Source organism: Undibacterium sp. Ji49W, from assembly GCF_049340205.1.
Lineage (GTDB): Bacteria > Pseudomonadota > Gammaproteobacteria > Burkholderiales > Burkholderiaceae_D > Undibacterium.
Genome location: NZ_JBMPOW010000002.1, coordinates 172,317 through 361,109 on the forward strand (window position 1 = coordinate 172,317; position 188,793 = coordinate 361,109).

185 protein-coding genes (1 of these 185 cut by a window edge) are annotated in these 188,793 nt (G+C 52.1%); 73 read left to right on the forward strand and 112 right to left on the reverse strand.

What is annotated here, in order from left to right:
• Positions 1-1,183: the 3' end of a sensor domain-containing protein gene (locus tag ACO0LK_RS03205; RefSeq protein ID WP_422972101.1), read on the forward strand. It extends 1,328 nt beyond the left edge of the window; the window shows 1,183 of its 2,511 coding nt (coding positions 1,329-2,511); the start codon falls outside the window, past its left edge; its stop codon occupies positions 1,181-1,183.
• On the opposite strand, the gene rfaE2 is transcribed toward ACO0LK_RS03205, so the two are convergent.
• The 15 genes from rfaE2 to ACO0LK_RS03280 all read right to left on the reverse strand — a co-directional run bounded on the left by rfaE2 (position 1,172) and on the right by ACO0LK_RS03280 (position 14,979).
• Positions 1,172-1,651, reverse strand: a complete 480-nt coding sequence (gene rfaE2 / locus ACO0LK_RS03210) for a D-glycero-beta-D-manno-heptose 1-phosphate adenylyltransferase (protein ID WP_422972103.1) — start codon at positions 1,649-1,651, stop codon at positions 1,172-1,174. The genes ACO0LK_RS03205 and rfaE2 overlap by 12 nt on opposite strands.
• Positions 1,652-1,758: 107 nt before the next feature.
• On the reverse strand, positions 1,759-2,622 hold the full coding sequence (locus tag ACO0LK_RS03215) for a ferritin-like domain-containing protein (protein ID WP_422972105.1): 864 nt from the start codon (positions 2,620-2,622) through the stop codon (positions 1,759-1,761).
• Positions 2,623-2,744: 122 nt separating this feature from the next.
• A complete protein-coding gene (locus ACO0LK_RS03220) occupies positions 2,745-3,677 on the reverse strand; it encodes a CysB family HTH-type transcriptional regulator (protein ID WP_422972107.1) in 933 nt (310 codons plus the stop codon).
• A gap of 212 nt (positions 3,678-3,889) precedes the next feature.
• Positions 3,890-4,954 (reverse strand): sulfate/molybdate ABC transporter ATP-binding protein, encoded by a 1,065-nt coding sequence (locus ACO0LK_RS03225; protein ID WP_422972109.1) that lies wholly within the window; start codon positions 4,952-4,954, stop codon positions 3,890-3,892.
• Between the two features lie 21 nt (positions 4,955-4,975).
• Positions 4,976-5,869, reverse strand: a complete 894-nt coding sequence (gene cysW / locus ACO0LK_RS03230) for a sulfate ABC transporter permease subunit CysW (protein WP_422972111.1) — start codon at positions 5,867-5,869, stop codon at positions 4,976-4,978.
• Positions 5,869-6,723 (reverse strand): sulfate ABC transporter permease subunit CysT, encoded by an 855-nt coding sequence (gene cysT / locus ACO0LK_RS03235; RefSeq protein ID WP_422972113.1) that lies wholly within the window; start codon positions 6,721-6,723, stop codon positions 5,869-5,871. Before cysT ends, cysW begins: the two co-directional genes overlap by 1 nt.
• A 186-nt stretch (positions 6,724-6,909) precedes the next feature.
• The gene (locus ACO0LK_RS03240) at positions 6,910-7,755 is read right to left on the reverse strand and encodes an EAL domain-containing protein (RefSeq protein WP_422972115.1); all 846 of its coding nucleotides are present in this window, start codon (positions 7,753-7,755) and stop codon (positions 6,910-6,912) included.
• A gap of 28 nt (positions 7,756-7,783) precedes the next feature.
• Positions 7,784-7,999: a TOBE domain-containing protein gene (locus ACO0LK_RS03245; RefSeq protein ID WP_186947789.1), complete on the reverse strand. Its 216-nt coding sequence runs from the start codon at positions 7,997-7,999 to the stop codon at positions 7,784-7,786.
• A gap of 91 nt (positions 8,000-8,090) precedes the next feature.
• The gene (locus ACO0LK_RS03250) at positions 8,091-9,020 is read right to left on the reverse strand and encodes an ATP-binding cassette domain-containing protein (RefSeq protein ID WP_422972118.1); all 930 of its coding nucleotides are present in this window, start codon (positions 9,018-9,020) and stop codon (positions 8,091-8,093) included.
• A gap of 2 nt (positions 9,021-9,022) precedes the next feature.
• Positions 9,023-9,907 (reverse strand): aliphatic sulfonate ABC transporter permease SsuC, encoded by an 885-nt coding sequence (gene ssuC, locus ACO0LK_RS03255; protein WP_422972120.1) that lies wholly within the window; start codon positions 9,905-9,907, stop codon positions 9,023-9,025.
• A gap of 8 nt (positions 9,908-9,915) precedes the next feature.
• On the reverse strand, positions 9,916-11,061 hold the full coding sequence (ssuD, locus tag ACO0LK_RS03260) for an FMNH2-dependent alkanesulfonate monooxygenase (RefSeq protein WP_222619361.1): 1,146 nt from the start codon (positions 11,059-11,061) through the stop codon (positions 9,916-9,918).
• Positions 11,062-11,122: 61 nt separating this feature from the next.
• On the reverse strand, positions 11,123-12,127 hold the full coding sequence (locus tag ACO0LK_RS03265) for a sulfonate ABC transporter substrate-binding protein (RefSeq protein WP_422972122.1): 1,005 nt from the start codon (positions 12,125-12,127) through the stop codon (positions 11,123-11,125).
• A gap of 8 nt (positions 12,128-12,135) precedes the next feature.
• Entirely contained in the window at positions 12,136-13,167 is a 1,032-nt protein-coding gene (locus ACO0LK_RS03270; RefSeq protein ID WP_422972123.1) for a sulfonate ABC transporter substrate-binding protein, read from the reverse strand.
• 165 nt (positions 13,168-13,332) lie between these two features.
• A complete protein-coding gene (ssuE, locus tag ACO0LK_RS03275; protein ID WP_422972125.1) occupies positions 13,333-13,923 on the reverse strand; it encodes an NADPH-dependent FMN reductase in 591 nt (196 codons plus the stop codon).
• Positions 13,924-13,956: 33 nt separating this feature from the next.
• The gene (locus tag ACO0LK_RS03280; RefSeq protein WP_422972127.1) at positions 13,957-14,979 is read right to left on the reverse strand and encodes a sulfate ABC transporter substrate-binding protein; all 1,023 of its coding nucleotides are present in this window, start codon (positions 14,977-14,979) and stop codon (positions 13,957-13,959) included.
• Between the two features lie 379 nt (positions 14,980-15,358).
• Here ACO0LK_RS03280 and ACO0LK_RS03285 point away from each other — a divergent pair, with 379 nt between their 5' ends.
• A complete protein-coding gene (locus ACO0LK_RS03285; RefSeq protein WP_422972129.1) occupies positions 15,359-15,925 on the forward strand; it encodes a glutathione peroxidase in 567 nt (188 codons plus the stop codon).
• 59 nt (positions 15,926-15,984) lie between these two features.
• Here ACO0LK_RS03285 and ACO0LK_RS03290 read toward each other — a convergent pair whose 3' ends face one another.
• Positions 15,985-16,776, reverse strand: a complete 792-nt coding sequence (locus ACO0LK_RS03290) for an IclR family transcriptional regulator (RefSeq protein ID WP_422972131.1) — start codon at positions 16,774-16,776, stop codon at positions 15,985-15,987.
• A gap of 135 nt (positions 16,777-16,911) precedes the next feature.
• Here ACO0LK_RS03290 and ACO0LK_RS03295 point away from each other — a divergent pair, with 135 nt between their 5' ends.
• From ACO0LK_RS03295 to ACO0LK_RS03305, 3 genes are all read left to right on the forward strand, one after another.
• Entirely contained in the window at positions 16,912-17,874 is a 963-nt protein-coding gene (locus tag ACO0LK_RS03295) for an MBL fold metallo-hydrolase (RefSeq protein ID WP_186947798.1), read from the forward strand.
• A gap of 146 nt (positions 17,875-18,020) precedes the next feature.
• Positions 18,021-19,733 carry an FAD-dependent oxidoreductase gene (locus ACO0LK_RS03300; protein ID WP_422972133.1) on the forward strand — a complete coding sequence of 571 codons (1,713 nt, stop codon included), beginning with the start codon at positions 18,021-18,023 and terminating at the stop codon, positions 19,731-19,733.
• Positions 19,711-19,947, forward strand: a complete 237-nt coding sequence (locus ACO0LK_RS03305; RefSeq protein ID WP_422972135.1) for a DUF2783 domain-containing protein — start codon at positions 19,711-19,713, stop codon at positions 19,945-19,947. Before ACO0LK_RS03300 ends, ACO0LK_RS03305 begins: the two co-directional genes overlap by 23 nt.
• Here the strand turns inward: ACO0LK_RS03305 and ACO0LK_RS03310 are convergent.
• The gene (locus tag ACO0LK_RS03310) at positions 19,944-20,564 is read right to left on the reverse strand and encodes a TetR/AcrR family transcriptional regulator (RefSeq protein WP_422972137.1); all 621 of its coding nucleotides are present in this window, start codon (positions 20,562-20,564) and stop codon (positions 19,944-19,946) included. The two genes, ACO0LK_RS03305 and ACO0LK_RS03310, sit on opposite strands and share 4 nt — an antisense overlap.
• A gap of 295 nt (positions 20,565-20,859) precedes the next feature.
• Here ACO0LK_RS03310 and ACO0LK_RS03315 point away from each other — a divergent pair, with 295 nt between their 5' ends.
• The 7 genes from ACO0LK_RS03315 to ACO0LK_RS03345 all read left to right on the forward strand — a co-directional run bounded on the left by ACO0LK_RS03315 (position 20,860) and on the right by ACO0LK_RS03345 (position 26,759).
• The gene (locus ACO0LK_RS03315; RefSeq protein ID WP_422972139.1) at positions 20,860-22,176 is read left to right on the forward strand and encodes an NAD(P)/FAD-dependent oxidoreductase; all 1,317 of its coding nucleotides are present in this window, start codon (positions 20,860-20,862) and stop codon (positions 22,174-22,176) included.
• Between the two features lie 4 nt (positions 22,177-22,180).
• A complete protein-coding gene (locus ACO0LK_RS03320; protein ID WP_422972141.1) occupies positions 22,181-23,029 on the forward strand; it encodes a DUF1365 domain-containing protein in 849 nt (282 codons plus the stop codon).
• A 74-nt stretch (positions 23,030-23,103) separates the two neighbouring features.
• The gene (locus ACO0LK_RS03325; RefSeq protein ID WP_422972462.1) at positions 23,104-24,306 is read left to right on the forward strand and encodes a class I SAM-dependent methyltransferase; all 1,203 of its coding nucleotides are present in this window, start codon (positions 23,104-23,106) and stop codon (positions 24,304-24,306) included.
• Positions 24,303-24,899 carry a chalcone isomerase family protein gene (locus tag ACO0LK_RS03330; protein ID WP_422972143.1) on the forward strand — a complete coding sequence of 199 codons (597 nt, stop codon included), beginning with the start codon at positions 24,303-24,305 and terminating at the stop codon, positions 24,897-24,899. Before ACO0LK_RS03325 ends, ACO0LK_RS03330 begins: the two co-directional genes overlap by 4 nt.
• Before the next feature lie 55 nt (positions 24,900-24,954).
• Entirely contained in the window at positions 24,955-25,512 is a 558-nt protein-coding gene (locus ACO0LK_RS03335; RefSeq protein ID WP_422972145.1) for a DUF3833 domain-containing protein, read from the forward strand.
• Complete coding sequence (locus ACO0LK_RS03340; protein ID WP_422972147.1) at positions 25,509-26,276, forward strand: SDR family NAD(P)-dependent oxidoreductase; 768 nt, start codon at positions 25,509-25,511, stop codon at positions 26,274-26,276. The genes ACO0LK_RS03335 and ACO0LK_RS03340 overlap by 4 nt, the downstream gene beginning before the upstream one ends.
• On the forward strand, positions 26,277-26,759 hold the full coding sequence (locus ACO0LK_RS03345) for a nuclear transport factor 2 family protein (protein WP_422972149.1): 483 nt from the start codon (positions 26,277-26,279) through the stop codon (positions 26,757-26,759). It abuts the gene before it with no gap.
• Between the two features lie 12 nt (positions 26,760-26,771).
• Here the strand turns inward: ACO0LK_RS03345 and ACO0LK_RS03350 are convergent, their stop codons facing one another.
• A complete protein-coding gene (locus ACO0LK_RS03350; RefSeq protein ID WP_186947807.1) occupies positions 26,772-27,200 on the reverse strand; it encodes a nuclear transport factor 2 family protein in 429 nt (142 codons plus the stop codon).
• Positions 27,201-27,378: 178 nt separating this feature from the next.
• On the reverse strand, positions 27,379-29,394 hold the full coding sequence (locus ACO0LK_RS03355; protein ID WP_422972151.1) for an FAD-dependent oxidoreductase: 2,016 nt from the start codon (positions 29,392-29,394) through the stop codon (positions 27,379-27,381).
• A gap of 168 nt (positions 29,395-29,562) precedes the next feature.
• Between ACO0LK_RS03355 and ACO0LK_RS03360 the strand changes: the two genes are divergently transcribed.
• Positions 29,563-30,096 (forward strand): PadR family transcriptional regulator, encoded by a 534-nt coding sequence (locus ACO0LK_RS03360; RefSeq protein WP_422972153.1) that lies wholly within the window; start codon positions 29,563-29,565, stop codon positions 30,094-30,096.
• A 76-nt stretch (positions 30,097-30,172) separates the two neighbouring features.
• Here ACO0LK_RS03360 and ACO0LK_RS03365 read toward each other — a convergent pair whose 3' ends face one another.
• Complete coding sequence (locus ACO0LK_RS03365; RefSeq protein WP_422972155.1) at positions 30,173-30,766, reverse strand: hypothetical protein; 594 nt, start codon at positions 30,764-30,766, stop codon at positions 30,173-30,175.
• A 373-nt stretch (positions 30,767-31,139) separates the two neighbouring features.
• Here ACO0LK_RS03365 and ACO0LK_RS03370 point away from each other — a divergent pair, with 373 nt between their 5' ends.
• Entirely contained in the window at positions 31,140-31,589 is a 450-nt protein-coding gene (locus ACO0LK_RS03370; RefSeq protein WP_422972157.1) for an OsmC family protein, read from the forward strand.
• Positions 31,590-31,627: 38 nt separating this feature from the next.
• Positions 31,628-32,212: a superoxide dismutase gene (locus ACO0LK_RS03375; protein ID WP_422972159.1), complete on the forward strand. Its 585-nt coding sequence runs from the start codon at positions 31,628-31,630 to the stop codon at positions 32,210-32,212.
• A 7-nt stretch (positions 32,213-32,219) separates the two neighbouring features.
• Here the strand turns inward: ACO0LK_RS03375 and ACO0LK_RS03380 are convergent, their stop codons facing one another.
• From ACO0LK_RS03380 to ACO0LK_RS03475, 20 genes are all read right to left on the reverse strand, one after another.
• Positions 32,220-33,365: an NnrS family protein gene (locus tag ACO0LK_RS03380; RefSeq protein WP_422972161.1), complete on the reverse strand. Its 1,146-nt coding sequence runs from the start codon at positions 33,363-33,365 to the stop codon at positions 32,220-32,222.
• Between the two features lie 61 nt (positions 33,366-33,426).
• Positions 33,427-33,810, reverse strand: coding sequence for a putative zinc-binding protein (locus ACO0LK_RS03385; protein ID WP_422972163.1), 384 nt, complete (start codon positions 33,808-33,810; stop codon positions 33,427-33,429).
• Positions 33,810-34,262, reverse strand: coding sequence for a ubiquinone anaerobic biosynthesis accessory factor UbiT (ubiT, locus tag ACO0LK_RS03390; protein WP_422972165.1), 453 nt, complete (start codon positions 34,260-34,262; stop codon positions 33,810-33,812). The genes ACO0LK_RS03385 and ubiT overlap by 1 nt, the downstream gene beginning before the upstream one ends.
• A 16-nt stretch (positions 34,263-34,278) precedes the next feature.
• Positions 34,279-35,208, reverse strand: coding sequence for a ubiquinone anaerobic biosynthesis protein UbiV (gene ubiV / locus ACO0LK_RS03395; RefSeq protein ID WP_422972167.1), 930 nt, complete (start codon positions 35,206-35,208; stop codon positions 34,279-34,281).
• A gap of 2 nt (positions 35,209-35,210) precedes the next feature.
• On the reverse strand, positions 35,211-36,215 hold the full coding sequence (ubiU, locus tag ACO0LK_RS03400) for a ubiquinone anaerobic biosynthesis protein UbiU (RefSeq protein ID WP_422972169.1): 1,005 nt from the start codon (positions 36,213-36,215) through the stop codon (positions 35,211-35,213).
• Positions 36,216-36,302: 87 nt separating this feature from the next.
• Positions 36,303-36,995 (reverse strand): Crp/Fnr family transcriptional regulator, encoded by a 693-nt coding sequence (locus ACO0LK_RS03405; RefSeq protein ID WP_422972171.1) that lies wholly within the window; start codon positions 36,993-36,995, stop codon positions 36,303-36,305.
• A 105-nt stretch (positions 36,996-37,100) separates the two neighbouring features.
• On the reverse strand, positions 37,101-37,748 hold the full coding sequence (locus ACO0LK_RS03410) for a response regulator (RefSeq protein ID WP_422972173.1): 648 nt from the start codon (positions 37,746-37,748) through the stop codon (positions 37,101-37,103).
• A gap of 315 nt (positions 37,749-38,063) precedes the next feature.
• Positions 38,064-40,001: a type IV pili methyl-accepting chemotaxis transducer N-terminal domain-containing protein gene (locus ACO0LK_RS03415; RefSeq protein ID WP_422972175.1), complete on the reverse strand. Its 1,938-nt coding sequence runs from the start codon at positions 39,999-40,001 to the stop codon at positions 38,064-38,066.
• Positions 40,002-40,078: 77 nt separating this feature from the next.
• Positions 40,079-40,789 (reverse strand): carbonic anhydrase, encoded by a 711-nt coding sequence (locus tag ACO0LK_RS03420; protein WP_422972177.1) that lies wholly within the window; start codon positions 40,787-40,789, stop codon positions 40,079-40,081.
• Between the two features lie 19 nt (positions 40,790-40,808).
• Entirely contained in the window at positions 40,809-41,816 is a 1,008-nt protein-coding gene (gene moaA, locus ACO0LK_RS03425) for a GTP 3',8-cyclase MoaA (RefSeq protein WP_422972179.1), read from the reverse strand.
• Between the two features lie 84 nt (positions 41,817-41,900).
• Positions 41,901-43,196, reverse strand: coding sequence for a hypothetical protein (locus tag ACO0LK_RS03430; protein WP_422972181.1), 1,296 nt, complete (start codon positions 43,194-43,196; stop codon positions 41,901-41,903).
• Between the two features lie 74 nt (positions 43,197-43,270).
• On the reverse strand, positions 43,271-43,723 hold the full coding sequence (locus tag ACO0LK_RS03435) for a hemerythrin domain-containing protein (protein WP_422972183.1): 453 nt from the start codon (positions 43,721-43,723) through the stop codon (positions 43,271-43,273).
• Between the two features lie 16 nt (positions 43,724-43,739).
• On the reverse strand, positions 43,740-44,486 hold the full coding sequence (locus ACO0LK_RS03440; RefSeq protein WP_422972186.1) for a peptidylprolyl isomerase: 747 nt from the start codon (positions 44,484-44,486) through the stop codon (positions 43,740-43,742).
• 144 nt (positions 44,487-44,630) lie between these two features.
• Positions 44,631-45,314 carry a respiratory nitrate reductase subunit gamma gene (gene narI / locus ACO0LK_RS03445; protein ID WP_422972188.1) on the reverse strand — a complete coding sequence of 228 codons (684 nt, stop codon included), beginning with the start codon at positions 45,312-45,314 and terminating at the stop codon, positions 44,631-44,633.
• A gap of 14 nt (positions 45,315-45,328) precedes the next feature.
• Complete coding sequence (gene narJ, locus ACO0LK_RS03450) at positions 45,329-45,988, reverse strand: nitrate reductase molybdenum cofactor assembly chaperone (protein ID WP_422972190.1); 660 nt, start codon at positions 45,986-45,988, stop codon at positions 45,329-45,331.
• Positions 45,989-46,040: 52 nt separating this feature from the next.
• A complete protein-coding gene (gene narH / locus ACO0LK_RS03455) occupies positions 46,041-47,594 on the reverse strand; it encodes a nitrate reductase subunit beta (protein ID WP_422972192.1) in 1,554 nt (517 codons plus the stop codon).
• Positions 47,591-51,319, reverse strand: coding sequence for a nitrate reductase subunit alpha (locus tag ACO0LK_RS03460; protein ID WP_422972194.1), 3,729 nt, complete (start codon positions 51,317-51,319; stop codon positions 47,591-47,593). The genes narH and ACO0LK_RS03460 overlap by 4 nt, the downstream gene beginning before the upstream one ends.
• Before the next feature lie 257 nt (positions 51,320-51,576).
• Entirely contained in the window at positions 51,577-52,962 is a 1,386-nt protein-coding gene (locus ACO0LK_RS03465; RefSeq protein WP_422972196.1) for a NarK family nitrate/nitrite MFS transporter, read from the reverse strand.
• An 81-nt stretch (positions 52,963-53,043) separates the two neighbouring features.
• Positions 53,044-54,288 (reverse strand): MFS transporter, encoded by a 1,245-nt coding sequence (locus ACO0LK_RS03470; RefSeq protein ID WP_422972198.1) that lies wholly within the window; start codon positions 54,286-54,288, stop codon positions 53,044-53,046.
• Positions 54,289-54,436: 148 nt separating this feature from the next.
• Positions 54,437-54,700 (reverse strand): hypothetical protein, encoded by a 264-nt coding sequence (locus tag ACO0LK_RS03475; RefSeq protein ID WP_422972200.1) that lies wholly within the window; start codon positions 54,698-54,700, stop codon positions 54,437-54,439.
• 296 nt (positions 54,701-54,996) lie between these two features.
• On the opposite strand from ACO0LK_RS03475, the gene ACO0LK_RS03480 reads away from it, so the two are divergent.
• Positions 54,997-55,980 (forward strand): hypothetical protein, encoded by a 984-nt coding sequence (locus ACO0LK_RS03480; protein WP_422972202.1) that lies wholly within the window; start codon positions 54,997-54,999, stop codon positions 55,978-55,980.
• Between the two features lie 90 nt (positions 55,981-56,070).
• Here the strand turns inward: ACO0LK_RS03480 and ACO0LK_RS03485 are convergent, their stop codons facing one another.
• The 3 genes from ACO0LK_RS03485 to ACO0LK_RS03495 form a co-directional block, all read right to left on the reverse strand.
• Entirely contained in the window at positions 56,071-56,835 is a 765-nt protein-coding gene (locus ACO0LK_RS03485; protein ID WP_422972204.1) for a substrate-binding periplasmic protein, read from the reverse strand.
• Positions 56,836-57,006: 171 nt separating this feature from the next.
• The gene (locus ACO0LK_RS03490) at positions 57,007-57,918 is read right to left on the reverse strand and encodes a PhaM family polyhydroxyalkanoate granule multifunctional regulatory protein (RefSeq protein WP_422972206.1); all 912 of its coding nucleotides are present in this window, start codon (positions 57,916-57,918) and stop codon (positions 57,007-57,009) included.
• 57 nt (positions 57,919-57,975) lie between these two features.
• The gene (locus tag ACO0LK_RS03495) at positions 57,976-59,274 is read right to left on the reverse strand and encodes a branched-chain amino acid ABC transporter substrate-binding protein (RefSeq protein ID WP_422972208.1); all 1,299 of its coding nucleotides are present in this window, start codon (positions 59,272-59,274) and stop codon (positions 57,976-57,978) included.
• Positions 59,275-59,436: 162 nt separating this feature from the next.
• Between ACO0LK_RS03495 and ACO0LK_RS03500 the strand changes: the two genes are divergently transcribed.
• The gene (locus ACO0LK_RS03500) at positions 59,437-60,597 is read left to right on the forward strand and encodes a DUF3108 domain-containing protein (RefSeq protein WP_422972210.1); all 1,161 of its coding nucleotides are present in this window, start codon (positions 59,437-59,439) and stop codon (positions 60,595-60,597) included.
• A gap of 2 nt (positions 60,598-60,599) precedes the next feature.
• A complete protein-coding gene (locus ACO0LK_RS03505) occupies positions 60,600-61,355 on the forward strand; it encodes a DUF3108 domain-containing protein (protein WP_422972212.1) in 756 nt (251 codons plus the stop codon).
• Between the two features lie 16 nt (positions 61,356-61,371).
• On the opposite strand, the gene ACO0LK_RS03510 is transcribed toward ACO0LK_RS03505, so the two are convergent.
• The 3 genes from ACO0LK_RS03510 to queC form a co-directional block, all read right to left on the reverse strand.
• Entirely contained in the window at positions 61,372-62,808 is a 1,437-nt protein-coding gene (locus ACO0LK_RS03510; protein ID WP_422972214.1) for a protein kinase domain-containing protein, read from the reverse strand.
• A 48-nt stretch (positions 62,809-62,856) separates the two neighbouring features.
• Complete coding sequence (locus ACO0LK_RS03515; RefSeq protein ID WP_422972216.1) at positions 62,857-63,600, reverse strand: metallophosphoesterase family protein; 744 nt, start codon at positions 63,598-63,600, stop codon at positions 62,857-62,859.
• An 84-nt stretch (positions 63,601-63,684) separates the two neighbouring features.
• The gene (queC, locus tag ACO0LK_RS03520; protein ID WP_422972218.1) at positions 63,685-64,416 is read right to left on the reverse strand and encodes a 7-cyano-7-deazaguanine synthase QueC; all 732 of its coding nucleotides are present in this window, start codon (positions 64,414-64,416) and stop codon (positions 63,685-63,687) included.
• A gap of 182 nt (positions 64,417-64,598) precedes the next feature.
• Here queC and ACO0LK_RS03525 point away from each other — a divergent pair, with 182 nt between their 5' ends.
• Positions 64,599-65,882 (forward strand): lipopolysaccharide biosynthesis protein, encoded by a 1,284-nt coding sequence (locus ACO0LK_RS03525; RefSeq protein WP_422972220.1) that lies wholly within the window; start codon positions 64,599-64,601, stop codon positions 65,880-65,882.
• Here ACO0LK_RS03525 and ACO0LK_RS03530 read toward each other — a convergent pair.
• The 7 genes from ACO0LK_RS03530 to ACO0LK_RS03560 form a co-directional block, all read right to left on the reverse strand.
• A complete protein-coding gene (locus tag ACO0LK_RS03530) occupies positions 65,851-67,704 on the reverse strand; it encodes an alpha/beta fold hydrolase (RefSeq protein ID WP_422972222.1) in 1,854 nt (617 codons plus the stop codon). The two genes, ACO0LK_RS03525 and ACO0LK_RS03530, sit on opposite strands and share 32 nt — an antisense overlap.
• Before the next feature lie 14 nt (positions 67,705-67,718).
• Positions 67,719-70,229 carry a glycosyl hydrolase 2 galactose-binding domain-containing protein gene (locus ACO0LK_RS03535; protein WP_422972224.1) on the reverse strand — a complete coding sequence of 837 codons (2,511 nt, stop codon included), beginning with the start codon at positions 70,227-70,229 and terminating at the stop codon, positions 67,719-67,721.
• 13 nt (positions 70,230-70,242) lie between these two features.
• Complete coding sequence (locus ACO0LK_RS03540) at positions 70,243-71,250, reverse strand: DUF1839 family protein (RefSeq protein ID WP_422972226.1); 1,008 nt, start codon at positions 71,248-71,250, stop codon at positions 70,243-70,245.
• A gap of 7 nt (positions 71,251-71,257) precedes the next feature.
• Positions 71,258-72,169: an amino acid--[acyl-carrier-protein] ligase gene (locus tag ACO0LK_RS03545; RefSeq protein ID WP_422972228.1), complete on the reverse strand. Its 912-nt coding sequence runs from the start codon at positions 72,167-72,169 to the stop codon at positions 71,258-71,260.
• A gap of 11 nt (positions 72,170-72,180) precedes the next feature.
• Positions 72,181-73,347, reverse strand: coding sequence for an acyl-CoA dehydrogenase family protein (locus ACO0LK_RS03550; RefSeq protein WP_422972230.1), 1,167 nt, complete (start codon positions 73,345-73,347; stop codon positions 72,181-72,183).
• Position 73,348: 1 nt separating this feature from the next.
• Positions 73,349-73,588: an acyl carrier protein gene (locus ACO0LK_RS03555; protein WP_422972232.1), complete on the reverse strand. Its 240-nt coding sequence runs from the start codon at positions 73,586-73,588 to the stop codon at positions 73,349-73,351.
• Between the two features lie 316 nt (positions 73,589-73,904).
• Positions 73,905-75,107, reverse strand: coding sequence for an ABC transporter substrate-binding protein (locus ACO0LK_RS03560; RefSeq protein ID WP_422972234.1), 1,203 nt, complete (start codon positions 75,105-75,107; stop codon positions 73,905-73,907).
• A gap of 260 nt (positions 75,108-75,367) precedes the next feature.
• On the opposite strand from ACO0LK_RS03560, the gene ACO0LK_RS03565 reads away from it, so the two are divergent.
• Positions 75,368-76,204, forward strand: coding sequence for an SIR2 family NAD-dependent protein deacylase (locus ACO0LK_RS03565; RefSeq protein WP_422972236.1), 837 nt, complete (start codon positions 75,368-75,370; stop codon positions 76,202-76,204).
• Positions 76,205-76,212: 8 nt separating this feature from the next.
• Here ACO0LK_RS03565 and ACO0LK_RS03570 read toward each other — a convergent pair whose 3' ends face one another.
• Entirely contained in the window at positions 76,213-77,358 is a 1,146-nt protein-coding gene (locus ACO0LK_RS03570) for an alpha-D-ribose 1-methylphosphonate 5-triphosphate diphosphatase (RefSeq protein ID WP_422972238.1), read from the reverse strand.
• Between the two features lie 341 nt (positions 77,359-77,699).
• Here ACO0LK_RS03570 and ACO0LK_RS03575 point away from each other — a divergent pair, with 341 nt between their 5' ends.
• The 4 genes from ACO0LK_RS03575 (at position 77,700) to ACO0LK_RS03590 (ending at position 80,461) form a co-directional block, all read left to right on the forward strand.
• Complete coding sequence (locus ACO0LK_RS03575) at positions 77,700-78,587, forward strand: amino acid ABC transporter substrate-binding protein (RefSeq protein ID WP_422972240.1); 888 nt, start codon at positions 77,700-77,702, stop codon at positions 78,585-78,587.
• A 10-nt stretch (positions 78,588-78,597) separates the two neighbouring features.
• Positions 78,598-79,284, forward strand: coding sequence for a DUF1045 domain-containing protein (locus ACO0LK_RS03580; protein WP_422972242.1), 687 nt, complete (start codon positions 78,598-78,600; stop codon positions 79,282-79,284).
• Positions 79,285-79,402: 118 nt separating this feature from the next.
• Positions 79,403-79,705, forward strand: coding sequence for a hypothetical protein (locus ACO0LK_RS03585; RefSeq protein ID WP_186947832.1), 303 nt, complete (start codon positions 79,403-79,405; stop codon positions 79,703-79,705).
• Positions 79,706-79,741: 36 nt separating this feature from the next.
• The gene (locus ACO0LK_RS03590; protein ID WP_422972244.1) at positions 79,742-80,461 is read left to right on the forward strand and encodes an alpha/beta fold hydrolase; all 720 of its coding nucleotides are present in this window, start codon (positions 79,742-79,744) and stop codon (positions 80,459-80,461) included.
• A 5-nt stretch (positions 80,462-80,466) separates the two neighbouring features.
• Here the strand turns inward: ACO0LK_RS03590 and ACO0LK_RS03595 are convergent, their stop codons facing one another.
• Positions 80,467-81,855: a CoA transferase gene (locus ACO0LK_RS03595; RefSeq protein WP_422972246.1), complete on the reverse strand. Its 1,389-nt coding sequence runs from the start codon at positions 81,853-81,855 to the stop codon at positions 80,467-80,469.
• Positions 81,856-81,992: 137 nt separating this feature from the next.
• On the opposite strand from ACO0LK_RS03595, the gene ACO0LK_RS03600 reads away from it, so the two are divergent.
• Complete coding sequence (locus ACO0LK_RS03600) at positions 81,993-83,216, forward strand: citrate synthase family protein (protein WP_422972248.1); 1,224 nt, start codon at positions 81,993-81,995, stop codon at positions 83,214-83,216.
• A gap of 14 nt (positions 83,217-83,230) precedes the next feature.
• Here ACO0LK_RS03600 and ACO0LK_RS03605 read toward each other — a convergent pair whose 3' ends face one another.
• The 9 genes from ACO0LK_RS03605 to ACO0LK_RS03645 form a co-directional block, all read right to left on the reverse strand.
• Positions 83,231-83,452: a helix-turn-helix domain-containing protein gene (locus tag ACO0LK_RS03605; protein WP_422972250.1), complete on the reverse strand. Its 222-nt coding sequence runs from the start codon at positions 83,450-83,452 to the stop codon at positions 83,231-83,233.
• 8 nt (positions 83,453-83,460) lie between these two features.
• On the reverse strand, positions 83,461-84,048 hold the full coding sequence (locus ACO0LK_RS03610) for a hypothetical protein (RefSeq protein WP_422972252.1): 588 nt from the start codon (positions 84,046-84,048) through the stop codon (positions 83,461-83,463).
• Positions 84,049-84,231: 183 nt separating this feature from the next.
• Positions 84,232-86,622 carry a TonB-dependent receptor plug domain-containing protein gene (locus tag ACO0LK_RS03615; protein ID WP_422972254.1) on the reverse strand — a complete coding sequence of 797 codons (2,391 nt, stop codon included), beginning with the start codon at positions 86,620-86,622 and terminating at the stop codon, positions 84,232-84,234.
• Between the two features lie 192 nt (positions 86,623-86,814).
• Positions 86,815-87,684: an STM4011 family radical SAM protein gene (locus ACO0LK_RS03620; protein ID WP_422972256.1), complete on the reverse strand. Its 870-nt coding sequence runs from the start codon at positions 87,682-87,684 to the stop codon at positions 86,815-86,817.
• Positions 87,681-89,021 carry an STM4012 family radical SAM protein gene (locus ACO0LK_RS03625; RefSeq protein WP_422972258.1) on the reverse strand — a complete coding sequence of 447 codons (1,341 nt, stop codon included), beginning with the start codon at positions 89,019-89,021 and terminating at the stop codon, positions 87,681-87,683. The genes ACO0LK_RS03620 and ACO0LK_RS03625 overlap by 4 nt, the downstream gene beginning before the upstream one ends.
• Complete coding sequence (locus tag ACO0LK_RS03630; protein WP_422972260.1) at positions 89,018-89,851, reverse strand: STM4013/SEN3800 family hydrolase; 834 nt, start codon at positions 89,849-89,851, stop codon at positions 89,018-89,020. The genes ACO0LK_RS03625 and ACO0LK_RS03630 overlap by 4 nt, the downstream gene beginning before the upstream one ends.
• Positions 89,839-90,525, reverse strand: coding sequence for an HAD family hydrolase (locus tag ACO0LK_RS03635; RefSeq protein WP_422972262.1), 687 nt, complete (start codon positions 90,523-90,525; stop codon positions 89,839-89,841). The genes ACO0LK_RS03630 and ACO0LK_RS03635 overlap by 13 nt, the downstream gene beginning before the upstream one ends.
• Entirely contained in the window at positions 90,512-91,654 is a 1,143-nt protein-coding gene (locus ACO0LK_RS03640) for an STM4014 family protein (RefSeq protein ID WP_422972264.1), read from the reverse strand. Before ACO0LK_RS03640 ends, ACO0LK_RS03635 begins: the two co-directional genes overlap by 14 nt.
• 7 nt (positions 91,655-91,661) lie before the next feature.
• Positions 91,662-92,732 (reverse strand): STM4015 family protein, encoded by a 1,071-nt coding sequence (locus tag ACO0LK_RS03645; protein WP_422972266.1) that lies wholly within the window; start codon positions 92,730-92,732, stop codon positions 91,662-91,664.
• A 479-nt stretch (positions 92,733-93,211) separates the two neighbouring features.
• On the opposite strand from ACO0LK_RS03645, the gene ACO0LK_RS03650 reads away from it, so the two are divergent.
• Positions 93,212-93,424, forward strand: a complete 213-nt coding sequence (locus tag ACO0LK_RS03650; protein WP_186947843.1) for a cold-shock protein — start codon at positions 93,212-93,214, stop codon at positions 93,422-93,424.
• 747 nt (positions 93,425-94,171) lie between these two features.
• Here ACO0LK_RS03650 and ACO0LK_RS03655 read toward each other — a convergent pair.
• On the reverse strand, positions 94,172-95,146 hold the full coding sequence (locus ACO0LK_RS03655; RefSeq protein WP_422972268.1) for an alpha/beta fold hydrolase: 975 nt from the start codon (positions 95,144-95,146) through the stop codon (positions 94,172-94,174).
• 221 nt (positions 95,147-95,367) lie between these two features.
• Here ACO0LK_RS03655 and ACO0LK_RS03660 point away from each other — a divergent pair, with 221 nt between their 5' ends.
• Both ACO0LK_RS03660 and ACO0LK_RS03665 read left to right on the forward strand, forming a co-directional pair.
• Positions 95,368-95,841 carry a GyrI-like domain-containing protein gene (locus ACO0LK_RS03660; RefSeq protein WP_422972270.1) on the forward strand — a complete coding sequence of 158 codons (474 nt, stop codon included), beginning with the start codon at positions 95,368-95,370 and terminating at the stop codon, positions 95,839-95,841.
• A 27-nt stretch (positions 95,842-95,868) separates the two neighbouring features.
• On the forward strand, positions 95,869-96,732 hold the full coding sequence (locus ACO0LK_RS03665; RefSeq protein WP_422972272.1) for an AraC family transcriptional regulator: 864 nt from the start codon (positions 95,869-95,871) through the stop codon (positions 96,730-96,732).
• Here ACO0LK_RS03665 and ACO0LK_RS03670 read toward each other — a convergent pair.
• Positions 96,729-97,634 (reverse strand): LysR substrate-binding domain-containing protein, encoded by a 906-nt coding sequence (locus ACO0LK_RS03670; RefSeq protein WP_422972274.1) that lies wholly within the window; start codon positions 97,632-97,634, stop codon positions 96,729-96,731. The two genes, ACO0LK_RS03665 and ACO0LK_RS03670, sit on opposite strands and share 4 nt — an antisense overlap.
• 206 nt (positions 97,635-97,840) lie before the next feature.
• Between ACO0LK_RS03670 and ACO0LK_RS03675 the strand changes: the two genes are divergently transcribed.
• The 4 genes from ACO0LK_RS03675 to ACO0LK_RS03690 all read left to right on the forward strand — a co-directional run bounded on the left by ACO0LK_RS03675 (position 97,841) and on the right by ACO0LK_RS03690 (position 101,676).
• The gene (locus ACO0LK_RS03675; protein WP_422972276.1) at positions 97,841-98,497 is read left to right on the forward strand and encodes a hydrolase; all 657 of its coding nucleotides are present in this window, start codon (positions 97,841-97,843) and stop codon (positions 98,495-98,497) included.
• 131 nt (positions 98,498-98,628) lie between these two features.
• Positions 98,629-100,506, forward strand: a complete 1,878-nt coding sequence (locus tag ACO0LK_RS03680; protein WP_422972278.1) for an amidohydrolase — start codon at positions 98,629-98,631, stop codon at positions 100,504-100,506.
• A complete protein-coding gene (locus tag ACO0LK_RS03685) occupies positions 100,503-100,913 on the forward strand; it encodes a hypothetical protein (protein WP_422972280.1) in 411 nt (136 codons plus the stop codon). The genes ACO0LK_RS03680 and ACO0LK_RS03685 overlap by 4 nt, the downstream gene beginning before the upstream one ends.
• Positions 100,914-100,965: 52 nt before the next feature.
• Positions 100,966-101,676: a YoaK family protein gene (locus ACO0LK_RS03690; RefSeq protein WP_422972282.1), complete on the forward strand. Its 711-nt coding sequence runs from the start codon at positions 100,966-100,968 to the stop codon at positions 101,674-101,676.
• A gap of 67 nt (positions 101,677-101,743) precedes the next feature.
• Here ACO0LK_RS03690 and ACO0LK_RS03695 read toward each other — a convergent pair whose 3' ends face one another.
• On the reverse strand, positions 101,744-101,956 hold the full coding sequence (locus tag ACO0LK_RS03695) for a DUF4124 domain-containing protein (protein WP_422972284.1): 213 nt from the start codon (positions 101,954-101,956) through the stop codon (positions 101,744-101,746).
• Between the two features lie 85 nt (positions 101,957-102,041).
• The gene (locus ACO0LK_RS03700) at positions 102,042-102,905 is read right to left on the reverse strand and encodes an alpha/beta hydrolase (RefSeq protein ID WP_422972286.1); all 864 of its coding nucleotides are present in this window, start codon (positions 102,903-102,905) and stop codon (positions 102,042-102,044) included.
• Positions 102,906-103,004: 99 nt separating this feature from the next.
• Between ACO0LK_RS03700 and ACO0LK_RS03705 the strand changes: the two genes are divergently transcribed.
• The 4 genes from ACO0LK_RS03705 (at position 103,005) to ACO0LK_RS03720 (ending at position 105,433) form a co-directional block, all read left to right on the forward strand.
• Positions 103,005-103,541 carry a DUF2975 domain-containing protein gene (locus tag ACO0LK_RS03705; protein WP_422972288.1) on the forward strand — a complete coding sequence of 179 codons (537 nt, stop codon included), beginning with the start codon at positions 103,005-103,007 and terminating at the stop codon, positions 103,539-103,541.
• Positions 103,541-103,822, forward strand: coding sequence for a helix-turn-helix domain-containing protein (locus ACO0LK_RS03710; protein WP_422972290.1), 282 nt, complete (start codon positions 103,541-103,543; stop codon positions 103,820-103,822). The genes ACO0LK_RS03705 and ACO0LK_RS03710 overlap by 1 nt, the downstream gene beginning before the upstream one ends.
• An 83-nt stretch (positions 103,823-103,905) precedes the next feature.
• The gene (locus tag ACO0LK_RS03715) at positions 103,906-104,700 is read left to right on the forward strand and encodes a class I SAM-dependent methyltransferase (protein ID WP_422972292.1); all 795 of its coding nucleotides are present in this window, start codon (positions 103,906-103,908) and stop codon (positions 104,698-104,700) included.
• Positions 104,701-104,854: 154 nt separating this feature from the next.
• Positions 104,855-105,433: a YceI family protein gene (locus ACO0LK_RS03720; protein ID WP_422972294.1), complete on the forward strand. Its 579-nt coding sequence runs from the start codon at positions 104,855-104,857 to the stop codon at positions 105,431-105,433.
• A 21-nt stretch (positions 105,434-105,454) separates the two neighbouring features.
• Here the strand turns inward: ACO0LK_RS03720 and ACO0LK_RS03725 are convergent, their stop codons facing one another.
• Together ACO0LK_RS03725 and ACO0LK_RS03730 are read right to left on the reverse strand one after the other, a co-directional pair.
• Positions 105,455-106,318 (reverse strand): EamA family transporter, encoded by an 864-nt coding sequence (locus ACO0LK_RS03725; protein WP_422972296.1) that lies wholly within the window; start codon positions 106,316-106,318, stop codon positions 105,455-105,457.
• 32 nt (positions 106,319-106,350) lie between these two features.
• Positions 106,351-107,811 carry a hypothetical protein gene (locus tag ACO0LK_RS03730; protein WP_422972298.1) on the reverse strand — a complete coding sequence of 487 codons (1,461 nt, stop codon included), beginning with the start codon at positions 107,809-107,811 and terminating at the stop codon, positions 106,351-106,353.
• 170 nt (positions 107,812-107,981) lie between these two features.
• Here ACO0LK_RS03730 and ACO0LK_RS03735 point away from each other — a divergent pair, with 170 nt between their 5' ends.
• A complete protein-coding gene (locus tag ACO0LK_RS03735; protein WP_422972300.1) occupies positions 107,982-108,443 on the forward strand; it encodes a GNAT family N-acetyltransferase in 462 nt (153 codons plus the stop codon).
• 47 nt (positions 108,444-108,490) lie between these two features.
• Here ACO0LK_RS03735 and ACO0LK_RS03740 read toward each other — a convergent pair whose 3' ends face one another.
• Positions 108,491-110,218: an alkaline phosphatase D family protein gene (locus ACO0LK_RS03740; protein ID WP_422972302.1), complete on the reverse strand. Its 1,728-nt coding sequence runs from the start codon at positions 110,216-110,218 to the stop codon at positions 108,491-108,493.
• A gap of 180 nt (positions 110,219-110,398) precedes the next feature.
• On the opposite strand from ACO0LK_RS03740, the gene ACO0LK_RS03745 reads away from it, so the two are divergent.
• Positions 110,399-111,010 carry a glutathione S-transferase family protein gene (locus ACO0LK_RS03745; protein WP_422972304.1) on the forward strand — a complete coding sequence of 204 codons (612 nt, stop codon included), beginning with the start codon at positions 110,399-110,401 and terminating at the stop codon, positions 111,008-111,010.
• Positions 111,011-111,070: 60 nt separating this feature from the next.
• On the opposite strand, the gene ACO0LK_RS03750 is transcribed toward ACO0LK_RS03745, so the two are convergent.
• Positions 111,071-111,442: a DUF423 domain-containing protein gene (locus tag ACO0LK_RS03750; RefSeq protein WP_422972306.1), complete on the reverse strand. Its 372-nt coding sequence runs from the start codon at positions 111,440-111,442 to the stop codon at positions 111,071-111,073.
• Positions 111,443-111,635: 193 nt separating this feature from the next.
• Between ACO0LK_RS03750 and ACO0LK_RS03755 the strand changes: the two genes are divergently transcribed.
• Positions 111,636-112,094 carry a MarR family winged helix-turn-helix transcriptional regulator gene (locus ACO0LK_RS03755; protein ID WP_422972308.1) on the forward strand — a complete coding sequence of 153 codons (459 nt, stop codon included), beginning with the start codon at positions 111,636-111,638 and terminating at the stop codon, positions 112,092-112,094.
• Positions 112,091-112,585: an SRPBCC family protein gene (locus ACO0LK_RS03760; RefSeq protein WP_422972310.1), complete on the forward strand. Its 495-nt coding sequence runs from the start codon at positions 112,091-112,093 to the stop codon at positions 112,583-112,585. The genes ACO0LK_RS03755 and ACO0LK_RS03760 overlap by 4 nt, the downstream gene beginning before the upstream one ends.
• 73 nt (positions 112,586-112,658) lie before the next feature.
• On the opposite strand, the gene ACO0LK_RS03765 is transcribed toward ACO0LK_RS03760, so the two are convergent.
• Entirely contained in the window at positions 112,659-116,252 is a 3,594-nt protein-coding gene (locus ACO0LK_RS03765) for an indolepyruvate ferredoxin oxidoreductase family protein (RefSeq protein WP_422972312.1), read from the reverse strand.
• Between the two features lie 324 nt (positions 116,253-116,576).
• Here ACO0LK_RS03765 and ACO0LK_RS03770 point away from each other — a divergent pair, with 324 nt between their 5' ends.
• The 4 genes from ACO0LK_RS03770 to xerC all read left to right on the forward strand — a co-directional run bounded on the left by ACO0LK_RS03770 (position 116,577) and on the right by xerC (position 121,546).
• Positions 116,577-118,904: a methyl-accepting chemotaxis protein gene (locus tag ACO0LK_RS03770; RefSeq protein WP_422972314.1), complete on the forward strand. Its 2,328-nt coding sequence runs from the start codon at positions 116,577-116,579 to the stop codon at positions 118,902-118,904.
• 149 nt (positions 118,905-119,053) lie between these two features.
• On the forward strand, positions 119,054-119,917 hold the full coding sequence (gene dapF / locus ACO0LK_RS03775) for a diaminopimelate epimerase (protein ID WP_422972316.1): 864 nt from the start codon (positions 119,054-119,056) through the stop codon (positions 119,915-119,917).
• Complete coding sequence (locus ACO0LK_RS03780) at positions 119,914-120,573, forward strand: DUF484 family protein (RefSeq protein WP_422972318.1); 660 nt, start codon at positions 119,914-119,916, stop codon at positions 120,571-120,573. The genes dapF and ACO0LK_RS03780 overlap by 4 nt, the downstream gene beginning before the upstream one ends.
• Positions 120,574-120,625: 52 nt before the next feature.
• Positions 120,626-121,546 (forward strand): tyrosine recombinase XerC, encoded by a 921-nt coding sequence (xerC, locus tag ACO0LK_RS03785; protein WP_422972320.1) that lies wholly within the window; start codon positions 120,626-120,628, stop codon positions 121,544-121,546.
• A gap of 23 nt (positions 121,547-121,569) precedes the next feature.
• On the opposite strand, the gene ACO0LK_RS03790 is transcribed toward xerC, so the two are convergent.
• Together ACO0LK_RS03790 and ACO0LK_RS03795 are read right to left on the reverse strand one after the other, a co-directional pair.
• Positions 121,570-122,640 carry an OmpA family protein gene (locus ACO0LK_RS03790; protein WP_422972322.1) on the reverse strand — a complete coding sequence of 357 codons (1,071 nt, stop codon included), beginning with the start codon at positions 122,638-122,640 and terminating at the stop codon, positions 121,570-121,572.
• Between the two features lie 163 nt (positions 122,641-122,803).
• Positions 122,804-124,771, reverse strand: a complete 1,968-nt coding sequence (locus ACO0LK_RS03795; protein WP_422972324.1) for a PhoX family protein — start codon at positions 124,769-124,771, stop codon at positions 122,804-122,806.
• Positions 124,772-125,228: 457 nt separating this feature from the next.
• Here ACO0LK_RS03795 and ACO0LK_RS03800 point away from each other — a divergent pair, with 457 nt between their 5' ends.
• From ACO0LK_RS03800 to ACO0LK_RS03850, 11 genes are all read left to right on the forward strand, one after another.
• Entirely contained in the window at positions 125,229-125,750 is a 522-nt protein-coding gene (locus ACO0LK_RS03800) for a Fur family transcriptional regulator (RefSeq protein ID WP_422972326.1), read from the forward strand.
• Between the two features lie 65 nt (positions 125,751-125,815).
• Positions 125,816-126,895 (forward strand): CobW family GTP-binding protein, encoded by a 1,080-nt coding sequence (locus ACO0LK_RS03805; RefSeq protein ID WP_422972328.1) that lies wholly within the window; start codon positions 125,816-125,818, stop codon positions 126,893-126,895.
• 205 nt (positions 126,896-127,100) lie between these two features.
• The gene (gene dksA / locus ACO0LK_RS03810; protein WP_422972464.1) at positions 127,101-127,505 is read left to right on the forward strand and encodes an RNA polymerase-binding protein DksA; all 405 of its coding nucleotides are present in this window, start codon (positions 127,101-127,103) and stop codon (positions 127,503-127,505) included.
• A 318-nt stretch (positions 127,506-127,823) separates the two neighbouring features.
• Positions 127,824-128,225 (forward strand): hypothetical protein, encoded by a 402-nt coding sequence (locus ACO0LK_RS03815; protein ID WP_422972330.1) that lies wholly within the window; start codon positions 127,824-127,826, stop codon positions 128,223-128,225.
• Positions 128,226-128,334: 109 nt separating this feature from the next.
• Positions 128,335-130,341 (forward strand): TonB-dependent receptor, encoded by a 2,007-nt coding sequence (locus ACO0LK_RS03820; protein ID WP_422972332.1) that lies wholly within the window; start codon positions 128,335-128,337, stop codon positions 130,339-130,341.
• Positions 130,342-130,635: 294 nt separating this feature from the next.
• Positions 130,636-132,036, forward strand: coding sequence for a hypothetical protein (locus ACO0LK_RS03825; RefSeq protein ID WP_422972334.1), 1,401 nt, complete (start codon positions 130,636-130,638; stop codon positions 132,034-132,036).
• 215 nt (positions 132,037-132,251) lie between these two features.
• Positions 132,252-132,788 carry an ATP-dependent protease subunit HslV gene (gene hslV, locus ACO0LK_RS03830; protein WP_162043733.1) on the forward strand — a complete coding sequence of 179 codons (537 nt, stop codon included), beginning with the start codon at positions 132,252-132,254 and terminating at the stop codon, positions 132,786-132,788.
• A 13-nt stretch (positions 132,789-132,801) separates the two neighbouring features.
• Positions 132,802-134,139, forward strand: coding sequence for an ATP-dependent protease ATPase subunit HslU (gene hslU, locus ACO0LK_RS03835; protein ID WP_422972336.1), 1,338 nt, complete (start codon positions 132,802-132,804; stop codon positions 134,137-134,139).
• 28 nt (positions 134,140-134,167) lie between these two features.
• On the forward strand, positions 134,168-134,350 hold the full coding sequence (locus ACO0LK_RS03840; protein ID WP_422972338.1) for a hypothetical protein: 183 nt from the start codon (positions 134,168-134,170) through the stop codon (positions 134,348-134,350).
• 25 nt (positions 134,351-134,375) lie between these two features.
• A complete protein-coding gene (locus ACO0LK_RS03845) occupies positions 134,376-134,885 on the forward strand; it encodes a GAF domain-containing protein (protein WP_422972340.1) in 510 nt (169 codons plus the stop codon).
• A 323-nt stretch (positions 134,886-135,208) separates the two neighbouring features.
• Positions 135,209-135,421 carry a hypothetical protein gene (locus tag ACO0LK_RS03850; RefSeq protein WP_186947881.1) on the forward strand — a complete coding sequence of 71 codons (213 nt, stop codon included), beginning with the start codon at positions 135,209-135,211 and terminating at the stop codon, positions 135,419-135,421.
• A gap of 39 nt (positions 135,422-135,460) precedes the next feature.
• Here ACO0LK_RS03850 and ACO0LK_RS03855 read toward each other — a convergent pair whose 3' ends face one another.
• From ACO0LK_RS03855 to ACO0LK_RS03875, 5 genes are all read right to left on the reverse strand, one after another.
• A complete protein-coding gene (locus ACO0LK_RS03855; RefSeq protein WP_422972343.1) occupies positions 135,461-136,459 on the reverse strand; it encodes an NAD(P)H-dependent glycerol-3-phosphate dehydrogenase in 999 nt (332 codons plus the stop codon).
• A gap of 132 nt (positions 136,460-136,591) precedes the next feature.
• Positions 136,592-137,041 carry an SH3 domain-containing protein gene (locus tag ACO0LK_RS03860; RefSeq protein ID WP_422972345.1) on the reverse strand — a complete coding sequence of 150 codons (450 nt, stop codon included), beginning with the start codon at positions 137,039-137,041 and terminating at the stop codon, positions 136,592-136,594.
• 51 nt (positions 137,042-137,092) lie between these two features.
• A complete protein-coding gene (secB, locus tag ACO0LK_RS03865) occupies positions 137,093-137,569 on the reverse strand; it encodes a protein-export chaperone SecB (RefSeq protein WP_186947884.1) in 477 nt (158 codons plus the stop codon).
• Between the two features lie 164 nt (positions 137,570-137,733).
• Positions 137,734-138,000: a glutaredoxin 3 gene (gene grxC, locus ACO0LK_RS03870; protein WP_422972347.1), complete on the reverse strand. Its 267-nt coding sequence runs from the start codon at positions 137,998-138,000 to the stop codon at positions 137,734-137,736.
• 13 nt (positions 138,001-138,013) lie between these two features.
• Positions 138,014-138,415, reverse strand: coding sequence for a rhodanese-like domain-containing protein (locus ACO0LK_RS03875; protein ID WP_422972349.1), 402 nt, complete (start codon positions 138,413-138,415; stop codon positions 138,014-138,016).
• Between the two features lie 125 nt (positions 138,416-138,540).
• On the opposite strand from ACO0LK_RS03875, the gene gpmA reads away from it, so the two are divergent.
• The 6 genes from gpmA to ACO0LK_RS03905 all read left to right on the forward strand — a co-directional run bounded on the left by gpmA (position 138,541) and on the right by ACO0LK_RS03905 (position 144,520).
• On the forward strand, positions 138,541-139,287 hold the full coding sequence (gene gpmA, locus ACO0LK_RS03880; RefSeq protein WP_422972351.1) for a 2,3-diphosphoglycerate-dependent phosphoglycerate mutase: 747 nt from the start codon (positions 138,541-138,543) through the stop codon (positions 139,285-139,287).
• A 7-nt stretch (positions 139,288-139,294) separates the two neighbouring features.
• Complete coding sequence (locus ACO0LK_RS03885; protein WP_422972353.1) at positions 139,295-140,641, forward strand: murein hydrolase activator EnvC family protein; 1,347 nt, start codon at positions 139,295-139,297, stop codon at positions 140,639-140,641.
• A 14-nt stretch (positions 140,642-140,655) separates the two neighbouring features.
• The gene (locus ACO0LK_RS03890) at positions 140,656-142,200 is read left to right on the forward strand and encodes a S41 family peptidase (RefSeq protein ID WP_422972355.1); all 1,545 of its coding nucleotides are present in this window, start codon (positions 140,656-140,658) and stop codon (positions 142,198-142,200) included.
• Positions 142,201-142,242: 42 nt separating this feature from the next.
• Positions 142,243-143,001, forward strand: coding sequence for a HesA/MoeB/ThiF family protein (locus ACO0LK_RS03895; protein WP_422972357.1), 759 nt, complete (start codon positions 142,243-142,245; stop codon positions 142,999-143,001).
• Between the two features lie 65 nt (positions 143,002-143,066).
• A complete protein-coding gene (locus ACO0LK_RS03900; protein ID WP_422972359.1) occupies positions 143,067-143,714 on the forward strand; it encodes a glutathione S-transferase family protein in 648 nt (215 codons plus the stop codon).
• A complete protein-coding gene (locus ACO0LK_RS03905; RefSeq protein WP_422972361.1) occupies positions 143,711-144,520 on the forward strand; it encodes a spermidine synthase in 810 nt (269 codons plus the stop codon). Before ACO0LK_RS03900 ends, ACO0LK_RS03905 begins: the two co-directional genes overlap by 4 nt.
• Before the next feature lie 102 nt (positions 144,521-144,622).
• Here ACO0LK_RS03905 and ACO0LK_RS03910 read toward each other — a convergent pair whose 3' ends face one another.
• The 8 genes from ACO0LK_RS03910 to ACO0LK_RS03945 all read right to left on the reverse strand — a co-directional run bounded on the left by ACO0LK_RS03910 (position 144,623) and on the right by ACO0LK_RS03945 (position 152,927).
• On the reverse strand, positions 144,623-145,126 hold the full coding sequence (locus ACO0LK_RS03910) for an SHOCT domain-containing protein (protein WP_422972363.1): 504 nt from the start codon (positions 145,124-145,126) through the stop codon (positions 144,623-144,625).
• Between the two features lie 100 nt (positions 145,127-145,226).
• Positions 145,227-145,631, reverse strand: coding sequence for a VOC family protein (locus tag ACO0LK_RS03915; RefSeq protein ID WP_422972365.1), 405 nt, complete (start codon positions 145,629-145,631; stop codon positions 145,227-145,229).
• Between the two features lie 19 nt (positions 145,632-145,650).
• A complete protein-coding gene (locus ACO0LK_RS03920) occupies positions 145,651-146,457 on the reverse strand; it encodes an ABC transporter ATP-binding protein (RefSeq protein ID WP_186947892.1) in 807 nt (268 codons plus the stop codon).
• Positions 146,457-148,274, reverse strand: a complete 1,818-nt coding sequence (locus ACO0LK_RS03925; protein WP_422972368.1) for an ABC transporter permease subunit — start codon at positions 148,272-148,274, stop codon at positions 146,457-146,459. The genes ACO0LK_RS03920 and ACO0LK_RS03925 overlap by 1 nt, the downstream gene beginning before the upstream one ends.
• On the reverse strand, positions 148,274-149,329 hold the full coding sequence (locus ACO0LK_RS03930) for a branched-chain amino acid ABC transporter permease (RefSeq protein ID WP_186947894.1): 1,056 nt from the start codon (positions 149,327-149,329) through the stop codon (positions 148,274-148,276). Before ACO0LK_RS03930 ends, ACO0LK_RS03925 begins: the two co-directional genes overlap by 1 nt.
• A 99-nt stretch (positions 149,330-149,428) precedes the next feature.
• Positions 149,429-150,592 carry an ABC transporter substrate-binding protein gene (locus ACO0LK_RS03935; RefSeq protein WP_422972370.1) on the reverse strand — a complete coding sequence of 388 codons (1,164 nt, stop codon included), beginning with the start codon at positions 150,590-150,592 and terminating at the stop codon, positions 149,429-149,431.
• 280 nt (positions 150,593-150,872) lie between these two features.
• Positions 150,873-152,756, reverse strand: a complete 1,884-nt coding sequence (pabB, locus tag ACO0LK_RS03940) for an aminodeoxychorismate synthase component I (protein ID WP_422972372.1) — start codon at positions 152,754-152,756, stop codon at positions 150,873-150,875.
• A 6-nt stretch (positions 152,757-152,762) separates the two neighbouring features.
• On the reverse strand, positions 152,763-152,927 hold the full coding sequence (locus ACO0LK_RS03945) for a hypothetical protein (protein ID WP_422972374.1): 165 nt from the start codon (positions 152,925-152,927) through the stop codon (positions 152,763-152,765).
• A gap of 41 nt (positions 152,928-152,968) precedes the next feature.
• Here ACO0LK_RS03945 and ACO0LK_RS03950 point away from each other — a divergent pair, with 41 nt between their 5' ends.
• Entirely contained in the window at positions 152,969-154,273 is a 1,305-nt protein-coding gene (locus ACO0LK_RS03950; protein ID WP_422972376.1) for a diguanylate cyclase domain-containing protein, read from the forward strand.
• A 313-nt stretch (positions 154,274-154,586) separates the two neighbouring features.
• Here the strand turns inward: ACO0LK_RS03950 and ACO0LK_RS03955 are convergent, their stop codons facing one another.
• The 3 genes from ACO0LK_RS03955 to slmA form a co-directional block, all read right to left on the reverse strand.
• Positions 154,587-155,057: a DUF962 domain-containing protein gene (locus tag ACO0LK_RS03955; RefSeq protein ID WP_422972378.1), complete on the reverse strand. Its 471-nt coding sequence runs from the start codon at positions 155,055-155,057 to the stop codon at positions 154,587-154,589.
• Between the two features lie 99 nt (positions 155,058-155,156).
• Complete coding sequence (locus ACO0LK_RS03960) at positions 155,157-155,927, reverse strand: helix-turn-helix transcriptional regulator (RefSeq protein ID WP_422972380.1); 771 nt, start codon at positions 155,925-155,927, stop codon at positions 155,157-155,159.
• A gap of 123 nt (positions 155,928-156,050) precedes the next feature.
• Positions 156,051-156,626, reverse strand: a complete 576-nt coding sequence (gene slmA / locus ACO0LK_RS03965; protein WP_186947898.1) for a nucleoid occlusion factor SlmA — start codon at positions 156,624-156,626, stop codon at positions 156,051-156,053.
• Between slmA and ACO0LK_RS03970 the strand changes: the two genes are divergently transcribed.
• On the forward strand, positions 156,625-156,789 hold the full coding sequence (locus ACO0LK_RS03970; RefSeq protein WP_422972382.1) for a hypothetical protein: 165 nt from the start codon (positions 156,625-156,627) through the stop codon (positions 156,787-156,789). The two genes, slmA and ACO0LK_RS03970, sit on opposite strands and share 2 nt — an antisense overlap.
• Positions 156,790-156,823: 34 nt before the next feature.
• Here the strand turns inward: ACO0LK_RS03970 and ACO0LK_RS03975 are convergent, their stop codons facing one another.
• Both ACO0LK_RS03975 and argB read right to left on the reverse strand, forming a co-directional pair.
• Positions 156,824-157,525 carry a pyrimidine 5'-nucleotidase gene (locus ACO0LK_RS03975; RefSeq protein WP_422972384.1) on the reverse strand — a complete coding sequence of 234 codons (702 nt, stop codon included), beginning with the start codon at positions 157,523-157,525 and terminating at the stop codon, positions 156,824-156,826.
• Positions 157,526-157,559: 34 nt separating this feature from the next.
• Positions 157,560-158,492 carry an acetylglutamate kinase gene (gene argB / locus ACO0LK_RS03980; protein ID WP_422972386.1) on the reverse strand — a complete coding sequence of 311 codons (933 nt, stop codon included), beginning with the start codon at positions 158,490-158,492 and terminating at the stop codon, positions 157,560-157,562.
• A 112-nt stretch (positions 158,493-158,604) separates the two neighbouring features.
• Between argB and ACO0LK_RS03985 the strand changes: the two genes are divergently transcribed.
• From ACO0LK_RS03985 to ACO0LK_RS04005, 5 genes are read left to right on the forward strand one after another with little or no spacing between them, the layout of a single operon-like run.
• On the forward strand, positions 158,605-159,183 hold the full coding sequence (locus ACO0LK_RS03985) for a sigma-70 family RNA polymerase sigma factor (protein WP_422972388.1): 579 nt from the start codon (positions 158,605-158,607) through the stop codon (positions 159,181-159,183).
• Between the two features lie 13 nt (positions 159,184-159,196).
• Positions 159,197-159,421 carry a zf-HC2 domain-containing protein gene (locus tag ACO0LK_RS03990; protein ID WP_422972390.1) on the forward strand — a complete coding sequence of 75 codons (225 nt, stop codon included), beginning with the start codon at positions 159,197-159,199 and terminating at the stop codon, positions 159,419-159,421.
• The gene (locus tag ACO0LK_RS03995) at positions 159,418-159,651 is read left to right on the forward strand and encodes a cysteine-rich CWC family protein (protein WP_422972392.1); all 234 of its coding nucleotides are present in this window, start codon (positions 159,418-159,420) and stop codon (positions 159,649-159,651) included. The genes ACO0LK_RS03990 and ACO0LK_RS03995 overlap by 4 nt, the downstream gene beginning before the upstream one ends.
• Positions 159,652-159,676: 25 nt before the next feature.
• A complete protein-coding gene (folE, locus tag ACO0LK_RS04000; RefSeq protein ID WP_422972394.1) occupies positions 159,677-160,384 on the forward strand; it encodes a GTP cyclohydrolase I in 708 nt (235 codons plus the stop codon).
• A 12-nt stretch (positions 160,385-160,396) separates the two neighbouring features.
• Positions 160,397-160,822, forward strand: coding sequence for a BLUF domain-containing protein (locus tag ACO0LK_RS04005; RefSeq protein WP_186947903.1), 426 nt, complete (start codon positions 160,397-160,399; stop codon positions 160,820-160,822).
• Between the two features lie 35 nt (positions 160,823-160,857).
• Here ACO0LK_RS04005 and ACO0LK_RS04010 read toward each other — a convergent pair whose 3' ends face one another.
• From ACO0LK_RS04010 to ACO0LK_RS04025, 4 genes are all read right to left on the reverse strand, one after another.
• A complete protein-coding gene (locus ACO0LK_RS04010; RefSeq protein ID WP_422972397.1) occupies positions 160,858-161,397 on the reverse strand; it encodes a LemA family protein in 540 nt (179 codons plus the stop codon).
• Positions 161,398-161,545: 148 nt separating this feature from the next.
• Positions 161,546-162,196: a BON domain-containing protein gene (locus ACO0LK_RS04015; protein ID WP_422972399.1), complete on the reverse strand. Its 651-nt coding sequence runs from the start codon at positions 162,194-162,196 to the stop codon at positions 161,546-161,548.
• Positions 162,189-162,785, reverse strand: coding sequence for a phosphoheptose isomerase (locus tag ACO0LK_RS04020; protein WP_422972401.1), 597 nt, complete (start codon positions 162,783-162,785; stop codon positions 162,189-162,191). The genes ACO0LK_RS04015 and ACO0LK_RS04020 overlap by 8 nt, the downstream gene beginning before the upstream one ends.
• A gap of 226 nt (positions 162,786-163,011) precedes the next feature.
• Complete coding sequence (locus ACO0LK_RS04025; RefSeq protein ID WP_422972403.1) at positions 163,012-163,410, reverse strand: YraN family protein; 399 nt, start codon at positions 163,408-163,410, stop codon at positions 163,012-163,014.
• A gap of 119 nt (positions 163,411-163,529) precedes the next feature.
• Here ACO0LK_RS04025 and rsmI point away from each other — a divergent pair, with 119 nt between their 5' ends.
• Positions 163,530-164,447, forward strand: a complete 918-nt coding sequence (gene rsmI, locus ACO0LK_RS04030) for a 16S rRNA (cytidine(1402)-2'-O)-methyltransferase (protein ID WP_422972405.1) — start codon at positions 163,530-163,532, stop codon at positions 164,445-164,447.
• Positions 164,448-164,485: 38 nt separating this feature from the next.
• On the opposite strand, the gene ACO0LK_RS04035 is transcribed toward rsmI, so the two are convergent.
• The 6 genes from ACO0LK_RS04035 to ACO0LK_RS04060 all read right to left on the reverse strand — a co-directional run bounded on the left by ACO0LK_RS04035 (position 164,486) and on the right by ACO0LK_RS04060 (position 171,682).
• Positions 164,486-165,631 carry a septal ring lytic transglycosylase RlpA family protein gene (locus ACO0LK_RS04035; protein WP_422972407.1) on the reverse strand — a complete coding sequence of 382 codons (1,146 nt, stop codon included), beginning with the start codon at positions 165,629-165,631 and terminating at the stop codon, positions 164,486-164,488.
• Entirely contained in the window at positions 165,628-166,737 is a 1,110-nt protein-coding gene (gene rodA / locus ACO0LK_RS04040) for a rod shape-determining protein RodA (protein WP_422972409.1), read from the reverse strand. The genes ACO0LK_RS04035 and rodA overlap by 4 nt, the downstream gene beginning before the upstream one ends.
• Positions 166,738-166,739: 2 nt before the next feature.
• Entirely contained in the window at positions 166,740-168,737 is a 1,998-nt protein-coding gene (gene mrdA, locus ACO0LK_RS04045; RefSeq protein WP_422972411.1) for a penicillin-binding protein 2, read from the reverse strand.
• Positions 168,738-168,807: 70 nt separating this feature from the next.
• Positions 168,808-169,326 carry a rod shape-determining protein MreD gene (gene mreD / locus ACO0LK_RS04050; RefSeq protein ID WP_422972413.1) on the reverse strand — a complete coding sequence of 173 codons (519 nt, stop codon included), beginning with the start codon at positions 169,324-169,326 and terminating at the stop codon, positions 168,808-168,810.
• Entirely contained in the window at positions 169,323-170,465 is a 1,143-nt protein-coding gene (mreC, locus tag ACO0LK_RS04055; protein ID WP_422972415.1) for a rod shape-determining protein MreC, read from the reverse strand. The genes mreD and mreC overlap by 4 nt, the downstream gene beginning before the upstream one ends.
• A 173-nt stretch (positions 170,466-170,638) precedes the next feature.
• Positions 170,639-171,682 carry a rod shape-determining protein gene (locus ACO0LK_RS04060; protein ID WP_110256286.1) on the reverse strand — a complete coding sequence of 348 codons (1,044 nt, stop codon included), beginning with the start codon at positions 171,680-171,682 and terminating at the stop codon, positions 170,639-170,641.
• A gap of 289 nt (positions 171,683-171,971) precedes the next feature.
• Between ACO0LK_RS04060 and gatC the strand changes: the two genes are divergently transcribed.
• The 4 genes from gatC to gatB all read left to right on the forward strand — a co-directional run bounded on the left by gatC (position 171,972) and on the right by gatB (position 175,799).
• A complete protein-coding gene (gene gatC, locus ACO0LK_RS04065) occupies positions 171,972-172,280 on the forward strand; it encodes an Asp-tRNA(Asn)/Glu-tRNA(Gln) amidotransferase subunit GatC (RefSeq protein WP_422972417.1) in 309 nt (102 codons plus the stop codon).
• A 25-nt stretch (positions 172,281-172,305) separates the two neighbouring features.
• Complete coding sequence (gene gatA / locus ACO0LK_RS04070) at positions 172,306-173,760, forward strand: Asp-tRNA(Asn)/Glu-tRNA(Gln) amidotransferase subunit GatA (RefSeq protein WP_422972419.1); 1,455 nt, start codon at positions 172,306-172,308, stop codon at positions 173,758-173,760.
• Positions 173,757-174,236: a hypothetical protein gene (locus ACO0LK_RS04075; RefSeq protein WP_422972421.1), complete on the forward strand. Its 480-nt coding sequence runs from the start codon at positions 173,757-173,759 to the stop codon at positions 174,234-174,236. The genes gatA and ACO0LK_RS04075 overlap by 4 nt, the downstream gene beginning before the upstream one ends.
• Before the next feature lie 96 nt (positions 174,237-174,332).
• On the forward strand, positions 174,333-175,799 hold the full coding sequence (gene gatB / locus ACO0LK_RS04080; protein ID WP_422972466.1) for an Asp-tRNA(Asn)/Glu-tRNA(Gln) amidotransferase subunit GatB: 1,467 nt from the start codon (positions 174,333-174,335) through the stop codon (positions 175,797-175,799).
• A 101-nt stretch (positions 175,800-175,900) separates the two neighbouring features.
• On the opposite strand, the gene ACO0LK_RS04085 is transcribed toward gatB, so the two are convergent.
• From ACO0LK_RS04085 to ACO0LK_RS04125, 9 genes are all read right to left on the reverse strand, one after another.
• Positions 175,901-177,271 (reverse strand): TolC family outer membrane protein, encoded by a 1,371-nt coding sequence (locus ACO0LK_RS04085; protein WP_422972423.1) that lies wholly within the window; start codon positions 177,269-177,271, stop codon positions 175,901-175,903.
• Positions 177,272-177,273: 2 nt separating this feature from the next.
• Entirely contained in the window at positions 177,274-178,629 is a 1,356-nt protein-coding gene (locus ACO0LK_RS04090) for an HlyD family type I secretion periplasmic adaptor subunit (protein WP_422972425.1), read from the reverse strand.
• Between the two features lie 2 nt (positions 178,630-178,631).
• Complete coding sequence (locus ACO0LK_RS04095) at positions 178,632-180,497, reverse strand: type I secretion system permease/ATPase (protein ID WP_422972427.1); 1,866 nt, start codon at positions 180,495-180,497, stop codon at positions 178,632-178,634.
• 529 nt (positions 180,498-181,026) lie between these two features.
• A complete protein-coding gene (locus tag ACO0LK_RS04100; protein WP_422972429.1) occupies positions 181,027-182,334 on the reverse strand; it encodes a glycosyltransferase family 4 protein in 1,308 nt (435 codons plus the stop codon).
• Between the two features lie 98 nt (positions 182,335-182,432).
• The gene (locus ACO0LK_RS04105; RefSeq protein ID WP_422972431.1) at positions 182,433-184,058 is read right to left on the reverse strand and encodes a tetratricopeptide repeat protein; all 1,626 of its coding nucleotides are present in this window, start codon (positions 184,056-184,058) and stop codon (positions 182,433-182,435) included.
• 20 nt (positions 184,059-184,078) lie between these two features.
• Complete coding sequence (locus tag ACO0LK_RS04110) at positions 184,079-184,672, reverse strand: class I SAM-dependent methyltransferase (RefSeq protein ID WP_422972433.1); 594 nt, start codon at positions 184,670-184,672, stop codon at positions 184,079-184,081.
• A 92-nt stretch (positions 184,673-184,764) separates the two neighbouring features.
• The gene (locus tag ACO0LK_RS04115) at positions 184,765-185,469 is read right to left on the reverse strand and encodes a SapC family protein (RefSeq protein WP_422972435.1); all 705 of its coding nucleotides are present in this window, start codon (positions 185,467-185,469) and stop codon (positions 184,765-184,767) included.
• 198 nt (positions 185,470-185,667) lie between these two features.
• Positions 185,668-187,101, reverse strand: a complete 1,434-nt coding sequence (locus ACO0LK_RS04120; RefSeq protein WP_422972437.1) for a tetratricopeptide repeat protein — start codon at positions 187,099-187,101, stop codon at positions 185,668-185,670.
• A 214-nt stretch (positions 187,102-187,315) separates the two neighbouring features.
• Positions 187,316-188,793, reverse strand: a 1,478-nt coding sequence (locus tag ACO0LK_RS04125; protein ID WP_422972439.1) for a beta strand repeat-containing protein, incomplete at its 5' end; no start/stop codon positions are given.

A 188,793-nucleotide genomic window follows, 5' to 3' on the forward strand; every position in this document is an offset into this window, starting at 1 on the left:
TCTGGATTTTTTCAAGGAAGTCAACGATACGCTGGGACACTCCACCGGTGACATCCTGCTGGTGGAAGCCGCCCAGCGCCTGCGCGATTGTGTCCGCGAAAGCGATACCGTAGCTCGCCTGGGCGGGGACGAATTCACCGTCTCACTGCCAGAAATGCAGGAACATGACAGGGCCGAAATCGTCGCGCAACATATTATCCGCGCCATGTCTACCCCATTCCAGATTGCGGGTGAAGAAATCTACCTGTCGGCCAGCGTGGGCATCACTATTTATCCGCGTGATGCCGATAACCTGGATGATCTGATCAAACACGCCGATCAGGCCATGTATGCCGCCAAAGACCAGGGGCGCAACCGCTTCAGTTATTTCACGCCCAGTCTACAGACTGCCGCCCTGGCGCGCCTGCGCATGACCAATGATTTACGGGTGGCGATAGCAGAACAACATCTGCAAGTGTATTTTCAGCCCATCGTTGACCTGCACACTGGTCACATACAGAAAGCCGAGGCACTGGTGCGCTGGCGGCATGCGCAACTGGGCTTTATCAGTCCCATGGAATTCATACCGATTGCAGAAACCAGTGGCCTGATCCTGGCAATCGGCGATCTGGTATTTCGTGAATCCGTCAAATGGGTGAAGCAATGGCGTCGGGACTATCACCCCGACTTCCAGATCAGCGTCAACCAGTCGCCAATGGAATTTCAGGGCGATCAGGAACGCTATGTGAACTGGATACAGCACCTGGCAGATCAGAACCTGCCAGGTCAGGCCATCATCGTGGAAATCACCGAAGGTCTGCTACTGGACGCCAGTCACAAGATTACCAGCAAGCTGTTGCAGTTCCGCGATGCCGGCATACAGGTGGCGCTGGATGATTTTGGCACCGGCTATTCTTCCCTGTCTTATCTGAAAAAATTCGATATTGATTATCTTAAAATAGACCAGTCCTTCATCCGCAATCTGGCACCGGATTCCAGCGATATCGCCCTGTCCGAAGCCATCATCATGATGGCGCACAAGCTGGGGTTAAAAGTGGTCGCAGAAGGTGTGGAAACAACGCAACAAAGCCAGTTGCTGGAACAGGCCGCCTGTGACTTTGCGCAGGGCTACCTGTTTGCCAGACCGCTGCCACCAGAAGAATTTGAACGCTTGCTGCAACAGCAAAAAGCCTCAGCCGGCTGACCTGACTTTGGCCAGCAATTTGCTGGTGGAACGGTCGTGTTCAAACTCGATTGCGGCTACCTGCCCGCCGTACGCGAGCACGGCCTGGCCTTCGGGTATGGCCGTCATATCGTAGTCCCCCCCTTTGACGTAGATATCCGGATGCGCGGCCAGCACCGCCTGCAAGGCCGTATCCTCATCAAAATCGACCACCAGGCTGACCGCTTCCAGCGCGGCCAGCACTGCCATGCGGTCTTCACAGGTATTCACGGGACGATCATCGCCTTTACCGAGACGCTTGACTGAAGCATCGGTATTCACCGCCACAACCAGCGATGCCCCCAGAACCCGCGCATCCGCCAGATAACTGACATGACCCCGATGCAGGATGTCGAACACACCATTCGTCATGACCACTGGTTTCGGCAACGCAAGCACACGCTCAGCCAATTCGCTGCGGGTACTTATTTTCTTTTCAAATTCTGACATGATGGGTTATGGGTGATTGACGAGAAGACCTCTGTGTTGAGAGGTCTTGAATGTATAAACAAAAACGCCGCTGGTATCAGCGGCGATTGTACAGGCTCACACCAGGTTTATGCAGCACTTGGCAGGCTGCCTGGCAGAATAACCAGCCTTTGCGCCACTTCCTTGCGGTAGCGGTTCAAATCTTGCACGGTTTCAAATGTACGCTCAAACAACAGCGACATATTGTGCAGGATGCGGTCGACAACTTTCTTTTCCCACACACCGTCAAACTTGATCTGGCCATCCAGCCAGCGTTCCAGCCAGTCCGGGTCAGGCAAGCGAGACTGTATGGTGTCGTTCGGGAACAGGGCCTGATTCACATGCAGATTGGTAGGATGCAAAGGCTTTTCAGTGCGTCTGGCCGATGCCATCAGAACACCAATTTTGGAAAACGCCGCACGTGCCACATCGCCTGCTTCAGCCAGGGATTTTTTCATGTAACGCAGATAAGCACCGCCATGACGTGCTTCATCCTGGCTGATGATTTTGTAGATATGTTTGATGACAGGTTCAGTATGCCAGTCAGACGCGCAGCGATACCAGTGATTCAGGCGTATCTCGCCGCAAAAGTGCAGCATCAGCGTTTCCAGCGGTGGTGCCGGGTCGAACTCGAAACGCACATTGTCGAGTTCTTTTTCTGTCGGTACCAGTTCAGGATGAAAGCGGCGCAGATATTCCATCAGCACCAGCGAGTGTTTTTGTTCTTCAAAAAACCAGATCGACATGAAAGCACAAAAATCACTGTCGCCACGGTTGTCGCGCAAGAACATTTCTGTCGCAGGCAGGGCCGACCATTCAGTGATGGCATTCATCTTGATGGTTTGTGCCTGTTCTGGCGTCAGTTTGCTGGCGTCATATTTATCCCAGGGGATATCTGACTCCATATTCCAGCGCACTTGCTCCAAAGACTTGAATAATTCAGGGTAAAGCATAGCGAACCTCTGGTAAAAATAGCAAAAATTAGAATCTTTTACCCAATTTTACCAGAGAGATGTGACGGCTTCACGACAAACCCTATTTTGCCGATAAGTAGCTCTACAGCAAGTTCACGAACTCAACTGATTTCATTTTCGCTGATGGCCTGCCTTACTTCTTCGCGGTCCAGATTGGGGGCAAACTGTTGTATGAATTCGTAAGTATAGCTACGCAGATAAGCGCCACGTCTGACTGCAAGACGCGTCACATTCGGCGCAAACAAGTGGCTGGCGGAAATTGTCCTGAGTCCATGCGCACGCTGCACCTCTATCGCCATCGAAGCAACCAGCCCCACACCCAGACCCAATGCCACGTATTGCTGGATCACATCAGAATCCATGGCGGTCAGCACGATGTCGGTACGCAAGCCCGCCAGACGGAAGGCATCATCAATATGACCGCGCCCGGTAAACCCCACGTCATAAGTAATCAGCGGGTAGTTCGACAGGTCTTCCAGCGTCAACACATCCTTGTTCAGCAAGGGGTGGTTTTCTGGAACCACGACCACGTGGTTCCATTCATAGCAGGCGAAAGATGCCAGATCCTTGAACTGCGACAAACCTTCTGTTGCAATCCCGATATCCGCCTTGCCAGACAAAACCCATTCGGCAATATGTTCAGGCGAACTTTGTTGCAGGGCAATGCGCACATCCGGGAAAGCCTGGCGGAAACCCTGCACCACTTTCGGCAAGACATAGCGGGCCTGGGTGTGGGTCGTAGCGATGGTCAGCGTGCCCTTGGTCTGGTCTGAATAATCCTCGCCTGCCTGACGCAGGTTTTCTGCTTCCAGCAACAGACGTTCGATGATGGGCAGGATGTCGCGACCCGGTTCGGTCAAACCGGTCAGTCGCTTGCCGTTGCGTTCAAAAATATCGACGCCCAGCTCTTCTTCCAGCTCACGAATCTGGCGGCTGACGCCAGGCTGTGAAGTGAACAAGACATTGGCGACTTCCGTCAGGTTATAACCACGGCGCGAGGCTTCACGGATGGAGCGTAATTGTTGGAAATTCATAAAGTGCCTTATCAAGTGAACTTATGCAAAATTGTCACAGCAAGGCTGTTGCTCTAGGAAACGTCCCTTGCAAGGGATGTTCGTTACGTCGGCAGACAACATGTTGTCTGAATTCCCGACTTCACCGTAGCGACGAAGACAGTACGAACAGTACCGGGTCTTGCTACATGCCGGAGCTACAACGCAGCTGTGGCGATTTTGCGTAAGTTCTATTATTGTGCGTCGACAAACACATGCAGACGCTTGGGGCGCACTACCAATGCTTCACCGACTTTGAGTTTCAGTTGTTCATACCGTTCGGTGGAAATCATGGCTTCCACCAGTTCACCGTTGTCATCCCGTTCCAGCTCCAGCTGTGCCAGTGGGCCTATGCTGTGCACGCGGCGCAATTGCACCACCAGCCCGGCAGCGCCGGGTGAATAACGATCAATTTCCAGCTCATGCGGTCGCACATATCCGGTGCCGAAAGCATCGCGCGTATCGGCATGACCCGGCGCTTCAAACGGTACGCCATCAGCATCCAGTATGCCTTCATGGATACGGCCACGGAACAGATTCACATTACCAAGGAAGCCGTACACGAAAGGCGTAGCTGGATGGTGATACACCTCAGCCGGCGCACCAACCTGTTCAACCTTGCCGTGGTTCATAAGCACGATCTTGTCGGCCACTTCTAGCGCTTCTTCCTGATCATGGGTGACGAAGATACTGGTCACATGCAATTCATCATGCAGACGGCGCAGCCAGCGACGCAATTCCTTGCGCACCTTGGCATCCAGCGCACCGAAAGGTTCATCCAGCAACAGTACGCGTGGTTCCACTGCCAGCGCACGGGCCAGCGCAATACGCTGACGTTGGCCACCAGACAATTGCGGTGGGTAACGATCAGCCAGCCAGTCGAGTTGCACCAGTTCCAGCAGTTTGGTGACCTTTTCCTTGATCTCGCTTTCCTTCGGGCGCAGATGGCGCGGTTTGACACGCAGGCCAAAAGCGATATTTTCAAAAATGGTCATATGCTTGAACAGCGCATAGTGCTGAAATACGAAACCCACCTGCCGTTCGCGCACATGCTGGGCCGACGCATCCTGACCATCCAGCAAGACCTGGCCGCTATCGGCATATTCCAGCCCGGCGATGATACGCAGCAACGTGGTTTTGCCACAACCCGATGGCCCCAGCAAGGCTGTCAGTTCGCCATTCGGAAAATCCAGCGATACCTTGTCCAGCGCAGTGAAATTGCCAAAGCGTTTTTGTAATTGATTAACAGCGATACTCACGGTGAACTCCCTTATTTCTCTTTATTCCTGTGGTAACTGGCGGTTTTCACTGGTACGCCATTCGACTAATGATTTGAGTGCCAGCGTCAGCAAAGCCAGCAAAGTCAGCAGCGAAGCGACCGCAAAGGCAGCAGTGAAGTTGTACTCGTTATATAAAATCTCGACTTGCAGCGGCATGGTATTGGTCTCGCCGCGGATATGGCCGGATACCACCGACACCGCACCGAATTCACCCATGGCACGGGCATTACACAAGATCACCCCGTACAGCAAACCCCATTTGATATTCGGCAGGGTCACATACCAGAAAGTCTTCCAGCCGGATGCCCCCAGCACCAGTGCCGCTTCTTCCTCTTCACTGCCCTGCGCCTGCATCAGGGGAATCAGTTCACGTGCGACAAAGGGAAAGGTGACGAAGATCGTCGCCAGTACAATGCCCGGCACGGCAAACAGAATCTTGATTTCATGATCACGCAACCATTCGCCAAACCAGCCCTGGGCACCAAACAGCAATACATAGATCAAGCCAGAAATGACAGGCGATACCGAAAACGGCAGATCAATCAGCGTCAGCAAGACATTCTTGCCGCGGAATTCAAATTTGGCGATAGTCCACGCAGCCGCCACGCCAAACACCAGATTCAGCGGCACAGCGATACCAGCCGCAATCAGGGTCAGTTTCACAGCAGACAAGGCATCTGGCTCGACGATAGCAGCCAGGTATACTTGCCAGCCTTTTTTCAGTGCTTCAGCAAACACCGCTGCCAGTGGCACGAACAGGAACAGCGTCAGGAAAGCCAGCGCAGTCAGGGATAAAACGATGCGCACCCACAAAGGTTCTATGGTGGCGGCAGGAGTGATGACGGGCTCGTGCCGGCGCGCTGCCACAGGTGCATTGATGGTAATGGCAGTCATTATTCTCTCCCTGCGTTTTGTCGGCTGCGGGTCCAGGCCTGCAAGGCATTAATCGACAGCAAGAGGCTGAAAGACAGCAACAGCATCACCACAGCAATCGCGGTTGCACCAGCGTAATCGTATTGTTCGAGTTTGGTAATCATGAACAGAGGAGTGATTTCAGAAACCATGGGCATATTGCCGGCGATAAAAATGACAGAACCGTATTCACCGGTAGCACGCGCAAACGCCAATGCAAAGCCGGTCAGCAAGGCGGGCAGGATACTGGGGAAGATGACCCGTGCAAAAGTCTGGAAATGACTGGCCCCCAGGCTGACGGCGGCTTCTTCCAGTTCTTTTTCAGCCTCTTCCAGCACGGGTTGTACGGTACGCACCACAAAAGGCAGGCCGATAAAGGTCAGAGCAACCAGCACCCCCAGCGGCGTGTAGGCCACCTTGATACCCAGCGGTACCAGTAGTTTGCCTATCCAGCCATTCGGTGCATACAGGGTTGCCAGGGTGATACCGGCGACCGCAGTCGGCAAGGCAAATGGCAGGTCGACCAGGGCGTCTATCAGCTTTTTACCGGGAAATTTATAGCGCACCAGCACCCAGGCAACAATGCCGCCGAAGAACACATTGATCAACGCCCCCAGCAAGGAAGCACCAAAAGTCAGCTTGTAGGAAGCGATAACGCGCTCAGAAGTGACGGTATTCCAGAAAGCCTCCCAGGTCATGGTAAAGGTCTTCAAAAATACCGCCGACAGCGGTATCAGTACGATCAGCCCCAGATAAAACAGGGTAAATCCCAGGGAAAGATGAAATCCCGGGATAACACGCCTGACTTGTGGATTATTGCCAAAAAACCTTGCCATATGCAGCCCTTATTACAGATACGACTATTGATGAGTAATATTGGCAGTTTTTAGTTATATAGAAAACGAATTTTTTCTTATTCCTAAATTTGTTTTTCGCATATAGAACAGATAAATCCAGCTTTTTATCTCGTTTTTATCTATTTTTGATATTTATTTAGCAATAAATCAAGCGGATATTAGATATCATGCAAATTTGACAGCATCTTCAAACAACACTGTCTGCTGGTGTTCTGCTCTGCTTAACAACCCGGCTTTTGGCAAGTCAAACAGAAAGCCCTGTATCAGGTAAGGGCTGGCGGTCTGATTGCCTTCACGCAAGGCCTGTAGCCTTTTTTGATTTTCGATACGGCGGAAAATCACATGGCAATTACCACGGTCGGCCTGTTCCAGCAAACGAACCTGTGCCTGCGCATCATTGGCCAGACTGATATCCACCTTGATGGAGTCGGGCCGTATGCGGTCCAGCAAATCACTGGCCTGCTCCAGGCTGGCAGCATGCAGGCCGATACGAAAACCATTGCGGCGATAATTTTCTGCCACATGGGTCAACACCCAGCGCTGGCTGGGCGTAATCTGCGGCAATTGCAGGATGACGTGGTGATGTGGTAACTCCAGCACATCCAGAATGCGGCGAAAAGCCATACCGTGATTTCCCTCCACCGCGGCCAGCAGCCGGCTGTGCACACTCAGGTACAAGTCCAGTTGTGCACTTTCGGGCTGGCGGTAGAAGTTCAGGGTATGCAGCAGACGGCACAAGCGGTCCAGTTCTACCGATTCATCATCATTGGCGGCGTTTTCCAGCAACTTCCAGATATTCAGTCCCTGGTCATCGCTGGCATAACTGCGTGCATAGGCTTCATAGGCCACAACACGCCCGTCATCTCCTGAACGTATCGCCTGGAAGGCGCTGGTCAGGGTGGAATTAAAATACCGTCCACGGGCACGTCCCTGTTCATCCAGCCAGAGATTGGTGGTGGCCAGCGTACTTTGCAGGCGGCTCAGATAGTTTTGCAATGCGGGATAGTGCATGCAGACCTCTTCGAAGACAGTGGTGTTTCTATAATTTTGCAATCGATACTTCGGTTGCCTTGACCAGTGCCACCACTTCAGAACCAATGACCAGATTCAGATCCTTGATGGAACGGGTAGTGATCACCGAAGTTACGATACCAGCCGGCGTCTCTACATCCACCTCGGATACCACCGGACCTTCAATGATGGTTTTGATTTTGCCGCGAAATTGATTGCGGACGTTGATGGCTTGTATGCTCATGATGCTTCCTTTTGAAAACTTGAATGAAAATTAAAATGGAAATTAAAATATAAGGCTGCCTGCAATGCGGTAATACATGTACAGCAGCCTTCTAAATCGCCCATGCGACCTGGCTCACGGTTCTTAACAGTGAAACATCACCCAGTTCTGTATCCAGTTCTGGTGAGGGTTTCTGCAATACCCGCCTTAAGATGCTTTCTTCCAGTTCGGCAAATTTGGGGTTGCCGCGTGAACGCGGTCTGGGTGAATCAATCCTGCTGTCCAGGGTGATCTGACCATCTTCTATCAAGATCACACGGTCAGCCAGGGCAATCGCCTCCTGTACATCATGCGTCACCAGCACGGCAGTGAAGCCGCGTTGCTGCCACAGGCTTTCGATCAGGTTCTGCATTTCTATGCGGGTCAGCGCATCCAGCGCGCCCAAAGGTTCGTCCAGCAATAACAGGGCTGGTTCGTGTACCAATGCTCTTGCCAGCGCAACGCGCTGACGCTGGCCACCTGACAGGACAGATGGCCACTCATCAGCGCGCTCTGCCAGCGCTACTTTCTGCAAGGCCTGACGGGCTTTGGACTGATCACTGCCAAGTCCAAGCGCCACGTTATCAATCACAGTTTTCCATGGCAGCAGGCGTGAATCCTGAAACATCACACGGGTATCCGGTTTTTTGCCGGCTTGCCTCCGGGTCTGATCAGCATTGAATTCCAGGCTACCGCTATCGGCCTGTTCCAAACCTCCGATCAGGCGCAGTAGCGTGCTTTTGCCACACCCGCTGCGACCGATCACGGCGACAAACTCACCAGCCTGCACTTGCAGGTTCAGTGATTTCAATACCTGCCGTCCCTGATACGACTTTTGTATAACACGCAAATCCAGTGATGCACCACGTCCGGCTTCAGTCTGCTCATTGGCGGCACTACCCCACTCACCGGCGGCGGTGGTTTCCCAGCCGCCATCCAGCTCTTCACGCAGGGCTGCGATTTCTGCCACGGCACTTAATGGAAATTCAGGAAACTGATGCATGCTTATACCCTCCTTTGATACGACGGATGCCAGCGCAAGCAGTAATGTTCAAGCGCCCGCGACAAGACATCTGCCAGCTTACCCAGCAAGGCGTACAGCAATATCCCTACCAGTACCACATCGGTTTGTAAAAATTCACGGGCGTTCATGGTCATGTAACCTATGCCAGCCTGTGCCGAAATGGTTTCGGCGACGATCAGCAATACCCACACCAGGCCCAGCGAAAAACGTACCCCTACCAGTATCGATGGCAATGCTCCGGGCAGTATCACGTCGCGGTACAAAGCCCAGCCTGACAGACCATAACTTTGCGCCATTTCTATCAAGCCCTTATCAACCGTGCGGATACCATGGAAAGTATTCAGGTACACTGGGAAAAAAACACCAACCGACACCAGGAACAATTTTGCCGATTCATCAATACCAAACCACAAGATCACCAGCGGTATCAGCGCCAGCGCCGGAATATTTCTGATCATTTGCAGCGTGGTATCAAGCAGGGTTTCGGCAAACCGGAAACTGCCTGTCAGCAAACCCAGCAACAAGCCCAAACCGCCACCGACAATAAAGCCGGAAATCGCGCGCCACAAGCTGGTCTTTGCATGGGTCCAGATTTCCCCAGATACACCCAGGGTCCAGAAGGCCCGCGCCACGGCCAGCGGTTCTGGCAAAATGCGGCTGGACAGATACCCTGTCTGGGCGGCTATCTGCCACACCAGTATCAGGATCAGTGGCAGGGCCCATGGCAATAATTTCCGGAACAGCTGCACGCCAAACTGACGCCATGCGATGCGGCTGAATAGTCCACCGGGCACAGAACCGCCACCCTGGCGCAGATGACCAGGCAACTCGGCAAATTGCGCTACTTCAGTGATGATGGGACCCATATAGCCTCCTAGCTTTGTGACACCTTGGGCACGATACTGTTTGCCATGACTTCGCCAAACGGTCCGGTCAGAGTGCTGGATACGTCAGGTGTTTCCTTGCCTATTAATGGAAACACCAGTTCGGAAAAACGATACGACTCTTCCAGATGGGGATAGCCAGAGAAGATGAAGGTATCAATACCCAGCGCCGCATATTCCTTGATACGCGCAGCCACGGTTTCCGGGTCACCCACCAGGGCCGTACCGGCACCACCACGCACCAGGCCGACACCGGCCCACAGGTTCGGCGACACTTCCAGCTTGTCGCGTTTGCCGCCGTGCAGTGCAACCATGCGTTGCTGGCCGACAGAATCCATCTTGGCAAAGGCTTTTTGTGCCCTTTCGATGACGTCATCATCAACATAACGGATCAGGTCTTCTGCTGCCTGCCAGGCTTCTTCATTGGTTTCGCGCACGATTACGTGCAGGCGTATGCCAAAGCGCAGAGTACGGCCATGCCTGGCGGCACGGGCGCGCATGTCGGCAATCTTGGCTCCCACCGCTGCTGGCGGTTCACCCCAAGTCAGATAAACATCAACCTGTTCGGCTGCCAGCTCATGCGCAGGCTCGGAAGAACCACCAAAATACAAAGGCGGGTAGGGTTTTTGAACAGGCGGAAACAGGGTCTTTGCCCCCTTGACCGTGATATGCTCGCCTTCAAAATCATAACCGCTGTCCCCACCCTCACCAGCCAGGGAAGCACGCCAGACGCGTAAAAATTCTTCCGTGATTTCATAGCGTTTTTCATGATCGGCAAACAGGCCATCGGCCTCCAGCTCACCCTGATCACCGCCGGTGACGATATTGATCAGCAAGCGCCCTTTCGACAGACGATCAAAGGTCGACGCCATACGTACGGCCAGGCCCGGTGAACTCAGACCAGGACGTATCGCCACCAAGAATTTCAATTTGGTGGTGGCGCTGATCAGGCTGGACGCAACCACCCATGCATCTTCGCAGGAACGGCCGGTCGGTAGCAACACACCATCATAGCCCTGGGTATCAGCCGCCACGGCGATCTGACGCAAGTAATCATAATTGATCTGGCGCGCTCCTTTGGTCGTACCCAGATAGCGGCTATCGCCGTGCGTAGGAATAAACCAGAATATGTTCAAGCTCATCTTGTTTCCTTTTCAAATTCTTTTATTGTCTCTTCTTGCTTTTTCTTGTTCACTGCTATTTGGCAGCAGGTGGCAACCACACCGCATCTCTGACATTGACTGCTTTGGGTATCAACTTTTGCTGATAAAAATTGTCTGCGACGCGCTGTTGTTCATCAATAATGTTCTGGGTCAGGTAGACCACGGGTGAACGCGGCCTGCGCTCCAGAAAGCTGGCAATCGTCGGCTTGTCCAGACCTGTGCTGGCGGCAATAATGGCGACTGCTTCATCCCGGTTTTTTTGCACGAAGGTATCGCTGCGTGTCAGTTCTTCAAACAGTAGCTGTATCACTTTCGGATACCTGTCAGCAAAACTTCGGGATGACAGGTAGTGTGAGAGATTGTTGACCAAGCCCTTGCCGGTAGCGACCACTCTGACCTGGGTGTTTTGTTCTATCGCAGCCCAATATGGATCCCAGATGGCCCAGACATCCACACTGCCACGCTCAAACGCAGCGCGTGCATCAGCAGGTGCCAGATAGACCGGCGTGATATCCGCCCATTGCAAACCGGCTTGCTGGACTGCACGCAAGACATGGTAGTGCGCACTTGAACCTTTCTGGAAGGCGATCTTCTTGCCTTTCAAGTCAGCCAGCGCACGTATAGTAGACTCTGGCTTGACCAGAATCGCACTGACACCTGGCTTGGCTGGTTCGGCACCGACATACACCAGATTACTGCCAGCCGATTGCGCAAAAATAGGTGGTGGTTCACCCGTGGTGGCGAAATCGATACTGCCAACCGACAGGGCTTCCAGCATTTGCGGGCCGGCAGTAAATTCAAACCAGCTAACTTTTACGCCTTTCAGTTGCTGTTCCAGCGCCTGCCTGTGTTTCAACAATGTCAGGTTGACCGAGCTTTTTTGAAAACCGATACGGATTTCTTTCGGCGCATCACCGTTACCTGGTGCCGCCTGGCTCAACGCCGGCAACACCATGAACAAGCTCAGCGCCAGGATAGGTAGCACGCCAAGTTGCACGCTACGTTGCAAAACACGTCGCACCAGTGTCAGCAATGACATCATCAACCTCACAGCTTGACGGTGAATACCGCATCCCGGATATTGATACGCTTGGGTATCAATTTCAGGTCGGCAAAGGTGTCAGCAATATTTTGCTGTTCGCGTATCACCTGCTCGGTCAGAGGTTTAACACCAAAACCGAAACGCGCAGCAGACAATTCAACGATGCTGGTATCCAACCCGATCTGGGCAGACAATATGCTGCTGACTTCTTTCAGGTTTTTTGCACCCCATTCATCGACCTTCGCCAGTTCTTCCAAGACGATGCGCAAGACCTCGGGATTTTTTTGTGCATAAGGTCGCGCCGCCAGGTAAAACTGGTGATTGCTGACGACACCCTTGCCATCGGCCAGTATCCTGGCACCGATCTGTTTTTCCGCAGCGGCCAGGAAGGGATCCCAGATGGCCCAGGCATCCACACTGCCACGTTCAAAAGCTGCCCGTGCATCTGCCGGTGGCAGGAATACGGTTTCCACATCCTTGTAATTGAGACCCGCTTTTTCCAGCAGCTTGACTAGCAGGTAATGCACATTCGAACCCTTGTTGAGAGCGACTTTCTTGCCCTTGAGTTCTGCTACCGATTTCAGTGGGGAATTTTTGGGTACTACAATGGCTTCGCCACCGGGTGCTGGCGGTTCATTACCGACATACAGCAAATCCGCGCCTGCGGCCTGGGCAAAAATCGGTGGTGCTTCGCCAGTGGTACCGAAATCGATACTGCCTACGTTAAGACCTTCCAGCAATTGTGGTCCGGCAGGAAATTCTGCCCACTTCACATCCACACCCAGCGCCGCCAGACGTTTATCCAGCGCCCCCGTACCTTTCAGCAAAGTTAGCGTGCCATACTTTTGAAAACCTATGCGCAAGGTGCCCGGGGCAGGTGTCTTGTTTTGTGCAAAGGCTTTGGGCAATACCACACCAAGGGCCATCGCCGACAGGGCAGACAGACGGCTGAGCGTAAGGCGCTTGGCATCGCGCTGCTGATGTTTTACCTTATTGCCGGGATTACTTGAAAACAGCTTTTTTTTATCGTCGCTCATACTTTACTTTCAATTTTGGGCAAGCCCCCCCCCTGCCGACATGCGCAGCATAAAAACAGGGGGAAATGCAATTCAGGTATGCAGCTGGGGAATGGCTGCCTTTATAACTACTATGGCTACTGTGGCTACTTTATTTGTTGCCAGACATCGTAGATTCAGCCTTCGTCAACAAGGCAAACCATTCAGGACAGGACTTTGCACAGCCTGTCCGGCTGGTTTGCCGCGTTGTAAAGACACCAGGCTGTCCAGCAAGAGATGCGTACCGTCCTGTACCCGCCTGGATATCGCATCATCAAGTTGCAGGCCCTGTCCATCCGTCCACACAACCTGGCTATCGGTCGCATAGATACTGGACAAAATATGACGTGCCGACAGCGCCGCCAGTACCGGGCGCAAACCGTAATCGAGTGCCAGCATATGCGATTGACTGCCGCCGGTTGCCACGGGCAAGACTATTTTTCCATCCAGCCCGTCTTGCGGCAAAATATCCAGAAAACTTTTCAGCAAACCGCTATAGGCCGCCTTGTAGATCGGCGTAGCGATGACGATGGCCTCGGCCTTTGCCAGCAGGGCTTTGGCAGCCAGCAATTCAGGATCTGAAAAATCCGCATGCAGCAAAGCCTGCGCTGGCAAATCCCGGACATGCAGGCTGACAGTACGCTGCCCCAGTTCATTCAGTCTTTCACCGATAAAATTCAGCAAGCGTGCCGACCTTGAAGGAGAAGAAGGGCTTCCTGATAGCAGCAGTATGGTCATGATCGTGCTTTCTATAGCGTCCGCAGCAAATAATTACTTTTTGCCCGGTTGATAAATCTGGTCGAAGATACCGCCATCAGCAAAATGTTCTTTTTGCGCCTTGGTCCAGCCACCAAAGGTGTCATCAATTGTGAACAGTTTCACTTTGGGGAATTGCGCCGCATATTTTTTCGACGCCTTTTCTGTAGTGGGACGGTAGTAATGCTTGGCGATAGTGTCCTGGCCTTCATCTGTGTACAGGTAGTTCAGGTAAGCCTCTGCCACTTTACGGGTACCACGGCGATCCGCCACCTTATCAACGACAGCAACAGATGGCTCCGCCAGGATACTGGTGGACGGCGCAACGATTTCTACCTTGTCCGGGCCCAATTCCTTGATCGCCAGCAGGGCTTCGTTTTCCCAGGCCAGCAAAACGTCACCGATACCGCGTTCGACAAAAGTCGTTGTCGCACCACGCGCACCGGAATCCAGTACCGGTACGTTTTTATACAGCTTGGACAAGAATTCCTTGGCTGTTGCTTCGCTGCCGCCCGGCAGTTTCAAGGCATAGCCCCAGGCTGCCAGATGGTTCCAGCGGGCACCGCCAGAAGTTTTGGGGTTAGGTGTGATCACAGAAACACCAGGCTTGACGATATCTGCCCAATCCTTGATACCTTTAGGATTACCCTTGCGCACCAGGAACACGATGGTGGAAGAATAAGGGGACGCATTGTGCGGCAAACGCTTTTGCCATGCTTTATCAAGCAAACCTTTTTCTGCCAGCGCGTCAGTGTCATACGCCAGGGCCAGTGTGACCACATCGGCATCCAGACCATCAATTACGGCACGCGCCTGCTTGCCGGAGCCACCATGCGATTGCTTGATGGTAACGTTGTCGCCGGTTTTTGCCTTCCATTGCTTGGCAAACGCCTGATTCACATCCTGATACAACTCACGGGTAGGGTCATACGATACATTGAGCAGGGTCACATCAGCCGCATGCGCCACAGCAGAAAAAGTACCAAAAGTACCAATCGCGGCAAGAGAAACAGCAAGGAATATTTTTTTGATAGTCATCTGTACGTCCTGAAGTAAGAATATTTTTATGAGGACTACAGAATAAATCGAGGCTATATAAATTAAAACGAAGTGTTTCGATGTTTTATATATGATTTACGCATAAGCGAAAAGCTTGCTCTCTTCAAAATGAAAGACCAAAAGGCTTACCACAGGCGCACCGATACACAAACGCGCACAGAGGTACACACAGAAAGCGATTGTGGGCTGGTAGCAAGACGGGGGTTACGGGCGATCTGTTTGTTGCGCTTTATATTTCTCGGTATCTCTTTGTCAATAGATTTCCAGCTTGCTGATTTACCTATGAAATCGCATAGTTTTGATCTACATTTTTTCTAAATCTGCGCTAAGATGACATCATCTTTTTCAGGAGTTAGCCATGCTGCGACGCACACCGATACAACTTGCTGTTTTTCTGGGTCTGATTAGTTGCTCCGTTGGTGCCTGGGCGGATACTGGCGATGCCTGCCCTGCGGTGCTGAACCATAAATTCAAACGCCTACAGGATGAAGTGTCGCAGGATCTTTGCCAGTACAAGGGCAAGGTTGCGCTGGTCGTGAACACTGCCAGTTATTGCGGTTTTACCAAGCAATATGAAGGGCTGGAGGCGATGTATGCCAAATACAGCGAAAAAGGCCTGGTGGTATTGGGTTTTCCGTCCAATGACTTCGGCAAGCAGGAGCCGGGCAATGATAAGCAGATCGCTGATTTCTGCTTTAACACCTACGGCGTGAAGTTCCCCATGTTCACCAAAACCTCGGTCATGGGCAAGGATGTCAACCCGCTGCATGCGCAATTAATCAAGGCCACGGGCACAACACCTAAATGGAATTTCTATAAATACCTGATCGACCGCAAAGGCAATGTCGTCGCTGCCTATTCCAGCGTGACAACACCCGATGATAAAAAGCTGGTGGCTGACGTAGAAAAAGCCCTGGCGCAATAATAATGACCTGACGCGCATTTCATCGACCGAGGTGAAATGCGCCTTGCAAGAATTCAGAATCAGCCGGGCATATAACCCAGTTGATGCGATACCCTGCTGGCACTGTCACGCAGGGCTATAGCCAATTCCCCCTTCCAGTCTGCATCAAAACTGCCTTTTGGGCCGGTTGCCGTCATCACCAGACTGAGCGCGCCGGTATGATCAAACACAGGCGCACTTAAGGCATTGATGCCTGGAATGGGCAAGCCTTGCGCCCTCGCCAAACCTTGCTGGCGCACTTCTGCCAGTACGCTGGCAATATCCTGGCTATTCAGTTGTACACCGGCCTGCCCTATGACCAGTTCATCCTGCATTTCCCTAGCAATGACTTTATCTACCAGCGCCGCTGGCAGGAAGGCAGAAAACACCAGACCGGTAGCCGTACCCAGCATGGACATGACTGTGCCCGCATGCATGTTGACATGAATCGGGCGGCTGGATTCTGCAATATAGATCACGGTAGGCCCGTGGCTACCCCAGACTGCCAGCGCCACCGTCTGGTCTATGCTGGCCGCCAGTCGGGTGGCTTCGGGTATCGCCAGTTTCACCGGTGACATCTGTTGCAGGCTGACCAGACCCATTTGCAGGGCGAAAGGACCAAGCTGGTAAGCACCAGTCACTGCATCCTGCTGTATCAGACCCAATTTACCAAAGCTGACCAGATAGGCATGTGCCTTGGACGCCGGCATGCCGCTTTCACGCGCCAGATCACCTAAGGACATGGCCCGGCCAGAACTGACCAGGGCATTCAGGAGCAGGCCACCCACCTCGATGGCACCAATGCCACGTCTTTCCTTGTTTTTTTCTGTCATTTCAGTCCCTGATTATGAGCCAACACATTTTACTATTAACAAATGCATTTACAAATAACGAATTAATGCTTATTCTTAATTCAGTTAACTTGCTCACGCTTTGGGCAAACTTGAATCAATTAAAAGGATGTTGTCATGACGACCAAGCAATTTGCCTCTCACGCCGATCTGGAAGAAAAGAAAGTCAGCTTCCAGCAACTGTCCGAACATGCCTATGCCTATACGGCCGAGGGTGACCCCAATACCGGCATCATTATCGGCGACGATGCGGTCATGGTCATCGATACCCAGGCCACGCCCATCATGGCGCAGGATGTCGTGCGCCGCATACGTGAAGTCACCGACAAGCCCATCAAGTACGTCGTGATGTCGCATTACCACGCGGTACGGGTGCTGGGTGCCAGCGGCTACGTGGCCGAAGGTCTTGAGCATATCATTGCCAGCCGCGATACCTATGACCTGATCGTTGAACGTGGCGAAGCCGACATGAAGAGCGAGATAGGCCGCTTCCCACGCCTGTTCCGTGCGGTGGAAAGCGTGCCTGGCCTGACCTGGCCGACCATCACCTTCAAGGGTGAAATGTCGATCTGGCTGGGTAAGCTGGAAGTGAAAATCATGCAGGTCGGACGTGGCCATACCAAAGGCGATACCATTGTCTGGTTGCCACAGGAAAAAGTCTTGTTCTCTGGCGACCTGGTCGAATTTGGTGCAACACCCTATGCCGGCGATGCTTATTATTCAGACTGGCCGCAAACCCTGAGCAATCTGGAAGCCATGCAGGCCGATAAACTGGTACCAGGTCGCGGTGCCGCCCTGACCTCGCCCGAGCTGGTGGCAGCAGGCCTGAGTGAAACCCGGTCTTTCATCAGCGATTTGTTTGCCAGTGTCAAGGCGGGGCAGCAGCAACAGCATGACCTGAATACCATCTACAAAAACACCTATGCGACTCTGAAACCAAAATACGGCCACTGGGTGATTTTTGATCATTGTCTGCCGTTTGATGTGACGCGTGCGTTTGATGAAGCGTCGGGGCATGTTGATCCGCGTGTCTGGACGGCGGAACGAGATGTTGAAATGTGGAAGAGTCTGGAGGGATAATTTTTTAAGTTCAAGACCTCTCAACAAAGAGACACAGAGGAACTGAATTACAGAGAGAAGCAAGAGAAAAACTTTTCGTGTCACCTATGTCGCAGACCTCTCTGTGTTTTTTGTCTTTGCTTTAATGTCGTAGCGGGAGCTGCATTTTGCTTAGCACTTATCAATATCAAAAATTTCCCTATCAGACTCCGTCTGAATTGCAGACGGGGGATATTACTCGTCGTCAGGTCATCATCGTTGGTGCCGGGCCGGTGGGTTTGGCTGCGGCGATAGACTGCAAGTTGCAGGGGCTGGATGTGCTGGTGCTGGATGATGACGATACGGTCTCGGTCGGTTCACGCGGTCTGTGTTATGCCAAGCGCACGCTGGAAATACTCGACAGGCTGGGCGTGGCAGATGCCGTGCGCAACAAGGGTGTGGAATGGAATGTAGGGCGCACTTTTTTTCGCAAGGATGAAGTATTCAATTTCAACCTGTTGCCGGTGGCGGATCACAAGCACCCGGGCATGGTGAATTTGCAGCAATATTATCTGGAAGAGTTTCTGGTACGACGAGCGACAGAACTCGGCGTGGAATTGCGCTGGAAAAATCGCGTGACTGCGGTGGAACAAACAACAGAATTTACCACCCTGCACATTGAGACAGCCGATGGCAGCTATGCCATGCAAGCTGACTGGCTGATCGCCTGCGACGGCGCACGCAGCCCGATACGCCAGATGCTGGGACTGGAAGTCGAAGGCAAGGTCTTCATGGACCGCTTTCTGATCGCCGACGTGCTCATGAAAGCAGATTTTCCGGCAGAGCGCTGGTTCTGGTTTGACCCGCCGTTTCATCCCAATCAGTCAGTACTGCTACACCGCGAAGCCGACAATGTCTGGCGCATTGATTTTCAACTGGGCTGGGATGCCGATCCGGTAGAAGAACGCAAACCGGAAAACGTTATCCCGCGCATCAAGGCCATGCTGGGTGATGACAGAGAATTTGAGCTGGAGTGGGTTAGCGTCTACACCTTCCAGTGTCGTCGCATGGAAAAATTCCGCCACGGTCGCATACTGTTTGCAGGTGATGCAGCGCATCAGGTATCACCGTTTGGTGCACGCGGTGCCAATTCCGGCATACAGGACGCGGACAACCTGGTCTGGAAGCTGAAACTGGTGATTGACGGTGCAGCCACAGAAGATTTGCTCGACAGTTATTCGGACGAACGCGTCTTTGCGGCGGATGACAATCTTTTGAATTCCACCCGTTCCACCGATTTCATCACACCCAAAAGTACCGTCAGCAAATGTTTCCGGAATGCGGTGCTGGAACTGGCGCAAGAGCATGGCTTTGCCCGCAAGCTGGTGAATTCCGGACGCCTGTCCGTACCCAGTATCTTGAAGACATCTGCTTTGAATACGGCCGACAGCGCTGTATTTGCTGGTCAGCTACAGCTGGGTGCCGCTGTGGAAGATGGCCCGGTCATTTACCAGGGAAAAACCGCCTACCTGCTTGAACTGTTGCAGCATCATTTTTATGGTCTGTATTTTTGTGAAGATGCGAGCCAGATTCCGGCAGAAACACTGGCCGGATTTGCCGCACTGAAAAAACTGCCCATACCGGTGCATACCTTCATCATCAGCGCCACTGCGGCTGCGACTGGGCGCGACGATTCTCAGGTAGTGCATGATTTCAAGGGGCTGCTGGCCGAACGCTATGATGCAAACATTGCCACGCACGCGAGCTTTTATCTGCTGCGGCCAGACCAGCACCTGGCGGCACGCTGGCGTCAGTTTAATCTGGAGAAAGTGCTTGCCGCGCTCGCTCGCGCAACCTCATACCAGGAAGGACATGGTCATGCCATTACAACTACAGCCTAATTTTCATTACGCCGACATCAGCAAACAACAGGGCTTGCGTGACTATGTCGCCGGGGATGATTTTTACCAGATGCTGATTGACACCCACCGGGGTTTGAGCGATGAAGACAGCAACAAGCTCAATGCAAAATTAATCTTGTTGCTGGCGAATCACATCGGGGATCTGGATACTCTGGAGCAAGCTCTGCACCTTGCTGCCAATAAGGAAGCTTAAGACTTCCTGGCCTGGTCAGACAAAAATCCACCTATCGTCGCATGCACCATGGAATCCACGATCTGTTCGTGGCTAAGGCGTTTATCACGTAACAGGAATTCCATCGTCGGGTCACAGGCACGTGAATACAGGGTGTACACCAGTACGTCATCCGGTACTTGCGGCGTCAGCGCCCCCTGCTCGCGCGCCTTGGCAACCAGGGCATAAAAGCGCTTGTTGACGCGCAAAGCCACCATCACATAATCCAGATTCAACATCAGACTGCGCTGTAGAGCCAGGCTGGTGGATGGCAGATGCGGAACCCCACCTTGCAAACGCAAGCGCAAAGACCAGGCCAGGATATGCCTGATCTTGTCAATGGCACTCAAATCTTCCGCCAGCGTATCGAGTTCTGCCAGGGTTGCCTTTAACAGGCGCGTCAGTGCCGCTGCAGCCAGTTTTTCCTTGGAAGAAAAATGCTTGTACAGGCTCCCTTTCGCAATGCCAACGGCATCGGCCACGTCATCCATGGTCATCAGGTCATAGCCTTTTTCTGACAAAAGACGATTAACAGCGTCAATGATGGCTTCTTCACGCGCATCAAACTGTTGTTTTTTAAAAGGAATTCTAATTTCCATTATTTTTTCTGCACAAGTAAAAACTTTGTAGTATATTTTGTGACTTGTCAGTCACGTTTTGAAATTCATAGTCATATTTTAGCGCAATAAACAAGTTTTGCACGGCTCTCTTCATTTAATTGTTGGCAAGCCCGTGAATCCGAAAGTGCAAACTTTGCGTATGTATAGCTATGAATGGTTTCTATTCTTGTATTCAATGTATATTTTGCAATGTAATTTGCAATTTATTATCAAAGCAAGTGATTGATTCATTAGTCCATTAGTCCATTGATAAATTTATAGCACTTATACGCTTATGAAAATCGCCGTCATCGGTTCCGGCATCTCCGGTCTTTCTTGTGCGCATGAACTGTCCAATGCAGGACATGAAGTTAGCCTGTTTGAGGCAAATGACTATTTTGGCGGCCATACCCACACCGTGGATGTGACACTGGAAGGCAAGACCTATGGCGTAGACACCGGCTTTCTGGTGTTTAACCACAAGACTTACCCGAATCTGGTCAAGCTGTTTGCTCAATTGCAGATAGAAACCGTAGCGACAGATATGTCATTTTCTGTGAAGATGCCCTTGCAGTCCAAAGCGGGTAAATCTGGCAACGGACACACGATGGAATGGGCCGGTGCCAATCTGGATACGGTGTTTGCCCAGCGCAGAAATCTGTTGCGTCCGGCATTTTTGCGCATGCTGCGCGATATCCTGCGCTTCAACAAACAAACGACGGCGCTGGCGAAGGCACCGGGACAAAAAGATTTTCAACTGCCGCTGGGCGAATTCCTTGACCAGCACGGGTATAGCCAGGAATTCCGTCGCTGGTATTTATTGCCGATGGCGGCCTGTATCTGGTCTTGCCCGACAGCGACCATGATGGCGTTTCCCCTATCGTCTTTTGTCAATTTCTGCCACAACCATGGCTTATTGCAGGTGAGTGACAGACCACAATGGCAAACCGTGAAGGGTGGTGCCAGACAGTATGTGGACAAAATTCTGCCGGTGATTGCGCATACGTATCTGAATACGCCGGTGCAGGCAGTACGTGAAAAAACCCCGGGCGTGATTGAAGTCAAAACAGCCAGTGGCGTACAGCATTTTGCCCATGTAGTTATCGCCAGTCATAGCGACCAAAGTCTGAAGCTGCTGGCCGATGCCAATCTGGCAGAACGCCAGATTTTGTCTGGCGTTACTTACCAGCCAAATCGCGCCGTACTGCACACCGATGCCAGCTTTTTACCAGAAAACAAAAAAGCCTGGTCGGCCTGGAATTATCAAAGCGAAAGCGGCGAAGAAGCGCGAGTCTGCGTGCACTACCTGATCAATCAGTTGCAGCCGTTGCCTTTCAAGACACCCGTCATTGTGACCCTGAACCCGATACAGGAACCCGCAGCAGACACCGTCATCGCGAGCTTTGACTATGCCCACCCGGTATTTGATGCAACCGCAGTGAGGGCACAAAGTCAGTTGAAAAATATCCAGGGCAAGAGAAATATCTGGTTCGCCGGGGCCTGGACGGGTTACGGCTTCCATGAAGATGGCTTGAAATCCGGACTGCGCGTGGCTGAATGCTTGTTGGCCCAGGTGGAAGCAACACAGGAAATGCGCATTCGTGCCGCATGACATCATGACGACTTCGGCCATCCACACTGTTGAACACCAGAATGCAGCCTTGTGCACTGGTGAAGTCATGCACCTGCGCATGCGCCCCGCAAAAAATGCATTCCGCTATGGCGTATTTTTCATGCGCATACCCTTGCGTGCTTTGGCCAGTGGCAAACCGGTCAGCAAGTCACGTCTGTTTTCCATTAACCGTTTCAATCTGCTGTCGTTTCACGAACGGGATCACGGTGATGGCAAGCAAGCATTGACAGCATGGCTGGATCAATTGTTAAACACGGAAGGCATACACGATGCCGATGGCGAAATCTGGCTACAGTGTTTCCCGCGCGTGTTCGGGTATGTATTCAATCCGGTTTCTTTCTGGTTCTGTCATCGTGCAGACGGGAAGTTGCGCGCCATCGTCTGCGAAGTACGAAATACCTTTGGTGAAAAACATCTATACCTGCTGGAAAACGGCGACAACCTGGCCAACGGCGAAGAATTAAGTGCAAAAAAAATCTTCCATGTATCCCCGTTCTGCAAAGTCGAAGGTGGCTATCGTTTTCGTTTCGTGCAGACTGGGCAACAAATCGCCACGACCACGCCTGACCAACAGAGCGAGCAGGAAATACACATCAAAAAACATCTGGCACGTATCGACTACGACGATGCCCATGGTCCCTTATTGCTGACCAGTATTGCCGGTGTTGAAAGGGACTTCACAGATCGCCGCATTGTGCAGGTCATGCTGCGCTATCCCTTTATGACCCTGGGCGTGATGTTGCGTATCCACTTGCAGGCACTGCGTCTGTGGATCAAACGTGTGCCATTTATTTCCAAACCAATTCCACCTACTGAAGAGCTAAGTCGATGAGCAGCCTACAACCTACTTTTGCATCCGGCACCAGCCATGCTTCCCATGCACCTGTGACCAATCATCACGCGCCTATGACTGAACTGAACAGCAAACATTTCCCGACTGAAGCAAAATTTGTACTCGGCCTGTTAAACCGTCTGGAACACGGCTGCCTGACCATACAGTTTCCAGATGGCCAGGTCGCCAGTTTTGGACGCAGCGCTGACAAGCACCAGCACGTCAGCCTGCATCTGAACGACTGGCAACTATACCGGTCAGTACTGAAATCTGGCGATATCGGTTTTGCCGAAAGCTATATCGCCGGCCACTGGACGACCAGCAGCCTTGCCGGCCTGATAGAACTGATCTCGCATAACCGAGCACAACTGGAATCAGTCATTTATGGCAGTTGGTGGGGCAACCTGTTATATCGGCTCAAGCATTTACTGAACCGTAATTCACGTGCCGGCAGCAAAAAGAACATCCATGCCCACTATGACATCGGCAACGATTTCTACCAATTGTGGCTGGACCCATCAATGACGTATTCCAGCGCCATTTTTTCCGGTGATCAACCAGAAAGCCTGGAAGAAGCGCAGCAGTCAAAGTATCGCCGTATTCTGGAACAACTGGCCTTGCCACCTCAGGCAAAGGTATTGGAAATCGGATGCGGCTGGGGTGGCTTTGCCGAGATGGCAATACGTGATGGTGGTGCCCATGTGACCGGGCTGACACTTTCAACTGAACAGTTGCATTATGCCCAAGAACGCCTGCAAAAGGCTGGCCTGCATGCGCAAAGCGATTTGAAAATACAAGACTATCGCGACGCCGATGGCAGTTACGACGGTATCGCCTCGATAGAGATGTTTGAAGCTGTCGGCGAAGCATACTGGCCAGGTTATTTTGAATGCTTGCAACGCAACCTGAAACAAGGTGGGCGGGCATGCGTGCAAAGTATTGTCATCGCTGACCATCTGTTTGAACGCTATCGCAAGGGCACTGATTTCATCCAGCAATATATCTTCCCCGGCGGCATGCTGCCTTCGGTAGAAAAATTTCATGCGATGGCCAGCGAATACGGCATGGAAGTTGTCGACACTTTCCACTTCGGCCAGGATTATGCACGCACCCTGTTGTTATGGCGCCATAGCTTCATGGAAAAACTGGCACAGGTCAAAGCCCAGGGTTTCGACGATGAATTTTTGCGTACCTGGGAATTTTATCTGGCTTATTGCGAGGCAGGTTTCACTGCTGGCAGCATCAACGTCAGCCAGTTCACGCTGAGGAAAAAATGAATACCCATACCGACAGGCAAGCCTCGAATGGATTGCGATACTTTATAGCAGTAATTCTGTTGATGCTGTCCTATGGACTGCTTGTTGCCAGCGCACAAACGACAGTTACAGTACCGGCGCATATACGTGACGAAATACCACAGGCAAGCCTGCAAGGCAGTGGCAGCTTTCGCTGGTTCGGCTTGCACATCTATGACGCCAGTCTGTGGAGCACAGCAGCCGCTTACAAACCGGATAGCGATAAACCGCAACGCCTGGCACTCGATCTTGAATATGCACGCACTCTGTACGGCAGCAAGATTGCCGACGCCAGCATCGATGAAATTGAAAAACTGAAACTGGGTACACCAGAAAAGCGGCAACAGTGGCTGGCACAAATGAAAGCCTTGTTTCCCGATGTGAAGCAGGGCACGCATATCACAGGCGTGTATATACCCAACGAAGCTGCAAGGTTTTATCTGAATGGAAAACTGCTGGGTGAAATCAAGGATGCAGAATTTGCGCACGCCTTCTTCGCCATCTGGCTGGACAAGAAAAGCTCCGCCCTCAGCTTGCGCAGCAAGTTACTGGGCACTAAAGCAGAAGCAAACTGAAGTTTTCTCCAACCAATGCCATATGGTCTTTGATATAGACCAGCCAAGGATCATCATGAATCTGCTATTGTCGTTTCAACGCCTGCTATGTTGCAGTTTGCTCGTGTTACTGACGTCTTGCGCCAGTTCGTACCAGCCGGCACGCTATGCGAATGAAAAGCCCGTCCTGGATTTGCAGACATATTTCAACGGCAGGCTAGACGCTTGGGGTATGTTTCAGGACAGGTCCGGTACCATCGTAAAACGTTTTACTGTGGTGATGAATTGTCAGTGGACCGGAGATATAGGCACATTGAACGAAGACTTCAGCTATTCAGATGGCAGCAAACAAAAGCGTATCTGGACCCTGAAGAAGGTGGGGCCTGATCGTTTTACAGGTACCGCAGCGGATGTGATTGGTGAAGCTCAGGGTGTGGTGTCAGGCAATACCCTGCACTGGAATTATGTTCTGGCACTGCCTGTCGATGGCAGCGTGTACAACGTTGATTTTGACGACACTATGGTATTGATGGATGATCAGGTAATGCTGAACCGCGCCATCATGCGCAAGTTTGGCGTTGAACTTGGCAGCGTGACGCTGTCATTCACCAAACGCAGCAACAACATGCCATGAACCCGAAAATCAGCACATGGCATGATAAGCGCGTCTGGGTCATCGGTGCCTCGAGTGGTATAGGTGAAGAAACTGCGCGGCAATTGCTGGCACAGGGCGCACACGTAACTGTTTCCGCAAGAAACCAGTTGCAACTTGAGCGCATCGCCCAGGCGTATCCGCATGCGTATGCAAGTGCACTGGATATCACAGACCATGCCAGCGTGGTCAGCAGCCACGCACAATTGATGCAACGTTGGGGCAAAATCGATCTGGTGCTGATCGTTGCAGGTAGCTACAATGAAATGCGTGCTGACAGCTTTAATCTGGCGGCAGCAGAAAGTCTGATCAACATCAATTTGCGCGGCATTTACCAGTGCCTGGATGTATTGTTGCCGACCTTGCTGAAACAGGGATATGGCGCGATCGGTATCGTCGGATCTGTGGCCGGTTTGTCAGGCTTGCCAAAGGCGCTCGCCTACGGCCCGACCAAGGCGGCGATCATCAATCTGTGTGAATCACTGTACCTGGATTTACGGCCAAAAAACATAGGCGTGTATATGATCAACCCCGGCTTTGTGGAAACCCCGTTAACCGCAGGGAATGATTTCGATATGCCGGCACTGATGACGGCTCCGGCAGCCGCCAAGGCTTTGATCAATGGATTGGTGCGCGGTGATTTTCATATCCACTTTCCACACCGTTTTACAAACTGGTTACGACTGGCACGCCTGCTGCCCTACCGCAGTTATTTTTATCTGGTCCACAAATTCACAGGTTTATAAATGAATGTACAAGCTTTAACTGACAAAGCCGCTGGCGGCCTGGCTGACGATATTGATCACCGCGCCAGTCTGAAAAAACTGATCGTTTTTTTTGAAAGCATATCGCTTGAGGCTTGCCAGGATTTATCTGCGGTGTACACGGAAGACGCCTACTTCAAAGACCCCTTCAATGAATTGCGTGGCATAGCCGCCATCAATCATGTGTTCCAGCATATGTTTGCGCAGGTGCATGACCCCAGCTTTCGCATCACCTCCACCGTACTGGAAGGTGACAATGCTTTCCTGTGCTGGGATTTCCTGTTCACGATGAAACATTTTCATACCAACCAGCAATGCATACGCGGCAGTACCCATATACGTTTTGACGATGATGGGCGTGTCAATTTTCATCGTGATTACTGGGACGCAGCCGAAGAACTGTATGAAAAGCTGCCCTTGCTGGGCAGTCTCATGCGTATGCTGAAATGGATAGCGCGCAAATAGACTTAAGTAAACTTAAATCGCAGCCTTGTAGGCTGGCAGATATTTTGCCAGCCTGGCACCCATCTCTTGCCCCAGCGCCTGCAAGCCACTCATGGGCCGGACCATGACTTCAAAGTCGACTATTTTGCCTGCTTCGTCAAAGCGTATCATGTCTATACCCTTGAGCTGCTTGTCACCAACCGTGGCGCTGAACTCCAGTACTACATTCATGCCATCATCAGACATCAGTTCCCGGTGATAAGTGAAGTTTTCAAACACCTTGACGACTGTGCTTAAAATCAGCACCACCGCCTGCGAAGACGCATATGGCTGATGCGCCATCGGCGAACGAAACACGGCATCGGGATGCACTATCGCTGGTAAACCAGACAGATCACCACTGGCGATCATCTGATGCCAGGTGGTCAAAGAAGCTGCAACAGTATCAGGCAGATTTTTCATGACGTCTCTTTAGAATGTTGGGCAGAATTAAAAAACAAGACCATTAACCACAGAGTCACAGAGAAAGGCAAGAGAAAAGAAAAATCGATTCTTTGCACGAAGTGCTCAGCTCATCAAAGTCCTTTCTTTGCTTTTCTCTGTGCCTCAGTGCCTCTGTGGTGAGAGGTCTTCCTCGAATTTAAATCGTTGCTGCCAATCGTGTCCCCTGATTGATAGCGCGTTTGGCATCCAGTTCGGCTGCCACGTCGGCACCACCGATCAGGTGTACGGGCTTGCCTGCGGATTCCAGTGCGGCCTGCAATTCGCGCCTCGGCTCCTGGCCTGCGCACAGGATGACGTTATCCACCGGGATCAGTTTTTGCACACCTTCCACAGTCACGTGTAGACCGGCATCATCCACCTTGTCATAACTGACGCCTGCAATCATCTGCACTTCACGGTTTTTCAAGCCGGTGCGATGTATCCAGCCCGTGGTTTTGCCCAGGCCATCACCTACTTTGGAGGTCTTGCGCTGTAACAGGAAAATCTGGCGTGCCGGTTTTTCTATCTCGGCTTCACACAGGCCACCGACGTTTTTGTAATCGGTATCGACACCCCATTCAGCAAAGAATTTCTTCGGGTTCAGGCTGGGGCTGGTGCCGCTATGGCTCAGGTATTCGGCAACGTCAAAACCGATACCCCCGGCACCGATGATGGCCACCATCTTGCCTACCGGTTTCTTGTCACGCAAGACATCCAGATAGCTCAATACTTTAGGGTGATCAATGCCATCAATAACAGGTGTGCGCGGCAAGATGCCCGTCGCCAGCACCACTTCATCAAAGTCTTGCAAATCGGCGGCGCTCACTCTGGTATTCAGTTTCAGAGTCACACCTGTCAGGCTGATCTGCTTGCTGAAATAACGCAGGGTTTCATAAAACTCTTCCTTGCCCGGTACTTGTTTGGCGATATTGAACTGGCCACCAATTTCTGATGCTGCGTCAAACAGAGTGACTGCATGACCGCGATGCGCCGCCGTGGTAGCGAAACTCAGGCCCGCAGGGCCGGCACCAACAACCGCTATACGTTTGGCTTTGGCCAGGGGGGCATCGATCAGTTCGGTTTCGTGGCAGGCGCGCGGGTTGACCAGGCAAGATGTCACCTTGCCGCCAAAGGTATGGTCAAGACAGGCCTGGTTGCAGCCTATGCAGGTATTGATTTCATCTGATTTGCCTTGTTCAGCCTTGCGCATGAACAGCGGGTCGGCCAGCAAAGGCCGCGCCATGGAAACCATGTCGCAATAATCGTCCGCCAGCAACTGCTCTGCCACTTCCGGTGTGTTGATGCGATTGGTGGCAATCAGCGGGATATTGACATGGCCCTTGAGTTTTTTGGTCACCCAGGCAAAGGCTGCGCGTGGCACTTTGGTGGCGATCGTGGGAATGCGCGCTTCGTGCCAGCCTATGCCGGTATTGATGATGGTAGCACCGGCTGCTTCTATCGCCTGCGCCAGTTGTATCACTTCATCCAGCGTCGAGCCTCCTTCAACCAGGTCCAGCATGGACAGGCGATAAATGATGATGAAATTGCTGCCTACCTTTTCACGGATGCGACGCACGATTTCAATCGGGAAGCGGATGCGGTTTTCATACGTGCCACCCCATTCATCTTCACGCTGGTTGGTGCGGGCTGCGATAAATTCATTGATCAGATACCCTTCCGACCCCATCACTTCCACGCCGTCATACCCAGCTGACTTAGCCAGCGTGGCACAACGCACAAAGTCGGAAATGGTTTCTTCCACTTCTTCCGTCGTCAATGCATGCGGCTTGAAGGGATTGATCGGTGCCTTGATGGCGCTGGGTGCGACCAGCGTGGGCTGGTAAGAGTAACGGCCAAAATGCAGAATCTGCATGGCAATCTTGCCACCTGCTTCATGCACCGCCTGGGTAACAATTTTATGGTGCTCTGCTTCTGCCTCTGTGGTCAGCATGGCACCGCCATGCATGGGACGCGCTCTTTCATTCGGCGCGATGCCGCCAGTAACAATCAGCGCTACACCACCGCGTGCACGTTCTGCATAAAACGCCGCCATGCGTTCAAAACCATTGTCCACCTCTTCCAGCCCTACGTGCATGGAACCCATTAACAGGCGATTCGGCAAAGTGGTAAAGCCAAGATCGAGTGGCTTTGTCAGGTGAGGATAATGTGACATGGTGCATTCCTTATATGTAAGTGCTTGCAAACTTCTTCAATGACTGATCATGATGATCAACTCTGCTCTTATGCAACTGATTGCATAAGAGAATAGCGAAACAAGTTTGTTTATGCAACCAGTTGCATATAAAATGTAAGAAAACCACACCGTATACCCACTCTAAATATGTCCTTGCCCCATGCCCTGCTGACCTCAATCGCTGAAAAACCCTGCTCTGGCTATGATCTGGCCAGGCGTTTTGACAAATCCATAGGCTATTTCTGGCACGCCACCCACCAGCAAATCTACAGAGAACTGGCACGTATGGAAACCCTGGGCTGGGTGATATCCACAGAAGTGGAAGGTGGGCGTGCTGGCAAGAAACTATTCAACATCCTGCCAACGGGAAGAGAAGAACTGTGTCGTTGGGCTAGCGAAACAAGCGCACCAATGAAATTGCGTGACGATATGATGGTCAAATTGCGTGCCGATGCCGCGATAGGCCCGCTGGGTCTGACAGAAGAATTTGAGCGACGCCTGAAAATGCACGAACAGGAATTGCAGAACTACAGAGACATAGAGCAACGCGACTTCAGCGCGCCACATCTGGCCCGCGAAGCCCAACTGCGTTACCTGATTCTGAAAGCCGGCATCACCTTTGAAGAGAGTCGGGTGCAATGGACCAAAGAGGCTTTACAGGTTTTACGCGATACTTTTTAAGCGAATGCTTTTTAAGCTGAAGTTGCCCTAAAACATCATCCGACATCATCAAGCATCATTGATACTTGATCACATATCAGGCGATGCTGTCGTCCTTGTAAGTGCCCACTGATGCCTCTATCACTTCCTGGGCAATGGCTGTCTCTTGCTCTGTATTGGTTTGCACTACCAGCACAAACTGCCCGCTGATGATGGCATCGTCTATCAAGCTGGATAACCAGCCTTGCTTGTCCGCAACCAATTTATCCGTTTCCAACGCATCAGCAGATGATGTGCTGCCAGCATTTTTCTTGAAAGTACCGTGCGTGGCACCTAACAAACCGCCGATGCTGGCCCCCCACCCCATCATCACCAAAGGCGCAATCAGCGGACTGGCAATAAAGAGACTGACATTGGCTGCAACCAATGCAACTTCAGCCAGGGCACCCAATCCTGTACCGACCGCAGTACCAATCGCACCACTGACCAATATATCTTTCAATGCCCTGTCACTACCCGCCACAGGCCCCGGCTGGTGAGGCAAAGCTGCTGGGGGTGGGGTAGCAAGCTTGCTGTCAAAAATCTGCATATTCTCTGACGGTATGCCTCTTGAAAGCAAACTGTCCAGAGTACTTTCTGCCTCGCTACGCTGAGTAAAAAAACCGGATACATGGTGGAGATAGACATTCATTTTATAGCCAATTCTTTTGAGCGAAAAGCTGGATCAATAAACCAGACACGACAGCGCGCAATGGATTTATCACTGCATCATCACTGAGCATATCGATACAGTTTATGAGAAAGACGAAATTCGATCTGTGCGTTGACTCACATATGACTGACTGATCAAACTATCAAAAAAGTGATGGCCTACAACGTTAGAGAGTCGCCTTAAAAATTTTCCGTGTGTTAGCGAACAGATGCGTTTCAGGTAGAAGCATAGGCTGTTCTCAAATTTCAGGTTTCTGATCAGGAGCAGCGCTCAGATGACTCCTCAGATGACTCAAATGAATACGCTGGCGACGTTGGTCCCTGTAACTACACCCACTAAAAAAGGATCTACCATGACCGAAAAAACTGCAAGTGTACATTGGGAAGGCTCGGGTAAAACTGCCGTAGGCAATATCAGTACCGAAACCGGAGCACTGAAAGACTATCCCTACGGCTTCGCCAGCCGCTTTGAAGATGACAGACGCGGCAGCAACCCTGAAGAATTATTGGGTGCGGCCCATGCAGCCTGCTTTACCATGGCATTTTCTTTTGCCTGTGAAAAAGCCGGTTGGAAAACTACAGATGTGGATACCAAGGCCAGCATCAGATTATCCAAAGAGGGCGAGGGTTTCGTGATTGACCACGTTCAACTGTCGATGGAAGCGTCCATCGCAGGTATCAACGACGAGCAATTCCAGGAAATTGCGGCGATCGCAAAACGTGATTGCCCTCTGTCAAAGGCACTTGCAAGTGTTCCTGAGATAGCGTTACAGGCGACGCTGCGGGTGGACACTGCGCCGTAAAACTACCAGTAAATACGCACCAACCTGAAGGAACTATCATGCTACATACTTTACCCGAGCTGCCTTATGCAATGGATGCATTGCAACCGCATATTTCGAAGGAAACGCTGGAGTATCACTACGGAAAACATCACCAGGCCTATGCGACAAATCTGAATGCCCTGATCAAGGATACCGAATTTGCCGGGGAGTCATTGGAAAATATCATCAAAAAATCAACGGGTAGCATATTCAATAATGCCGCACAGGTGTGGAACCACAATTTTTATTGGCAAAGCCTTACACCCAGCGGTGGCGGCGTCGCTACCGGTGCGCTGGGGGATGCCATCACTGCGCAGTGGGGTTCATTTGAGAAATTCAAGCAAGAATTTACGCAGTCCTGCATCAGTAATTTTGGTTCTGGCTGGACATGGCTGCTGAAACGTTTTGATGGCTCGCTGGCAATTGCAAATACCTCAAACGCAGCGACACCATTAATCGGGGTTGACAGGCCATTGCTGACATGTGATGTCTGGGAACATGCCTACTATATCGATTACCGCAATCAGCGCCCCGCCTATATGGAAGCTTACTGGAGTCTGGTGAACTGGGATTTCGCTGCGACAAATTTTACTGAATTATGATGACACTCTAGCCGGACTGACCGTCGGCACGCGCCTTCAGATAGATCGGTACCATCATGCCGATCCAGCCTGCCAGCAGGAGCAACCACGCCGTTGCGGATAGGGTGATTAGCAGGGGAAGCGAGAACAAACTTGCCGCGACGCGCAACACGGCAGCCAGATGTAATCCAAGATAGATACCCCACAGCAAATTCGACACCTGCAAAGGCCGGCCACTGTGTCCAAAGGAAACGCGGCTCACAAACCCGACCAGCATGGTTCCCATGAACCCCAGCCCCAAGGCATGTATCGGTGCTGACCCAACTTCGACACCAGACGCTGCTGCTGCCTGTAACGCAAATACCATGGCCAGCCAGACAAACGAAAGATGCAGCATCGCCAGCAAGCGATTCGTCATGCAACGCATGACACCCCAACGCCATGATGTATAGATGAAACTCAGGCTCAGTGCTGCCGCAGTGATGGCTTCAGGCAGACGCCATTGCAAGACGCCGGCAACCACCAGTATCAGACATCCCCCCAGCCACAGGCCCAGCAGCCAATACGGACGCCATATATCATAGGGTTTTATCACATTGCTGCTAAAAAATGGCAGCATGCGATGACACACCGTCAAAAATACCGGTAGTAAAAAACCAAAAAAAGCACATTGCCTGGCGATCATCCAGGCACCATCCCAGCCACTGCTCCACATCAGCGTTGCAGCAATCGCACAGGCACCGCCACACATGGCAAAGAAAATGGCCAGGGCATGTTTTTTGTCCGGCGCTGTGCTGCGCCGTATCAGGCCGCCCCAGCGCCAGGTAACAGCAAGCCAGGCACACAGCATCAAGGCAAACCCCGAGCTACGCAAGGGATGCAGCCCCAGACTGGCCGCCAGCATTGCCAGTATCAGCCCGCAGAAATAAGTAGCACCATGCAATAAGAAATAATCATCTTCGGTGGTAACCGCCAACCATTTGGGGCCAGCTGTAAAAGTGAAACCCAGGATAAATAAGGGGAAGACACCCAAAGGCATCAGTAAAGCATGCAAAGGTATTGCCATCGTCTGTGGATGCTGAACCTGCAACCACCACCAGAAAAACAGGATAAAAACAGCCACTGCACCAAGAAAAAAATACAGCCTGTGAGGGGCGGTTGCAAGGCGTTTCATGATGGTCTGTCCGGTAAGTAAATAAAGCTGAGGAAGATTTCAGGTCAAGGTATGCTTGACATCAATCTGTCAGCACTTTGGAATTCAATGACTGCAAGGCCAGCTCTATGGTTTGCCATACCTGTTGCGTCTCATCTTCAGTTGCATCAGCATGAAAACGCTTGCGCGCACCTTGCTGATTCAGCACCAGGTGAACATCTGCCTCCACCCCGGCTTGCTGCAAACAGGCGTTGGCGCAAGCCAGCGCACAGCCATCCAAAGCCAGTATAGTCCTGCCAGACTGGGCGAGCTTCACCAGACTGTTGACACCCCCACCGACGCCGCTGATGCACGACATTTGCGCCTTCTGCTCACGGTCTAGCCTGACCGCGCAATCGTTCGCTAACTGCGCAACGCTGGAACAGCCCGAACATGCATAGACCAGTGGCAAGGGATCGGTTTTCATCACATAGTCTCACCGGCATGAGTAAAACGCTGGGCAAACTGACTCAGCCAGGCGGGGCGTTCGCTCGCGTCTATCCAGTATTTCACGGCGACTCCCAGTTCGGTGTCGCCTTCCATCTTTAAACGGCGACGGAAGAAAAGTGTATCTGCATCTTCCTGACCTGAAGCCAATTTAAAAAAATCCATGGCACTGGCTGACAGGCTGACATCCGCCTGAATCAAAGAAGAACGTGGCTTGAATTTACCCTGGTCACAATAAAAGCAAAGCGACAGCCCCAAATCTTCCACCTTGATACGAAAGCTTTTGCCATACAGACTTTCTGGTGCCACCAACAGCGCGCGTCGCCTGGCCAGTTCCAGCATCAGCATTAAAGGTGCATTCGCCAGAGGTGCTGGCAAATAGCTGCCTAAAGTCTGTATGCTTTTAGGAAAACGAAAATTGCTTAAATCCATTTTTATAGTCCGCCTATTAACCTATCTGTTCGTTAGCCAGCCATTGCATACCAGGTTTATCTACCCAGTAACCGTTGCTGCGCTGTGCATGTGGCGGCAATAAGGTTTCACTGACGTTGGCAGCGGCGCCTTTTTTCCTGGCATCGTCAAACGCAGAAACCACCCCTGCCATACCCTGTGCCTGCGGCTGCAGACGTAAAACATCAACCTGCATCGTGGCCAGTTCAGGTAATTGCGCGCCCAGGTCAAGGCAACTCGAACTCTGGGTCTGTATGCCATTGATGGTCAAAAAATCTTTGCCATCGCGGGTTGCCAAAGGCATGCCATCAGGATATTTTTCACAACGAAATTCGCAACTATCCTTGCGCAAGCGATGATGCCGTGCGGTGAAGCAGCGCGATGAAAACGCCAATGCGAGCCGCCCCCATACCTGCACTTCAGTCTGCATGTATTCAGTACGCTGATGTTGCAAGGCTGCCAGATCATCGCGCCCCATTTCTATCGGTGGCAAAAAGCGGCTGGCACCCAGGCTGGCAAGCCATGCCAACGTGTCTGCATGATAGATATTCAAATGCGGCCCGGCGACGAAGGCCTTGCCCTGCATGACACGCACGGCGCTGAAATCATTGGCTTCGACCAGAAAATCTTCAGCACAGGCGCGCTCTATCATTCTTTGCATGTTGCGCCGGTCCGCTTCGCTGTCAATCAGGGTCAAGCTCGATAACACCACTTGCTTGCCGGCTGCCCGCAATTCCTTTCCCAAGGCCAGCCAGTCATCCAGCTTCATCAGATGACGACGTGAGCAAATGACTTCACCCAGATAAACAATGTCGACCGGCCACTGCATTGCGTCGACATAAAAACGCATGGTGTCTTCCTTTGACCAGTAATAGGCCAAAGGTGCAAGAGACAGTAAAGGCATTGACGATGGTAAGCTGTCAGACATATTCATTTCCACGGACGTTCAAAAGCACCCTGCGTCACCTGCGCGCCTTCGGCATGGCGGGCCAGGCTGGCCTGCCAGTCAGTACGTGGCGAATAACGCTCTGGATCACGCTGTGCGGCATCCAGGGCAGCGCGCAAGGTGCCAACCACCTGACTGACATAGCTGGGACTGCGCTGCCTGCCTTCGATTTTGATGGCAGCAATACCCATATTGATGAGTTTCGGTAACAGGCCTATGGCGTTGAGGCTGGTTGGCTCTTCTAGAGCGTAGCCAATCTCGCCTTCCACTTCAAAACGCCCTTTACACAATGTCGGGTAACCGGCAGCTTCATCTGGCGCGTAGCGATCAATCAGGGTTCCACCCAGGCGGGCATACATGGTTTGATCTTTCTCTTCCCAACTCACCGCGTGGGCCGGTGAACAGACACCTTTGTTATTCGGTGAATCGCCAGTCACATAGCTGGATAAAAGACAGCGACCTTCCGCCATCACGCACAGGCTGCCGAAACCGAAGACTTCAATTTCCACACTGGTCTGACGGATGATTTTTTCAATTTCTGACAAGGTCAGCACACGTGGTAGCACTGCACGCCTGATCGCAAATTGCTCACGCATGAGTTCTATCGCGTCCAGCGTGGTCGCTGACCCCTGTACAGACAGGTGCAGGCGCAAATCGGGGTAACGGTCACGCGCATAAGCCATCAGACCAGGGTCAGCCAGTATTACGGCATCTGCCCCCATCTGCACTGCCGTATCAATGGCGGCGCGCCACTCGGCGACGGCACGTGCCTGAGGATAGGTATTGATGGCAAATAGAATTTGTCGGCCACGGGCATGCGCATAGGCAACGCCTTGCCGGATATCGTGGTCGCCAAAGTTAAGCCCACCAAAATTGCGCGCATTGGTCGCGTTGCGCAAGCCGAGGTATACCGCGTTTGCTCCTTTGTCCACGGCAGCTTTCAGGGCAACCAGACTACCGGCAGGAGCCACCAAATCAATAGGTTTCATGATACAAAATGCTAACAAGATTTGTTTGTTCAGGCATTGTCCTGGGTCAATAAAACTCGACACAGACCCAATGGCAATCAGCTGGTTTTAACCCAAGACCGGAATATTTTTCTGGTAGCATTTCAGCGCTTCTGCCGAATCGATGTGAATCGTGGCGCCATAAACCTTGATCAATTGCTTGTTCATCAATTGGTGTAAAACACGTGACAGGGTTTCGGGTGACAGGTTCAGCAAGGATGCGACCAGATGTTTTTTGAGTTCGAGATGAATGTCATTGCTACCCTGCAAAGCTGACAGCTGTAGCAAATAATCGATCACTCTCTGCGTCGAATTTTGCAACGAATAACGCTCGACATTGCGAATAAATCCCAATAATCGATAAGACAGACCTGCCATCATTTGCCGCGAAATTAAGGGAGAGCGATCCAGCAATTGCAATAGCGCATGCCTGGGGATTTTCAGCAGGAGGGTATTTTCGAGCGCTTCGGCATAGAAGGGGTAAGGTTCATCCAGGAACATCATGGCTTCGCCCAGACTTTGGCCTGCACGAATTAATTCCAGGACTTTGTCGTTGCCTTGTGAAGAGGGAATGCAAAGTTTCATCAATCCAAATACGACAATATAGGTTCCTTCGGCGATATCTCCTTTGCGAAATAAGGTCGCGCCCTTATGTAATTCTGTCTTGACGACTTCTTTTTGCAGTTCGCTAAAATCTTCTACCGCAACGTGACGAAACAGCGCATGATTTTGCAACAAACCCAACAGATTTATTTTTGTCATCACAGATCTCCGGCAAACTGACAGAGGTCCAGTGTAGAAGTGATGGACTGTTACGCCTATACGCCGGTAGGACTAGGCAGACGCTGCAAATGGGTAAGAAGGGATCTAGTTTTTATCCAGGCCATGTTCAACCGCATACACAGCAATCTGAACGCGGCTGCTTAAATTGAGTTTTTTAAGAATATTTTGCACATGAATTTTGACGGTGCTTTCTGCAACATCCAGATTACGGGCAATTTCTTTATTGCTCTCACCTCGCGCCAGGCAAACCATGGTTTCGCGTTCTCTTGGGGTCAGCTTCTCTTTTTTAGGGATATTGCTCTGATTATGGCCAGAACGAAATTGCATGACCAGCTTGGCCGTCATGGATTCGGCAATCACTGGCTCGCCGGCGGCGGCACGTTTGATTGCCTGTGTCAGATATTCTGCTTCAATATTTTTCAATAAATATCCACGCGCCCCGTTCTTCAATGCGGTGCTTAAATCCTCAGCCTCTTCAGATACAGTCAACATCAATACCGCAGTATCAGGTAAATCTTCAACAATAAGCTGCATCGCTTCCAGCCCTGACAGGCCTGGCATATTCAAATCCATCAACACCACGTCGGGACGCAATTGTTTTGCACGTTTGACGCCATCCAGTCCATCCACGGCTTCGCCAACAATTTCAAACTCTGGATTACGCTGTAGCAGCAGGCGAATGCCACTACGGAAGAGAGTGTGGTCATCCACTAATAAAATCTTGATTGGCATTTATTTTCCATGCTTTCTGTTTTTTTTCAATTAGGACTTACGCAAAATTGTCCCGGCAAGACTATCGCTTTTAGGAAACCTCCCTTGCAAGGGAGGTTCGTTTCGTCGGCAGACAACATGTTGTCTGAAACACCGACTACACCTATCGCTTTTAGGAAACCTCCCTTGCAGGGGAGGTTCGTTACGTTGGCAGACAACATGTTGTCTGAAACCCCAAATACACCGTAGCGACGAAGACAGTACTTTAGTACGCGGCTCCTAGGAGAGGAGCTGCAACGCAGCTGGGGCGGTTTTGTGTAAGTCCTAACAATGACGTCATGCTACCAGACGTTCTTGCCGCAATAACTCCAGTGCGATGGTCGTACCTTCGCCGACCTGACTATGGATGTCAAATTTGGCCGCCAACCGCTCTGCCCGTTCTCGCATGATGCGCAGGCCGACATGTTCTTCACCTTTTTCGTGAATTCTATCCATGTTAAAGCCCTCGCCATCGTCCGTCACGGTCAGAGAAAAATCACGCTCATTCTGTACCTTGACCCTGACTTCGCTGGCTTGCGCATGCTTCCGCACATTTGACAAAGCCTCTTGCAAAATGAACAGCACCTGCAATTGCTGTTCAGGCGCAAGTGGGGCGCCATTGCCGACAAATTCAATCTCACCATGGACACCGGTCTGACGCTGGAATTTGCTGACGACATTGCGCATTTCCGATTCCAAATTACTGTCTTGCAGACGTGTGCGGAAATTAAGCAACAGCTCCCTCACGTCCTCATAGCTTTCCTGTACACCGGCACGTAGCAAGGGGGTGATATCTTTAATTTCTTCCACGTCATTACGACTCAGGGAATCTTCCAACATCTGTACCTGTAAATTCAAGAAGTTCAAACCTTGCGCAATGCTGTCATGCAGCCCCTGCGCCAACAGATTGCGTTCATTCGATACGGCAAATTCTTTTTCTCTGGCAATCAGGCGCTGGTTTTCGATGGCCACGCCCAAGTTTTTTCCCAGGGTTTCCAACAGCCGTCGCTCTTCACTGGTGATATTGCGCTCTTTCGAAAAATGCAATGAGAAACTGCCGATGACCTGTTCACGCGCCAATATCTGGAAAACTGCCAGCGAAAAAAATCCTTCTTCCTGACAGCGGTAACGACGCTGCTGGTCCATCTTGCGGAAATCCCGGACAATAATGATGCCCTGGTGAGTTGCAGTCCCGCACAGGCAGTCATCAGTCTTGATGCAATGCTCCTCTTCTATCATTTTTTCCGAGATACCTTCATGCACGGTAATATGCAGGTTATCGCTTTGATTATCGAGGATGCGTACCGTACCGCCATCGGCTTCTATTCTGTGCATTATCCTGTGCAAGAAGCCCCGGCATAATTCTTCTATCGCATGCGGCCCTGCCAGAAAACCGGCGATTTCATACAGAGTGCTTATCTCATGATTCTGGTCTTGCAGCCTGGCGGTCTTTTCTGCAACGCGCTCTTCGAGGGTACGGTGTACGCTTTGTACATGATCAGCCATCTGGTTGAAAGCATGTGCCAGAACACCAAATTCATCCTCGGTTTCAATCGGCAGGCGCACGCTCAAGTCGTCCTTGGACATGCGCGCAATACCTGCCTGCATGCGAGTCACGGGGCCGACTATCCACAGGTACAACAAATACAGCAATGCAATACTGGCAGCCAGTGACAGAAAAATCAGGGTGGTCTGGCATAAACGCAACCAGGTCGTTTTTTCAGTCAACTCGACTTCTACCAGTGATACCAGTTTGTTGATGCTGTCTACAAAAACCGGTAGCTCTTTGGTATACAGGGCCAAGGCAGTCTGCTTTTTTTGTGGATCGACCTCTGCCAATACCGTTTTGGCATAGACCTGTATATGTTGCTGCCATTCATTTTGCACCAATAGCATTTGTTCACGAATGGGTTTGGAAGAAGGCAAGAACAATGGCCGTTTCGCATCTCCGGTCTGCAAGTCAGTTAAAGTACGATTAAAATCTTCCAGCTCCTGCTCAACTCTGGACGTGGCCTGAGCATGCTCAAGTTCCATGACCAGCCGATATGAACGCATGCGCAGGCTGCCCGCCTCATTGATCGCGGCGCCACCACCTTCCAATTGCCATGATAACAATAAGGTGTAGCCGACTGCTGCCAGCGTCAGGCCCAGACCTATCAGTGTCGTCAACAGTATCCTGAAAGTCAGGCGCTTGCCTACTGGCAAGGTATGGGGTGAGCCTGATATAGGGTTCATAGAAGGTATTTGCTTAGTATGTGTAAGGTGTAGTCAAGGGTAGTCACACCTAGTATAGGCGCATTGCAGAGCAATTTTCATGGTTCGCTGTAAGAGACTTCCTTTATGATGGCTTTGCCGGCAAGCTCCTTGGTCGTAAGGCTCAAAGGGCACACCATAGGTAAAAAAGTATCCGACCGTTCTGAATAGGCCAGCAAGGCACCGTTGCTCATATCAAAATACCAGCCATGCAAGGCAATATCGCCTCTGGCCTCACGTTCGGATATCCAGGGGAAACTGCGCAGATTATTCAATGAGTTGATGACTGCCCCCAGTTCACAGGCACGTATCTGTTCCGCTTCGGAAAAATTCGCCAGTTGCTGTAGCACTTGCTGCTTGACCGGTTCAATTATCTTCATCCAGCGACCGATGAAATCTATCTTGCGGCTAGGTTGGTAACCCTGCATCAGTGCCCGTATGCCGCCACATTTTTCATGTCCCATGACAATGATGCGCTTTACATTCAGTGCCTCGACGGCAAACTGTATGGCCGCACTGACCCCATGCTGTTGTGCTGATTCATTGCAGGGTGGCACCAGGTTGGCGACGTTGCGAACTACAAAAATATCGCCGGGATCACAATCAAGCAGCAAGGCCGGATCTACACGTGAATCGCAACAACCTATCAATAAGGTGGTGGGATTCTGGCCGTGATTCAGCTTTTCAAACAGGCGGTCTTCCCCTGTGAAATATTTGCTTTGAAAACGCTGGAACCCTTCTATGAATTGCTGAATATTTCTGACTTCCATCTGCTACTCCATCATTCTGCTAACCGCCAGTTTGCGACATGAAGCGGATGATTTTATGCGGCTGTTCCTTGAACTCATGACGCTCCGGCTTTAATTCTATCGCCGTCCGTATTGCTGCATCCAGTTCATGGTCACTGATACCCGCACGCAGCAAGGGACGTAATTCAAACTTTTCTTCCTGTCCCAGGCACATATACAGAGTACCATCAACCGACAGGCGCACCCGGTTGCAAGTGGCGCAGAAATGCTGGCTGATAGGGGAAATGAAGCCTATCGTCCCTTTGCTGTCGCCCGTAGTCCAGTAACGGGCCGGGCCGCCACCCAGCTCTGCCGCTGCGGGGATTAAATTAAACCGGCTAACCAACTGATCGCGGATCGGGCCTATATCCATATACTGGCTGTTACGCCCAGTCTCCCCCATGGGCATCGCTTCGATCAGACGCAAAATAAAGCCTTCTTCAAAGCAGAATTGCGCCATGCGCATGATTTCATGGTCATTGATGCCACGCATTACCACCATATTCAGCTTGATGGGATCGAACCCCGCCTGCTTGCCAGCCTGTAGGCCAGCCATGATGCTGTCGAAACTGTCACGCCCAGTTATTTTTTCTGTACACGCCCGGTCCAGGCTATCCAGGCTGACATTAATACGGCGCACGCCAGCATCGTGCAAGACTTGTGCATGCTTGTGCAACTGCGTCGCATTGGTGGAAAGGGAGATATCCTTCAATCCAGGCAATCCGGATAATTGTGCCACCAGTTGTGGCAAACCGCGGCGCAACAAAGGCTCGCCGCCGGTCAGACGCACACGTCCTACGCCCATGCGGGAAAATGCAGCAACAACCCGGGTAATTTCTTCAAAGCGTAGCCAGTTCTCTGGCTCTTCAAAACCTGAAAAACCTTTGGGCATGCAATAACTGCAACGCAGATCACAACGGTCAGTGACAGACAGGCGCAAATAACTGACCCGGCGGCCAAATCGGTCTACCAGTGCTGGTAAAAATGAAGGAGGGGCAGGAGTTTCCATACCTGCATTGTGGACTGAGACTGACAACAGTACAATTCGCCGCCAAGCTAAAGGGAGATAGTTCTTTCGACGTAGTTAACTGCTTCAGTCAGCTTTGAATATCGCCTTCAATTCATGCCTGTAACGCATCAAACACATGATCAGCAGACCGCCCAGGCAAGCCTGCGATAGCGAAAAGGCAATGCCTGCAATCGGCGTAAGCCAGATGGGTGCCAGTGGCAATAACAGCAGCAAACCAAACGCCAGTAACACCAAACGTGCTTGCCATAACAGGCGTTGTGGCGGCAGTACTGCCTGCATGGTGGGTACACGTTGCCCCATTGGTGTCTGTCTGCGCAAATGCAGAAATATCAGAAACGGGATAATCTTGCCCAGCATCGCATTGACCGGCAATACCGCACCACCAACCAGTATCAGCACAGCTATCCACCAGGGCAGTGCCTGTGAGATAAGCTCAGGCAAGACAAGCCCGTCAACATGTTTTAGTACGGGTGGCAGCGCAGCCATTAATGCCGCGCACATATAGCTTGCCGCACACACCAACCATAAACCCCAGGCCGGATCAAAGCGGCGTTTGGCACGCCAGATAGCCACGAAGGCAATTGACGCCAACAGCACAATCACCAGGCAAGCGAGGAACAAAGCAAACTGCTGCAACGCTGGCCAAAATCCCAATAACAAGGGCAGCCACAGCACACCGGGCAATGCTATTTGCCAATATGTTGACGGACGCCTGGTTTGCCAGAACATGGGCACCGTTGTTGATGCGACACCAACTACCAGCGTTGCTATCCAGCCAGTCAATCCCCAAGCCACATGCAAGTCCAGCAAGTACATGACATCAAGTTGCCACCAACCGGCAAAATTGCCTGCCAGGCTGATACCCAAGGCTACGACCAGAAAAAATGCCAGTGTCACCCACCGCAAGGTGCGCGTTGTAGCATCGACGACCGCAATCTTGCACGCTGCCATCAGCAAAGCCAGCGTGACTGCACCGTACAGCAACGATGCCAACGCGCCGGCGACAATAAATCCTGCGGTGATACCGTGCAAAAAGCCCAGACTAAGGCTAGCCGCAATCAAGGCAGAACCAAGCGCCACAACAGGCGCTATCTTGCGTGCGCCCGGCACGGCCTGACCAGCCACCACTGGCATTAACTGGAACAGCGCACCAATCATGATGGGTGCCAGCATCCCCAGCACCAGGCAGTGGGTAAGCGCCAAAGTCAAAGGTGCAAACCGGTACGGCAAACCCTGCTGCGGGCCAAATGCCAACAGCAGGCCGGTCAATACTCCCATCCAGGGCGCTGGCAACAGACAGCCAAAGATAGTAGCTGGCGAAGGCGACAGCTCGTAGTTAAGAACTTTCGTGCTAGCCATTGACATGCATCAGGTTCTTGAGCTCATCGGAGCAAATGGATCGAACGGAGAAAACGGAGAAAACGGCCCCATCCTTAACCGCAAGAACAGGCACCACAACAGGTACTACCCATACCCAGAACTGCTTCCAGATTGGGAATACTGCCGCCACACATGGGATACAGAATATTCTCTTCCTTGACATTATGTTGCTGTATCAGGACGTTGAGTGTATCGAGCGTAGCCAGTGCCTGCCCGGCCTGTCCGGCTGCCATGGCAGCGTTTGCTTCATCCCGCAAGCTGCGGATTTCGGCATGTTCGGCACGCATGACAACAGTAGGGCCGTGCAGCATACCTGTTGCTTTTTCCAAGGCTGGAAAAAGTTTGTCTTCTTCCAAGGCAAAATGACTATCCAGTTGTTCACTGAATAAACGGAAATTCCGTTGCGCTGCTGCCATATCTCCCTTGTGTAAAGCAGCTTCACAGCGATTCAACTGTTCATCACATTCTGTATGCTGAAGTACGAGTTTTTGCATAGCCTGCGACATGATTTTACTTTCTTGATTATTGAACCAGCGGCGTATCTGCGCCTTGTATATCGATGCCAGAAATCTTTGCACGCCCCACCAGCAATTGCAGATACTGGCGCAAGGCATGATCGTGGCTAGCCTGATGCATGGCCTTGGCGATATTGTTTTCTATATCGTCAAAAGGCAGTAAATTTCCATCCATCTTGCGCCCCACCAAGATGATGTGCAGGCCAAAGCGTGTTTCAACCAGCTTGGGAATGATGCCCCCAGGCGCTGCCGCAAATACGGCTTGCTCAAACTCTGGCACTGTTGCACCGCGTGTTATTTGCCCCAGGCTGCCACCCACTTCACTGGACGGGCAATTTGAATTTGCTTTCGCACATTCAGCAAACAAAGATGGATTTTCCAGCAAATCTGCCAGCACCACGGAAGCATGTTTGCGTAAGGCATCCAGATCGACACCCGCGGTTACCTGAAACAGAATGTGGCTGGCTTCTGCCAATTCACCGACCTTGAAGCGGTCAGGATAGGCTTGATATTGACGCAGGCATTCGTCACGTCCTGGTGTTGGCACCTTGACTTCTTGTTGTAGCAAAGCCTCGACCCGAGCATCTTCATCTTCCTGCTGCAAGCCCAGATACTGTGCCTCATCCAGCAAGACACGGCGCAGCACCAGGGCGGTCATGGCACTTTTCATTGCATCTGCTGCATCCTGATGCGCCGGCAATTCCCGCTCCATATCGGCGTCTGTCAGTTCGTAATCATTGACAATGACTGGCATGTTGTTCTCCCTTACTTAACTCAACTTACGTTATCAGGACTTACGCAAAATCGTCCCAGCAAGGCGCGGCGACGAAGACAGTACTTTAGTACGGCAAGGAGCTGCAACGCAGCTGGGGCGGTTTTGCGTAAGTCCTATGAAAAATCAGCGTGGCCTTACCAACTGCCATGCACGGCTGATATACGTCACTGAAGCAAAGCCACTCCAGACATGCACCAGGCGAGTGAAGGGGAAGATCACAAACAGACTCAGACCCATGAATAAATGCAGCTTGAACAACAAGGGAGCGACGACAATGAACTCAGCAGCATCCCCTTTGAAAGTAACGATGTGCTGCGCCCAGGTCATCAGCAACACCATCATGTGGCCATCGCTATGATTTGCCGATTCGAATATCGTCGACAGGCCCAGACCCAGTGTGATGAATATCCATAACAGCAAAACTTTATCTCCCGTTTTTGTCACTGCCGAGATACGTGCATCGGTAAGACGACGGTGCAACAGAATCAGCAAGCCCAGCATGCACAGCGTGCCAAAGATACCGCCAGCAACCATGGCGATCATTTGCTTGAAGCTATGGCTGATACCCACCGTGTCCCACACGATGACCGGGGTCAGTAAGCCGACCAGATGGCCAAAGAACAGACCCAAAATCCCCACGTGAAACAGGATATTACCCAGCCGCAGATTACCTGCATGCAGCATCTGTGAAGAGTCACTCTTCCAGGTATATTGTTCACGCTCAAAACGCGCCAGGCTGCCGAATAGAAAAATGGCCAGCGCGATGTAGGGATAAATCCCATAAATGAATTGATGCAGATAAGTCATGATGGTCTCCCTGATTATTGGGCTGCAACAGCGCCTTGCTTAGGCTGTCTGGGATAAAAATTCACTGGATGCGTGCCTGACAAATTGGGCTTCAATAAAGGTTCAACCCCATCCGCACCAGGACCAAAAGTTTCCATTGCGTCATCCATATCGCGCACTGGGGGCTCGCCCTGCTCATGTGGCACCACATCAGTCAAGGTTGTCAGCAACAAAAACAGATTGGCGTAGGGGCTGTCCTTGCGTTGCAGGCGCATGCCTATCGCTGCCAGCACATGAATGGCTTCACCGAGCAATTTCTCTGAGGTAGCTTCATCCATCAGACTCAGGAATTCCAGGAACAGCGGAACAAAATCCGGCAATTCGCTGGCCTCTGGCTCAAAGCCATGGGTGCGGTATTCTTCTATCAAATCAACCATAGCCTGCCCACGATCGCGGCTTTCGCCATGGATATGCTCAAACAGATGCAGGGACAGAGAATGCGTGCGGTCAAACGTGCTTACATAATTTTCTTGCAGCGCAATCAGGCTGTTTGATTTCAGATAGCTCAAGATGGCTTGCAGTGCATCAAGAAATTCTGGTTCATCTTTCAGCGCCTGCTCAATCTCTGGCAAGGCGGCGATAAGGTCCGGCTGCGGGTAGCTCATCAATGCCGATAAAATTCGATAAATTTGCATACGATTTCCTTTTTTGCGTCAGTACCAGGCGCTTTTTCTGCGCCAAGACAAATTATTCGGTGGTCGACATTTTTTTGCGCGACTTGGGCATTTCCACAAAAATAACGCTGCCTTGTGGTTTCTTACCAAACAAGGCACCATCCGAGGTACCACCCGAACAACCATTGCCAAAAGTAAATCCGCAACTGCCTTTTTCATTGAAGCTGTCTTCTACCATTTCCTTGTGTGAAGACGGAATCACGAAACGATCTTCGTAATTGGCAATCGCCAGGGTCTGGTACATGTCTTCCACTTGCGCGGCATTCAATCCGACCTGTTTCAATACCTCATGATCAAGCTGTCCATGCACAGTTTCAGAGCGTTTGTAGGCACGCATGGCCAGCATGCGTTCCAGGGCATCGGTTATCGGTTCTTCCTTGCCTGCTGTCAGCAAATTGGCCAGGTAACGGACAGGAATACGCAAAGACTTCACATCAGGAATAATGCCGTTCATACCCATATGTCCTGCTTCTGCCGCTTTTTGGATAGGAGACAGAGGCGGTACATACCAGACCATAGGTAAAGTGCGGTATTCTGGATGGAGAGGGAAAGCAATCTTCCATTCCATCGCCATTTTGTAGACAGGCGACTTTTGAGCCGACTGTATCCAGCTTTCAGGTATCCCGTGCTTGCGCGCTTCGGCAATCACTGCCGGATCATGCGGGTCCAGGAAGCAACCGAGTTGTGCCTCATACAAATCCTTTTCATCCGGTACCGATGCGGCTGCTTCAATTTTGTCAGCGTCATACAGCAATACACCCAGATAGCGAATGCGGCCTACACAGGTTTCAGAACAGACAGTAGGCTGACCAGCTTCTATGCGTGGATAGCAGAAAGTGCATTTTTCAGCCTTGCCCGAACTCCAGTTGTAATAAATCTTTTTGTACGGGCAACCAGAAATACACATGCGCCAGCCACGGCATTTGTCCTGATCCACCAGCACGATGCCGTCGTCTTCGCGTTTGTAGATGGAACCTGATGGGCAGGAAGCAACGCAAGCCGGATTCAGGCAGTGTTCACACAAACGTGGCAAATACATCATGAAGGTGGATTCGAAGGTGCTGTACATCTCTTTTTGCACACCTTCAAACAAGGCATCTTTACTGCGCGCGCTGAACTCGCCGCCCAGATCATCTTCCCAGTTCGGACCCCAGACTATCTTGTCCATTTTCTTGCCAGTCAGCACGGATATAGGACGTGCTGTTGGCGGTGTCTGCATCAGGGGCGCATTTTGCAGATGTTCATAATCAAATGTGAATGGCTCGTAATAATCATCAATCGAAGGCAAGTTCGGATTGGCGAAGATATTGGCGAGTATGCGCAGCTTGCCTCCCTGTTTTGGTTCCAGCTTGCCGGCTTCATTGCGGTGCCAGCCACCTTTCCATTTCTTCTGGTTTTCCCATTCCTTGGGATAGCCTATACCTGGCTTGGTTTCGACGTTATTGAACCAGGCGTATTCAACGCCGTCACGACTGGTCCAGACATTTTTGCAAGTGACTGAGCATGTATGGCAACCGATACACTTGTCCAGATTCAGTACCATGCCGACTTGTGCACGAATTCTCATGATGCTGACTCCTCTTCCAGTTTGCCTTCCAGCCAATCTACTTTTTTCATTTTTCTCATGACAATGAACTCATCCCTGTTACTGCCGACGGTACCGTAATAATTAAAGCCATAAGCGAGTTGTGCATAGCCACCTATCATGTGGGTAGGCTTCAAGACTGCACGCGTGACCGAGTTATGGATGCCACCACGTTTGCCACTGAGTTCCGCGCCCGGAGTGTTGATGATCTTTTCCTGAGCGTGATACATCAGACACATGCCCTTTGGCACACGCTGGCTGACCACAACACGGGCAGTCAAAGTACCATTGCTGTTAAAGACTTCAACCCAGTCGTTATCCACCAGACCTGCTTCTTTTGCTTCGCCTTCGGATATCCACACGTGTGGGCCACCACGGCTCAAGGTCAGCATGCGCAGATTGTCTGAATAGGTGGAATGGATACCCCATTTCTGATGCGGCGTGATGAAATTGAGAACAATTTCTTTTTCACCATTTGGTGATCTGTTCAGCATCGGTGCCACGGTTTTTGTGTCGATGGCCGGTTTGTAGACACACAGACCTTCGCCGAAATCCAGCATCCAGCGGTGATCCTGATAGAACTGCTGGCGACCTGTCAGTGTGCGCCATGGAATGTATTCATGCACATTGGTGTAACCGGCGTTGTAACTGACTTCTTCGGATTCCAGACCAGACCAGGTTGGTGCTGAAATGATCTTGCGTGGTTGTGCCTGCACATCGCGGAAGCGGATCTTGTCATGTTCACGACCAACTGCCAGATGGGTATGATCCCGACCAGTAATCTTGCCCAGCGCTTCCCATGCCTTGACTGATACATGGCCATTGGTTTCCGGTGCGAAGGTGAGTATCATTTCGCAGGCATCAATGGCACTTTCCAGACGTGGGCGACCTTTGCTGATACCTTCTTCAGTCACGACCCTGGTAATGCCACCGATTTCCTTGACTTCATGTTCAGTGTTCCAGTTGATGCCTTTACCGCCATTGCCCAGTTTGTCGAGCAGGGGTCCAATGGAAGTAAACTTCTTGTAGATATCTTTATAGTTGCGTTCTACGACAAAGAAATTAGGTGCAGTCTTGCCAGGTATCAGGTCACATTCACCTTTTTTCCAGTCTTTGGGTTCGAAAGCCTGACCAAGTTCACCCGGAGTATCGTGCATCAACGGTTGCAATACGATGTCACTACGGGTGCCAAGATAGTCACCGCCAATTTCGGTAAATTTTTTGGCAATACCTTTATAGATTTCCCAGTCCGTTTTACTTTCCCACAGCGGTTGTACCGCTTCACTCAATGGGTGAATGAAGGGATGCATGTCCGACGTATTGAGGTCATCCTTTTCATACCATGTCGCAGTCGGCAAGACGATGTCGCCATACAGGCAAGTGGTACTCATGCGAAAATCCAGCACCACCAGCAGATCCAGCTTGCCTTCTGCTGCCACTGGGCGGTATTTGACTTCAGACGGTTTGACTGCCTCATCAGGGTCATCAAACAAGGCATTTTGTGTACCCAGCAAATATTTAAGGAAATACTCATGCCCTTTGCCTGAACTGCCCAGGATGTTCGAACGCCAGACAAACATATTACGCGGGAAATTTTTAGGATTATCCGGATCATCACAACTCATGTTGACCGTGCCTGATTTCAGGCTGTTTTTCAGATAATCTTGTGGTGTCAGGCCGGCTGCCGCTGCCGCATCACAGACATCCAGCGGATTGGTTTCCAGCTGCGGAGCCGATGGTAACCAACCCAGGCGTTCAGACTTGGCATTCATGTCTATCATGCTCATGTGGCTGATTTTTGACTTGTCTGCGGTCGGTGCAAGTATCTCATCCATCGCCAGTTTTTCATGACGCCACTGACTGGTATGTGCGTAGAAAAAGCTGGTGCCATTCATCTGGCGTGCAGGGCGCACCCAGTCACTGGCAAAAGCCAGTGGTGCCCAGCCAAACTGTGGGCGCAGTTTTTCCTGCCCAACATAGTGCGCCCAGCCACCACCGGATTTACCTATGCAACCGCACATCATCAGCATATTGATGATGCCGCGATAAATCATGTCGTTGTGGTACCAGTGATTTAATGCTGCACCGACGATGACCATGCTCTTGCCTTCGGTATCATGGGCATTTTGCGCAAATTCGCGCGCTACCTGGATGACCAGATCACGTTTGACGCTGGTATGTTTTTCTTGCCAGGCCGGTGTGTAGGGAACATCATCGTCATACGATGATGCAACCGCACCACCCAGGCCCTGATCAACACCGTAGTTCGCCATCGACAAATCATATACAGTCGCCACCAGGGCAACGCTGCCATCGGCCAAAGTGACGCGTTTTGCTGGCAAATGACGCAACAACATATCATTGGCGTCGTTACCACCGAAGTAATTGAAACCAACCGTGACTACTTCGTCATGCTTGCCGATTAAGCTCAGTTGCGGGTCAATTGCGCGACCAGAGTTACCGTCTTTGGCTTCCAGATTCCAGCGGCCAACTTTGGCACCTTCATCGAATTGCCCTTCGCCCCAACGATAGCCGATAGAGCCATTGGGCGATACGATATCGCCCGTGATTTCATCGATAGCCAGGGTCTTCCAGTCTGGATTATTGGCTTCGTTCAGATTGCCTGGCAATTGCGAAGCACGCAGCATTTGATCCGGTACATAGCTGCCATTACGTTCTACCAGACGCACCAGCATGGGCATATCGGTATATTGTTTGACATAGCTGCGGAAGTAGGCAGACTTGTTACCGAGATGGAATTCCTTCAGTATCACATGGCCCATGGCCATGGCGAGTGCGGCGTCTGTACCCTGTTTGGGTGCCATCCAGATATCACCAAACTTGACCATCTCACCAAAGTCCGATGACACAGCTACGGTCTTGGTACCTTTGTAGCGCACCTCGGTATAGAAGTGGGCATCCGGTGTCCGTGTCTGCGGTACATTCGATCCCCATACCATGAGGTAAGTCGAGTTATACCAGTCAGCGGACTCAGGTACGTCAGTTTGCTCACCCCAGACTTGCGGGCTGGCTGGCGGCAAATCACAATACCAGTCATAGAAGGACAGCGGTACGCCACCGATCAGACTCAGGTAACGTGAACCGGCAGCATAAGACACCATGGACATTGCCGGAATAGGCGAAAAACCAACTACGCGGTCCGGACCAAATTTTTTGATGGTGTAGGCATTCGACGCGGCGATGATTTCTTGCGCCGTGTCCCAGTCAGCACGGACAAAGCCACCAAGGCCACGTACCGACTTGTAGCGTTTGGCTTTTTCAGGATTCTGGCTGATGGCTTCCCACGCCTCTATTGGAGCCATGGTCTTACGGGCTTCTTGCCACATTTCCATCAGGCGGCCGCGTATCATCGGATATTTGACGCGCTGGGCGGAATATACATACCAGCTGTAAGACGCACCGCGCGGGCAACCGCGTGGTTCATGATTTGGCAAATCAGGACGGGTACGGGGATAATCGGTTTGCTGTGTTTCCCAGGTAATCAAACCATTCTTGACATACACTTTCCAGGAACACGAACCAGTGCAATTAACACCATGGGTAGAGCGCACAATCTTGTCGTGCTGCCAGCGGCTGCGATAGCCATTTTCCCATTTGCGGTCTTCTTCGACCACGGCACCATGACCATCGGAGAAGGTAGACTTCACCCGCGACATGAACTTCAATCTATCCAGAAAATGACTCATCGTAAACTCCATATCAGGTGGGTGACGTACCCACATTTTCTTTAATGCATACTGAGAGTGTAGGGAATCAAAGCTGTCCCGCCCATTCTTCGGTGCGGTGTATTTTGTTGCGCATTCGCACTAGTCCGTCTAGTCCTTTAGAACTACGTAAGCTCTAGAACTCATTTCATAATTAGGGGTGAGTGCGAGAAAACTTGCAAAAAAACAGCCTGTGGATACACAGGCTGTTTTTAAGGATATTTCTGTTAATCGAAAATCTAGCAAGGCATCTCTGCGCCTTTGCGTGAGTAATACCACCAGGTGATGACCATGCAACTGACGTAAAAGGCAATGAACACATACAACGCCATATCAGGTGCACCCGTCATTTTGATCGAGGTACCAAAACTTTGCGGGATAAAGAAACCACCGTAAGCACCGATGGCGCCAGAGAAGCCGAGCACGGCGGCGGATTCTTTGGCGGCATCCAGTCTGGCCTGTTTCAAGGCAGTTTCTCCCTTACCCTTTGCTGCGCGTTCACGGTCAAGCTGAAAAATGATAGGTATCATGCAAAAGGTCGAACCGTTTCCCAAACCAGTCAATATGAACATGACTATGAAGGACACCAGAAACACCATGAACTGATGCTCGTGCAAAGCTGGCAAAATACCTGCAACAATAGTGATAGCCATGGCGACGAATACCCAGAATGTCAATCTGGCACCACCAATTTTGTCAGAGATCATGCCACCAATCGGCCTGGCCAAGGCGCCAGCCAAAGGCCCGAGAAAGGCAAATTTAGCGACATCAATTTCAGGAAACTGTGCCTTGATCAGCATCGCAAACCCGGCAGAAAAACCAATGAAAGAACCAAAGGTGCCGATATACAACCAGCACATCAGCCAATTGTGCTTGCGCTTGAATATTACCGCCTGATCAGCAAAAGAAGCTTTGGCCGAGGCGATATCATTCATGCCAAACCATGCCATCAGGGTAGCGACAACGATAAACGGCACCCAGATAAATCCGGCATTCGCCAGCCAGAACATATTGTCTGCCCCGGTTTTGGCGTTATGAAACAGGAAACCGTCGCCGGATATACTGGCACCAAACATGGCAGAAGAAATCACCAGCGGGGTCACAAACTGCACCACAGAAACACCCAGATTGCCGATGCCAGCGTTCATGCCTGTTGCATAACCTTTGCGTGATTTCGGAAAAAAGAAACTGATATTCGCCATGCTGGAACTAAAATTGCCACCACCCAGACCACACAGCAACGCCAGTATCAATAAAGTCGAATAACTGGTAGTTGGATCTTGCAGGGCGAAGCCCATACCGATAGCAGGAATCAGCAAACTTGCAGTGGAAATCGCGGTCCACTTGCGCCCCCCGAATACGGGCACCAGGAAAGAATAAAAAATCCGCAAGGTCGCGCCTGACAAAGCTGGCAAGGCTGTCAGAAAGAACAGTTGATCCTTGCTGAAATGAAACCCCGCCTTGTCCAGATTAGCAGCGACCACACTCCATAACATCCATACTGTAAATGCCAGCATCAGGCTGGGAATGGATATCCATAAATTTCTATTGGCAATCGAGCTGCCTTCTTTGCGCCAGAACTCCAGATTCTCTGGCTCCCACCGGTTTAATACATGACTCATCATATGCTCCTGGTTTTCAAATCACTTGTAATTTCAATTTTCTGTTTAGGACTTACGCAGCTGGGGCGATTTTTCGTAAGTCCTTCAGGCTGGCAAAGCGGCCTGGGCTGCTAACATGCCCTCCCTGCGGAATTGGAAATGCATCCATACCAGCGATACGCAGACCGTGCCGTACAACAGCATGAAACAGGAACTGCGCACGCCGGTAATGTCGACAATGACACCGAACAAGACTGGCAAGATAAAGCCGCCAAGACCGCCAGCCAATCCAACTACGCCGGACACAGCACCAATATTGCTGCTGTAATCATCCGAGATAAATTTGAAGACAGATGCCTTGCCCACTGCCATGGCAATACCAACGACAAACAGGATGGTAGTGAACAGGATTGGGGTCAGACCGATATGAAATGCCTGCATGCCGTTGATGGTTTTGATCGTAAAATCAGTTTGTGGATAGGACAGCAAAAAGAAGGCGACCCAGCATACCCACATGACCCACCATGTCACTTTGTAGGCACCAAATTTATCGGACAGCCAGCCACCAAAGGCACGCAGGACACCGCCAGGTAAAGAGAAGCAGGCTGCCAGCAAGGCGGCGCTCTTGATATCAAAACCATATTCAGTCACGTAGTACTTGACCATCCACAAGCTCAAGCCAACATAGCCACCGAATACAACGGAGTAATACTGGCAATAGCGCCAGACTTTGGGGTCTTTCAGCATCTTGAGCTGGGCCAAAAAGCTGATGTTTGATTTGACGTTATGGCTGGGATCCGTTGCGGAAAACACCCAGAATATCAAGGCAGCAGCCAGCATCATGACGGCATATACCTTGGGGACCAGGGTCCAGCCTGCTGCTGCGATCAGTGCCGGGGCAATGAATTTATTCACGGCTGCACCAGAGTTACCAGCGCCAAATATACCCATGGCAAGGCCCTGCCGCTCTTTCTTGAACCAGCGTGCGACGTATGGGGTACCAACAGAAAAAGAACCGCCAGCCAGGCCAACAAACAAGCCCAATACCAGGAAATGCCAGTAAGCCGTTGCATAGCTGATCAGATAAATCGGTATGACAGTAAACAGCATCAGCAAGAACAGGACTATGCGACCACCAAAACGGTCCGTCCAGATACCAAGTGGCACGCGTATCAGTGAACCGGTCAGCACGGGCATTGCCGTCAGCAGACCAAATTCCGTTTCATTGAGATGTAATGCCGCCTTGATCGGGATACCAATCACGCCAAACATCATCCAGATGGTGAAACATACAGTGAACGCCAGCGTGCTGGAACCCAGCACCGAATAGGCTTTGCCCTGACTAGCCATGACAGCTCCTTTTGCTTTTATAGGTGCTATCAGCTTAAGAACTACAGGCTTATTTAGAAATTCCTCTGTCGGTGCTTATTCAAGAGGCAAAAGGAGAGGGCTTATGGCCGAAAGAACTAGTTCTTTCTGTGTTCTGCAAAAGAACGATCTATAAAAAATCCAATGCATGCTGCTCTATTGCATCCTGTAAAGAATCAAACCATGCACTGTCAGTTGGAGAAGTTTCAATAAATAATTCAACAAACTGTCTTTCAAGCTCATTTGAAAGTTGGCTTTTAAAGGGCAATCGAAAGAAATCTGCACTTTGGACAGCAAATTTTTGACTCTGCAAATTATGCAGGCAAGAATATCTGACTGCCGATACATCGCCCGGACGCCTCCAGACTCTTATCTCTGTAAATAATTCATTCATGGTCTACCCTTGTTTAGTGCCAGAAATCGAAGAATCGATTCTAACTGGCCGGCAAGATTGCCAAGATATTTAAGTTTTGAAGCACAACAGAGCCGGTATCAAAGTCAAACAGTCAGCACAAGTCCACTTACACTTTGTTGCGCATTAATATAAAACACACAATTAATTGATTGACATGGTTTTTACGGTCATGCACCATCATCCGGCTTAATGTAGTAATTGTGCTCTGTCTTCATGCCTGGGGTATGTGGGTATGCGGCTTTGTTCATCCACCCTATTCAACTTCATTTGCTTACATGAAAAAATCAACTATCTCTGGTGCTGTTCGTTTGTTGTCAGCAAGTCTGGCACTGTCTTGTCTGGCAGCACCCGTGCTGGCGGCGGACTATAGTCCTTATCCCAAGGCCGGTATTTATGATGCCAGCGATAAGGGTTTTGAGCGTGTGCTGACGGTAAAACCTGACGGCAAATTCACGCTGGAAGTTTCTGAGAAAGGCAAGGCGGGCAATTTGCGCAGCGGGTCCGGTGAAGGTAAATTATCTGATGCGCCTGGCGGCTGGAACTTTAGCGAGGGACGTTGCACAATGACCTTGAAACGCGCTGCCGGTGGCATGCAATTGCATGTAGAGGCATGTGCAGGTTCCTGGGGCGATGTTCCCTTTGATGGTAAATATGCTTACCAGGGCGAGGAAGTTGCTGCCGCTCCTGCCAAACCAGCATTAGTTGCTGCGGCGCCCAAAGTAGCTGCGCCAGCTCCTGCTACAAGCACTATGCCCGCCCCTGCTGCTGAGCCCGCTGGAGCGGCCACCACGGCCACCATGCCCACCAACACGATGTCACTGTCGCGCAAGGAATGGAAAGATAAATGGGGCAGCGTTACGGCCGAATTCATCACTGGCCACTTTGTGCAGGTATTGGCACAACGGTCCAGTGACAACCCGACAGGACCAGGACTTGATCATTATTCAAATGCCGCAGTTATTGTCGATACCATTAACGACTATGAAAAGGCTAGTGCCGCAGAGATGGCAAAACCGCCTTTGAGACAGTACGTACTTCCTTTGCCGGTTGTCACAGCCAAAGAAGGCGTGAAATTTGAAACTGAATGCAGTTACGGCAAATCTGCCATGGCCTTTGTAATCAGTGTCGACAGCTATGGAAAAGGGAATATTCTCAACCGCAAGCGTGTCAGTGGCTGGATGCTGGATAGCAAGTTGCAACTGACCGAAGTCAAGCCCGCCAGCAAGGTCAAATGCCCGCAAACAAGCGCTTTCTATTGAAGAGCCCTTGCAAGCATCATAAAATTTGAATTGGACACCTGCGGGGGTGTCCTTTCATGACAATGCGCCATTCTTGTAGAACTCCGAGCCTTATCTGTATCTGGCTTCGATCGCAGCTACCGTGCCATCCTGTTCCATGGCTTTCAACATGCGGTTGAGTTGATTGACCTTGCTCTGCGACATGCTGACGTGGCATGCCAGATACATTTCTACCTGATGAAAATCGAACAGGGGAATAATGTCATCACTGAGTTTTTGTTCCTTCAGTATGGCAAGGCCAAGCAGTCGGCCAGTTGCCCAGAAATCAAAACGTTCATACAGCAGCTTGCGCGGATTATCAGAATCCACATTTGCCAGCTCGGACCGGAAGCCTTTCAACGCCAAAAAATCACCGACAGCCGCCTTGCGATACGCACCGATGACATAGGGCTTCAACTGTTCCAGCGATGTCGGGCGACGGCTGTCATCTGCGCGGGCAAAGATGGTCCAGATATTTTTCCTGATCAGCGGACCTATCCATTTGAATCTGGATTCACGCTCTGCTGTCCTGGTGGTGGAGAAAATGCAGGTGTTGGGGTCACTACGGGCCATTTGCAGGGCGCGCGACCATGGGTAGGCACTGACGGTATAGGCCGTGTCGGAACGGCGCATGATTTCAAGCACCTTGTCGGTGGATATACCTGTCACCTCACCGGTGGCGGGTTTGACGAAGTTATAGGGAGGATAATGCTCGGTCACCAGGTTCAATACCGGGCCGGACGTTTGGCCCTCGGGAGTAGCGGGTTGCGACAGCACCGGATAAGAAATCACTGCACCTGCCAACCAGACCAACCCAGCCAATAATCCACCACGCATGCCTTCCCCCGCTTACCTCATCGCATCGAATCACATCGAATCGCATCGAATCGCATCGAATCGCATCGAATCGCATCGAATCGCATCTCATTTGAGTATCATCTATGTCCGCGCGACAATTTGTCGCGCATCAGGTCAGCATAGTATCTATCCACCATGTCGGCTTTATGACTACTTGCCTGACTTTGCCGGACCTGTTTTGCTGGCGGTCTTGCCGGTCGACTTGCTTGCAACGCCGGGCTTTGTAGTAGGCTTGGCAGGCTTGGCGGACTTGGCAACGGCTTTGATCACGGCCTTGCCCGCACTTTTTGCCTTGCTGGCGGGAGCTGCCTTGCTTGCCCTGGTTGCTGTCGTCGCCGTTTTTTCTTTAGTCGTCTTGCCTGCTGAGCGGGGTTTGCTTACAGTTGCAGCCGGGGGAGCCGCATCTGCCTTGATATCTGTTGGTTCGCCTTCCAGAGCCTTGCTGACCGCTTGCTTGAACTGTTCCTGCAACAAGCCCCACCATGCAGCGGGATTGGCGAACTGGGCGCTGGCGTCAGACTGAGTAACTTTCTTGTCGGCGGCGTGTTCCAGTTTTTCTTCGGGTTCTGCTTCCTGACGGGCCGCTGTAGTTACTGTTTCTGGCGGCATGTCGTCTACTTCTTCATCGGCTTCTTCATCCAGATCTGGCTCCGGTTCTTTGGCAGCGGCCGGATGCATGGGCCAGTCGGCATTGCTGGTGCTGGCTGTCGTTGGTGCAGGGGGATTACCGGCAGCACTGAAACTTGCCGTCGCCTGCTCGGCCATGGCACCGGTCTGTTGTGCATGCTGGGCGAAACTTTCACCCAAAGACTGTAAGGCTGCAATGGTGGCACGTTGTACTTCCAGCGTCTGTATGGTCCCGCGCAGCATATTCATGTTGACGGTGAGCCAGGATTCGACGGTCTTCAGATCCTGGATTTTTTTATCCAGTTCATCCAGTGACATGGGCGGTGCCACCATACCCGGCACCTGCATGCTGCCCCAGAGTCTTTTTACAAAAGAAAGCGTATCGCCCATGGCATTCATGCCGGGGATTTCAGTACCAGAAAATGGATTACTCATGGGTTTCTTCCTTTGGTTTTTCCAGCAGCTACATCCAGCAGCCACAAATAGGGATACTTACATCCTGGTCATCTTGCATGAGGTCGGCAGCGCCGTCAATCGCGCATCGAAATAACGCTCGGTCTTGAAGCCGTAACCACTGCCTTCATTATCAAAGCGCACGCCACTTTCCCCCTTTTTTTGCATGACGGAGACATACAGAGGCTGTATCAGTTGGTGGTCTTCGGCACGCATGAGTGCATTGTGAAACGCATTCTTGTACTGTGCGCCTTCCATGGCACGGGCAACGGCAGCCGCTTCGGTAGATCTGGCTTTTTCTATGGCAGAGGCCAGCATCTCTATCATGACCTGCATGCGCAGATGTACATAATCGTCGCGGGGATCAGGATAACGCTGGCGGAACTGGCTGTAAAACGCATCGCTGTCCGCGCCACCGGCATTCGGATGCCATTCGGCAACCGCCCTGACCTGGCCTATGCCTGCATCGGCAATGGCGGCGGGTGCGCCCAGGCCATTGCCGTAAAAGGTATAAAACTTCAGCGCCATGCCGGCGTCTTTGGCGGCTTTTACCAGCAGGCTGAGATCATTGCCCCAGTTGCCGGTGATCACCGCATCGGCACCACTGGCTTTGATCTTGGCGACATAGGGGGCGAAGTCCTTGATCTTGCCTATGGGGTGCAGGTCATCGCCGACGATGCTGATATCCGGGCGTTTTTCCGCCAGCATGGTGCGCGCCGACCTGGCAACCTGGCGTCCAAAGCTGTAATCCTGGCCTATCAGATAGATTTTCTTTGCGCGGTTGTCGTCCTTGATGACTTCGGTCAACACATGCATGCGCATATCGGCACTGGCATCAAAACGAAAATGCCAGTAACTGCATTTTTCATTGGTCAATATCGGGTCTACCGCTGAATAATTAAAAAACAATACACGGTTATCCGGCGTGCGCTGATTATGCTTATTGATGGCATCCACCAGCGCCAGCGCAACGGCTGAGCTATTCCCTTGCACCACAAAAGGAATATGCTGATCGGTCAGATGTTTGAGTGCAGTCAGGGATTCTTCCACGCCCTGTTTATTGTCAAAACTGCTCAATACCAGTTTGTGCTGACCATCGGGCAGGCGCACGCCACCACGGGCGTTCACGCGGTCTATGGCGATTTGCAGATTTCTTTGCACGGCTTCACCGGCATTGCTAAATGCACCACTGAGGCCATCGATCATGCCTATGCGTACAGGCGGCAAGACTTTGGCACCGCCATTTGCCTGCGGTGTTTGTGCTGCCGCCAAATTTGTGCTCAACAACAGGGCCGCAAACATGGCTAGCCTGGAATATGATTTCTTTAGTATTAACATTCAAATTTCCTTACAGAATACGCGCACATCACTATGCATGAGAAAATGTGACGCATTCTGCACAACGCGATTCATTGTTTCTTGCAATAAAGATAGCATTCTACCCCCTTGCTGGCGTAGCCCGGTCATCCTTATGCTGACTGCTGCGTTTACTATTTTGTGATGAGCCAAACTTTTAAACCTGTCAACTATAGCTTGCCCAGTTCGCTGCTAAGCCGACAGAGCCTGGCATTTTGTGCCCTGGCCCTGCTGCTGCACCTGCTCGTGCTGTTTAATCTGAACAGCACGCCAGTGGCTGTCAAACCCCTGCTGGCTGAACAAATGGTGCGGGTACAGTTGCGTGAGCGTGTCGCTGCGACGCCCGCGCAGGCACAAGCACAGGCACAGACAAATCCCGCAGTTTCAATGAAAAAGACCAGACCGGCATCAACCACCGCTGTCACGCGCACCACGCCAGACAGACAGATACAGGACGAACCGGCACCTATCCTGCCTGAGGTAATGGAAAAAATCCGTGTGCCCGTACCGGATACGGCAACGCTGCTGGCAGCCAATACACCAACTATCGAAGTCGCCAGGGAAACCCCTCCAGCTCCGGCCCCCTCCCCCACTCCGCCAACGGTAGAAGCTGAACCGGCCTATGCAGTGCGTCCACCACCGTCTGGTGCCATCCTGATGCGTATCGTGCGGACGGAAAATAATCGCCACCCCGTGAATGGTCAGGGTGAAATACACTGGGATTTCGAAAATGGGCTATACAAAATGCGGGTAGAAGCATCGCTGAACCTGCTGATTACTTCACTGAATTTGTATACCCTGCGCAGCGAAGGCAAACAGGACAGCTATGGTATCGCCCCAACGCTCAGTACCGAAACCAGACGCAGCCGCAGTGAAACGGCGACCCATTTCAATCAGGATGAACGTACTGTCAGTTTTTCTTCATCGAATAGAACCAGCATCGTCAACCAGGGCGTACAGGACAAGGCCAGTGTCATGATGCAGTTGGCTGGCATCGCCTATGCCGATCCGGACAAGTTTCAGGCTGGCAGGGAAATCAAACTGCAAGTTGCGGAAGACCGGGATGTCAGCAATTTCGTCTTCGTCATTACCGGGCAGGAAGAAATTGATACCCCCATGGGCAAAATCATGACCTGGCATGTGAACCGCCCGCCACGGCCAGGTTCTTACAATTCCAGGCTGGAAATCTGGCTGGCACCAGCCTATAACTGGTATCCGGTACAGATACGCAATACGGAAAGCAATGGCGCCATCACTACCCAGACGGCCAACAAGATAATCAGCAGTAAAAACATAGAAAGATGACCATGCGTGCAATCTCCCTCCTGATAAGCATTCTGTTGCTGGCAACAGCCAGCCTGAGCAATGCTGCCCAGAGCACACAAAGTAATGAAGCGGCGGTAAAACATGCCTATAAACTGCCGCCACCGGCAGAACTGCAATACAGCATCAAGGCGCGCCAGAGTGGCCTGTCACTCAGCGGTTCGGCATCGGTCAAATGGCAGTACGCTGACCAGAAATACAGTATCGTGACTGAAACCCGCGCCATGCTGGTTGGCAAGATACTCGATGCCAGCAGCCAGGGTGCAATCGACGACTACGGCCTGGCACCGGATAAATTTGTCGAAAAACGCTTTGGCAAACCCGCTACCACGACCAGCTTTGAGCGTGACAGCAAGACCCTGCGTTTTACTGCGTCCACTGAAACTTATACCCTCAAAGGTGGCGAGCAGGACCGCACCAGCGCCAGTTGGCAGTTGATCTCTATCGCCCGCGCAGCAGGGGATAATTTCAAGGCTGGCACGGAATGGAAAATGTTCGTTGCAGGCAGGCGTGATGCCGACCCATGGACCTTCAAGGTCATAGGCCCGGCCACCATCAAGACCCCGATGGGCGAACTGGCTGTCATCCACGTCACCAAGGCTCCACCGGCTGACTCCAAAGACCAGCAGCTTGAATTATGGCTGGCACCTGGCATGGAATGGTATCCGGTACGTTTGAAGTTCAGCGATGCTGACGGTGATTTTGTCGATCAGGTTCTGGAAAGCGTAAAGAAGAACTAAGCCTCACATCAGCATTTCATTTGTCTTGCGCCTTGACGACGGTGACCGTGCATTCAGCTTCGGCCACCACCTGTGCCGATACACTGCCCAGATAGCGGCGCAAGGCCGAACTGCCGCGTGAACCGATGATGACATGGTCGACCCGATTACTGTGTGCATAATCCACAATGGCAGCCGCCGGGTCTGGTGCTTCCAGTACATGGAAGGTGATTTTATCGGGGTTCAGATTCAGTGGCCGGGCCCAGTGCTTCAGGTCCACCAGCTGTTTCACATGGATGTTTTCACCCTGCTGTATCAGGCTGTCGTCCATCCCTATGCGGCTGGTCTTGCGTATCGTCAGGCAAGCCAGGCGCGCGCCCGGCTCGGTCTGTAACATGCGACGGGTGATACTGCGCAGGCTTTCTGCCAATGCTTCCGAACCGCGATTCAAATCCAGTGCCACCACAATAATCGGGGCCTTGGCCAATTGTTCCGACACGCTGTGGGTGGGCAAAGGCTCGGCACCGGCCACCTGAAAACGTCGTTTCAACACCGACAGATACCCATCCTGGCTTTGCTTTTCTGCGCGGCCTGTCAGTTGTATCTGGTCTGGATGCTGCAATAAAAAAGCCAGTTGGGCCGCCGTATCAAAACGGTTCTGCGCCTCCACTTCCAGACAGCGCAAGATCACTTCCTGCAACCACAAGGGCAGATCTGGCCTATGGCTGCGTGGTGGAATGGGATCACGATACAAACGTTTTTTCAAGCCGGCGACCGAGGTCGGATGACCAAAGGGCCTTTCCCCGGTTGCCAGGTGATACAGCAACACACCCAGCGAAAACAAATCACTGCGCGGCTCATTGCGTATCCCTACAACTTGCTCGGGCGAGATATACGGGCCGGTGCCGAGCGGCAGGCGGAATTCTTCATCCAGCAAATCTGGCAGGCGATCATGGCGTGACAGGCCAAAGTCGATCAGCACGGCAGTACCATCCGGGCGGAACATGATGTTGCTGGGTTTGATATCAAGATGGATCACATGCTGCCTGTGCAGGTCTTGCAGGGCATGGGCAACCCTGATGCCGATATCCACCACTTCGTCGACTGGCAAGGGAGCCTGTTCGAAACGGCTGCGTAAAGAGGTACCGGCAATCTGTTCCATGACAATATACGGCTGGGCATCAAAATCACCTGCCGCAAAATAGCGCGGCACATGCGGCCCCTTGAGCTTGGGCATGATCATCTGCTCGACTTCAAAGGCGACAATCGCAGTCGGGTCTTCACTGGAATACAGCAGGGGCACCTTCATGATCAACGGAAATGGCTGATCGGTATCCAGCGTTGCCGGATGCCGGTCGCGCAGATCGCTGACACGCCACAATGCGGCCATGCCGCCGGTGTGCAGTTTTTCTTCGAGACGATAGCCGTCAAACTCCATACCGGCCTGCAAGGCGTGTGGACTGCCTGGACTCATCGTGCCTGCTCTTGTTTGCGGATGATATGCATGCTGGCCCTGTGCGTCCTAATTGCCGTTGATCAGCCGATGGCCAAGCGCAGGCGGCAAACCGGCACTGATGATTTTCTGGCAGGCTGTTTCCGCATCATAGGGAATGCGGTAATACGTCAGTTCCTGCGTATCGGTGTCAAAGGTCGCATAACAGGCGGCAGGATTGCCATCGCGTGGCTGCCCGGCAGAACCGGGAATCACCAGCCAGCGCCGCTGTTTGCTCAGTGGGATGCCCTCTTCCGGCGTCGGCAAAAATTCACCGGTCTTGCCGGTAAGGCTAAGGTGAAACAGCGTAGGCATGTGGACATGCCCGCAAAAAGTGATGCTGGCCCTGGTCGCATGCATGCTGCGGGTAGCCTCCATGACGCCATCGATATATTCCCACTTTTCCGGTGCCCAGGCATTGGCATGCACGAACAGGATATCTTCCCATTCAATACGGTAAGGCAAATGGGCGATGAATTCCATCTGATCAGGGCGTAATTGCTCCTTCGTCCAGTCCACCACCTTGCGCGCAGTTGGATTCATGCCTTGCTTGTCGCCTGGCAACAGGGCAGCATCATGATTGCCTATCAGCGCCCAGCCGCCCTGCCGCACATAGTCCATGACGGTATCAAGCACCCAGACCGGGTCGGCACCGTAGCCAACCAGATCGCCCAGGAAGGCATAACGACCAGCCTTTAGCTGCCGGGCATGCGCAAGGCAAGCCTCTACGGCTTCACGATTGGCGTGCAGGTCAGTCAGGATGGCTATCAGCATGGGGGTTCATTCATTGAATCAATAGCTTCATTGTAGGCCCACTGGCTAACTTCAGGCTTACAAATCCATTTTTACTAAAGAAAATCAATTCTTACCCATGTCAAACTCGCCTGCACGGTACTTTTCATAGCCGCGTGCGCGCAAAGCACAGGCCGGGCAGGTGCCACAACCATGTCCCCAGGGGTGCATGTCACCACGCTGCCCCAGGTAACAGGTATGCGTATCTTCACGTATCAGATCGACCAGGGCGGTGCCACCGAGTTGCTCTGCCAGTTGCCAGGTCTGGGCCTTGTTGATCCACATCAGTGGGGTTTCCAGTTTAAGACGGGTATTCATGCCGAGGTTGAGCGCGACCTGCAAGGCCTTCATGGTATCGTCACGGCAATCTGGGTAGCCCGAAAAATCAGTCTCGCACATGCCGCCGACCAGCACATTCAGGCCGCGCCGGTAAGCCAGGGTGGCAGCGGTTAGCATGAACATCAGGTTACGGCCCGGCACAAAGGTATTCGGCAAGCCGTTTTCCTGCATTTCTATGGCGATGTCTTCTGTCATGGCCGTGTGCGACAGTTGCGAGATCAAGCCCAGGTCTATCATGTGATCATCACCCAGGCGATGTTGCCATTCAGGTGAAAAGCGACGCATCTTTTCTATCAGCGTGGGACGCACTGTCAGTTCTATGGCGTGTCGCTGGCCATAATCAAAGCCTATGGTTTCCACATGCGCATAATGCGATAGTGCCCAGGCCAGGCATGTGGCAGAATCCTGGCCGCCGCTAAACAGAACCAGCGCGCGGTCATTGGTGGTTATTTTGTTCATAATTCATCGAAAAATAAGGTAAAGCCATTGTAAAAGAATGAAACACTTTGTATAACAACAGAGCCTGATGGTAAGGTTCTGCTGAAAAATATAGTAGGCTTATGATGGCTTTTTAAAACCCATGTTATGAGTTCTGACCATCCAATCCGCATAATAAGCCAACGCGCCCCCAGTGCAAGCCCATGAGCTTTTATAAAAAATTTCTGTCTTCTTCCATTTTATCGGTCATCGATCAGGGTATGCTCAGCGCCCTGAATTTTGTCATTGGCATTTTGCTCATGAATCTGGTGACAAAAGACGACTACGGCCTGTATGGTCAATTGTACGCCGGTGGTTTGCTGGTAGGTCTGATCGTGGATTCCTGGATCGCCGGGCCATTGACCACGGTCGCCTCTGCCGTCCACGGCGACACGCGCAAATCCCTGTTGCGCCACTACTGGTACCGGCAAGTCAGCTGGACACTGATGATGGGTGTGATTGCCTTTGTCATCGTCGAATTCTTTCCGGCAGCAACCCACTACAGCAACAAGAGCTGGTTACTGGCCCTCGCTTTTGCCGCCTACCTGTTTGGCAACGGTATACGTGAATATGGACGTACGGTCGGCTTTATCCAGTCGGACATTATCTCTGTACTGAGGCAGGACGTATTGTATGTAAGCCTGGTTGCCGGTGGCCTTGCTGCGCTGTATTTTAGCCACCATTTTGATCTGATCACGGTATTTGGCTTGCTGGCGGGTTCATCGTTTCTGTGTACGCTGGCAAGTCGCCAGCATTTCCTGACGCATACGTCGAGCGATGCCGAAGCCCACGCCAAAGAAGAAATCCAGCAAGCCATGGCTGCCCACCATGAAACCATACGTGGGCACGGGCGCTGGGCGGTATCAGGCGGCATCGTTGGCTGGTTATCGAATTACAGCTATGTCTACCTGTCTGGAGCCTGGCTGGGTGTTGCTGCGATTGCAGATCTGAATGCTTCGCGCCTGATGCTGATGCCCATCCCGCTGGCTGTCGCGGCCTGGTCACGCGTGGCACGCCCGGAAGCCAGTCGCCTGATGGCAGAAAACAACTGGCGCGGCTTGCGCCGGCTGACCCTGTTTTCGATTGCCGGTATAGAACTGGTGGTAGTCGCTTACGTTGCCTTGTTGCTGACGGCACTGCCGTGGCTGGAAGGGCATGTCATCAGCGCAAAATACAGCGGGCTGGACCCCATGGTCATGATGTGGGGTGGCTATTTCGCCATCAATGCCGCACGCTGGGTCGGCACTTCGTGGCTATCCAGTGGTGGCGCTTACAAGGAAATGTTTTTTCTCGGCAGTGTCACGCTGGGACTGGTCTTGCTGATCACCGCCTTCAGCATTCCCAGAATGGGGGCACCCGGCGCTATCCTGGCCCTGATCGTGGTCGAGGTTTTTGAACTGATCGTCGTCTGGCGCTTTATTTTGCCGCGTCTGCAACGGCAGCGTTAAACCGCTTGCTCAGATGCTTGCTGATTAAATCGGCCAGCGCGCCCTGCGCCCAGCGCGGCGTGAAGGTGTGATCTGCCCCGTTGAATATTTCCAGACGTATGCGCTCACTGCGCCCCAGCAGGCTGGCATGCCGGCCCAGCTGTTCTGTCATGACATCCACGGCCGTATCGCTGGCATCATAGATCAGTAAGAGTTCGGTGCCGCGCGCTTCCATATTCCGGAAATTGCGTGCAACCCGCCCCAGGAAGAAATTATTGTGCATCAGATTCACCACCAGCAACTGCCACTTTGTACGCAGGCGTTTGCCTATGCGGCGTAACATATTACCCATGATCTGGCGTAAATCTACCTGCCCTTTACATACCCGTTTCCAGGTATCGGCTTTGGCTATCGCATGCAGGTAATAGTGGCTGGACTTGATGGTGTTTTTACGGCGCGCATCAATGGTATCGCCTTCCTGCCAGCGATAGGTGAGCTGGTTCATCAGCACCAGGCCACTGACCCGCTCGTCATTCAATGCAGCCATATACGACAGGTAAGCGCCCGAACACAGGCCAGCCAGCACAAATGATGGGCTGTGGTATTTGCCCTGCATGAAATACATGGCGCTGCTGACGTCATCGACGCCCGAAGCTGCATGCACATCGTTTTCCCTGTCATCCGGCGTCATTTTGCTATAGCCTATGCCAGACTTGTCAAAGCGCAGTACGTGAAAACCATGGCTGGCCAGAGTACGTGCCAGCGTCACATACAGACGATGATTGCCGACATGATGATTAGCGCCGATATTACACAAAATCACGGTTGGCAAAGCCTTGGGGTCAGCCCCGGCCTGATGGCTGACGATGCCGAACATGCCTTCAAATTCCAGCAATTCTTCTGTAATGACATGGTCATTAAATCCTATGTCAGCAACATCGCGGGTAGGTGGATAAGCACTACTGTCAATACTGACCAGGGGGAAGTAGCGAGCCAGCCAGCTTTGCATGGATTCCCATATCGCCATCGGCACCACGGTGTCATGGGCGTCTTCCGTCATCATCGCGGCATAGCCGGGCACATCGGATAAATACAGGGCATGGTCATGGTGATGCCAGGCATTCGCCAGTTTGGCTTCCTGACCACTGATGTCATCACGCGTCTGGATAAACACGGGCATGGCAGGCACCGGCATCTTCAACAGATCCAGCTTACCCAGGCTAGTGCGGGTGGTGGCGCTGAATTCATAGCCGGTCAGCTCATCATCGGTGACGGTATGCGCTGGATCATGTTGTAAATCATGTTGCGGATGCGGATCGGCATCGGCGGCCAGGCCACTCATATTGCGCAAGACCAGCATTTCACGCGCATAAGCACGGCCAGAAATCACGGGGGCCATCAAAAGCATGGCCCTTGCATCAATGTCCTGCGCCACGCTGGCCGCCAGCAAGCCGCCCAGGCGCAGACCAAACAGCGCGATATACTGCACCCCCGCCATTTGCCGCAATTGCGCCGCAGCCTGGCGAATATTTTCTTGCCACTGGCTGATTCTGTCCGGGGCACCATCAACATCGGCAGCATCACCCGTATTACCGTAATCGAAAAAGAAGACATCAAATCCAGCTCTGGCAAGCTGATTGGCCAGGTGTTTGTAAGCCAGATATGACACCATGTACTCATGACCAAACGGCGGGCACAACACCACACCGCACTGGCGGCTACCACCGGCATCGCGCAATTTTGCCGGATGATACCAGCCCAGCATGGGGCTGGCCTCATCACCAAACCAGGTTGGTTGCGGTGAATACAGAATATCTTTGCTCGGATACAGTTGTGTTGCCAAATCTAGTCCGCCCGCTATTGAGGAATCTGTATCCGGATAGTGCCCTGTGCATTCAGTGCCTGCACTTGCCCGGTCTGGATTTGTTTGCCACCCGTAGCGCGCAGAATGACCTGCTTTTCACTTGCGGGTGCCAGATGAAAATAATTGTCGTCAGGCAGCCAGCCTGGTATTTGTATCGCCACCGCCTGCGCCATTTTCTGGGTACTCAGATGCAGGATGGCATTGCCATCATCCATCAGTGAGCAATGTGCCTGCAAACCCAGATCAGACACCTGGGCAAACTGATGACCAGCAGGAAAATGAAAGTCACTGGCACATACCTGTGCCTCACCGGTACGATACAGCTGTGCTACCGCCACATCATGTCCGGCCGGGCCAAAACGATAGGCATAGGTGGTATCCATGAAATGTGGCAGCAGTGCATAATCCTGCACCCTGATAGCTGCATGTGCAGCGACCTGCAAGCTGATGCGACCATGCGCGACACGGCTTGCCGCATGGCGGTACAGGGCAAGCTCCAGCTCGCCGTCAAATGCCTGCGCCATATCATTCACGACATGCAGTGCCAGACCGTTCAAGCCCTCGTCGGTCATGAACACGGTCAGTGCTGCCATTGCCCGCTTCAAATAATAATAGGCAGCCTTGGGTTTGCCATGCGCGTCAATGATGCCCCAACCCGCGCCTGGTCTCAGGTCGCGCCAGAACCAGATCAGGGCGCCGTGGCAGCCTGAACCTGCACGCCGCCATTCTTCAATAGTCCTGGCCATGACTTCACCGGTAGTGGTGCGTGCCAATGCCAGATAACGCTGCTGATCCGCATAGCGCAAGCCTGCGGGATTGACCTTATACAAGCCGGCCATGTAATGATCACGCACATCTTCAAAATCCCAGCTTGTGCCGTTGTCGCGGGGGATACCCAGCTTCCAGGCCGGATGTGATCCCACTGCTTCACCATTTTTCAACATGCCATCCAGTAAATCATCGTCAGGCATATTGGAAAAACCCAGGCATTCCGATGTGAAGCGCACACCGCTGCGGCGGGCATCTTCCAGCGGACGCAAATAGGCACCGACACCAAAATAATGGGCAACACCGCTATCCAGCTGGAAAGGCATGACACCACCACTGGGGCTGGATGGCCAGTACTGTACGTCAGGGCGTATCTGTTGACACAGGTTCGGCAAGGTCTGCGCAAAGAAATCATTGCGCCACAGTTCTGCTGGCTGCCCCAGCATGGCAGCCTGCTGTTCCACTTCGCTATTGCCACAGACAACAGCGATACAGGGCGAAGCCTGGGTGCGTTGCAGGAACTGCTGCACTTCCAGAGAGATGCTGGCGGCAAATTGCGCATCGTTCACCGGGTAGTCCATATTCGCAAACATGCAGTCTTGCCAGACCAGGATGCCCAGTTCATCACACAACTGGTAAAACTCCGCTGTCTCATACACCATGGTGCCAACCACACGCAGCATGTTCATGCCGGCGTCACGCGCCAGACTCAGCATTTGCCGCAGTTCAGTGGCTTCATTTTGCAGTGAGATGGTGTCCGCCGGTGTCCAGCAGGCACCACGACAGAACACTGATACATCGTTCACATGCAGGTGGAAATCACCATCACGCTGATCGACCCTGATCTGCCTGAACCCGGTATGCCCCAGCGCAATGGTCTGAATGTGGCTGGCAGTCTGGACATGTAGCTCGAGTGCATACAATGCCGCATCACCATGCGTATGTGGCCACCATTTTTTGACCGCCGGTATGCGACAAAGACCAAGAATGCGATACCGGTTTTCACCCAGGCTCTGCCATTTCAAGGCTTCTGTCTGTCCGGCTATCTGGATGAAACAGGCGGAAATCGCTTGCAGGCTATGTACGGTCAATTCCAATTCCAGCACACCGTCCTCACCATCGAGCTTGCTGGTCAGTTGCTGATCGATGACTTGCACCGCAGTTTGCAATTCCAGCACGACCGGCCGATATGGTCCTACCGGTGCGACTGGTGGAGACCAGCCCGGCATGCGTCCCAGCAGACTGGTGCGCAACCAGCGCAATTGCTGCTGTTCAACCAGGCGGGTTTTCCAGCGCGGACGAGGGCGACGCTGCGCCAACAGGGTATTCAAGGCCAGGAAACGTATACTCAAACGTCCTTTGCCACTCAGCGTATGTGCAGCCAGATCAAAGCTGTGGGCAATAAACATATTGTCGCTGCGCAAGATCAAACTGTCGTTCCAGTACACTTCGGCATGGCTTGCCAGTCCCTCAAAATGCAACCAGGCAGCATGCTCAGGCAAATCAAGATCGCAGAAATACCAGACATCGACCGCATCAAAATTGTCTTTGCCATATTCAAACTGTCCGGCGGCACGCAAGGCAGCGGCAATGGTGCCCGGCACCTGCGCTGGCAAACAAGCCAGGCCAGCTGCCTGCAATACAGATGACAACGCTGAAGGCAACACCTGGCTGTCACTGGCAAGCTGTATGGCTTGCCAGTTTTCTGTCAGGGGAATGCGTGTCTGGATGCTCATATCCGCATGATCATTATTTGGCCAGACTGCGGGCCAGACTGCGGTCCAGACTGCGGTCCAGCGCATCCATGCCTTGTTGCCAGTGTGTCGCCAGTTGTTCCAGCAACGGGCTCAGGTCCACGGCTTTTTTGCCCATGACGGCTCTCGCGGTTTTCAGCAACAGGGTTTTGGTGAGTTCGGATATGGCGTCAAATTCGCTCGCTGCCACATCCAGTTGCAGGGGCTGGTGTTGTTGCAACCAGCGCAGGTAATGCGCGCCCAGGCTAAAGCCCGCCCCCAGTTGGCGCAGGCAGGCAAAGGCATACGCATGATAAGCCGCCATGCCTTCTTCTTTCAATTGTTCCACATCACGCAAAAACACTGGCTGGAACAGGCTGACAGGATTATTGCGCGGGCGTCTGGTCAGATATCTGCGCAAAAGCGGCAAGGATATCGCGGCCAGTTCTGCATCCGTCCTTGGCTGCACATGATCAAGACGCACGAATTCAGCAAACAGAGGCATGAAAGCAGGATCATGCGGTTTGTCTAGCCTGAAGGTTTCGACAAAATCCTCGCCCTGCAATTCATGGTAGCTGCTGTTATGGAAATAGCCGAGCCTGCGGTTTTCCAGATCGATCTCCTGTATTGCGATGGTGGTCTTGACGTGATTGCTGCGGTAGTCAGTACCTGCGGTATCCGGCAGGTAAAAAGAGTCCGTTTCTGTCAACACCAGACGGCCACGGCCAAGCTGTGTACCCGCATTGCTGAGTAAGCCACGCCAGACATTCAGTTCCTGCACATCAATGCCATACAGCGCAAATAGGTCTTCATGTGGCGGTTTGTAAAAGGTCCACTGGTCACCATCAAAATCATTGGCAAATACCATGGGCAGACAAGCCAGCGGGTTCAGGCCTTGCGCATGCAAAACCTCTATCCAGACATCGATATAACAATTGGTTTCTGCCCAGGAACGATCAGCGCCATGCAGGGCATGCGGCTGATAGTCGCTGGCAACAATTTTTGGTAAAGCGTGCAGGCTCATGAGCACATCATGACCACAATATATTGCGGGTAGCCTGCGGCCAGTTTTCCGGCTGCATGCCATGGGTCTTGAACAGAGCCATGACGATACGCTCCAGGCCAAAGCCCAGGCAGGCGGTATGGGCCAGTTCACCGTTTTGCTGATAAATCTCAAACAGCTTGCCGAAATGGTCCTGGTGATAATTGAAGGAGCACACCGCCGTCGGCTTGACTTCAGATATCACCGGCACCAGCACTTCAAACTTCAATTGCTGTTCGCGCTGATTGGCGGCCAGCATGCGGCCACCACGGCCAAAGAACGGGTCGGAAGCGACATCAGAATGCGCTGGCAAGCCCAATGATTTCAAGATATCGAGGCCACGCTGCAACCAGATATCACGCCATGCAACCACCATTTCTGGCGTGCCTACACGCACGAATTCACGCACACGGAAAGATTGCATGCGGGTTGGTTCTGGCGATGGTTCATTTCTGAATACCCAGTTTTGCATGTCCACCAGACGCCCTTCAGCAGGGATGGTGCCGGTAAAACTGGGATACACCGGATAACAGGCAGCCGGTGTCAGGCAGACTGCCGTCATGGTTTGCAAATGCGTCCAGGGGCGGCCTTCATGCACGTTTTCTATCAATTCCTTGTGTTGCGCTTCGGTACCGGTAAAGCTGAAGATGGTGCCGGCCAGTTGCGGGAAAGAATCCAGGTATTCGCTGCGTTCCAGCACCTTGCGATCAAGGCAGGGCGGGAAAGACATTTTGACTGCGCCATCATTCACAGCCACGCGGCTGACATAATCATCGAAACGGCGCAACACATCTTCAAATACTGGCCCGCGACCAAAAATACCCTGTACACCAACGGGGATAATATGACCGGCAGCAACCAGATCTTCAGTCAGTCCTTCGGGAGAAAAATCGATAGACATATGTACCTTTCCTAATCGTCTTTCAGTACCAGCAGCAAATTGGCATTGGTTGCCAGAATGCGGTCATTGCCGACCATGATGGCGGCTGAATGCGCATCGCGCAGATGACGGCTCATGCTGAATTTACTGTCATTTTTATAGCCGAGTATGCCGCAGATGGACAAGGCCTTGGTGACAATCTGCGGCAGGGCCTGGGTCGCATCTATCTTCAGATTATTCATCTTCAGCGAATAACCCATGGAAGTCAAAGTACCGATCGCCGCATCATCTGCGACTGCCAGTGCTTCATACTCAGTCAGGCAGGCCTGTACCGATGCACGCAGGCTTTGCATCATGCTGACCAGTTCTGCCAGGCGCAAGGCCGTCGGTGGCACGGTGCCAGGATTGGCGCGGGCCTGGCCACGGACAAAGGCCCTGGCCTTGTTGACTGCCGCTGCCGCACACCCCATCCAGCAACCACCCCACAATAAATGCGATACCGGCACCACGGTCTGTGCCGACATGTCGCCAAAGGGCACGTCAATGATCTGCGCCACATCGCCGGTCGAACTCATGAGGAAAGACGGGCTACAGGTACCGCGCATGCCCATGGTATCCCAGCCGCCTTTTTGTTCCAGTGTGTAATCGGCCTTGCGTACCAGTATCAATGACTGGTCACTGTTTGCTGCACCGGGATTGCGTCTGGCCGTCACCAGCAAATCATCGGCCTGCGCGCCGTAGGAAATGGTAGTCGCATCCTTGATCAGGGTAAAACGTTCGCCACTGATGTCCACCGCACAGTTGCTGCGACGCATTTCACCACCGACACCGACCTCCGACGTCACCGAAGCGATCAGGTATTGGTGCGCGACCAGCTCACGCAGATAATTCCTGTACCACTCACTATGCATGGCATGCCGCACGATGCTGATCACCTGTATCTGATGCATGGCAAAAATCATTGCCGTTGCAGCACATTCACGCGCCAGAATTTCAACGATATCCACCAACTCTGTCAGGCCCACACCGCCACCGCCGAGTTCGGCAGGAATATAGGCACTCAGCAGTTTCTCGCGCTTGAGTGCGGTGATGGCTTCGACAGGAAAACGGGCCTGCTGGTCCACTGCATCGGCATGCGGTGCTGCATAGTCTTTTGCTACCAACCTGGCAGCCTGCCGCAGAGGTGATAGGGTATCCATATCAGGCGGTCAATTCTTGAATGGCGGCGTGTATGGCATCAATACTTTCAAACACGCTGCGCTTAAGCATGCGATCTGGAAATTCCAGATCAAATGCATCTTCCAGCGCCAGCATGACATTCACACTCGCATGCGAAGTCATACCGGCTTCATACAGATCTGCATCGTCAGCCAGGGTATCCATATCAGCAGCAAATTTGCCATGATCTTTCAGTACCTGACGGATTTTTTCTTTGCTCATGAGCAAGCTTCCTTATTCTAAAGATGTTCCTCATAGCGACACGCCTGCTTGCACGTGCAAGCAACGCTAAAAAGGAAGCGACCAGACATGTCGAGGCATGCCTTAAAGTCAATAGGATAGCCGAACGCCAACTAAGCCGAAGTTAAATTTAGTTAAGTTTTACTGACGATGGATCAGAGCAGCCCGGTGCTGAACCGGGCCACACAAAGCGAAAAGTTGCACTACAGAATTTGCAGTGATGAGCAATTGAATTACAGAACGGTTACGGTGTTTTTTCCACGAGCACCAGTTGACCTGAAATCTGCGGACACCAAACTCATTTGGTACGTACGATCAGGCTGCTGTTGGCATCTTCGCGATAGGCATAGCCAACATGGCCTTTACGAATTTCGCCGATGAAAATCATACTCTGAACAACGGCCTCATGATCGTTTTTTGAAAATGGTTTCTTGTAGCGCGAGATCACGGTTGAGGTGGCATCGTATTTCATGTCTTCCAGCGCGGCCTTGATTTTTTCGCCGTCGGTAGCATTTGCCTGCATCAGCGCCAGCGTTAATATTCTCAGCGCGTCATAGGTTTGTGCCGCAGCCACGGCTGAGGGAATGGATTTGACATTATTGATCTTCAGATAGCTCGCCACGAAACTGCTGCTGCGGTTACTGGCTTCATTTTCTATGAAGGTGACCGGCATACGCGCACCTTCTGCATTATTGCCTGCCAGCTCGACAAAGCTACGCTGTGACAAGGTCCAGGAACCCACCAGCGGCAGGTTCACCCTGGCCTTGCTGACACTATTGGCTACCATCGCCGCTTCAGAACTAAGGCAATACAGAATGACGATCTGGGCGCCGGCCTGTTTGGCCCGCGTTAATTGCGCCGTCATGTCCTGATCCCCGATCTTGAAGCTTTCTATGGCGACCGGCGTTATTTTGCGACGCTGCATTTCTGCCAGCAGATTATCCTTGCCAAACTGGCCGTAAGGCGTGTCGTCATGCAGTACTGCGACCTGGGTCAGCTTGCGCTTGTCAATAACGTCATTCAATATGACGGCCGGTTGCAGACTGTCACTGGCCGCCAGCCGGAAGATAAAGCTGCTGGGCACGGCAGGTGGCATGTATTGTTTGGTCACCGCTGCACCAGTCGCTGCGCTGATAATCAGCGGTATCTTCGCTTCCTGAAATACCTTGGACGAAGGCAGGGCCACGCCAGTATTGGCAAATCCGACGACCGCCACGACCTTTTCTTTTTCTATCAATTCCTTGGCCATTGCCACGCCAATATCCGGTTTGGCCTGATCATCACGCTCCACCAGCTCTATACGGCGCCCCATGACGCCGCCTATCTGGTTGATATCGGCCAAAAACACCTGCGCACCGCCCCGTATGCTTTCCCCCATGTCAGTAGAGGATTTACCGGTGAAGGGGCCGATGATACCTATGCGTATCGGCGGTTCCTGCGCCTGCACGGACAGCGAAAGCAAAACCAGTAATCCAGCCAGAAAGGAAGATTTGCGCAGCATGATGTCTCCAGAATGTTATATTTTTATGGAACCCATTTAGGGTACCAAAGATAACCACTGCCGCTCTGCACGTATGGCAAAGCACATACATAATTTCACGGCTGGTTACAAAATGAGTACATAAAAGATAGTTTGCCTCAGGATATACTGTCAATTGGATAAATTTCACTCTTACTTACAATTTAGCTGTGTTAGCTCAATCAAGATGCACGATAGAGATGCACGGCCAAGCAGAGTAATAGTCATCGTACAAGTAGCCCATGCATCCTGTTCACCTACTTCACCAGGCCGTTGACCTTATCGCGCAGGCAGATGCACTGGTGATTGCTGCCGGTGCAGGCATGGGTGTCGATTCCGGCCTGCCGGATTTTCGCGGTACCGAAGGCTTCTGGAAGGCCTATCCGGCCCTGGGTCAGCAAGCTATTCCATTTCACGAAATAGCCAGTCCGTCTGCTTTCCGGCGTCGCCCTAGCCAGGCCTGGGGCTTTTATGGTCACAGACTGGCCATGTACCGGCAAACCCGGCCCCATAGCGGCTTCCAGATTGTGCAGCAATGGGCACAAACCATGCCGCACGGGTTATCGGTATTCACCAGCAATGTCGATGGACATTTCCAGTCAGCGGGCGTGGGTGCAGACAAAGTCTATGAATGCCATGGTTCAATTCATTATCTACAGTGCCTGTTACCCTGTCGTGACAGCATCTGGCAGGCAGATGATTTTCAGCCGGAAGTGGATACCGTCCAGTGCCAGTTGATGAACAAGGCACCAACCTGCCCCCACTGTGGCGGCATGGCCAGACCGAATATTCTGATGTTTGATGACTGGGACTGGAATGACCAGCGCCAGCGGCAACAACTCGCGCAGCAGCAAAACTGGCTGGACAAGGTTTCCCGCCCGCTGGTGATAGAGCTGGGCGCTGGCACCACCATCCCCACTGTGCGCAACTTCAGTCACCGTGTGCTTTTGCAACACGGTGGCCGGCTATTGCGTATCAATCTGCGTGAGCCACAAGTCGCTTTTGCCCAGGATGTAGGCCTGGCGATGGGTGCGCTGGAAGCATTAACTGCAATTCAGGCGTTGATGGAAAACGCCTAAGTTCTCATTCAGGCAATCTGCTGACCGGCCCGCCAGACGCCCATAACAACTGGAATATCCTGCAACATGCGCACGCGGATAAAATCGGCCCGCAGGCCGGGGGCGATAGCGCCCCTGTCATATAAATCCAGCGCCTGTGCCGGTGCCCGGCTGATGGTGGCAACCGCCCTGGGCAGGCTGTACCCATCCTGCTGCAACATGAAGGCCGCCTGCAACAGGCTGGCCGGTACGTAATCAGAAGACAGAATATCGAGCAAATCATGCTGTGCCAATTCTGAAGCAGATACATTACCTGAATGCGAACCGCCACGTACGCGGTTAGGCGCACCCATGACAATAGCCAGCCCCTGCTGCCGCGCCGTTTGCGCCGCCAGCAAACTGGTCGGAAACTCGGAAATACTGATACCCTCGGCCACACCTTCGTGCACATGTTCAGCCGTGGTATCGTCATGCGATGCCAGCGGTATAGGATGGGCCTGCTGCTGGCACAACTGCACCACCTGCTGGCGGTTTTCTGCCACATGGCGTTCCTGGCGTTCACGCAACAGGCCCAGCATCTGATCCACTTTCTGTTCACTCCAGCCACGCTTGCCGGTCACATAGACGCGGTAATGGCTCAGGTCCGTCCACTGCCGCTGGCCTGGTGTATGGTCCATCAGCGATACCAGCTTCAATCGTTCATCCTGGATAAAAGGTGAGAACATGGACAGCAGATTGGGTTCGGCCAGTTCCAGCCGCATATGCAACAAGTGTTCGGCGCGCAAAAAACCACCATCTGCTGCTACCCGCAAGCCTTCGACGCAGGGCAGCAGGCTTTGCATGCGTATGCTGTCAGGGTCTATATCACCGACGGATATGGCATCCAGTACCGTGGTAATGCCGGCGGCGGCAATCTGCGCATCATGCGCCAGAATTGCCGGCATGACCGGCCAGGCAACTTTGGGACGCGGCATCAGGTGTTTTTCCAGATTGTCGGTATGCACCTCGACCAGCCCCGGCAGCAAAAAATCGCCCTGCCAGTCATCACCCTGTAGGCCACTGCTGCCGACATCACCGATCAGGCCAGCACTGACTGTCATTGATCCGTCGAAAACGGCATCCTCAGTAACGATGCGGGCATTACGAATTGCCAATCCGGCTTCTGAAAATTTCATGATAATAAAAAGCAATTAATTACATACGCCACCTTATCATGATTTGGCTGGCGACCATCAATTCTGCCATGTCACCAAGATATCTGACAAAGCCCGGGCATCCTTACCATCCCAATAATGAGCAACCAGTCCATCATAGACAGATCTGAAAAAATTTCGGACTGTTTATTGAAATTGGGCAATATTGTTTGGATTTTATAACGAAATCTTGTATTGCCATGACGCCTGAAATTCAAACTTTGTCTTGCCCCTTGACTGTTAGAGTCGATTGACGGAATTACCTCACGATGTAGATCACATAATAAGTCACACAACAAGTCACATAACAACGGGTGGAAAATATGATGCGTCAAATGCTGACTGGTCTTACTACTTTGCTGTGCCTGTCGTTACCGCTATACGTCCAGGCCGCGGATACGCTTGCAAAAATACGTAAGACCCAAACCCTGGTGATAGGTGTACGCGAAACCGCTCCCTTTTCCTTTACCGATGCAGACAAGCAGCCACTCGGTTATTCGGTGGATCTGTGCCTGAAAGTGGCGGATGCCATCAAAAAAGAATTGAAGATGCCAGCCATGCGGCTGCAATTTTATTCTGTCGATTCGACCACCCGTTTCAGCGCCCTGCTGGAAGACAAGATAGACCTTGAATGTGGCAGCACCACCAACAATGCAGAACGGCGAAAAAAGGTCGCTTTCACGATACCGCATTTTTTCTCCAGCGTACGTGCGCTGGTCAAGACCGACAGTGGCATCAAGAACTGGTCACAATTACGTAACCGCACCGTCGTCACGACCAAAAGCACCACCACCGTCAAGCTGCTGAATGACAGAAGCGATACGATTTCCCTCAACATCAAACTGGTGGAAGGCAATAGCGATCAGGAATCCTTCAAGATGGTGGAAGATGGCAAGGCCGATGCCTTCCCCATGGATGATGTCTTGCTGTACAGCCTGCGCGCCGAATCCAAGGCCCCGGCAAGCTTTGCCATCGTCGGCGAACCCCTGTCGATAGAACCGTATTCCATCATGATGCGCAAGGATGATCCCGGCTTCAAGAAGATCGTAGATAATGAGATGCTGAGGCTGATTCACGAAGGCGAGATTTACCGCATCTACGAAAAATGGTTCATGAAACCTATCCCACCAAAAAATGTCAACATGAATATGTCCATAGGCTTTCTGCTCAGGGATTCACTGCGCTTTCCTACGGATCAGGTAGGCGATTGATGCTGCCGGCATGACGCGTTACGCCTTATATTTTGCGCCGGATCGCGACTCTGCCTGGTGGCATGCCGGTAACCAGTGGCTTGGACGCGATGCCGAAGCTGCTGAACCTTTGCCACAACCTGCAATCGAAGGTATACAGCCAGACTTGCAACATAAGCTGACCCACGATGCCCGTCGTTACGGTTTTCATGCCACGCTGAAAGCCCCTTTCCGTCTGGCACCAGGTTGTACCGAAGCGGCCCTGCATCTGGCCTTGCAAGACTTTTGCCGACAACAGACACCAGTCAGAGGGCTGGCACCAGGCGTGCAATGGATGGGCAATTTTCTGGCCCTGCGCCCGACGGAAAATCAAGCCGCGATCAACGCACTGGCATTTGCCTGCGTTGAGCATTTCGATCAATTTCGCGCCCCCATGAGCGAAGCCGACCTGGCACGCCGCCAGCAACACCCGCTCAGCCCGCGGCAACAAGCCTTGCTGATGCAATGGGGCTACCCTTACACGCAAGAAGAATTCCGATTCCACATGACGCTGACCGACAGACTGGAACCAGGCGCACTGGCCGACAGCATCCACACCGCAGCACAAAAGCATTTTGACCTGGATGCACCACTTGACATCACCGGCCTGGCCCTGTTCACCGAGGACCAGCAAGGTGCCGACTTCCAGCTAGCTGCGCGTTTTCCGTTTGGCCAGTGAGTTTCGCCAATAAGTTGCTCAATAAAACCTGCTGATACCCCCCCTGTCAGAATCGTTTTACCTTCAGGCAAAATTCAGCATAAAATAATCATGCCTTCAACTCGTCGGGAACATGTGCATGTCCATCACTCCAGAGCAATTACAGGAATTGATGAAAGAAGTCGAACAGGAAGATCCCATCGATTTTGCCGATCTGCCTTTCGAAGAAAATGATTTGCGCGCCATCACCGCTACGCATTTATGCGAGATGGCCGATGCCATGGAAAGCTTCAGCCAGGAAGACCGCCAGGTCACACTGCTGGCTGTCGCTGCCAAACTGGTGCTGGAAAATCTGGTGCTGCATATACAACTGCTGCGCCAGCACGGCATCCCCCTCAGTGATCAGGTCAACGACCTGCTGCAAAACCTGAAGAAAAAATAAGCATGACAGTTTTTTGCCAACACACATCAGACGCCCATGCATAAGGACAGGCACTTCCTGCTGATCCCCGGCTTCATGTGCGATGCCAGTTTGTGGCAATTGGTATTGCCGGCACTGGAACAGCGCGGCCATGTGCAACTGGCAGACCTGAATCAGGGTGACAGTATAGAAAGCATGGCGCAACGTATACAGGCAACGGCACCCGCGCACGCGATAGTCATCGGCTTTTCGCTGGGTGGCTATGTGGCACGCCATCTGGCCTGGCGCTTAAGCACGCAGGCTGCTGGTACTGAACCGACCGGTCTGGTATTGCTGAATACCTCGGCGCGCGCCAGTACCGAAGAAGAATTGCGCAGAAACCAGCAACAAATCCGCATGCTGGCCGCTTACCCTTACAAGGGGCAGACCATGACCGCACTGCGTCGCGCCCTGCACCCGCAGCGCCAGGACGACACCGCCATGCTGGCGCATTTGCATGCCATGTCGGTGGCGTTGGGGAAAGAAGTTTTCCTGCGTCAGTTGGCAATACAAAGAGGTGATGGGCACCATGAACTGCCGCTGATACGCTGCCCCGCGCTGGTGGTCGCCAGCAGAAATGACCAGATGCGCAGCCTGGAAGAATCCGAAAAATTGGCGCACGGCCTACCCCATGCTGAACTTCAAATCATCGAAGACTGCGGCCACATGTCACCACTGGAAAAAGCGCCGGAACTGATCGTTTCGCTGGACCAGTGGTTAAAGCAGAATGGGCTGTAAAACAGCTACCACCAGACTGGTGCATGCTCACCAAGAACTGGTGCCGGCAGTTCGAAGCGTGCAGGTGTGACAGGCATTTGTTCCACCGGAGCGATAGCCTGCATCTGCCCATATCCTGACGTTGATGCCTGTAAAAAGCGGGCGATTTCTTCCGGGCGTAGTTCAGCGGCGTGATCATGCAGGCCACGTCTGGGCATCTGTTGCAGCCAGCGTCCGGTCTGTGCCAGCGAGACCCTGACTTGCCAGCTACCGCCTTCGACAGCACGTTTTTGCAGCGCCAGCATGGTCGCATAAGCCAATAAATAACCGGTGGCATGGTCAAGTGCCTGAAAGGGCAACTTGCCGGGTGCATCGCTGGCTGCTGCCCGCCCTTCCGCATCAGCAATGCCACTGGCTGACTGTACCAGACTGTCAAAACCGCGCCGGTGCGCCCAGGGGCCGATATGTCCATATGCCGACAGGCTGACATGAATCAGGCCAGGCCGCATGGCACACAATTCCTCAACCGAGTACCCAAGCTGTGCCAGTGAATTGGGACGATAAGCCTGGATGAAGACATCGGCGCCGCTGATCAGTTGCTGCATGTTCTGCCGCCCTTCCGTCTGCCGCAGATCAAGTTGCGCAGAACGTTTGCCACGACCCGTATCCATCACCAGCAGCATGATGTTAGGCAGATGTGCCGCGCTGATGGCCAAAACGTCGGCCCCATGCTGTGCCAGCGTGCGCGCACCGACCGGGGCGGCAATCACTCTGGATAAATCAAGTACACGCACCCCACTCAGGGGACGCCGCCCATCAGGCGGCATGGGAATGACGGGGCCATCAGCCACCCGCCTGACTTCAAACAAGGGTAAATCTGCGATAGCCTGCGCTTGCGGATGGGCCAGCCATTCCTGTTCTGTACGTATCATGGCGGCGCACATGTTGGCCTGGGCCAGTGTCTGCTCGAGCTCTGCCGCCTGCCAGCCGCTAATCGCCCTGGCAACGGCTGCACGGTCTTCAAGACATTGCAAGACGGCCAGCACGCCATCCCTGTGATGCGGGAAGTTGGTATGCAATTGTATCCAGCGCCCATCCCCTGCCTGGTAATAACCGGCAATCTTACTCCAGGGATCTTCACTTGCATGTCCATTCACACTGAGATAGCGGTCACTCTTGAACATGGCCAGCGCATGACGCCGGTCGACTGTGATGTTTTGTCTTTCACCACCACGCGCCTGCCACAGTTGCGCCGCCATCAGGGCCTGCACCGCAATCGTGGCAGATGCCACGTCGCCTACCTGAAACGTCGATGGCAATTGCGCAGTATCACCACCAAATGTTAGTTGCGGCAAAGCCTCAGGCGCACCGCCGCCCATTTGCCACAAGGATGCCAATAGTGCTTCTGCCGACATGATGCTCCTCCACTTGGAAATCAAATTAGCGCACAATGAGATAATCTGATGCATGTACACATAGTTAAGTGTTCAGTCTAGGATCTGCATCACACTGTGGTCAATCTTGATTCTGCCAATCAATATAAATTTTTATCGTGGAAAATCTCATTTCTGCCAGAGAAGCCGCCCAGTTGCTGGGCATCAGCCTGCCCACGCTGTATTCCTATGTCAGCCGTGGCTTGCTGCAATCGCATCAGCATGAAGGGCAAAAAGCCAAACGTTATCTGAAGGAAGAAGTCTTGCGTCTGCTGGCCCGCAATACCGACAGCAAGCGGGCAGGCAGTGCCGCCGAATCGGCCATAGACTGGGGCGTACCCGTGCTGGAATCAAGAATCACCCAGGTCAACCACGGCAAACTGTATTACCGTGGCCTGCCCGTGGACGAGCTTGCACGTACCCATACGCTGGAACAAACCGCCCTGATTTTGTGGGACAGCCAGGAAACTACTGATTTGCAGGCTATTCCTTTACCCGGGCTGGATATACTCTGGCCCAGACTGCTGGACCTGAACGCGGCTCTGCCGCCCTATGAAAGAGCCATCAGCATGCTGCCCATGCTGGGCACGACGGTAAAACAGATTACCGGCATTCAACCACATCAGCAAGCACAATTGTGGATGCACCTGATGGCCGCCGCACTGCTGGGCATGAAGCCGGACTATCAGACGTTTCACCACAAGCTGGCAAGTGCCTGGCAACTGGATGCCAATGCCAGCCAGGCTGACCTGCTGCGTGCTGCTTTGGTGGTCAGTGCAGATCATGAATTGAATGTATCGACTTTTACCGTGCGCTGCGTCGCGTCTGCCGGTGCCGGTCTGGGCATGGCTCTGGTTGCCGGGCTAACAGCACTATCCGGCCCGAAACATGGCGGCGAAAGCCTGCGTGTCGGCAACATGGTACGTGCTGGACTGGCAGGTGGACCACATGCTATGCGGGAATCCCTGCAACAGCGCCTGCGCATCCATGATGCCAGTCATCATTTTTCACCACGACTGCCAGGCTTTGGCCATCCGCTGTACCCGCATGGCGACCCACGTGGCAGCTTGCTGATGAGCATGCTCGACAAAAAAACACATGTCGGCTTGTTTGAGCTGGCTGATACCGCACAAGACCTGACCGGGCAGGCATTGAATATTGACTATGCACTGGTCGCAGTAGAAATTGCCTGTGGACTGCCACAGGGCGCGGCGCAAATCCTGTTTGCCCTGGGCCGCACGGCAGGCTGGATAGCGCATGCCATGGAACAGATGGAAGAAGGTCAGTTGATACGCCCCCGTGCCAGGTATGTGGGCAAGTTTCCGCTTACACCCGCTGGCTGATCCCGGCTGTAGTTTTAGACTGCATGTTCAGCATCAGGGGTGTACGCCAGAATATCGCCAGGCTGGCATTCCAGCACCTGACAAATTCTTTCCAGTGTATCAAAGCGTATGGCCTTGGCCTTGCCAGTTTTTAACACGGATAAATTTTGTGGCGTGATATCGACCAGCTCAGCCAGCGTATTCAAACGCATCTTGCGCTGGGCCAGCACCACATCCAGATTGACAGTAATCGGCATATGCGTCCTCAGATGGTCAGTTCAGCTTCTTCATTGAGGTCTACGCCTATTTCCAGCGACCACAGCAATAGCAGGAAGAAGCCTATCCACGTCAGTTGATCGAGCACGCTACCCAAAAAATGCCCTATATCGCCAGAACCGCCAGCACCTGGTTGGGTGTAATTGAGAATAATGGCAAGAATTTCGATTACGAGTCCTCCCGCAACCAAGATCAGGTTCAAATTAAACGCCCTTCTTGCGTGAAAAATGGCATTCCTGTTGAAAATTTCGCCCTCGTAAAAGCAGGTCAGCAATTTATTGATGTGGATGAGAACAAATTCCAGCAAAACACAGAAGAGGGTAGCTACTACTGAGGCAATTACTTTCAAGTCAGTTGTTATCCCGCTTTGTAATAGAGAATAAAAACCGTCATTCACCGTCACTGCTTTCGCCAGATAGGCAACCAGCGTCAAGTCGCCGGAAGGAGCCATCATCATGATAAAAGGAAAGGCGGCGCCCCCGATGGCAACAACGGCCATCGCAAAAATACTAAGAAATAAAAAGTACCTGCTCAGCTTACGGATATTGGCAATCCTGGCATGTTTCTGAACTTGCATTTTTAGCTCCTGGTTGAATTAAAGTGAATGAATTCTAAAGCCATAAAATTCGAAACGCAATATTTATTTATCGTTTATCGATAAATAAATACCGATATTAATTTAATCCACTTTTCAGCAACAGACGCAAAAAGGGCTGCATAACGCAGCCCTTTTTAGCAAAGATCAGTTCAGATTACATGATTACCAGGCGTATGCTGCCTTCGCATAGTAGTAACGGCCATTGAAACCATAAGGCGAGAAGGTACTGTACGGCAGGGTGCCGCCAGAATTCAGATTGCCTGTTGAAGTCACCTGATCCGGATATTTATCGGTCAGATTATCGACACCGGCACTGACAGTCCACTTGCCCAGTTTCACACTGGCGGAGACATCCAGCACCAGGTTGGCGCTATAAGTCTGATCCAGGGTCACGCTGTTTTGTGGCGAGACAAAACTGCCATAACGTGTTGCCAGGCCATGAATGGTCCAGTTATTGAAACCGTAATCGGCAGCGATACTGAATTTATCTTTCGGTGTGGCCAGAGTCGCACGGTTGATGGTTTGCCTGTCGATCAGCAAGAGATTGTTTTGCGTCAGGATTGACGGATTATCTGCCACCCGCTTTACGGACGTGTCGTTGTGGTTATAGGCAACGGTAAAGCCCAGCTTGTCTGAACCCGACAAAGGGATTTGATACGAACCGACCACATCCACGCCACGGGTTTGTGTATCAAGTGCATTGGTGAAATAACGCGCCGCACCGACCAGTACGCCTTGCTTGGCCAGCACACTTTGCAGGGCTGCAGGCAAGACCAGATTGCCCGAATACAGGATGCGATTATCAATATCGATCTGATAGGCATCAATGCTCAGTGACGCATTTTTACTTGGTTGCAGCACCGCACCCAGACTGTAGTTACGTGATTTCTCGGCTTCCAGCGGAACTGCACCCAGGGCCTTGGCAGCAGCAGTGGCAACACCGAAGGTTCCTGTATCCACCAACTGCGATGTGCCATTGATGGTGATCAGATTGGTGGTGGAAATCGTATAATTTTGCTGTGCCAGTGATGGTGCGCGGAAACCATTCGATACAGCTGCACGCAAGGCAAATTCTTTGGTGAATTCAAACCGGCCTGATAATTTACCGGAAGTCACGCTGCCAAAATCGCTGTAGTTTTCATGACGCAGGGCAAGCGACGCACTCAGTTGCTTGCTCAGTTCTGCTTCAATATTGGCGTAGATCGATGCGCTGTGACGGCTGAAACTACCTGCATTCGAAGGCTGAAAACCAGAGAAACCCTGTGCGCCGCTACCGAAGTAAGAATTCGCTTCACCAGCACCGATTTCATACTGGTCACGGCGATATTCAGCACCCAAGGCCAGCGTCAGCGGATTCGCCAGACCTGCGAGTTCTATCTCTCTGGCCACATCAAAATTTGCCAGGGTCTGGGTATTTTTCAGCTTGCCGGCGTAAAAACGCGTAGGGCTGGTGGCACCCAGGCTCAGGTTGACGGTATTGGTAACATCCAGGCTGAATTCACTGGAACCATAATTGACACTGGCATCCCAGCGCCAGCCATCGGTACGGCCCTTGATACCGCCCACCACCGATACATCAGTATTGGTCGCCGCTTCATTCGGCAAGAAACCATTTGGATACAGCGGTGTACGCAAGGTCGTGCCCGTGGTATAGGCCGTGCGCCAGGTGGCAGCAGCATCGGTATTGCGACGGCTGTAATTGGCAAAGCCATACAGTTCAAGATCGGTCGCCAGTGCCAGCGAGGCATTCACGCCCAGATTGGTTTGTTGCAGTTTGGGGTCGCCCTGTACCTGATTGACCCTGCCATACAAAGGTTCAAGCGGATTACGGAAATCGGCACCGGCGCGATTGGTTTCATTCTGGTTGCGCTGTTCAGCAGTAAAACGTGCCCAGCCCTTGTCACCCAATGCCGTACCAAAGTTGGCACTCAGAGTACCTTGCGTGCCATCCCCCTTACTGTATTGACCGCCACCAAGCTGCACCTCACCACCATCTGCGCCTTTTTTCAGGATGATGTTGATAACGCCAGCAATCGCGTCTGAACCGTATTGCGCTGCTGCACCGTCACGCAAGACTTCTATCTTGTCGATGGAACTGATAGGGATGGTATTGAGGTCAGCAGGGGAAGAGCCGCGTCCTGCCGTGCCATTCACATTGACCACTGCCGAGGTATGCCAGCGCTTGCCATTCACCAGCACCAGCGTCTGGTCTGGTGACAGGCCGCGCAACTGCGCCGGGCGACTGGCCGACGTACCGTCTGCCACCGCCGGACGCGGAAAGTTCAGTGACGGCAGCAACCGGCTCAATACCGTTGCCAGCTCGCCAGAGCCGGTGGATTGCAAATCTCTGGATGTCAGGATATCAATAGGTGCTTCTGAATCAGATACCGTGCGCTTGATGCTGCGGGTACCAGTAACGATGACCGAACTGGCCTCAGTGGCATCAGTCTGCTGAGCCACGGCTTGCGAGGTGATTGCTGAAAACACGGCAGCTACCAGCAGTGCGGTGCGCTGTTTGGGGAAAGGCAGGGGAAAACTCAATGCATTATTCATACGGTCACTTTCACTTTTCTGTGTACAGGTAGTCAATTTGAACCGATGGTACTTCTTACTGCATAGACGGCAAACGATTGTTTTCAGCTAAAAACATGCAAAAATAATATATGCTAAACGATAATTTTAATTAGCCACACCGCGTTGGCTACCTTGCTGTACCGCCTCAGCCAAACCAGCCAATGGAGGTTTCTAGCCGTTGCTTAAATACGACACTGGAATTCTTTCCAGCAAGCCACTTCCATACACCTCATGTGATTTCATATCGTCAAGATAGATGTAACCGATATGACAGTGGCAAGTCGCTTTGGTGCAGGCTTCTTTCTTGAGCATACTGGCCAGCGGGTCGGTAAAAATATTACCTTTCCTGGTCTTGATGAAATGGCAGCGGAACAGGTCACCATTGCCTTCTATGGACACCACCTCATCCCCCGCCTTGCAGGCTTTGCCCATGCTTTCATACCAGGGCAGGTTCAACCTGAACAGATGATCGATATTTTCCAGGAAGGCGATTTCTGCCTCGCTGTAGTAATCAGCTTCACGTTTGTAGGCATTGATCCACATATAAATATCCTGTGGCAGACGCTGGCGCAAGGCCGTGATGTGCGGGAAGTGCTGCTTCAACCCCACCACACCGACACTGTGGCGGATATGCATGGCGCTGAGCGCATTCGATTTATCGACAAATTTATCTTCGCTGACAAAATCAGGATGATAGGTGGTCCACAAAGCCGTGGTCTGCGGATTGCAACGTGACAGCCATTGGGGGTTCCAGGCCAGATTGGTCTGTGCCGCCACCTTACGCACATGGGGCAGATGCGACAGATGTATCACCGCTTCCTGATACCATTTACGCACCAGGGCTTCACCATAAGGCGTAATGAAAATTTCCATGGGATAGTCAGCACTGCTGTTGTGCTCTACCCAGGCGACAAATCTATCCAGGTCCTTTTTATCCAGCGCCTGCATTTCCCTGCTGTTCTTTTCCTTGGCAAAGGGGCAGTATTCACAACTATAGTTGCAATCGGTCAGGTGTCCGCGATAAATCACTTTCAAGCTCATCTTGGTACATACTCCTGCATCTTGTGTCTGACCGCTGGCGAAATAAACCAGTGACCGATGAGGTCAGAATACGCCATGCCATCTCCATGCAATTGCAGGCGTCCCGCCGTCTCTTGCGCCAGTCCCATTTCCACAAGGGTCGATAATTCAGGAAAATCGCTGTGTGCCGCAGTGGTAAACAGCGACTGATAATGTGCAGCATCCAACCCATCAAACTTCAACAGCGACTTGATCAGGTAACGTCGCTTTCTGTCATCTTCAGACAGGCGAATACCGTAACTTGCCGTCATGAAATCTGTGCGTTCTTTTGCCACATAGTCATTGATGATGGCTGCCACGTTCGGCTTGGATACCGCATATTCTGTCGAATAATGTACGTCTGTCGTATAAGAGCGGGCATTGGTACCCAGCCCTATCATGCCATCTTCCTGGCAGGAATATTCCGAGCTTTCACGCAAGCCGGCGACTGGCCTGCGAAACAGGCGCATCGAATCCTGCACATAACCATGCGCCTGCAAAAATTCGCGTCCTATGCGATACAGTATGCTGCGCATATCTTCGGTCTGGGTATTGCCGCGTTTTTTGAACAGTGTCGTCAAAGGACGTACATACAGGGGATACAAAAATATTTCTGTCGGCTGAAATTGCACTGCTTTTTTCAATGAAGCCAGCCAGGTTTCCGGCGTCTGCCCAGGAATACCATAAATCAGGTCCAGATTGAAAATCGGGAATTGATAACTGCTGATTTTTTCCAGCAATGGTTCCATCACTGCCTCTGGCTGCACACGCCCGACTGAGCGCGCTTCGGCATCGATAAAGCTTTGTATGCCTATGCTGATGCGTTGCACGCCATGCTGCGACAGACAGGACAGTTTTTCATCATTGATGGTGTCGGGAGAAATTTCAAATGAGCCTGGCGTATTCTTCAGATCCAGCCCGAGGGTGTTGGTATAAACAGAAAATAATTGTTCCAACTGGCTGACCTCCAGGTGGCTGGGTGTACCGCCACCAATCGCATACCCGGCAAAACTGAATTCACCCAGAGTATCGCGTGCCACTTCGGCTTCCAGTTGCACCTTCTTCAGATACAGGCTGACCAGGTCTTCTTGCGGATTGGAGACTGTGAACAAATTGCAGAATGCACATTTCATGCGGCAAAATGGGATGTGCGTGTACAGGTACAGTGAACTTTTCTTTTCCGGCGCCCACAGGGTTTTCAAATCCAGCTTTTGTTCGAATGGCCGGTATGCCGTCTTGTGCGGATACGAATACAGATAGCTCTGAAAGCGATTGCTTTCTTCCAGATAGCCACGAAAGTTAGTGCTGACATCCATCATGGCAGGCTCCCTTGCTGCAACAGAAAATCTGCATACGGAATGGTCCAGACTTTTTCATGTCCCAGACGATGCCCGGTATACCCGTCTTCGCCATAGGTCGTACCATGATCGGAACTGAGTATCACAAATGTGTCACCACGCTGATTCAGTGCCTGGAACAGAGGTGGCAACTGACTATCGATATAGCGCAAAGCAGCAGCATGGCTGGCCAGCGTGTCGCCGGCAGAACCAGGTAGATAATGGCAGTTAGGTTGATGCAGTGCGGATAGATTCATAAATAAAAAAACTTTTTGTTCGGGGTGCTGCTGCAATAACTGGATGGCAAATTCGACCTGGTGTCTGGTTGAATCAGGATCGGTCACACCAAATTCAGGCTGCCAGTAACTTTCCTGAAAAAGACCAGGCAACACACAGGACAGTGGATTCTGTTTCTTGAAAAACCCGACGCCACCAATGCACATGGTGCGGTATCCCAAACCTGCAAAACCGGCAACAATGTCAGGTGTATCGAAAGCATAGCTGTGTTCACCCGTGGTTTCACTACCGGCAAACTGCAGAGAGAATAATCTTTCATGCAAACCAGGACGCGCTGGCGTCGGCAAAAATCCAGCAAAAAAAGCGCAGTGGGATGCATAGGTGAAAGACCCCGGCGCATGACGCTCTTCCCAGCCAGCGGGCAACAGGCTGGCAAGAAAAGGCAAACGTCCAGCTGCATGTTCAGCCTGCGCAACATCGTAACGCAGGGTATCAAAAGTGATGAAAAGGAAGTTGGCCTTGCCAACGATCTCGTTCATATTCGTCATATTCTGATTGTTATTTATATCAGGCATGTCAATGCCTCCTCCAGCGCATGAATGCTGGTGATTTCCCGGTCAGGCCGGGTGGGTTGCTCAAGCACTTGCACCTGCACCTGCAACTTGCCAGGATTAACGAAAACGGTTTTCAATTGCAAGGCCATTGCAGGCTGCATGTCATTGAGGTAGTCATCCCCTATCATAACAATTCCGGTATGTCTGCAAAAACCAAGGGCATGTGAGAACAGTCTGCGGTCAGGTTTCTCATAGCCGATTTCAGCAGAAATAAAGATGTGTTCAAAAAAATGACTGAGCCCCGCACCACCCAGCTTGCGGTGCTGCATGCTGGCAGAACCGTTGGAAATAATCATGAGTTGATATTGCGATGACAGCCGCTCCAGCATATTTTCCAGCAGGCTGTCTGCTTGCACAAATTCCGGCAGTGTCAGGTGATCTGCCCACAAAGTATCTGCCGTGTATGGAAGCCCAGGATAGTTTTGCAACAGCTCCTGACAAAACTGACTCCGGTCTTTTCGCCCATGACAATCAAGCGCAAGAATGTTACCTATTACGCTTGCCACATCTTCGTTGGCAAACGCATTCTGATTTCTGTCCATGAAATCCTGCAAATAGCGCAGGAAGGCAGCATCCCGGTCTATCAGGGTATTGTCGATATCAAACAACAGGCTGGCTTTTTCAGTGTTCGCCATACTGACCTGCCTGCCGTCTGAGAACAGCATTGATTTCTGCCAGATACGTGCTTTCTGCACCATGCAACAGATTCGGCAATAAATCGCCAAAGGCATTGGCTTCCAGCAGTACAGGTGGTCGCCCGTCTCTGGGCAATAATATGTCCAGCCCCGCATACAGGGAACGCGGGAAAGCCTGCATGGTGCTTTCTACCAGTGCATCGATCTCTGCCCAGGTCGATGATGACAGTTCAAGCTCATCCACCGCACAACGCTGATTGCCCAGGTGCAAATTGGTCATGGGGCCACGGCTTAATCTGGCAATGGCATGACGCCGCTTGCCGGCGATACCCATCACCCGCAGGTCGTAAGCACTACCTTCATGGCTGGCCTTGGGTATCCAGCGTTCTGTCAATGCGCCTTCCGTAAACAGAAAATCCAGCACTGTCCGTATGGTGTCGAGCTCCGTGTATTTTTTTACTTTCAGGGAATTGTAAAAACGCTCGCCATCCATGCCATGCACGACTTCCACCGTAGAATAAGCCTGTTCGCGACCATTTTTTTTATTGTATTCATAGGCCACCACGCCAGATGCCGATGAACTGGAATTCAGCTTGATGAAGAAACGGCTGGTTTGCTGCTTTTCCACGAATGCAAAAAATTCGTCATAACAGGAAAACACAGGGCAGGCCGGCAAGGTATACGGCTGCAACAATTGCTTGCACAGGGGTTTGTTGAACATGCTGATGATATCTGCCGGGTGATTAAACCAGCTCAGCGCTCCGGCACACTGGACATGTTGGGCACTCTGGACTCGCTGGGCAAGCGATGTCATCAATTGAGAAAAACCCTGGAACCATAATCGCGGATGGTAAATCCTGCCACGCTGGTCTTCCAGCGTCAGCGCATTTTCCAGGCCGCCCAAGGCAAGTAATCTTTTTTCGACTTCAAAGTTTTCGCCGGGTGACTCTATCCTGACGGTAACACCTTCCGCCACCACCTCGTCCAGCACGCAGAGATCATTCAATACATCCAGATAAGAAATGACCAGGGCTGGCTCCAGCCCGGTTTCCTGCAATGCCTCCTGAAAAAGACGTACACGTCTGTTTTCAGGATTGCCTATCACTACAAATGAAGAAGGCTTGCGCATCAAGCGATTATTCCGTCACTGCCGGGTAACGCCAGTCATCATCATCGCTGGTTTGCTGATCTGTTACATCCACCAGTACCGGCAATTGCTTGAATTCCTTCATCATTTCATTGGACAGGTAGTGGTAATGCAGGTCCAGCTTCTTCAATCCAGCGATTTTTGTGCTATCCAGCAAGGCACGTCCGCCTTCATCAGTCAGGGTACCCATGGACAGGTCCAGCGTCTCCAGTTGTTCCAGCACTGAGGCTTCTGCAATCGCAACTGCGACTTCGTTGGCGATACCGCTATCAGCCAAACCAAGATATGTCAGCTTCGGAAACAAGCCCTTTTGCATCAGGGGACGCAGATCATCTATCGTCGCATCAAAACCATAATCTTCTACACCAAGGTAAAGCAGCAGATATTCAAGATTCGGCAAATCTGCCGTGGCGATGGTTTCAATGATTTTTTTCGGCAAGCCACCACATTCTATGGTCAGGGCTTTCAGCTTGTCATGTTTCAGCGGCTGGGACGACAACTCCAGGCCTGTAGAGCCTTTGATGTGCAGACGTTCCAGCGCCGGGAAGGCTGTAAAAATAGTGGTGTAGTCCCCCTGGTTAATCCAGGAAATTTCGCATTCCTCAGAATCCATGTCGCCGACAAACAATTCTTTCAAATTGGCCAGCTTGCCGTGGTTTGCCACCAGCAAACCCAGGGCATCTTGCGGGCCGTTTTCATAGGCATCTTCCCAGGCAGCGATGACCAGAGACTCCACATCGGTGGCCTGCGTCGTTTCCAGAAAAGCCAATACTTTTTCTGACAAGGTCTTGCCGTCTTCTGCCTCGTCGTAGCTGACGCCTATACGCCGTGCGACTTTCTTTGCACTGGCATCCGTCTTTTGCACATAGCCTTTTTTGGTTTTTTCGGCGATCAGCTTGTCCATTTCTTTTTGTGCTTTTTCTACAGACTCAAAACTGCTGATCTTTTCCTGGCCGGCAGTACCGATTTTTCCGTACTTCACAGTCAGCGTCGTGGCTTCGATTTCCACCTGCCAAAATTTGTATGATTTGGAATCCTGATATTCAAAGTAATGTTTCATCGAATAGCGCCTTAAAATGTGCGTGTGTTGGTGGAACGGGCTTGATCTGCGTTAGTCTGGATTGCGGGTTTCAATTTCAAGCTTGGCCAATACAGAATATCTTGCTTTTAAAACCACATGGTTACCTGCTGCCCACCCCTTGTCAAGCAAGAAAATCAATTGTTACACAGTCCAGTTTCACTAGCCCTTTCACCTATGGTAAGCGTATGAAAATATGCAAAAATTTGAACAGCCACATACGCTTGATCAGATGTACTCAAGGCACCGCCTGCAAAAATAATTGAAAAGAAAATTTGGCGTTTTCAAATTAACGGTGTATATTACGTCTTGTACTTGCATCAAGTCCTTAATTTGTTGGTCCCAATTCCGCATAGCTTTATCTCTCTGGCTGTTCTGTCTTTTTTCCACCGGTTTTATCACTTGCTTACAAGTGCCCCCTCGGGCAATGTTGCCTATGGTCTTATCAAAAGGAAAAAAACATGAGTACTCAAACAGGTATAGTTAAATGGTTCAACGACGCTAAAGGCTTCGGCTTTATTGCTCCTGATGCAGGCGGTGCAGATTTGTTCGCCCACTTCCAGGACATACAATCCAGCGGCTTCAAAAGCCTGAGCGAAAACCAGCGCGTTTCGTTCGAACGTACTGCCAGCCCTAAGGGCGACAAGGCAAGTAACATTCAAGTTCTGTCTTAATTAGAATTGAATGATGGGTCTTTACCGGCCCAGGAAAAAAACATGAGTCTTTGCCTGTCAGGCCAGCGGAGTGCAGTGGTATACATTCGCCCCGCTATCCTGATGGTGTAACAGTCTCCAGGTTTGTTCAGTTGCAACACTTTCTGAAGTCTGAAATTTACCGGCCAGTACCACCGCGCAGATAGCACGGGTTGCTGGAACAGTCAGCAGAAAGTGAATGCGACAAACCCTTCATCTGTCAGTCTTCGTCCAGTACGAATGATTGATGCGCAGAATGATACTTACCGGCCAGTGGCACCACGCAGATAGCATGGGTTATTGGAAAATGGTATTGTCGTTAGAGGGCGCGCTGTTAATCAGTGCCCCTGTGAACAACACCGCAGAGTAATTTCAGTCTACTCCGTCGCGCCTTCATTCTCACCGGCCGGATTTGCGCTTACGTGCAAACCGGAAAATGGTGTAGTGAAGTGTTGAAGGACCTCATTCGTGGTAAACCCTGTCGTGACATGATTCATTTCACTGGCCGACAGGACAAGGCAACTCAAACCCACATTGCACCGCGCAGATAGCACGGGTGATGCCCAGTCGATGGCACCATGCAGATAGCATGGGTTGTTGACGAGTTGCCTGAATGTAGAGATGCCCGCCCCCGGTCAATACCGCAGGCGGGCTTTTTCCTTTCTGCTGTTCCTTTTTTCTTTTCCTTTTTTTCCCTTTTTTTCCTTTTACTGCACTGCTTTTACAGTATTACGGTGTCTGCTTCAAAAAATCCCTGACCACAGCCACGGTCGCGGCCGGATCTTCTTCATGCGGCACATGGCCAAGCTGTTCAAACATCACCAGTTTACTGCCCGCAATATCTCGCTGAAACCATTTGGCGTTTTCCGGCGGGATCAAATGATCTTTTCCTCCCCAGATAATCAGCGTCGGTATCTGTATGCGCTTGATGCTGGCTGCCTGTGCACCATGATCAAGCTGGCTGAAACGCACCCGTAGCGCATGGCGATTGCCTGCGCGCAGTGTCATGGCCTGATAACGGTCAACCAGGTCTGACGTCACCTTATCCGGGTTCCCATACACGTTTTTCACACTGGCTTCCATCATGTGGCGCGGCAGGGTATGTTCCATCAGCCATGCAGCCTCAGGCATGCGGGCCAGGCGAAAACCCAGCGGTATTGACGTCGGCGTAAACGCATAGCCACCAGCATCTACCAGGATCAGACGCTCTACCCTGTCTGGTGCAGCCACTGCCACCTGCCAGGCGATTTCACCACCGAGCGAATTGCCACCGATGACGAAGTGGCTGACATGCATGGTATCCATCAAGTCCAGGATAAATTTCGCATAGGTCGGGCTGTGATAATCATCTTCAAAGTTGGGACCGGTCAGACCGAATGCAGGGATGTCCATGCTGATGATACGTCGCTGCGTTTTCAGCGCCGCTACCCAGCCTTCCCAGGTATGCAGGCTGGCCGAGGTACCATGGATGAGCACCAGTGGCACCGGGTCATCCCGCAAACCTTCATCACGCACATGAACAGGCAAGCCTTTCACGGCAATGAACTGGGAAGGCGCAGGTGCCCAGCGCGGCAACAGTTCTTCGACCGGCTTGTCCGGTGCCCAGGTCAACAAGATTGCAAAACACACTATGCTGAACAGCAGCATGATAATGCCCAGGACGATCAGGGTAATCCGCGTGGGCAGACTCAACAATTTTTGCATGCTGTACCTTCAGAGAAATGACTGAATTTTATCAAAACAATCACAGAGTATTGTGCCAGAGTGTAGCGCAAGTCACGGGTCCGCCACCATAGGCGTTGTTGCATGGAGCAGTATCAAGTGCCATTAATCTGCTTGCGCATGCACCTGCAAGTCCGCAAGATTTGTCAAATGCAGTCATGTTAATGTACAGACTCGATTCAACAATACAAGAGGACATTATCATGCAAACACAGATACAGGATATCGATGGCTTTCAGGTCAGCGGCTTGCAGGTACGTACGCGCAATGACCATGAAACCGATCCTTCCACGGCCAGAATCGGCCCCATGTGGGGACAGTTCTTTGCCCGGCAACTGGCAGACACATTGCCAAACAAAGCGGCGGATGCAAAAATCTATGGCGTCTACTCCAACTATGAATCTGACGCCAGCGGTGAATTTGATGCCATGGCAGGCGTGGCGGTATCGGCAGCAGTATCGGCAGCAGCAGCCGATGGTTTTGCCACAGTCAATATCAAGTCCGGCAAATACCTGGTATTTGCCTGCGAAGGTGAGATGCCCATGGCAGTGATTCAGGGCTGGGGCAAGGTCTGGTCTTACTTCAACAGCAATACAGAACATGAACGTTGTTATCAGACTGATTTTGAAGAATATCTGGGGCCACAGCAAGCCGCCATCTACATCGGTATAAAATAAGTTCAGCGCATACAATAAAAGGCCAGCATGTCCGCCAACCCAGCCCCTCAAGTCAGTTATGAAAGACGCCTGAGCCGCGTCACCAATTATCTGCATGAGCATCTCGATGAAGACCTGGATTTGAACAGGCTGGCAGAGATTGCCTGCATGTCGCCCTATCACTGGCACCGCATCTACCGTGCGATACATGGTGAAAGTGTGGTGGCGACCGTCAAGCGCTTGCGTCTGCAAAGGGCCGCCACGCTATTGGCCCGCAGCAGCATGGCAATAGAACAGATTGCCGAATTTTCCGGTTACCCCAACCTGCAATCCTTCACCCGTATTTTTGCATCGGTATATGGCCTGCCACCGGCACGCTACCGTAAAGAAGGCAGCCATCAGCAATTTCCCTTGCCGGATGAATTGCGCGCCGATCTGCATTTCCCGGTCAGCCTGACGACTATCGCTGCACAGCAATTACTCAGCATCGATAATCTTGGCAGTTATATGGGCATCAGCAAGACATTTGATATCTTGAATGGCTGCGCTGCATCGCGACAATTGTTCAGAGCGGATACGCGCTGGATAGGAATTTATTATGACGATGCAATGACTGTGGATGAAGACAGGCTACGCTCCAAAGCCTGCATCAGCGCACCGCAGCCGCTGCCAGACCTGGCCTTGCAGGCACCGCTGTCTGTGACCGAACTGCGTGGCGGCAAGTATGCGGTACTGACTTACAAAGGGCCATATTCCGACATGCAGCCAGTGTATCGCTGGTTCTTTGGTGTCTGGCTGCCAGCTTCCGGCGAAGAAATCGATGATGCGCCACCATTTGAAGAATACCTGAACAACCCGCGCGATACGGCACCGACCGAATTGTTGACGAATATCTTCATGCCTTTGCGCTAAATTGGTAGCGTCACCTCATCATTAAATTCCCTGACCAGAAAATCGATGAAAGCCCGTGCCGCCATCGGCAACCGGTTGGACGGTACATACAAGGCATACAGGCTGATGACCGGTGCCTCTTGCCAGTCCTTGAGTATGTGCACCAAAGCCCCCTGTGCCACACATTTTTGTGTGATGAAATCCGGCTGCAAGACGATGCCCAGACCATCGACGGCAGCCTGCGCCAGCATCTCGCCGTTGTTTGAACATAAGGCGCCCCCCACACGCACACGCTTTTCATTGCGACCATCGGTAAGTTGCCATTCGGCCCCGGTCAGGTTGTGTCCATAATTCAGACAGCGATGCTGGGCCAGTTGCGAAGGTTCTTCAGGCTGGCCGTGCTTTTTCAGATAAGCAGGGCTGGCATACAGCGAACGTTTCACGGCACAAATGCGGCGTGCTGCCAGATTCGAATCACTCATGTGAGCGATACGCAGGCTCAGATCAAATCCCATCTCTATGGGATTGAGCATACGGTCGTTCAAATCCATGCGCAATTCAACACGTGGATGCTGTTTTAAAAACTGACTCATGCGCGGTGCCAGCATGATGGTACCAAAGCTCATGGGTGCGTTAACCACCAGCTTGCCGATTGCCTGGGTGCGCCGCTCGGTCAGTGCCAGGGTCACTTCATCTGACAAGGCCAGGATAGAACGCACGTATTCATGCAATTCCGCACCGGCGCTGGTCAGGGATAGTGCACGGCTGGTGCGGTTAAGAAGCTTGACGTTATACGTCTCTTCCAGCGACGCCACCAGTTTGCTGACCTGCGAGCGGGTCACATCCATTTCACGTGCAGCAGCGGCAAAGCTGCCATGTTGCCAGGAAAGCGCAAAAGCGCGGAAGGCATCGAGTCTGTCCATGGCAATGTTTCCAATTTAGATACGCAATGACTTCATTTTACTATCTAGTGCGCATTATGGAAACGATCTACAGTACAGCATGTCTTCACAAAGACTTGTTGAACCCGGTAAAACCCAAAAGATTCAAGTTAGTTCGATCACATTCGACCTTATTCAGCCTTATTCGGCCTTATTCAGCCTTACAAACAACCTACGGAGAACACATCATGAGCAACCCAAAACTGGATTTACTGACAGCATCCAATCACAGCCTGATCCTGATCGACCATCAACCGCAAATGACGTTTGGTGTTGCCAGCGGCATAGACCGTCAACTGTTGAAAAACAATGTGATCGGCCTGGCCAAGTCTGCCAATGTGTTTAAAGTACCGACCGTGCTGACTTCAGTTGAAACTGCCGGTTTTTCTGGTGAGATCTGGCCTGAATTGCTGGCCGAGCTACCCGACAATAAAATCTTTGAACGCACTTCGATGAATACCTGGGATGACGAAGCCGTCAAAGCAGAGTTGAAAAAATTTGGCCGTAAAAAACTGGTGTTTGCTGCACTGTGGACCGAAGTCTGCCTGACCTTCCCGGTACTGGAAGCCATGCGTGATGGCTATGAAGTGTATTTCGTTGAAGATGCATCCGGCGGCACCTCGGTCGCTGCCCATAACATGGCCTTGCAACGCATGATACAGGCGGGTGCCGTACCTGTGACCTGGCAACAATACCTGCTGGAACTGCAGCGTGACTGGGCCAAAAAAGACACTTACGAAGGTACCACCGGCGTAGTGGTCGAACATAGCGGTGCTTACGGTTCTGGCATAGATTATGCAATCACGCACGTACATAAAATGGCAGCACGCAAAGTCGCGCATTGAGCGACAATGAGGACAATGAAATAAGCAGACCATGCCCCGGCTGATTGAAACAGCCGGGGCATGGCACCTGGCACTAAGCACTATAAGCACTGACCACTCCGCCTCTGATCAATCTTAAAACACCTGACATCATGATCGCTATCGCCGACACGCTGTACCTGAATGGCCGTTTCACCACCCTGGATAAACAAAATCCGCTGGCAAGCGCGGTAGCGATTGCCGATGGCAAGTTCATTGCCGTCGGGGATGCAGACGAAGTGCGCCGCCATATCGGGGCTGAAACCAAAGTCATAGACCTCAAGGGCCGCGCCGCCATTCCCGGCTTGCACGACAGTCACACTCATTTGATACGGGCAGGGTTGAACTACACCATGGAATTGCGCTGGGACGGTGTACCTTCACTGGCAGATGCCATGCGTATGCTGAAGGAACAGGTTGCCCGCACTCCGGCACCGCAATGGGTACGCGTGGTCGGCGGTTTCACCGAACACCAGTTTGCAGAAAAAAGATTGCCGACACTGGCAGAAATCAATGCTGCTGCACCCGATACACCCGTGTTTATCCTGCATCTGTATGACCGTGCCTTACTCAATGGCGCAGCCCTGCGTGCAGTCGGTTATACCAAAGACACACCCAGTCCGCCCGGTGGTGAAATTGAGCGTGACAAGCAAGGCAATCCTACCGGACTCTTGCTGGCCAAACCGAATGCCATGATCCTGTATGCGACCCTGGCCAAGGGTCCGAAACTGGACCCGGACGCGCAAGAGATTTCAACCCGGCTGTTCATGCGTGAACTGAATCGCCTGGGCATTACCTCGGTGATTGATGCCGGTGGTGGTTTTCAGAATTACCCGGATGACTATCGCATCATCGAGAAGTTGCAAAACGATGGCGATCTGACCGTCCGCATCGCCTACAACCTGTTCACCCAAAGACCGAAACAGGAAGTCGAAGACTTCCAGACCTGGAGTGATTTGCTGCCACCACTGTCCGGCAATGCCATGTACCGCCACAATGGTGCCGGTGAAATGCTGGTATTTTCAGCGGCCGACTTTGAAGATTTTCGCGAGCCACGTCCGACACCGGTCGACAGCATGGAAGATGAACTGGAACGCGTGGTCCGCCTGCTGGTAGAAAAACGCTGGCCTTTCCGCCTGCATGCGACGTATGACGAGACCATCAGCCGTGCACTGGATACCTTTGAACGGGTGAACCGCGATATCCCCTTTAACAATCTGCACTGGTTCTTTGATCATGCCGAAACCATCAGCCCGCAAAACATAGACCGTGTCAGGGCACTGGGTGGTGGTATCGCCATCCAGCATCGCATGGCCTATCAGGGTGAATATTTCATTGAGCGTTATGGCAGCCAGAAAGCGGCGCATTCACCACCGGTGCGGCGCATGCTGGATGCGGGTATTCCCGTTGGTGGTGGCACCGATGCGACCCGCGTCGCCAGTTATAACCCCTGGGTCAGCCTGGCATGGATGATCACAGGCAGAACGGTGGGTGGAACTGCCCTGTATCAGTCCGACAATTTACTCGACCGGGAAACTGCCTTGCGCCTGTGGACCACCGGCAGTGCCTGGTTTGCCAATGCTGACGGCAAACAGGGACAGATCAAGGCTGGTCATCTGGCGGATTTCATCGTGCCTTCAGCAGATCTTTTTGCCATTCCCGAAATGGATATTGCCAGCATGGTGTCGCATCTGACCGTGGTCGGTGGCAAGGTCGTGCATGGTGATGACGCATTTTCCAATCTGGCACCACCCATGCCGCGTGCAGCCAATGACTGGGCGCCGACCAATGCCTTTGGCGGTTACTGGCGGGAACCTGTCAGCCAGAAAACAAAAGCCGGTCATCTACAAAAACCTGTCATGCATGCCGATTGCTGCGCCAAACCGTGCCAGGTTCATGGTCATGGCCATACGTCCAGCTGGCTCAATCCTGTGCCAGTCTCAGATGAAAAAAGCTTTTGGGGCGCACTTGGCTGTGCGTGCTGGTTATGACGCTGCCTTCTTCCATACAGGCACTAGCACTGTCATTGCTAGCCAGCGTGTTCGCCTGGAGCGCAGCCGACAAACTGTTGCACTGGCAAGATGGCCTTGCCGAAGTCAGTGAGCAACTGCCATTTTTTTCCCTGATTCTGTTATGCGGCACTGTGCTGCTCCAGGGTACTGGCAGTATAGGCTTGCTGGCGGCGGCCTTCTTTCCTGACAACCCCACGCTGCGTCATCTGGGTGGCTGGGCTGCACTGGCACTGGCCGGTTTCACCGGTATGGCAACGCTGTTATTTCATGCTTTCTGGCGTGAAAAAACTGCCAAAGATGTAAGGCGCATGCTGACCGTTTTCCTGGAACATGTGGCCTTGGTCGGTGGCCTGCTGCTGGCAGCCACGGTTTTGCTGACTGCCTGATTTATCTTATTACACCCTATTCATCCACATCCACAGGATACTGACACCAACCATGCCAGCCGACATTTCACCATCAACGCCGGGTACCAGCCCAGCCCCCGTATTTCATCCGTGGATGGCACCACTGCTGGCACTGGTCGCCGCCTATATCGACACACTGGGTTTCATCGCCCTGTTCGGACTCTTTACTGCCCATGTCACAGGCAACTTTGTCCTGATCGGTGCGGCCTTCGTGCATGGCGGCAGTGGCATGACTTTAAAGTTCCTGGCTTTTCCCGCTTTCATAGCCGGTGTCTTGCTGGCCAAATGGACGCATGGATATCTGTCTGCGCGTGGCAGCACCAGGGTATTGAAGATACTGCTGGCACTGGAAGCCCTGTGCCTGTTTGCTTTCGCCATGGCGGGCATTATTCTGCGGCCTGATCTGGGTTCGGACCCAGGATTCACCGCAATCGTCACTGGCATGCTGGGTGCAGTCGCCATGGGCTTGCAGAACGGCACCAGCCGCCTGAGTCTGTCCAGCCTGGTGCCCACCACGGTCATGACCGGCAATGTGACGCAAATCGTGATTGACTTGGTGGATGCGGCATCTGGCAACATCATCGCACGTGAACGCATACGCCGTTTCATCCCGGCAGTGATGGGCTTTGTGGTTGGTGCCGTGGGTGGTGCTGTCGCTTATGTGGCTTTGGGCTTTGTCGCCGTGTTACCGGTGATTGCCGTGCTGCTGGTGTTGATCCGTATTGCGGACCCGCGCAAATAAATCAGCCGGTCTAACTCATTCCGGTGCCAGGGCCATCAACACTGGCATCCAGGCCGTTTGTCCAAATTTACTTGGGTGGGGGATTTTTGGGCGTGGATGCAGGATTGCCACCTGGAGTGCCAGACGGCAAGCGTTTGACCGTCACTGCCTTGCCTTTCTTTTTGCAAGGTTGATCTGACCATACAAGCTTGCCATCGACTTCACAACGAAATACTGCCGTCTGCGCAAAACTGACCAGGGGGAAAGCCAGCAAAAGCAAGACCAGGCTTAATTTCTTCATGACAAGTACCAGAATAAGAGTGAACCGCATTATAGATTCATATTAGATTCACCCACCCACATTTACCAGCTTTTCCACTGTGTACTCAAATCGAGCGCACGAAACCACAATACGCATCCACCACATCAGTACGGTGCATCAGGCCATTGTGGCCACCACCAGGGCTGACCACAAACCGTTTATCGCCAGCTGGAATTGCTTCATACACCTTGCGCCCCAGAGCCAGCGGTGTGACCTTGTCCTGATCGCCGACCAGAACCAGACTCTTGCCACGATACGCGCCAACAGCACGGGTATTGTCTATGTCCTGCAAAGCCGGACTCAACTCAATGTTGACGAAGGGTTTGGCATACCAGGGCGTGTTCGCCAATGCCCAGTCCATGGCATTGCTGGCCGTTGATTCCAGCACCAGGCCATCGAGTTGCCGGTTCTGTGCCACATAGCCGGCGATAAAACTGCCCAAGGACTGCCCGTGCACGATCAGTTTTCCCGTGGTCTGTGCCCTTGCATGATCATAGATACGCAAGGCATCTGCCTGCATGTTCGCAACCGTAGGCTGCCCACTGCTGCGGCCATAGCCACGATAATCAAAGCTGAGAAAATTGGCCCCGCATTGCTGCATGGCAGGCAACAGGTATTTTGCGCCATCGTCCAGATGAAACATATTGCCGCCAAAATACAGCACGCTCACCTGCGCCTGTTTCAACTGTATGCGTATGCCCTGCAAAGTCACGCCATCGCTGCTGTCCAGACGCCATTCCGTCAGTTCGGCATCGGCTGCCATTTGCCGGAGGCTGGCCGCATCGAGTTTTTCGGCAAGACGATAACCGGAACGACTATCTGGATGAATGAACTGGTTTTCACTCACCTGCACACTCATGCAGGCAGACAGACACAATGCCCCCAGGCATATCAATACCAGGCTAAAGCCTTTGTATAACTGGCGCATCTTTACTCCTTACAGTTTGTCGTCAAGTCTATTACAATTAAACTATAACAGAAATAAATTACTGTAAAACGATAATTTATAATCACAAGACAATTATTTATGAAGATAAGCAAACTCTCCCGCCTGATCCGGCCCCTGCTCTTGCTCTGCGCTGCCACGGAGGTGGCTTTTTTTATCCTGGCCTGGAGTAACACCCCGTTAAATCTGGGACCCTGGTCCATGCATGTTGCGGCCAAGGGCTTGCTGATCGAGCAGATGAGTTCCATGTCGGCCATGGAACGCGGTATCGGCGTCCTGCTGGGTCTACCGGCATTGCTGTGCATGCTGTACGGTTTGTGGAACCTGGACAGATTGCTGGCAGGCATCCAGCAGCAGAATCTGTTTTCCTTGCAAAATATTGCGCGACTGCGGACATTTGCCGGTGCCGTCGCCCTGTCCACCCTGCTATCCATCGCAGAAGTACCTGCCCGCACCGCCGTAATGCGGTTGCTGCCGGGGCAAGGCGATGGAAATTTCTCGGTATCGGTGTCTTCAGAAGAATTGATACTGCTGCTGGTATGCATCGCCTTTTACCTGATTACAGGCATGATGCATGAGGGGCGCAGGCTGGCGGAAGAAAATGAGGGCTTCGTCTGATGTCTATCATCATCAATCTCGATATCATGCTGGCCAGGCGCAAGCTCAAATCCAAGGAACTGGCACAGTTTGTTGGTATTACCGAACAAAACCTGTCCCTGCTCAAGTCAGGCAAGGTAAAAGGCATACGCTTTTCTACCCTGGAAAAAATTTGTGAACGTCTGGATTGCCAGCCTGGTGACATCATGGAATGGGTCAATGACGGCAAGTCGCTTGACGACGAAGCGGAAATCGACAATCACAATCAGGCAAGCAGCACGTCAGGCCAAAACCGCTTATGATGCGCTGCACGATAGCCACTTGTCCTGTCAGGGAACGTTTACGCGGCCAGACAGTCATACCGTTTTTCCTTAGGAGAGTCTGAATGAAACAGTTTTTGCTCGCTGTAAGCCTGTTGGCAGGCATAGGTGTCAGCCAGGTATCTGTGGCTGATGATGCACTGAAAGCGGCCATCGCCGGCCAGCAACGCACGCCAGCCAATGCGGTACGTGACAGCGCACGTCACCCCTACGAAACCCTGACTTTCTTTGGCATCAAACCGACCATGACGGTAGTCGAACTGGCACCTGGTGGCGGCTGGTATACAGAAATCCTGGCACCCTACCTGCGTGATAACGGCAAGATGATCGCTGCGCTGGGTGACCCGGCTGTCAGCAAGGGTGCTGCCAGCTTCAAGCAAAAGCTCGATGCCACACCGGCAGTCTACGGCAAGGTACAAATGGGTGTGTTTGCACCGCCTGCCAAGCTCGATTATGCTGCCAAGGGTAGCGTCGACATGGTACTGACTTTCAGGAATATCCATAACTGGATAGGCAATGGTGAACCTGCCATGAAAGCCCTGTTCCAGAGTGCCTATGACAACCTGAAACCAGGCGGCGTGTTTGGCGTGGTTGAACATCGCTTGCCTGTCAGCAAGACCCAGGATGAAAAAGCCAGCACAGGCTATGTGCATGAAAGCTATGTCATCAAACTGGCGGAAAGCGTAGGCTTCAAACTGGCCGCAAAATCTGAAGTCAATGCCAACCCGAAAGACATGGCTGACCATGAAAACGGCGTCTGGGCTTTGCCGCCCACTTTTGCCAACAAGGAAAAAGACAAGGCAAAGTATGAAGCCATCGGTGAAAGCGACCGCATGACCTTAAAGTTCGTTAAACCTTAGTTCGTCAAACCTTAGTTTGCCAAATCTTAATATCCAGACTTCCTGTCTTCAATATCTGCCTGTACCGGTTTGACAGGCAGAATATTGATTGCTGGCAGCAAAGGCAGTAAGGGCCTATCATGGCACTACTGCCTTTTTTATTTCCTGCGCCACCATGTTCAGATTCCCTCTGCATCGCCCTGCACTCGCCCTGATTATGCTGGCCGCCAGCGTGCCCGCTCTGGCGCTGGATCGCTACGTCGTCGATACCGAACATACCTTCAGCAGTTTTGAATACAAACACTGGGGCCTGTCCATGCAGCGCGGACGTTTCGACAAGAATACCGGCTCCATAGAAATTGACACTGACAACAAGAGCGGCAGCCTGCAAATCAGCATTGATGCCGATTCCATCAATACAGGTTCAGACACGTTTAACAAGGTATTGCGCTCCGATGGCTTTTTTGACGTGCAAAAATATCCTGCAATACTTTTTCAATCCAGCAAGCTGATTTTCAATGAAGACAAGCTGGTGCAGGTAGAAGGCGACCTGACCATACGCGATGTCAAACGCCCGGTAAAAGTGGACATCACCCACTTTGAATGCCGCTTCATGATTCTGTACCTGAAGCGCGCCTGCGGCGCAAATGGTTATACCAAAATCTTGCGCAGCGATTATGGCGTTGGGCGCTATGTCCCCTTTGTCAGCGATGAAGTGACCTTGTCATTCAGCGTTGAAGCTATCAAGGAATAATCCGTCAGAAGAATACCATTCTCAGGTATGGCGAATGACTATCGCTCCTGCGACCGCCAGCAGGATAGCCGCCAGCCGTCTCGCTGTTATTTTTTCATGCAGTATCCAGGCCGCAATCGCTGTGGCAAACAGGATGGACGTTTCGCGCAAGGCAGCGATGGCAGCCACGGGGGCCAATGTCATTGCCCACAAAGCCAGACCGTAAGAGGCAACGGAACAACTGCCGCCGGCTATACCCAACATGTATTTACCCTTGCTGTAATTGAAAAAAGCGCGCCGGTCTTTGAGCAAGATCAGGCTTATCAATGACAACGCCGTCAGCAAAAATATCCACATGGTATAGGCCGCAGGCGCGCCCGACTTGCGTACGCCTATACCGTCAACAATGGTATAGGCAGCGATAAAACATGCATTCAGTAGCGCCAGGAAATGTGTGGAAAACCTGCCGCCCTGCGACTTTTTTATTGTCTGATTTGCTGTCTGATCCAGCAATGATAATCCCACGATGCCCAGAACCAGCAGCCCCAGGCCCAGCCAGCGCATGGCAGGCACCGCTTCACCAATAATACTGCCACTGCCTACGGCCACCAGCAAGGGTGCCGTACCACGCATGAGCGGGTAAGCCTGGCTCATGTCGCCAACCCGGTAAGCAGCCGCCAGCAAACAAAAGTACACGATCTGCAACACCACAGAGGCAAGAATATACGCCCAGCTCGCCATGTCGGGCTGAGTGACAAAAGGCAAAACCAGCGCGCAGACAAGACCAGCACCGCTGGTGATCAATACCGTATTGAAAAACTTGTTTTCACCGACCTTGATCGCGGCATTCCATGCAGCATGCAGAAAGGCGGCGAACAGGACGATGGCGACGACTACCGTTGACATAAATACGTGGGTTCACCCCTGTTAAAACACTGCTAACGTAAAGCAACGATATTAACATTGCCCGCATCCAGATTGCTGCTGGCTTTTTCGTGGCCAATAAATTTCAGTTGGGCTGAGCTGGCATCCCATAACATGGCCGAGCCGTCATACGGGCTGCGCAAAGCGACCGGTGCACGCGCAAGATATGCCGGTATATCCGCATCGGGGATTTTTTTACGCAGGATATCCACCTGCAAGCTGACCAGACGCAGATAAGCATCTGTGTCCAGGCTCTTGCCGATGTATGTCAGCGCATAATCCGGAATGCCTACCTGCATGAGAATTTTACCGACCGGGTTATAGGCATGCTCAAGGTAAAAAGAAATGCCGTCAGCATTCACGGCTTCACGCATTTTTTTCAGGCGCTCTTTAGATGCACTGAAATCCACCGCTGTATTTCTGGCCGTATCGATGATGTATGTCCAGTTTCTGGCAACCATATTGGAGGTGGCATTGGGCTGAAAAGTGAAATTACCGAGCACATTCAATGGCCAGGGAGTCATTTCTGATTTGTCTGGCGTCATCTCCAGACTCGCAGGCAGATGTTGAGGAAACTGTGTCTGCACACCTGCTTCATATAAAAATGGCTGCTCCAGGCTTCTCTCTGCCTCCGTCATGGTCTGCACCAGCAGACTGACACGGTCAGCATGGTGTTCCAGCAATGCCGGATACAAAACCAGCAGTTCGCTGACCGTACGCGCCTGTCTGCGTATGGCAGCCTGCATCACCATTTTGGAAAGCAGGCTGGAACTGTTTTTCAATACCACCCTGAGATAGCGGTTATTGCTTTCCAATAGTTGCAGACCCGCATCCAGTTTGCCATCTGCGATATCAAAACTGGCCTGTGTCAGCAGCAAATCAATTGCCCTGCTCAGGCTGCTATATGGCGGCACGCTGGCATTGAAAGTAGGTATCAGATGTTCTTCATAGCCCCCCATTTTGCGCATCAGCGCGTAACGTTCTGCCAGCACCTGATTGCTGACTATCTGTTGTGCCAGTTCTGCACGTTTTTTCAAATCCATCTGCACGCAATTCTGTATGGTTTGCCTGCAACGATTATTGTTCCAGTTGAAGCTCAGCAGCTTCTCGTCAGCTTCAGGATGAGGATGGCTTTGGTAATAGGCTTTATCTTTTTGATATAAGGCCTGCTGAGTCCTGATTTTATCGATGCCATTTTTTAACAGATCAGTGTCCAGTGCCGCATTCATCATGACTAGTATGTAAAAGCTGTTTTGCGCATCAGGCAGATGAAACTGCTGATCTTGCAATAAGGCTTTCGTCACTGGCGTCAGTGCTTCATCTTTCAGGTTAATGGCAACGAAGGTCGCCAGTAACAACAGTACAATACCGGCAACTATCAGGAAGATTCTCAGACTCCAACGTATCACCGCTTTCAGGTTGGAATGATTACCCGGCCTGATCTGTCTGGTATTTGCGGCAAGCGTTTTTGACATGGATGATTTTTAATTAGGTTGATCAGGACATATAATTGTAGTCTGCATACCCTGCTGAGCTACGTGCGGATTATCTGCATACCGCTATACTCAGTCTACGGTTAAATTGTAAAATAAATACCGTTTGCATCATCCATTAAAAAAATCCTCAATTCATCCATTCCAAAACAATGCCACCGACCTTGCGTCCTGCCGTGCCGAGCGATTATGTAGTCATCGCCGACTGGATTCACGATGCCAAAGCCTGCGCCCGCTGGGCGGGGCCGCAACTGCCTTATCCATTTGCCACGGCAGACTTGCCAGAACTGCTGGCAAAACCGGAATCACAGGCTTTTACATTGATTGATCCCAACCAGACGGTAGTCGGATTTGCCCAGTTTTGGAGAAGGGATGAACAACGCGTCCATCTGGGACGTATCATCGTTTCCCCGGAGGCACGTGGGTTGGGCTATGGCAGGATATTGTGTGAACAGCTAATGCAGCGGGCTATCGCCGCGACCGGCTTGTCCATCGTCAGCCTGCGTGTGTACCGTGACAACCCTGGGGCCTTGCATTTATACAGCCAGCTCGATTTTGTAGTGGTCGAACCAGATTCAAATACAGAAGTATTGGCGATGGAACACAGAGCGTAAAGCGTCATGCGAAGCCAGCACGCTGCTGGCCTCGCATGTTACTGGTATTAACCTGCGTAAGTAAAAGTATCGACGCTGGTGGTATAGCTGGAACTGGTGACGGTACTGACATACACATATTCACCCTTGGCCTGGGTAGGTGTCACCGTGATCAGCATATAGCCGCGACGGTAAGTGTCGATATAGGTAATATCATCGACCAGTGCCTTGATGGTGCCAGCCAGCGTTGCCGGTGCCACTACTGAGGGAGGGAATACGCCTTCAAAACCGGACGAAGTCACCGACATGCCGGCAAATTCTGCACCCACCTGCGTACCATCCGGCAGGGTCAGTTTGTTGAACCAGGCATTGTGGCTGTCGCCTGACAAAACCAGGAATTTTTTGCCTGCCGTTTTCAGTTTCGCGGCGGAATTAAAGACGGTATCACGGGCATTCGGATAACCTTCCCAGTTATCGAAGTTGTAGGAAATCTTCGGATTCTTCAAAGGATCCAGCAAATCTTTTTGCGCCTGTGTCTGTGCCGCTGCCGGCGTTGCCTTGGCAGTCAGGTAAGCAGTCACTGAGTCTGCGCTCAGATTGGCCACCAGTGTTGATGCTGGCAATTGCACGCGGCCCATGACAGTCTGGTTACCCAGTATCTGCCAGGTCGCCTTGGATGCTGTCATCTGCGTATCCAGCCAGGTTTGCTGTGTTGTCCCCAGCAATTGCTTGTTCTTATTGAAGGCATATGGCAGGAACTTGGGATCAGCAACGTCACGGCCTTGCGCATCCAGCATGCGGTCCGGTGCCTGCTCACGACCAATGATACGGGTGTCGAGCATGTGCAGCGACAGCAGATTACCGAAATCAAACGAACGGTAGATCTTCAGCAAATTGCTGGTGTCCGGTGAACGTATCGGCATCCATTCATGATAGACCTGGCTGGCCGCTGCCTTGCGTGCTGCCCAGGTGCCCTGCGTGGCAGGGTTATGATTTTCAGCCGCATCCATCCAGGCATTGTTGGCAAATTCATGATCATCCCAGATGGTGATCATCGGCATGCGTGCATGCAAGGCTTTCAGGTAAGGGTCAGCCTTGTGCAGGGCATGGCGTGCGCGGTAATCAGCGACGGTGACAATCTCGCTGGCGGGTGCAGAAACACGGCCTGCCACCTGTGAAGCAACGGGTGGATAAACACCGTCCTTGTATTCATAAATATAGTCACCCAGATGCAGGGCAAACTGGGCACCTGACGATACTGCACTGTCATAGGCGTTGAAATAACCGGCAGGATAATCACTGCAAGAGAACACTGCCAGCTTGACCTGATCGACATTGCCAACCGGCAGGGTGCGGGTACGGCCAACAGGTGACACGCTATTATTCGGTGCAATGAAGCGATAGTAATATTCAGTATTAGCAGTCAGGCCAGTCGCATCCACCTTGGCGGTAAAGCCGCTGGCAGCCGTTGTGGTCACCTTACCGGAGAACAGCACATTGGAGAAACTGGCGTCAGCCGCCATTTGCCACGTCAGGTCCACACTGGCATCGGTCGATATCTTGGCATGTGTCCACAGGATGACACGATCAGATAAGGGGTCACCACTGGCAACGCCATAATTGAAGGCCGCCATTTCGCCATTCAGGATAGTAGAAGAGCCGCCACAAGCGGTCAGAACGCCGCCGGATGCCATAACGGCAGCGACAGAAGACATCTTGATGACAAAACCACGTCTGGCGATATTCTTGGGTAATTGTTGATTTTCTTGTTGGTCTTTTTTCTGATCGTTTTGCATTTGGCTACTCCCCTGGAAAATGAGAGATAGTAGGACTGCCTTATGTCAGGGATGTGACGTTGGCAAAGATTCCCAAAAGAAATTCTAGAGCGTACTCTCTAACACATCTTCAGCCGCTGCTACACGCTTTCTAAAAACTGGGCATAATGGTTTTTTAACCGCCCACCACACGAGGCTCCCATGATAGAAGTCCACCACTTAAAAGAATCACGCTCACGCCGTATCACCTGGTTGCTGGAAGAACTGGGGCTGGATTACACCGTCATCTCGTATGATCGCGATCCCAAGACCCGCTTGGCACCGCCAGAGCTGCAAAAAATTCACCCACTGGGCAAAGCACCTGTCATACGTGATAAGGGCCAAACCCTGATTGAATCTGGCGCCATCATCGACTACCTGATCCGCACCTATGGCAATGGTCGCCTGGCACCCGCTGTAGACACGCCTGATTACAATCGTTATGTGCAGTTCCTGCACTATGCCGAAGGTTCAGCCATGTTGCCGTTGCTGCTGAAGCTGTATGTAGGACGCCTGGGTGAAGCCGGTGCACCTTTGCACCCGCGTATCAGCAGCGAAGTGGCAAATCATTTCAGTTATCTGAATCTGGAACTGGAAGGCCGGGATTACTTCGTTGACGACAGCCTGACAGGTGCAGACATACAACTGTCTTTCGCCATACAGTCGGCCGTGCGCGGCGCTGGCCGTGAAGCCTTCCCTAACCTGACGCGTTTTGTCGATATGGTAGCGGCTCGCCCTGCCTATCAAAAAGCAGTAGAAAAGAACGGCGAGTAAGAACGAACAAAGCACATGCCCACAGAACAGTTTGTGGGCATGCTTAGCAGATTTTGTCTCTCAGCGCTTGAATGCTGTCCAGGCCAGCATCGCCCACCCCGCCAGAAATGCCACACCACCTATAGGCGTAATCGCCCCCAGCACACGTATGCCCGTCAGCGCCAGTGCATACAGGCTGCCACTGAAAATCACCACACCTGCCAACATTGCCCAGGCCGCCTTGCGCAACAAGCCATTATCCTGTTGCTGCAACATGATGCCCAGCGCCAGCATGCCCAGGCCATGCACAATCTGGTAGGTCACTGCCGTTTGCCAGATCGCCAGCATGTCTGCATCCAGTATCTGTTTCAAGCCGTGTGCACCAAAGGCACCGGCGGCCACGCCTGTGAACATGAGGATAGCGGCTGTAGCGATGAAGAAACGTGCTTGCATGATGTGTGTCCAGGGATTTCAGTAAAACACAATTGTAAGGCAAGATGAAATATGCTGATGTCAGCGCGCTCACTTCGGCATCACTTAGGTATCGCTTGGGCATCACTTACGCATCATCTACTCATCATCTACTCATTAAATGGTTCGTTTTGACGAACATGTATTTTGTTAACTAGACTGGGACTTGTTGACCATGGACAAAACCGAATTCATTTATCGCATACAGTCAGCCTACCCGCGCATCTACCATTCCTGCCATGCTGATCATCAGCCGACCGCGGCCAGTGGTATCGCTATATCACAGCGTGATGCAACGATACTGGCGCATTTGAGTTCGGCGGATGCCATGACCCAGGCACAACTAGCCAGGCATCTGGGTATCACCAAGTCAACCATGTCGGAAGCGGTCAAGTATCTGGTAGGACAGGGTTTGCTGGAGATGGAAATTGCAACCGACAAACGTGCCCATCTGTTGCGTCTGACAGACAAGGGCAAAGCAATGATGGGGAAGAGTTCAATACTGGAAGCAGACAAACTGGCAGCCGTATTGGCTGAAATGACTGCAACAGAAATAGAACAGGCTATCGCCGGGCTGGAATTACTGGCACAAGCCTGTTTCAGATTAACGACGAAACGAGAGGATACAGAATGAAATTTGCATTGATCGCTGCCGGTATCATTTTACTGCTGGGCCTGATAGTCTTCACCATGGGTATGCTGGCGCCGAAAGACCATCGCTTGAGTCTGAGCCAGGACTACCCTGTCCCGGTCAGTACCGTATATCAACTGGTGCGCGACTATGAAGCCTATCCAAGCTGGCGCACCGGCATCAAATCCATGCAAAAAGAGGGGGACCAGCGCTATATAGAAGAATCAGGCCACGGCAAAATCCCTTACCGGATTATTGAAGATAAAACCAATCAGTTGATAGTCTCAAAAATCGATGACCCCAGTCTGCCATTTTCCGGCACCTGGACTTTTGAATTCAGCGATAAGAATGGTCATAGCCAGTTGCGTATCACAGAAGCGGGCAGCGTACCCAACCCGCTGATGCGTTTTTTTGCCACCTATGTGTTTTCACATGAGAAAACCATGCGGACTTATCTGGACGATGTAGAAAGAAAATTCAAACAGAAAACCTGATCTTTGCTAAAAATAAAACGGGTCGCCATTGGGCGACCCGTTTTATTTTCATGCAAATTTAAGTCAGCCTATATCAGGCAGCTTTTTGCGCAGACCGTGCCGTATTGAATTCAGCAATCAAACTGGCTTCCTTGGCCTTTGCTGCCTTGAAATGCCTTTCCTTGACGTGGCCATAACCGCGTATGTCTTCAGGGATGCTGGCAATTGCCACCGCCTTGGACAAATTATCTGCATTCAGCAAAGGCAGTAATTTGTTCAGGGTTTGTTTGTAGTCCACTGGCAAGGCACGTTCCATCTTGCGCTCTTCGGTATAGCCGAAAATATCAAAGGTGCCGCCACGCAGGGATTTGAACTTGGCCAGCAAGCCAAAAGCTTTCATCATCCACGGCCCAAACTGTTGCTTGATCAGATGCCCCTTGTCATCACGCTTGGCCAGCAGTGGTGGTGCGAGGTGGAAGTTGATAGCGTAATCACCTTCAAACATGTCGGCAATTTTCTTTTGGAATTTGCCGTCTGTGTACAAGCGTGCGACCTCGTATTCATCTTTGTAGGCCATCAGCTTGAACAGGTATTTCGCTACCGCTTCTGTCAGACGCAGGGGCTTGTTGCCATCGACCAGTTTGCTTTCTGCTGCCTTGACCTGGGCGACAAATTCGCTGTACTGGCCAGCGTAGGCAGCATCCTGATAGTCGGTCAGGAAGGCCACGCGCTTGTTGATGGTGTCATCCAGCGTTGGAGCGCGTTTCAGTTCTATGACCTGGGCTGGTGCCACCAGACGCTGTACTGCTGCCAGATCATGCGCAGCAAGGCGGCCCCAGTTGAATGCCTGCTTGTTGAAGTCGATCGATACGCCATTGAGTTCAATAGCGCGCATCAGAGCGACTTCTTCCAGCGGTACCCAGCCTTTTTGCCATGAATAACCAAGGATGAACATATTCGTCGCAATATTGTCACCCATCAGCGCAGTGGCAATGGAAGCTGCATCGATCAGATCAACCCTGTCAGCACCGCAGGCCTTGCGGATATCGTTTTCTGCCGATTCGCCTGGGAATTGCCAGTTCGGGTTCTTGATGAAAGTCGAAGTGGGTGTGCCATTGGCATTGATGGCGGCATGGGTACGGCCTTCGCCCATGCGTGACAAGGCATCCTTGCCTGCTGTCACGATCAGGTCACAGCCGATGACCAGATCAGCCATGCCGGTGCCTACGCGTGTCGATTGTATGTCGTCGGCATGGTCAGCCAGGCGCACATGCGACATCACCGCGCCACCTTTTTGCGCCAGACCTGTCATGTCCAGCACCGAACAGGCTTTACCCTGCAAATGCGCAGCCATGGCCATGATCTGGCCGATAGTGATAACGCCTGTACCACCGACACCGGTGACGAGTACACCGAAAGGTGTCTTGGTATCCGGCAGGGCTGGGTAAGGCAAGGCATTCACGTCGAGTGCATTGCCTGGTTCTATCTTGGTCTTTTTCGGTTTTTTCAGTTTGCCGCCTTCTACCGTGACAAAGCTGGGGCAAAAACCGGTGACGCAAGAAAAATCCTTGTTGCAGGACGACTGGTTGATCTGGCGCTTGCGACCAAATTCGGTTTCCAGCGGTTCTACCGACAGGCAGTTCGATTGCACCGAGCAATCACCACAGCCTTCACAAACGGCTTCATTGATGACTGCGCGTTTGGCAGGGTCAGGGAAGCCGGGTTTGCCATCCTTGTCGATTTTTTTCCTGCGGCGGCGTTTTTCCGAAGCACAGGTCTGGTCGTAAATCATGGCAGACACGCCCTTGGCTACACGCAATTCACGCTGCACGGCGTCAAGCTCGCTACGGTGGCGCACAGTCACACCTGGTGCCCATGGATAACCTGCACCATATTTTTCTGGCTCGTCAGTAACCACGATAATCGGGCCCACGCCTTCAGCAGCGATCTGGCGTGAAATCATGCCTGGGTCCAGCGGGCCATCAAATTCCTGACCACCTGTCATCGCAACAGCGTCATTGAACAGAATTTTATAAGTGATATTCACTTCACCGGACACCGCAGCACGGATAGCCAGCAGGCCGGAATGGTAATAGGTACCATCACCCAAGTTACAGAACACATGGTTTTCGGTAGTGAACGGTGCCTGACCTACCCAGGTCACGCCTTCTGCACCCATGTGGGTGAAGGTGGACGTTTCGCGGTCCATCCAGGTCACCATGTAATGGCAACCGATACCGGCCAGAGCGCGGCTGCCTTCCGGTACTTTGGTTGATGTATTGTGTGGACAACCGGAACAGAAATGCGGCACGCGATCCTTGTTCGGATCAGGCTTGGACACCACATTCAACATGGCTTCCTTGGCTTCCAGATACGCCACGCGTTCTTTCACGCGCTGCTCGACAGGATGCCCGGCAAAATAACGGCTGATGCGCGATGCAATCGCACGGGCAATTTGCGCCGGGTTCAGTTCGTATGTCGCTGGCAGCAACCATTCGCCGTGGCCGGAGCCATGCAGGTTACTCCATTCACCACTGTCATCAAACTTGCCAACCACGCGGGGACGGACTTTGTCTTCCCAGTTATACAGTTCTTCTTTCAGTGCATATTCGAGGATCTGGCGTTTTTCTTCCACCACCAGGATTTCTTCCAGGCCGGTGGCAAATTCACGCACACCTTCAGATTCTAGCGGCCAGGTCAGACCTATCTTGTACAGGCGTATGCCTATGTCTTTGGCGACTTGCTCGTCGATGCCCAGGTCAGCCAGCGCCTGGCGGGTATCGAGGTAGGATTTACCGGCAGTGATGATACCAATCTTGGCAACCGGGCTGTCCCAGATGATTTTATTGAGTTTATTGGCACGCACATAAGCCAGCGCCGCATACCATTTGTAGTTATTCATGCGGGTTTCTTGCGCCAGCACCGGGTCAGGTGTGCGGATATTCACGCCATCGGCAGGCAAGACAAAATCTTCAGGAATAATCGGTTTAACGCGGTCTGGATCAATATCAACAACGGCGCCGGATTCCACGATGTCGGTCACGCACTTCATTGATACCCACAGACCGGTATACCGTGACATGGCGATGCCATGCAGGCCGTAGTCGAGATACTCTTGCACGGTAGATGGATACAGGACCGGGATACCACAGGCTTTCAGGATATGTTCACTCTGATGCGCAGCCGTGGACGATTTTGCTGCATGGTCATCACCGGCAACCACCAGTACACCGCCATGTCTGGAGGTACCAGCCAGGTTGGCATGTTTGAACACGTCGCCACAACGATCCACACCGGGGCCCTTGCCGTACCACATGGCAAATACGCCGTCATATTTTGCACCCGGAAACATGTTAACCTGTTGCGTGCCCCATACCGTGGTGGCAGCCAGATCTTCATTCACACCCGGATGAAACTTCACATGATGCCTGGCGAGGTGTTTTTTAGCCTTGGCAGCAGTCAGATCAACATTACCCAATGGTGAACCGCGATAACCGCTAATATAACCGGCAGTATTCAGACCTGCTTTTTCGTCGGCCTGACGCTGCAACATCATCAGGCGTATCAGGGCCTGGGTGCCGGTCATGAAAGCGCGGCCGCGCTCCAGTGTGAATTTATCGTCGAGGGAAATATGGTTATCGATCAGTGCATGCTGCTCGGCTTGCTCTGCTTTCAGGGGTGCATTCATGGGGTCTCCGTGCTTTTTATCGTTTGGGCAATGGTGTGCGCAACAAAACAGAATCACCTTGTGAGTGAATCATATACTTTTTAGTAAGCTAAAGCGTATTGCCATATCTTACGCCCTGGCACATTAACATGCTGTATTGGCCGTCCCAATGGACAGTGCCACACAAAAAGACCAGTACAGTATGACTGACACTTTGGCAAAGTGTACTGGAATCAAAACAATGATTGCTTTCGGGCTAAATTGTTTTTTTATTTATTTACTCTCGTACCCAAGGCAAGAATCTGGGAAAATACTTTTGACAGCCTTTCAATCGCAAGGAAAACCATGTCTCAACCCAAGGCAACACTGCTCGGCAAGTTCATGAAACCTGGCTTATTCCTGATGAGCAAGCTGAGTTTGCACGTCAAGCTGCTGGGCATATTTGCGACCTTGCTGATACCCCTGGTGTTGCTTACTGGCACAGTCATACGTCAGGTTGCTAATGATTCTGACAACTCCCGGCTGGAGCTGAAGGGCGTCGAAGCAACACAATTGATCATGAAAATCGTGATCCAGACGCAAAAACATCGTGGTCAGATGAATCTCAAGCTGTCTGGCCAAAATCTGGACGATGACCTGGCCAAAACCCGCAAAGAGCTGAAAGACAATCTCGACCAACTGGATGCCTACTTACCCGGTATACCCCTGCCAGACCTGGCGAACGGCTGGAAAGCCACGGCCAATGAATTGCAGCAACTGGCAGCAGGGCAAACTGCCGCTGCCGTCAAAGAAAACACCGTGCAACACAGCCGCCTGATCAGGCAAAGCCTGTTGTTTTCTGCTCTGGTAAATGAAAAAACCGGGCTGTTAACCGATCCAGAAAATGCCAGCTTCCTGCTGATGGACGTGTCCATACGAAAAATGCCGGTCTGGATGGAAAACCTGGCACTGTTGCGCGGCGTGGGTTCTACCTATATCAAGGCCGGCAGCATGGAAGCCCCCGAAAAATCGGGCATGGTTTCACGCACGGATGCCTTGCAGACTGCCATCAATGCTGTCACGGACATGGATGATGCGCTGAAACGCGCCGGTGAAAATATCGCCGCGCCCGAAAAAGACGCGCTCGATGCCAGCCTGTCCTTTGCCACCCTGGCCCAGAAAAACCTGCTGGGGGAAAGCGTCAGCGGTGACGCCAGTGAATTTTTCACCCAGGGTACGCTCGCCATAGAAAAAGCCATCACATTGCAAAAATACATGCATGGCAGACTGAATGCCTTGCTGCAAGAACGCGTCAATCGCCTCGACACTTACCGCCAGGTGATATTGACCGTACTGACCATCATTGTGTTGCTGAGCTGCTATCTGGCACTGGGCTTTTATCGCGGCTTCATGTTTGCACTGAACGAAGTTGGCCGCTCTGCCCATTCAGTTGCTGCTGGCGACCTGACCAATCATATCCACATCACTGGTCGTGATGAACTGGCACGCACTGGCAATCTGCTGGAAAGCATGAATGAAAACCTGTCGCGCCTGGTTGCCAACGTACGCAGCAATGCCAGTATGGTGGCGCAACTGGGGCAAGGTCTGGCGCTGGGTATCAGTGAATTGAACATACGCACCGAACAGCAGGCTTCCAGCCTGGAAGAAACCTCGGCCAGTGTCGATGATCTGGCAGATACCGTCAAAAAAAATGCCGATAGTGCACGTGCTGTCGATAATCTGGCTGCCAATTTGCGCTTGATCGCCGAATCCACCGGGGATGACATGCGGGCCGCAGTCGACTCCATGAACGGCATCCATCAAAGTGCACGCAAGGTGCAGGAAATTGTCAGCCTGATCGATGGCATCTCCTTCCAGACCGATATCCTTGCACTGAACGCTGCGGTAGAAGCGTCGCGCGCCGGCGAACATGGCCGTGGTTTCGCCGTCGTCGCCACCGAAGTGCGCAGTCTGGCACAGCGCAGTGCAGACTCTGCCCGCCAGATACGACGTCTGATTGATGATTCAGTCAATCGGGTTGATGACGGCGTCAGGCAAATCAACAACGTCAACCAGACCCTGAGTGAAATCGTCGAAGGCATACGCGGCCTGGCCGGCAATATCAATTCCATCTCTACCGCTTCGAGCGAACAAAGCAATGGCTTGTCGCAGATATCTGAAGCCCTGCGCCACCTGGACAGCATCACGCAAAGCAATGCGCAGATGGCAGACCACGCCAAGCATTCTTCTCTGAGCCTGGAAGAACGGGCGCGGGCGCTGACCAAGTCGGTATCCACCTTCAAGTTACTACAAGGCACGGCAGACGAAGCCTTCGCCCTGGTCAAGAAAGCAGCCACTCTGTATGACAGCCATGGGCAGCGCGCTCTGGCCATGATCACCGCAAATGCAGACAAGCTGTACGCAGATCGCGACATGTATGTGTTTGCCTTTGACCGCAAGGGCCAATACCTTGCATTTGCCGGCAATGCCGCCAAACTGAAAGTCAATCTCTTCCATGTTGACGGCCTGGACGGCAAAAAACTGGTCGGTGATGCGTTCAAGGTAGGGGCAACCGGTGGCTGGATTGATTACACCATCGTCAATCCGACATCGAAGAAGGTGGAATCCAAAACCTCGTACATAGAAATCGTGGCCGACAATCTGGTCCTGGGCTGCGGGGTGTATAAAGTTTAGGGCGATCCAGGTCAATTTAAGACCATTCAGGACGGACTGAGGGCGGATTGAGAGCGGACTGAGGGCAGGTTACAGACCTGAAAAGCACCAATCTGTCAGGCTTTCAGCATAATCTCGTGGTAATTGCCGCGCCGCGATATAATCATCATATGAAACTCAAATTCACCAAGATGCATGGTGCGGGCAATGATTTCGTCGTCATTGATGCCATCAACCAGCAAATCAATTTTACTTCAGCCCAATGGCGGCTGATTGCTGACCGTCGCTTTGGCATAGGCGCCGACCAGATACTGGTGGTTGAACGCTCAACCAGACCAGATGTGGATTTTCGTTATGTCATATACAACAATGATGGTGGCGAAGTAGAGCAATGCGGTAATGGCTCACGCGCCTTTGTCCAGTTTGTCCTTGAAAAAGGCCTGACCACCAAATCCAGCATACGTGTGGAAACCATGTCCGGCATCATAGAACCGCGCATGGAAGAAGACGGCAGCATCACCGTCAATATGGGCGCACCGATACTGGAAGCTGCACAGGTCCCCTTCCAGGCTGATGAACTGACACCCATGCACCAGGCTGATGACAGCTTGTGGCCGCTGGAAATCAACGGCAAGACCGTCTGGATTTCTGCCGTATCCATGGGTAATCCACATGCGGTACAGGTCGTGGCTTCGGTAGACGATTTTCCGATACCCGTCGATGGCCCGCTGATAGAAAATCACCCGCGCTTCCCGCGCAGGGTGAATGCAGGCTTCATGCAGGTGATTGCACGCCAACATATACGCCTGCGTGTGCATGAGCGTGGTGCCGGTGAAACCCTGGCCTGTGGTACTGGTGCCTGCGCAGCAGTCGTCACCGGCATACGTCGCGGCTTGCTGGATAGCCCAGTCCGTGTCAGCATGCGTGGCGGTGAACTGTCTATTGCCTGGGAAGGTGAAGGCAAGCCGGTATTCCTCAGCGGTCCCGCAGTGACCGTCTTCGAAGGCGAAATTAATCTCACAGAAACAGCATGAATTCCAACGACATCGCCACCTATCTGATACAGCATCCGCATTTTTTTGAAGAACATGCAGAATTGCTGGGCACTATCAAGCTCACCAGCCCGGTCATGGGCCGTGCCATCTCGCTACAGGAACGGCAGATGGAAGTGGTACGCGAAAAATACCGTGGCCTGGAATTGCGTATGGCAGATTTGCTACGCATCGCAGAAGAAAATCATGACATCAGCAAAAAATTCCAGAGCTGGACACGGGCACTGCTGCTGGCACGCAATGATGTCGACCTGCCCCACGTATTGACGCAGGGCTTGCAGGATATTTTCAATCTGCCGCACGCCACCCTGCGTCTGTGGAATGTCGGTGCCGACTATGCACATACCTGGTTTGCAAGTACCACCAGTGACGATGCCCGCCTGTTCGCCAAGGGCCTGACCACACCTTACTGTGGCAAGAACCATGATTTTGAAGCGGCTGGCTGGATCGATGCCGACCAGCCCGTACAGTCGCTGGCCATGTTGCCACTGCGCCTGACAGCCACCTCACCGACCTTTGGCTTGCTGGTGCTGGGCTCACCCGACCCGGCACGTTATACCAAGGACATGGCAACCGATTTCCTGATCAAGATTGCCGATACCAGCAGTGCAGCACTGAGCTGTCTGGTGGATCTGTAATTAACCGTCAGACAGAGCCATTGCCCGTACCGGGCTGTTGCAGGAGGTCCGCATGACGACACAAGATCAGTACCTGGCCAGCTATCTGGAGGTCTTGCGTAGTCAGAGGCAATTGTCCCCGCACACGCTGGACAGTTATCTGCTGGACCTGCGCGAGCTCATCAAACTGGCTGGGCAGCAAGATCTGGCCAGCCTGAACACCCATCACATACGCCGTTTTGCTGCGCAAATGCATGCCAGCGGACAAAATGCCCGCAGCATTGCACGCAAGTTGTCGAGCTGGCGTGGATTTTATCGCTGGTTGACCGAAGAGCAGGACCTGGCAGCCAATCCGGTCGAAGGGGTACGCGCACCAAAGAAAAACAAGCCGTTGCCAAAAGCATTGGGGGCCGATGATGCAGTCAGGCTGGTTGACCACAAAGGTAGCGATCAACCTTCATCCCGCGCCAATCGGGCCATGTTTGAACTGTTGTATTCCAGTGGTTTGCGCGTGTCAGAACTGGCCAGTCTGGATGTGGCGGCCATCAACGAAAGTGCTTATAGTTCAGCCGGCTATGTGGATATGGTGGAGGGCGAAGTGCATGTCACCGGCAAGGGCGGCAAGCCACGCATCGTTCCAGTCGGCAAACCCGCGCTGGCGGCACTGGCAGACTGGCTGGCCGTGCGTCCCACGCTGGTCAAACTGGACCCGCATCCGCTGTTCCTGAGCGAACGCGGCACCCGCATTTCTACCCGCCTGATACAACTGCGTCTGAAAGCGCATGCGCAAAGCCTGGATATTCCGGCCAATGTGCATCCGCATATGTTGCGGCATTCATTTGCCTCGCATGTGCTGCAATCGTCGGGCGACCTGCGTGCAGTACAAGAGATGCTGGGCCACAGCTCCATCGCTGCAACCCAGGTATATACATCTCTGGATTTTCAGCATCTGGCCAAGGTGTATGACCAGACACATCCCAGAGCTAAAAAATAAAACGCTGTCAGCTTAATTAAGGCTTAGCGCAACACCATTTCCACACGCCGGTTCTTGGCGCGACCTGCATCGGCTGCATTCGAGGCACGTGGTGCCAGCGGCCCCACCCCCTTGGCAATCAAACGGGCATCGGCAACGCCATAGGCTTTCAATGCATCCACCACAGCCTGGGCACGCTTGCCAGATAAAGTCATGTTGTAGTCGAGTACACCCTGGGTATCGGTATGACCAACGATGTAGACGGCAGCAGTATTGGCTTTCAGATATTTCGCCATTTCATCCAGTTGCGGTTTGGATTCTGGTTTGATGACGGCTTTGTCGGTATCAAAATACAGGCCATAAAAACTGACTGCGCCATTTGCTGCCAATTCCTTGCTGATGGCATCGGCATCGACGGTGACGATATTCTGTTCCATGGCTTTGGGTTCCAGTACCTCCACCAGAACCGCAACACGGTCACTCATGCTGTCGGTGATGTCACCCATGGTACCGCCAGAATTCAGTGCGGCATAGACGCCGACATAGGTGACTGCCGCGCCCGTGCCTTTTTGCAACAGGGCATAGCGCAAATCCTTGGCACCATCAAACACCGCCTGCACAAAACGATTACGATTAACGTCATAACCTTCGCCCTGTACGTGGGTGCGTTTTTCATTCCAGTTGTATTTCAGGCTTTTGAACGAAGGGCCGCAACTGTCGTTATCACATTGAAAGACCGGTTTGAAACCTTTGCTGTTCAGGCTGTCGGTGAAATTGCGAAACACTTCCAGCGACGAACGCCCTTTCGGCACCATATACACAGTGCGGGTCAGCGTGCCTTCTGCTTTTTGCACTTTGGAGAATTTTTTGCTGCTACTGTAATCCGGTTCAGTCGCCGGCCCTGCCGGAAAAGCAATTTCATCAAAGGCTTTTTGCGTCTGCAACAATATGCTGGATCCCTGGTAACGCCCGGTCAGCGGATGATCCTTGGCATTCGGTGCATCAGTAGTCAGCACTTTTTCATAGGCAGGGTTGCTGGCCGCGAAGACCGCCTGGCTGGCCAGCATGGTCAGCGTAGCCACCATGAGCAGGGAGGATTTGAGCGCAGTGTGCATGATGTTCAAGACTCCTTGAAAATGACGATTTTTACAATAAATTGCTAATGTAGCACAAGATTTTTCAATAGCCCCAATTCCAACACTTGCTTACAAAATTGCCTGAAAAAAGAAAAAAGCAGCGATTCGCTGCTTTTTTCTCACATCCACACCAGTTTGGTGCTTAGCCTTTGGCCAGCTTCAGGCTGCTGACATCGGCGGTCAGGTAACCTACGGCAGACGCAAAGCGGTCTTTGTAGTTGGCGCGTACCAGTGGGTCCAGTGTAGGCTTGACGATAGCGTGGATACCCAGCCAGTCGCCAGCGTGCTGGAAATTGCTGGTGATATAGGTCCAGCCATTCAGATCATCAACCACGGACAGACCGGTCGATTCTGCACCGGATGGCATGGAAGCTACACGCGACAGTTTCTTGGTGTCGACGTTGTATGCCCACAGGAAGTTATTCACGTGATAGCTGCTGTCTTCACCGATGAACAGGGTACGCAGTTTTTCCGAGAATTTCAGATTATCCGGTGCACCGATCTTGTCTGGATTGGCAGTATTGCCCAGCGCATCAGCAGTGATATCTTCGCCGATCAGCAAGGTTTTCGTCACTGTCGGTACCCATTCACTATTGATGGCAGCACCAGCAGTATCTTTCTGACCACCAGTCAGAGTATGCGCCAGTACGGCACCGGCATTCACGGCTTTTTCCAGCGTCACGCCAAAGGCTTCGTTCCAGGCAGCATTGCCACGTACCATGGAGCTTTGCATGTTTTGCAGGGCGGAATAGGCGACCTTGTCTTTGGCATTGACTGTCGTACCTTCCAGCTTGGTCAGTGCCATGCTGCCGCCCATGTAGGCTGCATAGCGATGGGTTTCCAGGAAGGCCGCAGCTTTTTCCATGCCTGGCTTGATCTTGATCCACTGGATCTTGCCGCTGTAATAAATCTTGGTGAAGCTGGCGTCTTTAGGATCGGCAGTTGCCACTTCCATGATGTCGGCTGGCTTCAGGGTGTTTGCCAGGTTTTCGATTTCGGCGCTGGTGGCAGAACCGAGTTTGATCCAGGTCAGTGGCGCACCGGCAGCAGCCGGGTCAATCGAGAAACCGGCACCGATTTTGGCAACATACAAGGAACCGGAAGACAGGTCTTTTTCTTTGTCAGCCACGAAAATGAAAATCGCACCATTCGTCGCATCATCACCCATCAGTGCAGTACGGTTGTCAGGCATGACTTGTACCAGCTCATGCGACAGACGACCCATGCAGTAATGTTTTTTCGCTGTACCGGTACCGTCAGGGTTGACAGTGATTTCCGGCATGTGGCCGTAGTGGTAAGGATTGGCCTTGTTTTCATCGCCAAACAGGTTCGTGCTATAGGCTTTGAACTGTGTATTGGTAGAAATCGTGAAAGCATCCGGCTCGTATTCTTCGCTGGACAGATGCGTGCCCCATGGCGACAGGCTGGCACCACAGGTAATCCACAGGCCATTGACCTTGGACATATCAACATTGTGGTATTTCACCAGACTCAGTTTGCCTGTGGCCTGGTCTTGATCCAGTGTCAGGACAGCGATAGGAGAAGGCAGTTTGCCGTACATGTCAGTCGTACCGTCTTGCGCCCAGGTAGTGTATTCAAACTGCACTACCGCGAATACGGCCTTGCCTTTGATACCGGTCACAGTAGGATTGGCCACTGACAGCAGCGATGTACCATCCGGGGAATCAGAGAAAAACTGGCGTTCTTTGCCTGGCACTGTTTTATCGATGATAGGCTTGTTATTGATATCGTAGTAACCGCCAGCCAGGATAGTGCCGCCGCTGCCATTTGGTACCAGGTCACCTGTCAGGAAGAAAGGCTGATATGCCAGCTTGTAGACTTGCGAACTATTGTCACTGAAATTCACGCTCAGGGTCGAACCTACTGTTGTGGTCGCCATCGCAGCCGCATTGGCCAGCGATGGTGCAGGCATGGCAGTAAAATCAGCGCCGATAAAATTAGCGACTACGGGTGCAGGTGTCGCAGCAGTAGAACTGCCACCGCAGGCAGACAACAAAGATGCCGTGGACATTGCACCCAGCGGCAGCAAAGGCGCGCCAGCGAGGAATTTAAGTGCCTGACGGCGACCGAGTTGAGGTTGATCTGACATGATTTGCATTCCATTTAGTTGATATCAACAAAAAGAGTCACATGGAAACCGGTGGATCACCAGTTGCACCTGTGCCGTTTAAGACCTGCCGCAACGTGCCTCCTTTTTGCAGTCCTGTCCGTGGCCCAGGAAAACAAACGGGTTTCGTTTGCAGCAGCCCCCCTGTAAAAGCCGCGTTACAAGTATGGGTAAGTTCGGGCAGGAGTATAAGAAGTGAATGTGACAGGCAAATGAATCGTCAGCATTTTCATGAGTACTTAGGCAAAACTGCCCCAGCTGCGTTGCAGCTTCTTGCCGTACTAAAAACTTCGCGTTTTTGGCTGCCGGTTTGGCTACAGGAACTGAATAAAGGCTTTTGCAACTGAATTGCATTTTCAGGCATAATGTCAGCTATGACCGGCGTACACCTGACGTTGCCGGTAAATCACCGATACACTGATGATCACTTATGAAAACCGTGCGCATATCCCCCACATCACGCCCGCCAGCCACAGCGCCAGCTCCCGGCAGGGAAGGCAATGCCGGTAACCTGCTGCGTCAGGCCGGTGTGCGCGTCACCGATGCACGCCTGAACGTCTTGTCCGAACTATTGCTCAGCCAGCGCGCCCTGTCTCATCTCGAGATACAGGACGCCATGCCGGCAATGGACAGGGTCACTCTGTACCGTGCACTGGATTGCCTGACCGATGCCGGTCTGGCCCACAAGATATCCGGCGATGACCGCGTGTTTCGCTACAGCACCGGCCATGATGGCGTCCACGGTCACGACCATGGCAAGCATGAACGCCATGTCCAGCATCAGCATGGCCATTTCAAATGCACGCGTTGTGCCCGGGTTTTTTGCCTGGATGAAGCACAGGCACCGGCCTCGTTGCGAACGCAATTGCAGGCCACCTTGCAATCTACACTGGGACCCGGCTTTCAAAGTCATGATGTGGAACTGACCATCAAGGGCTGGTGCGCTGATTGCGCCAAGTAAATCGGGCTTGCCTGTTTCAAAAGGCTGAGACGACACCGTCAAACAAACTGTTTTAGAGAAAAATCATGGCATTAATTCCTACCACCATCCTCACCGGTTTTCTGGGTGCGGGCAAAACCACCTTGCTGAATCGCATTCTGCAAGAAGATCATGGCCACAAGATCGCTGTCATCGAAAACGAATTTGGCCAGGAAAATATCGACAATGAAATCCTCGTGCAGGACAGCAATGAACAGATAGTGGAAATGAACAACGGCTGCATCTGCTGCACCGTGCGCGGTGACCTGATCATTGCCCTGAGCAAGCTGATACAGCAAAAAAATGAAGGCAAGCTGCATTTTGACCGCGTCATCATTGAAACCACAGGTCTTGCAAACCCCGGCCCGGTAGCACAGACTTTCTTCGTCGATGAAGAAGTGGGCACCTACTATATGCTTGATGCAGTGGTGACCGTGGTGGATGCCCGCCATGCCATGCAACAGTTGGACGAACATGAAGAAGCCCAGCGCCAAGTTGGTTTCGCCGACAAGATACTATTGTCCAAAACCGATCTGGTTGATGCTGGACAGGTAGCCACACTACGTAGCCGCCTGACGCGCATGAATCCGCGCGCGCCAATCACAGCCGTTGATTTCGGCAACGTAGCGATCAACGAAGTGCTGGACCTGAAAGGCTTCAACCTGAACGCCAAGCTGGACCTGGACCCCGACTTCCTGCGCGCCGAAGAAGATGAACATGCGCACGAACACGCACATGATGATTGCGACGACCACTGCACGCATGAGCACCATGATCATGATCACCACCATGAGCACAGTGCCCATAACCATCATCATGGCCATCATTCCGACGACATCGCCGCCTTTGTTTTCAAGAGTACCCGTCCTTTCAATACCGGCCAGCTGGATGAATTCCTGGGTGGACTGGTACAGGTGTTCGGCCCGCGTATGCTGCGCTATAAAGGCGTCTTGCTGATGGAAGGTGCAGACCGCAAAGTGATTTTCCAGGGAGTGCACCAAATCATGGGCACCGATATTGGTGCCAAATGGGGCGAGGACGAATTGCGCGAGAGCAAGATGGTGTTTATTGGCAAAAATCTACCTAAAGACATATTTATTGAAGGTTTGGAGCATTGTTTGGTATAAACTAGCGGGCTATTGAAGGCAGCTGTTGTCTGTCGTGCAAGTGGCGTTCATGCAAATGTCATTTACTTTATCAATAAGGGGAGGATAATTATCTGGAGCAAATATGTTTCAGATTTGTTCTATGTATTAACCCGTCGTATCGAAAGTAAGCGAAGTGGCAACTAAATCAACTAAATCGACTGCTACAGTCAGCGCACCCGAAGCTCTGCTCACTGAGGAAGAAATCCTCAAGATGGGCGAGAAGGACTATATGAACGCTGCACAACTGGCATTTTTCAAGGCCCGTTTGCAGCAGCTTGAGAAGGATTTATTGAAGAACGCCGACGAAACCACCGAGCATCTTCGTGAAACCGTATTGGTACCAGACCCGGCAGACCGTGCCACGATAGAGGAAGAACACGCGCTGGAATTGCGCACCCGCGATCGTGAACGCAAGCTGCTGAAAAAAGTACAGCAATCCATCAATAGTATTGATGAGGGTGAGTACGGCTGGTGCGAAGAAACCGGTGAACCGATCGGCATCCCACGCCTGCTGGCGCGCCCTACAGCGACCCTGTCCCTGGAAGCACAGCAAAGACGTGAAATGAAGCAAAAGCTGTACGGCGACTGAGCAAGATCCGGACTGACAGCACTTCTGAGTGCGATAGGCCTGCAGTTAAAAAGCGTGCGGTTAAAAGCGTGCAGCTAAAAGCGTGCAGTTGACCACTGCGCGCTTTTTTACGAAATGAGATGCAACAATGTTGCAGACGTATGAACTTTTGTCGCTGAAACAACTCCAACGGCGGTAACGATGCCGTCAATAACTGCCCATTCGCAGCCCATCCAGACCAGAATGTCGGTTTTTTGCTACAATTTTCTAATTCTTTTTTGTTTTTTTATTTTGGCTTCAAGCCTGATACCCACTAGCTTCAGATAAACCCGCCACACCATGTTGCCGTCACTCACCTCAAGCAAGAACAACAGCAAGCGTTACTTGTTGCTATTGCTGCTGCCTGCGCTGTTATTCAGCCAATGGCTGGGGTTTGCGCATCGCATGTCACATGCGGGCTGGGCTGAAGGTAAAGCACCCGTCGTCTTTAACCAGCAGGCCAGCAATACCAGCAGCCTGATTGATGCACTGTGGCCAAACAGCAAGGATGACAGCAGTACCCAGCATTCTTGCGCCCTGTACGATGCTGCCTGTGTCGCCGAATACCTGCACCTGTTGCCAGACCAGATTGTCCTGCTGGATGGACATGCCCTGGTTTCAATCAATAACAGCAGCACCAGCTGGCAAGCCCTGCTGCGTGTAGCTTTCTCTTCCCGCGCGCCACCTTTCCTGTTTGCCTGAACCGTTTATCTGCTCTCCTTTACCTTTGTGAAGGACGGGCCTGGCATCAATTCGCTCAGACCAGCCTGGCTGAAGTCTGACACTGCATCGTTTGCAAACAGGAAACAATATGGCTTTTCAACGTACACTGATTACTATCGCAGTCATGGCACTGCTCGCTCAATTCAACCATGGTGCCCGGGCTGAAGGCTCACCCATGACTACCGTCACGGTGACATCCAACCCCATCAGCAATGATGAAAACTTGCAGGTACTGACACCGGCCAAGATATTGTCCGGGCCAGAACTGAAGGCAAAAGTAGGCACATCGCTGGGCGATACCCTGAGTGGCGAACTGGGAGTATCGGCATCCGGCTTCGGTGCTGGTGCCTCACGCCCCATCATCCGTGGTCTGGAAGGCCCACGTGTCAAGATCTTGCAAAACGGCATGGGTGTGGCCGACGTTTCCAGCCTGTCAAATGACCATGCAGTCGCCAGCGAAAGTGCTACCGCGCAGCAGATTGAAGTCTTGCGTGGTCCTGCCGCTCTTCTGTATGGCAGTGGTGCCATAGGCGGCCTGGTGAACGTGGTGGATAACCGCATCCCTACCGTGCTCAACAAACAGACTACCGGCGAAGCCGAAGTGCGTGTTGGTACCGTCAACCAGGAAAAGAGCCTGTCCTTTTCCGTCGATGGTTCCAGCGGCGTAGTTGGTCTGCATGCCGATGGCAGCAGCCGCGATACCAGCAACTATAAAATCCCGGGTAACAGCGAATTGAATAATCCGGCCTCGGCCAGTGGCCGCCTGAATTCCAGCTTTACCCGCGAATCCAGCCTGGCTGTGGGCGCATCCGTCATCCAGCCCTGGGGTTATGTGGGTGCAGCCGTTCAGACACTGAATGACCACTACGGCATCCCGACGGCAGAACGCTCATTCATCGACCTGCGCCAGAATCGCTTCGATCTTGATGGTTTGCTGAATTCACCCATCAATGGCTTTGACAGCCTGAAATATAAATTCAGCGCCACCGACTATCAGCATACTGAAAAAGCCGCAGATGGCTCACCGAACACTTACTTCAAGAATAAATCGATGGAAGGCCGCGTTGTGCTGTCGCATCCATCCTGGGCTGGCTGGCAGGGTAGCTCGGGGCTACAGACCGAGCAGGTGAAGTTCTCTGCCCTGTCCGCCAGCACAGGCCGTGCCGATACCGTGCCGCCAACCACATCTACTTCTCTGGCCGCTTTCGTGGTCGAGCAAAAACAATTTGGTGATGTCGTCGCCAGCACCGGCCTACGGATGGAAAATGTCAACCGCAAGCCAGATGCGGGCACCGGCCTGCCTTCGCGTGAATTCAATCTGTTTTCAGGCTCGGCAGGTGGACTCTGGCAATTCGAAAAAGGTTACAGCGCTGGCCTGAGCCTGTCCTGGGCGCAACGCGCACCTGCTACAGAAGAACTGTATTCAAACGGCCCGCATGAATCCACTGCGACATTTGACATAGGCAGTGTCAACATGAAGAAAGAAGTTTCACGCAATGTCGAACTCAGCCTGCAAAAAACCAGTGGCATCCTGCACTGGAAAGTGAATGCCTTCCTCAACAAGGTCAGCAACTATATCTACGGCCACACCGATGGCACCAAAGTGGATGAAGAGGGTATCCCCGACGCAGACGCTGAATTTACCCGTCGCAACTGGTCACAGGCATCTGCCACCATCCGTGGCGGCGAAGCCGAAATCAGCTACAACCTGCTGGGCGAAGGCCCGTCCATACGTGCATTCGCCGACTATTCACGCGGCACCCTTGACAGCATGGGCAGCCTGCCCCTGCAACCGGCCACCCGCACCGGCGTGGATCTGGGCTATCGTGAAGGTAAATGGCGCGCTGGCCTGAATATCCTGCATGCACAACGGCAAGACCGGCTGGCCAGCTTTGAAAGTTTCGAAACACCGTCCTATACCAAGGTCGATGCCAGCCTGACTTATACCCATCCCTACCAGAACAGTCAGCTGACCTGGTTCCTGATGGCGAAAAACCTGTTGAACCAGGATATCCGCCTGTCTACATCGGTACTGCGGGAAAGTGTGCCACAACCCGGCAGGAACGTTCTTGCGGGGCTGAGAGTCAGTTTTTAATGTTAAAAAGTCAGCTAAGAATTGCAAGAAAAATGTAAGCAGATGTAATTGCACATTTAGTTATCAATTCATAACCTACAAGTATAGGAGGTGGTATCCACCTCCAATTTCATTAAAAAACAGGTCTAATCAGTTTGTTTTTGACGATCTTGCGTAGGATTTAAAAGAACATTTGAAAAAAAACTGGTCGGACCTGTTGAGCCCAGTCAACCATTCCATCGTAAATCAGAATATACTAAGCACTCGTCAAATTCGCTAGCGGGCGGTTAGCGTTTATTCTTATTCGGGAACAAAGTGGGGATTTTTTCTCTTTTCGGTAAAAAAGGTGTCAAGCAGGAAGATCGCTCCACCGAGAAATCTTCTTCTAGAAAGACGCGCTCCAAGAATGGTAATACCGTCATTGGCGGTTTCCAGGACAGCGAGGTATTTAGCAATTCGATTATTGCTCAGCGCCATATCGCCCGTGCTACCGAAAGAAAAATCGACGCCATCGAATTTGAAATGTCGCGTGACATCGTCAAGACACGACCACCGACTGTCACCAAGACTGACCTGCTGAACCCGCCAGCCGAAGCGCCTGTTTCGTCAAGAAAAGCCCCCCCCGTAGAATTCCAGACAACGATGCCGTTGACCCTGCCTACCGATTATCTGCTTGGGCAGAATTCGGAAATGCCAGGATCCGCCGTTGCGCATAGCGAATCCGTACCTTTGCTGGAAGAAGCCGCGATCCTGTTTGCCAGTGGCCAGGCCGAAGTTGCCGAGCAAATGCTGGTGGCTGCAGTACACCAGGAACTGGGCGATGCCACCGAAATCGGCTGGCAAATGCTGTTTGATTTGTATCGCATCGGCAATGACCAGCACAAGTTTGAAAGCCTGTCACTCGACTACGCCAATAAATTCGAAACCTCGCCACCGCTGTGGCCAGAGGAACTGAACAATGCCGATACAGATGCCGGTAACCAGACCGACAACACCATGGCCAATATCAGCTTCCCGGCCAAACTCGATGCAGGCATTGTCAAGGTGCTTGAAAAAATCCAGAATGCCAGCGCAAAAAGCCGCAGCCTGCGCCTGGATTTTATACGCGTCAAGGAAGTCGACCCTATCGGTTGCGGCCTGTTATTGCGTGCATTCAAGGGCTTGAAGAAATCCGGCCACGATCTGATATTGATTGGTGCCAAAGACCTGTCGGATAAAATCCGTGCGATTTTGCTGGTAGGTCGTCGTGATGAAACCGAAGCGCCATGGCTGCTTTTGCTGGAACTCTTGCAATTACTGCATTTTGAGCAAGCCTTCGAAGAAGTCAGTATGGATTACTGCATTACTTTCGAAGTATCGCCACCTTCATTTGAAGCGCCGAAAAACAATATCACCAGCTCCTTCCCGGAAATCAGCAATCAGGATGAAGCCGCGTCTGACAGCTTCCTGATGCCTAAAGTGGTAGAAGGCAAGACCGAATTCCTGCTGCAAAGCATCGCCGAACAGGCAGAAAACCAAAACCCGCTGATACTCGATTGCTCACGACTGCAACGGGTAGAGTTTGGTGCCTCGGCACAATTGCTGAATGGCCTGGCCCCTATCGCCGGCAAAAACGGCATGAGCATACGCTTTGAAAACGTCAATTATCTGGTGATGATGCTATTCCATGCCATGGGCCTGAAGAATATTGCCAGCATCATCGTCCGCAAACACTAAAGCAGTTTCCATAATAGCAAGCACTTAAGCTGAATGCCCTGTTCAGCTGCGGGCTTGTCATGGCCTTGCCGTGGGCTGCAACACTTACTGTAGCGCTTGTAATTCTGCGAAAACACCCCATTTTCAAAAAAACGGGCAATCCAGCCCGGCATCCGCCTTCAGCCCATCCGGCCTGAGCATTTGCAGCAGGCGTAGCGAATATCAACGAGGTTCATATGGAACAATTTCACGGCACCACCATCCTGACGGTGCGACGCGGCAATCTGGTTGCCCTTGGCGGCGACGGTCAGGTCACTCTGGGCAATATCGTCATGAAGGGCACTGCCCGCAAGGTACGCAAGCTGTACCATAACAAGGTACTGGCAGGATTTGCTGGCGGCACTGCCGATGCCTTCACCCTGATCGAGCGCTTTGAATCCAAGCTGGAAAAACACCAGGGCCACCTGATGCGTGCCTCGGTAGAGCTAGCCAAAGACTGGCGTACCGACCGCATGCTGCGTCGCCTGGAAGCCATGCTGCTGGTCGCCGACAAGGATACGACCCTGGTCATCACAGGTAATGGCGACGTGCTGGAACCCAACCAGGGTATAGGCGCGATCGGCTCGGGCGGCACCTTTGCCCAATCGGCAGCAATCGCCCTGTTTGAAAACACCGACCTGTCCCCTGTCGACATCGTCAAAAAATCACTGACTATTGCCGGCGAGTTGTGCATTTATACCAACTTGTCGCACACCATAGAAACACTGGAATGAATTGGAACAAGCCATGAACATGACCCCACAAGAGATCGTCTCCGAACTCGATAAACATGTAGTCGGCCAGTCCAAGGCCAAACGCGCTGTCGCCATCGCCCTGCGTAACCGCTGGCGCCGTCAGCAGGTGCAGGAACCACTGCGTCACGAAATCACGCCCAAGAACATCCTGATGATAGGCCCGACCGGTGTCGGTAAAACCGAAATCGCCCGTCGCCTGGCCAAACTGGCAGATGCGCCTTTCATCAAGATCGAAGCCACCAAGTTTACCGAAGTTGGTTATGTCGGCCGCGATGTCGATACCATCATCCGTGACCTGATCGACATCGGGATCAAGCAAACCCGTGAAGCAGCCACCCGCAAAGTGCGCGCCCGCGCCGAAGATGCGGCAGAAGACCGGGTACTCGACATCCTGCTGCCGCCAGCACGCGATTTTGGTTTCCAGCCCAACGAAGCAGAAGCAGCACCAGCCGACAATACCACCCGCCAGACTTTCCGCAAGCGTCTGCGCGAAGGTGCGCTGGATGATAAGGAAATTGAAATAGAAGTCGCCGAAGGTGTAGCCCACATGGAAATCATGGCACCGCCCGGCATGGAAGAAATGACCGAGCAGATCAAGACCATGTTCTCGGGCATGGGCAGTGGCCGCAAGAAATCACGCAAGCTGAAAATCAAGGAAGCGATGAAGCTGCTGATTGAAGAAGAAGCAGGCAAACTGGTCAATGAAGAAGAGCTGAAGCAGGAAGCGATTCGCAATGTAGAACAGAACGGCATCGTCTTCCTCGATGAAATCGACAAGATCGCCTCACGCTCAGAAACTGGTGGCGCCGAAGTCTCACGCGCCGGCGTACAGCGTGATTTGCTGCCGCTGGTGGAAGGTACCACCGTGAATACCAAATACGGCATGATCAAGACTGACCATATCCTGTTTATTGCATCAGGTGCATTCCACCTGGCCAAACCGTCTGATCTGATCCCGGAACTGCAAGGCCGTTTCCCTATCCGCGTGGAACTGGAATCCCTGTCGATTGCTGACTTTGAGCGTATCCTGACCGGCACCGATGCCTGCCTGACACGCCAGTACCAGGCATTGCTGGCGACGGAAGACGTGCAGATAGACTTCACTCCTGAAGGGGTGGAACGTCTGGCCGGTATCGCTTACGCAGTCAATGAAACGACAGAAAATATCGGTGCCCGCCGCCTGTACACGGTCATGGAAAAACTGCTGGAAGAAATTTCTTTCGATGCCCACCAGAACAGTGGCAAGACTGTCACCATCGATGCCGCCTACGTCAATGACCGTCTGGAAGCGCTGTCTGTCAACGAAGATCTGTCGCGCTACGTGCTGTAATTTTTAATTGGTCAACCTGGGGTTCAACATGGCAAACAAGGCGCTGGCAACAAGACAACGCATGCAGTTCCGGGTTGAACCTGCGCAGGCACCGGCCAATCGCAGGCCGCAGCCAGTCAGGAAAACGCAGGTCGGCTATCGTGGTCTGGCCATTAATACATCGACGTCTGTTGCCAACACCATCGGCAAAGACAAGTCGGAAGACAAATAATTCCTTTAAAAAAGAGAACATACATATGTTTAATAGCCCAACTGCCAGCGACCAACCCGACTATTCCATGCTGTCGCGCCAGCTTGCCAGCATATTGGAGAGCGAACGCAATCTGATTACCAATGCGGCACAGTTTTCTGCCTTCATCTATAACAGCATCAGTGATCTCAACTGGGCCGGTTTTTATCTGTGCACAACGGCCAGTAAACCGACGGCAGGATTCCCGCATGAACTCTTGCTCGGGCCTTTCCAGGGCAAGGTTGCCTGCACCCGCATCCCGTTCAATCGTGGAGTCTGCGGCACGGCAGCGGCGGAAAGACGTACAGTCCTGGTGTCTGATGTGCATGCATTTCCTGGCCATATCGCCTGCGATTCGGCATCGAATTCCGAAATCGTCATCCCGTTGATCAAGGATGGAGAATTATTTGGTGTATTTGATATCGACAGCCCACGCCTGGACAGATTCAGTGCCGAAGACCAGCAGGGTCTGGAGCAACTGGTCGCTATTTTCATGGCTGCCAGCGATATCAGATAAACCTGTTTACGATCTTACTGCGCGAGCGCAATTGGAGCCGACGCGGGGCTCATGTGCTGCTCAAAATGCTCATGTACCAAAGTACATTCCGCTTTTTGCGCTGCGTTTTTGTTACCCTGACCCCGCTGACGCTCCTACAGATCGTAAACAGGTTCTAAGCCAGAAATACGCTGCTTTTGATCAGAATATAAAGTATTCCCTGTGGCTGACGGCAGACAAAGACCAGGGCTGACCTGGTCTTTTTTGTTAAGCTATGTCAAAAATCCGCCCTGTGCTGTATTGCCGTTCTACACTGAAATATCAGTGTTAGCAGGGATAGTCACATGTCAGGGAACCGTCGTCGGAAAATGCAACGCAAGCGCAAACTGCTCTTGCGCAGGCGTGACGTGCTGACCCGCTTTATGGTGGACCTGGGCATACATTACCTGGAAATACTGGGGCTGGACAAGGCCATGGATTTCTTGCGCAAGCATCAGGTGCCGGATACAGTTATCAGCAGGGTGCTGCGTTTTCCGGAATACCGACGAAAATATTAGGGCGTGTTGGCCTAAATCGTCATCGCCAGGTGTCTGCTTTTATTGGCTTTCCTGCTTGGCATCCCTTGCCAGCAAACGGCCCATCACCTGTTGTGCCGAAACGCCATCAAACAATACCCCGGCTACCGCTTCGGTGATGGGCATATCCACCCCCAGTGTACGTGCCAGCCCGCGTACCGCCTGGGCGCAACGCACGCCCTCGGCAACATGGCCAAGCTCATGCACAATATTCTCCAGCGACTTGCCCTGCGCCAGCGCCAGCCCTACCCTGCGATTACGTGACAGGTCACCAGTACAGGTCAGTATCAGATCACCCACGCCAGTCAATCCCATCAGGGTTTCAGCGCGGGCACCCAGCGCGACGCCCAGCCGGCTGATTTCAGCCAGGCCACGTGTGATCAGTGCGGCACGGGCGTTCAAACCCAGGCCCATGCCATCGACAATGCCGGTAGCGATGGCCATGATATTTTTGACCGCACCGCCAACCTCAACACCTACCATGTCATCGCTGGAATACACGCGCACGGCATTGCCGTGCAAAGCCTGTACGACCAGCTGGCTCAGTTGAGTAGAGGAAGAGGCAATGGTCAGCGCACAAGGCAGGCCCTTGGCAACTTCCTGCGCAAAGGAAGGACCAGACAAGGCACCAAAAGCCGCCTTGTCACCCAGCACTGCATGCGCCACCTGATGCGGCAGCAACTGGCTATTCTCTTCAAAGCCCTTGCACAACCAGATGATATTAGTGGCCTGGTAGGGCAGACAGGCCTCCAGGGTGGGACGCAAGCCGGATACAGATGTCGCCACCACCAGCAAATTATCCGGCCCGGCCGCATGCTCCAGGGCAGCAGAAAAATCCGCCGTCACTTGCAGGGCAGCAGGAAACGCAAAACCCGGTAAATAAGCCTGGTTCTGGCGTTCAGCCTGCATGACGGCAATCGCCTGCTGATTACGACCCCACAGCAATACCTGGTTTTTTGCCGCAAATGCCATGGCCATGGCCGTACCCCAGGCACCTGCTCCCAATACGCTGATATTCATGCTGTCCCCTGACCACTCTGCAAAATTGGCATTTGTTTCATAGACTAAAATTAAACAAATGGATGAATTCCGGATGTAAAAAAAGGACAGCATGCTGTCCTCTGTATTTGTTTCGGCAAGTTCACCAAATGATTACAGACCCCAGACTTCGTTTATTTTAACAAAGCCGATCTGACCATCTTTGTGCTTGACCTTGACCCAACCAGCATTTACCGGTTCGGCCATTTCCAGCAAGACATGTTTGTCCGCACTGAATACCAGGGCTGACGCATCGTCGGCCGCAGCACGTACTTTGGCATTGGCAACACGAACCACCAGGCTGCGTCGTGTGATCAAATCCTTGGATTCGACCCAGCTCATGTCGCCAGACATATCCCGCACCTTACTCCAGGCACCCGATGTGAACACGACTTCAACCGGCATGCCACGCGGTGCCACATACAATTTGGCGCCTTTTGCACCTGGTGCATCATACATGATGACTGGGGATGCACCGACAGAACGAAACTCCAGCGCCTGGGCAGTACCACCCGCCGTCAGGGCAAGCAGGATCAAGGGCAGGGTCGTTATCAGGCGTCGCATGGGCTTCCTTCTTCAAACTGGCCCGGCTTTCACCGGACCAGACTGCGTCAATTACTGAATAGTTGCTGGTGCATCTGCTGTTGCACTATCTTGCTCAGCAGCAAGCGCCAGGCGTTGTGCGTAGAAAGCTTCGAAATTGATTTCGGACAGGTGGATAGGTGGGAAACCTGCACGTGTGATCGCATCCGCTACGTTGGAACGCAGGTAAGGATAGACGATATTCGGGCAACCTATGCCCAGCAGTGGCTCGAGCTGGTCTTCAGGAATATTGCGTGCTTCGAAAATACCAGCTTGTTTGCCTTCGACCAGGAAAGCCACTTTTTCACCGATTTTTGCAGTCACTGTGACTGTTACTGTGGCTTCGTAGATGCCATCAGCCAGCTTTTCAGAGCCGACATCAACAGAAACTTCGATGCCAGGGGCTTCCTGTTCCAGGAAAATAGCTGGGGAATTTGGCTGTTCAAGCGACAAATCTTTCAGATAAACGCGTTGAATTTGGAATACGGGCTGCAGATTTTCGTCAGACATGTGAAACTTTCTAATATTCTAAAAGATTAATTAATGAACAGCGAGACTGGCAGATAAGGTCATTTACAGCCATTTCAAGGTCGCGGCGCGCTATTGTAGCAAGTAGTCCGCAAAAACAGCAATTTACCTGAAAAAGCCGCAGAAAATCCGGTAATTTTCGCTTTTTAGCCCGCCGGATTCAGTAGCGGATCAAGCTTTCCTGCCCTGTCCAGTGCTGACAGATCATCAAAACCACCTACATGGGTATCCCCTATGTATATCTGTGGCACGGTGCGGCGCCCGGTTTTCTGCATCATCGTCTCGCGTATCGAAGGGTCCAGGTCGACACGGATCTTCTCTATGTCATCAATACCTTTGGATTTCAACAAACGCTCTGCCATATTGCAATAAGGACAAACAGCCGTGCTATACATGACTACATGGGGTTTCATCATTTTCTCCTGCTTACTTTACTGTCGGCAAGCCCTGCGTTTTCCACGCATCCACACCGCCTTCAAGGCTTGTGACCTGTCCGAAACCAGCCTTGGTCAACAAGGCCGCTGCACTGGCTGAACGTACGCCGCGTGCGCAAACGGTAATGACCGCATTGTTTTTCGATTTTTCGATTTCCTTCAGGCGCTTGTCTAATTCTGCCAGAGGAATGTTTTTCGCGTTGGGCAGGTGTCCGGCGGCAAATTCTTCGGCATCACGCACGTCCAATACCAGGGTTTTTCCCTGATTCATCAATTGGGTGGCTTGTAATTGCGATACTTTGGCACCACGTTTCTGTAAAGCCGGAAACAACAGCGCGCCACCGGAAATGAGGGCGATACCAATCAAAAAGATATTATCAAGAATGAATTTCACGGGTTTCCAGTAGTAAGAATGGTTATCAGAAGCGCGTCATTATAAAATAGATGCCGCAGATGCATACTAAATCACTTAGCTCACCTATTTCACCAATTTCACCTACTCACGTTCTAGCACACTCTATGTACAAAATCGTTTTCATGCGCCACGGCGAATCTACCTGGAATCTGGACAACCGCTTTACCGGCTGGACAGATGTTGATCTGACTGAAAAAGGCATCGCCGAAGCGACCCAGGCCGGCAAACTGCTGAAAGAAGCGGGTCTGAGTTTTGACCTGGCCTATACCTCGGTACTGAAACGTGCGATCCGTACACTGTGGGGTACGCTGGATGAAATGAACATGATGTGGCTGCCGGTGGTTCACGACTGGCGTCTGAACGAACGTCATTACGGCGCACTGCAAGGCTTGAACAAGGCTGAAACAGCCGCCAAATATGGTGACGATCAAGTGCTGGTATGGCGTCGCAGCTATGACACGCCACCCTTGCCGCTGGATGAAAACGATGACCGTACCTCGTTCAATGACCCCCGTTACGCTGCGCTGGACCGCAGTCAGATCCCGCTGACCGAATGCCTGAAAGACACGGTAGCGCGCGTCATGCCAGCCTGGAATGACAGCATTGCCCCAGCCATACGCAGCGGCAAACGCATCCTGATTTCCGCCCATGGCAATAGTCTGCGTGCCCTGATCAAAATGCTGGATGGTATCAGCGACGACGATATCGTCAACCTGAACATCCCCAACGGTCAGCCGCTGGTATATGAGCTGGATGCCGATCTGAAGCCGATCAGGCATTATTACCTGGGCGACCAGGCAGCCATTGCAGCAGCTTTGCAGGCTGTGGCAAGCCAGGGTAAATCCAAATAAGTATTTGATGCCACTTACACAGAAGTCGCTGAAATCCCTGCTGAGCATCGTGCTGTGCCTGTCAATGACGGGCATGGCAGGCTCTGCCATGGCGGCCAGCAATAGCCGTGCAGTGCAGAAAAACAAGGCCGAAGCAGACCGTCTGGAGTTGCAAAACCGCCTGAAGTCGCTAAAAAACGACATCAACAAAACGGAAACCGCCAAAGACAATGCCAGTGATGCCCTGGCAGAATCAGAAAAATCGATTTCAGAAGCAAATCGTTCACTGCGTGACTTGCAGACCGAGCAGAGCGAAACCGAGGGAAAAATCAAGCAATTGGCCGAAGAACAACAGCGTCTGGCGGCCAAGGTTGAAAAACAAAAGAATCAGTTATCCAGTTTTCTGCGCCGCCAATATATACGCGGTGACAGTGACCGCATGAAGCTGCTGCTATCCGGCGACAACCCCAACCGCATCAACCGCGAATTGCAGTACATGAGTTATGTATCGCAAACTCAGGCCAAGATGATCGATGCCCTGCGCGTCAGCCTGAAAGCGGCAGAAAAAAATGCTGACGATGCGAAGGAAGCCAAAGCCGAACTCGATGAAATCGCCGATGAAGAAAAAAGCCACAAGTCGGCACTGGAAAAAGAGAAAAAACGCCATGCCACTTTACTAAGTCAGTTGGCAGAAAAATTATATATACAAAAAAAACAGGCTGATAGTCTGGAAAAAGATGAACAAAGACTGGGTAATCTGGTCTCACAATTGAATAAACTGATTGAAGAGCAGGCCAAGGCAGATGCAGCCAAGGCCGCGCTGGAAGAAAAACAGCGCCAGGAAAGAATTGCAGCAGCGCAGAAAGTACGCGCAAAACAGGCAGCACAGGGCAAGAAACCGGCAAAAATCACCAATCCGAATACGATTGATGCCGACGAACCACCAAGGCAGGCAAAGGCAGAAACACCGCCAGCAGGTGAATTTGACAAGCTCAAAGGTCAATTGCGCTTGCCGGTCAAAGGTGAGATCGTAGCCAAATATGGCAGCAAGCGCGCCGATGGGCCAAGCTGGAAAGGCATGTTCATCAAGGCCAGCGAGGGTGCAGAAATTAAATCCATCGCTCCCGGCAAGGTGATTTTTGCCGATTGGTGGAAAGGCTATGGCAATATGATCATCGTTGATCATGGCGGCCAGTACTGGAGTTTATATGGCAATAACCAGGCCGTATTGAAGCATGTAGGTGATGTCGTAAAAGCAGGTGATGTAATTGCCAGCGCTGGAAACAGCGGCGGCATTGAAGAATCAGGTTTATACTTTGAAGTACGTCATCAGGGACGTACATTTGATCCGCTCAACTGGATCGTCGTTAAATAGGCTTTAGGTGAATCATGGGCAGCAAATTCAAGAATTTCGGTTTAATTGGCCTCGGCATGGTAGCGGGCGTAGCAGTTTCCATGCAGTTTTCCGCCGTGGCACAAAAAACCATGGGCAATCCTTTACCTATAGAAGAATTGCGGCAACTCACCGATGTCTTCGGTTTGATCAAATCGGATTATGTCGAACCGGTGGAAGACAACAAGCTTCTGACTGAAGCCATTACCGGCATGGTGGCATCGCTGGATCCGCACTCTGCCTATCTGGACAAGAAAGCATTTAAAGAATTAAAAGAAGGTACGCAGGGCAAATTTGTTGGCCTGGGTATCGAAGTCGGCATGGAAGATGGCTATGTCAAAATCATCTCCCCTATCGAAGATTCACCAGCTTACCGTGCCGGCCTGAAACCGGGTGATCTGATTACCCGTCTGGATTCACTGCCAGTCAAGGGTTTGTCGCTGGACGAAGCCGTGAAAAAAATGCGCGGCGAACCGAATACCAAGATTACCCTGACCATTGCCCGCAAGAGTGAAGACAAACCGATTATTGTCACCATTGTGCGCGAGCTCATCAAGCAGCAAAGCGTCAAGGCCAAAATCGTAGAGCCTGGTTATGCATGGGTAAGAATTGCCCAGTTCCAGGAACCAACGGTTGAAGACATGGCCAAAAAGATCCAGACCCTGTATGCCCAGGACCCATCCATCAAGGGCCTGGTCCTTGATTTGCGCAATGATCCGGGCGGTGTCTTGCCAGGTGCCATCGGTGTTTCTGCTGCCTTCCTGCCCAAGGATGTACCGGTCGTTTCCACCAATGGCCAGTTGCCTGATTCCAAGGCAACCTTCTACGCAAGGCGCGAATTTTACTCGGGACGCACATTGAGCGACCCACTGGCAAAACTACCGGAAGCCGTGAAAAACGTACCTATGGTGGTATTGATCAATACCGGTTCGGCTTCTGCCTCTGAAATTGTGGCTGGTGCCCTGCAAGATTACAAGCGTGCCACCATTCTGGGTACCCAGAGTTTTGGCAAGGGTTCGGTACAGACCATACGCCAGATTTCTGCCGATACCGCAGTCAAACTGACCACGGCGCGTTACTACACACCGAATGGCCGTTCAATTCAGGCGAAAGGTATCGTGCCTGACCTGAACGTGGAAGAAACCGCTGATGGCGATGGTTTCAATGGATTGCGTGCACGTGAAGCTGACTTACAAAAACATCTGAGTAATGACAAGGAAAAAGAAGTCGCTCGTCCTAAAGTCGATGAAGCAGAAGAAGAGCAACGTCTGATCGCGCTGGCGAAAAAGAGCAAACCGCTGGAATATGGCGGTGCAGACGACTTCCAGTTGGCCCAGGCACTGAATCACCTGAAAGGCCTGCCAGTCAAAGTCACCGAAGCCAAAGTCGCTGACAAAGATGGTAAAGACAGCAAAGATGCCAAAGACACAGGCAAGGATGCTGAAAAAGCCGGCAAGTCGGACAAAACCGATAAAGCGGATAAACCCGAACACAAAACCGATCACAAGACAGATAGCAAAACCGACCCCAAGAAAAAATAAACCCTGACAAAAAGGCCGCACGCAGCGGCCTTTTTTACTACGATGAATGACCAGCAACTCTTACGCTATTCCCGTCACATCCTGCTGGACCAGATAGGCATAGAAGGCCAGCAGGCTATCACTGAAGCTCACGCCCTCATCATTGGCGCCGGCGGACTTGGTTCCCCTGTGGCGCTATACCTGGCCAGTGCCGGTGTTGGCAGCATCAGCATCGTTGACAATGACAGTGTCGATCTGACCAATCTGCAACGGCAAATCCTGCATACGACGGAACGGGTGGGCATGGCCAAGGTCGACTCGGCCAAACTCAGCTTGCAGAGCATCAATCCCGATATCCATATCATTGCGCTACAGGAACGCGCCGAACACGAACGCCTGGAAGAACTGGTCAGCCAGGCCAGCATCGTACTGGACTGCTGCGACAATTTCGTCACCCGCCATGCAGTCAATGCAGCCTGTGTCAAACACGGCGTGCCGCTGGTGTCGGGTGCAGCAATTGCCTTTGATGGCCAGATCAGCGTCTTTGACAGCCGCAAGCCGGAATCACCCTGTTATGCCTGTCTGTTCCCGCCAGATCAGGTGTTTGAAGAAGTGCTGTGTTCCAGCATGGGTGTGTTTGCGCCGCTGGTTGGCATCATAGGCAGCACCCAGGCAGCAGAAGCACTCAAACTCATCATGGACATAGGCAAGGCACTCAGCGGCCGCCTGTTGCTGCTGGATGCCCTGAACATGGAATGGACCAGCATAGGCATCAGCAAAAATCCTGATTGCCCGGTCTGCGGCCAGACTCACCACGCCTGAAGCTGCATATGCCCCATCTAGCCTTGGCACAGCGCCCTCAACTCATTTCGCTTTGAAGGAAAACCATGTACACACTGTATTACTGTCCTGGCACGGCCAGCATGATCGTCCACCTGGCCCTGCTGGAAATCGGCGCAGAACATGAATTGAAACTGGTCGATGTAGAAAAGAACCAGCAAAAAGATCCGGCCTACCTGCGACTGAACCCCAATGGCGTAGTGCCTACCCTGGTCTTCGGCGACCGCCCGTATCTGGAATCCGCAGCATTACTGATGTTACTGTCCGAACGTCACCCGCAAGCCGGTCTGGTACCTGCCGCCGGTAGCGTAGAACGTGACCAGTGGCGACAATGGATCATGTATCTGAGCCACAGCCTGCAGGCAGCCTTCCGTGCCTGGTTTTATCCGGCAGAACTGGGCTATGAAGAACACACGGCAGTCACCCGCCAGGCCTTGCAGAATCGCATCGCAGCCATCTGGGACAAGCTGGATCAGCATCTGGAACAGAATGGTCCCTATCTGCTCGGCGACACTTTTTCTGGCGCAGACCTGTACCTGACCATGCTGATGCGCTGGTCACGCAATATGCCGCGCCCAGCCACCGGCTGGCCAGCCCTGAATCGCCTGGCGCACCTGATCATTGCCCGCCCCAGCTGGCAAAAGATGGTGGCCATCGAAGGCATTGATGCCTGGCCGAAAATGACATCCAATTGAGTAAGTCCAGCAAAGCCCGTGAACTGTATGCCGTCAACCAGGCGGCCATGCAGGTCCATATCGTCCATCCGGAAGTATCGATCACCGAATTTCGCGGTGTCCGCAACCTGCATCTGTCTTCCGAGGCGATACAGGGTGCCATGCGACTGGCGATGCCTGACCAGATCGAACTCGAATACGTACAGCAAATGATGATGTGGATGCTGTTCAGCGAAAAGCCTCAGCATATCGTTCAACTCGGCCTGGGTGCGGCATCACTGACCAAGTTTTGCTATCGCCAGTTTCCACAGGCAAGGGTCACGGCAATAGAACTGAATCCGAATGTGATACAGGCCTGCCATCAGGATTTCAAACTGCCACCCGATGATGAACGCCTGCAGGTGCTGGAAATGGATGCGATGCTATATGTCAGCAATGAAAAAAATCATGCCAGCATCGATATTCTGCAAATCGATCTGTATGATGCCGCGGCCGAAGCACCTGCACTCGGCAGCCCGGCGTTTTACCGGGCCTGTGCAGACTGCCTGAAGGACGATGGCATACTGACCGTGAACCTGTTCGGCAATCCACAAAACTATGAAGCAAATTGCGCAGACAACATCGCCGCACTGGAAGCCGCTTTTGATGCCGTAGTCTGGCTACCGCTGGTGCATGATGCCAACACCGTCGCCATCGCATTCAAGCAAGCACCTGTGGTTGATTTCGACGATCTGTATGAACGCGCCACTGCAATACGCCTAGCTAGCAAACTGCCTGCGGCGAAATGGGTAAATGGCATGAAGGCGTGGATGGAAGAGCAAAGCTGAGACAGCCTGATATAGTCTGATATAGTCTGATATAGTCTGATATAGTCGCAAAGCCAAAACAGTCTGTATCAGGAGGATTGTTTTAGCTTGCGATGCAGCACATCAATTGGCATTCAGCAATTTGGCTTTTTGCGTCTGAAATTCGGCCTCGGTAATGATGCCCTGTTTGCGCAGGCTGTCCAATTTCAGCAATTCAGAATAGACATCCTTGGATGCAGGGGCAGCAGGAGCAACCGGAGCATCAAGCTTGCCCCGGTTATCGTTCTTGATTTCGACCACGGTATCGGCGGTCTTTTTCAACTTGGGACGATTTAACTCGGCGTCGTTGGCATTGAGGCACATGAACTGTACTTCAGCCTTGGGGAAATTACCAAAAATATACGGCGGGCGGGCTTCCTGAGTACTGACGACCTGGAAAGATTTACCCAGTTTTTCACAAAACTGTGTGGCTTCCTGGAAGGCTTCTGCCTTCAACGTGCCTGAACCGGAAAATCCGGTCGCTGCCTGGCGCGACACCATATAGGTATCCTTACCTATCGACAGCACACTGGAATTGGATGCACAGGCCGTCAACAGCAGGGCGGCAGAACAAAGCAGGACTCTCATCTGGTCACTCGTCTAAAGTGGAAAATCATGATTATACGCAGGCTGCACTCCAAATTTTTCAGTCGCTAAAAAAAATCAACAGGTTCAGCGTATCGCATTTTTATTTATCATCTTCTTGCGCATGGTGGCAGCAGACACACAGTTTATTACCGTCCGGATCGCGAAAATAGGCACCGTAATAATTCGGGTGGTAGTGCGGACGCAGACCAGGTTCCCCTTCATCGACAGCACCATGTGCCATGGCAAGCGCGTGGCAGCGCCGGACTGCTTCACGCGATGGTGCCAGCAAGGCAATCATCTGACCATTCCCGGCGCTGGCAGGCTCACCATCAAATGGCTGACCTATCACGAATAGCGGTCGGGGCTGATCAGGTGACATCCAGCCAGCCCAGGGCTTTTCTGCATCGCTGAACTTCAGCACCAGGCCCAGTTCTGCCATCAGCGCCATGTAAAAATCAAAGGCGATATTGAAATCACGGACACCAAAGAATACATGCGAGATCATGGACGTTTTACCCTTTTGATCAATGCGTTTTTTTTGCCAGCCCCAGATACGTATCAATCACCCGCTGGTCATTCGCCAGTTCAGCGGCCAGTCCTTGCAAAGCGATCTGTCCGGTTTCCAGCACATAGGCATAATCTGCCACCTGTAGCGCTGCGCGGGCATTTTGCTCGACCAGCAAAATGGCAACACCGGTTTGCTTGAGACGCTGGATGATGTGGAAGATTTCCTTAACGATCAAAGGTGCCAGGCCGAGGCTGGGTTCATCCAGCATCAGCAATTGTGGCTTGGCCATCAGCGCGCGCCCCAGTGCCAACATCTGGCGTTCGCCGCCAGACAGGGTGCCAGCTTCCTGAGTGCGTCTTTCCTTCAAGCGCGGGAAAAGGTCAAATACAACCGGCAACTGGTCTGCATAATTTTTTTCACCGGCCTGGTAACGGCGATAGCTACCGAGCAGCAGATTATCTTCTACTTTCATGCTGGCGAACAATTCCCGTTTTTCCGGCACCAGTGACATGCCCTGTGCAACCCGGGTTTCTATAGCAACGCCAGCCAGGTCTTTATCTGATAACAAGATTTGGCCACGCAGGCTGCCATTCGCCGGCAGTGCGCCGGCAATTGCATTGAGCATGGTGGATTTGCCGGCACCATTGGGGCCGATCACGGTCACGATCTGTCCGGCATCCACCTGGATGTTGACGGCTTGCAGGGCTTCAACCTTGCCATAAAAAACCTGCAAGTCCCTGGTCTGCAACAGGCCGGGTTCGGTGGATGAAGTCACTGGAATGACCGGCTCTTCCGGCAAGTCTGTAGAAATTGGCGTCGTCATCAGTCTATCCCACCCAGATATGCTTCCAGCACGGCCGGATGCTGTTGTACTTCTTGCGGCAAGCCTTCGGCGATCTTGGTACCGAATTCCATCACCACCAGATGATCGGTCAGGTTCATCACAAAATCCATGTCATGTTCAACCAGTAAAATACTCATGCCTTCACCGCGCAACTTGCGCAACAGTTCTGCCAGTTCCTGTTTTTCCTTGTAACGCAAACCGGCTGCCGGTTCATCCAGCAACAGCAGTGTCGGGTCACAACACAGAGCGCGGGCAATTTCCAGGATGCGTTGCTGCCCCAGTGCCAGGCTGCCAGCTTCTTCCTGCATCAGGTGGGCCAGGCCTACCCTTTCCAGTTGACGCTGCGCTTCTGCCAGCAGGGAATTTTCTATCTTGCTGTCACGTCGCAAAATACTCGACATCACTTCCATCACATCACCACCCTTGGCGCGCAAATGGGCGCCAATAGCGACGTTTTCCAGCACACTCATGCTGGCCAGCAGGCGCACATGCTGGAAGCTGCGGCCTATCCCCAGTTTGACAATCTCGCGTGACGGCAGGTTGCCGATATCGCGCAACTGGCCATCACTATAAAAACGGATAGCACCACCGCTCAACGGCAAGACCCCGGTCACCAGATTGAACATGGTCGATTTACCGGCACCATTGGGACCAATCAAACCAACGATCTGCCCGGCACTGACGGTAAACTGCATATCATTGACAGCCACCAAGCCACCAAACTGTTTGCGGGCCTTGTCAATTTCCAGAATAACAGTGTCAATAGCAGGCTTGGTGCGCGTATTGAGAACCGCAGCCCCCGGTTTGACCTGTATGCCCTTGTCTTCTGGCAGCCAGGCAGCAAAAATGCGCCTGGTCCAGCGTGCAAGATATGGCCATACGCCATCACGTGCCCTTTGCAGCAGCAATATCAGCAAGACACCAAAAACGATGACTTCAAAATTGCCGTTTGCTCCCAGCAAAACCGGCAAGATGCTTTGCAACTTGTCTTTCAGCAGGGTCAGCAAGGCAGAACCCAGCAAAGCCCCCCACACATGCCCGGCACCACCCACCACCGCCATGAACAGGTATTCGATACCCTGGTTCAGACCAAAAGGAGTAGGGTTGACGGCACGTTGCAGATGGGCATACAGCCAGCCGGAAATACTCGCCAGCATGGCGGCTATCACGAAGATGATGACTTTCATCCTGGCGGTATTGACACCCATGGCTTCCGCCATGACGCCGCCGCCTTTCAAGGCACGTATGGCGCGCCCGGGGCGGGATTGCAACAGGTTCTGGATGGCGATGATGGCCAATAACAGGATGACCCAGATCAGCGCAAACATGCTGCGTCCGCTATCCAGTTTGAAACCAGCAAGAGTAATTGCCGGGATGCCGTTCAGACCATCGTATTTACCCAGAATTTCCATATTGCCGAACAGGAAAAACAGTGACAGGCCCCAGGCGATGGTACCCAGAGGCAGATAATGGCCAGACAGACGCATGGTGATCATGCCGATGGCAAATGCTGCCACCATGGTCAGCACCAGACCTGCCAGCAAACCCAGCCAGGGTGAATAACCCAGTGCCGTGCACAGATAAGCGCTGGAGTAAGCCCCCAGGCCGACAAAGGCCGCCTGCCCGAATGAGGTCATGCCACCGACGCCGGTCAACAGCACCAGCCCCAGTGCCACGATGGCATACAGACCAATATAGTTGGCCAGGGTGATCCAGAATTCAGGTACCGGCATCAGCGGGAAAAACAGTATCAGTACCAGCAATACCCATTTGCCATGTTGGATGAGTGTTTTCATTATTCTTCATCCTCATCATTGTGTTTGCTGTTCAGCGAGCGCCACAACAGGACCGGGATAATCAGGGTAAATACGATGACCTCCTTGTAGGCACTGGCCCAGAATGATGAATAGGATTCCAGCAATCCCACCAGCAGGGCGCCGGCCGCCGCCACCGGATAACTGACCAGACCACCAACAATGGCACCGACAAAGCCCTTGAGCCCGATCAGAAAACCACCGTCGTAATACACCGTTGTCACTGGCGCAATCAGTACGCCACACAATGCACCCATGGCAGCCGCCAGGGTAAATGCCAGACGGCCAGCCTTGATGGTCCCGATGCCCACCAGTTGTGCACCTAAGCGATTGACAGCCGTCGCCCGCAGGGCTTTGCCTGACAGGCTACGTTCAAAATAGAAATACAGGGCAGCGATCAGCAAACCAGATACCGCGATCACCACCAGGTTTTGACCGGATATCTGCATGGCGCCAATTTCCAGACGGGCATCGCTGAAAGCCGTGGTGCGTGAGCCTTCGGCACCAAACATCACCAGTCCCAAACCAGTCAGGGCAAAATGCACGCCGACAGACACGATCAACAATACCAGCGTGCTGGCTTCAGCCAGTGGCTGGTAGGCCAGCCGGTATATCATCGGCCCCATCGGTATCACGATTGCCAGTGCCAGCACGACTTGCGCAAACAAGGGCCATTGCTGTACCGGTACATACCGTGCCAGCAGCCAGATGCACAAAGGTGCCAGCACAAGCCGCGCCGCGCTCAGCAGCAGGCTCTTGCCAGCATTATTGACAGGCTGGCTGGCGCGCAGAACGGACCAGGCTTCCTTCATCATGCACAGCACGCCAAAGGCCAGCAACAGGCTGGCAGACTGCGGAAACTTGCCCGACTGTATGGCGGCCAGACTCAGCGCACCAAAGGCGACGAACTCCCCCTGGGGGATGAAAATGACCCGTGTGACGGAAAATACCAGTACCAGTGCCAATGCCAGCAAGGCATAGATGGCACCGTTGGTAATGCCATCCTGAGCAAGGATGACAGCAATTGAAAAATCCATGGAAACCTGACTTTCTTGGGTATTACTTGAATGTTCTCTTTCGATTCAGATGTCGAATAAAAAGGGAGCCGCAGCTCCCTTCTTTCAGACATGCAGCAATCAGTTGGCCTGACCGTACAGCTTCCATTTGCCGTTCACGATTTGCACCATGACGCGGGAACGCTGATCAAGGCCAAGATGGTCGGTATCGCTCATGTTGACGATACCGTGCGAGACTGGCAGGTTGCTGATGTTTTCCAGTGCCAGACGCAAGGCGGCATGAAACTCCTTGGTGCCAGGCTGGGCTTTCTTCAGGGCGACAGTTGCGGCTGCTTCCAGCAAGAGGCTGGCATCCCAGGCATGGCCACCAAAAGTGGACACCGAGCCGACGCCATATTCTTTTTCATACGCTTTCAGGTAACGCAAGGCAGATTTTTTGACTGGATTATCAGCAGGCAATTGCTCGGCCACCAGCAATGGGCCGGCTGGCAACCAGGTACCTTCGCAATCCTTGCCACACACACGCAGGAAATCATTGTTGGCAACACCATGGGTCTGGTAAATTTTGCCTTTATAACCGCGTTCTTTCAGGGTCTTCTGTGGCAGGGCTGCTGGCGTACCGGCACCTGCAATCAACACGGCATCTGGATTGGTTGCCATGATTTTCAGGATCTGCCCGGTCACTGAAGTGTCATTACGGGCAAAGCGCTCATTCGCAACAATTTTCAGTTTGCGCAGTTCGGCGATTTTGGAGAATTCCTTGTACCAGCCTTCACCATAGGCATCGGCAAAACCGATAAAAGCGACAGTCTTGATGCCATTGTCATTCATGTGGCCAGTGATAGCCGTCGACATGTGGGAATCATTTTGCGGGGTCTTGAAAACCCAGAAACGCTTGGAATCAATCGGCGAAATAATCGCTGATGATGCCGCCATGGAAATCATGGGGATTTCGTTTTCAGCAGCAACGTCTACCATTGCCAGCGAATTGGGTGTGATGGTAGAGCCGATCAGGATATCGATCTTGTCTTCGGCAATCATCTTGCGTGCATTTTTGACTGCGGTCGTGGTATCGGACGCGTCGTCCAGCACGATGTATTCAACCTTTTTGCCAGCAATTTCTTTCGGCAACAGGGCGAAGGTATTTTTTTCAGGGATACCCAGGGAAGCCGCAGGGCCGGTAGCGGATACGTTCACGCCCACCTTGATCTGCGCATAAGCACTACTTGCCAATACCAGCGACAACATAACTGGCAAAGCCGCCAGTGCGAATCGGTTCTTCATGGATAGTCTCCTGTCTTGCTTTTTGTTTATAGAATATTATTAACCGACCGAGCGGTCGGTTAATTTTTAATCAGTGTAACCTTTCCTATGCTCAGGCACAACATCAGGGTCAATTTTTACGTGCGTGCACAACTCGGCATAGGCGGTAATCACTCTTTATACTTCAGATAAGCGCTCTTTGGCAGTTTTTTCTTATATTTCCAACATGAAATATATGACAGCGTTGCGTGCTTGTCGTTTCCAGCAGATTGCGTTAAAACCTGCCGTGATCAACTAACGATCAACGCAGCAATTCGACTTCAAAGGCACCACGCAGGGCATTGCACAGCATGATCTTTTCGGCATTCAACAAATCGTCCAGCACCAGACTGGATTCGCGCAAGCCGAATTCCGGGTCATCCAGCAAGACTGCGCGCATGATCCCCGGCAAGACACCGTCGCTGACGGGCGGGGTCAGCCATAGGCCATTTTTTTTCAGCAGCACGCTGCTGCGTCCGCCCTCAGTCAGTCTGGCATTTTCATTGAAGAACAGCATATCAAAAGCCCCCTGTTGCTCGGCAGCCTGCCAGGCGGCATCATACTGCTGGCGTACGCTGCTCTTGTGGCGTAAAAACAGGTCATCGCCGCGCGTTGTTGTAGTCGCCAGCATGACTGCCGGCCTGGCTGGCAGCGGGGATAACACTCCACTGCTCAATTTAATACCCAGTCTGGCATCGATCGCCAGCCGCAACCGGCAGGCCTGCGCTGCTGGCAGTTGCTGACAGGCTTCCGCTATGCGCTGCCGTATCAGGGCATCATCCCAGGCAAAACCAAAATAGCTGGCCGACGTTCGCAAGCGTTGCAGATGGCGATCAATATGGCGGCAGCCATCTTCACGGCTGGCATGCATGGTTTCAAACAGTTCAAATTGCGCCGGCAAACCCGTCAGAAAACTGGCTTTCAGATGGCATTCGGCAAATTCTTCCTGCGCCACGCTGTCATACACAATCCCGGCGCCGACACCCAGCACCCCACGGCGTACGCCGTTTATCTGCGGTACTGATGGCGCCTGCAATTGCAAAGTCCTTATCGGCACCGACAGGCAAAAATCTCCCAGCGCTGCATGGGCTTGCGGCGGGTCAAACCAACCTATGGCACCGGTGTACAAACCGCGCGCCTCGCTCTCCAGCTCACGAATAATTTGCATGGTACGGCGCTTGGGTGCACCAGTAATCGAACCACAGGGAAAGAGCGCAGTCAGAATCTCGGTCAGGCCCAGACCATCCCGCAATTGTGCCTGCACCGTCGATGTCATTTGTAACACGCTGGAAAAGCGGCTGACTTCAAACAGGGCGGGGACCGTGACGGAGCCGGTAGCGGCAATGCGACCCAGGTCATTGCGCAGCAAATCCACGATCATCAGATTTTCTGCACGGTTCTTGCTGTCGGCCGCCAGGGCAGCGGCAAGACGCTGGTCTTCATCGGCATCGCCACTGGCTGCGGCGGTGCCTTTCATAGGTCTGGCCAGCAACTGCCCCTGCTCATGGCGCACAAATAATTCCGGCGAAAATGACAGGACAGCTTCACCATCCGGCATACAAATCAGCGCCCCATAAGGCACAGGCTGACGCAGCCGCAGGCGTTGGTACAAAGCCAGGGGGGAGCCATAGGTATCAAAATGCAGGCGATAGGTGTAATTCACCTGATAGGTATCACCCGCTGCAATATAGGCAAGTATGCTGGCTATGTCGGCATCAAACTGCGTCGCATCAACATTGGCATGGACAGCAGCAATGCCGGCAATGTCACCACTATCAGGCATGGCACCAGCCACCGACTGGGCACTCAGGAAATCCTGCACCTGTGCCGAGGTAAGTACATGACAGTGCCGGAACAGTAATATCTGGGAATGTGCCTGCCCGGTACGGGGCGCAATGTCCTGCAACTGCGCCCCGGTTTCATAAGACAAAAGGGCCACGGCAAAGCAGCCCTGTTGCAATGCTGCCTGGGTATCCTGCCATAAACGGGGCCACTCTTCTTTGGAACGGCATGACAGCCTGGCTTGCAGGCCCGTGTACAGGCGCGACTGAGCAGTCCGGGCTTGGGCATCATCAAGCAGGGCAAAACATTCCCCCGCCAGCGGCAAAGGAAAGGGCAATGCAATATTGTTGGGAAAATCTGACACGCTTTTTCAGGCCAAGGAAGAGATGAGGCGCAGTTTACCCGCAGACGCGGACTTGTGCATGTACTGCTTTTTCAGTGTGCCTGCCGATAGCTGGACGATGTCAAAGATAGTGACTGGCAACTCCAGCATTTTTATATGACATTGCTGTGCCACAAAGGTATAGTCGCTCATTGATGATTTCCCCTGAACAATTTCGGACTTCCCTTCCATCCATGCAAAATGCTTTTTTCAGATTGCCACTGGCAAAAAAAATATTTCGCCAGAATCTGATCGTGATGGCAATATCCATGCTGGTCGTACTGTTATTGATGCTGGGCCTGTCCACGTATCTGATGCTGGCCAGCATACGCACGGAAACCATGTATAAGGCAGATACCCTGGCCAGCAATATGGCTGATGCCATGGCAAGCGGCGATACCCGCCAGCTACAGAATATGCTGTTGAATGCCACCAATACCCAGGACATGCAAAGTGCCACGGTGTATGACCGCAATGGTCAGGCCACACTGGCCTGGAATATCCAGGGGCAGTTGATTAAAACCAGCGAGTTCAGCCCGGTTACTCTGGTCAGGCGCCATCGCTCAGAATACTATTCCGGCTATATCATGGCAGTAGCCCCCATCACCAGCGGCAGCGCTGTCATTGGTCAGGTGCTGCTGTATGGCAGCAGCCATCCACTGCATCAGCATATGCTGATTTTTCTGCTGGCAGGTGGTTTCATTTCTGTGTTGATGACCTTAGCCGCAGCTTACTGGCTGACACAAAAGCAGTTACAGGAGCTGCATCCCATCATGGCCCTGACTGTCATCGCGGAAAAAGTCTCAACCCTGGGCGATTACAGCCTGCGTGCACCGCAAGATCCTGAGCATGATTTTGGCAGCCTGAACATGCATTTCAACCTGGTGCTGGCGCGCATGGAAGCCTGGGAAAATGATATGCAAAGTGAAGCCCGCGAACGTAGCGAGGCCGATAGTCGCCTGGCCATACTGAACAACCACGACAGCCTGACCAAATTACCAAACCGCCATTATTTCCACAGATTGCTGACCAATTGCCTGGATGATGCCGTTGCCAGCGATGAACTGGCAGCCCTAATGTTTATTGACCTTGACCACTTCAAGGGCCTGAGCGAGAGTTTTGGTTATGATGCAGGCGACCTGATCCTGACAACCATGGCCAACCGCCTGTGCGCGGTCTTGCGCAGTACCGACACCCTGTGCCGCGTGGATGGCGATGAATTTGCCGTCATCATGCCGCAGGTGGGTAATCTGGATGTGGTAAAAACCCTGGCCGAACGCCTGGTGCAGGCCATCCATCAGCCCATGACCTTGCGCGGCAAGCAAATCGTCATTACCGCCAGCATCGGCGTAGCTTGCTGCCCCCTGCATGCCAGGGAACAACGCCTGTTCCTGCACAATGCCGACGTTGCGCTGAAAGCAGCAAAGGCAGAAGGCCGCAATACCTGGCGCCTGTTCAGTAGCGGCCTGCCGAAATCGTCACCACCCATCCAGGATTAAAAGTATGACTGGCAACTAGAAGCGCAAGCGCCAGTCCAGGACAGATTAGAACTCATTTCATCAATAGGGGTGAGATGCGTTTGCGTCATAACGTGGGCTGGCAAGGCGGACGAGGCAGTCAATAGCGGGTCTATTGACAACGAGTCCAACGCAGTCCAGCACGCGTTATGAGGCAAACCCTTCGGGAGCTGGCGATTCGGGCGCATTGCTACGTTGCGCCGCTTGCCAAGGCACCAGCCTTGGCTACGCGACGCGCCTTGCACTGCATCCCGAATCGCCTTGCTCGCACTCATCCCTATTTATGAAATGAGTTCTAATACGCAATACGCAAACGGCGATATAAAACACCCAGCACAAACAGCGGGCCTATCAGCAAAAAGCGCAGATCATCAAAGAAAGAAGGTTTCTTGCCTTCTATCTTGTGACCAATGAATTGCCCTATCCATGCCACGACAAAAATTCCCAGCGAGATTTGCCATACCCATTGCTGCGGCAATTGTGACAATATCCACAACATGCTGGCTGACATGGCCAGCATTCCAACAGCAAAACTGATGGACAAGCTCATGTAATAGACCAGGGATATGACCGTCACCAGCACTGCTGCCAGTGGATGCGCGGCCCAGATCAGCCCCAGAAAAGACAGGACGATGGCGGGTACGCAAACGCAATGTATCAGTTCATTGGTCGGGTTCAGATGACTTTCGCTGTATTTCGCCAATAGCAAGTCTATCTGTCTGGCCTGGGTGGTCGGGGTGATGTTTGTCGGGCTACCTGGTTCCATGATGATCTCCTTTGGTTTTATATTGATGCACAGCAGCAAGAACATTCAAAACAGTCCATCTGCATGGCATTGCATATTTGCACTGTCCAGACTAAACCATCAAACAGCATCGCGCTTGAACGCAATCGCCATCCTGTGTAATTCTGAGGGTGCCACCCCCATCATGCTGCGAAAGGTACGGCTCATATGGGCCAGATCGGCAAACCCGGATTCATGGGCAGCGGCCGTCATGTTTTGCCCTTCGGCGACAAAAGCCACCGCATCCAGCATGCGTGACCACAACAGATAACGCGACAGCGTCATGCCAGTCTGCTGCCGGAATAAGTGGGTAAAGCGGCTTTCAGACAAATGCACCTGACGTGCCAGGCTGGCACCTGTGCACTGCTGATCACCTTGCGCATGGATGTGGGCCAGCGCCTGGCTGATACGAGCATCGTAATTGGTGGTCAGCAAGCTGTCTGGCAATGCACATGTCTGCCAGGCCAGCCGCAGCTCACCCGCACCCTGCATATCAAGCACTGCCGCTTTGTTCGCCAGTGTCGCAGCGATGGCGGCAAAGGCGGGATGCTGTCCAAATGCTGCTTGCAGACTGGTAAAGTCAGTCTGGCTGGTACGTGGCAATTCAACGAACAGATGGGCCAGCATGCCGCCATCGCTGTCGATCTGGTGGCTGCGATTGGTAGCGAAACAGGCACTGCGGGTTTCCATCCATGGTTCGTCAGGTGACAGCCGTGCCCGAAATGGCCGGTCCAGACCATAACTGAGTTGCAGGGCAAAATGCGCATGCGGCGTGGAATCTATGCCTGGCGAAATAACCAGTGCACAACCGCGCCACAAGAATAAATGTCCTGGTCGAACCGGCAGTTTCATGGATGCTTAGTGTACTGCATGACAGTCCTGCGGATTGCAGAACACCGTGACGAACGAGTATGGCACCAGCAATTGATTTGAGTCAAGGCAGCGGTGTTAAGCGCTACTCAACTCAGTCAGCGGTCAGCGCAGCAACAGGGCGATTTGCATGGGCGCCAGCTCAGTCGGCAATAGTTTGAAACCGGACTTGGCAAAGCGCAGCCAGCGTCCCATCACAAAACTGCACAAGAGATTGGCACGCGCCTGCACTTCGGGTTCTGTCAGATAACCCTGGCTAACTGCCAGACGCAGGGATTGACGGAATGCCATTTCCAGCCTTTCGGCCAGCTGGTTCATGCGTAATTGAAGACGTTCATCTTCATTCACCAGTGCATCACCAATCAGGACACGGGTCATACCTGGATTTTTTTCGGCAAAATTCAACAACATGCCGCTGATGGACTGCGCCTGCATCAAGCCCTGGTCCTGGGATTCGCAAATCTGGTTGATCAAACCGAAAATCGAGGCTTCGATGAATTCGATCAGGCCTTCAAACATTTGGGCCTTGCTGGCAAAGTGGCGATACAGTGCCGCTTCTGACACTTCCACCCGGGCTGCCAGGGCTGCCGTAGTGACTTTTTCACCCTTGGGGTGTTCAAGCATGGCCGCCAGCGTCTGGAGGATTTGTAATTTTCTTTCGCCGGGTTTGGTGCTTGCCATGTTTTTATCAGTAAGAAGTAAATTAAGAGATGCCAGTGTTCCAATACGCGAATCAGATTCTGGCAGGCAACATGCCACCGCTGCCGCAGCGGATTTTAAAGACTGGCTTGCAGCTAAGCAATCCCCTTGCCAGCATTCTGTGTCTGAAACAGCAAAAAAATGAAGCTTCTGCTCAATCTGATGCAGAACGCCGGGGATTAGCGCGCAAACAGGCGATAGCTTTGGCGCGGTAGTTGCATGACTGATTTTACTTTCACATCGGCACAAGCAGCAGATTTTTTCAGCTGATGGGCTGGAGTGTAACCAGTTATCCACACCGTACGCAGCCCTTCCCGCTTGGCGGCACGCAGGTTTTCTATGCTGTCTTCCACCAGAACACAGTCAGATGCCCGTTTGCCATAGGTAGCCAGAAGCTTGCGCAGGTAGGGGCGCGAGGGTTTGGGTTGTAGCTGACCATGCACGCGCATGGCTTCTACCGGTATATGGGCATCAAAATGACGATGCAGGCCCATGTGCCGGAGCACCCGCCCCGAATACGCACGCGGCGCATTGGTCAGCAGGATTTTCTTGCCCGGCAAGCGGCGCAGCAGCTTTTTCAGGCCACGCTCATACCTTATCATGCTGCCAAGGTCGTCGAAATGATGCACTTCATGCAAAAATTCATCGGCCCGGACACCATGGTGCCTGACCATGCCCAGCATGGTGACGCCATAGCGGGCATAGTATTGCTGCCGTATGGCATTCACCGTATCAGGATCTGCCGGTGTTTCACCATCACCCAGCACACGTGCCAGGAAGGCGTTCATATTACTGCTGATGGCCGGGAAAATCGCATGCGACGCATTGTGCAGGGTATTGTCGAGATCAAACAGCCACAGGGGCGCGGAGCGTCTTCGCATCAGGCTGACACTCCGCCTACTGACAATCTACGCATCAATGACTGCGTATCATGGTGCCGAAGGCTTGTTCGGTCAGCACTTCCAGCAGCAGCGAATGTTCAATGCGGCCATCAATGATATGCACGGTGTTCACGCCAGACTTGGCGGCATCCAGTGCCGACGAAATTTTTGGCAGCATGCCGCCAGAAATCGTACCATCGGCAAACATTTCATCAATTTCACGGGCAGACAGGTCGGTGACCAGATTGCCCTGCTTGTCGAGTACACCGGGGATATTCGTCATCATGATCAGCTTTTCAGCCTTCAGGATTTCAGCAATCTTGCCAGCGACCAGATCGGCATTGATATTATAAGCCTGACCATCTTCGCCAAAACCTATAGGTGAAATGATGGGAATGAAGGCATCGTCCTGCAAGGCTTTGACTACCGCCGGGTTGATTGCATCAATTTCACCGACAAAACCGATGTCGAGCATGGCACCCGGGTTTTCACGATCAGGCATCATCATCTTGCGGGCACGGATCAAGCCACCGTCTTTACCGGTCAAACCCACAGCCTGGCCGCCATAATGATTGATCAGCATGACGATATCCTGCTGGACTTCGCCACCAAGTACCCATTCAACCACTTCCATGGTTTCTTCATCGGTAATACGCATGCCCTGGATGAAGGTACCCTGCTTGCCCATTTTCTTGAGCGCATTATCAATTTGCGGGCCACCACCGTGGACCACGACAGGGTTCATGCCTACCAGCTTGAGCAGGATGACGTCACGGGCAAAGCCATGTTTCAGGCGTTCTTCGGTCATGGCATTACCGCCGTATTTGACGACGATGGTTTTGCCGTGGAATTTACGGATGTACGGTAGTGCTTCCGCCAGGATTTCGGCCTTGATGGCGGGCTCTACGCCTGCCAGTCTGTCTTCGGCTGCCGGGGTTTCTGCCGTGTTAGCATTCAAATCACTCATAATGACGGTATCCTGAAGGTATCATAGGGGAAGTTTTTTAATATTCCCCGAATTTTACAGGAATTGCAGAGAAAGCTTTTTCAATTCAGTCACGAAACTCATGTCATCTCATATGTCATCCCTTATGTCATCCATTACCGACCTGCATCAACAGCTGGAAACCTTGCGTCCCGGCCTGTTTCGCTTTGCACAATTGCAATTGCGTAATGAAAGCGCTGCCGAAGATGCCGTTCAGGAAACATTATTGGCTGTGCTGGAAAAGCCGGACAGCTTTGCCGGTAATTCTTCATTGCGTACTTACGTCACCGGTATACTTAAATTTAAGATCATCGACCATCTGCGCAGCCTGAAAAAAGAAAAACCGCTGGAAACAAAAGAAGATGAATCTGAAGATGATCTGATAGACAGTTTATTTAATGCCAATGGTCACGTCATCGGCAATCCGCCCAGTTGGGGTGCACCAGAGGCGGCTTTACAACAAAAAGATTTTTTTCGCGTACTGGAAGTCTGCCTTGAAAATTTGCCTGCCAAGACTGCCCGGGTCTTCATGATGCGCGAATGGCTGGAACTGGAAACAGAAGAAATTTGTAAGGAATTGGAACTGACCACGTCTAATCTTTGGGTAGTACTGTATCGCGCACGTCTGCGGCTGCGCGAATGCCTGGACCTGAACTGGTTCGGCCACAAGTAGCAGAGGAAAACATATGCAATTATTTATCGCTTGCAAACAGGCGCACCAGCTTATTTCGGAAGGTATGGATCGGCGACTCAGCCTGTCTGAACGTAGCAAATTGAAAATGCATCTGGCTATTTGCCACTATTGCACCAGTTTCAATGGGCAAATGTCCTTCATGCGCAAAGCCGTGCGGCAATCTGCCTTGCGGACCTTGTCGTCATCAGAGCCTGGCAAACAGGACGACGGCGAATGAGCATTTGTCCCCGCTGCCAGACGGCATTCACCTGCGCGATGGCAGACCAGACCGGCCAGCCTTGCTGGTGCACGGCCTTGCCACCTATCGCTCTGAGCAGCTTGCCTGATGGTAAACTGAAGACCGATGCCAGTTGTTTTTGCGCACAATGCCTGCCGCAATGGAAGGCTGAGCGTGAAGCGCTGTCAGACCGTACCAACAACGCTGATCCGGCAATTCAGTTACCATAAGCCTTTTATATCTGGTTATTTCAGCATGTCCAACGATACGACCCTTGCTTACACAGCTGTCAACGTCCCGGTTTCACAGCGCATCCGTGAACGTATCACGGCCAGCAAAACACGCTTTCACGCCAACGACAATATTGCCCGTTTTATCGAAGCTGGCGAAATGGAAGAATTACAGGCGGAGGTGGAAGAAAAACTGCGCGCCGTCCTGGAAAGCCTGGTGATAGACACTGAAAGCGATCACAACACCCAGGACACTGGTAGACGGGTAGCAAAGATGTTTATCCAGGAAGTCTTCAAGGGGCGCTATGTGCCCATGCCTGCAGTCACTGAATTCCCGAATGCCTCGCATCTGAACGAGTTGATGATCATCGGCCCGATCACAGTGCGTAGCGCCTGCTCGCATCATCTTTGCCCGATTATCGGCAAGGTCTGGATAGGTGTCATGCCGAATGAGCATTCGAACCTGATTGGCCTGTCAAAATATGCGCGTATCGCCGAATGGGTCATGAGCCGTCCACAGATACAGGAAGAAGCCGTGGTGCAACTGGCCGATGCCTTGCAGGCAAAAATGCAACCCGACGGTCTTGCCGTCGTCATGGAAGCAGATCACTTTTGCATGCACTGGCGTGGTGTCAAGGACATGGATGCGGCCATGATTAACAGTGTGATGCACGGTTCCTTCCTCAAGGATGCGAATCTGCGCCGTGAATTTTTATCTCTGATCAAACGTTAACCGGGATTGACCATGCTAGTACGCCTACTTTATGCCAGCCGCGCTGTTGACGATAAAATCTGCGACATGGTGCAATCCATAGTCGGCCAGTCGCGTTTGCACAACCCACAATTTGGTATCACCGGTGTGCTCTGTCACAGCGACCAGGTCTTCATGCAGGTGCTGGAAGGCGGTCGTGATGCAGTCAATACGCTGTACGGCCATATCCTGCGCGATCCTCGTCATACGGATGTGATTTTGCTCGATTATGAAGAAATCATTGAGCGCCGTTATTCCGGCTGGACTATGGGTCAGGCCAACATGGGGAAAATCAATCCCTCCATACTGTTGAAATATTCACCTTTGCCGGTGCTGGACCCACATCGCATGTCAGGCAAGATCCTGCTGGCATTGATCGATGAATTGATGGCAACCGCATCCATCGTTGGCCGCACTTAAAACCGACTGCGACATCATCGCTGGCCCGCATTTGCTTACAGCAGCGCGCCTGCGCGGAAGAAGAACATCCTTGCAATCACTGAGCCAGGCATCTGTTCAATACTGATGTTGTACTGTATGACACTGTCATTGTAGGCCTGGCGTGAAAACACGATCTTGCTTTCAGTATTGCTCAGTTCTTCGCTGAGTTGCATCATATGCGGATTGGTTCTTAGGTCGGGATACGACTGGGACAAGGCATACATTTTTGCCAGAGCGGCGATCAGTGCCACTTCGGCAGTTGCCAGTTGCTGTACGGCGCTGGCTTTGGATGGATCGGCACTGACCCTGGCAATTGCAGCCACAGCCTGATTGCGCGCCGTGATGACAGCCTCCAGCGTTTCGCGCTCATGCTTCATATAGCCTTTGGCAACCTCGACCAGGCTGGGTATCAGCTCATAACGCTGTTTCAGGCAGGCATCAACAGGTGAAAACGCAGTCTTGAAATGATTGCGAGCACAGATCAGGCGGTTGTAGACACCGATCACCCAGAATACCAACAGGGCGGCAACGACCAGCAATACCAATGCGAACATGGTGTCTCCTGTCAAGGATGAAAGGCAGGTACATATGTGGGCAATAAGATTTGCCGGCGCAGTTTCATGCACTACAGCAAGAAGACTGCGCCTCCTTTCAAAAAAACAAGACCGACAATATGTCGGTCTTGCTCGCTTAAAAGTTCAATTAATTACTGGTTTCTGTCTTGTTGGGCGTGGCCTGATATTCTTTCCATTCCGCTTCACTAATGTATTCAAACACTTTCACCACTTTGCGCACGCCGCTGATGCTGCTGGACAGATCGGCGGCCAGATTGCCTTCGCGCTGGGTAACCCTGCCCATCAGGTAGACGACGCCCGCTTCAGTAACAACCTTGATGGCATTCGCCTGCACTTGTTTGTTGTCAACAAAGGTTGCCTTGACCTTGGTGGTCAGCAGCGTATCGTTGGAACGTGCGGAAAAATCAGACGGAACGCCAATCTGCAATTCATTCATGACTGAAGCAACACCCTCTACAGCGAGCATTTCGCGCTCTGCTGCGGCCTTGGCATTTTCATCCACCACTTCACCGGTCAGCAAGACGCGGCGGTTAAATGCATTGACGTTGACATGGCCATTTTTGCCCAGCAAACGCGGGATACGGGTCTCGCCTTTGATGACAATCGCCTTGTCTTCAGTCTGCGCACCAAAAGTGCGGCGATCGGTTGCCGCAAAGGTGCCGACTACCGCACTGCCAACCACCATTTCCACACAGCCTTGCAGGCTCATGGCTGTAGCACAGCACAGGCCAATCATCGCCATGGGACGGGCGAACTTGTTCCAGTTTTTTTTACTCATCTGCATCACCTCCGAATAATGCGGCATCTATGCCGTCACACAAACAATGTATAGTCAATAAATGGACTTCCTGAATACGTGCAGTACGCTCATGTGGAACGCATATATGTACGTCTGCTTCAGTCAGGATATTTCTGATTTCACCACCCCCCTTGCCAGTCAGCGCAATCACACGCATGTCCCGTTCAAGCGCGGCGTTAACGGCATTTACAACACTGGCAGAATTGCCGGAAGTGGACAGGGCCAGCAAAATATCGCCAGACTGCCCGAATGCCTGCACCTGCTTGGAAAACACTTCCTGAAAGCTGTAATCATTCGCCACAGCAGTCATGATGGAAGTGTCGGTCGTCAATGCCATGGCCGGTAAAGGCAAGCGTTCACGTTCAAACCTCCCCACCAGTTCAGCCGCAAAATGCTGGCAATCAGCGGCTGAACCACCATTGCCACAGGCAAGTATCTTGTTACCGTTAGACAGCGCCAGGAACATGAGTTCCACGGCCTGAGAAATAGGCAGAGCCAGTTCGGCTGCTGCCCTCATCTTTAATTCGGCACTTTCCTGGAAGTGCGCCAATATGCGTTGGTTTGTCATAGTGCGGCAAATTATACGGCAGGCCGGGCCCGACCAAGCAATTATCGCAAATCCAGGGGTCCACCGATACTTTACCGGACGGGAACAAGCGGGATGCTCATGTCACGATTACGAAACGGCAGATGGATGCAATCTGAATATATTCAAGCAGAAGCGAGGTTTTATTGCCTGTTTTTTACTTATTTGTTGCCTGTTAATGGCACTTGTCGCCATTTTTAACGATTCTTCAGGCCACAATAATATTTTTCAACCAGTTGAGGCTGTCGCCATCAATGGCAATCAAATCAAAACGACAGGCTGCCTGCGATTTTTTTGATAGCAGATACACCTGCGCCGCATGTACCATACGTCTTTGTTTGGCAGGCGTGACGCTGGCCACAGCACCGCCAAACTGCATGGAGCTACGCTTTCTGACTTCGACAAACACCAGTGTTGCGCCATCTTGCATGATCAGGTCAATTTCACCACCTTTGCAGGAAAAATTTTGCATCACCAGTTTCAAGCCCGCTTTTTGCAGATACAGCAAGGCCTGGTTTTCGGCCTCGTCGCCACTGCGACGGCGACTGGTACGACGGTCATCCTGTTGCTGGCCTGCTTTGTCTTCGGCGGTCAGGGTAGGTCTCATTGGCGTACAATCCTGATAAATTGATTTAATAAACATCAGCTACTGCCCTATTCTGTGGCCGGTCATTACTGACCATGCCAAGTTGCAGCAGCTTCTCTCTTGCACAGGAACGCGCGCGCATGACCACGACTGACAACGCACTGTTCACAAGTGCCAGCATCATAGAAACAGTAACCCGGCAAAATTACCCGGCAGGTACATTATATGTAGTCGCCACGCCAATTGGGAATGTGGCGGATATTTCTTTACGTGCCCTGCATTTGCTATCAATGGCAGATGCGATTGCCTGTGAAGATACCCGCAATACAGCGCAGTTGCTGGGGCGTTACGGCATCAGCAAACCACTGATCGCTGCCCATCAGCATAACGAACGGGAAGTGGCCGAGAAAATCCTGCAACGCCTGCAGGCCGGCGAACGCATCGCCCTGGTATCGGATGCCGGTACGCCCGGTGTTTCTGACCCCGGTGCCAAAATCGTCGATGCCATCAAACTGGCGGGTTTGCCTGTCACACCACTGCCTGGTGCCTCAGCCGCTATCAGCGCGCTGTCAGCCAGTGGCCTGATCCACGACCGGTTTTATTTTGTCGGTTTCTTGCCAGCCAAGGCCGGTCAGCGCGAGAACACGCTACGTGAAGTAAGTCATGTCGCTGCCAGCCTGATCTTTTATGAGGCACCACATCGCATCATTGAATCAGTGCAAGCCATGCTGGCGATGTTTGGCCCGGCACGACGCATCGTGCTGGCGCGTGAAGTCAGCAAACTGTTCGAAGAAATCCATCGTTGCCCATTGAGCGAAGCAGCAGCCTGGCTGGCCGCCGACAGCCATCGTGAAAAAGGTGAATATGTGATCCTGATCGAAGCCGCCGTCGCAGCAGAAGATGATCAGCAGACCGAAGCCCGGCGTGTACTGACTATCCTGCTGGAAGAATGCTCGGTCAAACAGGCAGCATCACTGGCGGCACAATTAACGGGGCAAAAAAAGAACGCCCTGTATCAAATGGCGCTGGAAATGAAACAGGGAGCAGAAGAGAGCTGAACCTGCTCTCTTACTACTCTTCCAACTCTTCACATAGCCTAGCGCTGCACTACCATGGGGCGACCTACACCCAGTTCACCGGCCTGGGCAATCGCAGCATTGGCTTCAGAGCGGCTATTGAATGGTCCGCTGACCAGACGGTAAAGGCTACCCTGCTGAACGATATCAAAGCCCGGCAGCAAGCTGGTAGCCCGGCCCTTCAAATGGCCCATGATGGATTCGGCATTGGCGCGTATCGCATAGGCACCAAACTGTATGTAATAGGCACTGCCCGCTGCTGCCACCTGGGTGACTGGTGCCGGTAATTTTTCTACCGGGCGGCTTTCCTGCGCTGCCAGCAATTCTTCCATGGTCATGCTGGCGGCTTTTTCTGCTGGCCGCGCGACGGTTTCTTCCCGTATCGACGCTGGTACCGGCATCGGTACGGGCATCGGTACGGGCGTCGGTACCTGCGTTGATACGGGCACATTGGTGGCAAGCACAGTGACCGGTCTTGCTGCTGGCTGGTTCTTGCGGTTTTCTGCCATTCGCTCTATATCTGCTGGCAACAGGCGTTCCACTTCGATCTGGGTACTGCCCTTGCCAATGACATCCAGCTTCAGCGCGGCGGTGTACGACAGATCAATAATGCGGCTGGCATGGAAAGGCCCACGATCATTGATGCGTACGATAATCTGCTTGCCGTTATTTAAATTGGTGACCCGTGCATACGAGGGAATCGGCAGGGTAGGATGGGCAGCGGTGATTTTATACATGTCATACAACTCACCGGAAGAGGTCTTCTGCCCATGGAATTTCTTGCCATACCAGCTGCCTATGCCACGCTGTACAAAGGGTGTGTTGTTATCTGCTATCGGCGTATAGGTTTTGCCGAATACGACATACGGTTTATTGCCTGAGCGGGAAAAATCTTCCACCATGGGTATGGGATCGACCGTGTTTTCCAGCCCTTCTGGCGTGTTATCACCAGGACCGTCATCCTTGTAATAGGCACCTTTTCCGGAACCAGCTTTGGGCGCTGTTGTGGTCTGATTGGTGGCAGACGGCTTGGTACTGGTAGCCGGACGCTGGTTATCGGCAATGATGACATGTTGTTTCGGTGCGCTGCCACAGGCCGCCAGCAAGACCAGGCTGGCGGACAGCAGGCTGCCCTGGCGGAATTTTTGCGTCCAGACTGCTTTCATGTCTGCACCAGCTTGCGATTACGTTGCACACTCATCATGATCCCCAGGCCCATGCCCAGTGTTACCAGGGCCGTGCCGCCATAACTCATAAAGGGCAAGGGTACGCCAACCACTGGCACAATACCGCTTACCATGCCCATGTTCACAAAGGCATAGGTGAAGAATATCATGGTCACGGCACCCGCCATCAAACGTGCAAACATGGTAGGTGCATTCGCTGCAATCATCAGGCAACGTATGATCAATAGAAAATACAGACTGACCAGGATCACATTGCCGACAAAACCGAATTCTTCAGAAAAAACGGCAAAAATGAAATCGGTGGTATGTTCAGGTATGAACTCGAGATGGGACTGGGTGCCTTTCAGATAGCCCTTGCCATGCAACCCCCCGGACCCGACGGCAATGGTGGACTGAATAATGTGAAAACCTTTGCCCAGCGGATCACGGTTCGGGTCCAGCATGGTCAGGACACGGTCACGCTGATAATCATGCAGCATGGGCCACACAACGGTAGGGACGATCACGGCAGCAGCGAGACTTAGCGATATCAGGAACTTCCATGACAGCCCGGCCAAAAACACGACGGTAAACCCGGCGGCAACAACCAGCATGGCAGTTCCCAGATCAGGCTGCTTGGCGATCAGTGCTACCGGTATGCCCAGTATAACGGCGGCAATTACAAAATCGCGCCAGCGCAAGGCCCCTTCGCGTTTCTGGAAATACCAGGCCAGCATCAGCGGTGTGGCGATCTTCATCATCTCGGATGGCTGTATGGTCATGCCGACATTGATCCAGCGCCTTGATCCTTTTTTGACCAGACCAAAAACGGCAACCGCCAGTAACAGGGCAATACCAAAGGTGTAGATGGGAATGGCGAAGCGCATCAGGGTTTGCGGCGGCACGTTCGCCATGATCCACATGATGACGAAGGACACCAGGATGTTCCTCATCTGGTCTTCCACCCGCCCCGGAAAATCGATGCCGGCAGAATACAGGGTGATAATGCCGATGGACATGATCAGGAAAATCAAAATCGCCAGCGTCGCATCAAATACGAGGATGTGCGAACGGATAAAATGCCAGTTAATACCGCGTTTTTGCATGATCAATCCTTATTGCCGCTGGTTTCACCACCGGGCTTCGGTCCCGGGTCGGGCTCGGCAGGCGTTTTTATTTCGGCATCGGAACGGTACAGGGCCATATCGCTCTGGGATTTAGGTACTGGTACATGCTCTTTGCTGTCTTTGTCCTGCGGACGTTTACCCAGTAAATAATAATCCAGCGCCTTGCGGACGATAGGGGCTGCGGCTTCGGACCCGAAACCGCCATTTTCTACAATAATCGCCAGTGCAATCTTGGGTTTGTCTGCCGGAGCAAACGCAATATACAGAGAGTGATCCACGTGGCGTGCCGTAATACGTTTGGCGTTGTAGGTTTCGCCCTTCTTGATACCGACCACCTGCGCGGTACCAGTCTTGCCACCGGATACATATTCGGCATTCATAAACACTTTGGCCGATGTACCTTCCTTGGTGACGCCTACCATGGCATTCTTGATGAAGTCGATGTTTTCCTGCTTAAGCGGGATGCGATAACTTTCCTTGGGTACAGTCAGCGTCCGCTGGCGACTTTGCGGATCTTCTGTCATTTTGACCAGATGCGGTTTCATGACCACGCCATTGTTGGCCAGGGTCGCGACTGCATGGGCCATTTGCAAAGGCGTAAAAGTATTTTGCCCCTGCCCGATACCCAGGGAAATGGTGTCGCCCAGCACCCAGCGTTTTTGCTCCGGTTTTTTGAATGCCGCACGCTTCCATGCGGTGGAAGGCAGCAAACCGGTACGCTCATGTTCCAGATCAATGCCGGTCTTTTGTCCAAAGCCAAACGGTGCCATGAAATCATGCATGACATCCACGGTCAGATCATTCGCCAGCATGTAGTAATAGGTGTCGCAGGATTGGACAATGGAGCGATACATGTCCACCATGCCATGCCCACCCGGTTTATCATCTTTAAAAGTATGGTTACCGAAAGTGAAATAACCCGGATCGGCAATCGCCTGCGTTGTTGTGCGCTTGCCCAGTTGCAGTGCAGCCAGTGCCATGAAGGGCTTGTAGGTGGACCCCGGAGGATAGGCACCAGTCAGTGGCCGGTTCAGCAGGGGTTTGTCTTCCGAGGTATTCAATTCATTCCAGCTTTGCTGATCGATCCCTTCGACAAACAGGTTGGGGTCATAGGTGGGTTTGGACACGAAAGCCAGTACATCGCCGGTTTCTGGCTCTATCGCCACCAGTGCGCCACGGCGTTCGCCAAATGCTTCTTCTATGATTTTTTGCAGTTCTATATCGACGGACAGGATCAGGTTTTTCCCTGAGGTCGGTGCAGAACGCGACAATACCCGGACGGCACGCCCGCCGGCCGATACTTCGACTTCTTCAAAGCCGGTATTTCCGTGCAGGATTTTTTCGTAGCTTTTTTCCAGCCCTTCCTTGCCTATGTAGTCCGTACCATTGTAGTTGGCGGCATCTTCCATCTCATCGATGATCTCGGCATCTTTGGGACTGATACGACCGATATAGCCTATGACGTGGGATGCTGAATCACCCTGGGGATATTGACGAAACAGACGTGCCTGGATATCGACACCGGGATAACGAAAACGCTGCGCGGTAAAACGCGCTACCTCTTCATCGGTCAGGCGAGTGCGTATAGGCAGACTTTCGAAGCTTTTGGAATCTTCCAGCAACTTGCGAAAGCGCTTGCGGTGCTTGGGCTGTATATCGACCAGCACCGCCAGTTGATCAATCAGCACATCCAGATCCATGCGGATTTTGGACGGGGTGATTTCCAGCGTATAGGCAGAGTAATTACGCGCCAGGATAATGCCATTGCGATCCAGTATCAAACCACGATTGGGTACGACGGGTACGATATCGATACGGTTTTCATCTGCCAGCAGGGCATAGTCATTGTGCTTGATGATCTGCAACCAGACAAAACGGGAAATCAGTGCGGTAAAACACAGGAACACGAATACGCCGATGAAAAGCAGGCGCATGCGGAAATAATGTAGTTCGCGTTCCGTGTTCTTGAGTTCGGTCATAGGGTCAACGTGGGACTATCTTTACAGGTGCAGTACAACTGGCGAAGCGGCCAAAGCCACCATGACAGCGCTAGATGGGACGGGTATCGTCCTTATCAATCGCCCGTTTTTGCGGTGCCAGCAACAGCAGGGTGGCGACTGGCCACAAAGCGGTAGTCACCACACTGACGAGGAAATAGGTCCAGCCTGCGAAATGGGAATTCGGTGCTATCAGTAACCGCACCACTACTTGCACCACCTGGGCAAACAGAAACAACGGAAAGACATGCAGCGACTGGGTGAGTGGATGAAACCACAGTACACGCCGGTGTATCATGATCGCAAAATACGAAAGCAGGGTGTAAGCCAGTGCGTTTTCACCAAGGTTGATGGAATCATGCACATCCATCAGCAGCCCCATGGCAAATGCCACACCGATGCCGACCTTGCGTGGTTGATGGATGGTCCAGAATACCAGTACCAGAGCAACGAAATCTGGTACGCCTATCCAGTTACCCCAGGGCAGAAAATTCAGGAAGAAGGCGACTGCAAAACTGAGTGCAATGAAGACCGGGTTGACTGGCAACAGTATGTAATGGGGACTGTTCATTGTCCTTTCTCCTTGCTGGTTACCGGGGGGCTTTCTTTAACAGGCGCATTTTTAACCGACTGATCCTTGCCAGCCGGCTCTTTGGCCTGGTTAACGGGCGGCTGGTTAGCTGGTTGAGCTGGCGGCACATCCTTGGCCGGCACATCCTTGGCCGGTACATCCTTGGCCGCGGCATCTTTCGCCGGCTGGTTGAAAGGCTGATCAACCGGGCGTACATCAGAAGCAGGTGCGGCGGCATCGCGCGTCACCTTGCGGTTCAGTTTTTCTTTCTTGGCCCGGATATCTTCTGTATCAGGGCGTGGCAAGTTGTCGGTCGACACCATCAGCACCAATAACTGTTTGTTGCGGTCAATGCCGGCAGCGGGAATACACAGGATATTTTCAAAGGTAGTGGTCGCCTTGTTTTCCACTTGCACCACCTTGCCAACAGCCAGACCAGCAGGATAAACACCATCAATACCGGACGTCACCAACTGATCACCGTTTTGTATATCGGCATTGGCGGTCAGGCGCATATCCAGGTAAGTGGATTGCCCGCGTCCATAGGCAACGCTACGCAAACCATTGCGGATGATCTGGACCGGAATGGCCTGATTTTTATCGGTCAGCAAAGTGATTTCTGCCGTCAATGGAAACACTCTGGTGACCTGCCCTACCACACCGAGATCATCAATCACGGGCTGGCCAAGTGCTACGCCATGTTTGATACCGCGATCAATAATCACCTTGCGGGTAGACGGATCGCGGGCATCATAAATAATTTCAGCCATGACGGATTTGACGGGCAGGCGTTCACGCGCTTCCAGCAGTTTGCGGAAATGATTATTTTCTGCCAGCAGTTGTGTGCTTTGTTGCAGGCTATCTGCATTTTGCGTCTGTTGCCGGCGCAACTGGGCATTTTCTTTTTCCAGTGCGGTTACCGACACAAAGTAATCAGAAACGCGCTTGACTGTATCACGCGGCATGACCGCTATCATCTGCACAGGATACAGCACCGTGCCCAGCACTTGCCTGGCCAAAGTCAGTGATTTAAGACGGGAATCGACAACCAGAAGAAAAATCGCCAGGACGGCGAAGAAGACCACTCTGGCGCGGGCAGACGCGCCTTGCTTGAAGAGTGGTGGTGGGCTGTAATCCATACTTTACCGGTGATTCTCAATAACCAGCGTTAACCAGTTTTTATAAGCAGAAATAGCCTGATCGAGGTTTTTTCAGTTGGTCAGAACCGCTACAGCGGCCCTTATCACGTCTTGGCAATGACACAGGGGAAGCAGACAGTTTATCGACTGACCTGGCCCCCACATGCGACTGCTTATTCGTATGAAAAAATCGAACCCAGTTTATCCATGCGCTCCAGAGCCATGCCAGAACCGCGCACCACGCAAGTCAGCGGGTCTTCTGCCACAATCACTGGCAAACCGGTCTCTTCCATCAACAGACGGTCCAGATCGCGCAAGAGTGCGCCACCACCGGTCAGCATCATGCCTTTTTCGGCAATATCTGCGCCCAGTTCTGGCGGTGTCTGTTCCAGCGCATTTTTAACGGCGGATACGATGTTGTTCAACGGATCTGTCAGCGCTTCCAGAATTTCGTTACTGGAGATGGTGAAAGAACGCGGGATACCTTCGGACAGATTACGTCCCTTGACTTCCATTTCCTTGACTTCGGAGCCAGGGAAAGCCGAGCCGATTGCTTTTTTGATCGCTTCTGCGGTTTGCTCACCGATCAACATGCCGTAATTGCGGCGGATGTAATTGACGATGGCTTCATCAAACTTGTCACCACCAACACGTACCGAACCCTTGTAGACCATGCCACCCAGGGAAATAATACCGACTTCAGTCGTACCGCCACCGATATCAACCACCATGGAACCCGTCGCTTCAGAGACCGGCAGGCCGGCACCGATCGCAGCAGCCATCGGCTCTTCAATCAGGTAAACCTGGGAAGCACCGGCACCCAGTGCCGATTCACGAATCGCACGACGCTCAACCTGGGTAGAGCCGCAAGGTACGCAAATGATGATACGCGGCGAAGGTTTGAAAAATTTGGTATCGTGTACCATGCGGATGAATTGCTTGAGCATCTGCTCGGTGACGGTGAAGTCGGCAATCACGCCATCTTTCATCGGGCGAATGGCTTCAATATTGCCAGGCACCTTGCCCAGCATCTGCTTGGCTTCTTTACCCACCGCCTGGATGGTTTTTTTGCCGTTAGGGCCGCCTTCCTGGCGGATTGCCACAACGGATGGTTCGTCGAGTACGATACCCTGGCTACGAACATAAATCAGCGTGTTGGCTGTTCCCAGATCAATCGCCAGATCATTTGAAAAATAACTACGTAGAAAACCAAACATGTATTGTCCTGTATTTAACTGATTGTGGGCACGTCCCTGTTTTGCGGGGCGCGCTACCGAATTTTTAGCCCCGGTCTGTTCACCTGTCACCTGCTTGTCATCGTCTGTCTAAGCGACTATCTGAGCAAGTTAAGGGATTTAGCGAGGCATTTGGGGCATTAACCCGCCATTCTACCTTATAATCTGTATAAATTTATTCGATACCAACACCTAAAATTCAGCTTTCTGTTGACTATCGTTTTATGTATTTTTTGACACTCTTTTTTGCGCAGTTTTGCGCCCCTGAACCATGTCGCTGACACTTGAAGATGTGAATAGAATTGCCAATCTGGCAAAAATAGAAACCTCCAAAGCGGAGCAAGTCTCCACTCTGGAAAAATTGAATGGCATTTTCTCACTGGTAGAGCAATTGAAAGCCGTTGATACCACCGGCGTTGCCCCACTGAGCCACCCTATCGCGGCCTTGTTGCCAGAACTGGCATTGCGCCTGCGCGAAGACGTGGTCAGCGAAAGCAATCATCGCGAGGATTATCAGAAACCCGCGCCCGCCACGCAAGATGGCCTCTACCTAGTACCCCAGGTTATCGAGACCGAATAAGTCATATTAAGTCAATCATTCACTTATGCATACCAAGACTATTTCGCAATTATCCGCCCTGCTGCACAGCAAGCAGGCGTCTGCCACTGAACTGGCCCAACATTATCTGGCGCGTATCGCTGCCAGCGACTTGAATGCCTTCCTGCATGTCGACCCTGAATTCACATTAAAGCAGGCAGCGGCAGCCGACGCACGCCTGGCCAATGGCAATGCCACCACACTGACCGGCATCCCCATCGGACACAAAGACATTTTCGTCACCCGCGACTGGCGCTCAACCGCCGGTTCACGCATGCTGGAAAACTATGTCAGCCCGTTTGACGCCACCGTGGTTGATCTGTTCAACCAGGCGGGTACTGTGACGCTGGGCAAGCTGAACTGCGATGAATTCGCCATGGGTTCATCGAATGAAAATTCCTACTTTGGCCCTGTCAAAAACCCCTGGGACAAGACTGCCGTGCCCGGCGGCTCTTCCGGCGGTTCGGCAGCAGCGATTGCAGCACGTCTGGCACCGGCCGTGACGGCGACAGATACTGGCGGCTCCATCCGTCAACCGGCTTCGTTTTGCGGCGTGACCGGTATCAAGCCTACCTATGGCAGCGTGTCGCGTTACGGCATGATTGCCTTTGCTTCTTCCCTGGATCAGGGCGGCCCTATCGCCCAGACAGCAGAAGATTGCGGCATCTTGCTGAATGCCATGACAGGTTTCGACGCCAGGGATTCCACTTCGCTGGAACGCAAGAAAGAAGATTTCAACCGCGACCTGAACAAATCACTGCAAGGTTTGCGCATAGGCGTGCCGAAAGAATTTTTCTCAGCCGGTCTGGCCGCGGATGTCGAGCAAGCGGTACGTGCTGCATTGGCAGAATATGAAAAACTGGGTGCAACGCTGGTCGAGATTTCACTGCCGAAAACCGAGTTGTCCATCCCTGTCTATTACGTCATTGCACCGGCAGAAGCATCCTCGAACCTGAGCCGCTTTGACGGTGTGCGTTATGGCCATCGCGCAGCGGATTACACAGACCTCGAAGACATGTACAAGAAGTCGCGCGCCGAAGGTTTTGGTGCCGAAGTCAAACGTCGCATTCTGGTGGGTGCGTATGTGCTGTCACATGGTTACTATGACGCCTATTATTTGCAGGCACAAAGAATACGTCGCCTGATCGCGCAAGACTTTGCTGCTGCCTTCGAAAAATGCGATGTCATCATGGGGCCGGTGGCACCAACGGTAGCCTGGGATCTGGGTTCCAAGGCAGATGACCCAGTAGCCAATTATCTGGCAGACATTTTCACTTTGTCGACCAGCCTGGCGGGCTTGCCTGGCATGTCCATTCCTTGCGGTTTTGGACAAGGTGAAAAAAATGCGAAGCGTCCGGTTGGCTTACAGTTGATCGGTAATTATTTCGATGAAGCGAAACTGTTGAATGTCGCCCACCAGTTCCAGCAGGCGACAGACTGGCATACCCGCGCACCGCTATGAACTTGAAATTCTTCCTGGCCGGGACCATGTACCTGCTATGCAATCTGGCAGCGGCGCAGGTGCTGGATACACGTGTAGCCTGTACCCTGACCCAACTGGAAGATGGTGTTGGCGAACGCCTGATACTGAGTGATCAGGCACGTTTCCAATTAAACGGTACGCAGATCACCGAGTTTCAATGGGAATCATCGGTTTTTCGCACCAACCATGGCCATGAATGCAGTATCGACATGGACGATGGGCTGGAAGCAGAACTGACGGACAAGGGCTGGCGTATCAGACTCAAGGATGCGATGGCAGCCAGGACGAAACGCGGTTATGATTTTGACCGTGGTTTTCAATGCAGCATACGCCTGGAACAGGAAGGCGATGCGCTGCATATCAAGCCCAGTTGCCCTACGCTTTGTGGTTCACGCAAGAATTTTTCAGCACTGACGGTGGATGTGAAAACCGGCAGTTGCAAGTATGATCAATAAAATGAATTGATGCGCCACTTATCCAGTTTCCTACCTGGTTTCTTACACCGGTAAATATCTGGAAATAGCAGGCAACATCAGGCAACAAGACAAGGAATTATTATGCAATGGGAAGTCGTTATCGGTTTTGAGACGCATGCTCAACTCAAGACTAACTCTAAAATTTTCAGCGGCTCGTCAACACAGTTTGGTGCCGAACCAAATACCCAGGCCAGCCCGGTGGATCTGGCCTTGCCTGGCGTCTTGCCTGTCATGAACAAGGGTGCGGTAGAAAAAGCCATACAGTTTGGCCTGGCGGTAGGTGCAGTTGTTGCACCTGAATCCATCTTCGCCCGTAAAAATTATTTCTACCCTGATCTGCCCAAGGGTTACCAGATCAGCCAGTTTGAAATCCCGGTGGTGCAAGGCGGTTTCGTTCCCTGTGTCTTTGAAAAAGACGGCAAAACGGAATTCAGAAACATCGAATTGACACGCGCTCATCTGGAAGAAGATGCAGGTAAATCCACGCACGGCGCAGCACAGAACATGACCGGTATAGATTTGAATCGTGCCGGCACGCCCTTGCTGGAAATCGTCACTGAGCCTGTTATGCGCAGCGCGGTGGAAGCAGTAGCTTATGCCAAGGCCCTGCATTCGCTGGTGACCTGGCTGGATATTTGTGACGGTAATATGCAGGAAGGTTCTTTCCGTTGTGACGCCAACGTTTCTGTGCGCCCGGTTGGCCAAAAAGAATTTGGTACGCGTTGCGAAATCAAGAACCTGAACTCTTTCCGTTTTCTGGAAGAGGCGATCAATTATGAAATACGTCGCCAGATTGAATTGATTGAAGATGGTGGCAAGGTCATTCAACAAACACGCCTGTACGATCCTGATAAGAAAATTACAGTGAAGATGCGTGACAAGGAAGACTCGATGGATTACCGCTACTTCCCTGACCCCGACCTGCCGCCACTGAAGATCAGCCGCGAATGGGTAGAGCAGGTACGTAGCACCATGCCGGAACTGCCATCTGCCATGCGCCAGCGCTTTATTGAGCAATTGGGCCTGACTGAATATGATGCGACTATCCTGACGCAATCCAAAGGCATGGCCACTTACTTTGAAACTGTGGTGAAAGCAGCCGGTGTGGCACAAGCCAAACCAGCTGCCAACATGTTGATGGGTGATGTGGCAGCAACGCTGAATCGCGAAGGCCTGGATATCAGCGCCATCCCGGTAACTGCAGCGCAACTGGCCGTGCTTTTACAGCGTATTGCTGACGGCACGATATCCAACAAGATTGCCAAAGAAGTTTTTGCTGCGATGTGGCAGGCACCGTCAGCGGATGCGAATCTGGCAGATCAGGTCATTGAAGTCAAAGGCCTGAAGCAGATTTCTGACGTTGGTGCACTGGAAAAAATCATCGATGAAGTCATGGCTGCCAATCAGCAGTCTGTCGATGAATACCGTGCTGGCAAAGAAAAGGCATTCAACTCACTGGTGGGCCAGGCAATGAAGGCAACCAAAGGTAAAGGCAATCCTGCGCAGGTGAATGAATTACTGAAAAAGAAACTGGCAGGTTAATCAAGGCCAGCATAAAAAAACGCAGCTTGTTAGCTGCGTTTTTTATTTGCTGTTTGCCCGGGGGAGTATTGACCTGATCAGCCTCCCCTGGCAGGCAGGAATTAACTAAATGGTGAAAAGTAGCCTGACACGGTCTTGACATCATCTATCGTCAGGTTACCAGCAGCAACACGCAATTTCAGGAAGCTGATGAGGTAGGTATATTTAGCCTGCGCCAGGTCACGTTTTGCCGCCACCAATTGTTGCTCTGCACTCAGTACATCCAGGTTGATGCGAACACCACCCTTGACACTTTGTTTGGTGGCTTCCACCAGCAAGGTGGCCGAGTTGACTGACTTCTGCAAGGCGTCAATTTTGGTGACGCCCGTTTGCATGGCATTGAATTGCTTGCGCAATTCAATGGAAATGCGGTTACGGGTACCATCCAGATCCGACCTGGCTTTGTCGCGATTGGCAACTGCCTGATTGCTGATGGCATTCACATAGCCACCCGCATACAAAGGAATGACCAGTTGCACACCTATGCTTTTAACGGTCTGATCCTGGCTGCGGTTAACGAGGCTATCAGATATTGCGCGGTTATAACTTGCATTCAATTCCAGACGCGGCGTATGGCCAGCCTTTGCCTTGTTAATTTCTTCTTCAGCAGCTTCAACTGAATATTTGGCAGCGATAATTTCCGGATTGCTTTCATTCGCAATATTCATCCATTCATCAAAACTGGCAGGTGCCACTGACATGATACGAAAATCAGGTCGCAGGCCGTCAAGCTGAGTCACTTCTGTGCCAGTGATAGCGGCCAGTGTATTGCGTGCGGTCAGCAGATTGTCTTGTGCTTCAATGACTTGTGCTTCCGCCACATCAAGCTTGGCCTGGGTTTCGAGCACGTCTGTCCTGGTGCCCTCGCCTTTTGAAAACATGCGTTCATTGATACGTTTTTGCTCTGCATACGCTTCACGCTGCGCACGGAACAGGTCCAGCTGATCTTCTGCATATTTGGCATCTGCGTAGGCAGCAACCAAACGTATGACCAGTTCCTTACTACGTGCATTGAAAATCGCGTCGCTGTAATTGGTCTGTGCAATACCCTGCCTGTAACGTGCTGTCGTATCCAGACTGAACAGGGTCTGGCGCAAGGACAGGGTATTTGTCAGACTGGTATAGTCATAGTCGTTGGTTATCGTTGGCACGTTAGGCTGCAAAACCAGGTAAGGATTAGGCTGGGTAATTTCAGCCTTATTCTTGGCGGTGCCATAGTTATACTGGATGGTAGGCAGTAAACCGGCACGGCCTATCTTCCTGAATTCCTTGCCTGCGATATTTTCCGATACCGCAGAGCGGTAAGACGGATCATTCACCAGCGCCGACTCGTAAGCCTGCATCAGCCCCAGCGCCGATGCAGAACCGGATGACAACAGACAGATACCGCAAGCCACTGCGATCAGTTTAAGACGCATCCTGGATGTTGTCATGATTACTCCTCTGTCATCGCGGTTTTGGCGCGATCGATTACTGGTTTCAGCAAGTAATTCATCATCGTACGGCCACCTGTGCTGACGAACAGTTCAACAGGCATACCTGGACGGATATTCAGGTTGGCAACCAGCTTCATGCCTTCAGGTGCAACTTCGGCACGCACTTTATAGAATGCCTGGCCAGTTCTTTCATCGACCGTACGGTCAGCCGACACCTGAGTAATAATGCCGGGGATGTGCGGTGTGGTATTGGTATTGAAGGCTGAGAAAATCAGTTCAGTCTTCAGGCCTTTGTGTACCTTGTCGACCAGATTCACTGGCAACATCGCTTCCACAATCAGCTTGTCGTCTTGCGGAACCAGTTCCATCAATTTGTAGCCACTAGGAACGACTGCACCTTTGGTAAATACGTTCAGACCAACGATAGTACCTGCGACCGGTGCTTTGACTAAAACATTGCTCAGATCAAAATCCAGTGCAGTCAAACGGTTTTGCAGGGATTCTGCTTCTTTCTGCACATCCGACAACTGGGTGCGGATTTCTTTCTGATAATCTTGCTGGCGCTGTAATTTACGCAGAGTGATTTCAGTCACCTGACGGGATACACGGCCCATAGTACCGATGTCTTCAGAAATGCTGCCGTTCACCTGGGCATAAGTACGTTCCAGATCCAACAGGCGGTTACGGGCAATATAGCCTTCTTTGGCCAGATCACGCATGCCGTCCAGTTGTTCCTTGAGGAACACCAATTGCTGCTTCTTGCTGACCATAGATTCTTCCAGGCCTTTGAGCTGCGATTTCAGGCCGCCAATGTTTTCATCCAGCGCACCAAGTTCACTTTGTATGGATACTTGACGTGTAGTGAACAGTTGTTGCTGCAACAGTATATTGTTGGCTACCCTTGGGTCACTCTTGGCTTCGTCCAGTTCCGCAGGGAAGCGGATAGACTTGGCATTTTCGCGTTCAGCAGTCAAACGTGCCTCGATAGCCTGTGCCGTGAACAATTGGACGCGCGCGATTTCTGCAGCTGATTTGGCGTTGACGTTGTTCATTTTCACCAGAACCTGGCCGGCCTGAACGACATCACCGTCTTTGACCAGAATTTCGTCCACGGTGCCACCAGTCTGATGCTGGATGACCTTGCGGCTGGATGCCACGGCCACGTTACCACTCATCGGCACGCCTTTGTCCAGCTTGGCAAGCGATGCCCACAACAGGAAGCCCACCACGCCGATCAGGATGATGATCCACCCCATGCGAGAGTAACTACGTGCGTCCGTATTCACTTCCAGCACTTCTACATGCTGGGTTGCCACATCGGTGACAACGTTTTTCTTGACCAGTGCATTTTTCATGATTATTCCTGTTCTGCTGTAGCATCCGTTTGCGCCTGGACGCTGGCATCAATTCTTGCTTGTGTATCTGCCGGTGGCTCAGCCGCTGCTGGCTGCTGCTGCCCACCCTGGGCCTGCTGTGCGGCTGCCTGCTGCTGTGCTGCAGCCTGTTGTGCTTGCTGAGCTTGTTGCAATTGCTGTTGATTAGCCTGGTTCAAAGCAGCCAGGACCTGATCACGCGGTCCGAAAGCCTGGGCCGCGCCATCGCGCAACAGCAGCAGCTTGGTGGTTGCACCAAGAATGGTCGTGCGGTGAGTAATCAGCACGATGGTTTTGCCACGCATACGCAAATCATTAACCGCCATCACTAATGCCTGTTCACCGACATCATCGAGGTTGGAATTCGGTTCATCGAGAACCAGCAAAGATGGATCGTCATACATGGCACGTGCCAGACCGATACGTTGTTTCTGACCACCGGACAAACCTGCACCACCGTCACCCAGACGGGTGTCGTAGCCCTGCGGGAAATGCAAAATCATGTCATGCACACCGGCACGCTTGGCTGCCAGGATGACTTTTTCTGAATCCACATCACCGAAACGGGCAATGTTTTCAGCTACGCTACCGCCGAACAGTTCAATGTCTTGTGGCAGGTAACCAATATGCGGGCCCAGTTGATCTTTATTCCATTGATAAATATCAGCACCGTCCAGACGTACTTTACCTACAGCTGCAGGCCATACACCGACCAGCAATCGCGCCAGCGTCGATTTACCAGAACCTGAAGGACCGATCACACCCAGCACGTCGCCTGGTTGCAATGCGAAACCCAGGGCTTTCAAAACAACGACGGTAGAGCCGGGGGCTGCTGCGGTGACACCTTCAACGGACAAGGCACCTTGTGGTTTAGGCAAATCCATGCCGGCTTTACGTGCAGGATTAGCACCCAGCAATTCGTTCAGGCGGTCATAGGCGCTCTTGACACTGCTCCATTGTTTCCATACACCAATCAACTGATCAATAGGACCTGTTGCTTTACCCAACAGGATGGACCCGGCAATCATCATACCTGGCGACATTTTGCCTTCGATCACCAGCAATGCACCAAAACCCAGTACCAGCGACTGTACTGAAACACGTACAAATTTACTGACGGAAGTGATAATGCCTGACTTCTCACTGGCTTCTGCCTGCAATTGCAGGAAACGGCCATGCAATTTGAACCAGCGTGACATCAGATTAGGCAACATGCCCATGGCTTCAATCACTTCTGCATTACGCAGATTGTTGGTGGCCAGATTGCTGGAAGCAATCGCCATGGCATTCGCTTCTGCCAATGGCTTTTTGGAGACCACTTCATTGGCGTACGCCAGGATCACCATGATGATCACCGCACCCAGCGCAAACAGACCGAGGTAGACGTCAAACATGAAAATGACGGCCAGGTAAAACGGGAACCAGGGTGCGTCAAAGAAGGCAAACAAACCGCTACCTGTCAGGAACTGGCGGATTTGCGTCAAGTCCTGCAAAGCCTGGCCGGCATTACCGCCACCACGCTTCAGGTTCTGTTCAAACGCTGCCGTATAGATACGCTTGTTCATTTGCATGTCGAGCTTGGCACCGAGGCGTATCACGACGAAGCTGCGGATATATTCCAGCGCGCTCATCAATGCATAGGCACCCAGCATCAGCATGGTCAGCATCAGCAAGGTGATTTCGTTGCGGCTTTGCAAAACGCGGTCATATACCTGCAACATGTACAGGGATGGTGCCAGCATCAGCAAATTGATGATGGCACTGAAAATGCCAACGGTTCTAAATGCACTCCTGAAAGTCATCAGGACTTGTGCAATTTCAGTTTGTGGGGCTTTAAGTTTCGAGATCATTTGTATTCTTTGCACATTCAAGTGCTAAAAACAGCCAATTTAATTGGGATACTGCCTGATGCGATAATGAAGATGCCCTGTCATTACATTGCACGACCTGGGTACTTCAAGACAAGGCCGCATTATCCCTGTTCACAAATCAATTAAATGTGACCTACATCACATTTTTCGAAAGCGTAACACAAGTAAATTTGATTTTAAATGTGTTTTGTTTCTTCTTTCTTGAAAATTTTATATACCCCCCCCTGTATATCAATAATTGTCAATGAAATTATCGATATACTCCCATCACTTGGTGTTTTATATTTTTTGGAAAAAGAAACAGAAAATGTAAAGAATGATCATTAAAAGATCATTTCCAGAGGAAAATAGTTGCTGTCTTTGTGATTGAAATCACAGAAATCACACAAAACTGAATGTGATGAAGTGCGCTGTATCCGTATTGCAAAATCAGGCGGCCAAATAAAAAAAACGCCCCACAATATCCGTTGTGGGGCGCGAGTTCTTAATGGTCTTGCTGGCTATGAAGTTATTTTAACTCAATTACGACGGTGTTTACCAGCGATTGTGCCGATATATCCACAGCATTGTTAACATTTGTTTCAGTTACCAGAGAGTGTACCCATTCCAGCTGTGCAGGCAAACAAACGCGTTGCAAATCATAAAACTCACAGGCAAAACGTCTGGCGCTGGCTCCCAGCCTTTGTCTGGTGTCGGGCTGCTCAAGCAGCTCACACACCTCTTTTGCCAGCCCGCTAACATCAAAGAAATTCACTAAACGACCGGTTTCATCGTGACGTATTGCTTCGCGCAATGGCTGTGTGTCGGATGCAACAATGGCGCAGCCGGCACTCATGGCTTCCAGCAAGCTCCAGGACAACACGAAAGGATAAGTCAGATAGACATGTACTCTGGACAACTGCAACAGCGGAATAAAGTGCTGGTAGGGAATATTGCCCAGGAAGTGGATGCGCTTGAGCGCCGTTTCTGGCATCAGGTGTTTCACTTCATTGTAGAAGATGTCTTTCCACGACTGACCGGTAGCGGATTTGGCACCGTAGCTGACGTCATCGCCACCCACCAACAAGACATGGGCATTCGGACGTTCTGCCAATATCTGTGGCAGAGCACGCATGAAGATGTGATAACCGCGGTACGGTTCCAGATTACGGTTGACGAAGGTAATCACTTCGTCATCACGGGTCAGGACCAGGCCGTTACCCAGGCTCATGGATACCGCGGGATTGGGAGCAATCAGGTCGGTATTGATACCATCATGAATGACGCTGATACGCTCCCGGAATGAGCTGGGGAAGGTACTGGCCTGCCAGTGTGTCGGCGAAATGGCCGCATCCGCCAGCGGTATATGCAGCAGGTTGTTAATGTTCTTGAGCTGAACCTTGCATATCTGATCAATGGAATCAGTAGGAAATTCAGGGTCAAAACCAACGTCAGCCCCTTTGGGGTGATAAAAGAATTCGCCATAAATACCCAGCTTGGCATCTGGCCAGACTTCTTTCAGGAACAGGCTTTCACCCCAACCTGGATGAGCGATGATGACATCGGGGCTAAATCCGGTTTCGCGCAGTTGCAGGGCGGCACGCATGGCGGCTTCGCCGCGAATAACTTTAGGTTCAGCGTCCGCCAACCATGGATGAATTTCTTTCGACGTACCGCGCGCCACCTGGTAGGGAATGATTTTCACGCCATTCCATACTGCCGGTGCATTTTTCTGCATCGTCAGGGCCAGCACTTCATTCGACGCATCGGCCGCCAACACGGGGGCCAGATGGGTAAACTGACCTGGAAAGTTTTGATGAACGAGCAGAATTTTCATGGTGCGTCTAGGCTGAAATATCGGGAAAACTTGATTATCACAGTATAAACGTTAATCAGATCATTGAATTACTGATTGCAGCGAAAAACCACCTATGTTTAGCCCTGCGCTAATCGCAATACATGGTGATTGAATGCTTGCTGTACACCATCCGGGCGCAGGTGATGCACATCTATGTGCCACTGCTGGTTGGATATGCCATTTCCAGCATCCGTCATGGAAAATACATCCAGAAAATCCATACCCAGTTGCAAGGCTTGTTGTTGCAAGGACTGGTTAAACAAAGATAACAAGTTGCCAAATTCCGCCCGCTCTTCGACGCTACCCACACCGTCTGCCAGATTGGCCGCCGGGACGCCACTGATGATGATTTTTTGTTGCCGCCCCTGAGTCAGTACAACAAGTTGCTGTAGATAAGCAGCTATCGTGTCATGGATAAATTGCTGTAGGCTAATAGCAGATGTTTTTTTCCAGGCCTTCAAAATACCGCCGTCAAGACGGCAATCAATTTCCCCGATAGTTATCAGTACGGTAGCGCCATTGGGGAAAGATTGCAGAAATGCAGCCAGACGCTGCTTGTAATGATTGGCCTCCGGATTACCGATGCGCCATTGGGTACATCCTTCTATCCAGTGCCCTTTACATTGCCAGAGCTTGCCTGCGTAATTGACGGCCAGTTGATGGGTAGACAGCATATGGCTCTCGCCAATGACATACAAAATGTCTGCGAGTGATCCGGCATGTAATTGCGGCTGTGATCTGAACTGCTGCCACCATGCCTGTATTTTCAGCATGTAGACACAATAAATCAACGAACCCTGATCTTTTATGCCAGTATTTTCAAGCATGCCGCTAGCCACGTTCAGCAAGGGCTCTACATTGGCTTGGTTGCCATACAGGTAATGCAGGATAGCCAGTTGCAATGCTGCATTGTGTCTGGTAAAACCTTCTGCCTGTAACTCCAGGGATTTTGCATAGTACTGGCAGGCCGCTTGCAGATTGCCTAGTTTTGCAAAGGCGTTGGCCAGGGAGGAATGTAATTCGGCATTCCCGGGAGCTATGCTCAAACCGAGCTGGTAGCTTTGTGCAGCTTCAGGCAAGCGTTCCAGTTTTTGCAGAGCGTTACCCTGATTATTCAATGCCTGAAAATGCCGGGGATGAAGACGTAAAACCTGTTGATAATCACTCAGGGCATCGGCATAGCGCCGCATATCCAGGTACAGATTGCCACGATTAAAATAAACATCCAGATAGTCAGGCTGCAATTGCAAGGCACGCTCATAACAGGCCAGGGCTTCGGTATCTCGCCCCAGTGCGCTCAAGGCACTGCCTTTATTATTGATCACTTCCGGGAAGTCGGGCATGACAGACAGAAAGCGCTCATAGCTTGAAATAGCTGCTTCGTGGCGCCCGAAATCCATCATCAAATTGCCGTAAGTGGCATGCACTGGCAGGTTCGCGGGATTGATTTTGACAGCACGCTCGACCAGATTCAGGGCTTCTTCCAGTTGATGCTGCCCACGTCTGATCATGGCCAGAAAATGCAGGGCGTCGAAATTGGATGCATCAATGGACAAGACCTGTAGATAGCGCTCAGCTGCGTCGACCAACTGTCCATTTTTATGTAAGGCAAGCGCCTCCTGTATCAGTCTGGCTGCTTTAAGCGCATCTTTATTACCTGGCTTTGGCTTGTTGCCATGAGCCTGAGCTGGACTTTTCCGCATCGCTATCTAGGTGTTTCTGACTATTTCAGTTGGGCGCGCAAGAGGTTTTCCACTTCTGGTATAGGTCTGGCGTTTTTGCTACCAACAGCCCACAGATCAAACGCCGATGGACGTGATGCAGCAACCACAGTTTTAAAACCTGCGCCGGCCAGGACATTCATTAATACTTTTTGGGTAAACCCGCAGCGGTGTGCCATATAGAGGTTACCTTTTTCCATAGCCGCTCTGTGGCCATACAAGATATCCAGGGGTGAAATCGGCCCCGCTGGCGAGATATAGGCAGGTTCAAGCAACTTATCTTCGGCGACCAGCTTGCAGACGGACAAGAGATCCGGGCAAGTCACCACGAAAATACCATCATCCTTGAGCACTCGCAAAATTTCATTCAGGGCAACCGGCACTTCATGCGGATACAGGTGTTCAATATTGTGTGACGAATAGACGGCATCGATGGAACCTGTCTCTACCGCACTCATGTCTGTCAGCGTACCCTGAATATCAGGGTTTACCGTAGCGTCGATATCAAACCGTACTTCTTGCCAGTCATCGGACTGAAAATAGGGCGTGGTTCCTGTCTTGTTTTGTGGCCCGCAGCCAACATGTAGTAATTTCAAGTTATCCACCTGAGAGAGAGAAGAACCAAAGAAAATGGGGCAAACTTTGCCCCATTCTGATGTCATTCACGACGACACAGGATGCCTGTGAATTACTGAACCTGTGCTGGACGAGAAGACGCCAGTGCTACTTTCGCCAGATGACGGAAAGAAGCCCAGTGCAATTCCAGCAATGCCATCAGACCACTACGCACCCAGCGTGCCAGTGTGGCATCGTCAAGCGCCATGACTTTTTCACGTTCAACCACACGGAAACCACCGATCAGGTGGACTTCATGGCCTTCACGGAAACTCAGATCTTTGGCAACCAAAACACCGCTTGTTTCCAGTTCGCTCATTACTGCACGGCCTTCGCGCAGGTTTTTTTCATAGCTGTTGAGCAACTCAATCACTTTATCGAAGTAAGGATTCAATTCAGATTTGTCTGTGAATACCGGTTCGCCTTCGGTTGCATTGAATTGCGGCGCATCCATATCCGCTGCCAGCAAATATTCATCTGTAGTACCAACGCGGCCCAGGATGAATGGATAACGGCGTGCATGTACGGGCACATAGGTATCCAGCCATTGATTTTTTTCATTCAGAAATACATTACGCTCTCTTAAACCGAGAACTGCCACAGCATTCAACAAGCCATTAGGAGTGAACAGCACAGGGTAGAATTCAGCGGCTTCTGCGATTTCTACAGGTGCCAGTGGCGCAGTAGTCAAGCCACGTGCAAACGCAAAGTCGGCGGCTGGCTTGAAGCGCAACGCACTATGCTGTGTTTTGTCCAGGGTCTGAGCATTTTGAAACATAATAAAACTCCAATAACTAGAAAAAGCCCATTTCCATTGTCGGCATGGGTGCTGCGCTAAAGTGAGCGCCAGGCAATTGTTTTTTATAACAACACGATTGTCAGAACAAAAGTGGGGTTATCGAGGAAAAAATCAAGTCCCGTATTGTATCAGCAGCGTGGACAGATTCCAGTTTTTTCAAAACACATGGTAATCTTCTTATAACAACTTGCGCCAGATAAACACGTAGCCTGGTATCGCCTGATGATTTTCCATCCGGATTGTTTGTGGCGACATGTGCACTATGTGATAGCCACACTGGCTGGCAAGTTGTTGCAAATACCCGGTGCGGTGTGCATACCTGCCACTTGGACGCAAGCAATATCCACTGTCATCGGACGCTGGCAGCTCGTCAGCAGACTCTACAGAAAAGGCAAACAAGCCAGTGACAGGCAACAACCTCGCAATATCTGCCACGATGTCGTCTAGTCGCCCTATATAGACAAAAACATCTGCTGCAGTCACAAGGTCATAGCTATTACTGGCTTCTTGCCGTGTCATCGTCAGCAAATCCGATTGTATAAGGCGCTGGTATAGCTGTCTGGACTGGGCTTTGAGCAACATTTTCTCAGACAGATCAACACCAACCATGCTCGCTGCCATCGGTGCCAGCTCTTTCCCTACCAGACCAGTGCCGCAGCCTAAATCCAGCAAGCGCCATTTTTCCTGTGATGCTGTCCGATATTTACCCAATTCTGTCGCGATGACTACAGGAATATGGTATTCAAGCACCTGCTGTAAATGTTGATCAAACCGTTCGGCATAGTCATCAAATACCTTGCTGACGTAGGAATCTGGTGCCTGCGCGCTCTGCTCACCAGACAACACCTTAATAAAGTGCAGGGCATTGCCTTGCTGAGGATTAAGTTCAACTGCGCGCCGGTAACTGCTGAGTGCTTTTTCCGATTGCCCTGCATCTTTATAGATATTCCCCAGGGTATTGTGTATTTCCGCGTAAGCTGGTTGCAATTGCGCTGCCTGCTCTGCACATTCAAGTGCAGCCGCAAGATTTTTCTGTTTTTGGTAAATCAGGGCGAGGTTATTCCAGGGCTCAGCCAAAGCGCGGTTCAACATCAAGGCATGCCGATAAGACTGTATTGCTTCTTCAAGCCTGCCCATATCTTTATAAATATTGCCGGTATTGTTGTAGGCCTCGGCGTAGTCTGCTTTCAGACTGCTGGCGCGCTTAAAACATTGCAGGGCCTCAGCAAGCTGTGCATTTTCTCTGAATGCTGCCCCCAGGTTATTGTGGGCATAGGCATTGTTGGGATTCGTTTGCAGGGATAAGCTGATCAAACTGATCGCACTTGTGTAATTTGCCCGTTGATGCGCGATAAGGCCGGACAAATGCAAGGCATCTGCATTCGCAGGAGCCAATTGCAAAATCTGTAGGTATGCCTGTTCTGCCTGCTCCAATTGCCCTTCACGATGCAAGGCCATGCCTTGTGCCAAATATTGGCTGATCAGAGCTTGCTCACTGGCTTTCTGCACTGCGGTATCGGCGAGCTCAGCCTCGTGTTTCGCCATGCAACACTGTTTGTATTTTTTACCGCTACCGCATGGACAGGGATCATTACGGCTGACTTTTTTCATAGGGATGCTTGCTCAGATAAATAGCAACTGAAAATAACGACTGAAAGATGGCGACTGTTCACTAGTGAAGGCATCATGATACCTATTTTCGCCGCGTTATAAAAAAACCCACCGCTTTACAGAGGTGGGTTTTTTGTTTTGCACAACAGGGAGGCTGTTTTCTCCCTGTTGCATGGGTACCGGAGTACCCATTATTGCATTGCTTGCTACTGAATTAAGCGATGAAGTCGCCGGCAACGATGGAACCTGCGCCAACCAATTTAACGATAAAGTCAGTTGCATCAACTGTACCAGTTGTGCCACCGATGTTTTGGAAGGCGTATGTACCAGCTGCTGTACCTGCGGCTACAGTGATGACGTAAGCTTGGGTATTTGCTGCCAAGGATGCGCCAGCGGCTGTTGCTGCTGTAGCGATAGCTGCTGCCAGTGTGGATGTATCAGCTGTAGCGATAGACAACAAGTTCAATGTTGTTGCTGCTGTGCCTGTCTTGAACACGTCAGCGCCAGCAACTTTGAAGTTTGCCACTGTATCGATTGCAGAGATAACGGAACCAACAGTGATAGTTTCAGCACCAGTTGCAGTTACGGACAGGTTGATAGTATCAACACCTGTACCGCCTGTTACTGTTACTGCTGTCGCAGCTGTACCCAACAGATTGACTGTTTGGCCGCCTGTACCCAGAACAACTACGTCGCCTGTTGCGCCTTTAGCGTAGTTCAATGTTACACCAGCACCGTTTTCGTTAGTGAAAGTCCAGCCAGTTGCAGCAGAACCAGTCACGTTCACTGTTTCAATACCTGTTACCAGCCCACTGATGTTCAAGTTAGCGCCGATTGCACCGATGTTCAGTGTATCTATACCCAGACCGCCGTCCAGCGTTGTTGCACCGGCGATTTGTGTTGCAGTGTAGTTGAATGTATCGTTACCTGTGCCACCGACAACGCTCACTGTGTTAGTACCAGCAGTGAATGTGTTAGTACCGTTCGCCAGAGTGAAGCGTTCGATCGCTGCGTTAGCAACGATAGTACCAGCTGTAGTGAATGTCAGTGTTTCTGTGTTGCCTGCAGTGATAGTACCTGTGAAGGAATTGTATTCTGCTGCAGTCAGAGTGTAGTTACCTGTTGCTGCCAGAGTCAGGTTTTCGAAGCCTGCAATGTTAGCACCAGAGATGTTTGCACCAGCAGCCAATACCAGAGTATCTGTTGTACCAGCACCTGCACTGAAAGTGCCTGTGTAAGCCAACGCACCCAGAGTCAATATCTGACCAGCACCAGCACCCAGGTTGACGTTACCGGCCAGGAAGGAAGTACCTGCACCTGTCAGATCAACGTTATCAACACCTGTACCGCCAGTTACTGTAGTGATACCAGTAGTAGCTGCACCGAAAGTGATAGAGCCACCAGTGTTATCAGTCACCAAAGATTTGATGTTGGTGATGATACCGCCAGTTGAACCGTTACCGATAGCAACAGTGGAGTTACCAGTCAGGCTGATCGTGTCTGTATCACCAGCGTTACCACTGATGGTAGTACCGTTCAGGTTAGCTACTGTACCTGTGAAGTTGTCGTTCACATTGGCCAAGCTTGTGTAAGTACCGCCAGCTACGAATGCTGTTGCAGACAATGCTGTACCACCACCGTTGACTGGGGATGTACCAACAACACCTGTTGTTACCACTGCACCGCCAGATA

Excerpts from the sequence above, each read along its gene's own strand:
- ACO0LK_RS03495 (WP_422972208.1), bottom strand. The coding sequence starts at position 59,274 with ATGTTAATACTAAAGAAATCATATTCCAGGCTAGCCATGTTTGCGGCC.
- ACO0LK_RS03380 (WP_422972161.1), bottom strand. The coding sequence starts at position 33,365 with ATGAAACGCCTTGCAACCGCCCCTCACAGGCTGTATTTTTTTCTTGGT.
- ACO0LK_RS03585 (WP_186947832.1), top strand. The coding sequence starts at position 79,403 with ATGTCCATCACTCCAGAGCAATTACAGGAATTGATGAAAGAAGTCGAA.
- ubiV (WP_422972167.1), bottom strand. The coding sequence starts at position 35,208 with ATGTCTGACAGCTTACCATCGTCAATGCCTTTACTGTCTCTTGCACCT.
- ACO0LK_RS03990 (WP_422972390.1), top strand. The coding sequence starts at position 159,197 with ATGCAATTATTTATCGCTTGCAAACAGGCGCACCAGCTTATTTCGGAA.
- ACO0LK_RS03420 (WP_422972177.1), bottom strand. The coding sequence starts at position 40,789 with ATGGAAGTCAGAAATATTCAGCAATTCATAGAAGGGTTCCAGCGTTTT.
- ACO0LK_RS03580 (WP_422972242.1), top strand. The coding sequence starts at position 78,598 with ATGACGCGTTACGCCTTATATTTTGCGCCGGATCGCGACTCTGCCTGG.
- ACO0LK_RS03925 (WP_422972368.1), bottom strand. The coding sequence starts at position 148,274 with ATGAAAACACTCATCCAACATGGCAAATGGGTATTGCTGGTACTGATA.
- xerC (WP_422972320.1), top strand. The coding sequence starts at position 120,626 with ATGACGACACAAGATCAGTACCTGGCCAGCTATCTGGAGGTCTTGCGT.
- ACO0LK_RS03440 (WP_422972186.1), bottom strand. The coding sequence starts at position 44,486 with ATGCCAGTCATTGTCAATGATTACGAACTGACAGACGCCGATATGGAG.
- ACO0LK_RS03900 (WP_422972359.1), top strand. The coding sequence starts at position 143,067 with ATGTACACACTGTATTACTGTCCTGGCACGGCCAGCATGATCGTCCAC.
- ACO0LK_RS03910 (WP_422972363.1), bottom strand. The coding sequence starts at position 145,126 with ATGAGAGTCCTGCTTTGTTCTGCCGCCCTGCTGTTGACGGCCTGTGCA.
- ACO0LK_RS03595 (WP_422972246.1), bottom strand. The coding sequence starts at position 81,855 with ATGTCGGCAGAAGCACTATTGGCATCCTTGTGGCAAATGGGCGGCGGT.
- ACO0LK_RS03540 (WP_422972226.1), bottom strand. The coding sequence starts at position 71,250 with ATGAGCCTGCACGCTTTACCAAAAATTGTTGCCAGCGACTATCAGCCG.
- rsmI (WP_422972405.1), top strand. The coding sequence starts at position 163,530 with ATGACCACGACTGACAACGCACTGTTCACAAGTGCCAGCATCATAGAA.
- ACO0LK_RS03955 (WP_422972378.1), bottom strand. The coding sequence starts at position 155,057 with ATGGAACCAGGTAGCCCGACAAACATCACCCCGACCACCCAGGCCAGA.
- mreD (WP_422972413.1), bottom strand. The coding sequence starts at position 169,326 with ATGAACAGTCCCCATTACATACTGTTGCCAGTCAACCCGGTCTTCATT.
- dapF (WP_422972316.1), top strand. The coding sequence starts at position 119,054 with ATGAAACTCAAATTCACCAAGATGCATGGTGCGGGCAATGATTTCGTC.
- ACO0LK_RS03220 (WP_422972107.1), bottom strand. The coding sequence starts at position 3,677 with ATGAATTTCCAACAATTACGCTCCATCCGTGAAGCCTCGCGCCGTGGT.
- ACO0LK_RS04060 (WP_110256286.1), bottom strand. The coding sequence starts at position 171,682 with ATGTTTGGTTTTCTACGTAGTTATTTTTCAAATGATCTGGCGATTGAT.
- narH (WP_422972192.1), bottom strand. The coding sequence starts at position 47,594 with ATGAGAATTCGTGCACAAGTCGGCATGGTACTGAATCTGGACAAGTGT.
- ACO0LK_RS03685 (WP_422972280.1), top strand. The coding sequence starts at position 100,503 with ATGACGCTGCCTTCTTCCATACAGGCACTAGCACTGTCATTGCTAGCC.
- ACO0LK_RS03215 (WP_422972105.1), bottom strand. The coding sequence starts at position 2,622 with ATGCTTTACCCTGAATTATTCAAGTCTTTGGAGCAAGTGCGCTGGAAT.
- ACO0LK_RS03350 (WP_186947807.1), bottom strand. The coding sequence starts at position 27,200 with ATGAAAAATCTGCCTGATACTGTTGCAGCTTCTTTGACCACCTGGCAT.
- ACO0LK_RS03790 (WP_422972322.1), bottom strand. The coding sequence starts at position 122,640 with ATGCACACTGCGCTCAAATCCTCCCTGCTCATGGTGGCTACGCTGACC.
- ACO0LK_RS04120 (WP_422972437.1), bottom strand. The coding sequence starts at position 187,101 with ATGAAAAAAGTCAGCCGTAATGATCCCTGTCCATGCGGTAGCGGTAAA.
- gatC (WP_422972417.1), top strand. The coding sequence starts at position 171,972 with ATGTCGCTGACACTTGAAGATGTGAATAGAATTGCCAATCTGGCAAAA.
- ACO0LK_RS04100 (WP_422972429.1), bottom strand. The coding sequence starts at position 182,334 with ATGAAAATTCTGCTCGTTCATCAAAACTTTCCAGGTCAGTTTACCCAT.
- queC (WP_422972218.1), bottom strand. The coding sequence starts at position 64,416 with ATGAACAAAATAACCACCAATGACCGCGCGCTGGTTCTGTTTAGCGGC.
- ACO0LK_RS03475 (WP_422972200.1), bottom strand. The coding sequence starts at position 54,700 with ATGAATGAATTATTTACAGAGATAAGAGTCTGGAGGCGTCCGGGCGAT.
- ACO0LK_RS03570 (WP_422972238.1), bottom strand. The coding sequence starts at position 77,358 with ATGAAATTTTCAGAAGCCGGATTGGCAATTCGTAATGCCCGCATCGTT.
- ACO0LK_RS03500 (WP_422972210.1), top strand. The coding sequence starts at position 59,437 with ATGAGCCAAACTTTTAAACCTGTCAACTATAGCTTGCCCAGTTCGCTG.
- ACO0LK_RS03950 (WP_422972376.1), top strand. The coding sequence starts at position 152,969 with ATGCAAAATGCTTTTTTCAGATTGCCACTGGCAAAAAAAATATTTCGC.
- ACO0LK_RS03660 (WP_422972270.1), top strand. The coding sequence starts at position 95,368 with ATGCAAACACAGATACAGGATATCGATGGCTTTCAGGTCAGCGGCTTG.
- ACO0LK_RS03605 (WP_422972250.1), bottom strand. The coding sequence starts at position 83,452 with ATGCCGATTACTGTCAATCTGGATGTGGTGCTGGCCCAGCGCAAGATG.
- ACO0LK_RS03485 (WP_422972204.1), bottom strand. The coding sequence starts at position 56,835 with ATGCGTGGTGGATTATTGGCTGGGTTGGTCTGGTTGGCAGGTGCAGTG.
- ACO0LK_RS03370 (WP_422972157.1), top strand. The coding sequence starts at position 31,140 with ATGACCGAAAAAACTGCAAGTGTACATTGGGAAGGCTCGGGTAAAACT.
- ACO0LK_RS03430 (WP_422972181.1), bottom strand. The coding sequence starts at position 43,196 with ATGGCTAGCACGAAAGTTCTTAACTACGAGCTGTCGCCTTCGCCAGCT.
- ACO0LK_RS03650 (WP_186947843.1), top strand. The coding sequence starts at position 93,212 with ATGAGTACTCAAACAGGTATAGTTAAATGGTTCAACGACGCTAAAGGC.
- ACO0LK_RS03745 (WP_422972304.1), top strand. The coding sequence starts at position 110,399 with ATGATAGAAGTCCACCACTTAAAAGAATCACGCTCACGCCGTATCACC.
- ACO0LK_RS03705 (WP_422972288.1), top strand. The coding sequence starts at position 103,005 with ATGAAGATAAGCAAACTCTCCCGCCTGATCCGGCCCCTGCTCTTGCTC.
- ACO0LK_RS03640 (WP_422972264.1), bottom strand. The coding sequence starts at position 91,654 with ATGCGCAAGCCTTCTTCATTTGTAGTGATAGGCAATCCTGAAAACAGA.
- ACO0LK_RS03575 (WP_422972240.1), top strand. The coding sequence starts at position 77,700 with ATGATGCGTCAAATGCTGACTGGTCTTACTACTTTGCTGTGCCTGTCG.
- ACO0LK_RS04015 (WP_422972399.1), bottom strand. The coding sequence starts at position 162,196 with ATGAGTAAAAAAAACTGGAACAAGTTCGCCCGTCCCATGGCGATGATT.
- mrdA (WP_422972411.1), bottom strand. The coding sequence starts at position 168,737 with ATGACCGAACTCAAGAACACGGAACGCGAACTACATTATTTCCGCATG.
- ACO0LK_RS03515 (WP_422972216.1), bottom strand. The coding sequence starts at position 63,600 with ATGCTGATAGCCATCCTGACTGACCTGCACGCCAATCGTGAAGCCGTA.
- ACO0LK_RS03410 (WP_422972173.1), bottom strand. The coding sequence starts at position 37,748 with ATGCCAATCAAGATTTTATTAGTGGATGACCACACTCTCTTCCGTAGT.
- ACO0LK_RS03680 (WP_422972278.1), top strand. The coding sequence starts at position 98,629 with ATGATCGCTATCGCCGACACGCTGTACCTGAATGGCCGTTTCACCACC.
- ssuE (WP_422972125.1), bottom strand. The coding sequence starts at position 13,923 with ATGACCATACTGCTGCTATCAGGAAGCCCTTCTTCTCCTTCAAGGTCG.
- ACO0LK_RS03280 (WP_422972127.1), bottom strand. The coding sequence starts at position 14,979 with ATGACTATCAAAAAAATATTCCTTGCTGTTTCTCTTGCCGCGATTGGT.
- ACO0LK_RS03335 (WP_422972145.1), top strand. The coding sequence starts at position 24,955 with ATGAATCTGCTATTGTCGTTTCAACGCCTGCTATGTTGCAGTTTGCTC.
- ACO0LK_RS03510 (WP_422972214.1), bottom strand. The coding sequence starts at position 62,808 with ATGAGTCCAGGCAGTCCACACGCCTTGCAGGCCGGTATGGAGTTTGAC.
- ACO0LK_RS03795 (WP_422972324.1), bottom strand. The coding sequence starts at position 124,771 with ATGTCAGATCAACCTCAACTCGGTCGCCGTCAGGCACTTAAATTCCTC.
- ACO0LK_RS03435 (WP_422972183.1), bottom strand. The coding sequence starts at position 43,723 with ATGTCGCAGGCTATGCAAAAACTCGTACTTCAGCATACAGAATGTGAT.
- ACO0LK_RS03535 (WP_422972224.1), bottom strand. The coding sequence starts at position 70,229 with ATGAGCATCCAGACACGCATTCCCCTGACAGAAAACTGGCAAGCCATA.
- ACO0LK_RS03645 (WP_422972266.1), bottom strand. The coding sequence starts at position 92,732 with ATGAAACATTACTTTGAATATCAGGATTCCAAATCATACAAATTTTGG.
- ACO0LK_RS03590 (WP_422972244.1), top strand. The coding sequence starts at position 79,742 with ATGCATAAGGACAGGCACTTCCTGCTGATCCCCGGCTTCATGTGCGAT.
- ACO0LK_RS03695 (WP_422972284.1), bottom strand. The coding sequence starts at position 101,956 with ATGAAGAAATTAAGCCTGGTCTTGCTTTTGCTGGCTTTCCCCCTGGTC.
- ACO0LK_RS04010 (WP_422972397.1), bottom strand. The coding sequence starts at position 161,397 with ATGTTCGCATTGGTATTGCTGGTCGTTGCCGCCCTGTTGGTATTCTGG.
- ACO0LK_RS03960 (WP_422972380.1), bottom strand. The coding sequence starts at position 155,927 with ATGAAACTGCCGGTTCGACCAGGACATTTATTCTTGTGGCGCGGTTGT.
- ACO0LK_RS04085 (WP_422972423.1), bottom strand. The coding sequence starts at position 177,271 with ATGACAACATCCAGGATGCGTCTTAAACTGATCGCAGTGGCTTGCGGT.
- ACO0LK_RS04020 (WP_422972401.1), bottom strand. The coding sequence starts at position 162,785 with ATGACAAACCAACGCATATTGGCGCACTTCCAGGAAAGTGCCGAATTA.
- ACO0LK_RS03730 (WP_422972298.1), bottom strand. The coding sequence starts at position 107,811 with ATGTCAAAAACGCTTGCCGCAAATACCAGACAGATCAGGCCGGGTAAT.
- ACO0LK_RS03690 (WP_422972282.1), top strand. The coding sequence starts at position 100,966 with ATGCCAGCCGACATTTCACCATCAACGCCGGGTACCAGCCCAGCCCCC.
- ACO0LK_RS03505 (WP_422972212.1), top strand. The coding sequence starts at position 60,600 with ATGCGTGCAATCTCCCTCCTGATAAGCATTCTGTTGCTGGCAACAGCC.
- ACO0LK_RS04115 (WP_422972435.1), bottom strand. The coding sequence starts at position 185,469 with ATGTTTCAAAATGCTCAGACCCTGGACAAAACACAGCATAGTGCGTTG.
- ACO0LK_RS03325 (WP_422972462.1), top strand. The coding sequence starts at position 23,104 with ATGACTGAACTGAACAGCAAACATTTCCCGACTGAAGCAAAATTTGTA.
- ACO0LK_RS03315 (WP_422972139.1), top strand. The coding sequence starts at position 20,860 with ATGAAAATCGCCGTCATCGGTTCCGGCATCTCCGGTCTTTCTTGTGCG.
- ACO0LK_RS03330 (WP_422972143.1), top strand. The coding sequence starts at position 24,303 with ATGAATACCCATACCGACAGGCAAGCCTCGAATGGATTGCGATACTTT.
- ACO0LK_RS03310 (WP_422972137.1), bottom strand. The coding sequence starts at position 20,564 with ATGGAAATTAGAATTCCTTTTAAAAAACAACAGTTTGATGCGCGTGAA.
- ACO0LK_RS03920 (WP_186947892.1), bottom strand. The coding sequence starts at position 146,457 with ATGACGACGCCAATTTCTACAGACTTGCCGGAAGAGCCGGTCATTCCA.
- ACO0LK_RS04005 (WP_186947903.1), top strand. The coding sequence starts at position 160,397 with ATGCTAGTACGCCTACTTTATGCCAGCCGCGCTGTTGACGATAAAATC.
- ACO0LK_RS03525 (WP_422972220.1), top strand. The coding sequence starts at position 64,599 with ATGAGCTTTTATAAAAAATTTCTGTCTTCTTCCATTTTATCGGTCATC.
- ACO0LK_RS03815 (WP_422972330.1), top strand. The coding sequence starts at position 127,824 with ATGTTGCCGTCACTCACCTCAAGCAAGAACAACAGCAAGCGTTACTTG.
- ACO0LK_RS03755 (WP_422972308.1), top strand. The coding sequence starts at position 111,636 with ATGGACAAAACCGAATTCATTTATCGCATACAGTCAGCCTACCCGCGC.
- ACO0LK_RS03630 (WP_422972260.1), bottom strand. The coding sequence starts at position 89,851 with ATGCCTGATATAAATAACAATCAGAATATGACGAATATGAACGAGATC.
- ACO0LK_RS03625 (WP_422972258.1), bottom strand. The coding sequence starts at position 89,021 with ATGATGGATGTCAGCACTAACTTTCGTGGCTATCTGGAAGAAAGCAAT.
- folE (WP_422972394.1), top strand. The coding sequence starts at position 159,677 with ATGTCCAACGATACGACCCTTGCTTACACAGCTGTCAACGTCCCGGTT.
- ACO0LK_RS03700 (WP_422972286.1), bottom strand. The coding sequence starts at position 102,905 with ATGCGCCAGTTATACAAAGGCTTTAGCCTGGTATTGATATGCCTGGGG.
- ACO0LK_RS04075 (WP_422972421.1), top strand. The coding sequence starts at position 173,757 with ATGAACTTGAAATTCTTCCTGGCCGGGACCATGTACCTGCTATGCAAT.
- mreC (WP_422972415.1), bottom strand. The coding sequence starts at position 170,465 with ATGGATTACAGCCCACCACCACTCTTCAAGCAAGGCGCGTCTGCCCGC.
- slmA (WP_186947898.1), bottom strand. The coding sequence starts at position 156,626 with ATGGCAAGCACCAAACCCGGCGAAAGAAAATTACAAATCCTCCAGACG.
- grxC (WP_422972347.1), bottom strand. The coding sequence starts at position 138,000 with ATGAAACCCCATGTAGTCATGTATAGCACGGCTGTTTGTCCTTATTGC.
- ACO0LK_RS03490 (WP_422972206.1), bottom strand. The coding sequence starts at position 57,918 with ATGAGTAATCCATTTTCTGGTACTGAAATCCCCGGCATGAATGCCATG.
- ACO0LK_RS04105 (WP_422972431.1), bottom strand. The coding sequence starts at position 184,058 with ATGCGGAAAAGTCCAGCTCAGGCTCATGGCAACAAGCCAAAGCCAGGT.
- ACO0LK_RS03620 (WP_422972256.1), bottom strand. The coding sequence starts at position 87,684 with ATGAGCTTGAAAGTGATTTATCGCGGACACCTGACCGATTGCAACTAT.
- ACO0LK_RS03915 (WP_422972365.1), bottom strand. The coding sequence starts at position 145,631 with ATGATCTCGCATGTATTCTTTGGTGTCCGTGATTTCAATATCGCCTTT.
- ACO0LK_RS03355 (WP_422972151.1), bottom strand. The coding sequence starts at position 29,394 with ATGTCACATTATCCTCACCTGACAAAGCCACTCGATCTTGGCTTTACC.
- ACO0LK_RS03975 (WP_422972384.1), bottom strand. The coding sequence starts at position 157,525 with ATGCGAAGACGCTCCGCGCCCCTGTGGCTGTTTGATCTCGACAATACC.
- ACO0LK_RS04035 (WP_422972407.1), bottom strand. The coding sequence starts at position 165,631 with ATGAAAGCAGTCTGGACGCAAAAATTCCGCCAGGGCAGCCTGCTGTCC.
- ACO0LK_RS03725 (WP_422972296.1), bottom strand. The coding sequence starts at position 106,318 with ATGTCAACGGTAGTCGTCGCCATCGTCCTGTTCGCCGCCTTTCTGCAT.
- ACO0LK_RS03265 (WP_422972122.1), bottom strand. The coding sequence starts at position 12,127 with ATGTCATTGCTGACACTGGTGCGACGTGTTTTGCAACGTAGCGTGCAA.
- gpmA (WP_422972351.1), top strand. The coding sequence starts at position 138,541 with ATGTACAAAATCGTTTTCATGCGCCACGGCGAATCTACCTGGAATCTG.
- ACO0LK_RS03760 (WP_422972310.1), top strand. The coding sequence starts at position 112,091 with ATGAAATTTGCATTGATCGCTGCCGGTATCATTTTACTGCTGGGCCTG.
- ACO0LK_RS03935 (WP_422972370.1), bottom strand. The coding sequence starts at position 150,592 with ATGAAGAACCGATTCGCACTGGCGGCTTTGCCAGTTATGTTGTCGCTG.
- narJ (WP_422972190.1), bottom strand. The coding sequence starts at position 45,988 with ATGCAAATTTATCGAATTTTATCGGCATTGATGAGCTACCCGCAGCCG.
- ACO0LK_RS03560 (WP_422972234.1), bottom strand. The coding sequence starts at position 75,107 with ATGCTGCGCAAATCTTCCTTTCTGGCTGGATTACTGGTTTTGCTTTCG.
- gatA (WP_422972419.1), top strand. The coding sequence starts at position 172,306 with ATGCATACCAAGACTATTTCGCAATTATCCGCCCTGCTGCACAGCAAG.
- ACO0LK_RS03360 (WP_422972153.1), top strand. The coding sequence starts at position 29,563 with ATGTCCTTGCCCCATGCCCTGCTGACCTCAATCGCTGAAAAACCCTGC.
- ACO0LK_RS03470 (WP_422972198.1), bottom strand. The coding sequence starts at position 54,288 with ATGGCTAGTCAGGGCAAAGCCTATTCGGTGCTGGGTTCCAGCACGCTG.
- ACO0LK_RS03295 (WP_186947798.1), top strand. The coding sequence starts at position 16,912 with ATGACGACCAAGCAATTTGCCTCTCACGCCGATCTGGAAGAAAAGAAA.
- moaA (WP_422972179.1), bottom strand. The coding sequence starts at position 41,816 with ATGGAAACTCCTGCCCCTCCTTCATTTTTACCAGCACTGGTAGACCGA.
- ACO0LK_RS03970 (WP_422972382.1), top strand. The coding sequence starts at position 156,625 with ATGTTTTTATCAGTAAGAAGTAAATTAAGAGATGCCAGTGTTCCAATA.
- ACO0LK_RS03710 (WP_422972290.1), top strand. The coding sequence starts at position 103,541 with ATGTCTATCATCATCAATCTCGATATCATGCTGGCCAGGCGCAAGCTC.
- ACO0LK_RS04095 (WP_422972427.1), bottom strand. The coding sequence starts at position 180,497 with ATGATCTCGAAACTTAAAGCCCCACAAACTGAAATTGCACAAGTCCTG.
- ACO0LK_RS03860 (WP_422972345.1), bottom strand. The coding sequence starts at position 137,041 with ATGCGACGCCTGATAACGACCCTGCCCTTGATCCTGCTTGCCCTGACG.
- ACO0LK_RS03550 (WP_422972230.1), bottom strand. The coding sequence starts at position 73,347 with ATGGATACCCTATCACCTCTGCGGCAGGCTGCCAGGTTGGTAGCAAAA.
- ACO0LK_RS03305 (WP_422972135.1), top strand. The coding sequence starts at position 19,711 with ATGCCATTACAACTACAGCCTAATTTTCATTACGCCGACATCAGCAAA.
- ACO0LK_RS03675 (WP_422972276.1), top strand. The coding sequence starts at position 97,841 with ATGAGCAACCCAAAACTGGATTTACTGACAGCATCCAATCACAGCCTG.
- cysW (WP_422972111.1), bottom strand. The coding sequence starts at position 5,869 with ATGACTGCCATTACCATCAATGCACCTGTGGCAGCGCGCCGGCACGAG.
- ACO0LK_RS03290 (WP_422972131.1), bottom strand. The coding sequence starts at position 16,776 with ATGACAGAAAAAAACAAGGAAAGACGTGGCATTGGTGCCATCGAGGTG.
- ACO0LK_RS03565 (WP_422972236.1), top strand. The coding sequence starts at position 75,368 with ATGCATCCTGTTCACCTACTTCACCAGGCCGTTGACCTTATCGCGCAG.
- ACO0LK_RS04025 (WP_422972403.1), bottom strand. The coding sequence starts at position 163,410 with ATGAGACCTACCCTGACCGCCGAAGACAAAGCAGGCCAGCAACAGGAT.
- ACO0LK_RS04090 (WP_422972425.1), bottom strand. The coding sequence starts at position 178,629 with ATGAAAAATGCACTGGTCAAGAAAAACGTTGTCACCGATGTGGCAACC.
- ACO0LK_RS03385 (WP_422972163.1), bottom strand. The coding sequence starts at position 33,810 with ATGAAAACCGATCCCTTGCCACTGGTCTATGCATGTTCGGGCTGTTCC.
- ACO0LK_RS03930 (WP_186947894.1), bottom strand. The coding sequence starts at position 149,329 with ATGGATTTTTCAATTGCTGTCATCCTTGCTCAGGATGGCATTACCAAC.
- ACO0LK_RS03945 (WP_422972374.1), bottom strand. The coding sequence starts at position 152,927 with ATGAGCGACTATACCTTTGTGGCACAGCAATGTCATATAAAAATGCTG.
- ACO0LK_RS03480 (WP_422972202.1), top strand. The coding sequence starts at position 54,997 with ATGAAAAAATCAACTATCTCTGGTGCTGTTCGTTTGTTGTCAGCAAGT.
- ACO0LK_RS03555 (WP_422972232.1), bottom strand. The coding sequence starts at position 73,588 with ATGAGCAAAGAAAAAATCCGTCAGGTACTGAAAGATCATGGCAAATTT.
- ACO0LK_RS03240 (WP_422972115.1), bottom strand. The coding sequence starts at position 7,755 with ATGCACTATCCCGCATTGCAAAACTATCTGAGCCGCCTGCAAAGTACG.
- ubiU (WP_422972169.1), bottom strand. The coding sequence starts at position 36,215 with ATGAAACCTATTGATTTGGTGGCTCCTGCCGGTAGTCTGGTTGCCCTG.
- ACO0LK_RS03895 (WP_422972357.1), top strand. The coding sequence starts at position 142,243 with ATGAATGACCAGCAACTCTTACGCTATTCCCGTCACATCCTGCTGGAC.
- ACO0LK_RS03285 (WP_422972129.1), top strand. The coding sequence starts at position 15,359 with ATGCTGCGACGCACACCGATACAACTTGCTGTTTTTCTGGGTCTGATT.
- ACO0LK_RS03545 (WP_422972228.1), bottom strand. The coding sequence starts at position 72,169 with ATGTCTATCGATTTTTCTCCCGAAGGACTGACTGAAGATCTGGTTGCT.
- ACO0LK_RS03415 (WP_422972175.1), bottom strand. The coding sequence starts at position 40,001 with ATGAACCCTATATCAGGCTCACCCCATACCTTGCCAGTAGGCAAGCGC.
- rodA (WP_422972409.1), bottom strand. The coding sequence starts at position 166,737 with ATGCAAAAACGCGGTATTAACTGGCATTTTATCCGTTCGCACATCCTC.
- ACO0LK_RS03750 (WP_422972306.1), bottom strand. The coding sequence starts at position 111,442 with ATGCAAGCACGTTTCTTCATCGCTACAGCCGCTATCCTCATGTTCACA.
- ACO0LK_RS03405 (WP_422972171.1), bottom strand. The coding sequence starts at position 36,995 with ATGACAAAAATAAATCTGTTGGGTTTGTTGCAAAATCATGCGCTGTTT.
- ACO0LK_RS03365 (WP_422972155.1), bottom strand. The coding sequence starts at position 30,766 with ATGAATGTCTATCTCCACCATGTATCCGGTTTTTTTACTCAGCGTAGC.
- ACO0LK_RS03250 (WP_422972118.1), bottom strand. The coding sequence starts at position 9,020 with ATGCATCAGTTTCCTGAATTTCCATTAAGTGCCGTGGCAGAAATCGCA.
- ACO0LK_RS03655 (WP_422972268.1), bottom strand. The coding sequence starts at position 95,146 with ATGCAAAAATTGTTGAGTCTGCCCACGCGGATTACCCTGATCGTCCTG.
- rfaE2 (WP_422972103.1), bottom strand. The coding sequence starts at position 1,651 with ATGTCAGAATTTGAAAAGAAAATAAGTACCCGCAGCGAATTGGCTGAG.
- ACO0LK_RS03270 (WP_422972123.1), bottom strand. The coding sequence starts at position 13,167 with ATGAGCGACGATAAAAAAAAGCTGTTTTCAAGTAATCCCGGCAATAAG.
- ACO0LK_RS03665 (WP_422972272.1), top strand. The coding sequence starts at position 95,869 with ATGTCCGCCAACCCAGCCCCTCAAGTCAGTTATGAAAGACGCCTGAGC.
- hslV (WP_162043733.1), top strand. The coding sequence starts at position 132,252 with ATGGAACAATTTCACGGCACCACCATCCTGACGGTGCGACGCGGCAAT.
- ACO0LK_RS03465 (WP_422972196.1), bottom strand. The coding sequence starts at position 52,962 with ATGATGAGTCATGTATTAAACCGGTGGGAGCCAGAGAATCTGGAGTTC.
- ACO0LK_RS03735 (WP_422972300.1), top strand. The coding sequence starts at position 107,982 with ATGCCACCGACCTTGCGTCCTGCCGTGCCGAGCGATTATGTAGTCATC.
- ACO0LK_RS03245 (WP_186947789.1), bottom strand. The coding sequence starts at position 7,999 with ATGAGCATACAAGCCATCAACGTCCGCAATCAATTTCGCGGCAAAATC.
- ACO0LK_RS03345 (WP_422972149.1), top strand. The coding sequence starts at position 26,277 with ATGAATGTACAAGCTTTAACTGACAAAGCCGCTGGCGGCCTGGCTGAC.
- ACO0LK_RS03615 (WP_422972254.1), bottom strand. The coding sequence starts at position 86,622 with ATGAATAATGCATTGAGTTTTCCCCTGCCTTTCCCCAAACAGCGCACC.
- ACO0LK_RS03610 (WP_422972252.1), bottom strand. The coding sequence starts at position 84,048 with ATGCAAGTTCAGAAACATGCCAGGATTGCCAATATCCGTAAGCTGAGC.
- ACO0LK_RS03855 (WP_422972343.1), bottom strand. The coding sequence starts at position 136,459 with ATGAATATCAGCGTATTGGGAGCAGGTGCCTGGGGTACGGCCATGGCC.
- ACO0LK_RS03715 (WP_422972292.1), top strand. The coding sequence starts at position 103,906 with ATGAAACAGTTTTTGCTCGCTGTAAGCCTGTTGGCAGGCATAGGTGTC.
- ACO0LK_RS03845 (WP_422972340.1), top strand. The coding sequence starts at position 134,376 with ATGTTTAATAGCCCAACTGCCAGCGACCAACCCGACTATTCCATGCTG.
- narI (WP_422972188.1), bottom strand. The coding sequence starts at position 45,314 with ATGACTTATCTGCATCAATTCATTTATGGGATTTATCCCTACATCGCG.
- ACO0LK_RS03635 (WP_422972262.1), bottom strand. The coding sequence starts at position 90,525 with ATGGCGAACACTGAAAAAGCCAGCCTGTTGTTTGATATCGACAATACC.
- ACO0LK_RS03985 (WP_422972388.1), top strand. The coding sequence starts at position 158,605 with ATGTCATCCCTTATGTCATCCATTACCGACCTGCATCAACAGCTGGAA.
- ACO0LK_RS03890 (WP_422972355.1), top strand. The coding sequence starts at position 140,656 with ATGGGCAGCAAATTCAAGAATTTCGGTTTAATTGGCCTCGGCATGGTA.
- cysT (WP_422972113.1), bottom strand. The coding sequence starts at position 6,723 with ATGGCAAGGTTTTTTGGCAATAATCCACAAGTCAGGCGTGTTATCCCG.
- ACO0LK_RS03460 (WP_422972194.1), bottom strand. The coding sequence starts at position 51,319 with ATGAGTCATTTTCTGGATAGATTGAAGTTCATGTCGCGGGTGAAGTCT.
- ACO0LK_RS03885 (WP_422972353.1), top strand. The coding sequence starts at position 139,295 with ATGCCACTTACACAGAAGTCGCTGAAATCCCTGCTGAGCATCGTGCTG.
- ACO0LK_RS03320 (WP_422972141.1), top strand. The coding sequence starts at position 22,181 with ATGACGACTTCGGCCATCCACACTGTTGAACACCAGAATGCAGCCTTG.
- ACO0LK_RS03770 (WP_422972314.1), top strand. The coding sequence starts at position 116,577 with ATGTCTCAACCCAAGGCAACACTGCTCGGCAAGTTCATGAAACCTGGC.
- ACO0LK_RS03740 (WP_422972302.1), bottom strand. The coding sequence starts at position 110,218 with ATGCAAAACGATCAGAAAAAAGACCAACAAGAAAATCAACAATTACCC.
- ACO0LK_RS03780 (WP_422972318.1), top strand. The coding sequence starts at position 119,914 with ATGAATTCCAACGACATCGCCACCTATCTGATACAGCATCCGCATTTT.
- hslU (WP_422972336.1), top strand. The coding sequence starts at position 132,802 with ATGAACATGACCCCACAAGAGATCGTCTCCGAACTCGATAAACATGTA.
- ACO0LK_RS03995 (WP_422972392.1), top strand. The coding sequence starts at position 159,418 with ATGAGCATTTGTCCCCGCTGCCAGACGGCATTCACCTGCGCGATGGCA.
- ACO0LK_RS03765 (WP_422972312.1), bottom strand. The coding sequence starts at position 116,252 with ATGAATGCACCCCTGAAAGCAGAGCAAGCCGAGCAGCATGCACTGATC.
- ACO0LK_RS03670 (WP_422972274.1), bottom strand. The coding sequence starts at position 97,634 with ATGGACAGACTCGATGCCTTCCGCGCTTTTGCGCTTTCCTGGCAACAT.
- secB (WP_186947884.1), bottom strand. The coding sequence starts at position 137,569 with ATGTCTGACGAAAATCTGCAGCCCGTATTCCAAATTCAACGCGTTTAT.
- ACO0LK_RS03820 (WP_422972332.1), top strand. The coding sequence starts at position 128,335 with ATGGCTTTTCAACGTACACTGATTACTATCGCAGTCATGGCACTGCTC.
- ACO0LK_RS03375 (WP_422972159.1), top strand. The coding sequence starts at position 31,628 with ATGCTACATACTTTACCCGAGCTGCCTTATGCAATGGATGCATTGCAA.
- ACO0LK_RS03805 (WP_422972328.1), top strand. The coding sequence starts at position 125,816 with ATGGCATTAATTCCTACCACCATCCTCACCGGTTTTCTGGGTGCGGGC.
- argB (WP_422972386.1), bottom strand. The coding sequence starts at position 158,492 with ATGAGTGATTTGAATGCTAACACGGCAGAAACCCCGGCAGCCGAAGAC.
- ACO0LK_RS03850 (WP_186947881.1), top strand. The coding sequence starts at position 135,209 with ATGTCAGGGAACCGTCGTCGGAAAATGCAACGCAAGCGCAAACTGCTC.
- ACO0LK_RS03720 (WP_422972294.1), top strand. The coding sequence starts at position 104,855 with ATGTTCAGATTCCCTCTGCATCGCCCTGCACTCGCCCTGATTATGCTG.
- ubiT (WP_422972165.1), bottom strand. The coding sequence starts at position 34,262 with ATGGATTTAAGCAATTTTCGTTTTCCTAAAAGCATACAGACTTTAGGC.
- ACO0LK_RS03840 (WP_422972338.1), top strand. The coding sequence starts at position 134,168 with ATGGCAAACAAGGCGCTGGCAACAAGACAACGCATGCAGTTCCGGGTT.
- ACO0LK_RS03340 (WP_422972147.1), top strand. The coding sequence starts at position 25,509 with ATGAACCCGAAAATCAGCACATGGCATGATAAGCGCGTCTGGGTCATC.
- ssuC (WP_422972120.1), bottom strand. The coding sequence starts at position 9,907 with ATGGGTCCCATCATCACTGAAGTAGCGCAATTTGCCGAGTTGCCTGGT.